The sequence below is a fragment of the Enterobacter cloacae complex sp. I3 genome (assembly GCF_014896175.1).
GTDB classification, from domain to species: Bacteria; Pseudomonadota; Gammaproteobacteria; order Enterobacterales; family Enterobacteriaceae; genus Enterobacter; species Enterobacter bugandensis.
Genome location: NZ_JADBQZ010000004.1, coordinates 1 through 230,686 on the forward strand (window position 1 = coordinate 1; position 230,686 = coordinate 230,686).

At 56.5% G+C, this 230,686-nt stretch carries 205 protein-coding genes, 1 tRNA gene, 4 pseudogenes and 1 riboswitch (1 of these 211 cut by a window edge); of the genes and pseudogenes, 67 read left to right on the forward strand and 143 right to left on the reverse strand.

The window, feature by feature from the left end; genetic code table 11:
- Positions 1-133: 133 nt before the first annotated feature.
- The gene (locus tag IM271_RS03670) at positions 134-781 is read right to left on the reverse strand and encodes a YchE family NAAT transporter (protein ID WP_047368710.1); all 648 of its coding nucleotides are present in this window, start codon (positions 779-781) and stop codon (positions 134-136) included.
- A 478-nt stretch (positions 782-1,259) separates the two neighbouring features.
- Here IM271_RS03670 and adhE point away from each other — a divergent pair, with 478 nt between their 5' ends.
- Entirely contained in the window at positions 1,260-3,938 is a 2,679-nt protein-coding gene (adhE, locus tag IM271_RS03675) for a bifunctional acetaldehyde-CoA/alcohol dehydrogenase (protein WP_028013432.1), read from the forward strand.
- A gap of 66 nt (positions 3,939-4,004) precedes the next feature.
- On the opposite strand, the gene tdk is transcribed toward adhE, so the two are convergent.
- Positions 4,005-4,619: a thymidine kinase gene (gene tdk, locus IM271_RS03680; protein WP_028013433.1), complete on the reverse strand. Its 615-nt coding sequence runs from the start codon at positions 4,617-4,619 to the stop codon at positions 4,005-4,007.
- A gap of 548 nt (positions 4,620-5,167) precedes the next feature.
- Between tdk and hns the strand changes: the two genes are divergently transcribed.
- A complete protein-coding gene (gene hns, locus IM271_RS03685; RefSeq protein ID WP_028013434.1) occupies positions 5,168-5,581 on the forward strand; it encodes a histone-like nucleoid-structuring protein H-NS in 414 nt (137 codons plus the stop codon).
- 198 nt (positions 5,582-5,779) lie between these two features.
- Here hns and galU read toward each other — a convergent pair whose 3' ends face one another.
- The 3 genes from galU to rssA all read right to left on the reverse strand — a co-directional run bounded on the left by galU (position 5,780) and on the right by rssA (position 8,896).
- Positions 5,780-6,688: a UTP--glucose-1-phosphate uridylyltransferase GalU gene (galU, locus tag IM271_RS03690; RefSeq protein WP_028013435.1), complete on the reverse strand. Its 909-nt coding sequence runs from the start codon at positions 6,686-6,688 to the stop codon at positions 5,780-5,782.
- A 200-nt stretch (positions 6,689-6,888) separates the two neighbouring features.
- Positions 6,889-7,902, reverse strand: coding sequence for a two-component system response regulator RssB (gene rssB / locus IM271_RS03695; protein ID WP_028013436.1), 1,014 nt, complete (start codon positions 7,900-7,902; stop codon positions 6,889-6,891).
- A 91-nt stretch (positions 7,903-7,993) separates the two neighbouring features.
- Complete coding sequence (rssA, locus tag IM271_RS03700) at positions 7,994-8,896, reverse strand: patatin-like phospholipase RssA (protein WP_136485582.1); 903 nt, start codon at positions 8,894-8,896, stop codon at positions 7,994-7,996.
- Between the two features lie 114 nt (positions 8,897-9,010).
- Here rssA and IM271_RS03705 point away from each other — a divergent pair, with 114 nt between their 5' ends.
- From IM271_RS03705 to IM271_RS03715, 3 genes are all read left to right on the forward strand, one after another.
- A complete protein-coding gene (locus tag IM271_RS03705; protein ID WP_041909602.1) occupies positions 9,011-9,469 on the forward strand; it encodes a YchJ family protein in 459 nt (152 codons plus the stop codon).
- 46 nt (positions 9,470-9,515) lie between these two features.
- Positions 9,516-10,358 carry a formyltetrahydrofolate deformylase gene (purU, locus tag IM271_RS03710; protein ID WP_028013439.1) on the forward strand — a complete coding sequence of 281 codons (843 nt, stop codon included), beginning with the start codon at positions 9,516-9,518 and terminating at the stop codon, positions 10,356-10,358.
- A gap of 158 nt (positions 10,359-10,516) precedes the next feature.
- A tRNA-Tyr gene (locus IM271_RS03715) sits at positions 10,517-10,601 on the forward strand.
- Between the two features lie 84 nt (positions 10,602-10,685).
- Here the strand turns inward: IM271_RS03715 and IM271_RS03720 are convergent.
- On the reverse strand, positions 10,686-11,129 hold the full coding sequence (locus tag IM271_RS03720; RefSeq protein WP_041909598.1) for an Lrp/AsnC family transcriptional regulator: 444 nt from the start codon (positions 11,127-11,129) through the stop codon (positions 10,686-10,688).
- A 107-nt stretch (positions 11,130-11,236) separates the two neighbouring features.
- Between IM271_RS03720 and IM271_RS03725 the strand changes: the two genes are divergently transcribed.
- Entirely contained in the window at positions 11,237-12,133 is an 897-nt protein-coding gene (locus tag IM271_RS03725) for a DMT family transporter (RefSeq protein WP_193052233.1), read from the forward strand.
- Here the strand turns inward: IM271_RS03725 and narI are convergent.
- The 5 genes from narI to IM271_RS03750 all read right to left on the reverse strand — a co-directional run bounded on the left by narI (position 12,130) and on the right by IM271_RS03750 (position 20,569).
- Entirely contained in the window at positions 12,130-12,807 is a 678-nt protein-coding gene (gene narI / locus IM271_RS03730; RefSeq protein ID WP_021240339.1) for a respiratory nitrate reductase subunit gamma, read from the reverse strand. The genes IM271_RS03725 and narI overlap by 4 nt on opposite strands.
- Positions 12,807-13,517: a nitrate reductase molybdenum cofactor assembly chaperone gene (gene narJ, locus IM271_RS03735; protein WP_193052189.1), complete on the reverse strand. Its 711-nt coding sequence runs from the start codon at positions 13,515-13,517 to the stop codon at positions 12,807-12,809. The genes narI and narJ overlap by 1 nt, the downstream gene beginning before the upstream one ends.
- Complete coding sequence (narH, locus tag IM271_RS03740) at positions 13,514-15,049, reverse strand: nitrate reductase subunit beta (protein WP_028013444.1); 1,536 nt, start codon at positions 15,047-15,049, stop codon at positions 13,514-13,516. The genes narJ and narH overlap by 4 nt, the downstream gene beginning before the upstream one ends.
- Positions 15,046-18,789, reverse strand: a complete 3,744-nt coding sequence (locus IM271_RS03745) for a nitrate reductase subunit alpha (RefSeq protein ID WP_193051683.1) — start codon at positions 18,787-18,789, stop codon at positions 15,046-15,048. The genes narH and IM271_RS03745 overlap by 4 nt, the downstream gene beginning before the upstream one ends.
- A gap of 382 nt (positions 18,790-19,171) precedes the next feature.
- Complete coding sequence (locus IM271_RS03750) at positions 19,172-20,569, reverse strand: NarK family nitrate/nitrite MFS transporter (protein ID WP_049138187.1); 1,398 nt, start codon at positions 20,567-20,569, stop codon at positions 19,172-19,174.
- 309 nt (positions 20,570-20,878) lie between these two features.
- On the opposite strand from IM271_RS03750, the gene narX reads away from it, so the two are divergent.
- Positions 20,879-22,675 (forward strand): nitrate/nitrite two-component system sensor histidine kinase NarX, encoded by a 1,797-nt coding sequence (gene narX, locus IM271_RS03755; protein ID WP_032644884.1) that lies wholly within the window; start codon positions 20,879-20,881, stop codon positions 22,673-22,675.
- The gene (gene narL, locus IM271_RS03760) at positions 22,668-23,318 is read left to right on the forward strand and encodes a two-component system response regulator NarL (protein ID WP_003856701.1); all 651 of its coding nucleotides are present in this window, start codon (positions 22,668-22,670) and stop codon (positions 23,316-23,318) included. The genes narX and narL overlap by 8 nt, the downstream gene beginning before the upstream one ends.
- Positions 23,319-23,321: 3 nt before the next feature.
- On the opposite strand, the gene IM271_RS03765 is transcribed toward narL, so the two are convergent.
- From IM271_RS03765 to nasR, 7 genes are all read right to left on the reverse strand, one after another.
- Complete coding sequence (locus tag IM271_RS03765; protein ID WP_193052190.1) at positions 23,322-24,728, reverse strand: YchO/YchP family invasin; 1,407 nt, start codon at positions 24,726-24,728, stop codon at positions 23,322-23,324.
- 75 nt (positions 24,729-24,803) lie between these two features.
- Positions 24,804-27,302, reverse strand: a complete 2,499-nt coding sequence (locus IM271_RS03770) for a nitrate reductase (RefSeq protein WP_193052191.1) — start codon at positions 27,300-27,302, stop codon at positions 24,804-24,806.
- On the reverse strand, positions 27,299-31,285 hold the full coding sequence (gene nirB, locus IM271_RS03775) for a nitrite reductase large subunit NirB (RefSeq protein WP_193052192.1): 3,987 nt from the start codon (positions 31,283-31,285) through the stop codon (positions 27,299-27,301). Before nirB ends, IM271_RS03770 begins: the two co-directional genes overlap by 4 nt.
- A gap of 13 nt (positions 31,286-31,298) precedes the next feature.
- Positions 31,299-32,087 carry an ABC transporter ATP-binding protein gene (locus IM271_RS03780; RefSeq protein ID WP_045630583.1) on the reverse strand — a complete coding sequence of 263 codons (789 nt, stop codon included), beginning with the start codon at positions 32,085-32,087 and terminating at the stop codon, positions 31,299-31,301.
- A 9-nt stretch (positions 32,088-32,096) separates the two neighbouring features.
- Positions 32,097-32,975, reverse strand: coding sequence for a nitrate ABC transporter permease (gene ntrB / locus IM271_RS03785; RefSeq protein WP_028013452.1), 879 nt, complete (start codon positions 32,973-32,975; stop codon positions 32,097-32,099).
- A 2-nt stretch (positions 32,976-32,977) separates the two neighbouring features.
- Positions 32,978-34,225: a CmpA/NrtA family ABC transporter substrate-binding protein gene (locus IM271_RS03790; RefSeq protein ID WP_193052193.1), complete on the reverse strand. Its 1,248-nt coding sequence runs from the start codon at positions 34,223-34,225 to the stop codon at positions 32,978-32,980.
- 227 nt (positions 34,226-34,452) lie between these two features.
- The gene (nasR, locus tag IM271_RS03795) at positions 34,453-35,637 is read right to left on the reverse strand and encodes a nitrate regulatory protein NasR (protein WP_193052194.1); all 1,185 of its coding nucleotides are present in this window, start codon (positions 35,635-35,637) and stop codon (positions 34,453-34,455) included.
- A gap of 73 nt (positions 35,638-35,710) precedes the next feature.
- Here nasR and IM271_RS03800 point away from each other — a divergent pair, with 73 nt between their 5' ends.
- The 3 genes from IM271_RS03800 (at position 35,711) to IM271_RS03810 (ending at position 38,389) form a co-directional block, all read left to right on the forward strand.
- On the forward strand, positions 35,711-36,064 hold the full coding sequence (locus IM271_RS03800) for a DsrE/DsrF/TusD sulfur relay family protein (RefSeq protein WP_193052195.1): 354 nt from the start codon (positions 35,711-35,713) through the stop codon (positions 36,062-36,064).
- A gap of 106 nt (positions 36,065-36,170) precedes the next feature.
- The gene (locus IM271_RS03805; protein WP_193052196.1) at positions 36,171-37,955 is read left to right on the forward strand and encodes a methyl-accepting chemotaxis protein; all 1,785 of its coding nucleotides are present in this window, start codon (positions 36,171-36,173) and stop codon (positions 37,953-37,955) included.
- A gap of 194 nt (positions 37,956-38,149) precedes the next feature.
- Positions 38,150-38,389, forward strand: a complete 240-nt coding sequence (locus tag IM271_RS03810) for a DUF1883 domain-containing protein (protein ID WP_013096243.1) — start codon at positions 38,150-38,152, stop codon at positions 38,387-38,389.
- A gap of 29 nt (positions 38,390-38,418) precedes the next feature.
- On the opposite strand, the gene IM271_RS03815 is transcribed toward IM271_RS03810, so the two are convergent.
- Positions 38,419-39,114: a gamma-glutamylcyclotransferase gene (locus IM271_RS03815; RefSeq protein ID WP_193052197.1), complete on the reverse strand. Its 696-nt coding sequence runs from the start codon at positions 39,112-39,114 to the stop codon at positions 38,419-38,421.
- A 177-nt stretch (positions 39,115-39,291) separates the two neighbouring features.
- Positions 39,292-39,522 (reverse strand): putative cation transport regulator ChaB, encoded by a 231-nt coding sequence (chaB, locus tag IM271_RS03820; RefSeq protein WP_014884191.1) that lies wholly within the window; start codon positions 39,520-39,522, stop codon positions 39,292-39,294.
- A 269-nt stretch (positions 39,523-39,791) separates the two neighbouring features.
- Here chaB and chaA point away from each other — a divergent pair, with 269 nt between their 5' ends.
- Positions 39,792-40,892, forward strand: a complete 1,101-nt coding sequence (gene chaA, locus IM271_RS03825) for a sodium-potassium/proton antiporter ChaA (protein ID WP_193052198.1) — start codon at positions 39,792-39,794, stop codon at positions 40,890-40,892.
- Between the two features lie 74 nt (positions 40,893-40,966).
- Here the strand turns inward: chaA and kdsA are convergent, their stop codons facing one another.
- The 6 genes and pseudogenes from kdsA to hemA all read right to left on the reverse strand — a co-directional run bounded on the left by kdsA (position 40,967) and on the right by hemA (position 46,011).
- Positions 40,967-41,821 carry a 3-deoxy-8-phosphooctulonate synthase gene (kdsA, locus tag IM271_RS03830; RefSeq protein WP_028013459.1) on the reverse strand — a complete coding sequence of 285 codons (855 nt, stop codon included), beginning with the start codon at positions 41,819-41,821 and terminating at the stop codon, positions 40,967-40,969.
- Positions 41,822-41,857: 36 nt separating this feature from the next.
- Positions 41,858-42,667: an invasion regulator SirB1 gene (gene sirB1, locus IM271_RS03835; RefSeq protein WP_028013460.1), complete on the reverse strand. Its 810-nt coding sequence runs from the start codon at positions 42,665-42,667 to the stop codon at positions 41,858-41,860.
- A 41-nt stretch (positions 42,668-42,708) separates the two neighbouring features.
- A pseudogene (locus tag IM271_RS20165) lies at positions 42,709-42,792 on the reverse strand (siroheme synthase); the annotation flags it as partial.
- A gap of 8 nt (positions 42,793-42,800) precedes the next feature.
- Positions 42,801-43,631 (reverse strand): peptide chain release factor N(5)-glutamine methyltransferase, encoded by an 831-nt coding sequence (gene prmC / locus IM271_RS03840; protein WP_193052199.1) that lies wholly within the window; start codon positions 43,629-43,631, stop codon positions 42,801-42,803.
- Positions 43,631-44,713, reverse strand: a complete 1,083-nt coding sequence (prfA, locus tag IM271_RS03845) for a peptide chain release factor 1 (protein ID WP_021240360.1) — start codon at positions 44,711-44,713, stop codon at positions 43,631-43,633. The genes prmC and prfA overlap by 1 nt, the downstream gene beginning before the upstream one ends.
- A 41-nt stretch (positions 44,714-44,754) precedes the next feature.
- On the reverse strand, positions 44,755-46,011 hold the full coding sequence (gene hemA, locus IM271_RS03850) for a glutamyl-tRNA reductase (protein WP_021240361.1): 1,257 nt from the start codon (positions 46,009-46,011) through the stop codon (positions 44,755-44,757).
- Positions 46,012-46,212: 201 nt separating this feature from the next.
- On the opposite strand from hemA, the gene lolB reads away from it, so the two are divergent.
- From lolB to dauA, 4 genes are all read left to right on the forward strand, one after another.
- Positions 46,213-46,824 carry a lipoprotein insertase outer membrane protein LolB gene (lolB, locus tag IM271_RS03855; protein WP_028013462.1) on the forward strand — a complete coding sequence of 204 codons (612 nt, stop codon included), beginning with the start codon at positions 46,213-46,215 and terminating at the stop codon, positions 46,822-46,824.
- Positions 46,821-47,690, forward strand: coding sequence for a 4-(cytidine 5'-diphospho)-2-C-methyl-D-erythritol kinase (ispE, locus tag IM271_RS03860; RefSeq protein ID WP_028013463.1), 870 nt, complete (start codon positions 46,821-46,823; stop codon positions 47,688-47,690). Before lolB ends, ispE begins: the two co-directional genes overlap by 4 nt.
- Before the next feature lie 125 nt (positions 47,691-47,815).
- Positions 47,816-48,763, forward strand: a complete 948-nt coding sequence (gene prs / locus IM271_RS03865) for a ribose-phosphate diphosphokinase (protein WP_003856663.1) — start codon at positions 47,816-47,818, stop codon at positions 48,761-48,763.
- A 124-nt stretch (positions 48,764-48,887) separates the two neighbouring features.
- Complete coding sequence (gene dauA / locus IM271_RS03870) at positions 48,888-50,567, forward strand: C4-dicarboxylic acid transporter DauA (protein ID WP_193052200.1); 1,680 nt, start codon at positions 48,888-48,890, stop codon at positions 50,565-50,567.
- Here dauA and IM271_RS03875 read toward each other — a convergent pair.
- Both IM271_RS03875 and ychH read right to left on the reverse strand, forming a co-directional pair.
- On the reverse strand, positions 50,553-51,611 hold the full coding sequence (locus IM271_RS03875) for a MerR family transcriptional regulator (RefSeq protein ID WP_193052201.1): 1,059 nt from the start codon (positions 51,609-51,611) through the stop codon (positions 50,553-50,555). The two genes, dauA and IM271_RS03875, sit on opposite strands and share 15 nt — an antisense overlap.
- A 121-nt stretch (positions 51,612-51,732) precedes the next feature.
- Positions 51,733-52,008 (reverse strand): stress-induced protein YchH, encoded by a 276-nt coding sequence (gene ychH, locus IM271_RS03880; protein WP_028013466.1) that lies wholly within the window; start codon positions 52,006-52,008, stop codon positions 51,733-51,735.
- Between the two features lie 274 nt (positions 52,009-52,282).
- On the opposite strand from ychH, the gene pth reads away from it, so the two are divergent.
- Together pth and ychF are read left to right on the forward strand one after the other, a co-directional pair.
- Entirely contained in the window at positions 52,283-52,867 is a 585-nt protein-coding gene (gene pth, locus IM271_RS03885; protein ID WP_008499504.1) for an aminoacyl-tRNA hydrolase, read from the forward strand.
- Between the two features lie 126 nt (positions 52,868-52,993).
- Entirely contained in the window at positions 52,994-54,088 is a 1,095-nt protein-coding gene (gene ychF, locus IM271_RS03890) for a redox-regulated ATPase YchF (protein ID WP_003856650.1), read from the forward strand.
- Positions 54,089-54,147: 59 nt separating this feature from the next.
- Here ychF and IM271_RS03895 read toward each other — a convergent pair whose 3' ends face one another.
- Complete coding sequence (locus IM271_RS03895) at positions 54,148-54,573, reverse strand: hypothetical protein (RefSeq protein WP_063437393.1); 426 nt, start codon at positions 54,571-54,573, stop codon at positions 54,148-54,150.
- Positions 54,560-54,802 carry a hypothetical protein gene (locus IM271_RS03900; RefSeq protein WP_226858932.1) on the reverse strand — a complete coding sequence of 81 codons (243 nt, stop codon included), beginning with the start codon at positions 54,800-54,802 and terminating at the stop codon, positions 54,560-54,562. Before IM271_RS03900 ends, IM271_RS03895 begins: the two co-directional genes overlap by 14 nt.
- Positions 54,803-55,083: 281 nt before the next feature.
- On the opposite strand from IM271_RS03900, the pseudogene IM271_RS20300 reads away from it, so the two are divergent.
- Positions 55,084-55,170, forward strand: a pseudogene (locus tag IM271_RS20300) (hypothetical protein); the annotation flags it as partial.
- Positions 55,171-55,235: 65 nt separating this feature from the next.
- On the opposite strand, the gene IM271_RS03905 reads toward IM271_RS20300, so the two are convergent.
- From IM271_RS03905 to IM271_RS04075, 35 genes are all read right to left on the reverse strand, one after another.
- Positions 55,236-55,679, reverse strand: coding sequence for a DUF6386 family protein (locus IM271_RS03905; RefSeq protein ID WP_193052202.1), 444 nt, complete (start codon positions 55,677-55,679; stop codon positions 55,236-55,238).
- A gap of 8 nt (positions 55,680-55,687) precedes the next feature.
- On the reverse strand, positions 55,688-60,103 hold the full coding sequence (locus IM271_RS03910) for an RHS repeat-associated core domain-containing protein (protein ID WP_226858933.1): 4,416 nt from the start codon (positions 60,101-60,103) through the stop codon (positions 55,688-55,690).
- 3 nt (positions 60,104-60,106) lie between these two features.
- The gene (locus IM271_RS03915) at positions 60,107-60,547 is read right to left on the reverse strand and encodes a DcrB-related protein (RefSeq protein ID WP_028013471.1); all 441 of its coding nucleotides are present in this window, start codon (positions 60,545-60,547) and stop codon (positions 60,107-60,109) included.
- Between the two features lie 73 nt (positions 60,548-60,620).
- Positions 60,621-61,697 carry a hypothetical protein gene (locus IM271_RS03920; RefSeq protein WP_028013472.1) on the reverse strand — a complete coding sequence of 359 codons (1,077 nt, stop codon included), beginning with the start codon at positions 61,695-61,697 and terminating at the stop codon, positions 60,621-60,623.
- A 3-nt stretch (positions 61,698-61,700) separates the two neighbouring features.
- Positions 61,701-62,141, reverse strand: a complete 441-nt coding sequence (locus IM271_RS03925) for a hypothetical protein (protein WP_226858934.1) — start codon at positions 62,139-62,141, stop codon at positions 61,701-61,703.
- 208 nt (positions 62,142-62,349) lie between these two features.
- Positions 62,350-62,856, reverse strand: a complete 507-nt coding sequence (locus tag IM271_RS03930; RefSeq protein ID WP_223825968.1) for a hypothetical protein — start codon at positions 62,854-62,856, stop codon at positions 62,350-62,352.
- A 1-nt stretch (position 62,857) separates the two neighbouring features.
- A complete protein-coding gene (locus IM271_RS03935) occupies positions 62,858-65,443 on the reverse strand; it encodes a type VI secretion system Vgr family protein (RefSeq protein WP_101865802.1) in 2,586 nt (861 codons plus the stop codon).
- 158 nt (positions 65,444-65,601) lie between these two features.
- Positions 65,602-66,669 carry an ADP-ribosylarginine hydrolase Tri1 gene (gene tri1 / locus IM271_RS03940; RefSeq protein WP_028013475.1) on the reverse strand — a complete coding sequence of 356 codons (1,068 nt, stop codon included), beginning with the start codon at positions 66,667-66,669 and terminating at the stop codon, positions 65,602-65,604.
- 24 nt (positions 66,670-66,693) lie between these two features.
- The gene (locus IM271_RS03945; RefSeq protein ID WP_193052203.1) at positions 66,694-67,044 is read right to left on the reverse strand and encodes an immunity protein Tsi6 family protein; all 351 of its coding nucleotides are present in this window, start codon (positions 67,042-67,044) and stop codon (positions 66,694-66,696) included.
- A 348-nt stretch (positions 67,045-67,392) separates the two neighbouring features.
- The gene (locus IM271_RS03950) at positions 67,393-68,466 is read right to left on the reverse strand and encodes a hypothetical protein (protein ID WP_047366826.1); all 1,074 of its coding nucleotides are present in this window, start codon (positions 68,464-68,466) and stop codon (positions 67,393-67,395) included.
- A gap of 22 nt (positions 68,467-68,488) precedes the next feature.
- Positions 68,489-68,923, reverse strand: coding sequence for a hypothetical protein (locus IM271_RS03955; protein ID WP_028013479.1), 435 nt, complete (start codon positions 68,921-68,923; stop codon positions 68,489-68,491).
- Positions 68,924-68,947: 24 nt separating this feature from the next.
- Complete coding sequence (locus tag IM271_RS03960; protein WP_193052204.1) at positions 68,948-70,003, reverse strand: PAAR domain-containing protein; 1,056 nt, start codon at positions 70,001-70,003, stop codon at positions 68,948-68,950.
- A gap of 22 nt (positions 70,004-70,025) precedes the next feature.
- Positions 70,026-71,984 carry a type VI secretion system Vgr family protein gene (locus IM271_RS03965; protein WP_192971785.1) on the reverse strand — a complete coding sequence of 653 codons (1,959 nt, stop codon included), beginning with the start codon at positions 71,982-71,984 and terminating at the stop codon, positions 70,026-70,028.
- 64 nt (positions 71,985-72,048) lie between these two features.
- Positions 72,049-72,459 (reverse strand): hypothetical protein, encoded by a 411-nt coding sequence (locus IM271_RS03970; protein ID WP_226840400.1) that lies wholly within the window; start codon positions 72,457-72,459, stop codon positions 72,049-72,051.
- A 279-nt stretch (positions 72,460-72,738) separates the two neighbouring features.
- On the reverse strand, positions 72,739-74,160 hold the full coding sequence (locus IM271_RS03975; RefSeq protein ID WP_047367778.1) for a serine/threonine-protein kinase: 1,422 nt from the start codon (positions 74,158-74,160) through the stop codon (positions 72,739-72,741).
- 24 nt (positions 74,161-74,184) lie between these two features.
- A complete protein-coding gene (gene tssH, locus IM271_RS03980; RefSeq protein WP_193052206.1) occupies positions 74,185-76,800 on the reverse strand; it encodes a type VI secretion system ATPase TssH in 2,616 nt (871 codons plus the stop codon).
- A gap of 35 nt (positions 76,801-76,835) precedes the next feature.
- Entirely contained in the window at positions 76,836-77,879 is a 1,044-nt protein-coding gene (gene tssG / locus IM271_RS03985) for a type VI secretion system baseplate subunit TssG (RefSeq protein ID WP_193052207.1), read from the reverse strand.
- Positions 77,876-79,747 (reverse strand): type VI secretion system baseplate subunit TssF, encoded by a 1,872-nt coding sequence (gene tssF, locus IM271_RS03990; protein WP_045260272.1) that lies wholly within the window; start codon positions 79,745-79,747, stop codon positions 77,876-77,878. Before tssF ends, tssG begins: the two co-directional genes overlap by 4 nt.
- Before the next feature lie 2 nt (positions 79,748-79,749).
- Positions 79,750-80,313, reverse strand: coding sequence for a type VI secretion system baseplate subunit TssE (tssE, locus tag IM271_RS03995; RefSeq protein ID WP_028013485.1), 564 nt, complete (start codon positions 80,311-80,313; stop codon positions 79,750-79,752).
- Positions 80,306-81,118 (reverse strand): type VI secretion system accessory protein TagJ, encoded by an 813-nt coding sequence (locus IM271_RS04000; protein WP_047367782.1) that lies wholly within the window; start codon positions 81,116-81,118, stop codon positions 80,306-80,308. Before IM271_RS04000 ends, tssE begins: the two co-directional genes overlap by 8 nt.
- A gap of 9 nt (positions 81,119-81,127) precedes the next feature.
- Positions 81,128-82,120, reverse strand: a complete 993-nt coding sequence (locus IM271_RS04005) for a hypothetical protein (RefSeq protein WP_193052208.1) — start codon at positions 82,118-82,120, stop codon at positions 81,128-81,130.
- A gap of 16 nt (positions 82,121-82,136) precedes the next feature.
- Positions 82,137-82,934 carry a PP2C family serine/threonine-protein phosphatase gene (locus IM271_RS04010; RefSeq protein ID WP_023336024.1) on the reverse strand — a complete coding sequence of 266 codons (798 nt, stop codon included), beginning with the start codon at positions 82,932-82,934 and terminating at the stop codon, positions 82,137-82,139.
- The gene (gene tagH / locus IM271_RS04015; protein WP_059358138.1) at positions 82,931-84,691 is read right to left on the reverse strand and encodes a type VI secretion system-associated FHA domain protein TagH; all 1,761 of its coding nucleotides are present in this window, start codon (positions 84,689-84,691) and stop codon (positions 82,931-82,933) included. Before tagH ends, IM271_RS04010 begins: the two co-directional genes overlap by 4 nt.
- Before the next feature lie 86 nt (positions 84,692-84,777).
- On the reverse strand, positions 84,778-85,131 hold the full coding sequence (locus tag IM271_RS04020; RefSeq protein WP_047364888.1) for a T6SS amidase immunity protein Tai4 family protein: 354 nt from the start codon (positions 85,129-85,131) through the stop codon (positions 84,778-84,780).
- The gene (locus tag IM271_RS04025) at positions 85,128-85,619 is read right to left on the reverse strand and encodes a type VI secretion system amidase effector protein Tae4 (protein WP_193052209.1); all 492 of its coding nucleotides are present in this window, start codon (positions 85,617-85,619) and stop codon (positions 85,128-85,130) included. Before IM271_RS04025 ends, IM271_RS04020 begins: the two co-directional genes overlap by 4 nt.
- Before the next feature lie 58 nt (positions 85,620-85,677).
- The gene (locus IM271_RS04030; RefSeq protein WP_008502640.1) at positions 85,678-86,160 is read right to left on the reverse strand and encodes a type VI secretion system tube protein Hcp; all 483 of its coding nucleotides are present in this window, start codon (positions 86,158-86,160) and stop codon (positions 85,678-85,680) included.
- A gap of 224 nt (positions 86,161-86,384) precedes the next feature.
- Complete coding sequence (tssC, locus tag IM271_RS04035) at positions 86,385-87,884, reverse strand: type VI secretion system contractile sheath large subunit (protein ID WP_006810956.1); 1,500 nt, start codon at positions 87,882-87,884, stop codon at positions 86,385-86,387.
- A 3-nt stretch (positions 87,885-87,887) separates the two neighbouring features.
- Complete coding sequence (tssB, locus tag IM271_RS04040) at positions 87,888-88,412, reverse strand: type VI secretion system contractile sheath small subunit (protein WP_022648413.1); 525 nt, start codon at positions 88,410-88,412, stop codon at positions 87,888-87,890.
- Positions 88,413-88,487: 75 nt separating this feature from the next.
- Positions 88,488-89,504 (reverse strand): type VI secretion system protein TssA, encoded by a 1,017-nt coding sequence (gene tssA / locus IM271_RS04045; protein ID WP_059358143.1) that lies wholly within the window; start codon positions 89,502-89,504, stop codon positions 88,488-88,490.
- An 11-nt stretch (positions 89,505-89,515) separates the two neighbouring features.
- Positions 89,516-90,232 carry a type VI secretion system-associated protein TagF gene (tagF, locus tag IM271_RS04050; RefSeq protein ID WP_028013492.1) on the reverse strand — a complete coding sequence of 239 codons (717 nt, stop codon included), beginning with the start codon at positions 90,230-90,232 and terminating at the stop codon, positions 89,516-89,518.
- Positions 90,233-90,248: 16 nt separating this feature from the next.
- Entirely contained in the window at positions 90,249-93,869 is a 3,621-nt protein-coding gene (tssM, locus tag IM271_RS04055; RefSeq protein ID WP_193052210.1) for a type VI secretion system membrane subunit TssM, read from the reverse strand.
- Positions 93,870-93,871: 2 nt separating this feature from the next.
- On the reverse strand, positions 93,872-95,110 hold the full coding sequence (locus IM271_RS04060; RefSeq protein WP_028013493.1) for a DotU family type VI secretion system protein: 1,239 nt from the start codon (positions 95,108-95,110) through the stop codon (positions 93,872-93,874).
- 17 nt (positions 95,111-95,127) lie between these two features.
- Positions 95,128-96,471 carry a type VI secretion system baseplate subunit TssK gene (gene tssK, locus IM271_RS04065; RefSeq protein WP_041909533.1) on the reverse strand — a complete coding sequence of 448 codons (1,344 nt, stop codon included), beginning with the start codon at positions 96,469-96,471 and terminating at the stop codon, positions 95,128-95,130.
- A gap of 28 nt (positions 96,472-96,499) precedes the next feature.
- Positions 96,500-97,003 carry a type VI secretion system lipoprotein TssJ gene (gene tssJ, locus IM271_RS04070; protein ID WP_028013495.1) on the reverse strand — a complete coding sequence of 168 codons (504 nt, stop codon included), beginning with the start codon at positions 97,001-97,003 and terminating at the stop codon, positions 96,500-96,502.
- 23 nt (positions 97,004-97,026) lie between these two features.
- Positions 97,027-97,521, reverse strand: coding sequence for a hypothetical protein (locus tag IM271_RS04075; RefSeq protein WP_048960692.1), 495 nt, complete (start codon positions 97,519-97,521; stop codon positions 97,027-97,029).
- Positions 97,522-98,498: 977 nt separating this feature from the next.
- Here IM271_RS04075 and IM271_RS04080 point away from each other — a divergent pair.
- Both IM271_RS04080 and IM271_RS04085 read left to right on the forward strand, forming a co-directional pair.
- Positions 98,499-100,787 carry an FdhF/YdeP family oxidoreductase gene (locus IM271_RS04080; RefSeq protein ID WP_193052211.1) on the forward strand — a complete coding sequence of 763 codons (2,289 nt, stop codon included), beginning with the start codon at positions 98,499-98,501 and terminating at the stop codon, positions 100,785-100,787.
- A gap of 23 nt (positions 100,788-100,810) precedes the next feature.
- The gene (locus IM271_RS04085) at positions 100,811-101,707 is read left to right on the forward strand and encodes a LysR family transcriptional regulator (RefSeq protein ID WP_193052212.1); all 897 of its coding nucleotides are present in this window, start codon (positions 100,811-100,813) and stop codon (positions 101,705-101,707) included.
- Here the strand turns inward: IM271_RS04085 and IM271_RS04090 are convergent.
- Together IM271_RS04090 and IM271_RS04095 are read right to left on the reverse strand one after the other, a co-directional pair.
- Positions 101,686-102,444, reverse strand: coding sequence for a phosphate/phosphite/phosphonate ABC transporter substrate-binding protein (locus tag IM271_RS04090; RefSeq protein WP_193052213.1), 759 nt, complete (start codon positions 102,442-102,444; stop codon positions 101,686-101,688). The two genes, IM271_RS04085 and IM271_RS04090, sit on opposite strands and share 22 nt — an antisense overlap.
- Positions 102,437-103,408, reverse strand: a complete 972-nt coding sequence (locus tag IM271_RS04095) for a fatty acid desaturase (protein ID WP_192971774.1) — start codon at positions 103,406-103,408, stop codon at positions 102,437-102,439. The genes IM271_RS04090 and IM271_RS04095 overlap by 8 nt, the downstream gene beginning before the upstream one ends.
- A gap of 148 nt (positions 103,409-103,556) precedes the next feature.
- Between IM271_RS04095 and IM271_RS04100 the strand changes: the two genes are divergently transcribed.
- Both IM271_RS04100 and gap read left to right on the forward strand, forming a co-directional pair.
- The gene (locus IM271_RS04100; protein WP_192971773.1) at positions 103,557-104,537 is read left to right on the forward strand and encodes a GlxA family transcriptional regulator; all 981 of its coding nucleotides are present in this window, start codon (positions 103,557-103,559) and stop codon (positions 104,535-104,537) included.
- A 78-nt stretch (positions 104,538-104,615) separates the two neighbouring features.
- Positions 104,616-105,626, forward strand: coding sequence for a type I glyceraldehyde-3-phosphate dehydrogenase (gene gap / locus IM271_RS04105; RefSeq protein WP_048998685.1), 1,011 nt, complete (start codon positions 104,616-104,618; stop codon positions 105,624-105,626).
- Between the two features lie 40 nt (positions 105,627-105,666).
- On the opposite strand, the gene IM271_RS04110 is transcribed toward gap, so the two are convergent.
- A complete protein-coding gene (locus tag IM271_RS04110) occupies positions 105,667-106,854 on the reverse strand; it encodes an MFS transporter (RefSeq protein WP_045260284.1) in 1,188 nt (395 codons plus the stop codon).
- Positions 106,855-106,969: 115 nt separating this feature from the next.
- Between IM271_RS04110 and IM271_RS04115 the strand changes: the two genes are divergently transcribed.
- On the forward strand, positions 106,970-107,926 hold the full coding sequence (locus tag IM271_RS04115) for an AraC family transcriptional regulator (protein ID WP_028013503.1): 957 nt from the start codon (positions 106,970-106,972) through the stop codon (positions 107,924-107,926).
- A gap of 26 nt (positions 107,927-107,952) precedes the next feature.
- Here IM271_RS04115 and IM271_RS04120 read toward each other — a convergent pair.
- Positions 107,953-108,637: pseudogene (locus tag IM271_RS04120) on the reverse strand (carbohydrate porin).
- Between the two features lie 281 nt (positions 108,638-108,918).
- Here IM271_RS04120 and IM271_RS04125 point away from each other — a divergent pair.
- The gene (locus IM271_RS04125; RefSeq protein WP_193052214.1) at positions 108,919-110,604 is read left to right on the forward strand and encodes an alpha,alpha-trehalase; all 1,686 of its coding nucleotides are present in this window, start codon (positions 108,919-108,921) and stop codon (positions 110,602-110,604) included.
- A 60-nt stretch (positions 110,605-110,664) separates the two neighbouring features.
- Here the strand turns inward: IM271_RS04125 and IM271_RS04130 are convergent, their stop codons facing one another.
- Both IM271_RS04130 and IM271_RS04135 read right to left on the reverse strand, forming a co-directional pair.
- A complete protein-coding gene (locus IM271_RS04130; protein ID WP_193052215.1) occupies positions 110,665-112,767 on the reverse strand; it encodes a TonB-dependent siderophore receptor in 2,103 nt (700 codons plus the stop codon).
- A 112-nt stretch (positions 112,768-112,879) separates the two neighbouring features.
- Positions 112,880-113,134, reverse strand: coding sequence for a GlsB/YeaQ/YmgE family stress response membrane protein (locus tag IM271_RS04135; protein WP_028013508.1), 255 nt, complete (start codon positions 113,132-113,134; stop codon positions 112,880-112,882).
- A 207-nt stretch (positions 113,135-113,341) separates the two neighbouring features.
- Between IM271_RS04135 and IM271_RS04140 the strand changes: the two genes are divergently transcribed.
- On the forward strand, positions 113,342-114,073 hold the full coding sequence (locus IM271_RS04140) for a flagellar brake protein (protein WP_193052216.1): 732 nt from the start codon (positions 113,342-113,344) through the stop codon (positions 114,071-114,073).
- A 36-nt stretch (positions 114,074-114,109) separates the two neighbouring features.
- On the opposite strand, the gene emtA is transcribed toward IM271_RS04140, so the two are convergent.
- Positions 114,110-114,721, reverse strand: a complete 612-nt coding sequence (emtA, locus tag IM271_RS04145) for a membrane-bound lytic murein transglycosylase EmtA (RefSeq protein ID WP_028013510.1) — start codon at positions 114,719-114,721, stop codon at positions 114,110-114,112.
- Between the two features lie 106 nt (positions 114,722-114,827).
- Here emtA and ldcA point away from each other — a divergent pair, with 106 nt between their 5' ends.
- Both ldcA and IM271_RS04155 read left to right on the forward strand, forming a co-directional pair.
- Complete coding sequence (gene ldcA, locus IM271_RS04150) at positions 114,828-115,742, forward strand: muramoyltetrapeptide carboxypeptidase (RefSeq protein WP_028013511.1); 915 nt, start codon at positions 114,828-114,830, stop codon at positions 115,740-115,742.
- An 88-nt stretch (positions 115,743-115,830) separates the two neighbouring features.
- Positions 115,831-117,564, forward strand: coding sequence for a potassium/proton antiporter (locus IM271_RS04155; RefSeq protein WP_048998678.1), 1,734 nt, complete (start codon positions 115,831-115,833; stop codon positions 117,562-117,564).
- A gap of 46 nt (positions 117,565-117,610) precedes the next feature.
- Here IM271_RS04155 and dadX read toward each other — a convergent pair whose 3' ends face one another.
- The gene (gene dadX, locus IM271_RS04160; RefSeq protein ID WP_028013513.1) at positions 117,611-118,681 is read right to left on the reverse strand and encodes a catabolic alanine racemase DadX; all 1,071 of its coding nucleotides are present in this window, start codon (positions 118,679-118,681) and stop codon (positions 117,611-117,613) included.
- 9 nt (positions 118,682-118,690) lie between these two features.
- The gene (locus tag IM271_RS04165) at positions 118,691-119,989 is read right to left on the reverse strand and encodes a D-amino acid dehydrogenase (protein WP_049138818.1); all 1,299 of its coding nucleotides are present in this window, start codon (positions 119,987-119,989) and stop codon (positions 118,691-118,693) included.
- Positions 119,990-120,310: 321 nt separating this feature from the next.
- Here IM271_RS04165 and IM271_RS04170 point away from each other — a divergent pair, with 321 nt between their 5' ends.
- Entirely contained in the window at positions 120,311-121,843 is a 1,533-nt protein-coding gene (locus IM271_RS04170; protein WP_023293929.1) for a SpoVR family protein, read from the forward strand.
- Positions 121,844-121,888: 45 nt separating this feature from the next.
- On the opposite strand, the gene fadR is transcribed toward IM271_RS04170, so the two are convergent.
- Positions 121,889-122,608, reverse strand: coding sequence for a fatty acid metabolism transcriptional regulator FadR (gene fadR, locus IM271_RS04175; RefSeq protein ID WP_028013515.1), 720 nt, complete (start codon positions 122,606-122,608; stop codon positions 121,889-121,891).
- Between the two features lie 201 nt (positions 122,609-122,809).
- Here fadR and nhaB point away from each other — a divergent pair, with 201 nt between their 5' ends.
- Positions 122,810-124,348: a sodium/proton antiporter NhaB gene (gene nhaB / locus IM271_RS04180; protein ID WP_048998676.1), complete on the forward strand. Its 1,539-nt coding sequence runs from the start codon at positions 122,810-122,812 to the stop codon at positions 124,346-124,348.
- Positions 124,349-124,394: 46 nt separating this feature from the next.
- Entirely contained in the window at positions 124,395-124,925 is a 531-nt protein-coding gene (dsbB, locus tag IM271_RS04185; protein WP_028013517.1) for a disulfide bond formation protein DsbB, read from the forward strand.
- A gap of 33 nt (positions 124,926-124,958) precedes the next feature.
- On the opposite strand, the gene IM271_RS04190 is transcribed toward dsbB, so the two are convergent.
- From IM271_RS04190 to IM271_RS04200, 3 genes are all read right to left on the reverse strand, one after another.
- Positions 124,959-125,399, reverse strand: a complete 441-nt coding sequence (locus IM271_RS04190; RefSeq protein WP_041909501.1) for a YcgN family cysteine cluster protein — start codon at positions 125,397-125,399, stop codon at positions 124,959-124,961.
- A gap of 93 nt (positions 125,400-125,492) precedes the next feature.
- A complete protein-coding gene (locus tag IM271_RS04195; RefSeq protein ID WP_028013519.1) occupies positions 125,493-126,152 on the reverse strand; it encodes a fumarylacetoacetate hydrolase family protein in 660 nt (219 codons plus the stop codon).
- Between the two features lie 47 nt (positions 126,153-126,199).
- Positions 126,200-126,475: a YcgL domain-containing protein gene (locus IM271_RS04200; RefSeq protein ID WP_041909499.1), complete on the reverse strand. Its 276-nt coding sequence runs from the start codon at positions 126,473-126,475 to the stop codon at positions 126,200-126,202.
- Positions 126,476-126,598: 123 nt separating this feature from the next.
- Between IM271_RS04200 and minC the strand changes: the two genes are divergently transcribed.
- The 3 genes from minC to minE are packed head-to-tail and all read left to right on the forward strand — an operon-like array spanning position 126,599 to position 128,415.
- Positions 126,599-127,306: a septum site-determining protein MinC gene (gene minC / locus IM271_RS04205; RefSeq protein WP_028013521.1), complete on the forward strand. Its 708-nt coding sequence runs from the start codon at positions 126,599-126,601 to the stop codon at positions 127,304-127,306.
- A 23-nt stretch (positions 127,307-127,329) separates the two neighbouring features.
- The gene (minD, locus tag IM271_RS04210) at positions 127,330-128,142 is read left to right on the forward strand and encodes a septum site-determining protein MinD (protein WP_028013522.1); all 813 of its coding nucleotides are present in this window, start codon (positions 127,330-127,332) and stop codon (positions 128,140-128,142) included.
- A gap of 3 nt (positions 128,143-128,145) precedes the next feature.
- Positions 128,146-128,415 carry a cell division topological specificity factor MinE gene (gene minE / locus IM271_RS04215; protein WP_010432714.1) on the forward strand — a complete coding sequence of 90 codons (270 nt, stop codon included), beginning with the start codon at positions 128,146-128,148 and terminating at the stop codon, positions 128,413-128,415.
- Between the two features lie 74 nt (positions 128,416-128,489).
- Here minE and rnd read toward each other — a convergent pair whose 3' ends face one another.
- The 5 genes from rnd to IM271_RS04240 all read right to left on the reverse strand — a co-directional run bounded on the left by rnd (position 128,490) and on the right by IM271_RS04240 (position 134,869).
- The gene (rnd, locus tag IM271_RS04220; protein ID WP_028013523.1) at positions 128,490-129,617 is read right to left on the reverse strand and encodes a ribonuclease D; all 1,128 of its coding nucleotides are present in this window, start codon (positions 129,615-129,617) and stop codon (positions 128,490-128,492) included.
- Between the two features lie 71 nt (positions 129,618-129,688).
- Complete coding sequence (gene fadD, locus IM271_RS04225; protein WP_072252102.1) at positions 129,689-131,374, reverse strand: long-chain-fatty-acid--CoA ligase FadD; 1,686 nt, start codon at positions 131,372-131,374, stop codon at positions 129,689-129,691.
- A gap of 203 nt (positions 131,375-131,577) precedes the next feature.
- On the reverse strand, positions 131,578-132,159 hold the full coding sequence (locus IM271_RS04230; RefSeq protein WP_041909497.1) for a Slp family lipoprotein: 582 nt from the start codon (positions 132,157-132,159) through the stop codon (positions 131,578-131,580).
- Between the two features lie 37 nt (positions 132,160-132,196).
- Positions 132,197-132,892 (reverse strand): tRNA (adenosine(37)-N6)-threonylcarbamoyltransferase complex dimerization subunit type 1 TsaB, encoded by a 696-nt coding sequence (gene tsaB, locus IM271_RS04235; RefSeq protein ID WP_047367799.1) that lies wholly within the window; start codon positions 132,890-132,892, stop codon positions 132,197-132,199.
- 66 nt (positions 132,893-132,958) lie between these two features.
- Complete coding sequence (locus tag IM271_RS04240; RefSeq protein ID WP_193052217.1) at positions 132,959-134,869, reverse strand: ATP-dependent DNA helicase; 1,911 nt, start codon at positions 134,867-134,869, stop codon at positions 132,959-132,961.
- Positions 134,870-135,002: 133 nt separating this feature from the next.
- On the opposite strand from IM271_RS04240, the gene IM271_RS04245 reads away from it, so the two are divergent.
- A complete protein-coding gene (locus IM271_RS04245) occupies positions 135,003-135,347 on the forward strand; it encodes a RidA family protein (protein ID WP_028013528.1) in 345 nt (114 codons plus the stop codon).
- A 6-nt stretch (positions 135,348-135,353) separates the two neighbouring features.
- Here the strand turns inward: IM271_RS04245 and IM271_RS04250 are convergent, their stop codons facing one another.
- Complete coding sequence (locus IM271_RS04250) at positions 135,354-135,536, reverse strand: YoaH family protein (protein WP_008500497.1); 183 nt, start codon at positions 135,534-135,536, stop codon at positions 135,354-135,356.
- A 61-nt stretch (positions 135,537-135,597) separates the two neighbouring features.
- Here IM271_RS04250 and pabB point away from each other — a divergent pair, with 61 nt between their 5' ends.
- From pabB to sdaA, 3 genes are all read left to right on the forward strand, one after another.
- Positions 135,598-136,926 (forward strand): aminodeoxychorismate synthase component 1, encoded by a 1,329-nt coding sequence (pabB, locus tag IM271_RS04255; RefSeq protein ID WP_193052234.1) that lies wholly within the window; start codon positions 135,598-135,600, stop codon positions 136,924-136,926.
- Positions 136,927-136,928: 2 nt separating this feature from the next.
- A complete protein-coding gene (locus IM271_RS04260; protein WP_100170097.1) occupies positions 136,929-137,507 on the forward strand; it encodes a CoA pyrophosphatase in 579 nt (192 codons plus the stop codon).
- 184 nt (positions 137,508-137,691) lie between these two features.
- A complete protein-coding gene (gene sdaA / locus IM271_RS04265) occupies positions 137,692-139,056 on the forward strand; it encodes an L-serine ammonia-lyase (protein ID WP_028013531.1) in 1,365 nt (454 codons plus the stop codon).
- Positions 139,057-139,296: 240 nt separating this feature from the next.
- Here the strand turns inward: sdaA and yoaE are convergent, their stop codons facing one another.
- Positions 139,297-140,856, reverse strand: a complete 1,560-nt coding sequence (gene yoaE, locus IM271_RS04270) for a CNNM family cation transport protein YoaE (RefSeq protein ID WP_028013532.1) — start codon at positions 140,854-140,856, stop codon at positions 139,297-139,299.
- Between the two features lie 462 nt (positions 140,857-141,318).
- Here yoaE and manX point away from each other — a divergent pair, with 462 nt between their 5' ends.
- The 5 genes from manX to mntP all read left to right on the forward strand — a co-directional run bounded on the left by manX (position 141,319) and on the right by mntP (position 145,478).
- A complete protein-coding gene (manX, locus tag IM271_RS04275) occupies positions 141,319-142,287 on the forward strand; it encodes a PTS mannose transporter subunit IIAB (protein ID WP_028013533.1) in 969 nt (322 codons plus the stop codon).
- 47 nt (positions 142,288-142,334) lie between these two features.
- Positions 142,335-143,135 carry a PTS mannose transporter subunit IIC gene (gene manY, locus IM271_RS04280; RefSeq protein ID WP_003859914.1) on the forward strand — a complete coding sequence of 267 codons (801 nt, stop codon included), beginning with the start codon at positions 142,335-142,337 and terminating at the stop codon, positions 143,133-143,135.
- A gap of 12 nt (positions 143,136-143,147) precedes the next feature.
- Positions 143,148-143,999, forward strand: a complete 852-nt coding sequence (locus IM271_RS04285) for a PTS mannose transporter subunit IID (RefSeq protein WP_006810994.1) — start codon at positions 143,148-143,150, stop codon at positions 143,997-143,999.
- 54 nt (positions 144,000-144,053) lie between these two features.
- Positions 144,054-144,512 (forward strand): DUF986 family protein, encoded by a 459-nt coding sequence (locus tag IM271_RS04290; protein ID WP_047367801.1) that lies wholly within the window; start codon positions 144,054-144,056, stop codon positions 144,510-144,512.
- A 198-nt stretch (positions 144,513-144,710) separates the two neighbouring features.
- Positions 144,711-144,901: riboswitch (yybP-ykoY riboswitch) on the forward strand.
- Positions 144,902-144,911: 10 nt separating this feature from the next.
- Positions 144,912-145,478 carry a manganese efflux pump MntP gene (gene mntP / locus IM271_RS04295; protein ID WP_041911997.1) on the forward strand — a complete coding sequence of 189 codons (567 nt, stop codon included), beginning with the start codon at positions 144,912-144,914 and terminating at the stop codon, positions 145,476-145,478.
- Here mntP and rlmA read toward each other — a convergent pair.
- From rlmA to mgrB, 7 genes and pseudogenes are all read right to left on the reverse strand, one after another.
- Complete coding sequence (gene rlmA / locus IM271_RS04300) at positions 145,475-146,290, reverse strand: 23S rRNA (guanine(745)-N(1))-methyltransferase (RefSeq protein WP_048998663.1); 816 nt, start codon at positions 146,288-146,290, stop codon at positions 145,475-145,477. The genes mntP and rlmA overlap by 4 nt on opposite strands.
- Positions 146,291-146,357: 67 nt before the next feature.
- Positions 146,358-148,076, reverse strand: coding sequence for a peptidoglycan glycosyltransferase FtsI (gene ftsI / locus IM271_RS04305; protein ID WP_028013537.1), 1,719 nt, complete (start codon positions 148,074-148,076; stop codon positions 146,358-146,360).
- Positions 148,077-148,294: 218 nt separating this feature from the next.
- Positions 148,295-148,504: a transcription antiterminator/RNA stability regulator CspE gene (cspE, locus tag IM271_RS04310; protein ID WP_001062678.1), complete on the reverse strand. Its 210-nt coding sequence runs from the start codon at positions 148,502-148,504 to the stop codon at positions 148,295-148,297.
- Between the two features lie 13 nt (positions 148,505-148,517).
- Positions 148,518-148,662 (reverse strand): annotated as a pseudogene (locus IM271_RS04315) (DUF2627 domain-containing protein).
- A gap of 524 nt (positions 148,663-149,186) precedes the next feature.
- Positions 149,187-150,176, reverse strand: coding sequence for an MBL fold metallo-hydrolase (locus IM271_RS04320; protein WP_193052218.1), 990 nt, complete (start codon positions 150,174-150,176; stop codon positions 149,187-149,189).
- Between the two features lie 23 nt (positions 150,177-150,199).
- Entirely contained in the window at positions 150,200-150,490 is a 291-nt protein-coding gene (locus IM271_RS04325) for a YebO family protein (RefSeq protein ID WP_193052219.1), read from the reverse strand.
- Positions 150,491-150,564: 74 nt separating this feature from the next.
- Positions 150,565-150,708, reverse strand: coding sequence for a PhoP/PhoQ regulator MgrB (gene mgrB, locus IM271_RS04330; RefSeq protein ID WP_006175995.1), 144 nt, complete (start codon positions 150,706-150,708; stop codon positions 150,565-150,567).
- Between the two features lie 159 nt (positions 150,709-150,867).
- On the opposite strand from mgrB, the gene IM271_RS04335 reads away from it, so the two are divergent.
- On the forward strand, positions 150,868-151,107 hold the full coding sequence (locus IM271_RS04335) for a YobH family protein (RefSeq protein WP_041909477.1): 240 nt from the start codon (positions 150,868-150,870) through the stop codon (positions 151,105-151,107).
- Positions 151,108-151,173: 66 nt separating this feature from the next.
- Here the strand turns inward: IM271_RS04335 and kdgR are convergent, their stop codons facing one another.
- Positions 151,174-151,965, reverse strand: a complete 792-nt coding sequence (gene kdgR / locus IM271_RS04340; RefSeq protein ID WP_014884288.1) for a DNA-binding transcriptional regulator KdgR — start codon at positions 151,963-151,965, stop codon at positions 151,174-151,176.
- Positions 151,966-152,143: 178 nt separating this feature from the next.
- Between kdgR and IM271_RS04345 the strand changes: the two genes are divergently transcribed.
- Entirely contained in the window at positions 152,144-153,517 is a 1,374-nt protein-coding gene (locus IM271_RS04345) for an MFS transporter (RefSeq protein WP_193052220.1), read from the forward strand.
- A gap of 50 nt (positions 153,518-153,567) precedes the next feature.
- On the opposite strand, the gene htpX is transcribed toward IM271_RS04345, so the two are convergent.
- The 4 genes from htpX to IM271_RS04365 form a co-directional block, all read right to left on the reverse strand.
- Positions 153,568-154,449, reverse strand: coding sequence for a protease HtpX (htpX, locus tag IM271_RS04350; RefSeq protein WP_010432647.1), 882 nt, complete (start codon positions 154,447-154,449; stop codon positions 153,568-153,570).
- A 193-nt stretch (positions 154,450-154,642) separates the two neighbouring features.
- Positions 154,643-156,691, reverse strand: a complete 2,049-nt coding sequence (gene prc / locus IM271_RS04355; protein ID WP_028013542.1) for a carboxy terminal-processing peptidase — start codon at positions 156,689-156,691, stop codon at positions 154,643-154,645.
- A 19-nt stretch (positions 156,692-156,710) separates the two neighbouring features.
- Entirely contained in the window at positions 156,711-157,397 is a 687-nt protein-coding gene (proQ, locus tag IM271_RS04360) for an RNA chaperone ProQ (protein WP_028013543.1), read from the reverse strand.
- A gap of 96 nt (positions 157,398-157,493) precedes the next feature.
- Positions 157,494-157,991 carry a GAF domain-containing protein gene (locus IM271_RS04365; protein WP_008500476.1) on the reverse strand — a complete coding sequence of 166 codons (498 nt, stop codon included), beginning with the start codon at positions 157,989-157,991 and terminating at the stop codon, positions 157,494-157,496.
- A gap of 132 nt (positions 157,992-158,123) precedes the next feature.
- On the opposite strand from IM271_RS04365, the gene yebS reads away from it, so the two are divergent.
- From yebS to IM271_RS04385, 4 genes are all read left to right on the forward strand, one after another.
- Positions 158,124-159,407, forward strand: coding sequence for a membrane integrity lipid transport subunit YebS (gene yebS, locus IM271_RS04370; protein ID WP_041909475.1), 1,284 nt, complete (start codon positions 158,124-158,126; stop codon positions 159,405-159,407).
- Positions 159,376-162,009: a PqiB family protein gene (locus IM271_RS04375; protein ID WP_045260305.1), complete on the forward strand. Its 2,634-nt coding sequence runs from the start codon at positions 159,376-159,378 to the stop codon at positions 162,007-162,009. The genes yebS and IM271_RS04375 overlap by 32 nt, the downstream gene beginning before the upstream one ends.
- Before the next feature lie 71 nt (positions 162,010-162,080).
- A complete protein-coding gene (gene rsmF / locus IM271_RS04380; protein ID WP_248236790.1) occupies positions 162,081-163,529 on the forward strand; it encodes a 16S rRNA (cytosine(1407)-C(5))-methyltransferase RsmF in 1,449 nt (482 codons plus the stop codon).
- Positions 163,530-163,634: 105 nt separating this feature from the next.
- A complete protein-coding gene (locus IM271_RS04385) occupies positions 163,635-163,874 on the forward strand; it encodes a YebV family protein (protein WP_008500472.1) in 240 nt (79 codons plus the stop codon).
- Between the two features lie 34 nt (positions 163,875-163,908).
- Here IM271_RS04385 and pphA read toward each other — a convergent pair whose 3' ends face one another.
- Positions 163,909-164,553 carry a protein-serine/threonine phosphatase gene (gene pphA, locus IM271_RS04390; protein WP_048998654.1) on the reverse strand — a complete coding sequence of 215 codons (645 nt, stop codon included), beginning with the start codon at positions 164,551-164,553 and terminating at the stop codon, positions 163,909-163,911.
- Between the two features lie 168 nt (positions 164,554-164,721).
- Between pphA and IM271_RS04395 the strand changes: the two genes are divergently transcribed.
- Positions 164,722-165,663, forward strand: coding sequence for a VirK/YbjX family protein (locus IM271_RS04395; protein ID WP_192987279.1), 942 nt, complete (start codon positions 164,722-164,724; stop codon positions 165,661-165,663).
- Positions 165,664-165,835: 172 nt separating this feature from the next.
- Positions 165,836-166,711, forward strand: a complete 876-nt coding sequence (locus tag IM271_RS04400; RefSeq protein ID WP_059358253.1) for a benzoate transporter — start codon at positions 165,836-165,838, stop codon at positions 166,709-166,711.
- A gap of 440 nt (positions 166,712-167,151) precedes the next feature.
- Here the strand turns inward: IM271_RS04400 and IM271_RS04405 are convergent, their stop codons facing one another.
- From IM271_RS04405 to yobA, 3 genes are read right to left on the reverse strand one after another with little or no spacing between them, the layout of a single operon-like run.
- Positions 167,152-167,490, reverse strand: coding sequence for a YebY family protein (locus IM271_RS04405; RefSeq protein WP_028013604.1), 339 nt, complete (start codon positions 167,488-167,490; stop codon positions 167,152-167,154).
- Between the two features lie 16 nt (positions 167,491-167,506).
- A complete protein-coding gene (copD, locus tag IM271_RS04410; protein WP_041909468.1) occupies positions 167,507-168,376 on the reverse strand; it encodes a copper homeostasis membrane protein CopD in 870 nt (289 codons plus the stop codon).
- Between the two features lies 1 nt (position 168,377).
- The gene (gene yobA / locus IM271_RS04415; protein ID WP_192987334.1) at positions 168,378-168,749 is read right to left on the reverse strand and encodes a CopC domain-containing protein YobA; all 372 of its coding nucleotides are present in this window, start codon (positions 168,747-168,749) and stop codon (positions 168,378-168,380) included.
- Between the two features lie 136 nt (positions 168,750-168,885).
- Between yobA and IM271_RS04420 the strand changes: the two genes are divergently transcribed.
- From IM271_RS04420 to exoX, 3 genes are all read left to right on the forward strand, one after another.
- On the forward strand, positions 168,886-169,116 hold the full coding sequence (locus IM271_RS04420) for a DNA polymerase III subunit theta (RefSeq protein ID WP_008500465.1): 231 nt from the start codon (positions 168,886-168,888) through the stop codon (positions 169,114-169,116).
- Positions 169,117-169,226: 110 nt separating this feature from the next.
- Positions 169,227-169,877, forward strand: coding sequence for a nitrilase-related carbon-nitrogen hydrolase (locus tag IM271_RS04425; protein ID WP_049138839.1), 651 nt, complete (start codon positions 169,227-169,229; stop codon positions 169,875-169,877).
- A gap of 24 nt (positions 169,878-169,901) precedes the next feature.
- Entirely contained in the window at positions 169,902-170,564 is a 663-nt protein-coding gene (gene exoX / locus IM271_RS04430; RefSeq protein WP_192987280.1) for an exodeoxyribonuclease X, read from the forward strand.
- Here the strand turns inward: exoX and ptrB are convergent.
- Both ptrB and IM271_RS04440 read right to left on the reverse strand, forming a co-directional pair.
- The gene (ptrB, locus tag IM271_RS04435; RefSeq protein ID WP_041909462.1) at positions 170,561-172,621 is read right to left on the reverse strand and encodes an oligopeptidase B; all 2,061 of its coding nucleotides are present in this window, start codon (positions 172,619-172,621) and stop codon (positions 170,561-170,563) included. The two genes, exoX and ptrB, sit on opposite strands and share 4 nt — an antisense overlap.
- Positions 172,622-172,706: 85 nt before the next feature.
- Positions 172,707-173,357 (reverse strand): tellurite resistance TerB family protein, encoded by a 651-nt coding sequence (locus IM271_RS04440; RefSeq protein WP_045260314.1) that lies wholly within the window; start codon positions 173,355-173,357, stop codon positions 172,707-172,709.
- A gap of 170 nt (positions 173,358-173,527) precedes the next feature.
- Between IM271_RS04440 and purT the strand changes: the two genes are divergently transcribed.
- A complete protein-coding gene (purT, locus tag IM271_RS04445) occupies positions 173,528-174,706 on the forward strand; it encodes a formate-dependent phosphoribosylglycinamide formyltransferase (protein WP_193052222.1) in 1,179 nt (392 codons plus the stop codon).
- 42 nt (positions 174,707-174,748) lie between these two features.
- Here the strand turns inward: purT and kdgA are convergent, their stop codons facing one another.
- The 3 genes from kdgA to zwf form a co-directional block, all read right to left on the reverse strand.
- Positions 174,749-175,390, reverse strand: a complete 642-nt coding sequence (gene kdgA / locus IM271_RS04450; protein WP_014884307.1) for a bifunctional 4-hydroxy-2-oxoglutarate aldolase/2-dehydro-3-deoxy-phosphogluconate aldolase — start codon at positions 175,388-175,390, stop codon at positions 174,749-174,751.
- 39 nt (positions 175,391-175,429) lie between these two features.
- On the reverse strand, positions 175,430-177,241 hold the full coding sequence (gene edd, locus IM271_RS04455; protein WP_193052223.1) for a phosphogluconate dehydratase: 1,812 nt from the start codon (positions 177,239-177,241) through the stop codon (positions 175,430-175,432).
- A 234-nt stretch (positions 177,242-177,475) separates the two neighbouring features.
- A complete protein-coding gene (zwf, locus tag IM271_RS04460; RefSeq protein WP_028013613.1) occupies positions 177,476-178,951 on the reverse strand; it encodes a glucose-6-phosphate dehydrogenase in 1,476 nt (491 codons plus the stop codon).
- Positions 178,952-179,309: 358 nt separating this feature from the next.
- Here zwf and IM271_RS04465 point away from each other — a divergent pair, with 358 nt between their 5' ends.
- Together IM271_RS04465 and pyk are read left to right on the forward strand one after the other, a co-directional pair.
- Entirely contained in the window at positions 179,310-180,179 is an 870-nt protein-coding gene (locus tag IM271_RS04465) for a MurR/RpiR family transcriptional regulator (protein ID WP_028013615.1), read from the forward strand.
- A 139-nt stretch (positions 180,180-180,318) separates the two neighbouring features.
- Complete coding sequence (pyk, locus tag IM271_RS04470) at positions 180,319-181,761, forward strand: pyruvate kinase (protein ID WP_028013616.1); 1,443 nt, start codon at positions 180,319-180,321, stop codon at positions 181,759-181,761.
- 48 nt (positions 181,762-181,809) lie between these two features.
- On the opposite strand, the gene lpxM is transcribed toward pyk, so the two are convergent.
- The 3 genes from lpxM to znuA all read right to left on the reverse strand — a co-directional run bounded on the left by lpxM (position 181,810) and on the right by znuA (position 185,181).
- A complete protein-coding gene (gene lpxM, locus IM271_RS04475; RefSeq protein WP_028013618.1) occupies positions 181,810-182,781 on the reverse strand; it encodes a lauroyl-Kdo(2)-lipid IV(A) myristoyltransferase in 972 nt (323 codons plus the stop codon).
- 120 nt (positions 182,782-182,901) lie between these two features.
- A complete protein-coding gene (gene mepM, locus IM271_RS04480; protein WP_028013619.1) occupies positions 182,902-184,221 on the reverse strand; it encodes a murein DD-endopeptidase MepM in 1,320 nt (439 codons plus the stop codon).
- A 15-nt stretch (positions 184,222-184,236) separates the two neighbouring features.
- Positions 184,237-185,181: a zinc ABC transporter substrate-binding protein ZnuA gene (znuA, locus tag IM271_RS04485; protein ID WP_193052224.1), complete on the reverse strand. Its 945-nt coding sequence runs from the start codon at positions 185,179-185,181 to the stop codon at positions 184,237-184,239.
- Between the two features lie 77 nt (positions 185,182-185,258).
- Here znuA and znuC point away from each other — a divergent pair, with 77 nt between their 5' ends.
- Both znuC and znuB read left to right on the forward strand, forming a co-directional pair.
- Entirely contained in the window at positions 185,259-186,014 is a 756-nt protein-coding gene (gene znuC / locus IM271_RS04490; protein WP_028013621.1) for a zinc ABC transporter ATP-binding protein ZnuC, read from the forward strand.
- Positions 186,011-186,796 (forward strand): zinc ABC transporter permease subunit ZnuB, encoded by a 786-nt coding sequence (znuB, locus tag IM271_RS04495; protein ID WP_028013622.1) that lies wholly within the window; start codon positions 186,011-186,013, stop codon positions 186,794-186,796. The genes znuC and znuB overlap by 4 nt, the downstream gene beginning before the upstream one ends.
- A 52-nt stretch (positions 186,797-186,848) precedes the next feature.
- Here znuB and ruvB read toward each other — a convergent pair whose 3' ends face one another.
- The 6 genes from ruvB to aspS all read right to left on the reverse strand — a co-directional run bounded on the left by ruvB (position 186,849) and on the right by aspS (position 192,104).
- The gene (ruvB, locus tag IM271_RS04500) at positions 186,849-187,859 is read right to left on the reverse strand and encodes a Holliday junction branch migration DNA helicase RuvB (protein ID WP_028013623.1); all 1,011 of its coding nucleotides are present in this window, start codon (positions 187,857-187,859) and stop codon (positions 186,849-186,851) included.
- A gap of 8 nt (positions 187,860-187,867) precedes the next feature.
- On the reverse strand, positions 187,868-188,482 hold the full coding sequence (ruvA, locus tag IM271_RS04505; RefSeq protein ID WP_047367815.1) for a Holliday junction branch migration protein RuvA: 615 nt from the start codon (positions 188,480-188,482) through the stop codon (positions 187,868-187,870).
- Positions 188,483-188,562: 80 nt separating this feature from the next.
- Positions 188,563-189,084, reverse strand: a complete 522-nt coding sequence (gene ruvC / locus IM271_RS04510; protein WP_003859749.1) for a crossover junction endodeoxyribonuclease RuvC — start codon at positions 189,082-189,084, stop codon at positions 188,563-188,565.
- Between the two features lie 34 nt (positions 189,085-189,118).
- Complete coding sequence (locus IM271_RS04515) at positions 189,119-189,859, reverse strand: YebC/PmpR family DNA-binding transcriptional regulator (protein ID WP_003859747.1); 741 nt, start codon at positions 189,857-189,859, stop codon at positions 189,119-189,121.
- A 27-nt stretch (positions 189,860-189,886) separates the two neighbouring features.
- Positions 189,887-190,330: a dihydroneopterin triphosphate diphosphatase gene (gene nudB, locus IM271_RS04520; protein ID WP_028013626.1), complete on the reverse strand. Its 444-nt coding sequence runs from the start codon at positions 190,328-190,330 to the stop codon at positions 189,887-189,889.
- Position 190,331: 1 nt separating this feature from the next.
- Entirely contained in the window at positions 190,332-192,104 is a 1,773-nt protein-coding gene (aspS, locus tag IM271_RS04525) for an aspartate--tRNA ligase (RefSeq protein ID WP_028013627.1), read from the reverse strand.
- 264 nt (positions 192,105-192,368) lie between these two features.
- Here aspS and IM271_RS04530 point away from each other — a divergent pair, with 264 nt between their 5' ends.
- From IM271_RS04530 to cmoB, 5 genes are read left to right on the forward strand one after another with little or no spacing between them, the layout of a single operon-like run.
- Entirely contained in the window at positions 192,369-192,935 is a 567-nt protein-coding gene (locus IM271_RS04530; RefSeq protein ID WP_028013628.1) for a hydrolase, read from the forward strand.
- Entirely contained in the window at positions 192,932-193,750 is an 819-nt protein-coding gene (locus tag IM271_RS04535; protein ID WP_193052225.1) for a DUF72 domain-containing protein, read from the forward strand. Before IM271_RS04530 ends, IM271_RS04535 begins: the two co-directional genes overlap by 4 nt.
- Before the next feature lie 52 nt (positions 193,751-193,802).
- The gene (locus IM271_RS04540) at positions 193,803-194,198 is read left to right on the forward strand and encodes an MAPEG family protein (protein ID WP_028013630.1); all 396 of its coding nucleotides are present in this window, start codon (positions 193,803-193,805) and stop codon (positions 194,196-194,198) included.
- Positions 194,199-194,238: 40 nt separating this feature from the next.
- A complete protein-coding gene (cmoA, locus tag IM271_RS04545) occupies positions 194,239-194,982 on the forward strand; it encodes a carboxy-S-adenosyl-L-methionine synthase CmoA (protein ID WP_045260318.1) in 744 nt (247 codons plus the stop codon).
- Positions 194,979-195,950, forward strand: coding sequence for a tRNA 5-methoxyuridine(34)/uridine 5-oxyacetic acid(34) synthase CmoB (gene cmoB, locus IM271_RS04550; protein WP_028013632.1), 972 nt, complete (start codon positions 194,979-194,981; stop codon positions 195,948-195,950). The genes cmoA and cmoB overlap by 4 nt, the downstream gene beginning before the upstream one ends.
- Positions 195,951-196,070: 120 nt before the next feature.
- On the opposite strand, the gene cutC is transcribed toward cmoB, so the two are convergent.
- Together cutC and IM271_RS04560 are read right to left on the reverse strand one after the other, a co-directional pair.
- On the reverse strand, positions 196,071-196,814 hold the full coding sequence (cutC, locus tag IM271_RS04555) for a copper homeostasis protein CutC (protein WP_193052226.1): 744 nt from the start codon (positions 196,812-196,814) through the stop codon (positions 196,071-196,073).
- A gap of 78 nt (positions 196,815-196,892) precedes the next feature.
- On the reverse strand, positions 196,893-197,453 hold the full coding sequence (locus IM271_RS04560) for a VOC family protein (protein WP_045260319.1): 561 nt from the start codon (positions 197,451-197,453) through the stop codon (positions 196,893-196,895).
- Between the two features lie 239 nt (positions 197,454-197,692).
- On the opposite strand from IM271_RS04560, the gene argS reads away from it, so the two are divergent.
- Positions 197,693-199,426: an arginine--tRNA ligase gene (gene argS / locus IM271_RS04565; protein ID WP_028013635.1), complete on the forward strand. Its 1,734-nt coding sequence runs from the start codon at positions 197,693-197,695 to the stop codon at positions 199,424-199,426.
- A gap of 34 nt (positions 199,427-199,460) precedes the next feature.
- On the opposite strand, the gene IM271_RS04570 is transcribed toward argS, so the two are convergent.
- The 16 genes from IM271_RS04570 to IM271_RS04645 form a co-directional block, all read right to left on the reverse strand.
- Positions 199,461-200,600 (reverse strand): glycoside hydrolase family 105 protein, encoded by a 1,140-nt coding sequence (locus IM271_RS04570; RefSeq protein WP_193052235.1) that lies wholly within the window; start codon positions 200,598-200,600, stop codon positions 199,461-199,463.
- A gap of 4 nt (positions 200,601-200,604) precedes the next feature.
- Positions 200,605-202,188 carry an MFS transporter gene (locus tag IM271_RS04575; RefSeq protein WP_063942291.1) on the reverse strand — a complete coding sequence of 528 codons (1,584 nt, stop codon included), beginning with the start codon at positions 202,186-202,188 and terminating at the stop codon, positions 200,605-200,607.
- A gap of 263 nt (positions 202,189-202,451) precedes the next feature.
- Positions 202,452-202,844: a flagellar protein FlhE gene (locus IM271_RS04580; protein ID WP_193052236.1), complete on the reverse strand. Its 393-nt coding sequence runs from the start codon at positions 202,842-202,844 to the stop codon at positions 202,452-202,454.
- Complete coding sequence (gene flhA / locus IM271_RS04585) at positions 202,841-204,919, reverse strand: flagellar biosynthesis protein FlhA (RefSeq protein WP_045631222.1); 2,079 nt, start codon at positions 204,917-204,919, stop codon at positions 202,841-202,843. Before flhA ends, IM271_RS04580 begins: the two co-directional genes overlap by 4 nt.
- Positions 204,912-206,060 carry a flagellar biosynthesis protein FlhB gene (gene flhB / locus IM271_RS04590; RefSeq protein ID WP_041909432.1) on the reverse strand — a complete coding sequence of 383 codons (1,149 nt, stop codon included), beginning with the start codon at positions 206,058-206,060 and terminating at the stop codon, positions 204,912-204,914. The genes flhA and flhB overlap by 8 nt, the downstream gene beginning before the upstream one ends.
- 147 nt (positions 206,061-206,207) lie before the next feature.
- Positions 206,208-206,852 (reverse strand): protein phosphatase CheZ, encoded by a 645-nt coding sequence (gene cheZ, locus IM271_RS04595; protein WP_028013643.1) that lies wholly within the window; start codon positions 206,850-206,852, stop codon positions 206,208-206,210.
- A 10-nt stretch (positions 206,853-206,862) separates the two neighbouring features.
- Positions 206,863-207,252 carry a chemotaxis response regulator CheY gene (gene cheY / locus IM271_RS04600; RefSeq protein WP_008500431.1) on the reverse strand — a complete coding sequence of 130 codons (390 nt, stop codon included), beginning with the start codon at positions 207,250-207,252 and terminating at the stop codon, positions 206,863-206,865.
- 17 nt (positions 207,253-207,269) lie between these two features.
- Entirely contained in the window at positions 207,270-208,319 is a 1,050-nt protein-coding gene (locus IM271_RS04605) for a chemotaxis response regulator protein-glutamate methylesterase (protein WP_014884341.1), read from the reverse strand.
- Positions 208,316-209,182: a protein-glutamate O-methyltransferase CheR gene (gene cheR, locus IM271_RS04610; protein ID WP_014884342.1), complete on the reverse strand. Its 867-nt coding sequence runs from the start codon at positions 209,180-209,182 to the stop codon at positions 208,316-208,318. The genes IM271_RS04605 and cheR overlap by 4 nt, the downstream gene beginning before the upstream one ends.
- Before the next feature lie 19 nt (positions 209,183-209,201).
- Positions 209,202-210,803: a methyl-accepting chemotaxis protein IV gene (gene tap, locus IM271_RS04615; protein WP_126818465.1), complete on the reverse strand. Its 1,602-nt coding sequence runs from the start codon at positions 210,801-210,803 to the stop codon at positions 209,202-209,204.
- 44 nt (positions 210,804-210,847) lie between these two features.
- Entirely contained in the window at positions 210,848-212,515 is a 1,668-nt protein-coding gene (gene tar / locus IM271_RS04620; protein WP_193052227.1) for a methyl-accepting chemotaxis protein II, read from the reverse strand.
- 84 nt (positions 212,516-212,599) lie between these two features.
- Entirely contained in the window at positions 212,600-213,562 is a 963-nt protein-coding gene (locus tag IM271_RS04625) for a spore coat U domain-containing protein (RefSeq protein ID WP_193052228.1), read from the reverse strand.
- The gene (locus IM271_RS04630; RefSeq protein WP_193052229.1) at positions 213,559-215,943 is read right to left on the reverse strand and encodes a fimbria/pilus outer membrane usher protein; all 2,385 of its coding nucleotides are present in this window, start codon (positions 215,941-215,943) and stop codon (positions 213,559-213,561) included. Before IM271_RS04630 ends, IM271_RS04625 begins: the two co-directional genes overlap by 4 nt.
- Entirely contained in the window at positions 215,919-216,680 is a 762-nt protein-coding gene (locus tag IM271_RS04635) for a molecular chaperone (protein ID WP_045260435.1), read from the reverse strand. Before IM271_RS04635 ends, IM271_RS04630 begins: the two co-directional genes overlap by 25 nt.
- A gap of 17 nt (positions 216,681-216,697) precedes the next feature.
- Complete coding sequence (locus IM271_RS04640) at positions 216,698-217,246, reverse strand: spore coat U domain-containing protein (protein WP_028013649.1); 549 nt, start codon at positions 217,244-217,246, stop codon at positions 216,698-216,700.
- Between the two features lie 8 nt (positions 217,247-217,254).
- A complete protein-coding gene (locus IM271_RS04645) occupies positions 217,255-217,827 on the reverse strand; it encodes a spore coat protein U domain-containing protein (RefSeq protein WP_028013650.1) in 573 nt (190 codons plus the stop codon).
- Between the two features lie 431 nt (positions 217,828-218,258).
- On the opposite strand from IM271_RS04645, the gene IM271_RS04650 reads away from it, so the two are divergent.
- Positions 218,259-219,518 carry a dicarboxylate/amino acid:cation symporter gene (locus IM271_RS04650; RefSeq protein WP_028013651.1) on the forward strand — a complete coding sequence of 420 codons (1,260 nt, stop codon included), beginning with the start codon at positions 218,259-218,261 and terminating at the stop codon, positions 219,516-219,518.
- A 105-nt stretch (positions 219,519-219,623) separates the two neighbouring features.
- On the opposite strand, the gene cheW is transcribed toward IM271_RS04650, so the two are convergent.
- The 6 genes from cheW to flhD form a co-directional block, all read right to left on the reverse strand.
- On the reverse strand, positions 219,624-220,127 hold the full coding sequence (gene cheW / locus IM271_RS04655) for a chemotaxis protein CheW (RefSeq protein ID WP_014884351.1): 504 nt from the start codon (positions 220,125-220,127) through the stop codon (positions 219,624-219,626).
- Positions 220,128-220,146: 19 nt separating this feature from the next.
- Entirely contained in the window at positions 220,147-222,183 is a 2,037-nt protein-coding gene (cheA, locus tag IM271_RS04660; RefSeq protein ID WP_193052230.1) for a chemotaxis protein CheA, read from the reverse strand.
- A 4-nt stretch (positions 222,184-222,187) separates the two neighbouring features.
- Positions 222,188-223,117, reverse strand: coding sequence for a flagellar motor protein MotB (motB, locus tag IM271_RS04665; RefSeq protein ID WP_028013653.1), 930 nt, complete (start codon positions 223,115-223,117; stop codon positions 222,188-222,190).
- On the reverse strand, positions 223,114-224,001 hold the full coding sequence (gene motA, locus IM271_RS04670) for a flagellar motor stator protein MotA (RefSeq protein WP_008500417.1): 888 nt from the start codon (positions 223,999-224,001) through the stop codon (positions 223,114-223,116). Before motA ends, motB begins: the two co-directional genes overlap by 4 nt.
- 123 nt (positions 224,002-224,124) lie before the next feature.
- Entirely contained in the window at positions 224,125-224,703 is a 579-nt protein-coding gene (flhC, locus tag IM271_RS04675; protein ID WP_013096051.1) for a flagellar transcriptional regulator FlhC, read from the reverse strand.
- A gap of 2 nt (positions 224,704-224,705) precedes the next feature.
- On the reverse strand, positions 224,706-225,056 hold the full coding sequence (gene flhD, locus IM271_RS04680; protein WP_028013654.1) for a flagellar transcriptional regulator FlhD: 351 nt from the start codon (positions 225,054-225,056) through the stop codon (positions 224,706-224,708).
- Positions 225,057-225,851: 795 nt separating this feature from the next.
- Between flhD and uspC the strand changes: the two genes are divergently transcribed.
- Complete coding sequence (gene uspC / locus IM271_RS04685) at positions 225,852-226,280, forward strand: universal stress protein UspC (RefSeq protein WP_047362802.1); 429 nt, start codon at positions 225,852-225,854, stop codon at positions 226,278-226,280.
- A 16-nt stretch (positions 226,281-226,296) separates the two neighbouring features.
- On the opposite strand, the gene otsA is transcribed toward uspC, so the two are convergent.
- The 4 genes from otsA to araG all read right to left on the reverse strand — a co-directional run.
- Entirely contained in the window at positions 226,297-227,721 is a 1,425-nt protein-coding gene (gene otsA, locus IM271_RS04690) for an alpha,alpha-trehalose-phosphate synthase (RefSeq protein ID WP_193052231.1), read from the reverse strand.
- The gene (otsB, locus tag IM271_RS04695) at positions 227,696-228,499 is read right to left on the reverse strand and encodes a trehalose-phosphatase (RefSeq protein WP_028013657.1); all 804 of its coding nucleotides are present in this window, start codon (positions 228,497-228,499) and stop codon (positions 227,696-227,698) included. Before otsB ends, otsA begins: the two co-directional genes overlap by 26 nt.
- A 176-nt stretch (positions 228,500-228,675) precedes the next feature.
- Entirely contained in the window at positions 228,676-229,656 is a 981-nt protein-coding gene (araH, locus tag IM271_RS04700; RefSeq protein WP_193052237.1) for an arabinose ABC transporter permease AraH, read from the reverse strand.
- A gap of 14 nt (positions 229,657-229,670) precedes the next feature.
- Positions 229,671-230,686, reverse strand: partial view of an L-arabinose ABC transporter ATP-binding protein AraG gene (gene araG / locus IM271_RS04705; protein ID WP_193052232.1) — the 3' portion only. It continues 499 nt past the right edge of the window; only the last 1,016 of its 1,515 coding nucleotides appear in the window; the start codon falls outside the window, past its right edge; its stop codon occupies positions 229,671-229,673.

The window sequence follows — 230,686 nt, forward strand, 5'->3', positions numbered from 1 at the left end:
CTATGAAATATATGAGATGAACATTATTAGTAGAATTTATTATGACAGGTAAGCTTTTCAACTTTATTTATATGATTTGCTGATATTGATACAAAAAAAACGGCGCCGAAGCGCCGTTCTTTCGTTTGAAATATCAATGTAACAAGCCGGGGAAAATGCTTTTAATACCCGTGACAATGAATTCGATCCCGAGTGCCATTAACAGCAGCCCCATGATACGCGTAATAACGTTGATGCCGGTCTGCCCCAGCAGGCGCACCAGCCACGGCGCCATGCGGAATACGCCCCAGCAACAGAGTGCGAAAACGGCAATCGCGACAGAAAAACCAATCAAATGCATGAGGCTATGGTAACGCGTGCCCCAGACAATGGTTGAACTGATGGCACCCGGCCCGGCCATGAGGGGCAATGCCAACGGAACCACGCCGATACTTTCGCGGATGGCGGTTTCTGACTTTTCCTGCTTGTTCTGCTTATCCTCACCCAGCTTACCGCTGATCATGGACATGGCAATGGTCACCACCAGGATCCCGCCCGCAATGCGGAAGGAGTCAATCGAGATGCCAAAGAGCTGGAGAATGGCATCACCCAGGAAAAGCGAGGTGAGCAAAATGATTGCCACAGACAGGTTAGCGGTAAGATTGGTTTTGTTCCGGGCCGCCGCCGTCTGGTAACTGGTCATACTAATGAAGACAGGAATGATCCCCACCGGGTTGACCAGGGCAAACAGACCAATAAAAAATTTGAAATACGTTGGAAAATCAAAGAGCGTTTGGATCACGTTTTGCTCCGCTTTTGCGCATGCCCGGGACAGTTACATTGTTAGGAAAAATCGCGCTGAAGATACGCTTTTTATTAGCATACTTCACCAGAAATCTGTGCCAAAACGTTAGCATTTCAGAATGTTAAACATATGTTGAGACAATGATAGCGTCACTTCCAATAGTTACTTAATTAATTAACAGTGGAAATATATCCATTAAATAACCCTGCTGAAAGGTATCAGCTTGGTGGAAAATTGACGCAGATCATGATTTCCGTACTCAGAAGTGAGTAATCTTGATTACGCCCCCAGGGAGGTCACCTGACAAAAAGGGATGATGCTAAGGTAAGGCTCTTTTAGTAAATTAGTGTACTGGAGCATAAAGTAACCCTTTGTTTTACTTTATGTAACGCAAGTCGTATTGGCACTGTCTATACTGTCTGACGTATCGAGCGCTGGTTTACTAAAAGAGTTTAAACATTATCAGGAGAGCATTATGGCTGTTACTAATATCGCTGAACTGAACGCCCTCGTCGAGCGCGTTAAAAAAGCCCAGCGTGAATATGCCAATTTCACCCAAGAACAGGTTGATAAAATCTTCCGCGCGGCCGCTCTGGCTGCTGCAGATGCTCGAATCCCTCTCGCTAAAATGGCCGTTGCCGAATCTGGCATGGGTATTGTTGAAGATAAAGTGATCAAAAACCACTTTGCTTCTGAGTATATCTACAACGCCTATAAAGATGAGAAAACCTGTGGCGTTCTGTCTGAAGACGACACCTTCGGGACGATCACCATCGCCGAACCTATCGGCATCATTTGCGGTATTGTTCCAACGACTAACCCTACTTCAACGGCTATCTTCAAATCGCTGATCAGCCTGAAGACCCGTAACGCAATCATCTTCTCTCCACATCCACGTGCTAAAGACGCGACAAATAAAGCAGCAGACATCGTTCTGCAGGCAGCAATTGCTGCGGGCGCACCAAAAGATCTGATTGGCTGGATCGACCAACCTTCTGTTGAACTGTCTAACGCGCTGATGCATCACCCGGACATTAACCTGATTCTGGCGACCGGTGGTCCTGGTATGGTTAAAGCAGCATACAGCTCCGGTAAACCAGCAATCGGTGTAGGCGCAGGTAACACCCCCGTTGTTATCGATGAAACCGCTGACATCAAACGTGCTGTTGCGTCTGTGCTGATGTCTAAAACCTTCGATAACGGCGTTATCTGTGCATCAGAACAGTCTGTAGTTGTTGTTGATTCCGTGTACGACGCAGTACGCGAGCGTTTCGCCAGCCACGGCGGCTACCTGCTGCAGGGCAAAGAGCTGAAAGCGGTTCAGGACATCATCCTCAAAAATGGCGCGCTGAACGCTGCCATCGTAGGTCAGCCAGCCTATAAAATCGCTGAACTCGCGGGCTTTACCGTTCCGGCGACCACCAAGATCCTGATCGGTGAAGTTAAAGTTGTCGACGAAAGCGAGCCGTTTGCTCACGAAAAACTGTCTCCTACGCTTGCTATGTACCGTGCGAAAGATTTCGAAGACGCGGTAGAAAAAGCCGAGAAGCTGGTTGCCATGGGCGGTATCGGTCATACCTCATGTCTGTACACCGACCAGGATAACCAGCCAGAGCGTGTCGCCCACTTCGGTCAGATGATGAAAACTGCCCGTATCCTGATTAACACCCCTGCTTCTCAGGGTGGTATCGGTGACCTGTATAACTTCAAACTCGCACCTTCCCTGACTCTGGGTTGTGGTTCCTGGGGTGGTAACTCCATCTCTGAAAACGTTGGTCCAAAACACCTGATCAACAAGAAAACCGTTGCTAAGCGAGCTGAAAACATGTTGTGGCACAAACTTCCGAAATCTATCTACTTCCGCCGTGGCTCTCTGCCAATCGCGCTGGATGAAGTGATTACTGATGGCCACAAACGTGCGCTCATCGTGACTGACCGTTTCCTGTTCAACAACGGCTACGCTGACCAGATCACCTCTGTGCTGAAAGCGGCTGGCGTCGAAACTGAAGTGTTCTTCGAAGTTGAAGCTGACCCAACCCTGAGCGTTGTACGCAAAGGTGCTGAACTGGCGAACTCCTTCAAACCAGATGTGATTATCGCACTGGGTGGTGGTTCCCCAATGGACGCCGCGAAAATCATGTGGGTTATGTACGAACATCCGGAGACCCACTTCGAAGAGCTGGCGCTGCGCTTTATGGACATCCGTAAACGTATCTACAAGTTCCCGAAAATGGGCGTGAAAGCGAAAATGATCGCCGTCACCACCACTTCCGGTACCGGCTCAGAAGTGACGCCATTCGCTGTAGTAACAGATGACGCAACAGGTCAGAAATATCCGCTGGCTGACTACGCGCTGACGCCAGATATGGCTATCGTTGATGCCAACCTGGTAATGGAAATGCCGAAGTCTCTGTGTGCGTTCGGTGGTCTGGATGCCGTGACTCACGCGCTGGAAGCCTACGTTTCTGTACTGGCGTCTGAGTTCTCTGACGGTCAGGCTCTGCAGGCTCTGAAACTGCTGAAAGAAAACCTGCCAGCGTCCTACAACGAAGGTTCTAAAAACCCTGTAGCACGTGAACGTGTCCACAGTGCAGCAACCATCGCCGGTATCGCGTTTGCGAACGCCTTCCTGGGTGTTTGCCACTCTATGGCGCACAAACTGGGTTCACAGTTCCACATTCCTCACGGTCTGGCGAACGCCCTGTTGATCAGCAACGTTATCCGCTATAACGCCAACGACAACCCAACCAAGCAGACTGCGTTCAGCCAGTATGACCGTCCGCAAGCGCGCCGTCGTTATGCTGAAATCGCTGACCACCTTGGTCTGAGCGCACCGGGCGACCGTACTGCTGCGAAGATTGAGAAACTGCTGGCATGGCTGGAAAGCCTGAAAGCTGAACTGGGTATTCCTAAATCTATCCGTGAAGCAGGCGTTCAGGAAGCTGACTTCCTCGCTCACGTAGACAAGCTGTCTGAAGATGCCTTCGATGACCAGTGTACTGGTGCTAACCCGCGCTACCCACTGATCTCCGAGCTGAAACAGATTCTGCTGGATACCTACTACGGTCGTGAGTTCAAAGAAGGTGACGTTGCTGCTGTGAAAACAGAAGCTCCGGTTATTAAAGCTGACAAGAAAGCGAAGAAAAGCGCTTAACTGACAGTCTGATGAAAAAAACCCGCCTGTATGGCGGGTTTTTTTATGTCTGAATAACGGCGGATATTATTTTCTGTTGTCGTGCTGGATCGCCGTCAGCGAGCCTACGGACAACGCTTCCTTATAATGCTTACGACAGACCGACACATAGCGTTCATTGCCACCAATCACCACCTGCTCACCGTCCGCATAAGGTTTTCCAGCCTGGTCGAGACGAAGCACCATGCTGGCCTTGCGTCCGCAGAAACAGATAGTTTTCAGTTCAACCAGCTTATCTGACCAGGCAAGCAAATACTGGCTTCCGGCAAACAACTCCCCGCGGAAATCCGTACGCAGCCCGTAGCACAGAACGGGGATATCGAGCTCATCAACCACTTCAGAGAGCGCGTGCACCTGTTCACGTGTCAGGAACTGGCTCTCATCAACCAGCACGCAGTGAATGGGCTCTGACGCATGCGCAGCGCGGATATCCTCCAGCAGGTCAGTTTGCGGGTTAAACAGCCTGGCTGGCGAAGAGAGGCCTATTCTGGAACTCACCTTACCTGCACCGAAGCGATCGTCGATTTCAGCGGTATAAACAACGGTACGCATTCCTCGTTCCTGGTAATTGTATGAGGATTGCAGCAGTGCGGTGGATTTCCCGGCATTCATTGCCGAATAGTAGAAATAAAGTTGTGCCATTGGCCGTAAAACCCTAATCAATGTGTAATATTCCCGATGATTCATTGTACCATATTTTGTCTGGTCATCAGCGACACGCCGCACAAACGATGCCGTGCTGAAAGGTGTAAAACGCCCTCTTTTCGCAAAAATAATCCGCTAAAACAGAGAGTAATGACGGTCATGCTGGTGAACAGGTTATATGATTAGCCAAACATAACACTTCTTTTTATTGTGGAATCTACGTTCATTAAAATTCACTATTTATTAACTATTCCTGCCTTAACACCGTCGCCTGGAACTAATACAAAAGGCTGATATTTATCCGCCGAAACTATAATTCCTGCGGCAAATGTCACAAAAAAAAGATGCAAGCGGCGGGGTTAAGCAGGTTATCGTGATAACAAGCGAGACTGCCAAAGAGGAAATTTAAGTTAGCGTAATTAATAATAGCGGCTTTATTTAGTATTTTTTGAATTCCTTACATTCCTGGCTATTGCACATCTGAATTTATGGCTCTATTATTAGGTCAACAAACCACCCCCCATTATAAGTTTGAGATTACTACAATGAGCGAAGCACTTAAAATTCTGAACAACATCCGTACTCTTCGTGCGCAGGCAAGAGAATGTACCCTTGAAACGCTCGAAGAAATGCTGGAAAAATTAGAAGTTGTAGTTAATGAACGTCGCGAAGAAGAAAGCGCTGCTGCAGCTGAAATCGAAGAGCGTACGCGTAAACTGCAGCAATATCGTGAAATGCTGATTGCTGATGGTATCGATCCAAATGAATTGCTGAACAGCATTGCTGCTGCAAAAACCGGTACCAAAGCAAAACGCGCTGCCCGTCCTGCTAAATATAGCTATGTTGATGAGAACGGCGAAACTAAAACCTGGACCGGCCAAGGCCGTACTCCTGCTGTAATCAAGAAAGCTATGGATGAGCAAGGTAAACAGCTGGATGACTTCCTGATCAAGGATTAATCAAGCCGAATTCAGAAAAATCCCGCCTCTGGTGGGATTTTTTTTGCCCGCAATTTATCACTAACATCCTCTTACACTCCGTCATAAAGCGTTATTTGGCTATTTAGTTTCGCTTACAAACAGGCTGGTCATGGCGTTTTATGGGCATAAAAAAACCGGTGGGCGGCGCCACACCGGTTTCATAGATTTACGCCTGTATTATTTCTTAATACCCATACTCTCTTTGAGCCAGCCTTTAAATTCTTCACCCAGCGTATTATGGCGAATGCCGTATTCAACGAACGCCTGCATATAACCGAGCTTATTACCGCAGTCATGGCTCTTACCTTTCATGTGGTAAGCCTCAACGGTCTCTTTCTCGATCAGCATATCAATGGCATCCGTCAGCTGGATTTCATCCCCTGCTCCTGGAGGCGTTTTCGCCAGCAGTGGCCAGATTTCAGCACTCAGGACATAGCGACCCACCACTGCCAGATTAGACGGCGCTACGTCGGCTTTAGGCTTCTCTACGACACCAACCATTGGCACGCTTTCGCCTGGCTCAAGGTTCACGCCCTTGCAGTCAACCACACCGTAAGCGGTCACGTCTTCAACTGGCTCAACCATGATCTGGCTGCAGCCCGTTTCGTCGAAGCGGTGGATCATCTCAGCCAGGTTGTCCTGGGAAAGATCGGATTCGTATTCATCCAGAATCACGTCAGGCAGAATAACCGCGACGGGCTCATCACCCACAACCGGGTGTGCACACATAACCGCGTGGCCCAGACCTTTAGCCAGCCCCTGACGAACCTGCATAATGGTGACGTGCGGAGGGCAAATAGACTGAACTTCTTCTAACAGCTGACGCTTAACGCGTTTTTCCAGCATGGCTTCGAGTTCAAAACTTGTATCGAAGTGGTTTTCGATAGAGTTTTTAGATGAATGCGTAACCAGCACAATTTCAGTAATGCCGGCCGCGATACACTCATTAACGACATACTGGATTAATGGCTTATCAACCAGAGGCAGCATCTCTTTAGGAATCGCCTTAGTTGCTGGTAACATCCTGGTCCCCAATCCCGCTACCGGGATGACGGCCTTTCTGACTTTCGAATTTAGGGCAGCCATTCAAATTCTCCTGAGCTGTTCAAGTTTTGAACTTTTATGCAATAAATAACGCGTTGAGTATATCAGCCTCGCCCCGCAGTCCGGGTCTGAAAAGAACGCGTTGCCGATGAATTAGGACAAATACGCATGAATCTGGGCAGCGATAGTAGCACTCCCGAGAAAACACAGGTAAAGCAATCTTAAAATTAAGATCCAATTGCTTATTCCGTGGACAACATTAAGCGAAGCCTTCCCCCGGCACCCCAAATTTGGCACTGCCAGGAAGAACAGCGATGGCTAATTTGATTTAGATACGCCGTTCCCAGTGTTCCAAGCGGCACCCCGTTACTCACCTGAATATGGTGTTCCCCGGTATTCAGTGACGCGTTGAGACCTGCAGAAACGAGGATAAGATTCTTTAAACCGCTATGGTAATAACCAACCAGCAGCGGGAACTGTCCGGGTAAATTGGCCTGACGAAAAAGCTGGTTTACCTGTTTGAGTAAACTGCCTAACTCAGGGAGCCGTTGTCCCTGATGTGATAACTGTTCCTGCAATAATCCATTAAAGAGCGCGCGAAGTAACAATGCAGCTAATACGCCATTATCCCCTGCACGGGTTACGTCCAGAGAATAAAATGCGAGGTCGGAATCAGACAGAGGTGCAATATCCAGCACCAGCCCAGGCTGATCGGCCGCCACCAGCTGGCGATAGTTTACGCGGCAGTGGGAAATAGTTTGCTGAACGGGAGGCTGAAGTTCTTGCAACAATTTCGCCGCCGCTGGCGGATTACTCACCAGCGCGTCCCAGTCCTGAAAAAGGCGTTCCTCTTCCTCTACGCGTGAATTAAACATATTTGGATAAAGGCACGCTAATACCGTCTCACGTAACCGGTTCAGATCTTTGACGGGTTTCAGCAGAATATCCTGAACGCCAAGACGTAATGCTTTGGCAATATCCGCCATATTTTCTGTCGCGGAGATCACCAGAATGGGCATCTGGTCCCCCTCGTTGCGCAGATGTTCAACCAGTTTAAGCCCATTCATTCGCGGCATCGCGATGTCGCAAATCATCAGATCGGGCGTAATACCGGTCATTTTTTCCAGCGCGTCGACACCATCTTCAGCCAGTAAAGTGTTTGCTCCCAGCGAGGATAACCACGAATCCAGTAGCGATCGGAAAACGGGCTCGTCTTCAACAATCAAAATGTGTTTTCCGGCCAATGGCTGCGTCATGGTTCCTCCCCTGGCTGACAGTTACTAAATAGTGGCATGCTATCGGCACTATCGCCTGTCAGATTTTGCTGAAGTAGTCAAAAAAAGGTGCTTAACGTGCTGTTCGCACAAACGGCAGCAACTCGTCTATTTTCTTTTCGACGGCTAGCGAGCCCGCTGCGATGGCGGCCTCAGCCCGATGGAAATCAAGGGTAGAGATTTGCGGACAGTAAGGCTGAATAAGAATATCCGGAGGATCGCCAGCCATACGGTTACGTTTAAGGCGATTCTCAAGAACCTGAATTGAGGTGGTCATGATCTCCATGGCCGTCGGTGCGGCAACCGAGCGTCGTGCGGCCAGGCGACCAATTCTTCCGCGCAGGCGTTCATGCCAGGCAAGCTTTTCGACGTCGACATCTTCGCTCTGCAGATTGACCGGCATAAGGTCTTGCTGCATCAGATGAGCGTCGTGCTGCAAATCAACGGCGATGACGATGTCCGCCCCCATGGCGCGCGTCAGAGAGATGGGAACCGGGTTCACGACGCCACCATCGACAAGCCAGTAACCGTTATGGGGCACGGGCGCCATAAGCCCAGGAATACTGCATGAAGCACGCACCGCAAGGTGAATATCCCCTTCGGTCAGCCAGAGTTCACGGCCTGTGCTGAGATTAGTTGCGACGGCGCCGAAAGGCATCCGGCAGTCAGTAAAGTCTTCTAGAGGCATCACCCGGCGGAACTGGTTAAAGACGCGTTCACCGCGCAACAGCCCACCGCGCTGCCAGGAGAGATCCATCAGACGCAGCACGTCCCAATAGCTGAAGGAGCGCACCCAGGTTTCGAGATCCGGGAGCTTGCCGCACGCGTAGGCAGAGCCGACAAGCGATCCGATTGAACATCCTGCTACGATATCAACGTCAACGCCCATCTTGTTTAAGGCATTAATCACGCCGATATGAGACCATCCCCGGGCTGCACCTGATCCCAGCGCCAGTCCAATTTTAACCTTTCTCATTAGCCCTGTTTTACTTCCCCTGGATTCCTGACATAGCGTCAACGCAACTGCTCAGTTAACATAGTGCTACCCGAGGCGTTTTACGCCCTTATTTTTTGTTCCAGGAAGAGAATCGTGTCTCAACTCTGCCCCTGTGGTAGCGCTCTGGAGTATAGCCTATGTTGCCAGCGATATCTTTCTGGCAATCAGGTTGCACCGGATCCGTCACACCTCATGCGTTCACGGTATACTGCTTTTGTGATCAAAGACGCAGACTACCTGATAAAAACCTGGCACCCGTCCTGCCACGCCGCCGATTTCCGACAGGAGATCGAAGCCGGGTTCGCCAACACCCACTGGCTTGGGCTTACCGTGTTTGAATCGTCACCCGGTAGCCACCACGACGAAGGGTTTGTCAGCTTTGTTGCCCGTTTTACCGAGAACGCCAGGCCTGGCGCCATTATCGAGCGTTCCCGGTTCTTAAAGGAAAGCGGGCAGTGGTATTATATTGACGGTACGCGTCCACAGTTTGGTCGTAACGATACCTGCCCTTGTGGTTCAGGAAAAAAATTCAAAAAGTGTTGCGGGCAGTAACGCCTGACAACCCAGACTTCGCAAATACAAACAGGATTTCCCGGCGATGCAATCATTACAACGTAAAGTTCTGCGCACTATCTGTCCCGATCAAAAAGGGCTGATCGCACGAATCACCAATATTTGCTACAAGCATGAACTGAATATCGTGCAGAACAACGAGTTCGTTGACCACCGTACCGGTCGCTTCTTCATGCGTACCGAACTGGAAGGCATTTTCAACGACACCACCCTGCTGGCCGATCTGGACAGCGCGCTGCCGGACGGTTCCGTGCGTGAGCTGAATCCTGCGGGCCGTCGTCGCATTGTGATTCTGGTGACGAAAGAAGCTCACTGCCTGGGCGATCTGTTGATGAAGGCCAATTACGGCGGCCTGGACGTAGAAATTGCCGCTGTTATTGGCAACCACGAAACCCTGCGCACGCTGGTTGAGCGTTTTGATATTCCGTTTGAGCTGGTGAGCCATGAAGGCCATACCCGTGAAGAGCACGACAACCTGATGGCTGCTGCCATTGAAGCGCATAACCCGGACTACGTGGTGCTGGCGAAATATATGCGCGTGCTGACGCCTTCCTTCGTCGCCCGCTTCCCGAACAAGATTATCAACATTCACCACTCGTTCCTGCCGGCCTTTATTGGCGCGCGGCCTTATCACCAGGCGTACGAGCGCGGCGTGAAGATCATCGGCGCAACCGCGCACTACGTGAATGACAATCTGGACGAAGGTCCCATCATCATGCAGGACGTGATTCACGTGGATCACACCTACACCGCAGAAGATATGATGCGCGCCGGACGTGACGTTGAGAAGAACGTGTTGAGTCGTGCCCTGTATCAGGTGCTGGCGCAGCGTGTCTTTGTCTACGGTAACAGAACCATCATTCTTTAATCTTTCGGAAAATGAATTGATTAGCTTTGCGCCTTTACGGATAAAAAGCAGGCAAACAGCTTCTTTTCCCTAAAGGAAAGCTTTACAGGGGCGTCTCATTTGATATGATGCGCCCCGCTTCCAGCAGGAAGCAGGCCAGTAAAAAAGCATTACCCCGTGGTGGGGTTCCCGAGCGGCCAAAGGGAGCAGACTGTAAATCTGCCGTCATCGACTTCGAAGGTTCGAATCCTTCCCCCACCACCATCACTTCAAAAAACCCGAACAAAATCGAACCGAGTCCGCCTTCGTAGGCCTGGTAAGGCGCAGCCGCCACCCTGCGACAGACGACTACATTGGCGGCAAACGACGCTTCACCGGGGAACTTTTCACAATCGACGTATTACATTGGGCATGCTCCGCCAGCCCGTCCAGCAGCGCATCCAGTTGTTCTATCGATCGCACCACCAGCCTAATCACAAAGCAGTCTTCCCCGGTCACCTTGTCGCTCTCAATACACTCCGGCATCGCCTGTATGTATTTATCCACCTTATGCAACAGCCCCGGCAAAGGCCGCACCCGTACCAGCGCCTGCAGCGTATACCCCAGCGCCGCGAGATTCACCCGTGCGCCATACCCCTGAATCACACCGCGCTCTTCCAGCCTCTTCAGACGCTCCGCCGTGCTGGGTGAGGTCAGGCCAATGCGGCCGCTGAGCACCTTCAACGACATGCGCGCATCCTCAACCAGGCAGGCTAAAATTTGCCGATCGATATCATCAATAAGGTATTCCACTCGTTTCACCTAATTTAAAAAAGCAGTTAATACCTTCAACCTTATCTCACCCCTGTAAAACCCAACAGCGATTTTCGACAATAGCGTTATTAATCAGGAGGTGAATGATGCGTGATTTACATAAAGGCGTCTGGCAGATGAGTCTGGCGATGTTAATTTCCGGCTCTATCGGCGCGTTTGTTTTGCTCAGCGGTCTGCCAGTGACGGAAGTGGTTTTCTGGCGCTGCCTTATTGGGGCAATAGCACTTTTCATTTTTATCCGGGTAAGTCAAAAGCCCTTTAGCCCCCTCACCCGCACCACGCTGCTGCTGGTGATTCTCGGCGGTGTGGCATTAGTGGTGAACTGGCTGCTGCTCTTCGCAGCCTATGAGCGGATCTCTATTGGTCTTTCGACCGTGGTCTATAACACTCAGCCGTTTATGCTGGTCCTGATGGGGATGTTTTTAGGCGAGCGCGTCAGCGTGGTGAAATGGGGCTGGCTGTTCCTCGCCTTCGGCGGCGTGGTGATACTGCTCTCCAGCGAGCTGACCGGCACCCACGACACTGAATGGCTGGCGGGTATCGGTCTGGCAATGGCCGCGGCTTTCTTCTACGCGCTGACGGCAATCATTGCGCGCAAACTGAAAACAATCGCACCGCAGCATATTGCCTTTATTCAGGTGCTGACGGGCGTCGTGATGCTTATTCCGTTTGCCAGCCGGCCGTCATTTTCCGGTGATTTTCCCTGGCCGATCCTGCTGACGCTCGGCATCGTCCATACCGGCATTATGTATCAGCTGCTCTACAGCGCGATTCAGAAGCTACCTACCCCCATTACCGGCTCCCTGTCGTTTATCTATCCGGTGGTGGCGATCGTTGTCGATAACCTGGTGTTCGGACACTCGCTGAACCTGACGCAGCTGGCGGGCGGCGCGTTGATCCTGTTTGCTGCAGCGGGCAACAACCTGGGCTGGGGCGAAAAAAAACCCCGCGATTGCGGGGTTGGTATCAAGACGCTGAATTAGCGACGGGCACGCACAATCTGGTATTTGCGCGTCAGGTACTCCACCGGCGCGCTCCAGATATGCACCAGTCGGGAGAACGGGAACAGCACAAACAGCGTCATCCCCAGCACAAGGTGAACACGGAAGATAAACGCCACGCCGTCCAGGTGCTCAGACGCTCCGCCGTGGAAGGTCACGACGGACTGCGCCCACCCCACCAGCTTCATCATTTCACTGCCGTCCATATGCTGCGCAGAGAATGGAATAGTCAGCAGACCCAGCGCGCACTGCACCATCAGCAGGGAGAGGATCAGGATGTCCGCTGCAGTGGTGGTTGCACGCACGCGCGGGCTGAACAGACGACGTTTCAGCAGCAGCAGGCCACCCACCAGGGTCATCACACCGCAGGCACCACCGGCGATCATCGCCATCTTCTGCTTCACTTCAATCGGCAGCCACGCTTCGTACATCCAGTGCGGCGTCAGCATCCCAAGGAAGTGACCGGCGAAAATCCCCAAAATACCGATGTGGAACAGGTTAGACGCGACGTGCATCCCTTTGCGGTCCAGCATCTGGCTGGAGGCAGCACGCCAGGTGTACTGACCATAGTCATAGCGTAGCCAGCTTCCCACCAGGAACACGGTGCCCGCGATATACGGGTAAATGTCAAAGAAGAACATATTCAGGAAGTGCATTAGTGCCGTCCTCCGTTAGAGATATTCAAATATTGCGGGGCAACCGCGCCGGCAAAACGACGCTGGTGAGCGGAGATTTCAGACTCGCCGCAGTTCTGGTCAGCAAAGAATTTCACCTGCTCTTCTTCCCAGACCGCATCCAGCGCTTGCGGGGTATCGTCCCGGGCTTCATCCGCGATTTTCTCCGCCACTTTTTCACTGTCTACAGAGGCGTTCGCCAGCTTCACCAGCAGATCGAACAGCACCGCATAGCGGCTCTCGCGCTGCTGTAGACGCGCGCCGAGCAGCGCCAGAATCGGGGCGATATCCTGCAGACCGCCCAGCGCATCTTCTTTCGGCAACTGCGCCAGATACTCCAGGTACAGCGGCAGATGATCCGGCAACTCGCGGCTGTCGAGCTGCAGGCCGTGCTGCTCGTACTGGGCCATCAGGTCCACCATCGCCTGACCGCGGTCGCGGGATTCCCCGTGAACGTGTTCAAACAGCAGCAGAGACGTCGCGCGCCCGCGGTCAAACAGCTGGCTGTAGTCCGCCTGCGCGTCGAGCAGATCGCGTGCCAGCAGATCGCGGAGGAAAACGCCCAGCTTCTGGGCATCCTCTTTATCCAGGTTTTCAGATGACGCGAGTGCATCAAAGAGTTCCTGTTGATGCTGCGCAAGCGCAGCATCAGGGTACTCGAGCAGACGCGAAACAATGACGAGTTCAATCATTGGTGCGGCTCCGTTTTGCTGGTCACATCCATCGCGTCGATGCGGCGGCTGTTGAACAGGTTGAATTTACTGTCTGACCCGTGGCAACCGTCGCCAAAGGTAAAGCCACACCCGCTTTTCTCCGGGAAGGCCTCGCGCGCCAGCTCGCGGTGGCTGCTTGGCACCACGAAACGATCTTCGTAGTTAGCGATTGCCAGATAGCGGTACATCTCCTGCGCCTGCGCTTCGGTCAGGCCGACCTCTTCCAGCGCGCGGGTATCGTTAACACCGTCAACGGTTTCCGCACGTTTGAAGTGACGCATTGCCAGCATACGTTTCAGCGCCAGCAGCACCGGCTGGGTATCACCGGCGGTCAGCAGGTTGGCCAGGTACTGAACCGGGATACGCAGGCTTTCCACGTCAGGCAGAATACCGTTGCTGCCCAGCTCGCCCGCGTCCGCCGCAGACTGAATCGGAGACAGAGGCGGCACGTACCAGACCATCGGCAGGGTGCGGTATTCCGGGTGCAGCGGCAGAGCCAGCTTCCAGTCCATCGCCATTTTGTACACCGGCGACTGCTGTGCGGCGTCAATCACGCTCTGCGGAATGCCGTCTTTCAGGGCCTGCTCAATCACCTTCGGATCGTTCGGATCGAGGAAGACGTCCAGTTGACGCTGATAGAGATCTTTCTCATTCTCGGTGCTTGCGGCATTCTCAATCGCGTCCGCGTCGTACAACAGCACGCCGAGGTAACGAATACGACCTACGCAGCTCTCGGAGCAGACGGTCGGCATACCGGCTTCGATACGCGGATAGCAGAAGATGCACTTCTCAGACTTACCGCTCTTCCAGTTGAAGTAGATTTTTTTGTACGGGCAGCCGGTGATGCACATGCGCCAGCCGCGGCACTTGTCCTGGTCGATCAGTACGATGCCGTCTTCTTCACGCTTGTAGATGGCACCGCTCGGGCAGGTCGCGACGCACGCCGGGTTCAGGCAATGTTCGCACAGGCGCGGCAGATACATCATAAAGGTGTTTTCGAACTGGCCGTACATCGCCTTCTGCATGTTCTCGAAGTTCTGGTCTTTGGCGCGCTTTTCGAACTCGCCGCCCAGAATTTCTTCCCAGTTTGGACCGCTGGTAATTTTGTCCATGCGCTGACCAGTGATCAGCGAGCGAGGACGGGCGATCGGCTGGTGTTTGCTTTCCGGCGCGTTGTGCAGGTTCTGGTAGTCGTAATCAAACGGCTCGTAATAGTCCTCAATGCCCGGCAGGTGCGGGTTAGCGAAGATTTTACCCAGCAGCATTGCGCGGTTACCCATGCGCGGCTGCAGCTTGCCGTTGATTTTGCGGATCCAGCCGCCCTTCCACTTCTCCTGGTTTTCCCAGTCGGTCGGGAAGCCGGTGCCCGGCTTGCTTTCCACGTTGTTGAACCAGGCGTACTCCATACCTTCGCGGCTGGTCCAGACGTTTTTACAGGTCACTGAACAGGTGTGGCAGCCGATGCACTTATCCAGATTCAGCACCATGCCGACTTGTGAACGAATTTTCATTTTACGCTCTCCTGTACCTGGTCATTACCTTCGCCGTCTAACCAGTTAATATTCTTCATCTTACGTACCACCACGAACTCATCGCGGTTCGATCCTACGGTGCCGTAGTAGTTAAAGCCGTAGGCCAGCTGCGCATAGCCACCGATCATGTGGGTCGGCTTCGGCGTAATACGGGTCACGGAGTTGTGAATACCGCCGCGCTGCTCGGTGATCTCTGAACCCGGCAGGTTCACGATACGTTCCTGCGCGTGGTACATCATGGTCATCCCGGCCGGCACGCGCTGGCTCACCACCGCACGCGCCGTCAGGGCGCCGTTGCTGTTGAACACTTCAATCCAGTCGTTATCTTCGATACCCAGATCTTTGGCATCCGCTTCGCTCATCCAGACAATCGGACCACCGCGCGACAGGGTCAGCATCAGCAGGTTGTCGCTGTAGGTGGAGTGGATACCCCACTTCTGGTGCGGCGTCAGGAAGTTCAGCGCCTTCTCAGGGTTACCGTTCGATTTCGCGCCCATCACCGCTTTCACGGAGCGGGTGTCGATTGGCGGACGGTACACCAGCAGGCTTTCACCGAAGTCGCGCATCCACTGGTGGTCCTGATACAGTGACTGACGACCAGAAAGCGTGCGCCATGGGATCAGCTCGTGAACGTTGGTATAACCAGCGTTATAGGACACATGCTCATCTTCCAGACCAGACCAGGTCGGGCTGGAGATAATTTTTCGCGGCTGGGCCTGAATATCGCGGAAGCGGATTTTCTCTTCCTCTTTATTCTTCGCCAGATGCGTGTGGTCGCGACCGGTAAATTCACTCAGGGCCGCCCACGCTTTCACCGCCACGTGGCCGTTGGTTTCCGGTGCCAGGGTCAAGATCATCTCCGCAGCATCAATCGCCGTGTTCAGCATTGGCTGGCCTTTGGCCGGGCCGTCTGCTTTGGTGTAATTGAGCTTGCGCAGCAGGTCCATTTCGCTCTGGGTATTCCAGGCGATGCCTTTGCCGCCGTTACCGATTTTCTCCATCAGCGGGCCGATGGAGGTAAAGCGCTCGTAGGTTGCCGGGTAATCACGTTCAACCGGAATGATGTGCGGCGCGGTCACGCCCGGGATCAGGTCGCATTCGCCTTTTTTCCAGTCCTTCACGTCAAGCGGCTGCGCCAGTTCGGCAGCGGAGTCGTGCTGAATTGGTAGCGTCACCACGTCGGTCTCTTTGCCCAGGTGACCTACGCAGACTTCGGAGAATTTCTTCGCGATGTCTTTGTAAATATCCCAGTCGCTTTTCGATTCCCACGCTGGGTCAACGGCGGCAGACAGCGGATGAATAAACGGATGCATGTCCGAGGTATTCATGTCGTCTTTTTCGTACCAGGTGGCGGTTGGCAGCACGATATCGGAGTACAGGCAGGTGCTGGACAGACGGAAGTCCAGTGTCACCACCAGATCCAGCTTGCCGTCCAGACCGTTGTCTTTCCACTCCACTTCTTCTGGCTTCACGCCGCCCTGCTTGCCGAGGTCTTTACCCTGAATACCGTTCTCGGTGCCCAGCAGGTATTTCAGCATGTACTCGTGGCCTTTACCGGACGAGCCCAGCAGGTTGGAGCGCCAGATGAACAGGTTGCGCGGATGGTTTTTGCCGTTCTCAGGCTGTTCTGCCGCGAAGCGGATGGAGCCTTCCTTGAGCGATTTCACGGTGTAATCCACCGGCGACATGCCCGCTTGCTTCGCCTCTTGTGCAATGCGCAGCGGGTTAGTGCCCAGCTGCGGCGCAGACGGCAGCCAGCCCATGCGTTCAGCGCGCACGTTGAAATCAATCAGGTGGCCGCTGTAGCGGGATTTATCCGCCATCGGCGACAGCAGTTCCTGCGCAGTAACCGTCTCGTAGCGCCACTGGCTGGAGTGATTATAGAAGTAGGAGGTGCTGTTCATGTGACGTGCCGGACGCTGCCAGTCAAGGGCAAACGCCAGCGGCTGCCAGCCGGTCTGCGGACGCAGTTTTTCCTGGCCCACGTAGTGCGCCCAGCCGCCGCCGCTCTGACCGACGCAGCCGCAGAAGATCAGCATGTTGATCAGACCGCGATAGTTCATATCGAGGTGATACCAGTGGTTCAGACCGGCACCCACGATGATCATCGAGCGACCGTGGGTCTTGTCGGCGTTTTCCGCAAACTCGCGGGCGATACGAACGATCTGCGCGCGCGGTACGCCGGTGATCTGCTCCGCCCAGGCCGGGGTGTAGGCCTTCACGTCGTCATAGCTGGTTGCGCAGTTTTCGTCGTTCAGACCGCGCTCCAGGCCGTAGTTCGCCATGGTCAGGTCATAGACGGTGGTGACCAGCGCGGTAGAACCGTCGGCCAGCTGCAGGCGTTTAACCGGCAGCTTGTGCATCAGCACGTTTTTCAGTTCAACCTTGTTGAAGTGCTCGGAACCTTCACCGCCAAAGTACGGGAAGCCAACCTCGGCGATCTCGTCCTGGCTGCCCAGCATGCTGAGGCGCAGCTCCGTCTCTTCACCGGTGGTGCCGTTGCGCTGCTCAAGGTTCCACTTGCCCTTCTCGCCCCAGCGGAAGCCGATAGAGCCGTTTGGTGCCACCAGCTCGCCGTTGCTGTTATAGGCAACGGTTTTCCACTCAGGGTTGTTTTCCTGGCCCAGCGCGTCCACCAGATCGGCGGCGCGCAGCGTGCGGCCCGCGGCATAGTAGCCCTCACGCTCTTCCAGCATCACCAGCATCGGCATGTCGGTGTAGCGACGCACGTAGTCGGTGAAGTACTGGCTCGGTTTGTCGAGGTGGAATTCGCGCAGCATGACGTGGCCCATCGCCATCGCCATCGCGGCATCGGTACCCTGTTTCGGTGCCAGCCACAGGTCGCACAGCTTGGCGATTTCCGCGTAGTCCGGGGTGACCGCAACGGTTTTGGTCCCTTTGTAGCGGACTTCGGTAAAGAAGTGCGCGTCCGGGGTACGGGTCTGCGGCACGTTAGAGCCCCAGGCGATAATGTAGCTGGAGTTGTACCAGTCGGCGGATTCCGGCACGTCGGTCTGCTCACCCCAGGTCTGCGGTGACGCTGGCGGCAGGTCACAGTACCAGTCGTAGAAGCTCAGGCAGGTCCCGCCGATAAGCGACAGGTAGCGCGCGCCGGAAGCGTAAGAGACCATCGACATCGCCGGGATTGGCGAGAAGCCCGCCACGCGGTCAGGACCGTAGGTTTTTACGGTATAGACGTTAGAGGCGGCAATCAGCTCGTTCACCTCTTTCCAGGAAGAACGAACGAAACCACCGCGACCGCGCGCCTGCTTGAAGCTTTTCGCTTTGTCGGCATCTTCAATGATAGAGGCCCACGCATCAACCGGGTCGCTGTGCTGCACTTTCGCTTCACGCCACATTTTCATCAGGCGTTTGCGCATCAGCGGGTATTTCAGACGGTTGGCGCTGTAGAGATACCAGGAGTAGCTGGCCCCGCGCGGGCAGCCGCGCGGTTCATGGTTCGGCATATCCGGACGGGTGCGCGGATAGTCGGTCTGCTGCATTTCCCAGGTCACCAGACCGTTTTTAACGAAAATCTTCCAGCTACATGAGCCAGTGCAGTTTACGCCGTGGGTAGAACGGACGACTTTGTCATGCTGCCAGCGCTGGCGGTAACCGTCTTCCCAGTCCCGGTTGGTATCCAGAACCTGGCCGTGCCCATCGGCAAAAGTTTCACCCTTCTGTTTGAAGTAGCGAAACCGGTCCAAAAATTTGCTCATCGGGTATCTCCTGTATGGAGCCTGTGGCTCTCTAAATCGACATTGCTGATTTGCAGCGAAGGTAACGCCCTGAAAGAGGGGGAGAATTGATAACGATCAAGACGAAGAGGGACTGTAAAAGGAGGGGTTAGACCAAATACCACCAAAGCGGTATATTTTTAAAGCGAATAAATAAATGATTTATAAAGATATTTATTATTCATCGTACAATAACCCCGGCAAAATTTAACATCTCAGGTATTAAGGGGTAGACATCCCTGCAAAGCGATGGCGATCACGGTGTTACCCGCAGATGATTGCTGTAAAAGCTTTCAGTATGTTGTAACTATTATTCAGTCGAAAAAAAACGCGGCCCGAAGGCCGCGTTAACGGATAATCACACTTACTTGTTTTTCTTGGTATTACGGCCATATACCAGCCACGTAATCACGACGCAGGCGATATAGAAGACGAGGAAGACTTTCATGGCACCAGCCGGAGAGCCGGTCAGGTCAAGCGAGATGCCGAACGCTTTCGGAATAAAGAAGCCGCCAATTGCGCCAATAGCCGAGATAAAGCCCAGGGCCGCAGCCGTATCCGTCGCCGCTTCACGCATGGCCTGCTCTTCGCTTCCGCCCTGCGCTTTCACGCGATCCATCGTCAGCTTGCGGAAGATCACGGAGATCATCTGGAAGGTGGAAGCACTCCCCAACCCGGCCGTCAAGAACAGCACCATAAACACGCCGAAGAAGGCAAAGAAGTTACCGCCCTGCCCGTCAGAAGGCAGCGTCAGGAACAGCAGCGCGCAGAAGACTGCCATCACAATAAAGTTCACCAGCGTAACGCGAGTCCCGCCCAGACGGTCGGAGATCATGCCGCCCAGCGAACGCGCCAGTGCGCCAATGAACGGACCGAAGAAGGCGAATTGCAGGATCTGCACGTCCGGGAACTGGGTTTTCGACAGCATGGCAAAGCCCGCTGAGAAGCCGATAAACGAACCGAAGGTAGCCAGATACAGCAGCGCCATCACCCACAGGTGTCCACGTTTCAGCACCGGAAGCTGCTCGCTCAGGGATGCTTTCGACGCGCTCAGATCGTTCATAAAGAACCACGCAGCGAGGGTGAACACCACCAGGAACGGAACCCAAATCCAGGCCGCGTTCTGCAGGTAGAGGGAAGAACCATCCGCCTGCTCAACGCCGCCGCCACCGAAGGCGGCAAAAATAGAAACAGAGATCGCCAGCGGCGCAATCAACTGCATCACGCTTACGCCCATGTTGCCCAGACCGCCGTTAATACCCAGCGCGCCGCCCTGCTTCGCTTTCGGGAAGAAGAAGCTGATGTTCGCCATGCTGGAGGCGAAGTTAGCGCCGGCGAAACCGCACAGCAGGGAGATAATCACGAACACGCTGAACGGTGTGGAGGTATCCTGCACCGCGAAGCCTAGCCACACGCAAGGGACGATCATGATGCCCGTACTGAACGCCGTCCAGCGACGTCCACCGAATACCGGGACCATAAACGCGTAAGGGACACGCAGCAGCGCGCCAGACAGCGACGGCAATGCGGTAAGCATAAACAGCTGATCGGTCGTGAACGTAAACCCTACTTTCGGCAGGTTTACCGCGACCGCGCTAAACAACATCCATACGCAAAACGCTAAAAGCAGACACGGAACGGAAATCCACAGATTCCGGCTTGCTATACGATGGCCGCGCTGTTGCCAGAACGCCGGATCCTCTGGACGCCAGTCTGTAATAACGGCACCATTTTCCCTTTCGGGAGCGGATGAGTGACTCATAGACACCTCTGATTCTCGAATGATGCTGCAAACATTAGGGTTTTAGGGCGGCGGTAAGTTGATATAAATCAAAGGAAAAGTGCGGGGATTTGCGGCGCAAAAAAAGGGGTTATCCTTAGTGAGTAGGATAATTCGGTAAAAAAGACGTGGTTTTTCACTGCACTGAAGGTTCCTTGCTACCACCACTTCTTCACCTATACTCCGTTGGCAATTTAGGGGTAATCCTTTATTGGTATGGGTATACTCCAGGGTATGCACCAGAATAGCGCCATTCCTGCAAGCAGGCCACGTCAGAAGCCCGGCAACTCTATGTTAAAAAGATGTTTATCACCGCTGACTCTCGTCAATCAGCTAGCCCTGATTGTTTTGCTGTCTACCGCCCTTGGCGTGGCCGGCATGGCGATTTCCGGCTGGCTGGTACAAGGGGTACAGGGTAATGCGCATGCCATCAACGAGGCAGGTTCTCTACGCATGCAGAGTTATCGTCTGCTGGCGTCGGTCCCCCTGACGCAGGACGATCGGCCCTTAATTGATGAAATGGAGCGCACGGCCTTCAGCCCCGAACTGGAAAACGCCGCCATCCGCGCCGGCCAGCAGTCCCAGCTTAAAGCCCTGCAGGGCTACTGGCACACCCAGCTGGAACCCGGTCTCAAACAGGCGCGCAGCACCGAAACCGTTGCGCAGGACGTAGCGGGTTTCGTCTCCCGCATTGACGCGCTGGTCTCCTCTTTCGACCAAACCACCGAATTACGCATCGACCGGGTGGTAATGGTACACCGTGCCATGGCGCTGTTTATGGGCCTGCTGCTGATCTTCACCATTATCTGGCTCCGGGCGCGGCTGCTGAATCCCTGGAAACAGCTGCTGGCGATGGCGCGCGCCGTAACGAACAGAGATTTTACCCAGCGCACGCACATCAGCGGCCGCAACGAGATGGCCATGCTCGGCCAGGCGCTGAACACCATGTCGGCGGAGCTCTCCGAAAGCTACGCGGTGCTGGAACAACGCGTGCAGGAAAAAACCGCCGGGCTGGAGCAGAAAAATGAGATCCTCTCCTTCCTGTGGCAAGCCAACCGTCGGCTGCACATGCAGGTGCCGCTATGTGAACGCCTTTCGCCGGTGCTGAACGGCCTGCAAAATCTGACCCTGCTGCATGACCTGGAGCTGCGGGTTTACGATGTGGAAGATGAAGATAACCATCAGGAGTTTACCTGTCAGTCCGACATGTCCTGCGATGATAAAGGCTGTCACCTGTGCCCGCGCGGCCTGCCGCTGCAGGCTTCTGGCGGCACTACCCTGAAGTGGCGGCTGACGGACAGCCACACCCAGTACGGTATTCTGCTGGCCACCCTGCCAGCCGGACGTCATCTGAGCCACGACCAGCAGCAGCTGGTGGACACTCTGGTTGAACAGCTAACGGCCACGCTGGCGCTCGACAGGCACCAGGAAAAACAGCAGCAGCTGATCGTCATGGAAGAGCGCGCGACCATCGCCCGCGAGCTCCACGACTCTATCGCCCAGTCGCTCTCCTGTATGAAAATGCAGGTGAGCTGCCTGCAGATGCAGGACGCGGAAATGCCGGAAAGCAACAAACAGCTGCTGAGCCAGATCCGCAACGAGCTGAACACCTCCTGGGTACAGCTGCGCGAGCTGCTGACCACCTTCCGCCTGCAGCTGACCGAGCCGGGGCTGCGCCCGGCGCTGGAATCCAGCTGCCAGGAATTTAGCGCCCGGCTTGGCTTCCCGGTGAAGCTGGATTACCAGCTGCCGCCGCGGTTTGTCCCTTCCCATCAGGCGATTCATCTGCTGCAGATCGCCCGCGAAGCGCTGAGCAACGTGCTCAAACACGCTGAAGCAACGGCGGTTACGGTTACCGTCAGCCAGCACGCTAATCAGGTCAGGCTGACGGTTCACGACAACGGTCGCGGCGTGCCGGAAAATGCCGAACGCACTAACCACTATGGTTTAATCATTATGCGAGACCGCGCCCAAAGCCTGCGCGGTGATTGCCAGGTTCGACGGAGAGAGACGGGTGGCACGGAAGTTGTGGTCACCTTTATTCCCGAAAAACCGCTTACAACTGCTCAAGGAGAAACCCATGACTAATCAGGAACCGGCATCCATCCTGTTGATCGACGACCATCCGATGCTGCGTACTGGCGTAAAACAGCTGGTCAGCATGGCACCCGACATTACCGTGGTGGGCGAAGCCAGCAACGGTGAACAGGGTATTGAGCTGGCCGAATCCCTCGATCCGGATCTGATCCTGCTCGATCTCAACATGCCCGGCATGAACGGTCTGGAAACCCTCGACAAGTTGCGCGAGAAATCCCTTTCCGGTCGCGTGGTAGTCTTTAGCGTCTCCAACCACGAAGAGGATGTGGTCACGGCGCTGAAGCGCGGCGCGGATGGCTATCTGCTGAAGGATATGGAGCCGGAAGACCTGCTCAAGGCGCTGCAGCAGGCCGCCGCAGGCGAGATGGTGCTGAGCGAGGCCCTGACGCCGGTGCTGGCCGCCAGTCTGCGGGCGAACCGCGCCACCTCTGACCGCGACGTCAGCCAGTTAACGCCGCGCGAACGCGATATTCTGAAGCTGATTGCCCAGGGCCTGCCGAACAAAATGATCGCCCGCCGCCTGGATATCACCGAAAGCACGGTTAAAGTGCACGTGAAGCATATGCTTAAGAAAATGAAGCTAAAATCCCGCGTTGAAGCCGCGGTGTGGGTCCATCAGGAACGTATTTTTTAAGCATTACTCATCCGGCAGCAGCTTCCAGCGCGGGTCGTCGTCAGGTAATGCGACCAGCGGCTGCACCACAGCGAGCGTGATCTCATTGGATGAGACGCGCTGGCCCTTCGCATCTTCCACCACCGCCGAGAGATGCCAGCGGTTTGTCGCCCCTTCAGCGTCATTCCAGGCAGGCATGATCACGCTCCAGCCGTCGGTGCTGTCACTTTTCCCCGGGGACGTCAGGCTCAATGCCTGGGTATCACCCTGCCAGTGGATCTGACGAATACCGTGAGTGCTGCGAACCTGCAGCTTCAGCATGACGGTTTCGCCCCCTTTGAGATCCCACGGCGGGGTTGCCAGCCAGACGGAGAGCGTTTTTCGCTGGCGGAACTCCATCACCGGCAGGCTGTTACGCTCCGGCGAGTCATAGCGGCTTCCGCGCAGGGATCGCGTGGCCGCGACCTCTCCGGCGGAGAGCTGCTTAACCAGCGGCACGCCGAAGCGATAGTTGAGCTTCAGCCCGAGGTTATTCTGGCTCTCTCCGCTTTCGCCCTGCTTATGCCCGGCGGTCAGCGTCACCAGCGGCACGGGGGTATAGTTAAGCCCGAGATTGACCGCCACCGGGTTGTGATACCCGGTTCCGCTGTTGAAGAGGTCAACGTTGTCGCCAAAATATTGCTCAAAGCTGACGCTGGTGTTCAGGTGATGAAACCACGGCAGCCAGGCTTTGGCGGTCACGTCATATCCCCGCGCCATGCGCTGCTCCAGGACGTCAGAGCTGTCGCGCCAGCCGGCAAAAGGCTGATAATAGTTAGCCGACAGGTGCAGATTTTCTCCCCACACCTCCGCACCCAGCCCGGCACGCTGCAGGTTCTCATCCAGCAGGTTGTCGTAAAAGGTGTTGTAGCCCAGCAGCCATTTTCCGGCCACCCAGCGCTGGCCGATTCCGGCGTTACTGACCAGGCCATCCGTCTGCTGCGTCAGGCCGAGCTGGCTCCAGCTCAGGTAACGGTTGTTATCGTTCCAGGGAATAAACCAGCTCCCGCTGCTGCCGTTGAATTTCCCGTCGTTATCCACCAGCAAATTGACGCTGGCATTCCCCCAGGGCGACAGCAAGGATTCAATCTGCTGGTTCACCTCGCCGCTCACCGCGTCGCGTACCTGACCAAAGGCAAACTGCCGCGCCTGCTCGCCCGTAGTCAGGCCGTTGTCGGTCATACTGGCTTCACCAAAGGCTTTCGCCATTTCGGCGAGATGCTTTTCCCCCTCCCCGGTGGGGGCTGCCATACCGAGATCGGGGAGATTATCCCCGTTATTATCAAAGGGATTTTGTGCCTGCTGGATAAAGGAATTCGGCGCACCGTGAACGGCTCCGGCAGTAACAAGGGAGAGTAAAACCAGCGTTCGGAAAGGGGGAGAAACAGTCATCAATGTCGTAAGAATTACCCGGTGCTTACGTAAGAACACCAGGTACCTTAACGTGATTTCTCCCTCTTTGCAGCTTTACGGGGAATTTTCCGGAATTTCCTGAAACATTGTTTTGAGCTCAGGCACGCACGAACCGCAGTTCGTGCCGCACCGTAGCGTCGCCCCCAGCGCGGTAACGGAACCGCAGCCTCCGGCAATCGCCTCCCGTATCGCGTTTTCTCCAACGCTGAAACAGCTGCAGATGATGCGCCCCGGATCTGTAACCTTCCCCACGCCCTGCCCGTTCAGCAGCGCATGGCGCTCAGCGGGTGTCGAGGGTGGTGACTGAAAAGCGGCTTCTATCACCGGGTGCGCCAGATCGGGCAAGGCGGTGCCTTCCCAAAAACCCAGCATCAGATGGCCGTTATGCCAGGCCAGTACGCTGCTGCGTTCCCCGGTTTGCGCAACCTGCAGCTGCCAGCCCCGGCCGCTGGCATAGTCCATGACCCACGACAGCAGCGGCTTTTCACCCGCTATCGTCATTCGCGGGGCTTTACGCCACCAGTGAACCGAAGAGGGGATTTCCGGCCATTCCCGGGCATAGAGCTCCCCCTGCCAGGCGGGCTGCCAGGGCATGATTCTGACGGCGGTTTGCTTACTCTCCGGCTGCCCGGAAGCCGAATCGACGCGCCCTTCCACCAGCGCGTTAACCTTTCCCTGGCGGGCAAACTCAGCGTTCCAGTGCATCGGGGCAAACGCTTCGCCTTCCCGTATTCCGTCGTTGATTCGTACTCTGGCCACCATCACGCCGCGCGGCGAGCCGATCCGCGCCAGCTGGCCGTCGCACAGTGAAAACCGAATGGCGTCTGCGGCGCAGACCTCAACAAACGGCTCCGCGATATGCTGCATCAGCCGGGGCACGTATCCCGTACGGGTCATGGTGTGCCACTGGTCGCGGATACGGCCAGTGTTGAGGATCGCCGGGTATAGCGCGGTAGCCGTCGCGCCATGCGGCAGCGGATCGACAGGCACTACGTTTCGGCGCGGTAAATTCCCCGTCGGCCACTGGTACGGTTCAAGCGTCTCCCACGCTTCACGGGTTAACCCCGCCAGTTCCTGAAGGTTCAACGCCCGCGCGCCGTCATTTTCAAACGCCGTCAGCGCCGCATGTTCGCAAAAAATCTCCTGCGGATGTTGCCAGGCAAAGGCCTCGCCGTAGCCCAGCCGTTTTGCAATCTGAGCCACGATCCACCAGTCCGGCTTCGCCTCACCCGGCGCGGGCAGAAACGCGCGCTGGCGCGAAATGCGCCGCTCGGAATTGGTCACCGTGCCGTCCTTCTCCCCCCAACCCAGCGCCGGAAAACGGATATGGGCGAACCGGCTGGTGTCGGTATCTTTCATCACCTCAGAGACAATCACCAGCGGACAGGCCGCCAGCGCCTGACACACCGCGTGGCTGTCCGGCAGCGACACGGCAGGATTGGTGCCCATGATCCACACCGCCTTCACCTCGCCGCGGGCGATGGCGTCAAACAGTTCCACCGCCATCAGCCCCGGCGTCTGCGCCAGCCGTTCCGTTCCCCAGAAACGCGCCACCCGCGAAAGATCGTCCGGCTCGAAACTCATATGCGCCGCCAGCTGGTTCGCCAGCCCGCCTACTTCGCGGCCGCCCATGGCGTTTGGCTGTCCGGTCAGCGAAAATGGGCCGCAGCCCGGACGGTTGAACTTCCCGCTGGCAAGATGCACGTTAATGATGGCGCTGCACTTGTCGCTGCCGCTGGAGGACTGGTTGATCCCCATGGTGTAGAGCGTAATGGCGCGAGGCACGGTAACAAACCAGTCGTAAAAGGTACCAATATCCTCTGCCGGAAGGTCGCAAAACGCCGCCACGCGGGCAATCGGCCACTCATCGGTGCCCTGGATCAGATTGAGCAATCCCACAAACAGCCCGGCGTCGCTGCCGGGTTTAAGCGCCAGATGCAGGTCGGCAATATCGCAGGTAGCGGTTTTACGCGGGTCAATCACCACCACCTTCATCTGCGGGTTGTTGTGCTTTGCCTGCACCAGACGCTGATAGAGCACCGGATGCGTCCAGGCCGCGTTCGAGCCGGCCAGCACCACCAGATCGCTGTTTTCCACATCCTCGTAGCTGCACGGCACCACGTCTTCGCCAAAGGCGCGCCTGTAGCCCACCACCGCCGAGGACATGCAGAGCCGGGAGTTGGTATCGATATTCGCCGCGCCGATAAACCCTTTCATCAGCTTGTTGGCGGCATAGTAGTCCTCGGTTAACAGCTGGCCGGAGGCGTAAAACGCCACCGCCCGTGGCCCCCATGTGTCGATGATCTCCCGCAGTCGCTCGCCCGCCGCGTTCAGCGCCTGGGACCAGTCCATCTCAAGTCCATCGACAACGGGGTACAGCAATCGCCCCTGCAAGCCCGTCGTCTCCCCCAGGGCCGATCCTTTCACGCACAGGCGGCCAAAGTTTGCAGGGTGGGTGTCGTCCCCCCGAACGCTGACCGCTCCATCCTCCACGCTGGCGATCACGCCGCAGCCGACACCGCAGTAGGGGCACGTTGTCCTGGTTTCCGTCATGAGGCCTCCGCGCGCATCACCAGCTCTTCGTTGCCGACCCACACCTTGCCATTTTCAATTTTGACCGGCCAGGCGCGCACAGCGGGTTCGCCACTCTCCACCTGACAGCCGTCGCGCAGGCGAATGCGCTGCTTGTAGAGCGGAGAAATAACCACCGGTTCGCCCGCCGCATCGCCGAGGATGCCGCGTGACAGCACGTTCGCGCGGCTGCCCGGCTCCAGGTCGTCCAGGGCATAAACGGACGTGCCAAAGCGGAACAGCGCGATCGGTTTACGGCCAAGACGCGCGCCAATGCCCGCCTGCTCCGGGATATCGTCAATGCCGCAGATTTCCTGCCAGCGCTTGCTTTCGTCCGACGGCGCGACGTTCACCGCGGTGCGGAACAGCGCCAGACGGTCAGGATCGTTGAGCGTGGTTTGCCATTCGCACTGGTACGTCTCTACTACCCGGACCATCTCCTGCTCCAGCTCGTGGGCGATGCCGAGACTGTCGTTGAGGATCACCTCACGCAGATAGTCGAGGCCGCCCTCCAGGTTGTCCATCCAGGTGCTGGTGCGCTGCAGGCGATCCGCCGTGCGGATGTAGAACATCAGGAAACGGTCGACGGTGCGGATCAGCGTTTCGTCATCCAGATCGCTGGCGAAGAGATCCGCATGGCGAGGCTTCATCCCGCCGTTGCCGCACAGATAGAGGTTCCAGCCTTTGTCCGTGGCAATTACCCCCACGTCCTTGCTCTGCGCCTCCGCGCACTCGCGGGTGCAGCCGGAAACGGCCATTTTGATTTTGTGCGGGGCGCGCAGGCCCTTGTAGCGGTGCTCCAGCCTGACCGCGAGACCAGTGGAATCCTGCACGCCGTAGCGGCACCAGGTCGACCCGACGCAGGATTTCACCGTGCGCAGGGATTTCCCGTAAGCGTGCCCGGTTTCAAACCCGGCCTCCACCAGCGCCTGCCAGATCTCCGGCAGCTGTTCCAGGGTGGCGCCAAACAGGTCGATACGCTGCCCGCCGGTGATTTTGCTGTACAGGCCGTAGCGTTTCGCAATCTGGCCGATGGCGATCAGCCCGTCGGCGGTCACTTCTCCTGCGGGCATGCGCGGCACGATGGAATACGTCCCGTCCTTCTGGATATTGGCGAAGTAGCGGTCGTTGGTATCCTGCAATGGCAGATGCGCCGGCTTCAGCAGGTATTCGTTCCAGCAGGAGGCCAGCACTGACCCCACCAGCGGCTTACATATTTCGCACCCGTGCCCCTGACCGTAGCGGCTGATGAGCTGCTCAAAGGTGCGGATATGGTTGACTCGCACCAGGTGATAAATTTCCTGGCGCGAGTACGGGAAGTGTTCGCAGATGTCCTTTTTCACCTCCACGCCCTGCTCGGCAAGCTGGAACTCCATCACCTGCTTCACCAGCGCGCTGCAGCCCCCGCAGCCGGTCGCCGCTTTGGTGCACTGCTTAACGGCGCCGATATCCGCTGCGCCCGCGCTCACCGCCCGGCAGATATCGCCTTTGCTGACGTTATGACACGAACAGATCTGCGCGCTTTCCGGCAGCGCCGCCACGCCCAGCGCTTTTGGCGCGCTGCCTGACAACGTGGGTAGTATCAGCGTTTCCGGCTCTTTCGGCAGGCTGATGCCGTTAAGCATCATCTGCACCAGCGTGGCGTATTCGCTGGCATCGCCCACCAGCACGCCGCCGAGCAGCGTTTTTCCGTCGTGGCTGACCACGATTTTCTTGTAGATTTGCTGCGGGCCGTGCGTCCACTGGTAGCTTAGCGCCCCCGGCGTGCGCCCGTGAGCATCGCCAAACGACGCCACGTCCACGCCGAGCAGCTTGAGCTTAGTGCTCATATCTGCCCCGGTGAAGGTTTTATCTTCGCCCGCGAGCGCGGCGGCGGCGACGCGCGCCATCTGGTAGCCCGGCGCCACAAGGCCAAAGATTTTCCCCTCCCACAGGGCGCATTCACCGATGGCAAGCACGTTCGAATCGGAGGTCCGGCAGGCGTCATCAATGCAGATCCCGCCGCGCTCGCCGACAGCCAGCCCGCTGCTGCGCGCCAGCGCGTCCTGAGGACGAATACCGGCAGAGAAGACCACCATGTCCGTTTCCAGCTGTTCACCGTCGGCGAAGCGCAGCACCAGCCCGTCGTCCGTCGCAGCAATTTCCGTGGTGGCTTTACTGGTGTGAACGCCAACGCCCAGCGCCTCGATTTTCCTGCGCAGCATCGCCGCACCGTCATTATCAAGCTGCACCGCCATCAGATTGGGCGCAAACTCCACCACGTGCGTTTCCAGCCCGAGTTGCTTGAGGGCATTCGCCGCCTCCAGCCCGAGCAGGCCGCCGCCAATCACCACGCCACGACGCGAGCCCGCCGCGTGGGCCGCTATGTTGTCCAGGTCGTCAAGGGTGCGGTAGACAAAGCAGCCCGGCAGATCGTTGCCCGGTACCGGCGGTACGAACGGGTATGAGCCGGTCGCCAGCACCAGCTTGTCCCAGTGGGTCTCATGCCCGCTGGCGGTACGCACCACGCGCGCGTCGCGATCGATAGCGACGATCTGCTGCGAGAGGCGCAGCTCAATGCCGTTATCGGCAAAGAATTCCCCCTCCACCAGCGAGAGCGACGCCGCGCTTCGGCCGCCAAAGTATTCCGACAGATGCACGCGGTCATAGGCGGCATAGCACTCCTCACCAAAGACAACGATCTGATACTGCTGATGCAGATTGCGGTTAACGCAGTCTTCGAGAAAATGATGGCCGACCATACCGTGCCCAACCACCACCAGAGTAGGTTTTGTCATAGCATTCTGTCCTGCAACCTGCGGTTGCGTAGTGAAACGATCGAACAGCCAGTCCGCGCGTGCGGGCGCAGCCGTTGCCAGTAAATCGGTAAATGTTGCCGCGCTGCGGCAGTCGCCCATCAGCAGCACGCCAGCCAGCGCACCCTGATGGATCAGTAACCGACGATAGTGAAGGGTTAGCGGATCCCAGGAACTCCAGACCACATCATCCTCCTGCACCGCCGTGCGCCCGAGGCTGAACAGCTCCACGCCGGTCACCTTGAGGCGCACGCCGTTGTCGGTGAGTGCAAACGGCGCGGCTGTGTCACCCGCCAGCCGCGCGGCGAGAATATCCGCCTGCGTCATACAGGGGGCGACCAGGCCAAAGGTCTGGCCGTCAATTTCGCAGCACTCGCCAATGGCGTAGACGTCCGGTGCGGAGGTCCGCATCTGGCTATCCACCACGATGCCGCGCGCGCAGCGAACACCGCTGGCCTGCGCCAGTGCGACGTTGGGCTGCACGCCTGTCGCCAGCACCACGCGCGCGGCGGCGACGCGGCGTCCGTTGAGCAGCGTCACGCTATTCCCGTTAATCGCCGCGATGCCGGAGGCGAGTTCAGAGCGCACGCCCCGCGCCGCCAGCGCCTCTTCAAGCAGTACGCCCGCCTGCTGGTCCAGCTGCTGCTCCATCAGCCACGGGCCGCGATGAACGAGCGTGACGTTGTCACCTGAACGAGCCAGCGCTGCCGCCGTCTCTACGCCGAGCACGCCGCCCCCCAGCACCACCGCCGGACCGGCTATCGCCTGAATGGCGCGGATATCCTCCAGGGTACGGAACGTGAAGACGTGCGGCGCATCGCCCCCAGGAATCGGCGGCACAAACGGCGTTGACCCGGTGGCAAATACCAGCGCATCCCAGCCCAGCGTGCGGGCGGTGGTTTGCACTTCCCCCGCGTCCACGTTCACGGCGAGTGCCTTTTCGCCCCGCAGCACCGTCACGCCGCGCTCCCGGTACCATTGGTCATCCTGAAGGCAGATGCCCGCAGCCGTTTTTTCACCCCCCAGCACCGGCGAAAGCTGGATGCGGTTATAGGCATGCTCCGGCTCGTCACCGATGACGGTGATAGCGAACCGACCGGAAGCTCGCCCGGTGAGCGAAGCAATCAGCCGGGTTGCCGCCATGCCATTCCCGATAATGACCAGTCGCATCAACGCCCCCTCGTTACGCCGCTTTCGGCTGTTTTTCGTAGAGGAAATGGAGGATCTGCTGGCGCATGTGGTGATAGCGGCTGTCGTCCGCCAGCTGCACCCGGTTGCGCGGGCGCGGCAGGTCAACGCGCAGGATCTCCCCGACGGTGGCCGCCGGGCCGTTGGTCATCATCAGCACGCGATCGGAGAGCAGCACCGCCTCGTCCACGTCGTGGGTAATGAGCACGATGGTGGTGTTCAGCGCCTGCTGGATCTGCATCACCGAGTCCTGCAGATGGGCGCGCGTCAGCGCATCCAGCGCGCCGAACGGCTCATCCATCAGCAATACTTTCGGCTTCATCGCCAGCGCGCGGGCAATCCCGACGCGCTGCTTCATGCCGCCGGAGATCTCCCCCGGACGCTTGTGCAGCGCGTGTCCCATCTGCACGCGGTCGAGGTTGTGCTCGATCCACTCTTTGCGCTCGGCCTTGCTCATGGTGTGACGGAACACCTGATCCACCGCCAGCGCCACGTTGTCGAAGCAGGTCAGCCACGGCAGCAGCGAATGGTTCTGGAACACCACCGCGCGCTCGGGCCCCGGCCCGGCGATTTCGCGGTTGTCGCAAATCAGCCCGCCTTCCGTCGGCAGCGCGATCCCGGCGATAAGGTTAAGCAGCGTCGACTTGCCGCAGCCGGAGTGGCCGATAAGACTCACGGTTTCGCCCTCGTGGATATCAAAAGAGACGTTCTGCAGCGCCAGAAACTCGCCGCTGGCGGTGGAAAAACGCTGGCTCACGGCCTGGACCTGAATTAATGGTTTCATGTTCGCTCCTTATTTTTCCTGCCAGCTAAAGCGACGGGCGATCAGCATCAGCCCCTGCTCCAGCAGCAACCCGACCACGCCGATGATGACGATGGCGATCAGAATGTTTTCGACGTTGAGGTTGTTCCACTCGTTCCAGATCCAGAAGCCGATACCCAGCCCCCCGGTCAGCATCTCGGCGGCGACAATCACCAGCCAGGCGATGCCGATGGAGAGGCGCACCCCGGTCAGCACGGCGGGTAGCACAGCCGGGAAGAGTATGCGGCGCATGATCGTCCACTCGGAAAGCTGCAATACGCGGGCGACGTTGAGGTAGTCCTGCGGAATGCGGCGCACTCCTTCGGCGGTGTTGATCACCATCGGCCAGATAGAGCAGATGAAAATGGTCCAGCTCGACGCGGGCTCCGCTTTCTGGAACAGCAGCAGGCCGATGGGCAGCCAGGCGAGCGGGCTGACCGGGCGCAGAAGCGCAATCAGCGGGTTGAACATGCGCGAGAAAAAGGTGAAGCGGCCAATCAAAAAGCCCAGCGGAATACCCGCCAGCGCTGCCAGGCCAAAGCCGATGGCGACGCGCTGCAGTGAAGCAAGCACGTTCCAGCCAATTCCCATATCGTTAGGCCCGTCGCGATAAAACGGGTCGGCAAACAGGGTAATGGCAGAATCAAGCGTGCTGAGCGGCGTCGGGAAGCCTTTGCTGTTTATCGCCGCCAGTTGCCAGAGCACCACCAGCAGCCCGAGGCCGAGCAGCGCCGGAATAACGCGTTGGAAAAAGTCGTTCATCCGGCGCGCTAACGCGGGCGGACGGCGGCGAACCTGTACCGGAGGCAGGACAATCACTTCCCCGCTCTCTGGCGTCTCTTGTGGTTTCGTGTTTTGCAGATGCGGCATAATCAGGCCCCTTTACGGTGAATGGCGAAACGGCTGGCGTACCCTTCCGGATCGGTGCCGTTCCAGACGGTGCCGTCCATCAGCGTGCTGCTGCGGAACGGTGATGACGGCGTGGACATGCCGCCGACGGCGGTGGCGGCATCCTGCCAGACCGAGGTCTGGTTGATGCGCTGCGCGATGCCCGCATAGTCCGGCGCGGCTTTGAGCAAGCCCCAGCGGCGGAACTGGGTTAAGAACCACATGCCGTCGGAGAGATACGGGTAGCTCACAGCCCCCTCGTTGAAGAAGCGGATCGGGTGCGCGTCCTGCCAGCGCTGGCCCAGACCGTTGTCGTACTCGCCGAGCATGCGCCCGGTGAGATACTGTTCTTTGCAGTTGAGCCACGCCCGGCGGGAGAGGATCTGCGCGGTTTCGCGTTTGTTTTCCGGGGACGCCTCGATCCAGCGCGCGGCCTCCAGCACCGCGCTCACCAGCGCCCGGGCGGTGTGCGGGTTTTTCTCCACCCAGTCGCGACGCGTGCCGAGGATCTTTTCCGGATGATCGGCCCAGATGGACTGCGACGTGGCGGCGGTAAAGCCGATACGGTCGTTAATCGCCCGCGCGTTCCACGGCTCGCCGACGCAGAAGCCCACCATGTTGCCGATGCGCATGTTCATCACCATCTGCGGGGGCGGCACCACCACCGTGCGCACGTCGTCAAAAGGGTTAATGCCCGCGCTGGCCAGCCAGTAGTAAAGCCACATGGCATGCGTCCCGGTCGGGAAGGTGTGCGCGAAGGTGTAGGTTCCCGGCGCCTGCTGCCCGATCAGCGTTTTCAGCCCGTCGAGATCGCGAACGCCCTTCTCCGCCAGATCGCTTGAAAGCGTGATGGCCTGGCCGTTCTGATTGAGCGTCATCAGGTTCGCCATCTGCTGCGGCTTGCCGGCGATGCCCAGCTCCAGCCCGTACAGCAGACCGTAAAGAATGTGTGCGGCGTCCAGTTCTCCCGCCACCAGCTTGTCGCGCACCGCCGCCCAGCTCGCCTCTTTGGTGGGAACGATGGTGATACCGTATTTTTTATCAAAGCCTTTTAACGCTGCGATAACCACCGGCGCGCAGTCGGTCAGCGGGATAAACCCGACTCGCACCGTCTCCTGTTCCGGTTTATCTGAGCCAGCCGCCCAGGCAGCCTGCATAACACCCGGTAACAGCACTGCACCACTCGCCAGCATGCTGGCCTGCAAAAATCGCCGTCTCGACAAATCCGCCATAACCGCTCCCGAAAAAAAGCCAAAAAAAAGCGCCCGCCGTGCCGAAGCACCGCTGGACGCCTTTATCCCGAAGACAAATGCACCGCCGTTGGCGCACCGTCAAAAATGGTTAATTAAATAATGCAAAGCCAGTGCCAGGTTTAAAGACCCTCTTTCAGGGCCGAAAACCGGGTTTTGCCCGCGTTCGCGCACCTCAATCAGGCATAAAATGCCCGCTGATTGTGCAGCTACTCCTTTGGTGTTACCTGCCAGACGCTCTTCACCGTAAGCAGCGCGCGGGCGATATCGACCATGCGCTGGTTCTTGTCCATCGCCATTTTGCGCAGCGTTGTCCAGGCCTGTTCTTCACTCATGTTCTGGTGGGTCATCAGCACGCTTTTGGCTTTATCAATGGTTTTGCGCTCCTCAAGCGTATCGCGCAGCGACGCGAGCTGGCGGGAAAGCTGCTCTATCTCTCGTGCCTGCTGGCGAACCAGGGTCAGCAGCGGTTTATCCGGGTAGTGCGCCAGCGGATCATCCTGTTCATCCCCGGGAAGCGGGTATGCCTCGTCGCGCTGAATACGCTCATCCACCGCGACCATCAGATCGGCGATGATCGTCTCCTCCAGCGCGCGCAAATGCTCCAGCCGCGCCGTTTGCAGCGCAAACCAGACGAGTGCGGTATGGCCATTGTCTGCAGCAGGCTGGCGGGTACAGGCCACGCGCCGGAGCTGCTCCGTCTCACGATCGGGCTGACAATTAAGGGAGAACGAAGTCTGCACGTCGGCCTGGCTGTGGGAGAGAAAGATCTCAAAACAGGCCTGCTGCCCGTCAATGCGGTCAACCAGCCGCTGGCGGGTCACATCATCGAAAAAGCCCTGCGTGAAGCCAATTGCCCCCAGGGCCCGCTCTTGTCCCGCCAGCTCTTTCCCCTGCATCAGGCTATATAGCGCGACGAAACGGCCCGCGATTTGCGGGTCGTCAATGCTGTCATTAAGCTGCGGTACGATACTGAGCAGGTGGCGCAGCATGCGGGAGTAGTGCTCCATTGCCTGCGGAGCCGTCAGCGTTTGCCGATTTACACCGTCGCGCAGCGCGGGAAGCGTCTCCAGCGTGAGCAGCGCATTGCCGATACGTTCGCAAACGGCGCTTCCCGGAAAGGCGGACTGTTTTCCAAGAATGGCGTTCAGTGCAGCAAGGTTTTCGTCCACCAGCGCCCGGCTGGCTTTGCATTCAGGCGCATAGAGCTTACCCTGTGAGCAGAGCCAGACGTTAGATGCGCCGCGCTCGCACTGGAGCATATGCACCAGTTGGCTAATGCCGCGCACCAGCACGTTCAGCTGCGCCAGCCTGCTGAGCTGCTCCCGGCGCATCCGCCTTGCGCGCTGGAGCCATTCGGTTGCACCTGGCGAAATGCCGGCCATTAATGTCATGCTTACTCTCCCGGACAGCGAAACTCCGGGGAAATTAAGCAATATTCGTGCCTTTATAAGAACAGGAGTCAACATGCAGAAGATTGTGATCGTCGCCAACGGTGCGGCCTACGGCAGCGAATCCCTTTTCAACAGCCTGCGCCTGGCGATCGCGCTACGCGAAAAAGAGAGCGACCTGGTACTGCGGATATTTTTAATGTCCGACGCCGTCACCGCCGGGCTGAAGGGTCAAAAACCGGCGGAAGGCTACAACATTCAGCAGATGCTGGAGATCCTGACCGCGCAGGACGTGCCGGTAAAACTCTGTAAGACCTGCACCGACGGGCGGGGCGTTACCGGGCTGCCGCTGATCGAGGGCGTAGAAATCGGTACGCTGGTTGAACTGGCCGGATGGACGCTGACCGCGGATAAAGTATTAACTTTTTAATAATAAACTCGTAAAAATATTATTTTCTTATGGACGCGGTTTCAGCATCAAGTTTACCTGCGGGGTTGCCGATAGGCATGGAAACAACACAGCAGGTATTTCACTTATGTTCAGATCCATTCGCGCACGCATTATCGCCGCGACGACAGGCTGCCTCGTCGTCGCCCTTCTTCTCAATACCGTAATTAACTTCCAGGTCACGCGCCAGGATAACCAGCACTCCCAGCGCGATATTCTGACCAGCACCCGCGCCAGCCACAACATGGCGATTGCCGACTGGGTCAAAAGCAAAATGACGGTGATTTCCTCCGCGCAGAGCATCGCGCTGGCTGACGATCCGGTTCCGGTGTTTAAGCAGCTTGCCCAGGCGGGCGGTTTCACCAACGTTTACGTGGGCTACGCCAGCAAGACGGCGAAATTCTCCGACCCGACAGGCGTCCCGGCGGATTATGACCCCACCGTTCGTCCCTGGTATCAACAGGTGGTGAGCACGGACGGCCCGGTGGTAACGGCACCCTACGTTGATGCCGGGACCGGGAAGCTGGTGGTCACGTTTGCCCTGCCGGTCAAGGAGAATGGCGCTCTGAAAGCGGTGGTGGCGGGCGATGTCGCCATGGATAGCGTGGTGGCGAACGTGCGCGGGATCCACCCCACGCCGGCCAGCAGCGGGTTGCTTCTGAACAGCGACGGGACGGTGATTGCCGCCAACGAGCCGGCCCTGACGCTGAAGCCGTTTGCCGAGACGATCAAAGGCATCGACCTTGCGGCGCTGAAGAGCGGTAACCCGGTCGACGGAACGCTGAATGACGAGGAAAAAACCTTTATCGCCTCAGCCGTGCCGGGCACGAACTGGCTCCTGGTCGTCGCCCTCGACAGCAGCGATGCCACCTCCGGCATGCGTTCCCTGCTGAAAGCGTCGGCGATTTCGCTGGTGATCCTCGCACTCCTGAGCGGCGCCATTGTTCACGTCCTGATTGCCCGCCTGCTGAAGCGCCTGTCCGACATTCGCGACGCGATGCACAACATTGCCAACGGCACTAACGATCTGTCCCAGCGCCTGCCGGACAGCGGCGATGACGAAGTGGCGCAAATTGCGCAGGCGTTTAACGCCTTCAGCGATAAGCTCTCGGTGGTAATGGTTCAGCTCCGCGACGCCAGCGCCTCGGTGAAAAACGCCGCGCAGGAGATTGCGGCAGGTAACCAGGATCTTTCAGGCCGTACCGAGCAGGCGGCGTCCAGCCTTCGCGAAACCGCCAGCGCCGTGGAAGAGATCACCGCCTCTGTCACCCAGTCGAATGAATCGGCAGCAGAAGCCAACGACCAGGCCAGCAAGGCCTCTGCGGCCGCAGCGCGCGGCGGTGAAGTGGTTTCGCAGGCCATCAGCACCATGCAGTCTATCGAAGTGGCGTCCGCTAAGATTGGCGATATCACCAGCGTGATCGACGGCATCGCCTTCCAGACCAACATTCTGGCGCTGAACGCCTCCGTCGAGGCGGCGCGTGCCGGTGAGCAGGGCCGCGGGTTCGCCGTGGTTGCCGGTGAAGTGCGGAACCTCGCCAGCCGCAGCGCCCAGGCGGCGAAAGAGATCAAATCGCTTATCGACTCCACCACCGACAGCGTGGCCACCGGCTCGCGCTACGTGCATCTGGCCGGGGAAAGCATGGATGAGATCCGCTCCAGCATCGGCAGCGTCTCCGGCATCATGCGCGAGATCTCGATTGCCACCAGCGAGCAGATGAAAGGCATTCACGAGATCAACCACGCGGTGACCCATCTCGACAGAATGGTGCAGCAGAATGCCGAGCTGGTGGTGCAGTCCGCCGCGGCCGCCAGCGCATTGCAAAGCCAGGCGGGCGACCTTGCTGAAACCGCCGGCCATTTCCGCATTTAATTTTCTTCAGGCGCGCGTTAAACAGGGTAAACGCGCGTCAGCTGAAAGGTTTCAGGAATTTTGTCATTTTTGTTTAATCGTTATGCCATTTTTTGATCAAAATCAGCATCCCTCGCTCCCCGCTTTGGTGTTATGCAATGAGTATTTTGTGAACAACATCACGCTCGGGATGGGCAAAATCGACGGGGTAGAAAATGGCACTGGTGAAAACAAGTTTGAAACTGTTTGGCGGGGATACGGTGGTGGTGCGTTGCTCAGAGCGCTGTCGTATTCATCTGATGAGTGCGAAAGCACAGAAGCAATCCCAGGCGGATATTCTGACCGTGCAGGATGACAAGGCCTGGCTTACCGTGCCGTATACCGGCACGTGGGATGTGCTGATCGACAGCCACAGCCAGTCGCTGGAGCATTCGGTCAGCTACGTGGCAGCGTAATTTAAACGCCCGGCTCGCCGGGCGTATTCTCAGGCAAAACCCGGTCGCAGCGTGCTGTTGAGCGGGTTCCCTTCCAGCAGCGCCTTCACTTTCACCACCAGCTCATTCAGACAATCGTCCTGCATGCCGAGGCGGGTCAGCTCCTGATCGAGGGAGAAGAGATATTGCGCGTTGGTGCCCAGCGGCCCGCTGGCGGCGGCAATTAACGGGGCAATCACCTGCGTGCGGGTGTCCGCTTCATACAGCGGGTGGCGCGGATCCATAATAAATACCAGCGCGTTAACGGTGCGCCCGTCGTCGAGCTCCAGCTTGCACCAGCTCGGCATATAGCAGCCGGTGATCATCTCGCGCTTCCAGAGCAGCGTCAGCTCCTCTTCGAGCGTGGCATCCGGAAGGCGATACGCGACGCCCGTAGTGCGTCCGCCCTTTTTTAGTGCAAGCATGCGCCCTGGCTGACAGGCGCTGCCGCGTCCGGCCGTCAGGCGCAGGCAAAATGCGCGATGCCAGCCGGGCAGCGTGCCGGTTGCCGATTCAACAAATTCGAGAGCCGGGTTCCACATCAGTGAACCGTAGCCAAAAATCCATACCGGGCCATCATCCGGGCGGCAGGCAAGCGTGGCAGCGAGCGACGCCGCACGTTGTTCAGCTGACCAGAGAAGCGATTCCTCAATAGCACCAAATGCCGTCTTACAATCTGCCTTCATTAAGAAATCACGCGTTAACACTTTCTACCTCCGCCACTGCATGCTTCCTTGCGACATCTGTAATTCGCCTTCCCGGCATTCTGTGCTGGTCATTTTGCCAGCAGTCAAATTACGATAAGCAATTAGCGGACCAGTTGCAATACAACGGCAGTTCAACCGCCTGAAAAGTCAAAATGAAGGCAGCGAATAATTTCACGGCTATTTCTTCTTATGCCATTTATCATCGTCTCCTTTCTCATAGTCATGTTTTACTGCGGCCCAGGCGACCTTGTGCGCCGTCTCTTCCCGGCTGGCATCATCCCGCCGATCGTCTTTATCTTTGTACTGATCCCAGGCGCTGTTAAACGCTTCTTTGTAGATATCCTGCGCGTGTTCGGGCAGGACGTTTTTCACGTTATCGGGTAATTCGCGTTTCGTTTTATATGGCATCACTAACCTCTCTTTTGCCTAAAGAGTTAAGTGTGGACGACGATACGCCGGTGTGCCAGCCGGTCATAAACAATGAACGGATGAATTTCATAATTCATTGTTATTAAATATATATTTAAAAGAAATATCTTATTATAGGCATTAAACATGAAAACCATAACAAAGGGTAAAATTAAGTAAAAAATAAAGGTTATTTAACAGATTTCTGTTAATTTAATGCCCTTAAAATCTATCTATAATTACAAGCACCTGCATTGATGGAGAAGCACATGACAGCAACACACGAGGCGGTAAAGACCCGCCACAAGGAGACGTCTCTCATTTTCCCGGTTCTGGCACTGGCTGTGCTGCTCTTCTGGGGAAGCAGCCAGTCACTGCCAGTGGTGGTTGGTATCAATATTCTTGCCCTGGTCGGTATCTTAACCAGCGCGTTTAGCGTCGTTCGCCATGCGGACGTATTAGCCCACCGCCTGGGCGAGCCTTACGGCTCTTTAATTCTCAGCCTTTCCGTCGTTATTCTCGAAGTCAGCCTGATTTCCGCGTTGATGGCAACCGGCGATGCCGCCCCGACCCTGATGCGCGATACGCTTTACTCCATCATTATGATTGTGACGGGCGGCCTGGTAGGCTTCTCTCTGTTACTGGGCGGACGCAAATTTGCGACCCAGTACATGAATCTTTTCGGCATTAAACAGTATCTGATCGCCCTCTTCCCGCTGGTAATTATCGTGCTGGTCTTCCCGATGGCGCTGCCGGGCGCAAACTTCTCCACCGGCCAGTCGCTGCTGGTCGCGCTGATTTCCGCCGCCATGTACGGCGTGTTCCTGCTCATTCAGACCAAAACGCACCAGAGCCTGTTTGTGTATGAGCATGAAGACGACAGCGACGACGATGACCCGCACCACGGTAAACCGTCGGCCCACAGCAGCGCGTGGCACACGGTTTGGCTGATCGTGCATCTGATTGCGGTGATTGCCGTCACCAAGATGAACGCCAACCCGCTGGAGACGCTGTTAACCGAGCTGAACGCGCCGGTGGCCTTTACCGGTTTCCTGGTGGCGCTGCTGATCCTCTCCCCTGAGGGTTTAGGTGCGCTGAAGGCGGTGCTGAACAATCAGGTGCAGCGTGCGATGAATCTGTTCTTCGGCTCCGTGCTGGCGACCATTTCACTCACCGTACCGGTGGTGACGCTGATCGCCTTTATGACCGGTAACGAGCTGCAGTTTGCGCTGGGCGCACCGGAGATGATTGTGATGGTGGCCTCGCTGCTGCTGTGCCAGATTTCATTCTCCACTGGCCGCACCAATGTACTGAACGGCGCGGCGCATATGGCGCTGTTTGCAGCGTATTTGATGACGATCTTTGCATAGTCTTTTTGCCCAGCGGCGCTGCGCTTACCCGGCAATATGTCCCATAAAAAAACCCGCCGAAGCGGGTTTTTTTATTAGTTGCTGGTATCCAGCTCGTCGAAGCTTTTCACCAGATCGTCAATCGCTTTGATCTGCTTCAGGAACGGCTCCAGCTTATCCAGAGGCAGCGCGGATGGGCCATCGCATTTCGCGTTAGCCGGATCCGGGTGCGCTTCAATGAACAGACCTGCCAGGCCGGTCGCCATACCGGCGCGCGCCAGCTCGGTCACCTGAGCACGACGGCCGCCAGAGGCTGCACCAAACGGGTCGCGGCACTGCAGCGCGTGGGTCACGTCAAAGATCACCGGCGACTGGTTAGAGACGTTCTTCATCACGCTGAAGCCCAGCATGTCCACAACCAGGTTGTCGTAACCAAAGTTAGCGCCACGGTCGCACAGAATAATCTTGTCGTTACCGCCTTCGATAAACTTATCAACGATGTTACCCATCTGGCCAGGGCTCACGAACTGCGGTTTTTTCACGTTGATCACGGCACCGGTTTTCGCCATCGCGGCAACCAGGTCGGTCTGACGCGCCAGGAACGCCGGAAGCTGGATTACGTCTACCACGTCTGCCACAGGCTGCGCCTGCCAGGACTCATGCACGTCGGTGATCACTTTCACGCCAAACGTCTGCTTCAGCTCCTGGAAAATTTTCATCCCCTCTTCCAGGCCAGGGCCACGGTAAGAGTTGATGGAGGAGCGGTTGGCTTTGTCAAAAGAGGCTTTAAACACGTACGGAATGCCCAGCTTCTGGGTCACGGTCACGTAGTGCTCGCAGATACGCATGGCGAGATCGCGGGACTCCAGCACGTTCATACCGCCAAACAGCACGAACGGCAGGTCGTTTGCTACCTTGATATCACCAATGCTAACCACTTTTTGTTTCATAGGATCGCCTTATTCAGGTGTGAATCGGAATTAAGATTAATGCAGTGTAATTTGTTTGTGCGAAATCGCGTTGATCTGCGCGCGAATCATTTCGCTAATCGGATCTTCCGGGCACTGCTCGACGAAATAGCTCAGATCGTTCAGCGCCACGTGCTCGCAGTCGAGCTGGGCATAGATAAGCCCGCGGTCGCGAATTTCGTACGGATCTTCCGGATTAAACTGCAGCAGTACTTCACTGGCACGCAAGGCCAGCTCCATCTGACGCTCTTCCATCAGTGCTGACTTCAGCGTATCCAGCAGCTTGCGAATGACTTCGGCGTTGTCGGCTTCGTCGAGATCTTCGTTAAAGAGCTCGGCCACCGGGCTGATGTTGCCCTTCAGCCAGACGTCCAGCGTATGCTCATCCAGCGTATCGCCGTTAAACGGATTAATGAGCCACATCTCACCGTCCAGCCACTCCGCACGCAGGATCATCTGCGTCGGGAAAATAACCGGCACCAGCGGAATATCCAGGCGGTGCGCAACCCACAGCAAAATAGAGCCCAGCGCAACGGCGCTGCCCTGACGATTTTTTAAGACCTGGTCCAGCCATAATGCGTCAGACAGGCGATACACGCCACGCGTGTCGCAGAAACCCCATTCGCCGTAGAAAAGCTCCAGAAGCTTCTCTAATTGCCAGTCCTGCGGGCGCGCCTGATTGATCTCTTCACGCGCCAGGCTGACCAGATTCTCCAGCTCATCGTAGACGTACTGCGACGTAAAATCGTCGCGTATCATCTCAGAAATCAGGATCATGCCATCGCAAAGCGGCACTTTATTAAATTCGAAATCGGCTAAGGACCTCATGACTTACCCCAGTAACGACTGAGCGAACAATGACGCTCAGGCGCGATAAAACTCAAAACGATGTAGATGATAACGCCAAACTGCCTTTCAGTCAGCCTTACGCCTTTATCAGTAAATGGCAGATACCCGGATCTCAAGACCACTGCCCCAGCGTCAGGCGTTCGTTGCCGCCGTAGTCGCGGCAGGTTTCGACAGCGGCGTAGCCTGCCTGGGTAAACAGTGCCCGCACGGATTCTCCCTGCGTCCAGCCATGCTCCACGAGCAGCCAGCCGCCGGGAAGCAAATGCTCCCGTGACGTTGTCACAATGTGATCAAGATCGGCTAATCCCGCGTTGGCGGCCACAAGCGCCGTCAGCGGTTCGAAGCGAACATCTCCCTGCGCAAGATGCGGATCATGTTCGTCAATGTAAGGAGGATTGCTGACAATCATCGCAAATGAGCGGTTCTCCAGCGCGGCAAACCAGCTGCTTTGCAGCACCGTTACGTTGCTGAGCCCGAGACGTTCCACATTACGCAGCGCCAGCGCCACCGCGTCGGGCATCACATCCACTGCCGTCACATCGCAGTCAGGCCGCTCGCTGGCCAGCGCCAGCGCGATAGCACCGGTGCCAGTACCGAGATCGAGAATGCGGCAGGCCGCTGCGGGTAAACGTGCCAGCGCCTGCTCCACCAGACACTCGGTATCCGGACGCGGAATCAGCGTTGCCGACGAGACGTAAAGCGGTAGCGACCAGAACTCGCGCTCACCGACAAGGTGCGCCACCGGCTCGCCGTTTTTACGGCGGGCAAGCAGCGCGGCGAGCCGTGCTTCCTGCTCTGCAGTTAGCTCAGTTTCGCCGAATGCCAGCAGGTACGTGCGGGCTTTACCCGTCACATGCTCAAGCAAAATTTCGGCGTCGCGCTTCGGGCTTTCGCTTTTGCAAAGCTCACCGGCCGCCTCGCGTAACCAGCGCTGAAAATCCATTATTCCTGCTCGGACAGCGCCGCCAGCTGGTCGGCCTGGTATTCCTGCACGATAGGCTCAATCAGCATATCCAGCTTCCCTTCCATCACCTCGTCCAGACGGTACAGGGTCAGGTTGATGCGGTGGTCGGTCACGCGCCCCTGAGGGAAGTTGTAGGTGCGGTTACGGTCGCTGCGATCGCCGCTGCCCAGCAGGTTACGACGCGTAGAGGCTTCCGCCTGCTGACGTTTCGCCATTTCCGCCGCGTGGATGCGCGCGCCCAGCACGGACAACGCTTTGGCTTTGTTTTTGTGCTGCGAACGTTCGTCCTGACACTCCACCACGATGCCGGTCGGCAGGTGGGTAATACGGATGGCGGAGTCGGTGGTGTTAACGTGCTGACCGCCCGCCCCGGAGGAGCGGAAGGTATCAATACGCAGGTCCGCCGGGTTGATGTCCGGCAGTTCCGCTTCCGGCAGCTCCGGCATCACCGCCACCGTACAGGCGGAGGTATGAATACGGCCCTGAGATTCGGTGGCCGGAACGCGCTGCACGCGGTGACCGCCGGATTCAAACTTGAGACGACCGTATACGCCGTCGCCGCTGATCTTGGCGATAACCTCTTTGTAGCCGCCATGTTCGCCTTCGTTGGCGCTCATGATCTCCACGCGCCAGCGGCGCGATTCGGCGTAGCGGCTGTACATGCGGAACAGATCCCCGGCAAAGAGCGCCGCTTCGTCACCGCCGGTACCGGCGCGCACTTCGACAAACGCGTTACGTTCATCGTCCGGATCTTTCGGCAGGAGCAGCACCTGAAGCTGCTGCTCCATCTCTTCGGAACGCGCTTTTGCATCCTGCAGCTCTTCCTGCGCCATCTCGCGCATCTCAGGATCGTCGAGCATCATCTGCGCGGTTTCAATATCTTCCTGAACCTGTCGCCAGTCGGTAAAGCATTTTGATACATCACTCAACTGCGCATATTCACGCGAAAGCGCGCGAAAACGTTCCTGGTCTGCGATAGTCCCGGCATCGCCGAGCAGCGCCTGTACTTCTTCATGGCGCTCGTGCAGAGCTTCCAGTTTAGCGACGATAGAAGGCTTCATAGGCGTAAGTGCACCTTGTCTTAGAAAATGGGTATAGGGCGCTATTCCAGCCCGAGGCTGTTGCGCAGAATAGTCAGGCGTTCATCATCCCCGTCACGGGCAGCCTGTTGAAGAGATTTGGTTGGCGCATGGATCAGGCGGTTGGTCAGCTTCCACGCCAGATCCTGCATAATCGCCTGCGCGTCGCCGCCCTGTTCCAGGGCCGCTAACGCTTTGGCAGTCAGGTCATCACGCACCTGCTCCGCCTGTCCGCGATACTCGCGGATGGTCTCGCTGACGCTTTGCGCGCGCAGCCAGGCCATAAATTCGCTGGTTTCCTGCTCAACAATGGTTTCCGCCTGCACCGCCGCCGCTTTACGCTGGGCGAGGTTGTGCGAAATGATGCTTTGCAGGTCATCCACGCTGTAAAGATAGGCGTTAGCCAGCTTGCCAACCTCTGGCTCAACATCGCGCGGGACGGCGATATCCACCAGCAGCATCGGCTGATTACGGCGGGACTTCAGCGCACGCTCCACCATCCCTTTGCCGATAATCGGCAGCGGGCTGGCGGTAGAGCTGATAATAATGTCCGCCTCTTTCAGACGTTCATCAATATCGCTCAGCGCAACCACCTCGGCACCCACTTCGTCCGCCAGCACCTGCGCGCGTTCGCGGGTGCGGTTCGCGATAATCATCTTTTTCACTTTATGCTCGCGCAGATGGCGCGCCACAAGCTCGATGGTTTCGCCCGCGCCTACCAGCATCACGGTGACGGTCGACAGGGATTCAAAGATTTGCCGTGCAAGGGTACATGCCGCGAAAGCAACAGAAACCGCACTGGCACCAATGTCGGTTTCGGTTCGCACACGCTTCGCCACGGAGAAGGACTTCTGGAACATACGCTCCAGCTCGCTGGCCTTGAGATGCCCTTTCTGGGAATCTGCGAAGGCTTTTTTTACCTGGCCGAGGATCTGCGGTTCGCCCAGCACCAGCGAATCCAGACCGCTGGCGACGCGCATCAGATGGCTGACCGCATCGTTATCCTGATGCCAGTACAGGCTGTTGCGCAGCTCGTCTTCGTTGAGATTGTGGTAGTCACATAGCCAGCGGATCAGCGCGTCGTGCAGGTTATCCTGCTCTTCCACGCTCAAATACAGCTCGGTACGGTTGCACGTCGAAAGCACCACGCCACCCTGCACCATCGGCTGTGCAAGCAGGCTGTCCAGCGCCAGGTCAAGCGTATCCGGCGAAAACGTAACGCGTTCTCGCAGCGAAACCGGGGCCGTTTTGTGGTTGATGCCGAGTGCTAATAGGGTCATGTTGAGCGGGAGTAGTACCAGCGTTAATAAGGTTAGCAGGACGCATCATACAGGATGCGCGAGATCAATAAAAGAGACCGCCTCCTTTCGGAGTAATAGGTTACTCAACGCTTTGAGATAATTTGAACGTAGACGGTAGCACTGCGGGGCGCTAGCATTAACAGTTATAACTGCAACGTATCTCAAGGATTTGTCCTCATTATGACCCGACTGATTCGCCTGCTGCCGCTGGCAGCACTGGTTCTGACCGCCTGTACTGTCACCCAACCAAAAGGCCCGGGCAAAAGCCCTGATTCACCGCAGTGGCGTCAGCACCAGCAGGACGTCCTTAATTTGAAGCAGTACCAGACGCGCGGCGCCTTCGCGTATCTCTCTGACGAACAAAAGGTTTATGCCCGCTTCTTCTGGCAGCAAACGGGGCAGGACAACTATCGCCTGCTGCTGCTGAACCCGCTTGGCAGCACCGAGCTGGAGCTTATCGCCAAACCGGGCGAAGCGCAGATCACCGATAACAAAGGCCAGCACTATACGGCGACCGATGCTGAAGAGATGATTGGCAAGCTGACCGGGATGCCAATTCCGCTGAACAGCCTGCGCCAGTGGATCCTCGGCCTGCCGGGCGAAGCGACCGACTATACGCTTGACGATCAATACCGTCTGAGCCAGGTCAACTACACCCAGAACGGCAAAACCTGGAAAGTGGTGTACAGCGCCTATGACAGCAAAAGTAAACCGTCGCTGCCATCAAACATGGAGCTGACCCAGGGCAGCCAGCGCATCAAGCTGAAAATGGACAACTGGATCGTTAAATGATGACCCACTGGCCTTCTCCGGCAAAACTGAACCTGTTTTTATACATCACCGGCCAGCGTGCTGACGGCTATCACACTCTGCAGACGCTGTTTCAGTTTATTGACTATGGCGACACGATTGCCATCGAGCCGCGTCAGGATGGGCAGATTTGCCTGCTGACGCCGGTCGACGGCGTGGCGCATGAGGACAACCTGATCGTCCGCGCCGCGCGCCTGCTGATGAAAGCCGCCGCAGAATCGGGCCGTCTGCCGGCGGGAAGCGGTGCGGATATCCGCATTGAGAAGCGTCTGCCGATGGGTGGCGGTCTCGGCGGGGGCTCATCCAACGCCGCCACCGTGCTGGTTGCGCTGAACCACCTCTGGGGCTGCGGGCTGTCGACGGATGAACTGGCTGGTTTGGGCTTAACGCTGGGCGCAGATGTCCCTGTGTTTGTTCGCGGCCACGCGGCCTTTGCTGAGGGCGTGGGCGAGATCCTTTCCCCGGTCAACCCGCCGGAAAAATGGTATCTGGTTGCCCACCCCGGCGTGAGCATTCCGACCCCGGTCATCTTTAAAGATCCTGACCTGAAAAGAAATACCCCGGTACGGTCAATAGAAACGTTATTAAATTGTGAATTCAGCAACGATTGCGAGGATATCGCAAGAAAACGTTTTCGCGAGGTTGATGCGGTGCTTTCCTGGCTGTTAGAATACGCGCCGTCGCGCCTGACCGGTACAGGGGCCTGTGTCTTTGCTGAATTTGACACCGAATCCGCCGCCCGTCAGGTGCTTGAGCAAGCGCCGGATTGGCTGCATGGTTTTGTAGCGCGCGGGATGAACACCTCCCCCCTACAGCAGGCCATTCTGGCGCAGACTGAGTTTCGGTGACAACGTCACCCTGTTCCAGACGTTGCATCGCGCTCTTTAATACACCGCCTGGATAGCCTTCGCTTAGGCCCCGCAGTTTGCGGCGAACGCTATCCACCACTGGACGCATGCCTGAGGTTCTTCTCGTGCCTGATATGAAGCTTTTTGCTGGTAACGCCACCCCGGAACTAGCACAACGTATTGCCAACCGCCTGTACACTTCCCTCGGCGACGCCGCCGTAGGTCGCTTTAGCGACGGCGAAGTCAGCGTACAAATCAACGAAAATGTACGCGGTGGTGATATTTTCATCATCCAGTCCACCTGTGCTCCAACAAACGACAACCTGATGGAACTGGTTGTTATGGTCGACGCTCTGCGTCGCGCTTCCGCAGGCCGTATCACTGCTGTTATCCCTTACTTTGGTTATGCCCGCCAGGACCGTCGCGTCCGTTCCGCGCGTGTGCCAATCACCGCAAAAGTTGTCGCTGACTTCCTGTCCAGCGTCGGCGTTGACCGCGTACTGACCGTTGACCTGCACGCAGAGCAGATCCAGGGCTTCTTCGACGTCCCGGTTGATAACGTATTCGGCAGCCCAATCCTGCTGGAAGACATGCTGCAGCTGAACCTGGACAACCCAATCGTGGTTTCTCCGGACATCGGCGGCGTGGTCCGTGCCCGTGCTATTGCCAAGCTGCTGAACGATACCGACATGGCGATCATCGACAAGCGTCGTCCGCGCGCTAACGTTTCTCAGGTGATGCACATCATCGGTGACGTGGCTGGCCGCGACTGCGTGCTGGTTGACGACATGATCGATACCGGCGGTACGCTGTGTAAAGCCGCTGAAGCGCTGAAAGAGCGCGGTGCCAAGCGCGTGTTCGCTTACGCGACCCATCCGATTTTCTCCGGTAATGCCGTGAACAACCTGCGCAATTCCGTCATTGACGAAGTTGTGGTATGCGATACCATCCCACTGAGCGACGAGATCAAGGCACTGCCAAACGTGCGTACCCTGACCCTGTCCGGGATGCTGGCCGAAGCGATTCGTCGTATCAGCAACGAAGAATCCATCTCTGCAATGTTCGAACACTAATCGAACACGGCCAAAAAACCCGCTGCGGCGGGTTTTTTTGTCTCTGGGTTTTATTTGTATGATTAATGCCTCCTTCACCTGCCATTCATATGACAGATGATGCGCACACGGATGATAGATAATTGTGAAAAACGTAGCCTCCTCACATGTTCTGCCCTTTCGCGCCCTCATCGACGCCTGCTGGAAAGAGAAGTACACCTCGTCACGCTTTATCCGTGACCTGATTGCCGGGATCACCGTCGGAATTATTGCCATCCCGCTGGCGATGGCGCTGGCGATTGGCAGCGGCGTTGCGCCACAGTACGGTCTGTATACCTCGGCCGTTGCCGGGATTGTTATTGCCCTGACGGGCGGCTCGCGCTTCAGCGTCTCCGGCCCGACCGCCGCCTTTGTGGTGATCCTCTACCCGGTTTCACAACAGTTTGGTCTGGCAGGCCTGCTGGTTGCCACCCTGATGTCCGGCGTCTTTTTGATTCTGTTCGGTCTGGCCCGTTTTGGTCGCCTGATTGAATATATTCCCCTTTCCGTGACGCTGGGGTTCACCTCGGGGATTGGGATCACCATCGGAACCATGCAGATCAAAGATTTTCTCGGTCTGCAGATGCCCCACGTCCCGGAGCACTATTTACAAAAAGTGGGGGCGCTGTTTATGGCGCTGCCAACGGCCAACCTGGGCGACGCCGCCATCGGAATAGTCACCCTGGGGACGCTGATCGTCTGGCCTCGTCTCGGTATTCGCCTGCCGGGCCATCTGCCCGCCCTGCTGCTGGGCTGCGCGGTGATGGCTATCGTTAATATGTTCGGCGGTCATGTCGCGACTATCGGCTCGCAGTTCCACTATGTTCTGGCGGACGGTTCGCAGGGTAACGGCATTCCACAGCTGCTGCCGCAGCTGGTGCTGCCGTGGGACATGCCTGGTTCGAGCTTCACCCTGAGCTGGGATTCCCTTCGCGCCCTGCTGCCCGCCGCGTTCTCTATGGCGATGCTGGGAGCGATTGAATCCCTGCTTTGCGCCGTGGTGCTCGACGGCATGACCGGCACCAAGCACAAAGCCAACAGCGAACTGGTCGGTCAGGGCTTAGGCAACCTCATCGCACCGTTCTTTGGCGGGATTACCGCCACGGCAGCCATCGCCCGTTCTGCGGCAAACGTGCGCGCGGGGGCAACGTCACCCGTTTCGGCGGTTATCCACTCCGTGCTGGTGATTCTGGCGCTGCTGATCCTTGCCCCACTGCTCTCCTGGCTGCCGCTTTCCGGCATGGCCGCCCTGCTGCTGATGGTGGCCTGGAACATGAGCGAGGCGCACAAGGTGGTGAACCTGCTGCGTCGCGCGCCGAAAGACGACATCATCGTGATGCTAATCTGCATGTCTCTGACCGTGCTGTTCGATATGGTTATCGCCATCAGCGTCGGGATCGTGCTCGCGTCCCTGCTATTTATGCGCCGCATCGCGCAGATGACGCGCCTCTCGTCGGTAAACGTGGAGGTGCCTGAGGATGTGCTGGTGCTGCGCGTAATTGGCCCGCTATTCTTTGCCGCGGCGGAAGGGTTGTTCAGCGATCTGGAGTCCCGCATCGCGGGGAAACGGGTTGTGGTGCTGAAGTGGGATGCCGTCCCGGTGCTGGATGCCGGCGGTCTGGATGCCTTCCAGCGCTTTGTGAAACGTCTGCCGGAAGGCTGCGAGCTGCGGGTCAGCAACCTGGAATTCCAGCCCCTGCGCACCATGGCGCGTGCGGGCGTGCAGCCGATCCCTGGCCGCCTTGCCTTTTATCCTAACCGTGAAGCCGCGTTAGCGGATCTGTGAGTTACCTGATGCAGAGAAACGTCTCTGCATCATCACCCCGATCGCCTGCTGGAGCCATGCAAGCACGGCAGGCGTCATCCAGGTTCCTTTCATCAGATGCGGCTCCTGCTGCATAGCCGTACGAAACTTTTGCTGGGTCTCCGGGTTGGTGCCTGCGTAGGACTGGAACAATGCCAGCCAGTTTTCAGCCAGCTTTTGCGCCTCCTTCGAGTCAGGAGCGATATTGTCCCGCTGCGCCTGATGCAGTTTCGCCACCAGCGGCGGCCACTCCATCATGCGGTCAAAATAATGTGCCCGGGTAAAGGCCATCTCTTCGGCAGTGAGATACTTCTCCCATATGCTGAGCTTAGATTCCGCAAACGCCCGCGTGATGTAATCTGTCATCTCCGGGGTGATGCCGGTCTGCGCCTGCATCTGTGGCTCTACGCTGTGCATCTCGTTCAGCCGGGTGAGAAACTCCGGCTTGCCCGCCGTGTCCTGTTCAAGACGTTCCATCCAGCGGGTCGCCAGATCCATCGCCCGCGTGTCAGTAACGGGTATATCCTGTTCCAGCAGCGCGTTAGCCTCTGCCACCAGCCCTGACCAGATAGCCGCCAGCGCATCCTTCTGTACCGCAAACGGCAACTGCTGTAACTCTTCTTTGCTAAACCAGCGATCGTACATATTCATTAACTCCAGAGTCTGTAGCCAGGACTCCAGATCCGGCGTCGCATCGTCGGTAAGCCCGGTACGCAGCTCCACCAGCCGGTCGCGCAGCGTGTGTATGCTGCGCAGCTGTTTATCCAGCAGCGTGATTTGCGCATTGAGTAGCTCGGTCAACGACAGCGACTCCTTTTCCAGAAAATCCCTGATTTCGGCAAGTTCCAGCCCCGCTTTTGCCAGCGCCTGGATCATGTGCAGACGCTGGATATCCGCCAGGTTGTAAAGCCGGTAACCTGCCGCGCTTCTGGCAGAAGGCAGCAACAGCCCTGTTTGCTCGTAGTGATGCAATGTCCGCACGGTGATACCGGCTCGTTTCGCCAGCTCACCCACCTGAATCAACATAACTGCTCCTTTTTACTTTGCCAGTGCCACCACTCTGGAGCCTTACGTTACGTGAGGGTCAATATGCTATGCAAAAAAAAACGACTCCGGATGGAGTCGTTTCGATGTTCTTAATCAGGCACTAGCTGTGCTTATGCTGGTCGCGACGACAGCGTTTGTCGTAGTGGCGCACCCACCAGTATTTATCGCAGACTTCCTCATGTCCGCTTACGCGCGCCCCGGCGAGCCACAATACTGCACCGAGGAAGATGCTCAATACCGCGCCATGCGCGAAGTATTGTGGGAGATCAAGCTGCGGCAGTTGGTTTAAAATGGAATAACCTACGCCGACTACCATCACGAACAGTCCCAACCCCATTAGCACGTTACCGAGCATCGAAGCGTTTTTGCGTTTCATATGTCACCTCCGGAACTTTGGGTTGTCAGAGGAAAAGCCCCTAATCCTTGTGTGTAAAGTATAGACAACGCCCCTTTTATGAGTTGCGTGAATGATCACAATTACGGATAACGCACAAACAAAAGTTTACAAATAAGGTGTTGAACAACTTGAAATTCTAATTGTTCAGATGAGTAATTATTCGAATTTCGTCGGGATAACCGCAGAATTTTGTCAAGCGGCGCGCCAGACAGTAAACTACGCGCCAGATCTGGAACCCATTAGGAATTGAATCGTGACGATTAAACTGATTGTCGGCCTCGCCAACCCGGGCGCGGAGTATGCGGCCACCCGCCACAACGCCGGAGCCTGGTACGTCGATCTGCTGGCCGAACGGTTACGTGCTCCCCTGCGTGAAGAACCTAAATTCTTCGGCTACACCTCACGTATCAACCTTGCTGGCGCGGATGTTCGCCTGCTGGTGCCGACCACCTTTATGAACCTGAGTGGTAAAGCGGTGGCGGCGATGGCAACGTTTTATCGCATCAACCCGGATGAAATTCTGGTCGCCCACGATGAGCTGGATCTCCCGCCTGGCGTAGCAAAATTCAAGCTGGGCGGCGGACACGGCGGTCACAACGGTCTTAAAGACATCATCAGCAAGCTGGGCAATAACCCGAATTTCCACCGTTTGCGCGTGGGAATCGGCCATCCGGGCGATAAAAACAAAGTTGTCGGTTTCGTGCTCGGTAAACCCCCGGTTTCCGAACAAAAACTGATTGACGAGGCGGTAGACGAAGCGGCGCGCTGCACTGAAATCTGGCTGCAAGACGGCTTAACTAAAGCGACAAATCGCTTACACGCTTTCAAAGCGCAATAATCCGCCCGATACGGCTTTTTTACCGCGCGTCATGCGGGTTACGTGTATAATAGGCGTAGTTATTTACTTTTCATCAATCGGTTATCGTTAACGGATTGATTATCAAGATATTAAGGTGATTTAGAAATGGGATTCAAATGCGGTATCGTCGGTCTGCCAAACGTGGGCAAATCCACCCTGTTTAACGCGCTTACCAAAGCGGGTATCGAAGCGGCGAACTTCCCGTTCTGTACCATCGAACCGAACACCGGCGTGGTGCCTATGCCGGACCCGCGTCTGGACCAGCTCGCGGAAATCGTGAAGCCGCAGCGCATTCTGCCCACCACCATGGAGTTCGTGGACATCGCGGGCCTGGTGAAGGGTGCCTCCAAAGGCGAAGGTCTGGGTAACCAGTTCCTGACCAACATCCGTGAAACCGAAGCGATCGGCCACGTTGTGCGCTGCTTCGAGAACGACAACATCATCCACGTTAATAACAAAGTGGATCCGGCTGACGATATCGACGTCATCAACACCGAGCTGGCGCTCTCTGACCTCGACACCTGCGAACGTGCAATTCACCGCGTGCAGAAGAAAGCCAAAGGCGGCGACAAGGACGCGAAAGCGGAACTGGCTGCGCTGGAAAAATGCCTGCCACAGCTGGAAAACGCGGGCATGCTGCGCGCGCTGAAAAACCTGACTGACGAAGACAAAGCGGCGATCAAATACCTGAGCTTCCTGACCCTGAAGCCAACCATGTACATCGCCAACGTTAACGAAGACGGTTTTGAGAACAACCCGTACCTGGACAAAGTCCGTGAAATCGCCGCGGCGGAAGGTTCTGTGGTTGTGGCGGTTTGCGCAGCCGTTGAGTCCGATATCGCCGAGCTGGACGACGCCGACCGTGAAGAGTTCATGGCCGAACTGGGTCTGGAAGAGCCAGGCCTGAACCGCGTGATCCGCGCGGGCTATGAGCTGCTGAACCTGCAAACCTACTTTACCGCAGGCGTGAAAGAAGTGCGTGCGTGGACGATTCCTGTGGGTGCGACTGCGCCTCAGGCGGCCGGTAAGATCCACACCGACTTCGAGAAGGGCTTTATTCGTGCGCAGACTATCGCGTTTGAAGACTTCATTACCTACAAGGGTGAGCAAGGCGCGAAAGAAGCAGGCAAGATGCGTGCGGAAGGAAAAGATTACATCGTTAAAGATGGCGACGTGATGAACTTCCTGTTTAACGTTTGATTTGTTTTGAATGAAAAAAATCCACGCTTTGGCGTGGATTTTTTTATAGAGTAACGAACTTATCCCCTTTTGCGCAGGTAGAACTCTAGATATTTTTTAGGTCTATCCTGAAACGCACGCTCTTTGCCGTAGTTATAAGCATCGTTAAAATATTTGTACGCTTCATCGAATTGATTCAACTCGTAACAGACCATACCCAAGTCGATTAACGGTGCAGTGTCTATATCCGATCCACGTGTCCGTAAAGTCGTCTCTCCCCATTTCTTTGCCTCAACGTAATCCGCAAGATCAAAATATGCGCTGTACATGCACGCAGAGATCCAGTTGGCGAGTTCCCATTCAAGCTTTGGTTCAGGGAGAGCTTGCCATGCTTTTTGGTATTGCTCTAAAGCCTCGGCGTATTTTTTGTCATCGTGAAACTCGTTTCCTTTTTCAACAAAGGAGTTAATTTTGGATTCAATTTTTGGGTCTTCAAGATCTTTCATGGAACAATGCTCCTTCATTGGAAATATTGGGACTTTTCCTTTGGGCCAATAAAATCAAGGGAATCTTTATATCTATCCGGTAGCACTGCTCCCTGAGACCGATTGTGCCATAATATTCAAGCTCATACTTCCTGGAATCTCTCATAAAGGCTCTGACCTCACGAGATTTAGGACCATAGTAGCCACCCTTCTGATTCCAGTATTTAACTGCATCTGTTAAATGAGCCATGTCCGCATCCTGAATACGGTACCATTTACCATCAGTTGAGCTTTTAAATTGCATCCTATCGCCCGTACCATGAATACGTCTTTCTCCTCGCATTCGTGCAATTACTTCACGTCAAGTTTTACTGTTTTTTCCCGGGGGTCTTCCCATAAATTTCTGACATTGCAGGTAAAGACGTCCCGGCGATGCCATCGCCCAAGGCGGTCTTACTCGCTACGGGGATCAGCCGCCACTGGGGGCTTTACTCAGGGTAGAGTTGTTCGTCGCGAGTATACTGACAGCTTATTACCTACAAGGGTGAGCAAGGCGCGAAAGAAGCAGGCAAGATGCGTGCGGAAGGAAAAAAAATAGTGTTAAAAATGGCCACGTAGTGAACTAATTAATTATTTAACATTTTTTTGGATGAAAAAATCCACGCCAGGGCGTGGATTTTCATTCAGAGGTAAACACCCTCTTCTAATGAGTTTTCAGTAAACGTTGCTTTTGTAAAGGAAATTAGCACATCTGAACCATGCTTTTTATATTTAACCTCGTAACTACCTGGTTCTAAAGTAATAAACTCGCCTGAAATAGCATCTGAATCATCTGGCTCCAGATCTCCTCCAGTGACATCCTCTCCCGCCCCTATGAAAACCTTTCCAGTAGGTACGTTTAAAAATAACGATCCGGTATATTCACCAATGTCACTTTTAATATCAACTTTATAGTTACCATCATCTCCAAGATTGAGAAATAATACATTCCCTTTATTTATTTCTTCAACTTCATCTTCTGGAGGACTCCACCAATCTGCATCATCATTAATCCTATGCTTTAATGACATCAAATCATAAATCACTAATGTGGCAGTATCAGTCTGTATATTAATAGATTTATTCATTTTACACCCTATTGAAATATTATTTCACTGATGGCATCTCCGGGCTGAAGCCCCGCCTTTCTGCCTGCATTTTTCAAAGAACTACCTACACTTTTATTAATAGTTTCATTCAGCATTTGTAATCTTTGTGTAGGCGAACCTCCAACAATTAAATCAACAGGATGATCAGCGTTTAACTTACTTAGATCAGGTGCTGAACCAAACATTTTTTCAAAACGTGCAGAAACAGCCTGCCTGTAAGAACTTTGCAAAGATGAAATCCTAACCTCATGGGTGCTAGGAGACCAAACTAGCTCTCCTCTTTGAGCCGCTCGGTTTAAAGCATTCATTTTTTTCATAAACTGTCTTTCGAGGAATTTTCTCTCAGTTGATGACAGCTTTGTGCTGCTTAAAATCTTCGGTTTATTGACAGTTAAGCGGGTACCTCCAGAACACCTACTCAACCCCCACGGATCCACCCACCCCAGCGCATTCGGCGCATACTGGTAAAGGTTTATCCCCCCCGCCAGCCCTATCGGGTCCTGCTGCGTAAACCGTCCGCAGTCCGGGTCATAATACCGGAACAGATTGTAGTGCAGCCCTGTCTCACGGTCCAGGTATTGCCCCTGCATCCGCAGGTTCTGAGAATATCCTGATACCTGCGTCTCGCTTTCCCGCAGCAGCTTGCCCCAGGCGCTGTTCACACCTTCCCAGCGCACCTGCCCTTCGCTATCCGTCATCCGTTCCGGCGTGCCGTTGGGCTGGCAGTGGAACCAGAAGATCTCCGGGGCATCAACCCCGTCGATACGCGCCAGCGGATCGTAGCTGTCCTGATCGCTGTAGACGTAGGTCAGTGGCACTTCCCCGTGCACTTCCTGCAACAGGCGGAACCCTTCCCAGACAAACCGCGTGGTGACCGGCTTACCGGTTGGCTGGCCGCCCAGCATCTGGCGGCGCGTTTTGCTGATGCGTCGCCCGAGCGGATCGTAGCGGAAGCTGACCTGCGTCTGCGGCCTGTTGCGGTCCCGCGGCTGGCTGATCACCTCCGTCAGACGGTGCTCGCCGTCGTAGCGATAGTGCCAGCGGGTCTGGCCGTTATCCTTCTCAACGGTGCGGCCGTGGATGTCATAGCGCCAGCGAATGCCATTCAGCTGCGTCAGGCGGTTGTGCGTGACCTTCTCAGCAGATCCTTCGAGCGGGTTACCGGCAGCATCCCAGCGCCACTGCTCCTGACCGGGCAGCGTGCCGTCCTGAACCAGCAGCCGGCCTGCGCTGTCGTACTGCCAGCGGTACCAGCTGAACGGGTTATCGTCCCGCTCTTCGCGAACCAGGTTATTACGGTAATCGTAATCCCAGCGGCGGGACCAGCGGCGCGGCGACGGGCGCTGGGCATTGCCGGTAAAGACGTCCCGGCGATGCAGTCGGCCAAGACGATCGTATTCGCTGCGGGTGGTCAGCAGCCCCTGCGTGCGGCTGGTTTCACGGTGGAGTTCGTCGCGGGTAAAGTCGGATACCGACAGCTTATCGAGAGCAATGCTGAGCAGATGCCCGCTGCCGTAGTAAAACTGCTTTAGCTCGCGGCCATCGGGCAGCGTGACGGAAGTGCGGTTGCCCAGCGCATCATATCCCCACGCCAGCTCACCATGCTCGCCCGCTTCGCGCGTAACGCGACCAAGCGCGTCATACTCAAAGGCAAGCTCCTGCTCTGCCTCTGTGGTCCACGCGTCGGCTGAAAGCGCCGGATGCAGCCCAATGCGGCTTAATAGCCCGGACGGCGTGTAGTGGTAGCGGGTCTGCCCTTCTGGCGTGGTGCGGGCGACCAGCTGGCCGCTCGCGCTCCAGGCGAAGGCGTGGGTGATGGCCTCCGGATGGCCGGCGGCATACGTGCGCGCTATCGTGCGTCCGCAGGCATCATAGCGATACTGCGAGGCCACGCCATCAAGCCCTACCTCTTCCAGCAGCAGCGAGTCAGCGCCCCAGCGGAACTGGTACGCTTCGCCGTTTTCGTTTTCCAGGGCAATCAGACGCCCGCGGCTGTCCCAGCGGCGACGGACCTCTTCGCCCTGCGTATTACGGGTGGCGGTTAAGCGCCCCGCCTCATCGTATCTGAACTCACTTTCTTTCCCGTCGGCGCCCGCGTGCCTCACCGGCAGGCCACGTTCGTTCCATTTAAGCGACTCAGTCCAGCCTTCCGGGCGATCGAGCTGCACCGGGCGCCCTGCGGCGTCGTAGCGGTAGCGCGTCTCTTCACCGTCGGCGCTAATCTCTGCCACCAGCCAGCCCAGCGGGTGATAGCGATAGCGGGTAATACGCCCGGAACAGTCCGTCGAACGGACAATCTGCCCGGCCTCGTTGTACTCCTGATAGCGGCTGTTGCCGGCGGCATCGATCTCTTCCACAACCTGGCCAAACTCGTCCCGGCGCAGCTGCGTCGTCTGCCCCAGCGGATCCACCATGCGCTTCAGCCCGTGGTGTTCGTCGTACCAGAACCGGGTCGCGCTGCCGTCTGCTTCAATGATTGACGAGGGGAGCGCGCGGTGCTCAAGCCAGGTGGTGGTGCGGGTATTGCCGTCGGCATCGATTTCCTGCACCCGGTTGCCCATCTCGTCGTAGACGAAGGTGACGGCGTTGCCGAGCGGATCGATACGGCGCGTCAAAAGCTCGTTATCGTCCCACTCGTAGCGCCAGTTTTCACCGCGCTCGTCGACGTAGCGCACAATCAGATTCTGCGCGTTCCAGTAGTGGCGTCGCGTCTGGCCGTCGTAGTGCTCGACGGTCGTCAGCCCGGCGGCTAAATCGTAGCTAAAGCGGCAGCCGTCGCCGGTGCTGGTGCGGTTTTCCACCACGCGCCAGTGATCGAATTGTTTCCAGCGGTATTCGCTCTCCAGCCCCCCCGGCAAGCGGTGCCAGACCATCAGGCCGTGGTCGTTGTAACGGTATTCACGCGTCACCACGCCGGAGGCATCCGTCGCGCTCGCCAGCTGGCCGCGCGCATCGTAGCCCCACTGCATCAGCGGCCAGGTTTGGTTGCCGTCGAAATGGCTGGCTGCGGTAACCCGCTGCGGGAAACGTTCATCCTCATAGCGCAGGGTGACGTCTATCGCCCGCGGCTCGTCGTGAAGACCAACCAGCCTGCCGTGCTCGTCCCACGCCGTCAGCAGCGCATTGCCGTACTCGTCGCTGAGGGATGCCAGACGCAGGATGGAGGGGTTCGCCCGGGTCGGTTTGTACAGACGCCACACCGCGCCGTCATCGTCGGCAATCGCCACGTCGCCGTTCTCATTGCGGCGGATAATGATGCCTTCGCTGATGCTGTAAAACGCGCGGTCGACCGGCGGCAGCTCGAAGCTCAGCTCGCGCCCGGTTTCATCGAACCAGGTCGCATTGCTATCTTCCAACGTCAGATAGCTGTCAAAAGTTGTAGCCCAGCCCAGACCGAACAGCCCTTCGCGGGTGGTCAGGCTGTTATAGCTGCGCTGCCAGCGCAGCAGGAAGCGCCCCGGCAGCGAGAAATCAAGCTCGTCGTCGTCATTCAGGACCTTCACGCCGGTGGCGGCGTGAACCGGGTGCGAGGAGCCAAACACGGCGTTGACCGCCATATCCGCCAGCATCCCGCCGCCAGCCGCCGCCAGCGCGCAGGGCATGTTTTTCAGGATCTTGCCCGGACGCCCGCGCAGCAGGGAGAGCGCAATCATCCCCAGCGCCAGACCCGGCGTTTTACCGCTTTTGATATCGCGGACCGTGAGCGTGTCCCCGCCGATGATCACGTTAGGAGAGACATCGTCGGAAACGGTGCCTTCGCAGGTGGTGCGATCTTTCGCGCGTACCGCAGGCTGGCCGTTGATGAAGACGCTTTTGGAGCCTTCCGCCAGATACTGCGGCCCGGAGTGTTTTTCACACGCCACCTTGTCTTCTTCCAGCGGCGAGGTTCCCGCAGCGGCAGAGGCCACGCTCGGCTGCCACATTTCGCTGCCAAACTGTCCGGCGGCGGAAAGCAGCATGCCCGCGTAATCGGCAAAGCTGCCCGGCGACTGTGGCTCAGGGGGCGGGGTATCGGCGGGCGTGAGCGTGCCTGCCGCGCGCGCGGCAGGGATTGCGTTGGTCAGAACGTTATTCGAACCGGTGGTGATTTTGCCCGCAGGCGACGGCGGGAAAAGCGCATTGCCTAACCCTTCCGCGGCGTTACTGATATCGTCTGTGATACCCGCCACGTTCGCCAGCACGCCGCCAATGATGCCGCTTAACAGACAACTGGATCCAATTGCTGCCACGCCTGCAGCTGCTGCCCCCGCACCCAGCAATGGCGCCGCTACGGTTGCTGCTGCGCCTACCGCCGCACCGATCACCGCATAGGCGGCACCTTCCGCCACAATGCTGGTGATGTCAGCAAAAATGCTGGAGTGAATAATCTCGTCGCCCTTACGGGCCGCGTTGTTATCGCTCATGCCTTACACATTCCGGTTGTCGTTTAGCGTCAGACTCTGCTTAAGCGCGCTCCAGCGCACCTCGTCCTCTTCAGTGAATGCTCTGAGCGCTGAGAGGGTAAAAATCATCAATACCGGTTTGCCCGGCGTCTGCACAGCCAGCTGTTTTTGCCACAGGCGCTGCCCGTTACGGTCAAAGGTGGTCTCGACTTCCAGCCCGTTAATTTTTCCATCAGGCCCGGCTTTTACGCTCCGGAATTCGCTCTGGGCGATCTCACCCATCTGAGGACGCAGCACATCCCACTGGCGGTGAAACTCTTGTTCGTAGTCGCTGCCATCGGGAATCACGCCGCGGCTGACCACCACGGACAGCCCGCTTTCGTCATCGCGAATGATGTTCATGCTGTTATCCTGCCAGGCAGCAGGAAAAAGGGAAAATGAACCTTCCTGGAGGGTGTATTTCATAAGTGAACTCGGGATGATTAATATTGAGAGAAACAAAAGAGGCCAATCCATGCTGACCTTTTGGCTGGCTGTTTTATTTAAGCCACTGACCTGACTGTTCGACTAAAACATGACTGCCTTTGCTGACAACCAATTTCACAGGTGCATACGTCACGGTATAAGCGATCTCGCCATTCTTGTACGTTGAGCCGATTATTTTACCTGCGGAGTCGTGTAACGTTTTACCCCTTAAGGAGATCGTACTGTTATCGCTTTTGCGCACGCCGAGATAAACCATCTCGTCACATTTGCTCTCAAAATGGCCGCATTTGTTTATCAGCGAAATAGCGAATTTATCGGTGTCCAGTTTTCTGGTTTCCGCGTTTTGAACCGAAGCGGCTTTACGTAACGTATATCGCAGCGGAGCATAGTAATTTCCTTTTTGAGGAGGAGTAACTAAACGCCATTCCATTTCACGCCCCTTTATTTCCAGAACAGCCCGTCCACCTACGCCGCCAAACGATGAGTTGAACTCAACGTTGGCACGATTGCCAGCGATCGTACCGCTAAGATTTTGCTCATCATCTTCCGGGCAATCTATGCGGTTTCCTCTCTGGGAGATATAGCAATAAGAGCCGATGATCCGGTTGTCTGATTCAGCTAATCGCAGGGTTAACGTCGAGTCGTTCTTGAATTCGCCAGCCCACTCCCCGTCAAATACGAGTTTTGATTGGCCGAACGTTGCAAAATGCATCGCATTAAATCTGGCGGCCCACTGCTGAATATCGGCATGAATAACTGGGCTATTGTCAGATGACTGGTAATGAATAACGTCCGACGTCGGAACCACCCAGGCTGCAAAGATTTTGCCGTCAGGATTGATGACCAGCGCGGATGCATTCTCCTGATAGAGATCTTTTAACCAGCCTTCAACAAACAATCCGCCACCTGTGGTGGTATGCGGTTCACCGAAGACATCAAAGTTATCAATAAAGGTCTGGTAATGATTTCCCAGCGTTTTCCTGAGATTGTCAGTCACTTCGCTGTCGTTAACGATGTGACTGACCGTATCGAGCTTGTTGTATTGGGATAATTCAAGCGCCGTTGACGTTTCAACGAGACCTGTCAATAAAGCGGTGAACAATATGGCTGCCAAATGTTTTTTGGTCATAAATTACTCTGAAGAGCCATTGTTGTAATTCATGGTTATTTTCAAAACGTCGCCGTCTTTCATCTCAAACGAGAGCGCTTTTTTACCCAACTCGTAGGTAATCCACTGTTCCCCCGAATCATTGTCGACCTGACCGGTACCGTATGCGCTGTTCAATTCCTCTCTCGTTGAACCCACATGGATACCACGCGGCGTTGCGAAGCCTTCGGCAGTCACCGTAATTTGAGACACGATATAATCATCAACGCTTCTTTCCGCTTTATCCCACCAGAGATTGGAACTGAATATTTCTAACCCAGCCCTTTGATGCTGGAAGAATTTATAATTAGTTCCGTCAAAAGGAACCTCACCGGTAAAACTGCCTTCCACCGGCACGTCAATTTTAAGCGCGATATTAGGAGCCCATCTGTCGCCCAGGGCGATGGACTGGTCTTTGACCTTCACGGAAAAATCCTGTTTTGTCAGAACGGGCGGCATAGTCTCTGCCAAAACCACATTGCTACTCAGACAACTAAACATCAGGGAAAAACAAAGAAATATAGGCGTGTGTTTTTTCACGTTTATCGTCACTAACTTGATGTAAATTACGCTTTTCACGAATACTGCAAACCGGCAGCGAAATATCCGTGCCGGCATGAAAACACAACACTTATTAACGATCGTAACGCGACATAACGACTCTATTTAGGCATTCCTGGTTCATTACCGGAAAACTAAATGCCCATGCAAGTCCTCTCTCATCAGCAACGGTTCGGTATCCAACTGATTGTCCTGCGGTATTCCCACGAGGAATGTTAGAAATTTTAACATCAGGGAAATGAGTTTTGACTTGTTCGAGCGTAATGCAAGGCTGTTCGATTACAAACGAGACAAGTGAAACACTATTATCTCCGTTTCCCCATAAACGAACATCTAAATCGCTGATACGTGTTCCATCAGATAATGTGAATGGAACTGACGTATAACGGTCTTTCACTTCTGGATTTTTTTGGACCAGTGGTTGATGGAAAAGTTTACTGACATCCTCGGTCTGTTTTCCCCAGACTGTTTTGAGTTCTTTAACAATATGCCATAACGAATCTTGATTCATGTTTGTTTGTCCTGCGTAAGAAAAAGATGAAAATAGTGGGAGCAAAAAGAGGATGGTATTTTTTGTCATTCTACTTACCATAGAACCCCCCGTAATAATCGCTGTAATTGAGATCGGTACCCGAAGCTATTTCGCCTTTACCGTAGACTTTACCTATAGCTTTTGCAGCGTCAACCCGCGACAGCTCTCCACTTACCATTTTATCATAGGCTGCATTGTAAGCTTTGAGATTTTCCGGGCTTCCTGCTATATCAATATCAATACCGCCATTTCCCAGAATTTCACGCTGTATTTTGATATTATTCAAGGTTGCACCACCTTCATCCATAAGCTGGCTGTTAACGAAATTTTCTTTACTAGAATAGTCCGCTGCAACAGGATATGTTGCATGCCCTGCTTCATGAGCCAGTGTTTGTACTGTATTGGCCGTGTCTTCCATGTGTTCGGGATCCATCACGATCAGTTTATTATCCGAATCAGTATAACTTCCCCCTCCAGTCGCACCTGGTTGAATCGCCCATCCCTTGTCTTTCAAATCTTTTAGCTGAGTTTGAAGGGTCGGTGACTTGTTGATTTGTTTAACAACATCATCATTGAAAGGCATAACGTCTGAGCTATTCGGATTATTTTTATAAACATAATTCCCTTTCAAAGGCGGGGCTGTTGTTGACGCCGAAGATGGAGCAGGTTTCGATTGGCCTGCTGCAGGAGCCGCAGCGGGGGCAGGACGACTAGCGCTCTCTTGCGGTGAAAACTTCGCCTGCACCGCCGCATCAATATCCCCTTTATGCCCAGAACCCGGCGCCGTTGTGCCCGGCTTGGTTCCCGAGGTATTGAGGTGCAGCTTACCGCCCGTGGTGATATAACCATCCCCTTCCACGAAGAAGTTAAACTCTTTGCCGATCAGGTTAATCTTGCCGTTAGCGTTAAGCTCTATGGCGCTTTCACCTGAGACCAGCCGCAGCTTCGTCCCGGATGCAATAACATACTGCTCGACCGCCGCATCCAGCTTGCCTTTCCCCGTCAGGATCTCGGTGCCACCTTTCACGGCCTGCGTCTGGTTCGCTTCTACGCGATGCAACTCATTTTTCTTCACGTAATGGCTGCGCGCCCCGCCGACGCTGTGCGTTTCATCATTTTTAACGCTGGTGTCCATGTTGCGCTCGGCCTGGATCCACACCTGCTCTGCACCCGCTTTATCCTCAAAGCGCAGGGCGTTGGCGTTGTCCACAGAGCCCCCTTTCGTGCGGCTCATAAAGCCCATCTGCGTCGCCGCAGCCGGCAGCGCCCACGGTGGCATGCTCGCGTCGTTATACACGCGGCCGGTAATAATCGGACGGTCCGGGTCGCCGTTGATAAAGTCCACCACCACCTCGTCGCCGACGCGCGGGATCTGCACCCCGCCGTAGCCCTGGCCTGCCCACGCGCTCGACACGCGAACCCAGCAGGAGCTGGTGTCATCGCCCTTCGCCAGCCGGTCCCAGTGGAACTTCACCTTCACCCGGCCATATTTGTCCGTCCAGATACTCTCCCCCTTCGGCCCCACCACCTTCGCCGTCTGCGGGCCGTAGGTGCGCGGCCACGCCGTGGACTGCGCCGGGCGGTAAACCACCGCCGACGGAATGACCGTGAAATCGGTACGGTGTATGGTCTCCCCCTCGCCGCTGGCGTAGCGGTTCTCCTCGAAGTGGTAGCCCGCCGCCGTCACCAGATACTCGCCGTTGTCGCTGAAGAACGGCGCGTTGGTTAACGTGAAGGTGTGCCCTGGCGCAATCCCCGCCGCCGTGGCGGTGGCCTGAATCTGCTGGTGCTCAACCTGCCAGCGCTCCTGACGGATACGGGCATAGAACTCCCCGTGACCTTTGTCCACAAAGCGACCCGGCCAGTCGTACACGTCGATGCTGCCCGGCTTCGGCGACGCCGGGTTCTGCTGGGCCTGGAAAAGCCACGCGTTCGGCTTGCGGAAGTCATAGTCGTCGAGGCTGTAAATCCCCGGCGTCACGCTGTCCTCCAGCGCCCACTGGCTGATGCCCTCTTCATCCGTACTGCCGCCGGACGGCGTCTGGTGGTACGGGATGACCTCGTAGCCGCTGAACGGCTGGTACTGCGTGGCGGCGTCAGTCAGCACCAGGGTGTGCTTGTCTGCCTCATGGCGGAAGTGATACGCAATTCCCTCCAGCTCCATCAGGCGGCTGATGAAGTCCAGGCTCGACTCCTGATACTGCACGCAGTAGTCCCAGACCCGGTAGCTGCCGGTGAGCTTATCCTCAACGTTGACCTGATGCTCGCCCAGAAGGGTTTTCACAATCTGCGGCACCGTCTGGCCCTGGAAGATACGCAGGTTACGGTCGCGCTTCATCGGCCACAGGTCCGGCTCCACCATCAGCTGGTACACCGCATAGCGGGTGCCCGTCAGCTCAACGGCGCTGACCGCCACGCGGGTAATCTTGCCGTTAATATAGCGGGAGGTCAGCAGGCTCTGCGTCGGGATGGTCACCGTGACCGGCTGGCCCAGTAGCTTACTGCGGTCAATGCGCGCGTCCGTGCCGAGTACGGTCAGCGTCAGCGCGAACGACTCGGACATCGCCTCGCGGCCTGAGAGTTTCCAGAAAAGCAGCCCCTCCACCGGGAGCTGAACGGTAATTCGGTTGAGCATAATCATTATTCCACTATGGACTAATCTCAGTGCCAGAAGTTAACTCATTTCAATACGCAAAGCGTAAACGCTGCTGGTTTGATAATGAGTAGCTGTAAGATTGACTTCTCATGCCACAAAAAAAACCACTTTTCCTGAATTTTCATGGAGATAAACAGTTACAAGAAAGGGTCTTCAGGGGCTCTATCGAACAATTCACCAGCCATTTTGGCGATACGTTCATGTTGTACGAGTTTATTTTTCCACTCCTGCGGAATAGCGGAATAACCATATAATGCTCCCGCTATTTGTCCCGCCGTTGCCGCAACGCTGTCAGCGTCATCGGCAAGATTGGCAGCCAGCAGAATCGCATCCCGGAAATTATCAGTATTCCATACGGACCACATCGCGGCCTCAAGCGTATCGATTACATAACCACTTGAACGAATCTGATCGCGAGTTTTTTGCTTATACTCACCCGCATTTATGATCATTACGCGCGCGCACAGTGGGAAAACATGAGGGGAAAAAGCTTCTTCTTTTTGATAACCGTTAATTAAATAGTGCAATACCAATCCCAGAAATTGGCATGCGTTAATTGACTCTACCGCGCCATGCGTTGCTCGACTCTGAGCCTGGGATTCGAAGTAAATCGCACGCAGCGATTTTCGACGAAAGATAGACACCGGTGCTTGACGAATAACCCCAGCATTACCAGCAGTGTGTTTCTCTGTATTACCATACCAGGAAGGTCCGACACGCATATACTGTTCAAGTGCGAATCGCGTCGTATTCCCGATATCGAAGCACCGACCATTACTACTATTCTCTCCATCAAGATACCATTTCAGGAGATATTTTCTAAGCACATCAGTATGCATTCTGTTTTCTGAAAGATAAGTCTCTGCCAGACATAATGCCATGGACGTATCATCTGTCCATTCACCAGGTTTTAATTGAAAAGGTCCCCCACCAATCATATCCGCTACATGTTCACTGTCTCTGCGTTTAAATTCAAGAGTAGTGCCAACTGCATCTCCAACAGCCAAACCCACTAACGCCCCAAGTGCTTTATCGCGTGAAACATCTTCATTTGTGATTAAAGGTAATGTTTCATCCCATACATGAGAGGAATTTGAATCATCAATGCTGCTTCTTATTACCTTACGAACATTAACTGGCATGTAGTTACGATAACGATCGGCATAATGATTAATTACTGAGTCTTCGCTGTAAAGATCTATCATCCGCACCCTTTAATCAAACGTTGTTTACCACTTGCGATATCGTTTTTGCCTTTTCAAATACTCAACGTCTTGCTCATGAGGGAGAATAAACTTCAATCCTTTTCCCATTTGCGAAGCCATATAATTAACATTGGACAAATGCTGAGCAAGTTCTGCATCGGTTGTATCAAACTCTTTTGACGCAAGCACTCCAAGATTTAATTTGTGCAATTTACTTTTATCTTTCTCAGACCCCGTTAGAATAGACTTAATATAGTCCAACTGATTCTTCGCCATAACATATAAAGAAAATGTAGGATTTTCATCTAATCGATGATTAATTGCGTCAATAGCATAATTGATATAATCCAGCGCGGTGTAATTTTCTTTACTCATGAGTCACCTCAAATACTGCCCTGGCGGTGGTCTGAACCTGCGGATGATCCACTTCTACCTGTTACACAGCATAGTGCGTGCCCGTTCTCTCAACGGCACCGTTCGCCACGTGGATAATCTTGCAGTTAACATAGCGGGATGTCAGTTTTCAGAACAGAATATCCACTCCCGCGAGCTGAACGATAGTTCAGCTGAGCATGTTTTTTTATTCCACGATGATCTGATCTCAGTGCCTGAAGTTAACTAATCCTCAGAACGAGGGCGGTTATGATATTATTTCTGTGAAACAAAAAATAAAACCACATTTCTATGGTTTTATTTAGATGGCCATGAATTAACTTTGTCAGCTCATCGTTTTTCTATGCGAAACGTAGAAAGAATGATTTCCATGCATCGTTTATTGGCTTCGTAATAATAATCCTGATGATTACGATGAGGCCCAACCACCTCAACGTAACACCACAAATCATTCATTTTAAAGATACGCATATCGTAATAAGCCCTGATATTCTCAGCAGCACTGACTACCTCTCCCGTACAGCTATAAAGATCGCCTGTAAACGAGGGATTGATATCATTTGGGATGCTGGCAATGTCCGATGTCGTAAGAGAGACCGCACTATCGTGGCGGTTAAAGCGCGCAGTTGCTTCATCGAAAATAGCCTGCGCAGCGGGATAATCAGCCTGACGGAAAAGACAGAAATTAATCACTCCATGGTTAACGTTACCTATTGTGTGTTCAATTACCAAACGATTATCATCCAGCGTATTCACCAGCCATGAATCCGGAATTTTAAATCCACTGTCATTTTTGTTGCTAAGGCTGACTGTTTTCAACAGTTCTGAAAGCATCAAATTGCTGCGATGCAGTAAATCCCAGTTGATAGCAATCAGGAAAATAGTATCGGCAATAGTGTTGTAATCTTTCGACGCACAAGCCGTTTTCAAAAGGAAGTAATTTCCCCCACCATTTACAGGATTATAATCCTTCTGCACCGTATACCGTGAAACGACCTCATCACCCGATGGCATCGTTTTAATGGACAGGATATCCGCAAACTTCCCGCTTCCTGAAGGATGCGTAATTATTCTTTGGCTCAGTACTTTCTCACCCATTAAATCGAGCTTATTTATAAGCCAGTCTGACGCATTCATCTCCCACTGACAGTGTTCATATGCAGCCCAGACTTCAATATAGGGGCCGGTGTCATCGGCGATGTATCGTCCGATATTCGTCAGCCCAACCTCCTGAAATGTGATCGGCTTTAACTCTGCTGGCTTAACATTCTGGGGTAACAATAGCCAGTAATGAAGCATCTCTTTTTCTGCAGAGGTATAGAGACATTTCCAGAAATTTTCCCGAATCTCTTTTTCCTGATCCTTCATCTCAAGAGGAAAAAAATATTGTTTTTCAGCAACCATAATGCAACCTCACTCGTCGCGCTTACTTAAGCCATAAACCCGAAAACATAAGGAAGCTTCCGAGGGTAATTAAGCTTTTAGCAAAGATAAGTAAGCCAGGCGCCACGGCACGTGTCATAGACGATAATTTTTCATAATTTTCCGCGTTGTATCTTTTGTGCCCCCCCATAATCCCGGAAAATAACGTGCAGAGCAGCACTACTGTGATCTTTAATCCCCAAACACACAAGAAAGACATGGATAAGATGATCGAATAATGCTTGGCCGTTGCGACGGAAAATAATGACATTGACTGAGCAAGCCATTTCAACGTAAAGCCAATGACGACCGTAGCCACTAACACTAGAACGAACATTAACCCCGCAAGGAGCCACTGCTTTTTGTTAAATAAATCTTTTCCATTCCAGATAAGCGCTAGCGTCCAAATCATAAAGACTATAAAGAAAAACCAATGCATCACAACGTTCCCCATTTACACATTTTAATCTCCTATCAGGACTGTAACACAGCCAGTCTTAATCACACCATCGCCACTGCCCGCCACTGGGGACGGCTTACTTTCATCATCGTCATAAATCCAGTCAAGGATCGGTTTGAGAGCAAATTTGATACTGGCATCCCCTCCCAGACCGAGCGCCGCTGCAAGCTCACCGGACACCTTAAGGTTAAATGAATAATCAGTGCTATCAATCCAGGTTCCAACGCCTGCAGAAGCGCCAGCACTCCCTGCACTCCCTGAAAGTTTGCCATCGGCAACGACTACGCCATAAAAATCGGCTTTAGCCGTCGCCTCTCCTTTGACCGCCGCGGCTTCTGCGCCAAGTTCAACATTAAAACCATAACGCCCTTTATTTCCGTCATATAGTTCACTGACGGCCTTCGCTTCAGCGGTTGCCAGGTATACATCCCCACCGACGCCGCCGTATTGTTGCCCTTCTTTTCCAATGCTTCCCGAGGCGCCATATTGTATTGCGGTGGCGTTTGCATTGAGATTAATCGCCCCGTAATCAGCTCGATCGGTCACTAACGTGCCGCTGGCAGTCGCCACCCCTACTTTAGTACGTACCTCGCCTTTATATTTATCCTGACTTTTTGTATTCCCGACCGTGATATCGGCAAGTGCGAATCCGGCTGAAGCCGTATCGGGTTTTCCAAAGCCGGATTTATCTTCAAGGCTTGCATAGGCGCCAAGCACACGGGCGTCGTAAACATCACCATGTATAGCACCATCTTTACCCGCATCCTTCGCCGCCGTTCCGCCCCAGTATTGCGGAGGTGCGGGTTGAGTGGATGCGACCGCAGGGGTCGCTGAGGTATTGCAACCCGTCTTGTCACCTTCCCTGGCGAGAGGCAAACCATTCACAAATACCGTTGTTGAACCACTGAGAATACTTCCCTGACCATGTTGGGAGCATGAAAGCGGGTCGCCTTTTCGTGCTGCCGGAAATCCGCCAATAATTACGTTGGGACTTCCGCTTTGAATTGGGCCAGTATGTGCGCTGGAATCAATGCGCGCTCTGGCGGCTGGTTTTCCCATAATAGCGTTCTCTGTACGCAGATTAACTGTTAACTTTTACAATCGCGCCCTTAATATCGGTAAGGTTAGTTCCCGTTATACTCACCGTATCATTTGCTTTGAGCTCGGTATTGATCCCATCACCTAGTCTTGTAAGCTCATCACCTTTGAAGATGGCTTGTTCCACAGCCTCTGCTTTGAGGTTGCCTTGGCCTACGTGAATCTCAATGGTATCCGGGGCGATCAGAATATAGTTGTCTTTAACTTTGAGTTTAATCGTGGTCACAGATTCCAGCAGCGCGTTACCTTCTTTATCCATGGTCAAGACGGTTTGATCTTTCCCAACGTTTATAACGTGCTTGTTACCAATATTATGCGTTTCATTATTACCTACATCTGATTTCAGGTTCCGCTTAATCGTAATATTCTCATCCTGTCCGATGGTTTTTCTACGATCGACACCGACATCATGAGTTTCAGAATTTTCAATATCCGTATCCATATTTTTTTCTGCATGGATCCAGATCTGCTCGTGCCCGGCTTTATCTTCAAAACGGAGAATATTGGCATTGTCTTTATGGCCATCTTTGCTGCGGCTATAAAAGCCCATCTGCGTCGCCGCAGCCGGAAGCGCCCACGGCGGCATGCTTGCGTCGTTATACACGCGGCCGGTAATAATCGGACGGTCCGGGTCGCCGTTGATAAAGTCCACCACCACCTCGTCGCCGACGCGCGGGATTTGCACCCCGCCGTAGCCCTGGCCTGCCCACGCGCTCGACACGCGAACCCAGCAGGAGCTGGTGTCATCGCCCTTCGCCAGCCGGTCCCAGTGGAACTTCACCTTCACCCGGCCATATTTATCCGTCCAGATACTCTCCCCCTTCGGCCCCACCACCTTCGCCGTCTGCGGGCCGTAGGTGCGCGGCCAAGCCGTGCTCTGCGCCGGGCGGTAAACAACCGCCGACGGAATGACCGTGAAATCGGTACGGTGTATGGTCTCCCCCTCGCCGCTCGCGTAGCGGTTCTCCTCGAAGTGGTAGCCCGCCGCCGTCACCAGATACTCCCCGTTGTCGCTGAAGAACGGCGCGTTGGTTAACGTGAAGGTGTGCCCTGGCGCTATCCCCGCCGCCGTGGCGGTGGCCTGAATCTGCTGGTGCTCAACCTGCCAGCGCTCCTGACGGATACGGGCATAGAACTCCCCGTGACCTTTGTCCACAAAGCGACCCGGCCAGTCGTACACGTCGATGCTGCCCGGCTTCGGCGACGCCGGGTTCTGCTGGGCCTGGAAAAGCCACGCGTTCGGCTTGCGGAAGTCATAGTCGTCGAGGCTGTAAATCCCCGGCGTCACGCTGTCCTCCAGCGCCCACTGGCTGATACCCTCTTCATCCGTACTGCCGCCGGACGGCGTCTGGTGGTAAGGAATGACCTCATAGCCACTGAACGGCTGATGCTGCGTGGCGGCGTCAGTCAGCACCAGGGTGTGCTTGTCAGCCTCGTGGCTGAAGTGATAGGCGATCCCCTCCAGCTCCATCAGGCGGCTGATGAAGTCCAGGCTCGACTCCTGATACTGCACGCAGTAGTCCCAGACCCGGTAGCTGCCGGTGAGCTTATCCTCAACGTTGACCTGATGCTCGCCCAGAAGGGTTTTCACAATCTGCGGCACCGTCTGGCCCTGGAAGATACGCAGGTTACGGTCGCGCTTCATCGGCCACAGGTCCGGCTCCACCGTCAGCTGGTACACCGCATAGCGGGTGCCCGTCAGCTCAACGGCGCTGACCGCCACGCGGGTAATCTTGCCGTTAATATAGCGGGACGTCAGCAGTCTCTGCGTCGGGATGGTCACCGTGACCGGCTGGCCCAGCAGCTTACTGCGGTCAATGCGCGCGTCCGTGCCGAGCACGGTCAGCGTCAGCGCAAACGACTCGGACATCGCCTCGCGGCCCGTCAGTTTCCAGAACAGAAGCCCCTCCACCGGGAGCTGAACGGTAATTCGGTTGAGCATAATCTTTATTCCATTTAGCTTATGCGATGCAAAAAAGCGGGTCGCATCTCTGATAAAGCATCATTCAAGAAAGGGGCTTTTCCCGCTCGTTCATCCAAAAAACAAGAGAGTAGATTTTCAGTGACTCTGATGTGACAAATAACCCTACATTCAACCAGACGTTTGAAATTCCAAACACGCTTACTAAAAGAGGGAAAAATGAGACTGAACATCTGAATGAAATCAAACGAAATAATTCCTGAGCAAGAGCAAATTTGACTGCACCGTTCTTTCGTTTGAAGAATAACCAGGCCGAAGCAAACAAAGAGAGTAGTAAAAGTAAGTCAAGCACAAAAAAAAGCATGACCAAAATGCTGAAACCATCACCTGCAAAATAATCCAACGAAGCACTAAATGCTTTTGCGTCAGAAAGAAATGGGATTCTGTTGTGGCGTACTGAATTCGCGCAATAAATTAAAATTGCGAGAAGATCCATACTTCCCCAGAAATACCCTGATTTACTCTTTAAATGAGCGACATTTTGTTTATACACGTAATTAACACTGACAAAAATGGAATTCCGCATCTTCGCTTCAGCTAACTCTCCGGGGTCGGAGACAAAAGGGCCTGTCGTTTTTCACTGACGGTGGTCAATTAAGACCACCGCTACTAAGCCAACTGAGCTTTCAATCCTAAAGCGATTTTGTACATAAAGAGAAGAGACGATCTTCGAACACCTTTGGAATAAGTCTCTGGCCTTGAAGATCGTGCATTACTAAGGATTCACCAGCCAGGTGCCCGGCTTGCTGATATCCAGCGTCTGGCTGCGCGTTCTCCCGTTGCCCTGCAGTTCAATCTTCGTCTCACCGGCTGGCAGCTTGAGCGAGGCATAGCCGTTGGTCGCCGGACGCAGCGCTTTTGGTTCGCCGTTCACTTTCAGCGTTTCACCGTCCTGGATACGGATATAAACCAGCGCGACCGGGCTGGCGTCGGCAGGTGGTGGCGTCTGTTGCGCCGTCGCTGGCTCGCTCACCGTCGCCGTTTCTGGCTTCACCTCTGGCGCGTTCGCGGCAGTTTCTGTCGGACGCGTCTCTGACGGAGCCTGGGCAGCCTGCTCAGGCGCATCATTCCCACCGCTGAACAGCATCGCCCCGGCGACAACGCCCACCAGCACGCCCGCGGCAACCATGCCCGGGATCTTATAGCGACGCCAGTCGAGCACCGAAGCTGGCTTCTCTTCCTCAACCGGAACCAGCATGGTGCCGGTCTTTTTGGCGGTGAGCACGTCGTTGATCCCGGCGACCGGCATCTCAATCAGCGCCGCGAATTCGTCGATAGACTGCGGACGGTCCTCCATGTGCAGCGCCAGCGCGCGGTCGATGGCCTGCAGCAGCGGAATGGAGTAGCCCTGCGGCATGATTTCCACCAGCGGCTTACAGGTATCCTGGATGGAGCGCACCACGCTGACCGGCGGCGGAGAACCCACAATCAGGGTACGCAGCACCGCGCCGAGGGCGTAAATATCCGTCCACGGCCCCTGCTCGCTCTCGTTGTCGTCGGTGTACTGCTCAATCGGCGCAAAGCCGGGGCGCAGCATGGTTTCCGTTTCGTCGGAAAGGTTACCGATGGTGCGGCGCGCGGAGCCGAAATCAAGCAGCACCGGCAGGCCGTTATCCTGGATCTGAATATTATCCAGAGAGATATCACGGTGCAGATAGCCTTCGTCGTGGATGGTCTTGATCGCGCCGAACAGCATCGGCAGCGTGCGGCGGATCCAGGCCTCGTTGATCAGCTCCGGCTTTTCTTCGCGCAGGCGTGAAAGCGTGGTGCCGCTATAAAACAGCGTCCCCATGTAAGCCGTGTCGTTTTGCACCCAGAAACGCAGGACGTGCAGCAGGTTCGGGTGGTTAAAACGCGCCAGCAGACGCGCTTCCTGAATAAAGCTGTTCAGGCCCGCGGAAAATGCTTTGCCAAAGCGCTCGCTGCGCAGCACCAGGGTCATGTCGTCGCCGCGCACGGCGAGCGAGGAAGGCATAAATTCTTTGATAGCGATAGTGCGTTCGAGCTGGTGATCCCACGCGCGATAGACAATGCCAAAACCGCCGCCGCCGATCACCTCTTTGATTTCAAACTCGTTGAAGCGGTACCCGACCGGGAGCGCGTTTGGGACAGTCCGATTGTTATCATTATCCGTCATCTTTTACAGTTCTCTTGATGATTATTACGCGGCAAACTGACAGTGAAACTCGCCCTGCTCGCAGGTGACATGCAGGCGTCGGTACTGCTCGTCGCTGCGGCTGGCGGTAAGTAAGATCTGGCTCATCTGAGGCAGCAGGGTGTTAGTCAGGATAGCATCCACCATGCGGCCACCGGACTCCACCTCGGTGCAGCGCTGAACAATCTGTTCCACCACGCTGTCGTCAAACTCAGAAATAATGCTGTGATTCTCTTCCAGACGACGCTGAATGCGCTTGAGCTGCAGGCGCACAATCTGCCCGAGCATCTCGTCGCTGAGCGGGTAGTACGGCACCACCAGCAGGCGGCCCAGCAGCGCCGGCGGGAATACTTCCAGCAGCGGCTGGCGCAGCGCGCCGCTTAATGCGTCAGGCTCCGGCATCAGCTCCGGATCGGCGCACATGGCGCTTATCAGCTCGGTGCCCACGTTGGACGTCAGAATGATAATGGTGTTACGGAAATCAATGTGGCGCCCCTCGCCGTCCTCCATCCAGCCTTTATCGAATACCTGGAAGAAGATCTCATGGACGTCCGGGTGCGCTTTTTCAATTTCGTCCAGCAGCACCACGCTGTAAGGGCGACGGCGCACGGCCTCGGTTAACACGCCGCCTTCACCATACCCTACGTATCCCGGAGGCGCACCTTTTAAGGTGGAAACGGTGTGCGCTTCCTGGAACTCGCTCATGTTGATGGTGATGACGTTCTGCTCGCCGCCGTACAGGGATTCCGCCAGCGCCAGCGCGGTTTCAGTTTTCCCGACGCCGGACGGGCCGCACAGCATAAAGACGCCCACCGGTTTGTTCGGATCGTCGAGCTTCGCCCGCGAGGTTTTCACGCGGCGGGCAATGAGATCCAGCCCGTGACGCTGGCCGATAACGCGCTGGTTCAGCGTATCGGCAAGGTTCAGCACCGCGTCAATCTCGTTTTTCACCATCCGGCCCAGCGGGATCCCGGTCCAGTCAGAGACGACTGCGGCGACCACGTTTTCATCTACCGCCGCAAAAAGCAGCGGCTCGTCACCCTGTAAGGCGTTCAGCGCCTGCTGCTGCTCCGCCAGCTGGCTGCGCAGCTCGGCGGTCTCTTCCTCGCCCGCCGCAAACAGCGCGGCGCGCAGGCGGATGATCTCCTGCACCAGACCGCGCTCGTCTTCCCAGCGCCGGGCCAGAGCTTCGCGTTTTGTTTTATACGCGTCGCGCTCTGTGATTAACGACGCTACGCGGTCGGCCTCACCGGCGCCGACGCGCGCTTCGCGTTCAGCAATTTCAATTTCCACGTCCAGCGCGGCAAGATGGCGCAGGCAGTCTTCCAGCTGCGCCGGCGGCGCGCTCTGGCTGACGGCCACGCGGGCGCAGGCGGTGTCGAGCAGCGCAACGGCTTTGTCCGGCAGCTGACGCGCCGGGATATAGCGATGGGACAGCTTCACCGCCGCGCTGACCGCTTCGTCGAGCAGCAGGACCTGGTGGTGCGTCTCCAGCGGCGACACGGTGCTGCGCAGCATCAGAATGGCTTTCGCTTCGTCCGGCTCGTGAACCTGTACGGTCTGGAAACGACGGGTCAGCGCCGGGTCTTTCTCAATGTACTTTTTGTATTCCGCCCAGGTTGTGGCACCGATGGTGCGTAGCTGACCGCGCGCCAGGGCCGGCTTCAGCAGGTTCGCCGCATCGCCGGTTCCCTGCTGGCCGCCTGCACCAATCAGAGTGTGGATCTCATCGATAAACAGAATAATCGGCGTGGCGCTGGACTGGACTTCGTTAATGAGCGCCTGCAGACGGGCTTCAAACTCGCCTTTCATGCCCGCGCCTGCCTGCAGCATGCCGATATCCAGCAGCCACAGCTGAATGTTCTGCAGCGGCTCCGGCACGTCGCCGTCGGCGATACGCAGCGCCAGCCCTTCAACGACTGCGGTTTTGCCGACCCCGGCCTCCCCGGTCAGCAGCGGGTTGTTCTGGCGGCGGCGCATCAGGATATCCACCATCTGGCGGATCTCCTCGTCGCGCCCGACAACCGGGTCAATCTTCCCGTCGCGGGCACGAGCGGTCAGGTCCTGGCCATACTGGGCCAGCGTCCCCTGCGCAGCCGGTACCATACCCGCCGGTGCATCAACGGCGGCAGCGGCCTGCTGCGTCTCTTTGCTGTTGGCGCAAATAGCGTCGAACTGCTCGATCAGCACTTCGACGTTAAGACGGGTGAACTGCGACGAGATGCTCTTCAGCACGTTGGCCAGATTCCAGGTCTTGAGGATACCAATCAGCAAATGGCCGCCGCGAATGCGGCTGACGCCAAACTTCAGCGAGCCGAAGACCCAGGCGCGCTCCACGGCGCTGTCGATATGTTCGGAGAGATCGGAAACGGAACTTGCGCCGCGCGGCAGAGCGTCCAGCGCCGCCACGATATCGCGCGTTAGCTGCTGTTCGTCGAGGGCAAAGTGGCGGATGACCTGCTGCAGATCGCCATCCTGCTGCTGCATCAGCTGATGCAGCCAGTGCACCAGCTCAACGTAGGGGTTGCCGCGCAGCTTGCAGAAGGCAGTCGCGCTTTCCAGAGAGGTAAATAACAGCGTATCCAGTTTGCCGAAAAGCACGGCACGGCTAATTTCTGACATGTTCGGTTCCGTTGATAACAATGCGTTAGAAAAATTTATCGCTCTGCGCGATACACCAGATCGCCACGCGGGACAGGCTGCGGCTGATGCCCCAGCCAGGTGTTAAAGCCTAATCGCCCATCGCTGCCGAGCGTGGTGCCCTGCACCGCGTCTTCACGCAGGATCACCCGTGTTTCCCATTCAAACTCAATTCCCGCGTACTGGCGCACCCAGTCGCGCAGCTCGGTGACCCACGCTTCGCCCGGCAGAAAGCGGTTGTACTCCTCCGCGCTCAGCGGGCCAATCTCGATACGAAACTTATGCTGCACGTCGCGGACGGCGACGCCGAGAAAAGCGGATTCCCCCATGCGCGGCATGCGGCGTCCTGCTCCCAGCTGCGCCTGCTCGCGGGTGGAGAGCGGCATCCACTGCGGCACGTTGCTCACCAGCTTAACCGGCGCTTTAAAATAGCTGCGCAGGATCTTCTCCAGCCCTTCTGGATCCCGCCCGTGGCGGGTCAGGTGCCCGGCGTGGGCAAAGCGGGCATGGGCGCTCAGGCTGCCCTTGTTCATCTGACCCGGCTGTCCCATGCCGATCAGCGACGCCAGGTAGCCCTCAAAGCGCTTATTGTCGGCGCGATCGAGGGAAACGGCAGGCTGCGCATCCGCCCAGGCGCGGTAAAACAGCAGCGCCAGACGATGATGGAACAGATCGGCAAACGCGCTGAGGCTGGTGTCCTGGTGATGATGAATCCGTTCGCGGGCGTACTCGGTCATATGCACCGGCAGCGGGCCGTTCGGGCCAAACAGGCCAAAGCTGAGGATCGACACCTCATGCGGCCCGCTTTCTTCACGCTGTCGTACCTGGGCCAGCGTCGACGGCGCAAAGCTCATTGACGGCTGCTGGCCAATGCGCAGCGGCTCAAATTTCGGCAGCGGCGCGCGTCCCAGCGGGTAGCGCTCGCCGCCCTGGGCATCAATGCGCCTTAACAGCTGAAACAGATCGTAGCGCCAGGGCGTCTCGCGGACCCCGTGCCAGAACGTATCCGGCAGCTTCGTCAGGCGATGCACGCGCAGCGGTGCGGTGGCAGCGTCACTCATACCAGCGCCCTTTTACCCATGCGCGGTGCCCAGTAGCCTATCTCGCCGCGCTGCTGACTCTTCAGGGTGAACTCGGTGAAGCTGTTGATGGAGACCAGACGGGCAAAAAGGCGCTCCATCACGCTGCCGAAAAGCCACGGGCTGGCGCCGGAAAACGCCCGCTCGTCCACCGTCAGGGTGATGCCAATTCCGCGGGCGAAAACGACCGGGCCGGGTTCAGGCACGCGGCGGTGTACCGGCTCCAGCACGCAGTGGCGAACCCCCTCCACCTGACGCGCAACCGGCGTTTCGGCCAGGTTGGCGTACAGACCTAACAGCTGGCGCAGCGCCGCTGCCCCCTCTTCATTTTCGCTGTCCATCAGGCTGAGGTAGTTCATCTGCAGCTGGCTGATGAGCCGCCAGGTGCTGAACCCTTCCGCCAGCGCCGGACGCGGCGGCGTCGGGCCTTTGCGCAGGGTTAACCCCTTCACCGGCATGGAGTCGGCCATAATGAACTGCCCGAGCTCCTGCTGGAGCATCAGCGGCAGGTCGCGGCTGGTACAGAGCACCTCGGCAGAGATGTAGCGCAGGTTTTCCTGCCACGGGGCATGCTGTTCATCCACCAGCGAGACAAAGACCTCCGAGCCGATATAGCCGGTACGGGTGCCGTAACGCAGGGCGTGTTCGGACAGCACGCGCTGTTCCCGACGCAGGGAAAAATAGGCCCCGTAGTTGCCCGCGTCGCCGCTCCAGGTACTCCAGAATGGACGAAACGTCTGGTCGTCGCGCTGGCCGTCGGCGCTGCCAAAAATTTTATTTACCGCATAAATTTCGTAGTCCAGCGGACGGATGTTATCGACCACCAGATGGTATTCATGCTGGCCTTCATTCAGCTTCTGCCGGGCCGCCACTTTCGGGAACAGGTTGATGACCGGCGTGCAGTGCAGCGCCAGATGGCTGGCGTCGACCACGCGCTCCAGCTGTTCATCCGACTTATCCAGCAGAATGAAGATATCGAAGGCTTTTTCGTTTTCGCAGCGCTGGATAAGCGTGCTCAGACCGCTCAGGCTGATAAAGCGGAAGCGGGCCGGAAACGCAAAATACTCCTGCAGCAGACGGTAGCCGTCAAAGTTGCGCAGATCGTCCGGGAGGAGCGCCTGGTCCGGCGCAAAGCCCTCCTGACGCAGCGCATCCGTTGCCAGCAGCTGTCGCTGCGGCTGCGGGCTGACCGTCTGGCAGACGATCCCGGCGTGGTGCTCCATCACCAGCTCCAGCAGCTTCAGCGCCTCAATGTCCGGGCCGCTGAGGAAAAACTCCAGCCGATCAAAATTCAGGTGCCCAAGGTTTTGCGGGCCGTCGCAGGCAATGCGGATCCGCAAGGCGCTGTTGATCCCCCGCTGGCTTAAGCCGAGCTGGGCCAGCGGCAGGTCAGCGGGCACGCCGCCGAGCTCCACTTTGTCGATTTTCAGCGGCAGCAGATTAACCTCGTGCGCGGTGGTATAGCTGCAGGTTACGCCGGTTTTTTTCAGCGCCAGGCTGTCCATCATGGTGCCGCGCGGCACAATAAAGCCGTTGCTCAGATCGCCGCGGCTGCTGTCGGGCTCAATTTCCGCAATCGCCATGGAAGGGGTGGGCGCGAGGTAGTTCGGCGCGATCATCTCCAGCAGACGCTGGGAGAAACGCGGAAACTCCGCGTCCATTTTCATCTGCACGCGGGAGGTCAGAAACGCGAAACCTTCCATCAGGCGTTCGGTGTACGGGTCCGCCACTTCGATGCCGCGCATGCCCAACCGCCCGGCGACCTTCGGATAGCGTTCGGCAAACTCGGCCCCCATTTCGCGCAGGTAGGCCAGCTCACGGTTGTAATATTCGAGCAGTTTACTTTCCATGATTACCCCGCATCTTTCAGTTCAAAATGGCCGTTTTCCAGATCGACATCGGTGCGAAACAGAAACTCCAGCGGGTACGGCACACACCATAAGCGCCCTTTAATCTCGATGGAGAGCACGTTGTGCAGATCCAGCGAGGAGGTATCCGACACGCAGCGGACCTGCAGCCCCTGCGGCAAAATGCGCGGTTCAAAATTGATGATGGCCTCGGTGAGCTTGCGCTGAATATCGTGCCATTCGATATCCGACATTCTCTTCCCGGCCAGCGGCGCGACGCCGAAGTTAACCACCGAGCGGCTCACGTGCGGTAGCGCGCTTAAATCGCCGGAGGCATCGTGGTTGATGGTGTTAAACAGCCACTGCAAATCCCGCAGCACGTTACGACGCAGCGCGGCGTGGGTGATCAGGTTGCTGTTGGCCGGCTCGCGTTTTTTTTCCGGATCGTTATCGGTGAGGCGATCGAGCAGCGAAGGCTGCATTTTGTCGCGCGCCCCCACCTTCTCCTGCCTGCTGCGGGCTTGCCAGCCGCTGCGCAGCAGATCGCCTTCGCCAGCGGGATTACTCATCGGCTCCATCCGTCGCAAACGACACGAGGCTTAACGACAGCAACGGGCTTTCGCTTTGCTCGCTGAGCCAGGCTTTCTGGCCCATCCCTTCGTACAGGGTGCCGTCCTCGTCGAGCGGCTGCCACTCGGTAGTGCGGCCCAGTTTGATCGCATCCGACGCATCGGCAGCAAACGGGTAACGCGCCGGGATCTGACATACCTGCTCCGTACCGTCAGTCAGGCGCACCAGCGCGTGACGCCAGACCAGATCGGTCACGCTGGCAGGCGCCTGGAAACGGATCTCGGCGATAGCGTTAAACGGCAGCCAGAAATAGCGGCCGTTCACGATGGTTTCGCACACCGGGCCGAGACGGGCATCGCCGTCCATCAGCCAGTCAAACGGCTGAGCCTCATCGTTTTCGAGGGTGATATGACCGGGAGTGGCCTGCGCCTGGTCAAGCGCTTCAAGGCGCAGCGACCGGGCACGCTCACCCTCCTCGCGGAGCGCCGCGGCCAGGGTGGTCAGCCACGGCCACTGAGTTTCAGGCATGGCCGGACGCGCCTGCCCCGCCATCACCTGCGCGCGCTGCAGCTCACCCTGAATGGACTGCTCCAGCAGCGTGACGGTGGGTTTCGCCTGCGGCTTCAGCGCCAGCCAGCTTTTCAGCTGGGTCAGCGCGCGCGTCCCGTTGCCGCTGAGGATTAAAAACTGCACGAACGCGGCGCGGAGGTCTGCATCTGCCGGACGGGCTTTGATCTCTGCTTCAAGACGCGCCAGCGCGTCGTTGAGCGTTTCACCCGCCAGGTGTTGATAGAGCGTATTCATAGCCATTCCTTAATTCGCCGCGCGCCAGGCGCCCACTGCCGGATCGCGCAGCTGAGGACGCAGGGTATCAATCAGAACGATATTCAGCGGGGTGCCTGGGGCAACCCAGGCGCTCCAGGTTTTCTTCACCGCCGCAATACGCGCCTGCAGTTTTGCATCGTCGCTGGCGGTCTCGCGGGAAATTTCTACCGCTACCGTGCCGTTGCTTTTCCAGCTGTTCAGGGTGCTGTCGTAAGGCAGGATCATCCAGCTCTGATCGCTGTCTGGCGTGCTGAATACCATGCGCTCTTTATTGACGGAGGTGATCAGCGCATTTTCCGGATCGGCGCTCTGATTCAGCCCCATCACCGGGAAGCCGTGAATGTACGTCACCGCCATCTCTTTCTGCCCGCCGTTGCGGGACTGCGACACGACGGTGTGACCGCTCAGCCAGCTGCCGTTACCGCAGCGGGTGGTGTCAGAATCCGGAATAAAGAGCGCCGGAGCGGACGCGCCGCCCTCCCAGAAGGTGCGCAGGTGGCAGCCGTCCTGCAGGGTAAACTCCTGCCACGGCGTGCGGTCGGCGGCAACGGTGCGGGAAGCCACGTTCTGATCGGGTGGCAGTAACGCGCCGCTGGCTGGGGTTGCGGTGACGGCAGGCGCAGCCTGCTGCTGTTTCACCACCAGCGCCCACTCCTGCGCTTTAGCTGCCGTGCCCTGCGCCAGCGTCGTCCCCTCGGGATCGTTGAGCGTCCAGCTGAGTTTATTCACTTTGCTGCACTGGTGTTCCAGCAGCGAGCCAAGACGCGGCACAAAGTTTTCCAGCACGGAGACATCTTTCTTGCCGTTCGCCACAATGCGCAGCGCCACTTCTGGCTTACACCAGCTCTGCGGGGTGTTGTCTTTGATGTTGTCGATCCAGATATCCAGCTTCTGCGCAGGAGACTGCACGATGCGGAAATTTTCAGCCTGCACGGTGGAGGTCGCCGCCAGAAGTGCCAAACCCGATAGCCAAAGTTTCATATCGTTCCTTGTGTGTCTAATCAGTTCCGCAGGGAAGAAATTGTGCTGCATCAGAGAGGGTGTGCAGCAAAGTGGTGTCCTGAGGGTTGCCCATCCATACCGCCAGGGCGGTATAGTTATCCTGCGCATTCCCCTCCTGCTCGCCATTCTTTTGAATGATTTGGTTCATTAAGGTCAGCCACTCCTGCGGCGTATTGACCATGTGCAGCGACTGCTTCATTTGCTCTTCGCTGACGCCGTGCCAGAACCCGTCGGTGCAGAGTAAAAAGGCATCGCCGTCTTCTACCTGCACCACGTCGCTGTAGCTCGCTTCCGGTCCGCCGTTTTCAATTCCCAGCGCCAGATAAAGCAGGTTGCTGTTGAGATCGTCCGTCTGATGCCCGGCATCCTTCATCTGCTGCACCAGACTGTGGTCCGTGGTGACGTGCCACAGCCACCCCCGGCGAAACAGGTACAGGCGGCTGTCGCCGGCATGCGCCCAGTACGCCAGCCCGTAATCCCGGTCAATGAAAAGGCTGACCAGCGTCGTGCCCATCCGGCGATAGTCCTGAACGGCCTGCTGTTCGCTCAGAATGGTGCGATTCGCCGTCTGCACGTAGTCACGGATATGCTGCGCGTTGAGGTGCTTGTCGCCATCGAAGCGGGAGATAATGCTGTTACGGGCCAGTTCCGCGGCGACTTCACCACCGGGCAGACCCGCGATGCCGTCGCAGACGACAAAGCAGGCCGAGCGTTCCCCTATGGTTTCTCCCGTCTGATCCTGGTTGCTGGCGCGCGTCCCCTGGCGGGAGAGAGAAGCGGTTGCGATATTCATTTGTCTTCCGATCCGCTCTGTGAGTCTTTGTACTGATTCACCTCCATGTCATACGCATGAAGGAAGGCTTCGCCGAACAGGGTGTGGAAGTCATCCTCAATCTCGCCCGCCGTCTCGCCATAGCTGCGAACAAAATAGTCCCACAGGGCGGCTTTGCGGCTGCCCGGCAGCGCCAGACGCGAGGTCATGCCGTTCTGCTTCGCCTGCTCCTCCAGCTGTTCCGGGTTAAAGGACTGCAGCATCGCGGCGATGATGGCGCGGATACCGGAGATCATCCCCAGCTGGTGCGCCTGCAGGTCGATCAGCGCGTCGCGCACCGATTTGGTCGGCGGCATAAAGCCCGGCATCGGGGTGCCGAACATCTGAATTAAGACGGTTTTCCCGGTCGGCAACAGCTTGAACGGGTTGTTGGCATCATCCAGCACCATGGTCATATCGGCTTTTACGCCGCGTTTCAGGATGGAGCGCGACGAGAGCAGCGCCACGGTGCCCTGCGAGAACATGCCGAGAATCTGCCCCAACTGACGCATATTTTCCCGGTCAAACTGCGGAACAGGCTGCATTTCGCTCAGGCCCATACCTTCAAGCAGCGCCTGCAGCAGCTCGCCCTGCAGCACTTCACCCTTCTCGCCATTATTCGGGCTGGCGGTTGGGGATGCCGCGTTATTGACCGGGTCGATGCGCAGGCGCCCCTTCGGTGCCTGAGCGCTGCTGCGCGCAACGGCCTGCGGCGTAGGCATGGTGAAGCCTGCGTAATCCGGCCGCGCCGGCTCTTCTTCACGCGGCGTTTCCTGCGGCTCTGGGGCGAACAGCGGAGAATCGGCAAGCACGTCCTCTTCCTGCTCCGGTTCAGGCGTTGATGCTGGCTTTTCGTCTGCAATATCATCCGGGTGGGTTAACGGTGCTCCGCCCATCAGCCCGAGCGGGTCATCATTGCGCGCGGCTGGCGCGCTGGCCTTTCCACCGAACAGCGCCAGCGGGTCAAGCTCGTCCGCCGCGTCTTCTTTAGGGGCGGGTTGCCCCTCAACCGGCGGCACCAGCGTAGAAGGCGTCACGTCGTCAAAAATGCTCTCTTTTTTGAACAGCGCTTCGTCGCTGAACAGCGTGTCCGGGTCGACGTTCTTGCGCTCAAGCGTTGGATCGCTGTCGTTGAACATCGCCAACGGATCTTCGGCATTACGCTCCGGCGCGGCGGGCTGGGAGAAGGGATCCTGTGAGGCCGCAGGCTGCGGTTTTGCTCGGTTGCTGGAGATGCTGTCGGAGATGGAGAACTCCTGCATCAGGCTGTCCCAGATTTCGGAAGGCACGGCGGTCGGTTCCGCCTTCCCGCGTGGCGCGGGGTTAGCAGGCTTCGCTTGCGCTGCGGGCGCAGCGGGTGCGGCTGTCGGACGCGCCTGCTGCTGCATGCTGGCCGCCATGCGGCTCACCGGCTGTGTGTCGTGGATCAGTTCGGTCACTTCGATACGGTAGTCATCAATACCGAGAATGTCGCCATCCTGCAGTTCAACCTGACGTCCGCGCTCCAGCGGAATATCGTTTAATACCACGCGGGTGACGCTGCCACGGTTGGTGACACGGCATTCGCCCTGAGCGTCAACGTGGACAATGGCCTGCAGACGCGAGATGGTGCGGTCATTGTCCGGCAATACCAGATTGTTATCCGTACCGCGCCCAATGGTGCCGCCCGGGGCGTAAAAATCACAGCTGCTTTGCGGCGGCTGATGACCGGGTTTCGTAGAAATAATCGTGAATCGCATGGCGTATTCCTGCTGGTATGATTAGCGCTCAAACGCTGCCGCTCTCGGGACGAGAACGGCGGCGTTTGGGGCCGCTTCCATTGCTTCTATTTTGCGGTTTTAAGCGGACGAATCGCGTCGCTGTTGGCGATTAAGCTGCACTTTAAAACCTGATATTGACCCGGTTCAGTACCGCCTATCTTCTCTTTCAGAGAAGAAACAATGATCTGGTCAGCTTTTTCAAAATTTTCAGCAGGGAGATTGCTTGCTTCCAGCCAGGCGGCCGCGCTGGCCTCTGCATCATCTTTCAGACTTTTACTGTCCGCGATCTTACTGATGCAACGGTTTTGCACCCAATTTTCAAAGATTTGTTGCTGAGTAAAAGCGCTGACGGCAGGCAGATTTTGGGCATAAACAGCAGAGGCATTGATAGCCAATACCAGCAGTAATAAACGTTTCATTTCAGGCTCCAGAAGGTGGCGTTGGTCGGAATAAACGAACCATTACCCGGTGAGCCGAGGAAATGGCAATCATCAGAGCAAATATTTCCATTCCAGAGTGTTACATGACCGGTTGCGTCGCTCCAGCCATGCCCGGTAAAGATGATAATGCCTTGCTTGCTTGCAAATTGCGCAGGCGTTGGGGAAGAGACCGACATATCTGCATTGCCCAGTACCGTGGGTAGAAATGCAATCATATCTTTAACGCGGAACATATAGCGCTTTTTGTCGTTCCCGGTCACTGTCGCATATTTACTGTTAGAAGGAATCGGAATGCCACAGTAATTTAAAACGTAACTCATACGAATTGGGCAGGCATTTTTAAAAATACCGGCGTCGATATTATGCTGAACTTTTCCACCCAATAATTTGCCAACCTGTTCTACGTTTACGTTCACTTCTCTGAATCTGTTCCAGGCGGCACCAAAAGCAGGACGCATATGAGACATCTCGTTTCTCCTTGATAAGAAGCTCAGGGTAAAGTGAGCCCTTTCGGGCCCACTATTATTATGCTTCTTTGTTTTCTTTGATATTCCAGCCAGCGCTGCTTTCAGCACCTTTACCACCCGACGTGGTCTGCTCCCAGTACTGCTGTTTCACTTTCGCAGCCTGGAATGCATAGGTCACACCCACGGTGTCGCCGTTGTCTGCACCGGTGTACTGAACGGAAGTCACCAGCACATCTTCCAGCGTAATGCGGGAGTATTCCACCTGCTGACCGCCCGCTTTACAGACGGACAGCTCAACCTTAGTCAGGTGTTTACCGCTGGCGCAGTGTTTCAGGATAGCGGTGGTGGATTTGTCGATCAGCGCGTTAACGTGCAGGTCGTTAAAGTTAACTTTACCGGCACCGCCGCCACCGCCAACGCTCATATTACCTGGCTGGGAAGCGCCCCAGGAGAAGGAGGTAATATCAGTCCAGCCGGTGTGGTTAGAATCTTTAGATTCGCCCGTAACACCCTCGACCTTCAGAAACATATCAATAGCCATAATATCTACTCTTCGTGGATGAACAATATTGCTTTCGAAAAAGCACTTATATGGCAAACAGGAAAGCATGGGGCTGAATAAAACCGTCCATATTTTACCTCTGCCTCATATCAAATGACCCGTGTCATTTGACAGTCTTACATTCCTCCGAAATAACGGAATGAATGTGAAGTCATTATTACCGTTCCAGCCGTCTTTCTTGCCGGCCCGTGCAGATGTTGCTCTTACGCGTCTTTCGTCTTCAGCGACGGCAGTTTAGAAACCAGACGCAGAGAAACGGTCAGACCTTCCAGCTGGTAGTGTGGACGCAGGAAGAACTTCGCGGCGTAGTAGCCCGGGTTGTCTTCAATCTCCTGCACCTGCACTTCCGCAGCCGCCAGCGGTTTGCGGGACTTGGTCTCCTGGGAGGAGTTAGCCGGGTCACCGTCGACGTAGTTCATCACCCAGTCGTTCAGCCAGCGCTCCATCTCTTCGCGCTCGCGGAAGGAGCCAATTTTGTCGCGCACGATGCACTTCAGGTAGTGGGCAAAGCGGCAGCAGGCGAACAGGTACGGCAGACGAGACGCCAGGCGCGCGTTAGCGGTGGCATCCGGATCGTGATACTCGGCCGGTTTTTGCAGAGACTGCGCGCCGATGAAGGCGGCAAAGTCGGAGTTTTTACGGTGAACCAGCGGCATAAACCCGTTTTTCGCCAGCTCGGCTTCGCGACGATCGCTGATGGCGATCTCTGTTGGGCACTTCATGTCCACGCCGCCGTCATCGCTCGGGAAGGTGTGGCACGGCAGGTTTTCCACCGCCCCGCCGGACTCCACGCCGCGAATCGAGGTGCACCAGCCGTACTCTTTGAAGGAACGGTTGATGTTGGCGGCCATCGCATAGGCCGCGTTCGCCCACGAGTAGCTGTTGTGGTTTGCGCCGTCGGTCTGCTCTTCAAAGTCAAAGCTGTCCACCGGGTTAGTGCGAATGCCGTACGGCAGGCGCGACAGGAAGCGCGGCATCACCAGGCCCAGATAGCGGGCGTCTTCGGATTCACGCAGGGAACGCCAGGCGGCGTATTCGGTGTTCTGGAAGATCTTGGTCAGATCGCGCGGGTTGGCCAGCTCCTGCCAGGACTCCATCTGCATCACGCCCGGCGCGGTACCGGTAATGAACGGACAGTGCGCCGCAGAGCCGATGCGCGCCATTTCCCCCAGCAGCTCAACGTCCTGCGGGCTGTGGTCGAAGTAGTAGTCGCCGACGATGCAGCCAAACGGCTCGCCGCCGAACTGACCGTACTCCTGCTCATAGATTTTCTTGAAGATCGGGCTCTGGTCCCAGCCCACGCCCTTGTAGCGCTTCAGGGTGCGGCCCAGCTCCTGCTTGGAGATGCTCATAAAGCGGATCTTCAGCATCTCGTCAGTTTCGGTATTGTTGACCAGGTAGCTCAGACCGCGCCAGGCGCTCTCCAGCTTCTGAAACTCTTCGTGGTGAATGATCTGGTTCACCTGCTGCGAGAGCTGCTCGTCGATACCGGCAATCAGGTTCTGAATGGTGCGGTAGGTGTCGTTCGAGAAGGTAACGGTATTTTCCAGCGCCTGCTGCGCCAGGGTCTTGACCGCACTCTCCACGGCGGAACGCGCCTGATCGGTTTTCGGGCGGAACTCTTTGTTCAGCAGCGCGCTGAACTCATCCTGGCTGAACGCCTGACCCGCCTGCTGATCGTGTTGTTGAGTCTGGTTGCTCATCGATTATTCCTCGCTACCTTTCGCACTTTCGTCATTTTTTGGCATCTGGCTCAGGGATTTGAGCAGCGTCGGATCCTGAAGGATTTTTGCGATCAGCTCTTCCGCGCCGTTTTTGCCGTCCATGTAGGTCAGCAGGTTAGAGAGCTGCGTGCGCGCCTCCAGCAGCTTGTTCAGCGGCTCGACTTTGCGGGCCACCGCGTCCGGCAGGAAGTCGTCCATACTGTCGAAGGTCAGATCGACGTTGAGCTTACCTTCGCCGGTCAGGGTGTTATCTACCTGGAACGCCACGCGCGGCTTCAGCGCCTTCATGCGTTCATCGAAGTTATCGATGTCGATTTCCAGGAATTTACGCTCGTCGACGGCTGGCAGGTTTTCCACCGGCTTGCCAACCAGATCGGCCATAACGCCCATCACAAACGGCAGCTGAATTTTGCGTTCTGCACCGTAGATCTCTACGTCGTATTCGATCTGCACGCGGGGAGCACGGTTGCGTGCGATGAATTTCTGTCCACTGTTACTCATTGCCATGATGTTCTCCATCAAAGATGCGCGGTGAAGGTGAAACGGCAGACTCCATGCCTGTCGTCATAATGCCAGGACGCGTCATTCGCGGCGTCCAAAGATGTTTTCCAGTTGGTTAACGCCGTCTGGCGCCAGGTCGCGAATAATGTCCATAAAGTTAAGTTCTGACAGCCGCTGCACCCGTTCAATCATCAGCGGCGCGGGGTGGCTCGGTTCGTACTGCGCGAAATACTGCTTCGCTTTTTCCAGCATTAGCTGCGCGTCGGCGCGGCTGGTAACCTGCACGCTGCGCCAGTCGGTGACCGGCTGAACGGGCTGCGCTGCCGCAGGCTGCGGCTCAGCATGCTGTTCAGCCTGCGCTTCACGGTTCGGCAGCAGCTTACTGATGTCGGTCACCTGACACGCGCTGGCGACCAGCCCCACGGTTTTCAGCAGCTGTTCCATTTCCGGTACGCCGCTTTCGCCGAGATGCCCGGTAAGCAGCTCGCGGATGGCCAGCAGCCGTTCGTTAATCACAATGACCGCTGCGGTCCCCGGCTGGTCGCCGCGCGCCAGTTCGTCAATCAGCCTCGGGCGACCGCCGGGATAGTCCGGACACTCGGTTTTACTGCCGTCCAGCAGCGCCTGGGCGTCACGCAGCGAAATTTCATCGCCGTTTGAACGCAGCAGCGAGGCGTTACGTACCGCGACGGTGAGCTCGGATTTATCGCTCAGCCCTGCCAGAGCGTTAATGCGATAGAACGGGTCGGTTTCGCCATACTCTTCCAGCAGCGGATAGAGCGGCTCCCAGTAGCGCGCGATAGCCTCCTGCACCAGCAACAGCCCGTCCGCGTAGCCCACAAGACCGCGACGGCGGGTCCAGGCGTGGGTTAACGCCAGCATCACGCGAAGATCTTTGGTGCGGCTCAGCAGGCTGGTAGCGAATTTTTCTACCGTGTTCCAGTCCGCAGGCTCTGCCGGGATGATGGTATCGCCAAACTGCTGTTCCGCTTTGCCCTGACTGGCCTGGTTCATCGCCTGGAAGTCAGCGTCATATTCCAGATTGTCGCCACAGGGCTTGTCGGGACTTATTGGCGCGAGAAATTCTTCGATATTCATGAGATCCCTGCTTATTCAAACATAGGCGGATAGAGACCGTGACGCCCCGGGCGGGCGCCCCCTGCCGGGTCGAACAGCAGGGTAAAAAGCTGCCCGGTGAAGTTGCCGCTGTGAACGTGGGTGTACAGCGGGTAACCGTCGCAGCGGTTGGTCCACCAGTAGCTGGTCTGACGCAGCGGGTCAAAGCACTCTGCCGCCTGCGGCCAGCCCAGCGTGCTTTGGCCGTCCTCGTCGTAGCCAATGACGTCGAGGATGTCAGAGCGCTTCTGCGGCTCGACGGGCTGCGGCGCCGGAATGGACATCAGCATCTCATCCAGCTGCGAGGCGGAAAAGCTGTTACGCACCGCGTGCAGCCCCAGACGACCAATTTGCTGATACCAGCTCTCCGCCTGGCTGAGCAGGCTGGTCGACCACTCTGACGGGGCGAAGCTCAGCTGAATGCAGACCGGGTACTGTCGGCCAACGCTGTCGCGGCCGGGCAGCAGGCAGCCCATCTGGATCATCTGGCTGCCCAGCATCGGCGGGACGACGAAATTCCAGACCGGAGCTTTGGTGAACTGGCGCTCGCCGCTGCGCTGCTCTTCCTGCTGCCAGGCCAGCAGGCCAACCTGAAACCAGTGCGACCACTGGCGCTGTAAGGTGTCAGGAAAGCGACGCTGCAGGAAATCTCCGGCGCTGGGTAATTTGCCATACCAGCTGTAGCGGTTCATCGCAGGGGTATTCGTCATACGGCTGTCCTTGCGGTTATGGGCATGAAAAACGGGGAAGCTGGAACGGGTTGCGGATGCTGTTCGGCGCAAACTCCAGCGTGACCTGATGTCCGTCGACGTTGAAGGTGGCCTGACGGCTCAGGCTACCCGCGCCCGGACTGGTGCTCGCTTTGTCAAAAAAGCGGTTGAGCGCCCAGGAGCCGTTGGTCACAAGCGTCGCGGTGCTGCCGTTAGCCAGACCCAGCTGCATACGGACCTGGTTGGTGCCGCCCGGCCCCGGCCAGTTCATGATCTGCACCGCCTGCGGACCGTGGCTGTAACGCAGCAGCTGACCGTCGACATCCAGCGTCAGGTTCAGAATGGTGTTATCCATTCGCACGGTGCGAACCGTCACCTTGAAAGACGGCGTGGTTGCGCCGTTAGCAAAGAAGGCGTCGCGAATCGACTGGGCCTGCTGGAACGGCCTCAGCAGCCCTTCGCTGCCCGGCAGGGTTTTACCGTCGATACCCGGCATAAAGCGCCAGTTTGCCTGCGTCGTATCCACTTTGCTGGTCAGGTTGTCGCGAAAGAATGTATCCATTAGCCCGGTGCCCGGCGCGAACATGCGGGCGAGATCGTCCGGGGTGACCTCAGTGCTGGCGCTGCGCACCAGCGGGTAGCGACCGGCGATCGCCTGACGGCAGAAACCGCCGACTTCAACGTTGATCCGCTTACGCACGTTTTCCAGATCGCGGCGCTGGGTATCGCTGCTGGCCCCCACCGCCATGTTGCTGAACATGGTTTGCAATCCGCCCGGCAGTCGACCGGCGCTGGCCTGCAGGCGGCTGATCGCCTCGCCGCCCGGTGCCGGCATACCGCTGTTGGCGGCGTCCTGCACGGCGGTCAGGTAACGATAAAGCTCGTCCACCTGCTTAAGAAAATCATCAAAGACGATGGTCTTGCCACCCTTCTCCAGCGGCTGGGCCAGCTCAATCATCGGCGCGTAGTGGTCCGTCACCAGCTGCTCCGGCGCCTGAGTAATCGTGGCGGCCTGCGTCGGGGCATTGTCATTATTGCTGAACAGCGCTTCCAGCGTGCGGGTGGCGCGGTTGCTCTGCGCCTGCGCTTTATCGGCATCTTCCGGTGCCGGGGTATCCCGGGAGAGCGTCAGCACCTGGCTCAGGTTCTGCACCAGACGGCGCAGGGGAGAGTTTGCGCCAGAGAGCAGGCGCGCAGTGTTGATGCGCTGGGAGAGATCGGCGCTGTTGTTAAGCTGGATGTCGGCGAGAAAGCGATCCCAGTTCGCGATAAAGTCGCGCATGTAGAGCTGGCGTACGGCGTTATCGATCTGCTGTTTATCTTCCTGCGCGGTCGCGGCGCCCAGCACCCAGGCGTCGTCTTCATGCAGAGCGGTCGTTACGCTGTCAATCTGGCTGTTAAAGCTTTTCCAGTAACCGTCCGGCGTATAAAGACCCGGCACCCCTTCGCTCACCGGCTTACCGCTTTTGCGGGAAAACACCAGCTCGCTCTGTGGCCCGCCCAGGTCGGAAAGGGAGACCGGTTTGAGGTTGTCGTCATGTTCCAGCAGGCGCTTCAGGCGACCGTAGACGCGGGTTGAAAGCGGCTGCTGGTTGATCAGCGCTCTTTCACGCGCCACCAGGGATTCGTCCTGCGCGTACGGCGAGGCCTGAATTTTCGGCTCCAGCAGCTGGATGAGATGCCATTCGAGCTGCTGCAGCTGCGCCTTCGTGACGTTTTGCGGCAGGTTGCGCTGCAGGTTGAGCATCACCCAGGAGTGCAGGAATTTGCCGTCGTAGTGCTTCGGCTGATAGAGCATCTGATAGGCTTTCAGCGCCTCGTAGCTGTACTCCACGTCGCTGCCGTTATCGTTGCGCAGCCAGGTGGTGATGTGCATAGCAACGGCGGGCAACAGCAGCTGATCCAGCGCCTTCTGGTACAGGGACTGCGAAGCATCGCTGACGTCATCCCCACGGTAAAGCCCCATGCGGCGGGAAACTGGCGGATCGTTGACATCAAACGCGTCGCTTTTCGGCAGGTCCACCAGGCCATTCAGCAATGGCAGCAGATCGAACAGGTCACGCTGCGGCTGGTTCTGCAACGCTTTGCTCTGCTGGTCCAGCAGCGGCACCTTCGCATCCACCTCTTCCAGATAGGCCTTGTTTTTAGCATAGCTGGTCAGCCACAGCCCGCCGAGGATCGCCAGCAGGGCCAGCAGCGCCACGTAGCCGGACCAGATCACCGCCCGGTTGCGCAGTTCCCACCAGCGGTTTTCCCCGGCGATCCCGGCTTCCTGGAAAATAACGTTTTGCAACAGGTTCTTGATGAAGAAACTCTGGCCCTTCGCGCCCGGGATTGGGGCTTCTTTACTGACCGAATCCCAGTTATCGCGCTCTGCCCCTTCCGGCAGGGAGAGCGCGCGGTTCAGTTCGCCCATTACGCGGTCAAACGGCATGCCTTCCTGCGTCCCGCTGGCGAAGTAGATCCCGCGCGGTGAGAACTCAGTTTCGAAGTTGGAGCGCGCAAAGACCGTGCTCAGGTAGTCCGCCAGCAGCGGACGCAGCGCGGCGAACTCCTGCGGGAAGAGATACGCTTCGGCGCGGGTTTTCGCGTCATGCTCTTTGAGCATGGTTTCCGGCAGCCCGGCATCAAGACGCTGCTGTAACAGAGAAAATTCCTGCTGGAAGTTGCCCATCAGGTCGTAATCGGCGTGTTTGGTCTGCTCCCACGGCAGCGTGAAGCCCCAGATCTGGTCGCGCTGCGCTTTATCGTAGTCGGCAAACCAGGCGCGGAAGCCTTTGAGAAGGTCGGCCTTGGTCACCATCACGTACACCGGGAAGCGGATACCCAGCTGTTCATGCAGCTCAGACAGGCGCTGGCGCAGGTTCACCGCCTGCTGGCGGGACGCCTCGGCAGACTGGGTCAGCAGGTCCGAAATGCTGATCGTGACGATGACGCCGTTGATCGGCTGGCGGCGACGGTACTTGCGCAGTAACCCCATGAACTGCAGCCACTCACCGGCATCCTGCGCCTGCTCGCTCTCCTGGGTGGTATAGCGACCCGCGGTGTCCAGCAGCACGGCCTCGTTGGTGAACCACCAGTCGCAGTTGCGCGTGCCGCCAATACCGCGCAGCGCGGTCTTACCAAAACGGTCGGCCAGCGGGAACTGCAGCCCGGAGTTCACCAGCGCCGTGGTTTTACCGGAGCCCGGCGCGCCGATAATGACGTACCACGGCAGTTGATAGAGATATTGCGTGCTGAAGCGCTGGGTCCACTGGGCGCCCTGGCCCGCTTTGCTGAAGTGCGCTTTTTTAAGCATCTGCGCGGCTTCATCAAAACGGCTGGCGAGGATCTGCTCCTCACTGTTCAGGCGCTGCTGCGGATCCGCCGCCTCCGGGCTGGTGGTGTTCTCGTTGAGCTTGTCCATCAGCTTGCGGTTCAACCAGGCGTTATAAAGGCGCGGCAGAATATGGCCCTGCGCCCACAGCAGGTAGACCACGGCGATACTGATGATGCGGTTCTGTTCGGATTCGAGCGGTCGGGTGTCCACGATGGACAGCAGAGGGCCAATCATCCAGATCACCGCCGCCAGCGCCGTTACGCCGAGGAAGCTCCACAGAATGCGGTTGGTCAGAATGGAAAGAAGTGTAGTCAGCATCCTTAGTTTCCTTGCGGCAATCCGTTCAGCTCGGCCTGGGTGTTTTCAGGCGACACCAGCAGAGTAATTTCCACACGGCGGTTACGGGCGCGGTTTTCCGGCGTCGTGTTCGGCGCCACCGGGTTAATCTCGCCCCGCCCTTCCGCCTTCACGCGGCCAGGCTGAGAGAGGCTTCCCTGCAGCATTTTCTGTACGGAGCGCGCGCGTTCCAGTGAGAGCTCGTAGTTAGAGGCAAAGCGCGCGCTGCGGATCGGCACGTTATCGCTGTAGCCCACCACCAGAATTTTGCCGCTGACGTTGTTCATCGCCTGCGCAATGCGGTTGATGACCGGTTCATAGCGGTCGCGCACGACGGTCGAGGCGGAGGCAAACAGCCCGTCGCCCTTCAGGATCACGACGCTGCGATCTGCCTGGTCTTTTACCGCCACCAGGCCCGCCTCAATTTCAGGCTTCAGGAAGCCGCGCAGGTTAAGCACCGCGGGCAGCTGACGCGCCGGCTGCTGGATGGTGGTTTCCGGCAGCTGGGACTGATAAATCTTCGCCAGCACCGGGTTGGTGTTGTCGCCAAGGCGCCAGTTAAGCACGATATAAAACAGGCAGGCGATAAACCCGGCCAGCGCCACGCAGGCCCACAGGGGAACCATCGGCCGCCAGAGCTTGCGCAGCACCGGACGATCTTCCGGATGGGGAGAAAGCGGCGGCGGATAGCTGCCGCGCACGCCGCGGATCATCTGCCACAGCCGCTGCTTGATGGTTTCAAGCTGGGTGCGGCCATTGTCCAGCACCCGATAGCGCCCCTCGAAGCCGAGCAGCAGGCAGTAGTTGATCATCTCCAGCAGCAGGATATGCTCGCGCGGGTTCTGCGACAGGCGCGCCAGCAGCTGGAAGAACTTTTCGCCGCCCCAGGTTTCGTTATGGAACGTCACCAGCAGGCCATTGCTGGACCAGACGCCGCTGCTGCCCCAGGGAGTCAGCGCGGCGGCCTCGTCCAGCGCCGTGCACAGGCAGTAGCGCGCCCCGACGATCACTTCGTAGGGCAGCCCCGCCTGCTGACAGCGGACTTCAAAACGGCGAATCTCATCGATCAGGCGCTGGCGTAACGCCACCTGATCGTCATGTGATACCGAATGACGGATCTGCGGAATCGCGTTGAGCAGCGGATTGGCGGCCGCCACCAGCTGATTGTTGCTACTGGCTCCGGTAAACGCGGCATCACTGCCGCTATCCTGTCGTTCCTGCATATTAAGCGCTCGCTTTATTATTCTGTCGGGCTACGGATGGCCCAAAACTCCATATCCAGCCCCGGGAACTCCCCTGCAAGGTGCAGGGCGAATGCGCCGGACTTATCCATCTCGTGCCACAGCTCGCTGCCCTTCTCCAGCTCGAAGTAGCTGTAGCCGGCATGCCACGGGATCTGCGGCGGCGCGACCGGCATGGCGCGCAGCATAATGCCCGGCAGCTGCAGCTGAACCAGATCGCGAATTTTCGAGACCGGGGCAATTTTCATCTGCGCCGGGAAATGGGTTTGCAGGTGTTCGCCCGGCACGTTTGCTTTCACCGCCAGCACGAAGCCAAATTCGCGCACCATGCTGGTTTCAGGAACAGTGGCGATGTTCAGGCCATGCGAGCGCTCGTTAAGCGGCAGCTGAATGGCGTGGTCTTCCATCACCAGCGACAGCCCCTGGCGCAGCATCAGCATCAGCTTGCTGAAGCAGTTCGCCAGATCGTCGTGATCGTAGATCGGCAGCACGCTCTCGGTGGTGCGCTGCGACGTCCAGGTCGTGAGCTCGGTGGCAAACGGCAGCCAGCTGCGCCAGAGCGTTTCCGGGTGCAGCAGCGGCAGCGTTTTTAAATGTGAAACCTCACCCAGATGACGGTTCACGAGCGAAAGCAGCGTAAATTCAATCAGTTCAGAGGTGTTAAAGCGGCCAGGCTGACGCAGGCGGCCGCCAATCTGCTGGCTGCGCTGCACCAGCAAACCGTGCAGATCGTTGATCATGCTGTAGATCTGCGGGCTGTTATTGGCGTTCAGCATCGGCGGGATGTAGCTGTTATCCAGCCGCACGTGGTTGTCGTTGCGTTTTTCAGTCACAAACGCCACGCCGATGGATGTCCATTCTGCCGTGAGGTCTTTTTCCAGCATCAGCGTCAGGCGCAGGCGGCCAAACTGGACGGTGGCATCACCCACCGACATGGCGTTATCGTCCTCCACCTCCTGCTCAAACGCGACGAAGCGGGCCAGTGAGGCAGGCTCTTCGCTGAAAATCACCTCTTCCCGCTCGCCACGACGAACCGGCAGCGCGAGCACCACCTTTTCGTTGGTGAGATTGTCAGGAATTTTTAGCGGCGCGGGACCATTGCGTCCGTTGCGGACCTGGAAAAAGGTGCCGTCCGGCAGTAACCCGCTGCAGTAGCTCAGGGCAATGCAGCCCTGGCGAAGCATCGCTTCGTCCAGTTCTACGTCGAGAAAGCCCCAGAGATAGGAACGCTGCAGCGCACCCCACTCACGAACATGGTTGAGCAGATAACTTTCAGTCCGCTGAAAATGGTGTGGACGCAGGAACATGCCTTCGGTCCAGACGACCTTTTCTGCTTTGGTCATGATGATGTGTTTCCTGTTGTGAAGCGCGTTACTGGCTGATGACCCGAATGCCGTTTACGTCGAGAAAAACGTTGGCCTGGAGTTCATCCGCGGACCATTTCCAGAACTGGTAGATATGATTTTCGCCTGGCACAGGCAGCGGGAGTGAAACGCGCCATTTTTTACCGTCCAGCTTCTGATATTCCGCCATCACGCCGATATAACGCGCCTCAGGATCGCTCTGACCGCTGAGGGTTTTGGACAGCTGTCCCGGCATCAGGAAGAAAACGTCGCTGTTCAGCAGATTCGCGCCAAGCGTTGCTGACGCGTTGTTCTGCAGGGAATAGAAGTCGCTGGACATAAAATCCGCATCGGATTTCAACAACAGCACCCGGACTTTAAGTGGCGCAGAATCATTGATTTGTGGATGAGCCTGAAACTGCAGATTGTAGCGGGAAGGGTCGCTGTGTGAAGACGACGTACAACCACTGACAAGGGCGAAAATCGCCGCGTAAAAGACTAACCACAGCCTATGAAACTTTTTATTATTCATAAAAATACGCCCACGAAAGCCGTTTAGTTCAGGATCCAGGTACCGTTAGCGCTGTCTTTGCAGGCTTTGCTGTTGCCATCCACATCGACGCAGGTCGCTTTTTTACGCACCTTAGGACGAATGGCCTGTTTGCGGACGGTGGCTTCGTACTGGTCGGCTTTGATAACGGCACGCATCGGGACGTAGCCAATCAGCTGGTCGTTCCCCTCATCGGCGAGCGCCATCCAATAGTGTTCAACCTGCCCCAGCACTACATAGGTTTTTCCGGTTTCCAGCGTACGGATAACCTTTCCGCCAAAATCAGGACGGCTCATCAGGGAGGCCGGGTACATGGCACGATAAGGCTCGTTGAGCTGGGCGAATTCCGTTGGCGGCACCACGGCGTGACGGTGGGTCAGGGTGACACCGTTGACCTGGCTGGTCACGATCGTGTCGTCGGTGATTGCCGGTTTCTGTGGCGCTTTACAGCCCGCCACCGCCATTACAAACAGAAGTGAAAACAGTACGCGCATTTTCATATGCTTTTCCGTAGCGATATTTTGATGATGGAGATAAGGGGATGAAATTTGACTTAGGTGCTATTGTTAAAATAGTCAGGATAATTTCGGGGTGTTACTAATTTAAAGGCATAGCTACCGCACGAGCCCTTCAGAATAAGGCCCAGCGTCTTCCTGACATATTTTGACAAACGGTAAACAAGTTTACATGAGCTTTGCTTCAATTCAATATTTACCGCAGCGTAAGTGGTGGTAATTGAAGCAGCCAAAACATTATAGGATTAATCTGATAAAAAACCCCGACATGGCCTGGATCTACTTATTTCAACACCTTCTAATGATATAACACACTGTTATTAAAGCATAAAATTCAAAAGAGAACGGATTTCATTAACGCAATAATGCTATTATCGCCACTACCATAATTAGTAGAAATGTCGTTTTGGTGATATCAGAAGAAGATATCGACGATGAATTATTTGTTGCACTAACAGGGTATGTTTAATATTGCCGCATCACCTGACGACACCATCACTATTTAACTTATTGACTGCGCCTTTAATTTCACGACTCAAAATAACTTATATTTCATGTTGTGATAATAACCCTCTAAGTGATTATATATTTCTATTAATCATTAAGCCTGAGTAAACCTTCTCGTCACTATTTCGAATACCGACGTAGCTACAGCGCCTGTCAGCCGCCATGTTTCCACTTTTGAGCGGCCGTCTCTTTCATTCGAAATTTTACCTGCGCTACATGCTTTCCCTCTCGACGCTATCTATCCTGCCTACCGGATGATAGATACAATTTATTATTAAAATGATAAAATTTCGTTATAATTTCTTTAAATAGTTGCATGCCAACATTTTTAACTCATTGTTATAAAGATAATTACAGGCAAGAGCCGTAACTCGACCGCGTGGATTTCCATCTCCGCCAGTCATTGCTTTTGCTTATTACCCAGCCGTTGCGCGACCAAACACGTAGGAGTCAGTATGAACACGAAAAGACGCTCAGTTCCCGGTATCAGACACTACGATGGTCCTGCCGGCGGCTGGGGCGCGTTGAAGGCGACGGCCATTGCAGTACGTACCCAAATGGATACCCTGGACGCTCCCGCGACGCTGCTGCGTACCAACCAGCCGGACGGTTTTGACTGCCCCGGCTGCGCGTGGCCCGATAAAGAGCACAAGTCGACATTCCAGTTCTGCGAGAACGGCGCGAAAGCGGTAACCTGGGAAGCGACCAGTAAGCGCGTGACGCCCGATTTTCTGGCGGAAAACAGCGTCTCCTCGCTACTGGCTAAATCAGACTTTGAGCTGGAAGGTTATGGTCGTCTGACGCATCCCCTGCGCTATGATCGGGCCAGCGATACCTTCCGGCCCGTCGACTGGGACGAGGCGTTTCAACGCATCGGGGAAATATTGCGCGGGCTCGAACCGGACCAGGTCGAGTTCTATACTTCCGGGCGCGCCTCTAACGAAGCGGCGTATCTGTTCCAGCTGTTCGCCCGCGAGTACGGCACCAATAATTTCCCGGACTGCTCGAATATGTGTCACGAGGCCACCAGCGTCGGCTTGCCGCGCTCCATCGGAATTGGGAAAGGCACCGTCTCGCTGGACGATTTCGACAAGACTGAGCTGGTGATCTCCATCGGTCACAACCCCGGCACCAACCATCCGCGAATGATGGGTACCCTGCACGAGCTGGCGCGTCGCAATGTGCCGATTATCGTTTTCAACCCGCTGCGCGAGCGCGCCCTCGAACGTTTTGCCGACCCGCAAAGCGTGATTGAAATGGCAACCTATAGCTCTACGGACATCGCCTCGACCTACTTCCAGGTGAAGGCCGGGGGCGATGCCGCCGCGCTGAAAGGGATTGCTAAACACCTTCTGGAGATGGAGGCCGGACGCGGTGACGTGCTTGACCGCGCGTTTATTGCAGAACACACCCGGGGTATTGACGATTTTGCCGCCGATATCGCGCAGACCCGCTGGGACGACATTGAGCGCGAGTCGGGGCTCAGCCAGGCGGCGCTCAAAAAGGTGGCCGAGGCCTATGCCAAATCAAACGCCACCATCATTACTTACGGAATGGGGATTACCCAGCACAATAAAGGCACGGCGAACGTCCGCCTGATTGCTGACCTGCTGCTTCTGCGCGGGAATATCGGCAAGCCCGGCGCGGGGATCTGCCCCCTGCGCGGCCACTCTAACGTTCAGGGGAACCGGACCGTCGGGATTAGCGAGAAGCCTGCCCCGGCCTTCCTGAACCGCCTGAAAGAGGTGTTTGGCTTTGAGCCCCCTTCCCGTCACGGACACGATGCGGTGCAGGCGACGCGGGCCATGATCGACGGTCGCGCAAAAGCGCTCATTTGCCTCGGCGGTAACTTTGCCGTCGCGATGCCCGACCACGAGAACGGTTTCCCGGCGATGGGTAAACTGGATCTGAGCGTGCACGTCGGGACCAAGCTGAACCGTACCCATCTGCTGGTGGGCAAAGAGACCTTTATTTTCCCGTGCCTCGGCCGCACGGAGCTGGATATGCAGGCCACCGGCCGCCAGTCCATCACCGTCGAAGACTCCATGTCGATGGTGCATGCTTCCTCCGGCAAGCTGAAACCCGCCTCGCCGTTGCTCCGTTCGGAGCCTGCCATCGTCGCAGGCCTCGCAAAGGCTACCCTGCCGGAAACACGCGTGGACTGGCTGACGCTGGTCGAGGATTACGACCGCATCCGCGATTTGATCGAGCAGACCATTCCGGGCTTTGAGAACTACAATGCGCGGATCCGTGTTCCCGGCGGCTTCCGCATGCCGCTGCCTCCGACACAGCGTATCTGGCCGACCGCAACGGGCAAAGCGATGTTCTCGGTTTTCGACGGCGTACAGGAAAACGCCAGCGGTGAAGGCGAGCATGTGCTGCGCCTGATCACGCTGCGCAGCCACGATCAGTACAACACCACCATTTACGCCCTGGACGATCGCTACCGTGGCGTATTTGGCCGCCGCGACGTGCTGTTTATGAACGAAGAAGATATGGCGCAGTCAGGGCTGGAACACGGCGATCGCGTGGATATCGAAACCGCCCTCCCAGGCAGCGTGCAGCGTCTGGAAGATATTACGGTGGTGGCGTACAACATCGCCCCGGGCTCCGTCGGCGCGTATTACCCGGAGGCCAACGTGCTGGTGCCGCTCGATTATCTCGATAAGGACAGCGGTACGCCGTCGTATAAATCGGTTCCGGTTCGCATTACCCTGCGCTCGAAAGAGATCCGCATGCTGTAAGGCTTTACGCGCAGAGAAGAGTGATGGACATAAAACAGTTAAAATATTTACTCGCGCTCGACGAGACCCGCCACTTTGGTAAAGCGGCATTGCGGTGCAACATCACCCAGCCGACCCTCTCCATGCGCATCCGCAGCCTGGAAGAGGAGCTGGGGCTGGTGCTGATCGTGCGCGGGCAGCGTTTTGAAGGGTTTACGCCGGAGGGAGAGCGCATTCTCGCATGGGCGCGCGCGCTTCTTGCCGCGCACGACGGATTGCAGGCGGAAGCCGCGCTGTGCAAAGGCCAGGTGGTGGGTGAATTACGTCTGGGGATGGTACCGCTGGCGAGCGTGGATCCGATGATCTTTATCCGCCTGCTTACGCAAAAGTACCCGGAGCTGACCTACAGCCTCTATTCTATGTCTTCGGCGCAGATTGCCGACGGCGTCAGCCGCAATCAGCTTGAGCTGGGGATTTGCTACCTGAACAGCATCGACACCAGCCTGTTTGACATTATTCAGCTTCCCAAAACGAAGATGGGGCTGCTCCACGACACCCGTCATTTCCAGCTTACCCCGGAGACGCTGACCTGGCACGACCTGACGGATTTTCCGCTGGGGTTCCTGACCAAAGGGATGCACTACCGGGCGCATATGGAGGCCAGCTTTAAAGCTGCTGGCATCGAACCGACGGCCGTTTTTGAGAGCGACTCCACGTTCCAGATCATTCAGGCGGTTCAGAGCGGCGTATGCTGCGCCGTGATGCCGCTGAATAACGGGCTGGAAGCCCTGAACAGCACTTTCAGGATTGTCCCCATCGTCGACGCGAACATTGAGGCTCCCATCGGCCTGATTATGCGCAGGCAGAAACCCGTCTCTTCGCTGGCGCTGCGCTGCTTTACCGACGCGCAGGCGATTTATCACGCGGACAAGGAGGCGTAAGCCTGCCGCGACACCACGCTAAAACCGCCGATCAGCACTGCGGCGCAGACCTCCCGGTAATCCGGCGCACTCACCAGCTCGCGCAGCGCATCGCGAATGGCGCTGAGCGTTTCGGGGGACGTGCGTCGCGACGTGATTAATGGCAGCCCTGGCGTCAGCGGCGTTCGATCGAACGCCGCCAGCCCCGCAAGCCGTTCCGGCTCATGACGCTCCAGCAGCGCCCAGGTCACGCAGTCGATGGCGGCGATATCGCTCTTCCCGCGCTGCACGTCAATCAGCGACTGACGGTGGCTGCCGCTGAAGGACGTTTGTGAGAAAAATGGCCCGTCAACAATCAGGGGAGCCACCTTTTTTCGCAGCGCGTTATAGCCGGACTGCGAGTCTTCCGAATTACAAACCGCCCGACGTCCGCGGAAATCCGCCAGCGTGAGATGCCTTTCCTCCGCGCGCGCTACCAGAAAACTGCGGTACTGGAATCCTTCGCAGCACGAAGCCGCGTAGTGAAAACAGCCCACCACCTGTACCTCCGGGAGCTGCGTCACCAGCGGGTAGCCGCATGTCTGGCTGAGGATAAGCTCAGGCTGCTGCCAGTGGGCCAGCAGGTCAGACTCTGGCCAGCCGGGAGTACGATCGACGGGCACGCCACGCGCGGCCAGCAGATGCTGCACCGCCAGCCAGAGCGCGCGGGTATCGCCGCGATCCACGGCGTACATGGGAAACGCCAGCAGGTTACTCATACCTCTCCTCCTGTTGTTTTCCGGGATGGACGGTGACCTCCACTGGCCGGGTCCAGAACTGGCGTAGCCATTCACCGTAGCCCCGGACCACAAAGCCGTGGTTACGCAGCCGGTACGCCTCCCGGTTTTGCCGGTAGATCGTCGGCAACCCGTACCAGGGAACGCCCGGTAAATCGTGGTGAATAGAATGGTAGTTGAGATTCAAAAACAGCACCCGCCAGACTAGCCCGGCCTCGTTAATGACCGAGCGCGCGAGCGGATCGTCCGCCGCCCGATGTTCGTAGAACGAGCGGACTTTGGTCAGCGCCAGCGCCGGATAGCTTACCGCCAGCACAAACCAGACGGGTGAAAAGTCGTGATGCACCATCCACGCGAAAAGTGCCGCCAGCAGCAGAGCGTGAACCAGCCACATCGCCATCGCCCGCAGGTGAAAATGACGAAACGCCGCCCCGGCGCTGCCCAGCGTCTGAAGGATATCCAGCAGCGGCGCCAGCAGAAGCCGCCCGGCAAAGGTATTCCGGGCCCGGATCAGGCGCTTCTGCCACGGGGAAAAGCGCGCCCAGCTCGCCTCGGTGAAATAATACGACTCCGGGTCATCCGCCGGAAAGGTCAGGCTATCGTGACGGTGATGGGCCAGATGGGAATCCCGGTACAGGCCGTACGGATACCAGACCGCCAGCGGGAGCGTGCCGAACAGCTGGTTAAGCCAGGCAAAACGGGTGGGATGCCCGTGGATCAGCTCGTGCTGCAGGGACATGTACCAGGCGGTAAACCAGATAAGCAGCAGCGTGGCGGGAAGCAGGCCGAGCGTTTGCCAGAATGTTAGGGTGGAAAACCAGCCGGTATAGATAATGACGATCAGCAGCCACGTAGGGAGTTCACTTCGCCACAGAACCCCAGATGCAAGTCGGTGGATGTGATTGCGCTGCTGCGGATGTAAATAGAGGGAGCTTCGTTTACTCATTCCTTCAGACGCCGTTTCGCCAGAGACAATGCTCTGACGATCGGGGATAACGCCTGAAATGACAAAGAACTTAAATCGCTTTGCTTTGCCGGAAACGCAGGGTCACGCCCGGCTTGACTTATTCTGTGGTAAATGTACTTTTCAGGACATGAAGAAAATATTAATTATCGTACCTGACGGCGGCATGCTGTTTGAGGCCGCCGGTATCGCCGACATTCTGATGCAGGCCAACCGGCTGCATCCGGAAGGGCTTACCCAGCCCCGCTACCGTATCATCATTGCCACCACGCAGCCCCACCAGGTGATCCACGGCCAGTCTGGCCTGAACCTGCTGGCGGACTATCGCCTGCCGGAGCTGGATCCGCGCGAACCGCTGGACACCATTATCATCACCGGACGCGGGATCAACGAGCAGGAGAGCACGGCGGTGGTGGACTGGCTGCACCTCGCTGCCCCGCACGCCCGGCGAGTCGCCTCCATTTGCGGGGGCGCGATGCTGCTTGCCCAGACCGGCTTGCTGGACGGCCGCCGCGCAACCACCCACTGGCGGCTGCTGGAGACGATGCAAGCCCAGTACCCGGCTATCCACGTCGAAGGCGGCCCGCTGTATATTCAGGATGGCCCCATCTGGACCTCCGGCGGCGTGAGTTCCGGGTTCGATCTGACCCTGGCGCTGGTGGAAGACGACTACGGATTTACCCTCGCCCGCGACGTGGCGCAGGATATGGTGATGTATCTGCGTCGCCCCGGCGGACAGCTGCAGTTCAGCCGCTATAGCCTGCAGCAGTCTGGCGCATCGGGGCCTATCAGCGAACTGCAAACCTGGATCCTGCAGAACCTCACCGCCGACCTGTGCGTGGAAAATTTGGCCGAAAAGGTGGCGATGAGCCCGCGCAATTTCACCCGGGTTTTTACCCGCGACGCGGGCGTCTCGCCTGCCCGTTACGTGACGGAAGCGCGCCTGGCCGCCGCCCGACAGCTGCTTGAGCAGACCCATGATCCCCTTGAGCGGGTTGCCGAGCAAAGCGGGTTTGGCACCAGCATTAACCTGCGCCGCGTGTTTGAGAAACAGCTCCACCTCACGCCAGGCGAGTACCGCCAGCGCTTCCACTGCCGCAAGATGGCGTAATCTGATCCTTTTTTGTCGTTTACGCCAACCGGCCCCGCGCCTACAGTGACTCCAGACAACAGAGATAAGGAGTGCACCATGGTTAAGGTCGGTATTAACGGTTTCGGCCGTATCGGACGTAATTTCCTACGCGCGGCGCTGGGTAACCCGGATCTTCAGATTGTGGCCATTAACGATCTGACGGACAGTAAAACCCTCGCCCACCTGCTGAAACATGATTCCCTTCTGGGCAAACTGCCCGCGCCCGTTGAAGCGGCTGACGGCGCGCTGCAGGTGGACGGTCAGCGGATTGTGGTGTTTAGCGAACGCGATCCGGCAAATATTCCGTGGCGCGATGCTGGTGTTGACGTGGTAATTGAGGCCACCGGCTTCTTTACCGATCGGGAAAAAGCGGCGGTGCACGTCACGCAGGGTGGCGCAAAGCGCGTCATCATCTCCGCGCCCGGCAAAAATGACGATCTGACGGTTGTGATGGGAGTGAACCACGATCGCTACGACCCGGCTCAGCACGTGGTCGTCAGTAACGGGAGCTGTACCACTAACGGTCTGGCGCCGGCGGCTCAGGTGCTGCATCAGCAGTTCGGGATCGAGCATGGTCTGATGAACACGACGCACGCCTACACCAACAGCCAGGCGCTGCACGACCAGCCGGAAAAAGATCTGCGCGGCGCGCGCGCGGCGGCGCTGTCGATTGTGCCTTACTCCAGCGGCGCGGCGAAAGCGCTGGGCAAAGTGATCCCCTCCCTGGACGGCAAGCTGACCGGGTACTCCCTGCGCGTGCCGGTGCCGGTGGTGTCGATTGTGGATTTAACGGTAACGCTCAGCCGTAGCGTAACCGCCGAAGAGGTGAATGAGGCGTTCCGCAACGCGGCCGCCAGCGGGCCTCTGAAAGGGATCCTGGGCTATAGCGATGAACCGCTGGTCTCCAGCGACTACCAGGGCGACCCGCGCTCCTCCATTATCGACGGGCTTTCCACGCTGGTGATTGGCGGGAACATGGTGAAGATCCTGGCGTGGTATGACAACGAGTGGGGCTTCTCTAACCGCCTGGTGGATCTGGCGGTGCTAATGGATAAGAAAGGGCTGTAAGCCTGGAGCCGGGTGGCGCGAACGCTCACCCGGCAAAAAATCATTCCGCTTTCACTTTCACGCCCATCAACACAATCACCATCGCCGTCACCAGCAGGAACCCGCTTCCGGCGAATACGCCGCTGGCACCGTTAAGGTCAAATACCGCCCCGCCCCCGGCCGCACCGGCGCTTATCGCCAGCTGGATTGAGGCCACCAGCAGCCCCCCTGCACTTTCGGCTTCATCCGGAACGGTGGTGGCAAGCCAGGTTGACCAGCCCACCGGAACCAGACCAAACGCAAAGCCCCACAGCGCCACCAGGAAACCGTCCAGCATTGCCAGATGGCCAAACGCCACCATCGTCAGCGCCAGTATGCCCATGGCGAACGGCACCAGCGCCAGCGTCAGGCGCAGATTACGTGCCAGCAGATGTCCGGCAACGGAAGTACCGACAAAGTTCGCCAGCCCAAAGCCCAGCAGGATCAGTGAAATGGTCTCAACGTTCGCCTGCCCCACCGTTTCCAGGAACGGGCGCAGGTAGGTAAAGAAGGCGAAATGGCCGCTGAAGATCAGAATAGTGGCCAGCATGCCGCCGATCATGCCCGGTCGACGCAGCACGCGGAACAGCGTGCTGAGGCTACCGCTGCTCTCGGGCTTCATGGACGGCAGCACCCAGATCTGCCACAGCAGCGCCAGTACGCTCGGCAGTATGCAGAGCACAAAGACGTTGCGCCAGCCGATCAGGCTACCCAGATAACTCCCTAGCGGGGCAGCAACCACGGTGGCAATCGACACGCTGGAGAAAATCACCGCCAGCGCCTTCGGTACTTTATCCGTCGGAACCAGGCGCATCGTGGTGGCCGTCGACATCGCCCAGAAGCCACCGATGGCGACCCCTAACAGCAGGCGCCCCATCAGCAGGACGTGCAGCGTGGGCGCAAAGGCTACCAGCAGGCTGGAGATGATTTGCAGCACGGAGAAAAACATCAGTACCCAGCGACGGTCGATACTTTTGGTCGCCGGCGTAATCAGAAGCCCGGTGACCAGTGCCACCAGCGCGGTGGCGGTGACGGCCTGCCCGGCCATGCCCTCGCTGACGCCCAGACTCGCGGCCATCGGCGTCAGCAAACTGGCTGGCAGGAACTCAGCCGTTATCAACCCAAACACGCCCAGCCCCAGTGAATAGACGGCCCGCCAGGCGGGTCTGGCTGGCGCCACGGCCTCTCTCGCCACGACACATGAATTCATCTGTTGTTCTCCCGTTATAAAAATGTGACAACTGTCGCAAAAGCATAGAGGGTTCACCGTGGACGATCTATGACATATAATCTCCACTTATTGATTATTCGTCCGGAGTTGCGCCATGACCGTTCAGTCCCCCGATTTGATCAGCGAACTCTTACGCGGCATGCGCCTGTCGGGTGTGAAATACCGACGGATTGAAGCCAGCGCGCCGTTTGGCGTGGCGTTCCACCAGGCGCCCGGTAAGGCGCAGTTCCATTTTGTGAGCCACGGTAGCGCCCTGCTGCGTATGGAGAGCGGTGCGACCTTCGAACTGAGCGGCGGCGACGCGCTGTTTATTCCTGGCGGGAATGCCCACGCCCTGCTCTCTGACGCGCAGGCAGCCATTACCCCGGTGAACGCTTTTCCGAGCGAACCTATCTGCGGCTCGGTGTGCGCCATTACCTGCGAGCCTTGTCCGGAGAGCGAGAACACCATCATCTTTAGCGGGTGTATGGATTTTGAGCTCGGCGGGATGCAGCCGCTGATCAAAGCAATGCCGGAAGTGATGATGGTCAGCCGGCTGATGTCCACCTGGCCGGAAATTCATCCGCTACTGGCGGCGATGGAGCGAGAATCCATGACCCGTCAGGCCGGGTTCGCCGGGATCCTTGCCCGGCTGGCTGATGTGGTGGCGGCGTTAATTGTGCGCGGCTGGGTTGAGGGCGGCTGCGGTAAAGCCACCGGCTGGGTGCAGGTTTTACGCGATCCGCGCCTGAGCCGGGCCATTTACGCCATGCACCAGCAGCCTGGCCTGAACTGGAGCGTGGCGGATCTGGCGAAAGAAGCGGGCACCTCACGCTCCGTGTTTGCCGAACGGTTTCTGGCCGCGACGGGGACGACCCCGGCAAAGTATCTCAGCGAACTGAGAATGCGGCTGGCGATTCAGTACATTCGTCACGAAAATCAGCCGATTGAAACGGTCGCCCTGCGGCTGGGTTACGGATCGCTGGCGGCGTTTAGCCGGGCCTTTAAGCGCATCATTGGCCATGCGCCGGGCACGCTGCGGGAAGCCGGCCAGGCCCCGGAAGAGGTCTGACCGGCAGGCTGGCATCAGAAAGAGTATTAAAAGCGCACGCGGCCACCGTAGCGATCGTCGTTTTTCTTATCGCCCGCTTTCGGGGAAGCGTTGACCCAGAACGCATACGCGCCCAGATAGATGTTGAAGTTTTTCATCTTCATGACGTTCGGGATCAGGTACGACGTATGGATGGTATGAATATTGTACTCGCCCTTCGCGTCCAGGTAAGCGGTGTTGAGGTTGATGACCACGCCGTTCTCCGGATCGGTTTTAAGCCCGTCCCAGGTCATAGTAAACCCGTAGCCGTCGCTGTAGAGATCGTCCGACTTTAATTTCCCAGTCGTTCACAGAACCGAAGAAGAATACCGCATCATCGAGATACATTTTCCCGCCGAGAGGCTGAACGGAAAATCCGGCAAAATTGCCGTTATCTATTTTTCTATAACCATCAAAACCTCATAAATTACGCCCGTTAATATCCCGGCGTTATTTATATCCCGGTGCCCGGTCGCTATTAGCGCTTTGCTTAATGGAGGTCAGACTGCCTGTTTTACTGGCGGCATCCATATTAAACTCCACGTCACCATAAAATTTAATATCACCAAACCCTGAAAGCGTCAGCTTTGGCGGTTCGGCTTTGCTCACCGGCTCTTCGGACTGCACAAGAACGGCGGGTGCTGCCTGCGCGGCGGCCGCCTGCTGCTGTCTAAGCGCCGGAATAAAATGCACTTATCAGTATTACCGTTTTTTTTAATTTCATAAAATCCATCCTGATTATAAAAGTGAATACGCAAATAGAGAGCATCGCCATTTCGACTACATAGCCTTTTGGGTTCTATTATTTTTTTTGTTGCACAACAAATCCTTCCGGACAGGGCGTGCGAAGCGGTAAATTGTCTGGTTCTGCGCAAAATGGGATATTCAACACGCGAAGCGGGCAATATTCGTCTAAGGTTTTCAGGTGATTGATAACAGCGGTCACGCTGCTCAGGAATACAGGAGACGAACCGATGATAAGACCTCGTACTTTACGCCCTGCTCTTTTGCACCTCGCGCTGGGAGGCGCGCTGCTCGGTGTGGCAACGATGAGTTATGCTGAAGAACAACCAGCCTACCAGAAAAATTCACCCGATATTTTGCTTGGCCCTCTGTTTAACGACGTGCAGAGTGCCAAACTGTTTCCCGATCAGAAAACCTTTGCCGATGCCGTTCCCAAAAGCGACCCGCTGATGATTCTGGCGGATTACCGGATGCAGCACACCCAGACAAGCTTTGACCTGCGCCACTTTGTGGAGATGAACTTCACGCTGCCTGCGGAAGGTGAAAAATATGTGCCGCCTGCGGGACAAAGCTTACGTGAGCACATTGACGACCTCTGGCCTGTGCTGACGCGCACCACGGATAAAGCCAGTAACAAATGGGATTCCCTGCTGCCGTTACCGAAACCTTACGTTGTGCCCGGCGGGCGCTTCCGCGAGGTCTACTACTGGGATAGCTATTTCACCATGCTGGGCCTGGCGGAGAGCGGCCACTGGGACAAAATCAGCGATATGGTGGATAACTTTGCGTATGAGATTGATACCTTCGGCCATATCCCCAACGGCAACCGCAGCTACTACCTGAGCCGCTCCCAGCCGCCGTTCTTCTCACTGATGGTTGAGTTGCTGGCGACGCATGACAAAGACGCGCTGAAAAAATACCGTCCACAAATGGAAAAAGAGTACACCTACTGGATGGAGGGTGTAGAAAGCCTTCAGCCAGGGCAGGCTAACCAGCGCGTGGTGAAGCTCGATGACGGTTCCGTACTCAACCGCTACTGGGACGATCGCGATACCCCGCGCCCGGAGTCCTGGCTTGACGATATCACCACGGCGAAGAGCAACCCTAACCGGCCTGCGACGGAAATCTACCGCGATTTGCGCTCCGCAGCGGCCTCGGGGTGGGACTTTAGCTCCCGCTGGATGGACGACCCGCAAAAGCTCGGCACCATCCGCACCACCAGCATTGTGCCCGTCGATCTGAACGCCCTGATGTTTAAAATGGAAAAACTGCTCGCGCGAGCAGGCCAGGAGGCGGGCGACAGCGCGGCGGCGAGTAAATACGAGGCATTAGCCACCGCGCGTCAAAAAGCCATTGAGCGCCACCTGTGGAACGATAAAGAGGGCTGGTACGCCGATTACGATCTCAAGAGTAAGAAGGTGCGCAACCAGCTCACGGCGGCGGCCCTCTTCCCGCTCTACGTGAAGGCGGCGGCACAGGATCGCGCCGATAAAGTGGCCGCGGCCACCTCCGCGCGCCTGTTGAAGCCGGGGGGTATTACCACCACCACCATCAACAGCGGCCAGCAGTGGGATGCGCCAAACGGCTGGGCGCCGCTGCAGTGGGTGGCAACGGAAGGGTTGCAGAACTATGGGCAGGATAAGGTTGCAATGGACGTGACCTGGCGCTTCCTGAAGAACGTTCAGCATACTTACGACCGCGAGAAGAAGCTGGTGGAGAAATATGATGTCTCTTCTACCGGTACCGGCGGTGGCGGCGGTGAATATCCGCTCCAGGATGGGTTCGGCTGGAGTAACGGCGTGACGCTGAAAATGCTGGATCTGGTTTGTCCGAAAGAGAAACCGTGCGACAGCGTGCCGGAAAATCAGCCTGCGGCGAACGATGAGGCTGCGCCGGTGAAAGCTGCGGCGCAGTAAGGGAGTATTGCCGGGTGATGGCTACGCCTTACCCGGCCTTCATTTTGAACTCACAGGGATTTAGAAGCTGTAACTCGCCCCTAGCTGATACGTCCTGTCACGCCCAATCCAGCAGTTGGTCGCATCGTAGCAGGTCAGCGTCTCTTTATTGGTGATGTTCTGCATACTCGCCTTAAGCGTCAGCCCCGCCAGCGAAGGCAGAATTTCGCCCATCCGGTACGACGCCGCCAGATCGTACTGCGTAGTGCCCCCCAGCTTACCCGCATCGTTAGACGGTGAAATCTCCATCGGCCCGGTATAGCGCGCCCCGGCGCCCAGCATCAGCCCCTTCAGCGGCGTGCTCTCGAAGGTGTAGTCCCCCCACAGGTTGAACGCATTTTCCGGCACCTGAGTAGGACGCTTGCCCTGGTATTTATCATCTTCGGTATTAATTACGTGGGTGTAGGCATAGTTGGCAATCAGCGTCAGGTTGTCAGTCGGGCGGCTGATGGCGGAGAGCTCCGCGCCTTTGGATTCCACTTCACCAGTCTGACGGTAGTTCAGGAAGCCCGGGTCGGAGGTGACGACGTTTTTCTGCCGGATGTTAAACACCGAGGCGGTAAACGTCGTGGCGTACTCTGCCAGCAGATATTTTACCCCGCCTTCCACCTGCTTGCTGGTGGTTGGCTTGACGTCTTTCGCCGTGAGCGTCCCCTGCGGCGAGACCGGTGCAAAACCTTCTGAATAGCTGATAAACGGCGAAATACCGTTATCGAAGGCGTAAAGCGCCCCCAGGCGTTTGGTAACGCGATCCTGCGATACCCAGGCCTTATCGCCGTTTTGCAGGTAATCGGTGGTGACGGAGCGGTAATCGTCGTAGCGCAGGCTGCCTAACAGATTTAAGCCACCAAATTCCACCTGATCCTGCAGGTAGTACCCGTTCTGCTGGTAGCTGAGACGGTTTTTCTGGGCGGTGTAGAGCCCCAGCGCGCTTTCGTGGATTTGCGAATAGTCCGGATTACGCATATCCATGCCCGGCGTAGTCGACGCGTAGCGGTAGTGGAAATGGGAGTTCAGCCTCTGATAGTCAAACCCGGCCAGCAGATGGTGTTTCCATTCGCCCAGCGCAACGGTTTTAGTCACCTGGTTGTCGATGTTGAAGCTCTTAAGATCTTCATCGGTGGTATAGGCAAAGCGGTTAAGCTGATAGACCTCACTTCCCGTTCCCGTCGCGTAGACGCTGTTCTGGTGGGTATCGACGTCGAAATAGCGCGCTTTCTGATTAAAGCCCCAGCCGCTGTCGAACTCATGCTCGAAGCTGTAGCCCAGCATCCACTGCCGCTGCTTAAACCCGCTCCACTCATCTCCAGCGTAATCCCGGCGATCGGCATATTTGGACCGCAGATAAGCGAGCGGCAGCGGGTTAGACGGCGTCAGGCTCGGGGAGTTTTGCGCCAGCGCATCCAGGGTGAGGCGGGTTTTACCGTCGGGTTGCCATGTAACGGACGGGGCGACCAGATAATTTTCATAGCGGCTGGTGTGCGGCTGATCGTCATTCTCCGTCGCCTTACCCAGCAGGCGGTAATTCCAGTCGCTGTCGGCAATTTGTCCGGTCGAATCGAGGTAACCTTCTTTCAGATTACGGTTCCCGGTGTTAAAACCGACCTCGGTTCGGGCTTCCCGCTGCGGCTTTTTGCTTTGAATATTTACCAGCCCGCCCGGCGAACCGCCGCCGTAAAGCACCGATGAAGGCCCTTTCAGTATATCGACGCTCTCTATTAACAGCGGATCGATGCGCGCCTTGGTGTTACCGGTGACGTTATAGGGTAGCTGCAGCCCGTTGTAAAACGCCTGATCGACGGTAAAGCCACGAATTTTGTATTCGCTCATATAGGAGGTATTCCCCCGCACCTCGGTTGAGACGCCTGGGGCATAGCGCAGGATTTCATTCACGGAGTTCGCGTGACGCTTTTCGATCTCCGGCGCAGAGAGCGTGTTGATAACCTGCGGCGTTTTACTTTCGGCAACGGCCGATTTGGTGGCGCTGTTGGTCCAGGCCGGCAGCGCGCTGCCCTGCTCTGAGCCCGTGACGACAATGGTTGATTCTTTGGCGAAAGCCTGGACCTGCAATGCCAGCGTGACGGCACCCGCCAGGGTGCATAACGTAAAACGTGAGGAGTTCATAATGTCGTCTTGTTATTACATGCAATACGGAACGACAATTATTATCATTTAGATTAGCAAATCAATATAGCGGCAAAAAAAACGGCCCTCCGCAGAGAGCCGTTCTGTCATTTTATGCTCGTCGCAGTAATCTGAATATGCCCAGCACGACAATGGCTCCCACGACAGCGACCAGGAAACTGTGCATGTCGAAACCACTGATGTCACCACCAAAACCAAACATCGTCGCCAGCCAGCCGCCTACAACCGCACCAACGACCCCGAGTACGCAGGTCAAAATAAAGCCGCCGCCATCGTTTCCCGGCATGATCAGTTTTGCGATAGCGCCGGCAATAAGGCCAAAGATAATCCAGGCGATAATACCCATAGCAATGCCCTCTTGCAGATTAAACGCATGTGCAGAAAACCTTCTGCACAGCTAACTTAAGTATAGGTCATCACCGGAAAACCAGTTTCGTCTCACCGACTTATCCTGCGGACAACGGTAAAAAAATCTCACCGGTTTGTATTAAGTTTGAGGGTGGATTGCCGATAACACTAAGACAGTCTGTCATCAATCAAGGAGCCATCCGGCGTGAGTCATTACAGTGAGCAGTTCCTCAAGCAAAATCCGCTGGCTGTATTAGGGGTATTACGCGACCTGCAAAAAGGCGAAGTGCCGCTGCGCATCAGCTGGTCGAATAATCAGTTTATCAGCAAGATCCTTGACGTCTCGCAGGAGAGGCTGGTTATTGACCTGGGCAGCCTGGAGTATGAAAACCGCGCGGCGCTGAAAGCAGAGAATATCGTGGTCATGGCCGAAACCCATGGGGCCAAAGTGGAATTTGTCCTGCCGCGACTGGAACTGAGCGAATACCAGGGACTTCCGGCTTTTGTTACCCTCCTTCCTGGCAATCTCTGGTTTGTCCAGCGCCGTGAATATTTCCGCATCAGCGCCCCCCTTCATCCTGCCTATTTTTGTAAGGCCAAAATGCCGGACAAAAAAGAGATCCGCTTCCGTCTCTTTGACCTGTCGCTGGGCGGAATGGGCGCGCTGATGGATACCCCGAAGCCGGAGGGTCTGGTAGAAGGCATGCGGTTTACGCAAATAGAACTGGATATGGCGGGCTGGGGCCGTTTTTATTTCGATGCACAGCTGATTGCCATCAGCGAGCGCACGGTGGTGGACAGCAAAAATGAAACGATTACCACGCCGCGTCTGAGCTTCCGTTTTATGAACGTCGGGCCCGGCGCGGAGCGCGAGCTGCAGCGCATTATCTATTCGCTGGAACGGGAAGCACGGGAACGTGCGAATAAGGTTCTGTAAGAAAAGTCGGGCAGCGAGCGCCGCCCGTTTGCGGCATTACATGGCATCCATCGCTTTCTGTACTTTCCAGATATAGCGAGGCGCCTGCGGTGCCGGATGATTTTTCGCCACATGCTCGACGAACTCATCTTTGTCCATGTCGTTGATCTCCTCAATCGCCTCTTTGCGGTCAGAGGAGAAAGTTCTGAGCAGCGCCCCGGCGCCGTTCACGTACGAGACCACCAGCGCGTATTGCATCACTTCCGGATCCTCAATGCCCTTCAGCACGCCGTGTTCCAGAATGCTCAGGTAAGCGGTCCCCATAGAAATATTGCGTTCCGGGTTCTTCAGCTCGCTGGTCGACGGCTGGCCGCTCCAGCCCATATAGCGGTAGACCTCTCTCCCCGCCGTAGAGGCTTTCAGCTGCATCAGCCCCACCGCGTTGGATTTGCTGACAAGCGTAGGATTGCCGCCGGACTCCACCGCAATAATGGCGGTGATCAGCCGCGGGCTGACGCCCCATGCCTTCCCGGCTTTTTCACTGATCGGCATCCACTGCATGGCCCGTTTCACCGGTACTTCCGGATTCCAGGGCGGGTTTTGATAATCATGTTTTGAACTACAGCCAGCCAGCAAAACAATCAAAAAAGCAAACCATCTCAATTTCACGTCATCTATCCTTATAGCCGGTCATCGCGGTGCGCCGCCCTTGAAGCAGGCGACGTATACGCGGCATGATATAGACAATTAGTTTCTCATTCAGCAAGGAATTGCCATGTCTCAGTTTCATCTCATCGCGCCATCGGGCTACTGTATTAACCAGGACGCGGCGCAGCGGGGCGTTCAGCGCTTACTGGAATCCGGCCATCAGGTAGAAAATCAGACAATTATCCCCCGCCGCCAGCAGCGTTTTGCCGGAACAGAAGCGCAGAGGCTAAATGATATCAATAGCCTGGTGAACCTGAAGGGCGAAAACCGAATAGTCCTTGCGGTGCGCGGCGGCTATGGTGCGAGCAGGCTGCTTGAGAGCATTGACTGGCAGGGCCTGGCTCAGCGCCAGCAGCAGGATCCGCTGCTGATATGCGGCCACAGCGATTTCACCGCCATCCAGCTTGGTCTTCTGGCGCTGCATAACGTCATCACGTTTAGCGGCCCGATGCTGGCCGGTAACTTCGGCGCGCCGGAACTGGACGCGTTCACCGTGGAGCATTTCTGGCGCGCGCTGCGCAATCCCACCTACAGCGTGGAATGGCAAGGCAATGGACCGCACTGGGAATGTGAGGGCCAGCTCTGGGGCGGTAACCTGGCGATGCTGGTCTCGCTCATCGGCACGCCGTGGATGCCGCAAATCAAGGACGGCATTCTGGTGCTGGAGGATATTAACGAACATCCGTTCCGCGTCGAGCGCATGTTATTGCAGCTTTATCATGCCGGTATTCTCGATCGCCAGTCCGCGATCGTGCTGGGCAGCTTCAGCGGCTCTGCCCCGAATGACTATGATGCGGGCTACTCCCTGGAAACGATGGTCGATTTCATCCGCTCGCGGCTGGATATTCCGGTTATCACCGGTCTGGATTTCGGCCATGAACAGCAGACCGTTACCCTTGCGCTGGGCGCGCAGGCGACGCTTACACATGATGTTTCGGGCAGTCGGTTAACGATCGGTGGTCATCCGGTCATAAAAGCATAAAAAACCCCCTTAATAAAACGCTGTTGCCGTTGTTAATATGTTAGGGTTTTAGTAACAGCGTTAACATTGAGGTGGGAGAAAGAGAACATTGGATGCCGCAGCGATAATCAGCCTTTTCATTCTGGGTTCTGTACTTGTAACCAGCAGTATTTTATTAAGTTCATTTTCATCGCGTCTTGGCATACCCATTCTTGTTATTTTCCTGGCCATCGGCATGCTGGCCGGCGTTGACGGCATCGGCGGTATCCCCTTCGATAACTATCCCTTCGCCTACATGGTGAGTAACCTCGCGCTGGCGGTGATCCTGCTCGACGGCGGGATGCGAACTCAGGCGAGCTCCTTCCGCGTGGCCTTAGGGCCTGCGCTGTCGCTGGCGACCGTCGGCGTGTTGATCACCTCCGGCCTCACCGGGATGATGGCCGCATGGCTTTTCAATCTCAATCTCATGGAAGGCCTGCTGATTGGCGCAATCGTTGGCTCTACCGATGCGGCGGCGGTCTTTTCCCTGCTTGGGGGTAAAGGGCTTAACGAACGCGTTGGCTCAACGCTTGAGATTGAATCCGGCAGTAACGATCCGATGGCGGTGTTCCTGACCATCACACTGATAGAGATGATCCAGCAGCACGAGACGGGCCTGAGCTGGATGTTTGCCCTGCATATTCTGCAGCAGTTCGGGCTGGGGATTGTCATCGGCCTGGCGGGGGGATACCTGTTACAGCAGACGATCAACCGCATTTCTCTGCCCTCGGGACTTTACCCTCTGCTGGCGCTGAGCGGCGGCATTCTCATTTTTGCCGTCACCACCGCGCTGGACGGCAGCGGTATTCTCGCCGTCTACCTCTGCGGGTTCCTGATGGGCAACCGCCCTATTCGCAACCGTCATGCTATTTTGCAGAACTTTGACGGCCTGGCGTGGCTGGCGCAAATCGGCATGTTCCTGGTGCTGGGCCTGCTGGTGACCCCGTCGGACCTGCTGCCGATCGCCGTTCCGGCGCTGCTGCTGTCGGCGTGGATGATCTTTTTCGCCCGTCCGCTTTCCGTATTTGCAGGCCTGCTGCCGTTTCGCGGTTTTAACCTGCGCGAGCGCGTCTTTATCAGCTGGGTCGGCCTGCGCGGCGCGGTGCCGATTATCCTTGCGGTGTTCCCGATGATGGCCGGTCTCGACAACGCGCGGCTGTTCTTCAACGTGGCGTTCTTCGTGGTGCTGATTTCCCTGCTGTTCCAGGGCACGTCGCTCGGGTGGGCGGCGAAAAAGGCCAAAGTGGTGGTGCCGCCCGTAGGCTGGCCGGTCTCCCGCGTGGGGCTGGACATTCACCCGGAAAACCCGTGGGAGCAGTTCGTCTACCAGCTGAGCGCCGACAAATGGTGCGTGGGGGCCTCGCTGCGCGATTTGCACATGCCGACTGAAACGCGCATTGCCGCCCTGTTCCGCGATAATGTCCTGCTGCACCCGACCGGCAGCACCCGCCTGCGCGAAGGGGATATTCTGTGCGTCATTGGCCGCGAGCGCGACCTGCCCGCGCTGGGCAAGCTGTTCAGCCAGTCGCCTCCCGTGTCGCTGGACCAGCGTTTCTTCGGCGATTTTATTTTGGAAGCCAGCGCCAAATTTGCGGATGTGGCGCTGATTTATGGCCTGGATGAAGGTGCAGAAGACGGTGACAACCCGCAAACGCTGGGAGAAATCATTCAGCAGCGGCTTGGCGCTGCGCCGGTTGTGGGTGACCAGGTGGAGTTTGCCGGGATGATCTGGACGGTGGCAGAAAAAGAAGATAACGCGGTGCGGAAGGTCGGTTTGAGGCCGATGGAAGAGGACGCGGAGTAGTTTTTTTGCCGGGTGGCGGCTTCGCGTCACCCGGCAAAGATACAAGTTACACCGTCACAACCGGCACTCTTGGTGCCAGGGCACACATCAGTTCATACCCTACCGTTCCCGCCGCGGCCGCCACGTCATCAATTTTGATTTCGTTGCCCCACAGCTCGACCGGTGAACCGATGCCCGCCTGCGGGCATGGCGTCAGGTCAACGGCCAGCATATCCATTGAGACGGTCCCCACCGTGCCCGTGCGCACCCCATCCACCCAGACCGGCGTGCCGGTCGGCGCGATACGCGGATAGCCGTCGGCATAACCGCCCGCGACGATGCCAATCCGCTGCTCGCCCTTCGCCCGGAAGCGGCTGCCGTAGCCTACCGTGTCGCCCGCCTTCAGCGTCTGCACGCCGATGATCTCGCTGCGCAGGGTCATGACCGGCCTCAGGCCGCTGTTGGCAATATCCTGCCACTGGCCTGAGGGTGATGCACCGTACAGAACGATCCCCGGACGCACCCAGTTATAGTGGGCTTCAGGATGCCACAGCGTCGCCGCCGAGTTCGACAGGGAGCGCGGACAATCGAGCCCTTCAGCCGCCTGCTCAATGCGGACCATAGCATCAGCAATGCCGTCCGGTTTTTCCGCATCGGCAAAGTGCGCCATCAGCGTCATTTCGCCGACGTTTTTCAGGCCACGCAGCTGCTGCCAGACCGTATGCACCCGCTCAGGCTGGAAGCCCAGGCGGTTCATGCCGCTGTTCACCTTGAGATAAATATCCAGCGGAGCGTGGAGCTTCGCATCCTGAATGGCTTTAATCTGCCAGTTGCTGTGAACGCTGGTGGTCAGGCGATACTTATCCAGCAGCGGCAGATCGTCCGCGTGGAAGAACCCCTCCAGCAGAAGAATAGGCCCTTTCCAGCCGCGCTCGCGCAGCAGGATGGCCTCTTCGAGATTCAGTAACGCAAAACCGTCTGTCGCGCCGAGCGCGCTCCATATACGGTCAATACCGTGGCCGTAGGCGTTTGCCTTGACGACTGACCAGACGCGCGAACCAGGTGCTGCCCGGCGAACAATTTGCAGGTTTTCCTTCAGGGCCTGCAGATCCAGCTGAGCCAGAACAGGACGGGACATGACAACTCCTTAATTATGCGCGCCGTGCAGGTGCTGAGGACGCGATGGCGTAAATCCTGATTGATAGCGCGCAGCACTTAAATCGTCAAACGGAATTGCCGGCGTGCGCCCGGAAATCAGGTCGCTCAGCAGCTGGCCCGAGCCGCAGGCCATCGTCCAGCCGAGCGTGCCGTGTCCGGTATTGGTCCACAGATTTTTGTATGGCGTGCGGCCCACAATCGGCGTGCCGTCCGGGGTCATCGGACGCAGGCCGGTCCAGAACGTCGCCTGTTCCACAAACCCGCCGCGCGGGAAGAGATCGCCCACCACCATCTCCAGCGTTTCACGACGCGGCTGCAGCAGCTCGGTGTTGAAGCCGACAATCTCCGCCATGCCGCCGACGCGAATACGGTTATCAAAGCGGGTAATGGCGATTTTGTAGGTTTCATCCAGGATGGTTGAGACGGGCGCCCCGCTCTCCTCTTTCACCGGGATAGTCAATGAGTAGCCCTTGAGCGGGTAGACCGGAATATCGAGGATGCCTTTCAGCATGGCGGTGGAGTAGGAACCAAACGCCATCACGTAGGCATCCGCCTTTATCACCTCGTCGCCGCACTTCACGCCGTAAATTTTTTCGCCTTCCGACAGCAGCTTGTCGACGGAGGTATTAAAGCGGAATTTTACCCCTGCCTGCTCGCACATGTGCGCCAGCCGCTGGGTAAAGAGCTGACAGTCGCCGGTTTCGTCATTCGGCAGACGCAGACCGCCGGTCAGCTTGTGGGCCACTTCGGCCAGCGCGGGTTCCACCTGCCCCAGCTGGCTGGCTTCCAGCAGCTGATACGGTACACCGGCATCTTCCAGCACGGCGATATCGCGGGTGGCGTTTTCATACTGTTGCTCGGTGCGGAACAGCTGCAGCGTGCCGCCCTGACGGCCTTCGTACTCAATCCCCGTCGACGCGCGCAGGGCTTTGAGGCAGTCACGGCTGTATTCCGCCAGACGCACCATGCGGCCTTTGTTTTCCATATAGTGCCGGGTGTCGCAGTTGCGCAGCATCTGCCACATCCACTTCAGCTGGAACTGCGTGCCGTCAAGGCTGATGGCCAGCGGCGCGTGGCGCTGGAACATCCATTTGATCGCCTTCAGCGGCACGCCGGGCGCCGCCCACGGGGCCGCATAGCCAGGAGAGATTTGACCGGCATTTGCCGCACTGGTTTCAAGCGCCGGGCCGGATTCACGATCGATAACGGTAACCTCATGTCCCGCCTGACTTAAATACCAGGCGCTGGTTACGCCAACGACACCACTTCCCAGTATGACAACACGCATAGCCACTCCATTATGAGCAAAAGAACAATCATCTAATTACAGATTGATAACCTAGTTGAAAATATTATTCAACATACGACTTTTTTATGGTGACTTACCTCACACATCCCCCAGCATCAGGGGACAGGGATAATTTGGGATCTCCTGCTGAGCTTTATTTTTAACCAGCATAAAATTCTGATGCGTGCGCTTTTTTTGCCGTATCAAAAACGGGAAATCGCAAAGAAAAAATTTCTGCGCCAGCACGCTTTTTAACACGTTGATCTATGCTTGAAAGGAGGCTCTCCAGACAGAGAGAGCACCCACAACGAGGGCGCGCTAATGGCTACTATTGATTCCCTGAACAAGGACAACACACGTCTGAGCGATGGACCCGACTGGACCTTCGAGCTGCTGGATGTCTACCTCGCCGAAATCGACCGGGTGGCAAAACTGTATCGCCTGGATACCTATCCCCATCAGATTGAGGTGATTACCTCCGAGCAGATGATGGACGCTTACTCCAGCGTCGGGATGCCGATCAACTATCCGCACTGGTCGTTTGGTAAAAAATTCATTGAAACGGAGCGGCTGTACAAGCACGGCCAGCAGGGGCTGGCGTATGAGATCGTCATTAACTCCAACCCGTGTATCGCCTATCTGATGGAAGAGAACACCATTACCATGCAGGCGCTGGTGATGGCGCACGCCTGCTACGGCCATAACTCCTTCTTTAAAAATAACTATCTGTTCCGCAGCTGGACGGACGCCAGCTCCATCGTCGATTACCTGATCTTCGCGCGTAAATACATTACCGACTGTGAAGAGCGCTACGGCGTGGACGAGGTAGAGAAGCTGCTCGACTCCTGCCACGCACTGATGAACTACGGCGTGGACCGCTATAAACGCCCGCAGAAAATCTCTCTGCAGGAGGAGAAAGCCCGGCAGAAAAGCCGCGAGGAGTATCTGCAGAGCCAGGTGAACATGCTGTGGCGCACCCTGCCGAAGCGTGAGGAGGAAAAAACGATTGCCGAAGCGCGTCGTTACCCGTCCGAGCCGCAGGAAAACCTGCTCTATTTTATGGAGAAGAACGCCCCGCTGCTGGAGCCGTGGCAGCGCGAGATTTTGCGTATCGTGCGTAAGGTGAGCCAGTATTTCTATCCGCAGAAACAGACCCAGGTGATGAACGAAGGCTGGGCAACATTCTGGCACTACACCATTCTCAACCATCTGTATGACGAGGGGAAAGTCACCGAGCGGTTCATGATGGAATTCCTCCACAGCCATACTAACGTGGTGTTCCAGCCGCCCTACAACAGCCCGTGGTACAGCGGGATTAACCCGTATGCGCTGGGCTTTGCGATGTTCCAGGATATTAAGCGCATCTGCCAGTCGCCAACGGAAGAGGACAAGTACTGGTTCCCGGATATCGCCGGTTCTGACTGGCTGGAAACGCTGCATTTTGCGATGCGCGACTTTAAGGATGAGAGCTTTATCAGCCAGTTCATGTCGCCGAAGATCATGCGCGATTTCCGCTTCTTCACCGTGCTGGACGATGACCGCAACAACTATCTGGAGATCTCCGCGATCCACAACGAGGAAGGATACCGGGAGATCCGCTCCCGCCTCTCCTCCCAGTACAACCTGAGCAACCTTGAACCCAATATTCAGGTGTGGAACGTGGACCTGCGCGGCGACCGCTCCCTGACGCTGCGCTATATCCCGCACAACCGCGCACCGCTGGATAAAGGACGTAAAGAGGTGCTGAAGCACGTGCACCGCCTGTGGGGCTTTGACGTGCAGCTGGAGCAGCAGAATGAGGACGGCAGCGTGGAGCTGCTGGAACGCTGCCCGGCGCGGTTGAATACGCTGTAGCGCCACCGGGCGAAAAAAAACCTCTCGATTGAGAGGTTTTTTATTTTAGCGACTCTGAATCGCCAAATCGCCCGGCAGCGTTTTCTGCATACGGTGCCAGATTTCACCGGAGTCGTGGCCGTAGCGGCGTACGGTTTCATATACCTGATCGTGCAGGCCTTCGGTGCAGAGCTTGCTCAGCTTATGGTAGAAGCCCAGCGCCAGGCTGCGGGCTTCAGGGTTAGCGAAGTAGTGACGACCAATGCGGGTATAGAGCCCTTTCATACCGTTGAGGATCAGGCCGTAAACCGGGTTGCCGGAGGCAAACGCCAGGCCGCGAAACACGTTGTAATCGAGGGTGGCAAAGGCGTCGGCGTGATCTTCAACTTCATTCGCGCTGGCCAGCACCGCAAGCGCATCTTCAGGATGCTGACGGAAAGCGGTACGAATAAAAATAGTCGCGATGTTGGTGCGCACGGAGAGCAGATTATCAATCAGCTGCGGCACGCTTTCGTGGTCGAGGCGCGCCAGCGTTTCAAGAATGTTCAGCCCCGAGGTTTCCCAGAAGTTGTTTACCTTTGTTGGCTTGCCGTGCTGGATCGTCAACCATCCATCACGCGCCAGTCGCTGAAGCACTTCACGCAGCGTGGTGCGAGTGACGCCAATCAGTTCAGAGAGTTCGCGTTCAGCCGGAAGAATGGACCCCGCAGGGAAACGATTATTCCAGATGCTTTCAATGATGTACTCTTCCGCGAAACCCGCCGGGCTCTGCGCCTTAATGACCATAGTGAGATTTCCATTACACAGCTTTTTGCAAATTGGACTCATCATACCAGAGGCGTGCAACGGCAGGTAGCGCGGCAAAGTGAGAAAAGAGGGATCGCCGTTTCATTTTTGTGAAATTTACAATGCGGTCTTATCCGCCTCCGGGCCGCGATTTTTGCGTATACTGATGTTTTGTATTACTTAACGGGAAGGACGTCTGTTGTGGAAATTTCTTTTGGGCGCGCGCTGTGGCGCAATTTTTTAGGTCATTCTCCTGACTGGTACAAACTGATACTGCTGGTTTTCCTGGTCGTTAATCCCATCATTTTTAGCGTGGATCCGTTTATCGCCGGGTGGCTGCTGGTGGCAGAATTTATCTTCACCCTGGCCATGGCGCTGAAGTGTTATCCCCTGCTGCCCGGCGGTTTGCTGGCATTTGAAGCCGTTGTCATCGGCATGACGTCCGCAGAGCATGTAAAAGCAGAGCTGGCCTCCAATCTGGAAGTGCTCCTGCTGCTCATTTTTATGGTGGCCGGTATCTACTTTATGAAACAGCTGCTGCTGTTTATCTTTACCCGCCTGCTGCTGAGCATTACGTCAAAAACGATCCTCTCGCTGGCGTTTTGCCTTGCCGCCGCCTTTCTGTCGGCCTTCCTGGATGCGCTCACCGTTGTCGCGGTGGTGATCAGCGTCGCCGTCGGATTTTACGGCATTTATCACCGCGTGGCCTCCTCTCGCCCAAGTGAGGATTTACAGGACGATAGCCACGTCGAGGCGCATAACCGCGACGTGCTGGAACAGTTCCGCGCGTTTCTGCGCAGCCTGATGATGCACGCAGGGGTCGGTACGGCGCTGGGCGGCGTGATGACCATGGTGGGCGAGCCGCAAAACCTGATCATCGCGAAAGCGGCTGAATGGCATTTTGGCGAGTTTTTCCTGCGCATGGCCCCCGTCAGCGTGCCTGTGCTGGTCTGCGGGTTAGCGACCTGCATTCTGGTCGAAAAATTCAGGCTGTTCGGCTACGGCGCACAGCTGCCTGAACCGGTCCGCAATGAACTGCATAAATTTGACGAGCAGAGCCGCAAACAGCGTACGCGCCAGGAGACGCTGCGTCTGATTGCGCAGGGGATCATCGGCATCTGGCTTATCGCCGCGCTGGCGTTGCATCTTGCCGAAGTCGGGTTGATTGGCCTCTCCGTCATTATTCTTGCCACCACCTTTAGCGGGGTAACGGACGAACATGCTATTGGTAAAGCCTTTACCGAAGCTCTGCCGTTTACCGCGCTGCTGGCGGTCTTTTTTGCGGTCGTGGCGGTGATTATTGACCAACACCTTTTCGCACCGATTATCGCGTTTGTGCTTCAGGCCTCGCCGGACTCGCAGCTTACGCTGTTCTATCTATTTAACGGTCTGTTGTCCTCTATTTCCGATAACGTCTTTGTCGGGACGGTATATATCAATGAGGCCAAAGCGGCGATGGAGCAAGGGATCGTCAGTACCGGGCAGTTCGACCTGCTGGCGGTAGCCATCAACACCGGAACAAACCTGCCCTCCGTTGCAACACCTAACGGCCAGGCGGCATTTCTCTTCCTGCTGACCTCGGCGCTGGCGCCACTCATACGGCTTTCTTATGGAAGAATGGTCTGGATGGCGCTGCCGTACACGCTGGTGCTCACCGTTGTTGGTTTGCTGTGCATCAAAATTACTCTCGTTCCCTGTACGCAATGGCTGCTACAAGCGGGTATACTTGCGGCGCATTAAAATTCGTTTACACTGCGCTTTCTAAGCATGTTCCAGGGAAATGATTATGTTGAGATTTTTAAACCAGTGCTCCCGCGGTCGCGGAGCGTGGTTGTTGATGGCCCTGACCGCCTTTGCGCTGGAAATGGTTGCGCTGTGGTTCCAGCACGTGATGGGACTCAAGCCCTGCGTGCTGTGCATCTACGAGCGCTGCGCGCTGTTCGGCATTATGGGTGCAGGCCTGGTGGGCGCAATTGCCCCAAAAACGCCGTTGCGCTATGTGGGTATTGCCATCTGGCTGTACAGCGCCTGGAAAGGGATTGAGCTTTCCTGGCAGCACACCATGATGCAGCTGCATCCGTCACCGTTTATGACCTGTGATTTCGCCGCCCGCTTCCCGAGCTGGCTGCCGCTGGATAAGTGGCTTCCGCAGGTGTTTGTCGCATCCGGTGACTGCTCCGTACGTCAGTGGGAATTCCTGACGCTGGAGATGCCGCAGTGGCTGGTGGGCATTTTTGTGGCCTACTTCGTTGTGGCGCTGCTGGTGCTGATCGCTCAGCCGTTCAAACCGAAGAAACGCGATTTGTTTGGAAGGTAAAAGCAAAAACCCGCCACGGCGGGTTTTTTATTATCACCGATTAGGGTGATTCATGATGTGATCTTCCCAGTCCCGTACCTCGGACTCCTTCACCGCAATATGGCGCACCGAAATCCGCTCGCCGTGCATCGCCGCCTTTGAGCCCGTCAGCAGCGGATGCCAGTTCGGCAGTTCTTTCCCTTCCGCCAGCAGGCGATACGCGCAGGTGTGCGGCAGCCACTCAAAGGTCGGCAGATTTTCACGGGTGAGCTTGATGCAGTCCGGCTCGAACTCGAAGCGGCGTTCGTAGTTGCGGCACTGGCAGGTTTTAATGTTCAGCTGCCTGCAGGCGACGTTGGTGAAATAGATCTCATCGGAGTCTTCATCCATCAGCTTGTGCAGGCAGCACTGCCCGCAGCCGTCGCACAACGATTCCCACTCCGCGTCGGTCATTTGGTCAAGAGTTTTGCTTTGCCAGAAAGGAATGTCGTTCATCAGGATGTCCACACGTCAAAAGAAAGCGCACCTTATAACGAGTCTGGCACGTGGTTGCAAGTTTTGCCGCCCTTTGCAGGCGGCAAGATGCGGTTACAGCACGCGGGTTTTTAGCGACAGGCCGTTAAAACCGACCTCAAGCTCATCGCCGCTGGCGAGCGGGCCCACGCCTTCCGGCGTGCCGGTGAGGATCACATCGCCCGGCTTCAGGGTGAAGAAACGGCTCATGTAGGCGATCAGCGGCACAATCTTGTGGATCATATCTGCCGTGGTGCCCTGCTGGCGGATCTCGCCGTTAACCTTCAGGCTGAGCGGAGTGTCCTGCGGATCGTTGGTAAATTCATTCACCGGAACAAACCCTGAAATCGGACATGCGTTATCAAAGCCTTTGGCTTTTTCCCACGGCTGCCCTGCCTTCTTCATTTTGCCCTGCACGTCGCGCAGGGTCAGATCCAGCGCCACGCCGTAGCCGGCAATCGCTTTCTCGACATGCTCTTCGGAAGCCTGGCGCAGCGTGGCGCCGATCAGCACGGCAAGCTCTACTTCGTGATGTACCGACCCCAGCCCCTGCGGCAGCGCCAGCGGCTGGCGGATGTCGCATAGCGCCGTCTCGGGCTTAATAAACAGGACCGGCTCTTCTGGGGTTGCGCTGCCCATCTCCTGAATATGCTTCGCATAGTTGCTGCCCACGCAGACCACTTTGCTGACGGGATAATCCAGTAATGCACCTTGCCAGTTATGATGTTGATACATGCTCGACCCCTAATCGGTTGATGTGTTATGCCCGAAAACAGCTGAGGCTATTTTTTCCCGGACGCCTCGAGGTGCTGTTTTAATAAATTCTCAGGCGGCGGTGGAAGCTGTAAATAATAGCCCTGCTCGGCTAATGCCGTTTTCACTTTTTCCAGATCGGCATTCACCAGTTTCTTACGGCCGTCCAGCGGCAGCAGCATCGCCAGCTGTGGTCGGCCAAAGTTCTTCATTAATTCTTCCGGCACGCGTGAAAAATCGTCTTTCTTTTCGACATAAAGATAGGTCTGGTCACGGCTTGTACTTCTGTAGATCACACAAAACATGTTTTTACTCTGAATTAATGGGTGGTTGCTTGCCTCAATATACTCCTGACTATAACATGCCTGATACTCTTCGGAATATCGCAGCGAATGGTTGCGGTTAATAGCAAATTGAGTAAGGCCAGGATGTCAAACACGCCCATCGAGCTTAAAGGCAGTAGCTTCACCTTATCAGTGGTTCATTTGCATGATGCAAAACCCGAGGTTATTCGTCAGGCGTTAGAAGACAAAATCGCCCAGGCTCCCGCCTTTCTGAAGCACGCCCCCGTCGTCATCAACGTCAGCGGTCTTGAGGCGCCGGTTAACTGGACACGTCTCCAGCAGGCGGTCTCCTCTACCGGGCTGCGTATTGTCGGCATCAGCGGCTGCAAAGATCCCGAGTTGAAAGCTGAAATCGACCGTGCGGGGCTGCCTCTTCTTAATGAAGGCAAAGAAAAAACCCCACGTGCAGCACCCGCTGCCGTACAAACGCCCCCTCCTGCGGCGCAAAACGTTACCGCTCTCACAAAAACGCGAATGATTGATGTGCCGGTTCGTTCCGGTCAACGCATTTATGCGCCAAACTGTGATCTAATTGTTACAAGCCACGTCAGCGCTGGCGCAGAGCTTATTGCAGATGGCAATATTCACGTTTACGGTATGATGCGTGGACGTGCGCTCGCGGGCGCAAGTGGCGATCGGGACGCGCAAATATTTTGTACTCACCTGACGGCGGAACTGGTGTCCATCGCAGGTGAATATTGGCTGAGCGACAAGATCCCAGCCGAATTTTATGGCAAAGCGGCTCGCCTGCTTCTGGCAGACGACGCGTTGACCGTTCAACCGTTGAATTAATCCCTTTTTAACAAGGAATTTCTATGGCACGCATTATTGTTGTTACTTCGGGTAAAGGAGGCGTTGGCAAGACCACCTCCAGCGCGGCCATCGCTACTGGTTTGGCCCAGAAGGGAAAGAAAACCGTCGTTATCGACTTCGATATCGGTCTGCGTAACCTCGACCTCATCATGGGATGTGAGCGTCGCGTCGTATATGACTTCGTGAACGTCATTCAGGGCGATGCCACGCTGAACCAGGCGCTGATTAAAGACAAGCGCACCGAGAACCTCTTCATTCTTCCGGCTTCTCAGACGCGTGATAAAGATGCCCTGACCCGTGAAGGCGTGGAAAAGGTACTCGACGAGCTGAAAAAAATGGAGTTCGACTTCATCGTCTGTGACTCCCCTGCCGGCATTGAAACCGGTGCCCTGATGGCGCTCTACTTTGCTGATGAAGCGATCATCACCACCAACCCGGAAGTCTCCTCCGTGCGTGACTCCGACCGTATTCTCGGTATTCTGGCTTCCAAATCCCGCCGTGCGGAAAATGGCCAGGATCCGATCAAAGAGCACCTGCTGCTGACCCGCTATAACCCGGGTCGCGTAAACAAAGGTGACATGCTGAGCATGGAAGACGTGCTGGAGATCCTGCGCATTAAACTGGTTGGCGTTATCCCGGAAGACCAGTCCGTATTACGCGCCTCTAACCAGGGCGAGCCCGTGATCCTTGATACAACGGCAGATGCAGGTAAAGCTTACGCCGATACCGTTGACCGTCTGCTGGGAGAAGAACGTCCTTTCCGCTTCATTGAAGAAGAGAAGAAAGGTTTCCTCAAACGCCTGTTCGGAGGATAAGTTATGGCATTACTGGACTTTTTTCTCTCGCGGAAAAAAAGCACCGCCAACATCGCAAAAGAACGCCTGCAAATTATCGTTGCGGAGCGTCGTCGTAGCGACGCCGAGCCTCACTACCTGCCGCAGCTGCGCAAGGACATCCTGGAAGTGATCTGTAAGTATGTGCAGATTGACCCGGAGATGGTCACCGTACAGCTGGAGCAAAAAGACGGGGATATTTCGATTCTGGAGCTGAACGTAACGCTTCCGGAAGCGGAAGAGTCGCGTCCGTAGGTTCCTGGTGTCGTAGCCCCGGTAAGCGCAGTGCCACCGGGGAAAATATGCCGGGTATATCGCCCGGCATATTTTTATCGCGGATAACCTTCCAGCAAGGTATTCAGGCGATCGGCCATCAATACCCCGCGCCAGCCAGCCATCAGTTCCGGCACGCCATTCTGCGGTTTCAGCTTCCAGTGCCAGTTCAGCAGCTGGTTAATCTGTCTGCGTGACGCCAGCAGTTCAGCGCTCAGCTTGCTTTCCGTTGCGACATCCTGCACCAGCGCTTTGATATCCTTAAATGCTTTACGATAGCCCGGCATATCCATGAGATTCAGCAGCGTTTCAGGCAGTGCGTCCTCCGGCAGCGCCTGCGCTTTGGCGACCAGCGCCAGCAGGGTTTTACCATGGAAACGGATCTCGCTGCCGGAAAGGCCAATGCTGTCCAGTTCGCCCAGGCTGCCCGGCATATAGCGCGCGACCGCCCAGAGATGCTCTTCACGCACCACAAAATTCACGGCCAGATCGCGCTCGCGCGCTTTACGCAAACGCCAGTCCGCTAACAGCTGCAGGCAGGCCAGCTGACGCGTGCGAAGCTGCCAGGCGTTGGTGATATCACGCCAGGCCTCTTTCGGGTCGACCACTTCCTGGCGACGCTGCTGCGTCATACGGCACTCGTCCAGCGCGGCAGAGAGCCAGCCGGAGGCTTCCGCCTCTTTCATCAGCTGTCCGGCAATCGGCAACAGGTAAAACACGTCTGCCGCCGCATATTCCAGCTGACGCTCGGTAAGCGGACGCGCCAGCCAGTCGGTACGGGATTCACTTTTATCCAGCGTCAGGCCCGTGTACTCCTCCACCATGGCGGCAAAGCCCCACGACAGCGGACGACCGCTGAACGCCGCGAGGATCTGCGTATCAATCAGCGGCTGAGGCATGATGCCAAAGGTGTTAAGAAAGACTTCCAGATCTTCACTGCCCGCGTGCAGATATTTCGTTACCGCAGTATCCAGCAGCAGGTCACGCATCGGCGCCCAGTCGGTAATGCCGAGCGGGTCGATCAGCGAGACGTGCTTACCGTCGTACATCTGTATCAAACCCAGCTGTGGATAATAGGTGCGAGTACGGACAAACTCGGTATCCAGAGCGATGGCAGGAAAGTCGCGCGTCACTTCGCACAGCGAAGCCAGCTCGTCGTTGGTCGTGATCATCTGGTAATTCAAATCGGATTCTCTTTTGTTTGCGCCCATAAAAAACGCCGGCTTAACCGGCGTCTGGGCGATTAACGTGAAGCTCAGGCCTTATTGTCTACTTTGGCACGGGCTTCGTCACGTAATTCTCGTCGTAATATCTTCCCGACGTTGGATTTCGGCAGCTCATCGCGGAATTCCACCAGCTTCGGCACCTTATAGCCCGTCAGCTGACGGCGACAAAACGTTATCAGCGCTTCCTCGGTAAGAGAAGGATCTTTCTTGACCACAAATATCTTCACCGCTTCACCGCTGCTGCCGGAAGGAACGCCCACCGCCGCCACTTCCAGCACGCCGCTGTGCTGCATCACCACGTCTTCGATTTCGTTCGGATAGACGTTGAAGCCGGAGACCAGGATCATATCTTTTTTGCGATCGACGATGCGCAGGAAGCCTTCGTCATCCATCACCGCAATATCGCCGGTGTGAAGCCAGCCGTCTTTAATGATTTCGTCGGTCGCATCAGGGCGCTGCCAGTAACCCAGCATTACCTGCGGCCCTCTGACGCACAGTTCGCCCGGCTCGCCGTGAGGCACTTCGTTATCCTCATCATCCACCAGCTTTGCTTCCGTCGACGGGACCGGCAGGCCGATGCTGCCGCTGTGGTAGTCGATATCGTGCGGGTTGACGCTCACCAGCGGGGCACACTCCGTCAGGCCATAGCCTTCCAGCAGATATTGCCCGGTTAGCTTCACCCAGCGCTCGGCCACCGCCTGCTGAACCGGCATGCCGCCGCCCGCGGAGAGATGCAGCGTGGAGAAATCAAGCTGCTGGAACTCTTTGTTGTTGAGCAGGGCGTTAAACAGGGTGTTCACCCCGGTCATGGCGGTAAACGGGTATTTTGCCAGCTCTTTCACCAGACCCGGGATATCGCGCGGGTTGGTGATCAATACGTTTTGCCCGCCCAGCTCGATAAACAGCAGGCAGTTCATGGTCAGCGCAAAGATGTGATACAGCGGCAGCGCGGTGATTACCAGCTCTTTACCCGGATGCAGCAGCGGCCCGTAGGTGGCATTAACCTGCTCAAGGTTCGCCAGCATGTTGCGGTGGGTCAGCATCGCCCCTTTGGCCACGCCGGTGGTGCCGCCCGTGTATTGCAGGAAGGCCAGGTCTTCGGAGACGACTTCAGGCTTGACGTACTGCATGCGATAGCCCGCATGCAGCGCGCGGCGGAAAGAGATAGCATCCGGCAGATGGTATTTTGGTACCAGACGTTTGACGTATTTAACGACAAAGTTAACCAGCGTCCCTTTGGCGGTGGAAAGCTGATCGCCCATGCGCGTCAGGATGACGTGCTTCACCTGGGTTTTGTCGACCACTTTTTCCAGGGTATGGGCAAAGTTAGAAACAATGACAATCGCCACCGCCCCGCTGTCGTTCAGCTGATGTTCCAGCTCGCGCGGCGTGTAAAGCGGGTTAACGTTGACCACAATCATCCCGGCACGCAGGATGCCAAACAGCGCCACCGGGTATTGCAGCAGGTTCGGCATCATCAGCGCGACGCGATCCCCTTTTTGCAGCCCAAGTCCTTCCTGCAGATAAGCCGCAAACGCCCGGCTACGCTCCTCAAGCTTACGGAACGTCATCACCTCGCCCATATTCACAAACGCGGGCTGGTCTGCGTAACGTCTTACCGAGTGCTCAAATAATTCCACCAGGGATTGATAACGGTCAGGATTGATCTCCGCAGGCACATCTGCGGGATAACGGTTAAGCCAAACCTTTTGCAATGCATCACCTCTGAAATGAGTGTTCGTCGTCATCACAGCCCCGATAATAAACAGTTTGTTAACATTATATTAACTCAGCGTACCAGTTTATTAATTGTTCAGATTGCAGGTTGCGAAGCGCGTCACTCTTTTTTTTCGTTTTATCCGTAAAAAAACAGAGACAGCGGCTGAGCCGCTGTCTCTTTCTTAACAATAACAGTAAGTTACTCAGTTACGATCGTTTGCACCTGTGCAGGGCCCGGGTTATACCAGCCCCATCCCGGATAACCGTAACGATAAGGATGTGGGCCCCACATCCACGGGTCGATTGGCTGAGGCGGCATCACCACCTGCTGGGCGATACGCCAGCGCTTATAGCCATTCACCTGCATGGTCATAAATTTGTACGGCGTGTTGCCGATTTTGCCCTGCACCGAACCGGTAATCGGCCCGACAACGGTTACCAGCTGTCCGCGAAAATCGACCGGGTCGAGGAAACCACTAACGTCGGCATAGATACGCCCGCGAGAGGCTTCACCGAGTACGGGACGCGCGCCGCTGTCGAGCGGTACCGTGGCAATTTCCAGACGGGTTTTCCCCTGCTGGTTCTGCACGTCGATCACTTTCCCACCGAAGCGGGCTTCCTGGCCGACGTAAAGCTCGGGCGCATTCATTACCCGAACCAGATCCTGCTGTGGCGTCGGGCTGCTGCCCTTGATCGCATCAGGTACGGTTACGCAACCGCTCAGTGCTATGGCAACCGCGCCTGCCATAAAAAGGCGTACTACTTTAGTCTGAACCGCCATGATGCGACTCCTTTTTCTCAGTTCCTGTTACTGAGATTCATTCGCGGCCCGGAAGTTTCTTCCACGCGACGGTGTTTCGCAAATAAACCGGCTCCGCATGCTCAACGGCAACGGTTTTTCCTGCTGCAAGCAGTTGACGGGCAATCGGGAGCATATCTTCTGCCGCAGGCAGGAGCATGTTGCCGTCCACCAGCGTCACGCCGGTGCCGCTCGCCATCTCTGGCCACGCCGGCCAGCCCGTGCCGACCGTCGCCCACTCGCCGGACAGCTGCTTCAGGCGCTCAGTAACGGCTTCAGGCTTAAGCACTGCTTCCGTCTCTTCGCCGTGCCAGACGCCGTTTTCATCGCGGGTATATTCCGCCCAGTAAACTTCACCCATGCGAGCGTCAATAGCGGCGAGCACGCGGGTCGCGCCCGTCATGCGCCAGGCACCCTCCGCCATCGTCGCAAGCGTAGAGACGCCGATCATCGGCAGGTCAGCGCCCAGCGCCAGCCCCTGCGCGATGCCAATCCCAATGCGCACGCCCGTAAAGCTGCCGGGGCCGCGGCCAAAGGCCAGCGCGTCGAGGTCGGTTAAGGTGGTGTTGCCCTGGGTTAAAATGGCTTTTACCAGGGGCAGAATACGCTGGGTGTGTTCCCGTGGGCACTCTTCGAAATGAGCAGAAACAGCACCGTCGTTTAACAGAGCAACAGAGCAAGCCTCTGTCGCGGTATCAATAGCCAGAATTCGCATCAGTCGTCGCGCTCTCGCAAGGGTCAGTCACAAAATGGCGCGCATCTTAGCACACTCCGGAGCGAATTACTCCGCCGTTGGGTTTGCCAGAAAACGCACCGCGCGTTTAATGTCCCGCGTACGCGGGGCGGGCGGCAGGCTGGCGAGGAAGGTTGCGCCGTAAGGACGCATCACCAGGCGGTTATCACAGATCACCAGCACGCCGCGGTCGGTGACGTCACGGATCAGTCGCCCTACCCCCTGCTTAAGCGTGATGACCGCGTCCGGTAGTTGGACGTCGTCGAACGGATCGCCCCCGCGCAGGCGGCAGTCTTCCATCCGCGCCTTTAGCAGCGGATCGTCCGGCGACGTGAACGGCAGCTTATCGATGATCACCAGCGAGAGCGTGTCGCCGCGCACGTCCACCCCTTCCCAGAAGCTGCTGGTTGCCACCAGCAGGGCGTTACCGGCGCTGACAAACTGCTGGAGCAGCTGGCCTTTACTGGTTTCCCCCTGCAGCAGCACCGGGAGGGTCATGGTGGCGCGAAACTGCTCGGCGAGATCGCGCATCATGGCGTGTGAGGTGCAGAGCATAAAGCAGCGCCCGTTGTTGGCCTCAATCATCGGCTTGAGCATCGCCGCGAGATGCCGCGCCGCCCCCGGCTGGTTCGGCAGCGGGAGATTGCGTGGCACGCAGAGCAGCGCCTGCTTTTCGTAATCAAACGGGCTGGGCAGCAGCAGTGATTCCGCCTGCTCAATGCCGAGGCGCTCGGTGAAGTGGTGCAGATCGTCATTTACAGACAGGGTTGCGGAAGTGAAGATCCAGCTTCCCGGCTTCTGCGCCATCACCTCTTTGAATTTATCGGCCACCGTCAGCGGCGTGAGCGCGAGGGTAAAGTGGCGCGAGGTGCATTCATACCAGTAGCTGTACCCCGGCTGGTTGATCTCTTTTAGCCGTTTGAGCCGCCCGCGATAGAGCGTGGCGCGCTCGAAGGCGGCGTCAAGCAGCGCGGAGCGTCCGAGGGACAGCTTCGCCACGTCGTAGCAGAGCTCAAGTGCATCATCGAGCAGCAGCAGCGCGCGCTGGATATTTATGTCCGCCAGCAGTTCGCGCAGGTTGCCGCGATAGCCCGGCTCGCCAAGCTGTAAGCGGAAATCCTGCGCGCTTTGCGCCAGACGGTCGGCGCACTTCTGCAACTGCTGGGTATCTTTAAGTTCGGTCCGGTAGGCAATGGTAAAATCTTTCGCCAGATCCTGTAGCTGGCGGCTGGAGAGCGACTGGCCGAAATACTGGCTGGCGATATCCGGCAACTGATGGGCTTCATCGAAGATCATTACGTCCGCCTCCGGGATCAGCTCGCCGAAACCGCTGTCCTTAACCACCATATCCGCGAGGAACAGGTGGTGGTTCACCACCACCACGTCTGCGTCCATCGCTGTTTTGCGCGCTTTCACCACAAAACAGTCTTTATACAGCGGGCAGTCGCTGCCGAGGCAGTTGTCGTTGGTGCTGGTCACCAGCGGCCAGGCCGGGGAGTCTTCCGGCACGCTCGCGCAGGTGCTGATATCGCCCTCTTCAGTCTGGTTCGCCCAGGCGCGCAGGATAATGACGTCGCTCAGGGTTTGTACCGGCAGATCGCCGCCGGCCAGCGCCTGCTGTTCGAGTCGCTCCAGGCACAGGTAGTTCGATCGCCCTTTCAGCAGGGCCAGACGCCCTTTGTATTTCAGCGCTTTTGCTACGGTAGGCAAATCGCGGCTGTAGAGCTGATCTTGCAGCGCTTTCGATCCGGTGGAAATTATCACCTTCTTTTTCGCCCGCAGCGCCGGCGCAAGGTAAGCATAGGTCTTACCCGTGCCGGTTCCGGCTTCAACCACCAGCGGCTGGGCCTTATCAATGGCGCGGGCAACGGCGTGCGCCATCTGTCGCTGAGGCTCACGGGGCTTGAAGCCGGGGATCGCCTGCGCTAATTGACCTTCAGGGGAAAAATCGTCTGCCACGTTGCTCTCTCACTGTATTTTTGCACAGGGATTATGTCAGCCCATCTTCTCCTGTGCCACCCCAAATAGTGACGACGGCAGAACAATATGGCAGTCTTGCCGCCTGACGACGAAAAATAACGAGGAAACGTTTATGACAATTGTGCGCATTGATGCCGAAGCCCGCTGGTCTGATGTGGTGATCCATAACCAGACGCTGTATTACACCGGTGTACCGTCAAATCTGGACGCGGATGCGTTCGAACAGACGGCGAATACCCTGGCGCAGATTGATGCCGTGCTGGAAAAACAGGGCAGCGATAAATCCCGCATTCTGGATGCGACCATTTTCCTGGCAAATAAAGACGATTTCGCGGCGATGAACAAAGCCTGGGATGCGTGGGTGGTAGCGGGTCACGCGCCTGTACGCTGCACCGTACAGGCCACGCTGATGAAACCGGAATACAAGGTTGAGATCAAGATTATCGCGGCGGTTTAAGCCCGATTACTCTTCATCTTCATCCTCAAAACGCGCCACGATCCGCTCGCCGGTATGGGTGGCGCGCAGCTCCTCCGCCACCTGGGAAATCGCCTGTCCGCTGCTCATCCCCTGGGACATCAGTTCCTGAATTCGCTCAACCGCTTTCTGCTGCTGTTCATGGCTCAGAGAAGGTAAACCTGCAAACATCGTCAACTCCTGCTAAATTATTCGCGCTAATTATTTCACGCTGCCCGGTAGTATGCCATACATGAACATGCGCTTCCCCACTGTTGTTACCTTACCCTGGCGCGCTGACGCCGCTGAGTTCTGGTTTGCCCGTCTGAGCCATCTTCCTTTTGCCATGCTGCTGCACTCCGGCCATGCGGATCACCCGTACAGCCGCTTCGATATTCTGGTGGCCGATCCCCTGAAAACGCTGACGACCGACGATCTGTCGACGACGGACGATCCGCTGATGCAGCTTCAGCAGGAAATCAACGCGCTGGGCTTATCCGCTACCCCTAACCTGGACCTGCCCTTCCAGGGCGGCGCGCTGGGCCTGTTTGGCTACGATTTGGGTCGCCGCTTCGAGATGCTGCCCGAGCATGCGCAGGCGGATATTGCCCTGCCGGACATGGCCGTGGGGCTGTATGACTGGGCGTTGATTGTGGACCACCAGAAAAAAAGGGTCTCCCTGCTGAGCCATGATGACGTGCAGGCGCGTCTGGCCTGGCTTGAGGCACAACAGCCTGCTCCAGCTGAAGCGTTCACCCTGACCTCCGGCTGGCGCTCGAACATGACCGCGCTGGAATACGCGGAAAAATTCTCCCGCGTGCAGGCCTATCTGCAAAGCGGCGACTGCTATCAGGTTAACCTTGCCCAGCGTTTCCAGGCAGCATACCAGGGGGACGAGTGGCAGGCGTTTACCCGTCTCAATGCCAGCAACAGGGCTCCGTTCAGCGCGTTTGTCCGTCTGGAACAGGGGGCCATCCTCAGCCTGTCGCCGGAGCGTTTTATCCATCTGGCGGAAGGGACGATTCAGACCCGCCCGATTAAAGGCACGCTGCCGCGCCTTGCCGATCCGGACGCCGATCGCCAGCAGGCGGAGAAACTCGCCGGGTCACCGAAGGATCGCGCCGAAAACCTGATGATTGTCGACCTGATGCGTAACGATATTGGCCGGGTCGCCGAACCAGGCAGCGTGCGCGTGCCGGAGCTGTTCGTCGTCGAGCCTTTCCCGGCAGTGCATCATCTGGTCAGTACCATCACCGCGCGTCTGCCCGCCTCCCGCACCGCCTGCGATCTGCTCCGGGCCGCGTTCCCGGGCGGCTCCATCACCGGTGCGCCAAAAATTCGCGCCATGGAAATCATCGACGAACTGGAACCGCACCGCCGCAACGCCTGGTGCGGCAGCATCGGCTATATCAGCCTGTGCGGCACCATGGATACCAGCATTACCATTCGCACGCTGACGGCCTGCGACGGCAATCTGTACTGTTCTGCGGGCGGCGGCATTGTGGCGGACAGCCAGGTCGAGGCGGAATATCAGGAAACCTTTGATAAGGTGAACCGCATCCTGAAGCAACTGGAGAACTAACGGTGGAGAAAGAGAACCTGACGCTGGATGATTTTCTGTCGCGCTTTCAGCTGCTACGGCCGCAGGTCAACCGCGCCACGCTGAATCAGCGTAAGGCGGCGGTGCTGATCCCGGTGGTGCGCCGGGAACAGCCGGGCCTGCTGCTTACGCAGCGTTCGCCGCATATGCGCAAACACGCCGGTCAGGTGGCCTTCCCGGGAGGCGCGGTGGACAGCACCGATGCGTCGCTGATTGCCGCCGCGCTGCGGGAAGCGCAGGAGGAGGTGGCGATCCCGCCTGACGCGGTGGAAGTCATCGGCGTGCTGCCGCCCGTCGACAGCGTGACCGGCTTTCAGGTCACGCCGGTCGTCGGCATTATCCCCCCCAATCTTCAGTATCACGCCAGCGTCGACGAAGTCTCTGCGGTGTTTGAGATGCCGCTTGAAGAGGCGCTCCGGCTAAGCCGCTATCATCCGCTGGATATCCATCGCCGGGGGCATGACCATCGGGTCTGGTTGTCCTGGTATCAGCATTATTTTGTCTGGGGCATGACGGCGGGCATCATTCGTGAACTGGCGCTACAAATCGGCCTGAAGCCTTGACTATACTTTACATTCCAGCCTTTTTTGCAGGTTTGCGATCCGCGTCGCGCTATTAGCAAAACCCATCGTTAACCATTAGTTTAATTCATGTGAATAGTTAAGCCGAGGTTGGTGTTCCCTCTTACACTATGCGCAGTTATAACATCGTTACTGGAACCCCGGTAACCCTGTCAGGAGTGTGAAAGTGATTAGTATATTCGACATGTTCAAAGTGGGGATTGGTCCTTCTTCTTCCCACACTGTAGGGCCGATGAAGGCCGGTAAACAGTTCGTCGATGATCTGGTCGAAAAAGGATTACTGGAAAGCGTTACCCGTGTCGCCGTAGACGTTTACGGTTCACTGTCATTAACGGGTAAAGGCCACCACACCGATATCGCCATTATTATGGGTCTGGCGGGCAATATGCCGGACACTGTTGATATTGATGCCATCCCGGCATTCATCCGCGACGTGGAAGCGCGCGGTCGCCTGCTGCTGGCTAACGGTCAGCACGAAGTGGATTTCCCGCAGGATGACGGCATGCGTTTTCGCAGCGACAACCTGCCGCTGCATGAAAACGGCATGACTATCCACGCCTGGAGCGGCGAAAAAGAGATCTACAGCAAAACCTACTACTCCATCGGCGGTGGCTTCATCGTTGACGAAGAGCATTTCGGTAAAGAGAGCGCGGGCGACGTGAATGTGCCCTATCCGTTCAAATCGGCCACCGAGATGCTGGGCTACTGCAAAGAGACCGGTTTGTCGCTGTCCGGCATGGTGATGCAGAACGAGCTGGCGCTGCACAGCAAAAAAGAGATCGAAGACTATTTTGCCAACGTGTGGCAAACCATGCGCGCCTGTATCGATCGCGGGATGAACACCGAAGGCGTACTGCCAGGGCCACTGCGCGTGCCGCGTCGTGCCTCTGCCCTGCGCCGTATGCTGGTGACCACGGACAAATTCTCTAACGACCCGATGAACGTAGTTGACTGGGTGAACATGTTTGCTCTGGCGGTGAACGAAGAGAACGCCGCGGGGGGGCGCGTCGTGACTGCGCCAACCAACGGCGCGTGCGGGATCGTTCCGGCGGTGCTGGCCTACTACGATCACTTTATCGAGCCTGTGACGCCGGATATTTATATCCGTTATTTCCTCGCGGCAGGCGCTATCGGCGCGCTGTACAAGATGAACGCGTCCATTTCAGGCGCTGAAGTGGGCTGTCAGGGTGAAGTAGGCGTGGCCTGCTCCATGGCGGCGGCCGGTCTGGCCGAGCTGCTGGGCGCAAGCCCTGAACAGGTTTGCGTGGCGGCGGAAATTGGCATGGAGCATAACCTCGGTCTGACCTGTGATCCGGTCGCAGGCCAGGTGCAGGTGCCGTGCATTGAGCGTAACGCGATTGCCTCCGTCAAAGCGATTAACGCCTCGCGCATGGCGATGCGCCGTACCAGCGAACCACGCGTGTCGCTGGATAAGGTTATCGAAACCATGTACGAAACCGGCAAAGACATGAACGCGAAGTACCGTGAAACGTCGCGCGGCGGTCTGGCCATTAAGGTGCAGTGCGACTAATCCTTTCTTTCGCCCATCCGCAACGGATGGGCGAATTTCTCCCTTCATTCTCGTCTCCTTCTTCTTTCCCCACTACACTTTTACGGTCGCGGCTGCTCGCGCTCGGCCTGACATCAGGCAGCGGCTAAATAGCGAACGGGTTGAGAGAGAAGCAGGCGCGGTAGTAACGCCACAATGGCTGGCGGGAAAATCTTCCCCGCCAGAAGATCGTAACGGGCACATCGTACCCGTTAAGCAGACTTATTCGTCTTCGTCGTGTGCAGACTGTTCTTTAACAATGCGGACCAGATCGACGCGGTAGTCGTTAGCTTCAACGATAGTGATGTGCAATGGAGGAAGCTCGATCACATCCCCGACGCGCGGGATCTGACCGTTTACGGCGATAACCAGCCCCGCCACGGTTGCGATGTCTTCTTCATCGTTAACCACGTTTTCCAGCCCCAGCGTATGCGAAAGCGCGTGCAGGTCGGTCGCACCTTTGACCAGCCAGCCTTCGCCGTCGGCCACAATTTCAGGCGTTTCGTCTTCATCCGGGAATTCACCGGCAATCGCTTCAAGCACGTCCAGCGGCGTCACCAGCCCCTGTACCACACCAAACTCGTTGGTGACGATAACAAAGCTACCGCGCGCGCGACGCAATACGCCCAGCAGATTGATCGGATCCAGCGTTTCCGGTACGACAATCGCTGGCGACGAAGCTGCAATGGCCTCCACGTTGACGCCCTCTTCCAGCGCCACCAGCATCTCTTTCGCCCGAACCACGCCGATGATTTCATCCAGTTCACCGCGGCATACCGGGAACAGGCTGTGCGGAGATGAGAGCAATTGCTGACGAATTTCATCAACGCTCAGGTTCGCATCGACCCAGCTAATTTCCCCGCGCGGCGTCATGATGCCGCGCAACGAGCGGGAGGCCAGGGAGAGCACGCCGTTAATCATGTAGCGTTCTTCTTCCACAAACGCCCCTTCTGGAACCGGCACCGGGTTACGGTTTTCAGGGTCAGACTGGACGTTCACCTGACGGCGTCCGCCCATCAGGCGCAGAATGGCGTCCGCCGTACGGGCGCGCAGCGGCTGATTTGACTGCTGCTTAATAAAGTTACGGCGCGCAATCTGGTTGAACAGTTCGATCAGGATCGAGAAGCCAATCGCGGCGTACAGGTAGCCTTTCGGAATATGGAAGCCGAAACCTTCCGCCACCAGGCTCAAACCAATCATCAGCAGGAAGCTCAGACAGAGCACGACCACCGTCGGATGCTGGTTGACGAAGCGCGTCAGCGGTTTCGAGGCCAGCAGCATCACCGCCATCGCAATCACGACGGCCGCCATCATCACCGGCAGGTGGTTCACCATACCGACCGCGGTAATCACCGCATCCAGCGAGAAGACTGCATCCAGCACCACAATTTGCAGCACCACGACCCAGAAGCTGGCGTAGCCCTTACCGTGACCATCATCATGCTGCCGGTTCTCCAGCCGTTCATGCAGCTCTGTTGTCGCTTTGAACAGCAGGAATATCCCCCCGATTAACATGATCAAATCACGGCCGGAGAAGGTGTAATCCATGACGGAGAACAGCGGTTTGGTCAGCGTGACCATCCACGAGATCACGGAGAGCAGCCCCAGTCGCATGACCAGCGCCAGCGAGAGTCCAATCAGACGCGCTTTATCACGCTGTTTTGGCGGTAGCTTATCCGCAAGGATGGCGATAAACACCAGGTTATCGATGCCGAGAACGATCTCCAGCACCACCAGCGTGAGCAGTCCCACCCAGATTGACGGGTCCATTAAGAATTCCATGACAAGCTCCTGCTAAAGGAATGACAAAACGGTGCCCCACTCAACGTGGGCAAATAAGAGGCAGACAGAGTTGATACGTGGCGTGGTTCGCCGGTGAAAAAGGCGCGGAATGGCCTGGTAGATGACTGACGTCGGTGACGGTCCATATAGTGGGCTGTAGCCCTATACTCCTGAACAAGTAAACGGAGGCTAAACATATCAGAGAGACTGTGTTTTTAGCAAAGATTTACGTTCCTTTGCAAAGTTCTGTAACACAGCGGCTATACGCTACAGATAATTCTGTAACGCGTGGCTAAATTACGGATCTTCATCACATAAATTATTTTTTCACTATCTAAAATAATTCGCGGAAGTCTTAGTTTTTTGAACTCTAACCCTTATCTGAATCGATTCGGTTCGCCAATACGATTCTCAGTACGTCTGCCCGGCAGGCGTATTAATGATAATAAAAGGAGGTAGCAAGTGACCATTGCTATTGTCATAGGCACACATGGTTGGGCTGCTGAGCAGCTACTCAAAACGGCAGAGATGCTGTTGGGCGAGCAGGAAAACGTCGGCTGGATCGATTTCGTTCCCGGTGAAAATGCCGAGACGCTGATTGAGAAGTACAACGCTCAACTCGCGAAGCTGGATACCAGCAAAGGCGTGCTGTTTCTCGTCGATACATGGGGCGGCAGTCCGTTTAATGCTGCCAGCCGCATTGTCGTCGATAAAGAGCATTATGAAGTCGTCGCCGGGGTAAACATTCCCATGCTGGTGGAAACCTTTATGGCGCGCGACGACAACCCAGGCTTCGATGAGCTGGTCGCGCTGGCCGTTGAAACCGGCCGCGAAGGGGTGAAAGCCCTGAAGGCTCAGCCGGTTGAAAAACCCGCCCCTGCCCCGGCTGCGGCGGCACCGAAAGCAGCGGCACCGGCAAAACCGATGGGACCGAACGATTACATGGTTATCGGCCTGGCGCGTATTGATGACCGTCTGATTCACGGACAGGTTGCGACTCGCTGGACCAAAGAGACCAACGTACAGCGTATCATCGTGGTCAGTGACGAAGTGGCCGCCGACACTGTCCGTAAAACCCTTCTGACTCAGGTTGCACCACCGGGCGTTACCGCGCACGTGGTGGATGTCGCCAAGATGATCCGCGTTTACAACAACCCGAAATATGCGGGTGAACGCGTGATGCTCCTGTTTACTAACCCGACAGACGTCGAGCGCATTGTTGAAGGCGGCGTGAAAATCACCTCCGTGAACATCGGCGGTATGGCTTTCCGTCAGGGCAAAACGCAGGTCAACAACGCGATTTCAGTTGATGCGAAAGATATCGAGGCGTTCAACAAGCTGAATGCCCGCGGTATTGAGCTGGAAGCCCGTAAGGTTTCCACTGACCAGAAACTGAAAATGATGGATTTGATCGGTAAAGTTGGGAAATAAGCCCGCGCCGGTTTTTCACATAAAGCTTATGTTATAGGAGAAGTACAATGGAGATTACCACTCTTCAGATTGTGCTGGTGTTCATCGTCGCGTGTATTGCGGGTATGGAATCCGTACTTGATGAATTTCAGTTCCACCGCCCTCTGGTGGCCTGTACGTTGATCGGTGCCGTTCTGGGTGATATGAAAACCGGTATCATCATCGGTGGTACGCTGGAAATGATCGCCCTGGGCTGGATGAACATCGGTGCCGCCGTTGCGCCTGATGCCGCACTGGCCTCTATCATCTCAACCGTTCTGGTTATTGCCGGTCATCAGAGTATTGGTGCAGGTATTGCCCTTGCCATTCCTCTGGCCGCAGCAGGCCAGGTGCTGACCATCATCGTTCGTACCATCACCGTGGCCTTCCAGCACGCGGCGGATAAGGCGGCCGAGAACGGCAACCTCACGGCACTCTCCTGGATCCACGTGTCGTCCCTGTTCCTGCAGGCGATGCGTATCGCAATCCCGGCGGTTATCGTTGCGATCTCTGTCGGCACCAGTGAAGTTCAGGGCATGCTGAACGCGATTCCTGAAGTGGTCACCAGCGGTCTGAACATCGCGGGCGGTATGATCGTCGTGGTAGGTTACGCGATGGTCATCAACATGATGCGCGCGGGCTACCTGATGCCGTTCTTCTACCTCGGCTTCGTCACCGCAGCATTCACCAACTTCAACCTGGTTGCGCTGGGCGTGATTGGTGCCGTGATGGCGATTCTCTACATCCAGCTCAGCCCGAAATACAACCGTGTTGCGGGTGCCCCAGCGCAGGCTGCTGGTAACAACGATCTCGATAACGAACTGGACTAACAGGTGAGCGAAATGGTTGATATGACAAAAACTACCACCGAGAAAAAACTCACTCCGGGTGATATTCGTGGCGTGTTCATCCGTTCTAACCTGTTTCAGGGTTCATGGAACTTCGAACGTATGCAGGCGCTGGGCTTCTGCTTCTCAATGGTGCCGGCGATAAAACGCCTCTACCCTGAGAACAACGAAGCACGCCGTCAGGCGATTAAGCGTCACCTGGAATTCTTCAACACCCATCCTTACGTCGCGGCTCCGGTTCTGGGCGTGACGCTGGCGATGGAAGAGCAGCGTGCGAACGGCGCGGAGATTGACGATGGTGCCATCAACGGTATCAAAGTCGGTCTGATGGGTCCGCTGGCCGGCGTGGGCGACCCTATCTTCTGGGGTACTGTTCGTCCGGTCTTCGCGGCGCTGGGTGCCGGGATCGCGATGAGCGGCAGCCTGCTCGGTCCTCTGTTGTTCTTTATCCTGTTCAACGCGGTACGTCTTCTGACCCGTTACTACGGCGTGGCCTATGGCTACCGTAAGGGCGTGGACATCGTTAAGGATATGGGCGGCGGCTTCCTGCAGAAACTGACCGAGGGGGCCTCTATTCTCGGCCTGTTTGTCATGGGGGCGCTGGTTAACAAGTGGACGCACGTGAACATCCCGCTGGTGGTTTCGACCATCACCGGTCAGGATGGTCAAACCCGCGTCACCACCGTGCAGACGATTCTGGACCAGCTGATGCCTGGCCTGGTGCCGCTGCTGTTGACCTTCGCCTGTATGTGGCTGCTGCGTAAGAAAGTGAACCCGCTGTGGATCATCGTTGGCTTCTTCGTCATCGGTATCGCGGGCTACGCTGTCGGCCTGCTGGGCCTGTAAAACATTGCGTTTTCGACCGGGGGCTTGCCCCCGGTCTTTTTATCTGGAGGATGAATGACTGTTACGGACATCGTGCTGGTGTTGTTTATTGTTGCCCTTCTGGCTTACGCGATCTATGACGAATTCATTATGCCTCGCCGTAACGGCGAGACGCTGCTGACCCTTCCCCTCTTACGCCGTGGACGCATTGATGCATTTATCTTCGCCGGCCTGGTGGTCATTCTGATTTACAATAACGTGACCAGCCACGGTGCAATATTAACCACATGGTTATTATGTGCGCTGGCATTAATGGCGATTTACCTGTTCTGGATCCGCTCACCAAAACTCATTTTTAAAAAACAGGGATTCTTCTTCGCCAACGTATGGATAGAATATAACCGCATTAAAGAGATGAATTTATCCGAGGACGGCGTGTTAGTGATGCAATTAGAACAGCGCCGCCTGCTCATTCGGGTCAAAAATATTGATGACCTTGAGAAAATCTACACATTACTCGTTAAAACTCAATAAGTTAACATTATAACCTCGGCTATATATTGTGATATTCTTTCGCAAAGAATATAGCCGTTGCTATATCTTCTCGCCTCTTTGACTTATATTTATTAACGATATTTTCACGCATAAATCTAAATGAAAATCGTTATCAAAGACGCAGATAAATTAAGCCTTGCTCGTTGTTGTTTTATATTCTCAAAATATGTTAAGGTTGCGCCCGTCGTTGGGGAGTAGCCGATTTCCTGCATGCAGGAAATGTACGCGTCAACATACTCGTTGAAAAACGTGGCGCGTACGGATCGCTTTCAGCACGCTTACCGTGCAAAAGAGATCAGGCGAGACCATAGATACATCAACTGCTGTTTACTGGGGGCAGTGATGTGTCATATGGATATCCCCGGTCTGGACGCTCTTATGAACATCTCCGCTACGATCCTTCTCGCTTTTGGCATGTCCATGGATGCATTTGCCGCCTCCATCGGCAAAGGCGCCACGCTCCACAAACCTAAATTCACAGAAGCTCTGCGCACCGGTCTGATCTTTGGTGCCATCGAAACGCTGACGCCGCTCATCGGCTGGGGTTTGGGCATGCTCGCCAGCCAGTTCGTGCTGGAGTGGAACCACTGGATTGCGTTCGTCCTGCTGGTGTTTCTCGGAGGCCGAATGATGATTGAAGGTTTTCGCGGGAATGATGATGAAGATGAAGCACCGCTGCACCGCCACGGTTTCTGGCTTCTGGTCACCACGGCAATTGCCACCAGCCTGGACGCCATGGCCGTCGGGGTGGGTCTGGCATTCCTGCAGGTCAATATTATCGCCACCGCGCTGGCCATTGGCTGTGCAACGCTGATTATGTCCACGCTGGGCATGATGGTCGGGCGGTTTATCGGCCCGCTGCTGGGTAAACGCGCCGAGATCTTAGGCGGTATCGTGCTGATCGGCATTGGTGCCCAGATCCTCTGGGCACACTTCGCGCCTTAAGCGTCGCGCTGCCAGACGTGGATACTGAAATCCGTCTGGCAGACAAACGTCGTCCGAGCCGCTAACGCATCCCATACTTCCGGCTTTGCCCGCCACGCGAACGGGGTCATCTGCAGCAGGGCTACCGCTTCTTCCCCGTTCAAATTCATTTCATACGCCACTGAATGCTCCTGCTTCAGCGTAAAGCCTGTCAGCTGTTCAGAGTGGGGGGCATGCAGACGCACCTCATCGTAAATGAGTCCCTTCAGCTCCATCAGGTGACGCGGGCCCGGCGTGACGGTTATCACCCAGCCTCCGGGCTTCACCACGCGCGCCAGCTCGTCTGCTTTACACGGCGCGTAGATGCGGATAATGGCATCCATACTGGCATTATCAAACGGCAGCCGGTGGCTGGATGCCACGCAAAACGTCACGCCAGCGTAACGTTTAGCCGCCGCGCGGATCGCCACTTTCGACACGTCGAGACCGAATGTCACGGCCCCCTTCTCCCGCACCACATCCGCAAACCGTGCGGTGTAGTACCCTTCCCCGCAGCCGATATCAAGCATGGCGGACGCCGAATCAGGCAGTAAGTCACCCAGCATCTGCGCCACCGTCTCCCGCAGCGGCAGATAGTGCCCGGCATCGAGAAACGCCCTGCGCGCCTGCATCATCTCTGCGCTATCGCCCGGATCGCGGGAGCGCTTGTGCTGCACCGGAAGAAGATTCACATACCCTTCTTTCGCCATATCAAACTGATGTCCCTGCGGACAGGCATAACTTTTATCTGAGCGCGTCAGTGACGCGTGGCAAAGGGGACAGCTGAAGGACATGGAAACTCCGGGAGATAAACTAAAGGGCGAAGTGTACCGCTATTCGCCCTGCTATAAAACGGCTGGATTACCGCATGACGATAAGGTGGTCTGAACCGGCCGGCAGGCCATCGGGTTTGATATTCTCCAGGCGCAGCACGTTGCCCATGATTTCGCTGAAGACCGGCGCGGAAACCGCCCCGCCATAGTAGGCCCCGTTTTGTGGATCGTTAATCACCACCACCAGGGCGAAACGCGGGTCGCTGGCAGGCGCAACGCCTGCGGTATAGGCGACGTATTTATCGACATATTTGCCACTATCATCAATTTTCTTCGCCGTCCCGGTCTTAACCGCCACGCGATAATCGCGAACGGCGGCCTTAACGCCCCCGCCGCCGGGCAGCGCGACGCTTTCCATCATGTGCTCCACTTCATGCGCGATCTCCTCCGGCATGACGCGGTGGCCGATAACCGGGGGATCGATGCGGGTGATGGAGAGTGGACGCTCAAGCCCGAAGCCGCCAATCGTCGCGTAGACGTGGGCCAGCTGGAGCGGTGTGACCATCAGGCCGTAGCCAAAGGCAAAAGTCGCGCGGTCTAGCTGACTCCAGTATTTACGCTGTGGCAACAGCCCGGCGCTTTCGCCCGTTAAGCCCAGCCCCGTGTTGGTGCCAAACCCAAAGTTTCGATAGGTATCAATAAGATGCTGGACAGGCATCGCCAGCGAGAGCCGGGATACGCCGGTGTCGCTCGATTTTTGCAGGATCCCGGTCATGGTCAGCTCAGGATAATAACCCACATCGCGGATACGATGCCCGTCAAGGGTATACGGGTGGGTATCAATGACGCTGTCCGGCTGGACCAGCCCCTGCTGCAGAGCCGTCATCAACACCAGCGGCTTGACGGTCGAACCGGGCTCGAACGTATCGCTGATTGCCCGGTTGCGAAAATCGTTTATCGTCGCGCCTTCCCGGTTATTGGGATTGAAATCCGGATAGCTCGCCATGGCGAGTATTTCCCCGGTGGGGATATTAATGAGCACCGATGCCCCTGACTCGGCCTTATTCCAGGCGACGGCATTGTCCAGCGCGTCTTCGGTAATGGTTTGCAGCCGCTCGTCAATACTCAACTGGATGTTATGTGCCGGCGTGGGCGCCACTTCCGTCAGGTTTTCAACCACGCGCCCGTAGCGATCCTCCCGGACCTGTCGGACACCCGCTTTACCGGTCAGCTGAGTATTGAAGCTTTTCTCCACCCCTTCAATGCCCTGCCCGTCAATATTGGTGAAGCCAATCAGGTTCGCCGCCACGTGGCCTGCCGGGTAAAAGCGGCGGGATTCATCGCGCAAATTAATGCCGGGTAAATTGAGCTTATCAATCCACTTCGCCTGAGCAGGATCGACCTGACGCGCCAGGTAGATGAAGCGTCCCTGGGGGTTGGCGTTAATCCGTGATGAAAGGGTGCTCAACGAGAGGTGCAGCGCGCTCGCCAGCGCCTGCCAGCGTTCATCAAACCCAACGCCCCCTTTTGCCAGCACCGTTTTTGGATCGGCCCATACGGCCCGGACGGGCACGCTGACCGCCAGCGGTCGGCCTTCACGATCCATAATCATCCCACGCGGCGCATCAATCGCCAGCTGACGGAGGGATCGCATATCTTCCTGCTTCACCAGATTGTCAGGTTTGATGATTTGTAGCCATGCAACGCGGCCAAGTAAAAAGGCCAGACTGCAGAAAATAGCGAAACAGAGCAGCGCGAAACGCGCCGGCGTGAAATTGCCAGCGGTTAATATCAATTTTTTCTTCACCTGAACCCCAGGGCTGTTAAACAACGCTCTGATTTAACGAGAAAAGATGCGCTTAGGGAGGCGAAACTGTGATACTAACCTCGCAGCTTTGCAACAAGTTGCTAACAAGACCGTAGATAGTAATATTTTGAAAGATAGGGAATAAAAAAGCCCCGCATGATGCGAGGCTTTATGTCTGAGAGTGAAGCGCTATGCGCCCCCAGTCAGCAGCGGTTCGATCAGATAGCAGTTACGTTAACTGCAGCTGGGCCTTTCTGGCCGTCCTGAATTTCGAACTCAACGTTCTGGCCTTCGGCCAGAGTTTTGAAGCCGTTACCCTGGATTGCAGAGAAGTGTACGAACACGTCTTTGCTGCCATCAGCAGGAGTAATGAAACCAAAACCTTTAGACTCGTTGAACCACTTAACTTGACCTTTAATCTTTGCCATTTTGCAAAATTCCTTAGAGTGTTTTCTTAGCCCGCAGGCATTAACTGAGATAAAACTGAGACATTACTGCATGAGGCACTAATATAAGGTTCGGCAGAGAAGCGGTATTCAACGACAACGTGTTTACTCAGGACTTCTTTACTGAAAATGCCACACATAAACAGAACTGTACCTCGTTTGACCCAAAACGTGTTATCACACACTATGTTTAATATGGCAAGCCATTTTTAAACATGTCTCGATCCGCCGCACAAATTCGAACACTGTCTGTAAGGAATTGCACAATTATGCGCTTCTCAAACAGACGGCTATACTCCCTTACACAGACTCAACGCTGCTTGCACAACCGCTGTAATCTAAGACTTTTTTAACATAGCTCAATCATTACAATGCGTCCAGCAGTCGGGAAAAGAAATCTTTGGCGTTGATTGAGTTAGAACAAATTGTGAAAACTTATGCTTAAATCATTGTAACGTGACCGTATTGTTTCAGCCAAAAACGATGTTAATAATCCGCACCCTTTTGTATTAAAATCCATCAGGTAATTAGCAGTGTTATGCACCAAAATAATGAAATTTTTATGACTCTGCATCAAAACAAGGCAAGCAAAACGTTTCGATAAAATTAAAATTTTCCTGACGACGAATACATACACAATATACGCAACAATTTATCGCTTCGTTTATAAGGGTAAATACTCGCCAACTTTCAGTATCCTGAAAGTATTATTAACTGGTGCTACATTATCCAGCGCATCAGTTAATTCTTTTATGGGGTCATCCAGCGCTTCATCCGCCAGCTCAAACACGCCCCAGTGAACAGGGAACGCCAGCGGGCAACCTAACTGTTGCCACAGCGCAACGGCAGACTGGGGATCCATATGGTGTACGGCCATAAACCATCGCGGAGCATAGGCGCCAACGGGCAATGCTGCAGCATCAATTTTCCCCAAACGTTCCGGTATCATCAGCAGCTCAGGCGAATAGCCGGTATCGCCACTAAACCAGAACCGGTGATGCTGCCCTTCAAAGACCCAGCCGCACCACAATGAGCGATTGCGGTTCCAGAGCGTGCGCATACTCCAGTGCTGCGCCGGTACGGCGGATAATGTTATCCCCTGCCAGGTAAAACTCTGCCACCAGTCGAGCTCAACCACCTGTTTTGCGCCCCGGCGGCGAAACCAGCCGCCCAGGCCTAAAGGAACAAACACACTAACGTCCGGAAAGCGTTTGAGAATGTGGCGAACAGTGAGTTCATCAAGATGATCGTAATGGTTATGCGAGATAACGACCGCGTCAAGCTGGTGCAGTTGATCGACAGAGAGTGCCGGAGGCGTTCTACGCTGCGGCCCTAAGAACGGAAGTGGAGAAGCGCGCCTTGAAAAAACGGGATCGGTAAGAAGGAAATTGCCGTCCAGCTGCAGCAGTATGCTCGCATGTCCGAGCCACCACGCCCCATCCTGCTGCGGCTGCTGAAGATCGGCCGGTTGCCACCACCGCCGGATAAAGTCATCGTAGCCGAGCGCGGGCGGCTTCGGTAAACCAGCTGCTTTGCGTTCTTTGCGCCAGCGGTCAAGGTCGCCAGGCTGGTGTCCTGCAGAAGTGGTATTACGAAAACCGTTTGGGGTGTGATGTTTCAGGGAGGGGTCATACCAGGGATTTTTCCAGACCACTGCCACCTCCCGGAATAATACGATTAACGCTCAGCCACCAGGCGGATAAAATCGTCTTGATCGTTGTTCTCGTCAGCGACCGCTTCTTTTTGTGCTTCTTTCTCTTCCGGCTCGTTAGCCTCGCACAGACGACGCAACAGTGCATTCTGCCGTTTTTGCTGCTCAAGCAGCGCTTCCAGCAGTTCGATCTGCTCATTGGTACGTGAACTGGCACGGTTTACGAAAAACCAAATGACCAGCCCCAACAGCAGAACAACCAAAGAGATCGTCAGGGATGCCATATTTAGCAGCCCTGAATTCAGTAACTCACCCATTTCACCACCTCAATAAAAACGTCTATTTTACCACTGGCGCGAAGGAAGGAAATCACCTGAAGAAAAAATGCGTGCTACCACGGAATAAACTTATTGATTGCGCAAACGCCGCTAAAAAACTGTACATCCTGATCGCACATCACGTTGATAGTCTGCGTCCACAATACCACGCACGCTATCAGCACGATAATCAGAATCACCCAGCGTATTTTTTTCACTCCACACTCCGTTTACAGACCTGATATGACCAGGTTATCACGGTTATCTTAAACAAGGACTAACTGTAGCGCCATCAGGCTCTTTTCAGAATCCTGCACTTGTTTCATTACGTAAACCGGTTAGGCTAGCATCATGATAACAATGATAAAGAGGTAATAATGCGCTTAATTATTCGTACAATTGTTGCACTGGCGATACTCTGGATTGGCCTTCTTTTAACGGGTTATGGCGTGCTGGTGGGAAGCACCGAAAACGCCGCAGGGTTAGGCATTCAATGTAAGTATTTAACAGCACAGGGAGTCAGCACGGCGCAGTATCTCCATTCTGATAGCGGGATCATTGGGTTAACCAACTGCCCGGTACTGCGTAAGACCTCCGTCGTGATTGATAATGGCTGAGCCACAGCGTTAACGACGAATAAAAAACGCCGCAAAGATGCGGCGTTTTTTTTATGCTAACCGGGGTTAGAACGGATAGTCGTGGTAACCCATCTGTTCAGAAATCTTACGCGCGGCGGTATGCAGAATAGCCACGTACTCGTGCAGGCGCTCTTCCGAGAAGCGAAGCGTTGGGAAAGAGATGCTCAACCCTGCGATCACGACGCCAAAACGGTCAAACACCGGAACGCCAATACAGCGCAGCCCTTCTTCCTGCTCTTCGTTATCTTCGCCGTACCCTTGCTCACGCACCTTGTCGAGCACCGTTAATAACTCATCGGTGTTAGTGATGGTGCGTTCAGTGCTGCGTTTGTACTCCACGCCATCGAGGATCTGTTTAACTTCTTCACGATCGCGCCACGCCAGCAGAACCTTACCGATTGCCGTGCTGTAAAGCGGGTTGCGACGACCAATGCGCGAATACATACGCAGGTTATACATGGAGTCAATTTTATGGATGTAAACAATACTGTCTTCATCCAGCGCGCCCAGGTGGATAGTCTCTTTGGTCAGGCGAGAGATCTCGCGCATCTGGATATCCGCGCTACGGATCAGATCCACGTTTTGCAAGGCACGGGCACCCAGTTCAAAGAGTTTCAGCGTCAGAGAATATTTTTCAGATTCGCCTTCCTGTGCAACGTAACCCAGTGATTTCATGGTTTGCAAAAAGCGGTAAACGGTGCTTTTCGACATCATCACGCGCTGTGACAACTCTGTGATACCAATTTCACGCTCTTCCCCGAGCGCCTGTAAGATGCCAAACACCTTCAGCACGGAAGAAACTGAATCTGGCTGTTTATCCAAATCCGCAATTGCCATTTACCACCTCATAGAGAGTGTTTTATAAAAATCAGAACCGGTTTTTATTATAAATTCCCGTCATGTTACCTGCAATCAATCCGCGTTTACTTCGTTACAAATCTGCGACATAAAACGGTGTTAACGATGCTAAAATAGTTACCCTGAGAATAATTTCACTCTGAGCAATTTATCCCCGATGGAAAAAAACCTTTCCGATGGCCTGCCTTTGCCCCAGCGGTATGGCGCTATCGCTACGATTATTATTGGTATCTCAATGGCCGTTCTTGACGGCGCGATTGCGAACGTTGCCCTTCCCACCATTGCCACCGATCTGCATGCTTCCCCGGCCAGTTCGATATGGATTGTTAACGCCTATCAGATTGCGATTGTGGTTTCCCTGCTCTCCTTTTCTTTTCTGGGCGATATGTTCGGCTACCGTCGGGTATATCAGTGCGGGCTGGTGGTATTTACCTTTACATCACTGCTGTGCGCCCTTTCGGACTCTCTGCATACTCTGACGCTGGCGCGCATCGCGCAAGGTTTTGGCTGCGCGGCGCTGATGAGCGTCAATACGGCGCTAATCCGCCTAATCTATCCGTACCGCCATCTGGGCCGCGGCATGGGGATAAATTCGTTTATTGTCGCGGTCTCTTCTGCCGCCGGGCCAACGATTGCAGCGGCCATTCTTTCTGTCGCCTCGTGGCAGTGGCTGTTCGCCATAAACGTGCCGCTGGGTATCGTGGCCATCTTCTTTGCCCTGCGATTTCTCCCCGCTAACGGCCCGAAAAGCACCATGCCGCGCTTTGACGTAGCAAGCGCGGTGATGAATGCGCTCACCTTTGGTCTGCTGATTACCGCCCTGAGCGGTTTTGCGCAGGGTCAATCCCTGATGCTAACCGCCGTGGAGCTTGTTGCCCTGCTGGTGACGGGCTTCTTCTTTGTTCGCCGCCAGCTTTCCCTGCCGGTGCCCTTACTGCCGGTCGATCTGCTGCGTATTCCCCTCTTTTCGCTTTCCATCTGCACCTCCGTCTGCTCATTCTGCGCCCAGATGCTGGCTCTGGTTTCTCTGCCATTCTTCCTGCAAAGCGTGATAGGACGTTCCGAAGTGGAGACCGGGCTGCTGTTAACCCCCTGGCCGCTGGCGACGATGGTGATGGCACCCCTGGCAGGTTACTTAATAGAACGTGTACATGCCGGTTTGTTGGGCGCGGTGGGGCTGGCCGTGATGGCAACAGGTCTTTTCGCGCTGGCGCTGCTGCCATCATCGCCAGGGGATCTGGACATCATCTGGCGCATGATCCTGTGCGGAGCCGGGTTTGGCCTGTTTCAGTCCCCCAACAACCACACCATTATTACCTCTGCGCCGCGCCACCGCAGCGGAGGTGCCAGCGGCATGCTGGGGACCGCGCGTCTGCTGGGGCAAAGCACCGGTGCGGCGCTGGTTGCCCTGATGTTTAACCTTGCCGGGCAAAACGGCAACCACGTTGCGCTTCTCACCGCAGGTGCGCTTGCCACCCTTGCAGCCATCGTCAGCGGGTTGCGCGTGACCCAACCCGGCGTTCAGGCATAAAAAAAGCCGGGCGGAGTCTTCTCCTGCCCGGCTTATTTAAGCACTTAGCGTTACTTCAGGTATTCCCCACTGCGCAGCGCTTCAATACGTTTATCCAGTGGCGGGTGAGACATAAACAGCTCGCTCAGCGACTTTGATTTGCCGTTGATGCAGAAGGCCATCATGCTGTTCGCTTCCTGCGGCTCATAGCTGGTTTTCAGACGCTGCAGGGCGGCAATCATCTTCTCACGCCCTACCAGCTTCGCTGAACCGGCATCCGCATGGAACTCACGGTGACGGGAGAACCACATGGTGATAATGCTCGCCAGAATACCGAACACCAGTTCCAGCACCATCGATACGGCGAAGTAGATCAGCGGATTACCGTTGCTCTCTTCACCTTCATCACGGTTGCCGCCCATGAAGCCAGCCGCAATCTGCGCCAGGATACGGGAGATGAAGATAACGAAGGTGTTCACCACGCCCTGAATCAGGGTCATGGTCACCATGTCACCGTTGGCGATATGGCTGATTTCGTGCGCGATAACCGCTTCGGCTTCGTCACGGCTCATGTTCTGCAACAACCCGGTGCTCACGGCAACCAGCGACGCATCACGACGGGCACCCGTAGCAAACGCGTTAATATCCGGGGCATGGTAAATAGCAACCTGCGGCATCGCAATGCCTGCCTGCTTAGACTGCTGTGCCACCGTATTCATCAGCCACTGTTCCATGTCGTTACGCGGCTGTTCAATCACCTCACCGCCGACGGATTTCAGCGCCATCCACTTTGACATCAGCAGGGAAATGAAAGAGCCACCAAAACCAAACAGCAGCGCCATAATCAACAGACCCTGAACGCTGCTCGACTGAATTCCCGTCAGGCTTAGCACGAGCCCGAAAACCACCATCACCGCGAGGTTGGTGAGCAGGAAGAGCGCGATTCGCATCATAATTTTCTTTTTACCTCAGTTTAACAAAACGCACTATGCGATTACCCACATCGTATGGGTATTGCGGCTATTTTCAAGCATCCGGTGGGCGTAAGTCACCAGAAAGACACAACTTTACACAATTGGAAATCAGCCTGACGGAAGGATGCAGAACAAAAAGAAACAGGCACAATTTCTTGTGCCTGTTGGGAGATTATTTTGCCGGAGCGGGCTGTACGGCAGGCTTCTCTTTTTCCAGATTCGCCAGGTCGAGCGCGATATGCACCGTCTCGTCCAGGTACGGATCCGGCTCCTGGTAATCTTTTGGCAGATCGTCCAGTTTCTTGAGCAGAGGCTTACCTTCTCGCTTGAAGCGATCGTTGATACGCGCCAGACGCGTTGCGTCGTCCTCATTGTTCTCTTTTTCACGCTGAGCGTAGTTCAGAGAAACAATATTCCGCTTATCTTTCAGGGCATTGAAACGCGCAATGTCCTTCATGATGTACTGGAATTCCGGGTCTTTCGCGATGCGTTCATTATGCGCTTTCAGCAGCTCAGGGCCAAACTGCGTCATATCACCTGCCTTCACGAATGTCGCAGCATTGATGCTGTCCCACGGCAACGCGTTATCTTCAAACTTCTCGCCGGTTTCGGTCTCTTCCGTGCCGGTCGGCATCATGATATCCGGCGTTACGCCTTTACGCTGCGTACTGCCGCCGTTAACGCGGTAGAACTTCTGAATGGTGTACTGAACGGAGCCCAGCGCAGGCCATTCCGGACGCAGCATCTGATCGTAAATACGGTTCAGCGAGCGATACTGCTGAACAGTACCTTTGCCGAAGGTGGGCTCACCCACGATTAGCGCGCGGCCATAGTCCTGCATTGCAGCGGCAAAGATTTCAGATGCGGATGCGCTGAAGCGGTCAACCAGGACCACCAGCGGGCCTTTGTAATAGACCACACCGTCGTTATCAGCATCTTCACGAACTTTACCGTTGTTATCACGCACCTGTACAACCGGGCCAGACGGGATAAACAGGCCTGAGAGCGACACCGCTTCGGTCAGCGCACCGCCACCGTTCGTGCGCAGGTCGATGATGACGCTGCTCACGTTCTGCTTCTCAAGTTTCTGCAGCTGAACTTTTACATCGTCTGTCAGCCCCACGTAGAAGCCAGGGATATCCAGGACACCCACCTTCTCTTTACCCACGGTTTTCACCGACATTTTCACCGCGCGGTCTTCCAGACGGATACGCTCGCGGGTCAGGGTCACGATACGGGTTTTGGTGCCTTTACCGGCAGGCAGAATTTCCAGACGAACTTTGCTGCCTTTCGGACCTTTGATCAGCGCAACCACATCGTCCAGACGCCAGCCAATGACATCAACCATGCTCTGACCGGTTTGTCCTACCCCCACAATGCGATCGCCTACGCTTATCGCTTTGCTTTTGGATGCCGGGCCGCCCGCGACCATGGAGTTGATCACCGTGTAGTCATCATCCATTTGCAGTACCGCGCCAATACCTTCCAGAGACAGGCTCATCTCAGTATTGAACTGTTCGGTATTACGTGGAGAGAGATAGTTGGTGTGCGGATCGATTTCGTGCGCAAAGGCGGTCATCGCCAGCGAGAAAACATCTTCACTGTTGGTCTGCGCCAGACGGCGAATGGCAAATTTGTAACGACGCGTCAGCGTGTCGCGGATCTCTTTTTCATCTTTGCCGGTCAGCTTGAGACTTAGCTCGTCGTATTTGACCTTTCCATCCCACAGCGCGTTCAGCTCGGCTTCGTCTTTCGGCCAGGGCGCTTTGCTGCGATCGAGATTAAAGGTGTCGTTGCCAGTGAAGTCCATTGGACGTTCCAGCACTTTCAGCGCGTACTGATAGCGTTCAAAGCGGCGCTTTTGCGACAGGTTGTAGAGATCGTAGAACAGATCCAGCTTGCCTGACCGCAGCTCATCACCCACCTCGGATTTGCGCTTAGCGAACTGCTCGACATCGCTGGCGAGCAAAACGTTATGGCTGTAATCCAGCAAGTTCAGATAGCGGTCAAAGATTTTGGCCGAGAAGGCCTGATCGAGATCGAACTGACGATAGTGCGAGCGGGTAAAGCGAGAGGTTACACGCTCGCTTACCGTCGCGTGCTGCGTCTCTTCCTTGAGTACCGGAATTTGATCAACACGCGTGATATCGTCCACTGCGAAAGCGTGACCTGTTATGGCAAACAGGCCCGCCAGCGCGGTGAGCTTAAAAAAAGTGTTCATGCCAGGCTTGGCCTCCGTTTCAGAACAACAAGTGTTCTGCGCGTACAATCATTGACATACCAGAAGTCAGCTGTACACGAACGCCATCTTTGGTGATTTCCAGTACGGTGGCGTCCATTGCGTTGTTGCCCGCTTTTACCTTCAGAGCCTGACCCACGCTCAGGGCGTTAATGTCAGAAACCGGAGTATGGCGCTGCTCTTCACGAGGCGCACGAGGGGCTTTCGCTGCTGGTTTGTCTGCACGCGGTTTGCGATCGTTATTGTCGTGACGACGCGGCGCAGGACGTGGTTTACGCTCACGACGAGGCGCTTCTTCCTGGCCGTTTGCCGCTGCGGCTTCGCGTTTTTTCGCCTGCTGTTCTGCACGTTGTGCCTGAACGCGTGCTTTGGCTTCTTCCAGCTGCTTGCGCGCGTGTTCTACGTGCTGCTCGTCCAGCTCGCCGCAAGGGTTGCCGTCGAGATCCACGCGGGTCGCGCCCGGTTTGATACCGTACAGGTAACGCCAGCTCGAAGTATAAAGACGTAAGGCAGAACGCAGCTGAGTTTTGCTGAGGTTCATTTCCCCTTCAACACGCGCTACCAGATCCTGAAAAATACCGACTTTCAGGGGACGTGCTTCACCTTCCGCGCTGAAGCACTGCGGGAAACGCTCGGCCAGAAATGCGATAACTTCTTTACTGCTATTCAACTTAGGTTGATTTTCCATGAAATTTCCTGATTACAACGGACGTTGCCAACAAGCGCAGGCATGAACAGGCGTCATTATAATGACGCTATCAGTAAATGCTACGTTATCCGTTGATTATCCTGCGACGCTCGCAAAGAATTTTTGATAATCGGTTGCAGCGAGGACGTTTTCCAGATTCGCCACCAGCTCGCGCAGCCCCTGTTCGTCCTCGGTTGTAAAGCGACTGAAGACCGTACTGTCGATATCCAGAACGCCAATAATCTGATTTTTTACCACCAGCGGCAGAACGATCTCTGAATTGCTGGCAGCATCACAGGCGATATGCCCGTCAAACGCATGAACATCTTCCACGCGCTGAACCTGATTCTCGGCCACCGCGGTACCGCATACGCCGCGCCCTACCGGAATACGCACGCAGGCCAGTTTGCCCTGAAACGGACCCAGCACCAGCGTTTCACCTTCCAGAAGATAAAAGCCAGCCCAGTTCACATCGGATAGCCGTTCGAACAGCAATGCGCTAGTATTTGCCAGAGTGGCTAAGAAGCTGGTTTCACCTGCCATCAATGCCTTAAAATCGCGGTTCAGATCCGCGTAGAATTCTGTTTTGTTCATTATTCAATCACTTAGTTGTCTTACAAAATTACCGCATAGCCTATTAAAATAAGCAATAAATGCGCTCATGCTCAAGATGAATCCGTTCATGAGTTAATATAACGTTCAACAATACTTATTTGCGCGCAGCTGATGGCCCTAAAAACAACCAAAATTACGCCGACAAAAAAGATAACTGTCCATACGGTAAGCGACGCTTTGCCTCGTGCACATTATCAGCGTTGCCCCCAGTGCGATACGCTTTTTATGTTGCCGAAGATGAAATCGCACCAAAGCGCCTTTTGTCCCCGCTGCGACGCTAAAATTCGTGACGGCCGCGACTGGTCGTTAACCCGCCTTGCCGCTATGGCCGTTACCATGCTGCTGCTGATGCCTTTCGCCTGGACCGAACCGCTTCTGAAGCTTTACCTGCTTGGTGTGCGCATTGACGCTAACGTGCTGCAGGGTATCTGGCAGATGACGAGCCAGGGCGATCCTCTCACCGCCGCCATGGTACTGTTCTGCGTTGTCGGCGCGCCGCTGGTGCTGGTTGCAGCCATTGCCTACCTGTGGTTTGGTAACATCCTGGGGATGAACCTGCGTCCGGTATTGCTGATGCTGGAAAAGCTTAAAGAGTGGGTCATGCTGGATATCTATCTGGTGGGCGTGGGCGTGGCATCAATCAAGGTGCAGGACTATGCCTTTCTGCAGCCGGGCGTCGGGCTTTTTGCCTTTATCTGCCTGGTATTGCTCAGCATCCTGACACTGATCCACCTGAACGTTGAGCAGCTTTGGGAGCGTTTTTACCCGCAGCGCCCTGCCACCCGCCCGGATGAAAACCTCCGCGTCTGTCTGGGATGCCATTACACCGGGTTGCCCGACAAGCGTGGACGCTGCCCGCGCTGCCACATACCGTTGAGGTTACGACGCAACAACAGCCTGCAAAAATGCTGGGCGGCGCTGATTGCCTCCCTGGTGTTTCTGTTCCCGGCCAATATGCTGCCGATATCCATTATTTACGTGAACGGTGGCCGTCAGGAAGATACTATCCTCTCCGGTATTATCTCTCTTGCACACAGTAACGTTGGGGTGGCGGCCATCGTCTTTATTGCCAGTATCCTGGTTCCCTTTACCAAAGTGGTGGTGATGTTTACCCTGCTCGTCAGCATTCACTTTAAGTGTGAACAAGGTTTACGTACCCGTATTCTGCTTCTGCGATTCGTCACCTGGATTGGCCGCTGGTCAATGCTGGATCTGTTTGTGATTTCGCTGATGATGTCGCTGATCAATCGCGACCAGCTTCTTGCTTTTACTATGGGACCCGCGGCTTTTTATTTCGGCTCTGCGGTGATATTGACTATTCTTGCTGTGGAATGGCTGGATAGCCGCTTACTTTGGGATGCACATGAGTCAGGAAACCCCCGCTTCGCCGACTGAAGCGAGAATTAAAACTAAACGCCGCATTTCGCCATTCTGGTTGCTGCCCGTCATCGCCCTGATGATTGCAGGCTGGCTTATCTGGACGAGCTATGAAGATCGCGGCAGTACCGTCACCATTGATTTTCAGACCGCCGACGGCATCGTCGCCGGACGAACCCCCGTTCGTTTTCAGGGGGTCGAAGTCGGTACGGTTCAGGACATCTCCCTTGGAAAAGGGCTTAACAAGATTCAGGTGCGGGTCAGTATTAAATCTGACATGCAGGATGCTCTTCGCAGCGAAACGCAGTTCTGGCTGGTGACGCCGAAAGCCTCCCTGGCCGGCGTGTCCGGGCTGGATGCGCTGGTTGGCGGCAACTACATCGGCATGATGCCGGGCAAAGGTGAACCGCAGGATCACTTTGTCGCGCTGGATACGCAGCCGAAATACCGCCTCAATAACGGCGATCTGATGATCCATCTTCAGGCACCGGATTTGGGCTCGCTGAACAGCGGCTCGCTGGTCTACTTCCGAAAGATTCCGGTTGGCCGCGTGTATGATTACAGCATCAACCCGAATAAACAGGGCGTCACCATTGATGTGCTGATCGAGCGTCGTTTCACCAATCTGGTGAAAAAAGGCAGCCGCTTCTGGAACGTTTCCGGCGTCGATGCCGACCTCAGCCTGAGCGGTGCAAAAGTAAAGCTTGAGAGTCTGGCCGCCCTGGTTAACGGTGCCATTGCCTTTGACTCCCCGGAAAACTCAAGCCCTGCCACGGCCGATGACACGTTCGGTTTATATCCGGATCTGGCGCACAGCCAGCGTGGCGTGATCGTTAAGCTCGTTCTGCCTGATGCCAAAGGGCTGAAAGCGGGGTCAACGCCGCTGATGTACCAGGGACTGCAGGTCGGCCAGCTCACCAAAATGACGCTCAACCCTGGCGGTTCGGTCACGGGCGAAATGACGGTCGATCCGAGCGTGGTCGATCTCCTGCGCGAGAAAACGCGCATCGAGATGCGCAGCCCTAAACTCTCTCTGAACGATGCCAGCCTCAGCACGCTGCTGACCGGAAATACCTTTGAACTGATCCCCGGTGAAGGTCAGCCCAGCAATAGCTTCGTCATTGCCCCGGCGGATAAAGCGCTGCTGCAAAAACCGGGCGTCGTGACGGTTACGCTCAATGCGCCTGAAAGTTACGGTATTGAGGCCGGTCAGCCGCTGATTCTGCACGGCGTACAGGTGGGTCAGGTGCTGGAGCGAACGCTCTCCGAAAATGGCGTGAGCTTCTCGGTAGCTATCGATCCGCAATACAGCAACCTCGTCCATGGCGACAGTAAGTTCGTGGTGAACAGCCGCGTCGACGTGAAGGTGGGTCTGGACGGCGTGGAGTTCCTCGGCGCCAGCGCCAGCGAATGGGTTAACGGCGGTATTCGCATTTTGCCGGGCAATAAAGGCGCCGTTCGAGACAGCTACCCGCTGTACGCCAACCTGGACAAAGCGATTGAAAACAGCCTGAGCGATATGCCAACCACGACCCTGACCTTAAGCGCCGAGACGCTGCCTGACGTTCAGGCGGGCTCCGTGGTGCTCTACCGCAAATTTGAGGTTGGGGAGGTGATTGCCGTTCGCCCGCGTGCGGACGCGTTTGATATCGAACTGCATATCAAGCCCGAGTACCGCAAGCTGCTGACCCCAAACAGCGTCTTCTGGGCCGAGGGCGGCGCGAAGGTGCAGCTTAACGGCAACGGCCTGACCGTGCAGGCCTCCCCGCTCTCGCGCGCGCTGCGCGGGGCGATCAGCTTTGATAACCTCAGCGGCGCGGGCGCGAACCTGCGTAAAGGCGATAAGCGAATTCTCTTCCCATCCGAAACCGCCGCGCGTGCCGTGGGTGGGCAGATTACCCTGCATGCGTTCGATGCCGGCAAGCTGGCGGAAGGCATGCCAATTCGCTACCTGGGCATTGATATCGGGCAGATCCAGAAGCTGACGCTCATCACCTCGCGCAACGAAGTGCAGGCCACCGCCGTGCTTTATCCGGAATATGTGCAGACCTTCGCCCGCTCGGGTTCCCGCTTCTCGGTGGTAACCCCGCAGATTTCGGCCGCGGGCGTTGAGCATCTCGACACCATTCTGCAGCCTTACATCAACGTCGAACCCGGTCAGGGCAAAGCCCGTCGTGATTTCGAGCTGCAGGAAGCTACCATTACCGACTCGCGCTACCTTGGCGGCCTGAGCATTGTGGTGGAAGTGCCGGAAGCGGGCTCGCTTGGCATCGGTACGCCGGTGCTGTTCCGCGGCATTGAAGTGGGTACGGTAACGGGCCTCACGCTCGGCACGCTCTCCGACCGCGTGATGGTGGCGCTACGCATCAGCGAGCGTTACCAGCATCTGGTGCGTAATAACTCGGTGTTCTGGCTGGCATCCGGCTATTCGCTGGACTTCGGCCTGACGGGTGGCGTGGTGAAAACCGGTACCTTCAACCAGTTCATCCGCGGCGGTATTGCGTTTGCCACCCCGCCGGGAACGCCGCTGGCGCCGAAAGCGCAGCCGGGTAAACACTTCCTGCTGCTGGAAAGCGAACCGAAAGAGTGGCGCGAATGGGGAACGGCCCTGCCGCGTTAATCTGACAGGCTCCGGTGTCAACGCACCGGAGCCTTTATGTTACACTGCGCACCTGAACTTTTCCCTGTGGTGTGCTCGTGGCTCAAAACTCCGTATTTCTTCCCGATCAATTCCTGGCGCAGATGCGCGAGGCGCTTCCCTCTCATCTGTCGCTGGACGATTTTATCGCCGCCTGTCAGCGTCCGTTACGCCGCAGCATTCGCGTCAACACCCTGAAAATCAGCGTCGAGGATTTTCTGGCCCTGGTTTCTCCGTACGGCTGGCAGCTTACGCCGGTTCCGTGGTGTGAAGAGGGATTCTGGATCGACCGCGATGACGAAGACGCGGTGCCGCTGGGAAGTACCGCAGAACATCTGAGCGGTCTGTTTTATATTCAGGAAGCGAGCTCGATGCTACCGGTTGCCGCCCTGTTCGCCGACGGCAACGCGCCTGAACGCGTGATGGATGTCGCCGCCGCGCCCGGTTCGAAAACCACGCAGATTGCCGCGCGCATGGGCAACCGCGGAGCAATCCTCGCCAACGAATTTTCCGCCAGCCGCGTGAAGGTGTTGCATGCCAATATCAGCCGCTGCGGTATTCATAATGTCGCTCTTACGCACTTCGACGGTCGCGTCTTTGGTGCCGCCCTGCCGGAAATGTTTGATGCCATCCTGCTGGACGCCCCCTGCTCCGGTGAAGGGGTAGTGCGTAAAGATCCCGATGCGTTAAAGAACTGGTCCGTGGAGAGCAATCTTGAGATCGCCGCCACGCAGCGGGAGCTGATCGACAGCGCGTTCCACGCCCTGCGCCCCGGCGGCACGCTGGTCTATTCAACGTGCACCTTGAACCGGGATGAAAACGAAGACGTCTGCCTGTGGCTGAAAGCGCAATACCCGGATGCGGTCGAGTTCCTGCCGCTCAACGATCTGTTTTCCTCGGCACAGGAGGCGGTCACGCCGGAAGGTTTCCTCCATGTGTTCCCGCAGATTTACGACTGCGAAGGGTTCTTTGTGGCGCGCCTGCGTAAAACGCAGGCGATTACTCCCCTGCCCGCCCCCAAATTCAAGGTCGGCAATTTCCCGTTTGCCCCCCTCAAAGGGCGCGATGCAGCACAGCTTGTCGCCGCCGCCGAAAAGGTTGGCCTGGTCTTGGATCAGAGCCTGCAACTCTGGGTGCGTGATAAAGAGGTATGGTTGTTCCCGGCAGAGATCGCACCGCTCATCGGAAAGGTCCGTTTTTCCCGAATGGGGATCCGCCTTGCGGAGGTGCATAATAAGGGCTATCGCTGGCAGCACGAGGCGGTCATCGCGCTTGCCGGACACGAGAATACGTTCGCCCTGACGCACCAGGAAGCTGAAGAGTGGTACCGTGGCCGCGATGTTTATCCTGACAGCTCGCCTTCCGCAGATGAAGTGGTAGTGACCTATCAGGGATTCCCGCTGGGGCTGGCCAAAAAGGTCGGTTCAAGGCTTAAAAACAGCTATCCACGCGAACTGGTCCGGGATGGCCGACTGTTTACCGGTAACGATCGCACCGCCTGAAAAAAGCGCATTTTTTTACTGGCGATTTTGCTCTCCTTGTCTACGATCAAAAATGGATGCCCATACTGGTCATACCAGATTTTGACAACCGACCCGGAGAGCACTATGACGAAAACCAGCGTGCGTATTGGCGCTTTTGAGATCGACGACGCAGAACTGCGCGGCGAAGCACAAGGCGATCGAACGTTAAGTATTCCCTGCAAATCCGACCCGGATTTGTGCATGCAGCTCGATGCATGGGATGCAGACACCAGCGTCCCGGCAATACTTGATGGCGAACACTCTGTCCTTTACCGTGAGCATTACGATAGTAAAACCGATGCCTGGGTCATGCGTCTTGCCTGACCTAAAGAGAACCCGCCCGAAGGCGGGTTATTTATTACTGCAGCTGCGCCAGCGTAAAGTAACCGTCAAAAACGGCCCCCGTATCAATGTAGTGCAGATTGTCAAAATCATACCTTCTGTCGACGGGCGTATGTCCGAACCAGAAGTGATCCGCCCCGCTAATTCCCTGCCCTTTGCCCACCATAAACCCCATCAGGCGGTCGCGATCCCATAACACGCGCTGGGCGCTTACCGGTTTTTCCCAGCGGTATTCCTCCGCCGGGTAATCAGCATGAGCAATAACGTTCACCCCGTTCGCGCAGGTAATTTCGATAATATGCGGTAACGCACGGCATGCGTTAAGTAACGAGCGCGCCCGCTGCTGCTCTTCATGCTCAAGCCGCGAAAACCACATTCCGCCATTCATTGTCCAGAGCGCAAAATCATTATTATCCAGGCTATCTATTGCCATTTGCTCATGATTGCCCCGCACTGCTCGAAACCATTTCTCATTGATGAGCTGCAATGATTTCACGCTGTCCGGACCACGATCGATCAGATCGCCAACGGAAATAAGTAAATCCTCATAAGGATTGAAATGACGGCGTTTCAGTTCCTCCATGAGCCTCTGGTAACAGCCGTGTATGTCGCTGACAACCCATACGTGACGCCACTCTCCACCTTCTATTCGCTGATACATAAGGCCTCCCTTTAACAGTATAGCCGCCGTCAAAAGCGCAAGAAGATCAGCGCAGCCCTTACAAAGTAAAACAAACGGTAAACCAAAGAGAAATAAAGATCCGCGCGCTCTTAATCCCTTTTTACTGGCTCCTTAGAATAAGGGGAGATAAAAACGAGAGGTCTTCACGTGTCTAATACACAGCTACATAACGATGTTTTCTATCCGCATCGCACGAATATTATTTCCGAGCTGGTGAACGGCAAACGCGTCCCGGGGCCAATCTGGCGGAAACGCGACTACCGACTGAAGTTCCTTTTACGTTCCCTGCTCTTTTGGTCTTCCACCCACCGTATGCTGGAAGCCCTCTCTGGCCGTGACGATTTCGACAAACTGCTGACATCGCAAATTACGTTGCCCAGCAAGACCCATCGGCAGTACCTGATGCGCGGTCTGACGGCAAACGATCGCGCCGACGCTATCGTTAACCATTACTACTGGATCGATCACCTGAAGGAGAGCCGTCTTGCCCAGGCTATGACCGGCGCGCAGGAACAACCTATCGCGCAGTTCCATGTCAAAGACGGCGTGACCTACACGGTTAATGCGTCCTCAGCTGGCAAAGCCGAGCGTGAAGGTGAGAGTACGCTCTGGCTGCGCGACAACGAGGATACGCTTCTTGCCAGCCTGACCTTTAGCGTCGCCCGCAGCAATGGCCAGCCCGTTGTGGTCATTGGCGGACTTCAGGGCCCCCGTCGCTGCGTGTCACGAGATGCCATTAAACTGGCAACTCGCGCCTGCCATGGCCTGTTTCCCAAGCGCGTGCTGATGGAGGTACTTTTCCAGCTGGCAGCGCAGTCATCTGTTCGGGCCATTTTTGCCGTCAGCGATGAGGGACACGTTTTCCGCGCGCTGCGCTATCGCCTCAGCAAAGGCCGTCATTTCCACGCCAGCTATGACGAATTCTGGGATTCTTTGGGTGGAAAAAAACTTTCCGCATTCTGCTGGCAGCTGCCGCTGCAGATGGAGCGCAAATCCCTCGACGAGATAGCCAGTAAAAAACGCGCTGAATACCGTCGTCGCTTTGAACTGCTTGATGAAATTGAGGCGTCCGTTAAGTCCCATTTCTAATCGCGACAAGCGTTTTCGCTCTCAGCACAGAGAATGCACTCGGTTTGAGAAAGGAATGATAAAGCAGAGCACTCTTGCATATGCCAGGGGTGCTCAGTTAGCATTGCGCGAAATGAAAATAGCGAATGCGTTGGAAAAGCGCAGTGTAGACGCAAATTTAAGGACTTTAATGATGATTTACGACTGCTTCTTGTATTACGATGAAGATATGCTTCTTGATATCAGGCTGAATACGCTAGCAGGCGTTGTTGATCGCTTCGTTATTGTTGAGTCAACGCATACCTTTACCGGCAAAAAGCGGCAGCTTCACTTTGACATAAATAAATACGGTCCTTTTAAAGATAAAATTATTTATGTTGTGCATGATGAAACACCTCTCATGAAAGCCTCTGACGGCGGCGATCGGCATCAGGACGGTCTGGTGGTGGATGCATGGGCGAATGAAGCCGCGCAGAGAAATGCCATCATGCAGGGCCTCAAAAGTGCTAAAGATGATGATTTGATTTTAATTTCCGATGTGGACGAGATTTTTTCACCACAGGTTATCGGCTCTATCAACGCGAATAAACTCTGCACAACGCTTTATCAGAACTTTTATAATTATCAGTTTAATCTGCAGGTTTTTAATACAGATAACACCCCAAGAAAATGTAAACTGCCGAGAGCCACAAAATATAAAAACCTCGTTCATTTTTTTGGCGGCGAGCCTGAGTCGTTCAGAAATCTTAAACGCACCAGAAGCGTCAAAAACTGGTCCTGGCTTAAATGGAACTGGTTCAAACTTAACAATCGCATCATTGAAAATAGTGGCTGGCATTTCTCATGGGTTATGACCCCTGAACGCATATCAGAAAAAATGTCCACCATATCCCACACGGAATACGATCTGCCTGAGTTCAACAACCCGGAACATATCATGAAGGTGATAAAAAACGCCGAAGATATCTGGGGACGAGACAGGAAGTTAATCAGGCAAGAGCTGTCGGCAGACAATTTCCCCGAGTATATCGTTAACAACAAAGATAAATTCAGGGAATTCATTATTTAACTATCAGACCGGGCCTTTACTTCACCGACGAAGATTCCACAGCGATCGCCCGGCCACAATTTTTTAACAAAGATGCCAAAAAACCCTGGACGTACGCGGTCCTGAGTATGTTATGGTTTAGTCAGGATAGGGAACTGTCCAGCCATTCTCGGGGTTTTCGGTCCATAACCAAAAAACCTTTTGAGAAACATAGAGATAAAAAGAGACCGAATACGATTCCTGTATTCGGTCCAGGGAAATGGCTCTTGGGAGAGAGCCGTGCGCTAAAAGTTGGCATTAATGCAGGCTAAGTCGCCTTGCCTTTTAAGAATAGATGACGACGCCAGGTTTTCCAGTCCACAGCAAAAGTGGCCTGAAAAAAAGCGTCAGAGCATCATTAAAAGTGAAAAACCGCAGTGCTCTGGCGAGCATCTGCGGTTTTTTTATTGGAAACCTGAACGTCAGCAGAGCTTGTCAGCGCGCTCGATAAACGGTGCCAGGCTCATCTTCTGCCCCGGGTTGGCCGGGTCATCAATCTGAATCACGCTGACTGGCTGACCGCTGCTCTTGCCACTAGCGACCTGCTGCTCAGCAGTATCGTTGAGCGGGTACTGGACCAGCGTGCTCGGGTTGATCGCATACAGCGCATGGCCCGGACGGCAGGTCAGCATCACCTCTTCGCGATTAAAGGCCCATTTGTCTTTGCCCACTTCAAAGCGGCTTACGGTGATTACCTGCGGTGCCGCCAGAGCGCTTCCCGCGCAGGCCAGCAATAAGAGAGAAAGTACTGTCTTTTTCATTTAATAGTTAACCTTGTCAGAAGGGTTCCCAGGTAGCAAACAGACTGACCGTTGCCAGAACCAGCGCGCCCAGCACCACCTCTGCCTGTGTCATCCTGATAAACATCTGTTGTGCGCGCCCGGAATCCGGACGGAACCGTGGCACCAGAAAATACCGATTTGCCAGCGCAATTGCCACCATCAACGCCACGAGAGCACATTTGAACAACAAAAACTGCACGTAGCCAGCCTGCCAGGGAATATGGATGCCCAGAATCAACAGCGCATTCACTACGCCGGTAAGCAGCACGCCTGCGACGGCATAATGCCCCACGCGCGAGAAACGCATCATGGTATAGATGGCCGCGTTCTGCCAGCGTCCTTTCGCCAGACGCATGCAAAACAGCAGCGGCAGCAATCCACCCACCCAGGTTGCGGCACACAGCAGGTGAACAGCATGATTGATTCGCTGTATCGCCCCCATCGGGCCGTCGCTCATCGCCGCGTGCCCTACACCTGCCAGCAGGATAAGCTGGCCCATGGCGAGCAGCAGCAGGCGCGAGCCTTTCAGCGGCGCGAGCCACGCGACGACAACGGTGATGGCAGCGAGGATAATTTGCCACAACCAGACGCCACCAAACCGCGTTCCCAGCACGCTGTTCCAGATTTGCGGGTTAAACACATCGCCCCAGCCGTTGCCCATTAAGCCGCCCTGAAGCATAAACATCAGGATCGCAGCGGTCAGGCTGACGATGGACGCCACTCTCTGCTGGAGCTGGAAACGCCGGGCCATCAGGCGGTGCAGCCCGGAAGGCGCAAACCAGACGCTGTAAAGCGCGTTGCCAAAAACGAGCATTAACGCCGCAAAATGGATAAAGCGCAATCCTACGTATAACAGTCCCAGCATGCTATTTCACGCTGAAGCGATAGCTGCCTTTGGTTTTATGGCCGTCGACGGAAACCACGTGCCAGTCCACCCGGTAAGCCCCCGGCGCCAGCGTCTGTTCCAGCGGAACGGTCAGCTGTGCTTTGTTCTTTTCGTCTCGCGTGGCGGTACCGGTTTTGATCACCTGCTTTTGCGCATCCGTCACCACGACGCCGCTAAATCCGGGCTCGATACCTTCGGAGAAACTCAGCGTCAGCACCTGCGGTGACGCCACCTGGCTGTCCGCTGCCGGGCTCTGCTGCTCAAGATGCGCATGCGCCAGCACGGAGGGTGAGATTACCGTTGAGGCCAAAAAAACCAGTGCGCATACCGCGCGGGAAGCGGATAAACCCATCACAATCATTCCTTTTTGTTATGTCTGTATGCTAAAGAATAACGCTGTATAATAAACGAGTCGAGGATCATCCCGCTCTGCTTGTCATCGTCGCGCAATCGCGGTAACGTTGCCGCCGCAAAATAAGGAGAAGGTAATGAAGATCAATCTGGCCGCCCTTCCTCAGGACGAGATGGATAAAGTGAATGTCGATCTCGCTGCCGCTGGCGTCGCCTTTAAAGAGCGTTACAACATGCCCGTCGTGGCTGAAGTGGTGGAGCGAGAACAGCCTGCCCATCTGCGTGACTGGTTTCGCGAAAGGTTAATTGCCCACCGTCTCGCCTCGGTCAACCTCTCCCGCTTGCCGTACGAGCCGAAAGTTAAATAAGCTTAACGACTCGTTACACTTCCTTACGCGGAATCTGGCAGGATAAGAAAACCCTGATTAAATTAGGTGTACTCTTTAATCCCTGCGACTCTGTGTATAAGGAAGTCACGATGTCACATTGGAATATTGCGGCAGCCCAGTATGGCGGGCAGCATCACAGCGTAGATGACCATATTGCGCACCATCTCCACTTTATTGCCGAAGCAGCACATCATCAGTGCGATTTGCTGGTTTTCCCGGAACTCTCATTAACCGGCCCGGGCGCGACGGCATTACCGCTTCCGCCCGAAGACGATCGACTACAGCCATTGCTTGATGCCGCGCATTTTTACCGCATTACCCTCATTGCAGGGCTTCCCGTTGAACGAAACGGTCAGCGCCAGAAAGGCCTTGCGCTGTTTATCCCCTCCCGCGATCGTATTCTGCGTTACCCTCAGGGGAGCGGCGCCAGCCTTGTGCCGGGTGATAAACAACTCACGATTATAGATGGGCAAAGCGATTCACCGAATCTTGATCCGCAGGCAACACTCTTCACCAGTTGCCAGTCGGTGAGGGATTACCGCTGGCGACAGTCCATCAATACCCTGCAGCGCTTTGCGCACAGGTATGCCATCGCGGTGTTAATGGCAAATGCCGGCGCGGGCAGCGCGTTATGGGATGAAAAAGGCCAGCTGATTGTTCGGGCAGATAAGGGTGAGCTCCTGTTGACCGGCACGCGCAACGGACAGGGTTGGCAAGGCGATATCATTCCTTTAGGCTAAGCGTTTTTAGCTCAGGAGATTTTCATGCTGCGCGTCATTGATACCGAAACTTGCGATCTTCAGGGCGGAATTGTGGAAGTGGCCTCGGTCGACGTGGTTGATGGAAAAATCGTCAACCCGATGAGCCATCTGGTGCGCCCCGATCGTCCTATTAGCCCACAGGCCATGGCTATCCATCGCATTACAGAATCAATGGTGGCGGATAAACCCTGGATAGAAGACGTTATCCCGCACTACTACGGCAGCCCATGGTACGTTGCCCACAACGCCAGCTTTGACCGTAGGGTACTCCCCGAAATGCCCGGGGAGTGGATTTGTACCATGAAGCTGGCGCGTCGCCTCTGGCCAGGGATCAAATACAGCAATATGGCGCTGTATAAATCCCGCAAGCTCAGCGTCAGAACCCCTGAAGGGCTGCACCATCACCGCGCCCTGTATGACTGCTATATCACCGCTGCGCTACTCATAGATATTATGAACACATCGGGCTGGACGCCGGATGATATGGCAACGATCACCGGACGCCCTGCGCTGCTGACGACGTTCACCTTCGGCAAATACCGCGGGAGAGCGGTATCGGATATTGCAGATAAAGATCCGGGCTATCTACGCTGGCTGTATAACAACCTCGAAAAAATGAGCCCGGAGCTGCGCTTAACCCTGAAACACTATCTGGGCGAAGCTTAACGCTGCACACGGCCTGGCAACGTATCCTGCGCCAGGCCTATCAAAAAGGCATACTCCAGGGCCACCCCTTCGTAGGATTTGAATCGACCCGATTTCCCCCCGTGCCCGGAGTCCATATCGGTGCAGAGCAGCAGCAGGTTGTCATCGGTTTTCAGCTCCCGCAGCTTTGCTACCCATTTTGCCGGTTCCCAGTATTGCACCTGTGAATCGTGCAAACCGGTCGTCACCAGCATGTGCGGGTACGCTTTCGCTTCTACGTTGTCATACGGGCTGTACTCTTTCATATAGCGATAATAGGTTTCATCCTGCGGGTTGCCCCACTCCTCAAACTCCCCGGTCGTCAAAGGGATGGACTCATCGAGCATGGTGGTAACCACATCGACAAACGGGACCTGCGCAACAATGCCCTTAAAGCGTTCGGGCCGCTGATTGATGACCGCCCCCATCAGCATCCCCCCCGCGCTGCCGCCCATGCCGAAGCAAAGCTGAGGATCGCCATAGCCTTGCTCAATCAGCGCATCGCAGACGTCGAGATAGTCGTTGAAGGTGTTTTTCTTTTTCAGGAATTTCCCGTCTTCATACCAGTGCTGCCCCAGCTCGCCGCCGCCGCGAATATGGGCAATGGCGAAAACAAAGCCGCGGTCGAGCAGGCTTAATCTGCTGCTGCTGAAGTCGGCATCCATGCTGGAGCCATAAGAGCCGTAGCCGTAGACCAGGATCGGATTTTTACCCTTCTGGAAATGCGCCTTATGATAAACGAGCGAAACAGGCACTTCCACGCCATCGCGCGCGGTGACCCACAGGTGTTCGCTGCGGTAATTGTCGGAATCAAAGCCCTTCACTTCGGTTTGCTTAAGCACCTGGCGCTGTCCGGTATCCATATCCAGCTCGAAGAGCGTATCCGGCGTGGTCATGGACGAGTAGCCGTAGCGCAGCCGGGACGATTCAGGTTCCGGGTTAAAGCCGATCCACGTGACGTAGGCCGGATCGTCGAACGCAATCCCTATCACCTCACGCGTTTTACGGTTGATCTGCCGGATACTGGTCAGCCCACGCTGGCGCTCCTCCACCACCAGCCAGTCGGTAAACAGCGTGAACCCTTCCAGCATCACCTGATCCCGCGCGGGAATGAGCACCTCCCACTTGCGCTCGTCGCGCACCTTGGTTTTGTACAGACCAAAGTTCTTGCCTTCACGATTCGAACGCAGATAAAAGCTGTGCTGGAAGTGATCCAGGCTGTACTCGTGGTCCTTGCGGCGCGGCAGGAAACAGAGCGGCTGGGCGTCAGGCAGTTCGGCATCCAGGAGCAGCACTTCCGAGGTGGTGGCGCTGGCGAGGAAGATAATCACATAGTGGCGCGAGGAGGTTTTATGCAGGCTGACATAAAACGTTTCGTCTTTCTCTTCATAGACCAGCTCGTCATCGGCTGAGTCCGTGCCTACGGTATGGCGCCACACCTGATAAGGCAGCAGCGTGGAGGCGTGCTTTTTAACGTAGTAGACCGTCTCGGAATCGTTCGCCCAGACAAAATCCGGGGAGACGTTTTCCAGCATTTCCGGATACCAGTTGCCGGTTTCCAGATTGCGAAAACGCAGGCCGTACTGGCGCCGGGAGAGATAATCCTCCGCAAGCGCCATGATGGTGTTGTCCGGGGAGATGGACATACCACCCAGGGTATAAAACTCGCTGTGGGCGGCACGCTGGTTCGCATCCAGCAAAATGTCCCATTCATCCCACTCGGCGCTTAATACCGACTGTCGTTGATAGATGGGATACTCGTTGCCCGGCTCATAGATATGGCGATAGCGATAGCCGTTTTTGGTCCAGGGCGCGGAGATGTCGCGCTGGGGAATACGCTGCACCATTTCATTCAGCAGCTGGTCCTGAAGCGCCTGCTGGCTGGCCATGACCCTGCGGCCATAGTCGTTTTCCTCGTGCAGGTAGTCGAGCACCTCTGGCCGGGAACGCGAATCGTCCCGCAGCCAGTAATAGTTGTCTATGCGCGTATCGCCATGCGTGACGATCGCATAAGGAGTACGTCGGGCTTTCGGTGGCATGTCATCATTCTTTTAAGTTTTACACCCTATAAGGTTGGCAAAACCCGCGCATGATGCAAGCGAAACATGACCCCGGGGACGCGAGTTAGCCCTGTAGCGCCTGTTTTTGTTCCCCGATATCTTTTTCTATCCCCTCGCGCACGTCCTGAGGGATCTTCAGCGCGTCGCCGAGGGCGTTAAGGTAGCTACGCTCCATAAAGTGATCGATATCTATGGCGGCACAGCTGAGAAAATAGAGTTCCAGCGCCTCTTCCTCATTTTTCACGCTCAGTGCCAGACGCTGCGGATCGAGCGGCTGTTCAATGGCCTGCGCCACCAGCGTTCTGCCCTGTTCTTCAACACCCGCCTCGCGCAGCTGCTGTTCGATAGCCGCTCTTTCATTATCATCAATATGCCCGTCGCTTTTGGCGGCGAAAACCAGCGCCAGGATGAGCCGCTCCGTGCGCAGATCCAGCGGAGAAGTATGCTCCCCATAGTGAGGTTCATCGCGGTGCGCCGCTCGCACCCTGTCCTTATATTTGTTCCACAGCACGGTGCCGGCGATAGCGCCGCCCCCGGCCAGCAGCGCGCCGGTACCGTACTTCGCCAGCAGCTTGCGTGAGGATTTATTGGCAACCAGCAGCCCTGCCAGCCCACCGAGCGCCCCCGGTACCAGCAGTTTGCTCAGCCCCTGCTCGCCGGAACCAGACGTTTTCTGCCCTAACATGGATTGCAGTTGATTTAACCAGCCTGACATGGTTTCCCTCGCTTAACGGTTAACATGTTCTCCAGCGTAAGCGAGCAGGCGTCAGGAAATGTCCATCAAGCCTAAAGAAGCGCAAATTTCTGGTCTGCCCTTTTGCCGTGCGCAAGACAGACGCAAACGTTTTCGTTTATACTGCGCGCATCTTTTTCAGGGGGAATGTTATGACTCGTTTAGGAACCGCGCTGCGACCTGCGGCGACGCGCGTAATGCTGTTGGGATCGGGCGAACTGGGTAAAGAAGTCGCCATTGAGTGTCAGCGTTTAGGGGTGGAGGTGATTGCCGTAGACCGCTACGCCGACGCGCCCGCCATGCACGTCGCCCATCGTTCTTATGTGATTAACATGCTGGACGGTGATGCCCTGCGCACGCTCATTGCACGGGAGAAACCGGATTTTGTCGTGCCGGAAATTGAAGCTATCGCAACCGATACGCTGATCGCCCTTGAGCAGGAAGGCCAGCGCGTGGTGCCCTGCGCGAAAGCCGCAAAGCTGACCATGAACCGTGAAGGCATTCGCCGCCTGGCGGCGGAGGAGCTGGGGCTGCCTACTTCAAGCTACCGTTTTGCGGGTGACAAAGCCGCATTCCTGCAGGCCGTTGAAGAGATTGGCTACCCGTGCATCATTAAGCCGGTGATGAGCTCTTCCGGAAAAGGTCAGAGCTTTATTCGCGACAGCAGCGCGCTGGACAGCGCGTGGGATTATGCGCAACAGGGTGGCCGTGCCGGTGCCGGTCGCGTGATCGTCGAAGGCGTGGTGAAGTTTGATTTCGAAATCACTCTGCTCACCGTCAGTGCCGTGGACGGCGTCCATTTCTGCGACCCGATTGGCCACCGCCAGGAAGATGGCGATTATCGTGAATCCTGGCAGCCGCAGCAGATGAGCGACCTGGCGCTGGAGCGTACCCGGGAGATTGCCCGTAAGACCGTTCTGGCCCTGGGCGGTTATGGCCTGTTCGGCGTGGAGCTGTTCGTCTGCGGAGACGAAGTGATCTTCAGCGAAGCCTCCCCTCGCCCGCACGACACCGGTATGGTCACGCTCATTTCGCAGGATCTCTCGGAGTTCGCCCTGCACGTGCGCGCCTTCCTCGGCCTGCCGGTTGGCGGCATCCGCCAGTACGGCCCGGCGGCGTCGGCGGTGATCCTTCCGCAGTTGACCAGCCAGAATGTGACGTTTGATAACGTCGAAGGCGCGGTGGGCGCAGGCCTGCAGGTCCGTCTGTTCGGCAAGCCGGAGATCGACGGTACGCGTCGTCTGGGCGTGGCGTTAGCCACCGGAGATAACGTTGACGAGGCCGTAGCAAGAGCAAAAGCGGCGGCTGCGAACGTTCAGGTAGCAGGATAAAAAAAACGGGCCGAAAGGCCCGTTTTTCATGCTGCATATGGCTTACTGCTTCGCGCCTTCAACCGCTTCACGAGCCAGTTTCGTGATGCGATCCCAGTCGCCCGCTTCCAGCGCATCCGCCGGAACCAGCCATGAGCCGCCGATGCACAGCACGCTTTTCAGCGCCAGGTAGTCGCGGTAGTTAGCCGGGGAGATACCGCCCGTCGGGCAGAAGCGTACCTGAGAGAAAGGACCGGCAATCGCCTGCAGCGCTTTGGTGCCGCCGTTCGCTTCCGCCGGGAAGAATTTGAACTCTTTCAGACCGTAGTCCATGCCCAGCATCAGTTCAGAAACGGTGCTGATGCCCGGGATCAAGGGAATGGTGCCTTCGGTCGCGGCCTTCAGCAGCGGCTCGGTCAGGCCCGGGCTGATGGCAAACTGTGCGCCGGCTTCGGTCACTTCCGCCAGCTGCTGCGCGTTGAGAACGGTACCCGCACCGATGATGGCGTCCGGCACTTCTTTAGCGATGGCGCGGATGGCATCCATCGCGCAGGCGGTACGCAGGGTCACTTCCAGAACGCGAACGCCGCCCGCAACCAGCGCTTTCGCCATTGGCACAGCGTGCTCCAGCTTGTTTACCACGATAACCGGCACGACAGGGCCAGTGGTCAGGATTGCTTCTGCACTTGTTTTCCAGTTTTTCATCAGAGTTCTCTCTCGCCAGATCGTTAAAATCAAGTCGTCTTAAAACGTAATACAGGTTGCGCCCTGCTCCGCACCGGAGAGCTTCTCACGCAGCGCGCTGAACATTTCGCGTCCGGTCCCCACGCGCGATGCGCTCAGGTCAGGAATATGAGGCTGACGTGCCGCCAGCTCCGCGTCATCCACCAGCAGGGTCAACTCGCCAGTCTGGCCGTTCACGCGGATCATGTCGCCGTCGCGCACTTTCGCCAGCAAGCCGCCGTCGTAGGCTTCAGGCGTGACGTGGATGGCGGAAGGCACTTTGCCGGATGCGCCTGACAGGCGGCCATCGGTCACTAACGCAATTTTGAAACGGCGGTCCAATAATACACCAAGTGGTGGCATAAGTTTATGTAATTCTGGCATGCCGTTCGCTTTTGGCCCCTGATGACGCACGACCACCACGCAGTCTTTATCAAGCAGACCGGCGTCGAAGGCAGGCAACACGTCGTGCTGGCTTTCAAACACTACCGCCGGGGCCTCGATAACCTGGTTCTCTTCCGGCACGGCAGAGGTTTTCATCACCGCGCGGCCAAGGTTGCCGCTCAGCACTTTGGTACCGCCGTGGTGGGAGAACGGTTTGTCGATAGTGGCAATCACCTGCGGATCAAGAGACGCGGTTGCCCCGTCGCGCCAGTCCAGCTCGCCGTTGTTCAGCCACGGCTCCTGGGTGTAGCGCTGCAGACCAAATCCGGCTACGGTGTTCACGTCTTCATTCAGCAGACCGCCTTTCAGCAGCTCGCGCATCAGCAACGGCACGCCGCCCGCGGCCTGGAAGTGGTTGATGTCCGCCGGACCGTTCGGGTACAGACGCGCCATCAGCGGTACCACGGAGGAGATGTCGGAGAAGTCATCCCAGTTAATCAGGATACCCGCCGCGCGCGCCATGGCCACCAGGTGCATGGTGTGGTTAGTTGAACCGCCGGTCGCCAGCAGGGCGACGATACCGTTGACGATCACTTTTTCGTCGACCATTTTGCCCATCGGCATCCATTCATTGCCGTTTCCTGTCAGGCGCGTCACCTGACGGGCCGCGGCCTCGGTCAGCGCCTGGCGCAGCGGCGCGTCCGGCTGGATGAAGGACGAGCCCGGAAGCTGCATCCCCATAAACTCCACCACCATCTGGTTGGTGTTGGCCGTGCCGTAGAACGTACAGGTGCCCGGCGCATGGTAGGACGCGGCTTCGGCTTCCAGCAGCGCCTGACGATCGGCTTTGCCTTCCGCATACAGCTGGCGGATACGCACTTTTTCTTTATTCGGCAGACCGCTGGCCATCGGGCCGGACGGCACGAAAATCGCAGGCAGATGACCAAACGACAGCGCTGCCATCACCAGTCCCGGGACGATTTTGTCGCACACGCCGAGATACAGCGCACCATCAAACATGTTGTGTGACAGGCCCACCGCGGCAGACATTGCAATCACTTCGCGGCTCAGCAGCGACAGCTCCATACCATCCTGCCCCTGCGTCACGCCGTCGCACATGGCCGGGACGCCCCCTGCCACCTGCCCGACCGCGTTCACGCTGTGCAGCGCTTTACGAATGATGTTGGGATAGACCTCATACGGCTGATGCGCGGAGAGCATATCGTTATAGGACGTGATAATAGCGATATTGTTACGCAACATGCTTTTCAGGGAGGCTTTGTCATCAGGCTGGCAGGCGGCGAAGCCGTGGGCCAGGTTACCGCAGGCCAGCTGGGAGCGGTGAACGGTGTTGCTTTTCGCCTGTTCAATGCGGGCGAGGTAGGCCGAACGGGTCTCTTTCGAGCGCTCGATAATGCGTTGTGTTACGCGTAACAATACAGGATTCATAAAAGCTCCTTTAATTTATCTGTCCGGGCTCGGGAGTTTACAAAGTCGCTGGCGGTTGTTAACAACGCTGAAACGCTTGCTGTCCGGAGCTCAGGGGCAAAATCACTTCCGGCAGTGTAATAAAAAAAGCCCCGCGGGTGAATCCACGCGGAGCTTAAAAGTATAAAAATTGTGCCACTAGCTGTGTTAGATCATGTTACCGGTAAAATAACACTTTCGGGCTAGTGGATTATCCTACTCAAACTCATTCCAGGAGCGGCCATCGCGGGTGATCATCGCCACCGACGCCACAGGCCCCCATGTACCCGCCTGATACGGTTTTGGCGCATCCTGATCGGCAGCCCAGGCTTCGGTGATGGAATCGACCCATTTCCACGCCTCTTCCACTTCGTCGCGACGCACAAACAGCGCCTGGATACCGCGCATGGTTTCCAGCAGCAGACGCTCGTAAGCATCCGCAAGGTGCGTCTGGTTGAAGGTTTCGGAGTAGCTCAGATCCAGCTTGGTGGTCTGCAGGTTGTGCTTATGATCCAGGCCCGGCACTTTGTTGAGGATCTGGATATCCACCCCTTCGTCCGGCTGCAGACGGATGGTCAGCTTGTTCTGCGGCAGTTCCTGCCAGGACTCTTTGAACAGGTTCAGTTCCGGGTTCTTAAAGTAGACTACCACTTCGGAACACTTCGTCGGCAGACGCTTACCGGTACGCAGGTAGAACGGCACGCCCGCCCAGCGCCAGTCGTCGATATCCACGCGGATGGCCACAAACGTCTCGGTATTGCTGGACTTGTTCGCGCCCTCTTCTTCCAGGTAGCCTGGCACTTTTTTACCTTGCGCAAACCCGGCGGTGTACTGGCCGCGAACGGTTTTCTCGCGCACGTTGGAGCGGTCGATGCGGCGCAGCGACTTCAGCACTTTCACTTTGGCATCGCGGATGCTGTCAGCCGTCAGGTCAGACGGTGGAGACATGGCAATCATGCACAGAATTTGCAGCAGGTGGTTCTGGATCATGTCGCGCATCTGGCCGGCCTGGTCAAAGTAACCCCAGCGACCTTCAATCCCCACCTCTTCCGCCACGGTAATTTCCACGTGGTCAATGGTACGGTTGTCCCAGTTATTCACAAACAGGGAGTTAGCGAAACGCAGCGCCAGCAGGTTCAGTACCGTCTCTTTACCGAGATAGTGGTCGATACGGTAGACCTGGCACTCTTCAAAGAACTCGCCCACCTGGTCGTTAATTTCACGGGAGGTAGCCAGCGACGTCCCCAGCGGTTTTTCCATCACCACGCGCGCCGGCTTGGCGTTCAGTTTGGCTTCGCCCAGGCCTTTGCAGATGGCGCCAAAGGTGCTTGGCGGCATGGCGAAATAGTTAATGGTGACACGGTTTTTCTGATCCAGCATGGCACCCAGACGGGAAAACGCGCTGACGTCATTAACGTCCAGGTTGCAGAAATCGAGACGACCGCTGAGGGTATCCCACAAACTTTCATCAATTTTTTCCTTCATGAAAGTTTCGAGCGCCTCGCGGACAACTTTGGTATAAGCGTCCTTGTCCCAGTCGGCGCGCCCAACCCCCAGGATACGCGTATCCGGATGAATTTGGCCCGCTTTCTCCAGTTGATACAGGGAAGGCAGCAATTTCCGGCGTGCAAGATCGCCTTTCGCGCCGAAAATGACCAGGTCACATGCCTGGGCTGTTTGCGTTACCGCCATGTCATTCTCCTCAGTTGGATCACCTGGTGCTTCTGCCAGGTATCGTTGTAATTTTATTACAATGCACTGTACTGCTTTTACGTCATTCCCGAAACCATTAGCGCTTATCGTCTCGTGCGATACGGCGATTTTTCGCCATTCAGCCGATTATGGCGACGTAATGACGCAACAGCCGTCGATAATTTGCGCAACAGGGTCATAGCAAAACCCGACATCGATCAAGTAATGAAAAAAAACAACAACATTATCTCGTCGACTGTTACCCTTTAGGGAAGCCACAGGGGTAATATCGGCTAATCGAATCAAGATTTCATCAATGAGTGAAATCGTTTCCACCCCCATGAGCGCCTTGTTAACAATGAACATGCTTGAAAAAATCCAGTATCAACTGGAACACCTTAGCAAATCCGAGCGAAAAGTGGCTGAAGTCATTCTGGCCGCGCCCGCTCAGGCGATTCATTCAAGCATCGCCGCTCTGGCTCAGGAAGCGGGCGTCAGTGAACCGACGGTCAACCGCTTCTGCCGCAGCCTGGAAACGCGCGGCTTTCCTGATTTTAAACTGCATCTGGCACAAAGTCTGGCAAACGGCACCCCCTATGTTAATCGTAATGTGGATGAAGACGACAGCGTAGATGCCTATACGGCAAAAATATTTGAGTCGGCCATGGCCACGCTCGATCACGTTCGTCAAAGTCTGGATATGAGTTCAGTAAACCGCGCGGTGGATTTACTCACCCAGGCCAAACGCATTGCGTTCTTCGGTCTTGGCTCGTCAGCCGCCGTGGCGCACGACGCCATGAATAAATTCTTCCGCTTTAACGTGCCGGTTATTTATTCCGATGACATTGTGCTGCAACGCATGAGCTGTATGAATTGCAGTGAGGATGACGTCGTGGTACTGATTTCGCACACTGGCCGCACCAAAAGCCAAGTTGAGCTGGCGCAGCTGGCCCGTGAAAACGATGCCATGGTAATCGCCCTCACCACCGCCGGCACGCCGCTGGCGCGGGAGGCGACTCTCGCCATTACCCTGGACGTGCCTGAGGATACCGACATGTATATGCCAATGGTGTCCCGTCTGGCGCAACTCACGGTAATCGACGTGCTGGCGACCGGATTTACCTTACGCCGGGGCGCAAAATTCCGAGATAACTTGAAGCGAGTCAAGGAAGCGCTGAAGGAATCGCGTTTTGATAAAGAATTGCTTATAAAGAGCGATGTTCCCTGAAATTAGATAACGAAGACGTAACCCATAATTAGATGTAACGATTTTCGGCATTCGGCCCCCTCTTTGCTGCCTTGCGGTAGATGAAGGCCGATTCAATGTTCACGCAACACCAAAGTTGTTTCAGTCAACGGAGTATTACATGTCCAGAAGGCTTCGCAGAACCAAGATCGTCACCACCTTAGGCCCGGCCACCGATCGCGATAATAACCTCGAAAAGATTATCGCCGCTGGCGCCAACGTGGTGCGTATGAACTTCTCTCACGGTACGCCAGAAGACCATAAATTGCGTGCCGATAAAGTGCGTGAGATCGCCGCTAAGCTGGGCCGCCACGTCGCTATCCTCGGCGACCTGCAGGGTCCAAAAATTCGTGTATCAACCTTTAAAGAAGGTAAAGTTTTCCTCAATATCGGCGACAAATTCCTGCTGGATGCCAACCTCGGCAAAGGCGAAGGCGATAAAGAGAAAGTCGGGATCGACTATAAAGGCCTGCCGGCTGATGTGGTACCTGGCGATATCCTGCTGCTCGACGACGGTCGCGTCCAGCTGAAGGTGCTGGAAGTTCAGGGGATGAAAGTGTTCACTGAAGTCACCGTCGGCGGCCCGCTCTCCAACAATAAAGGCATCAACAAACTGGGCGGCGGCCTCTCTGCGGAAGCCCTGACCGACAAAGACAAAGCGGATATCGTAACGGCGGCCCAGATCGGCGTTGATTACCTGGCGGTCTCCTTCCCACGCTGTGGCGAAGATCTGAACTATGCGCGCCGCCTGGCCCGTGACGCAGGCTGTGATGCCAAAATCGTCGCTAAGGTTGAACGCGCGGAAGCCGTGTGCGATCAGGATGCGATGGACGATGTGATCCTCGCCTCTGACGTGGTGATGGTTGCCCGTGGCGATCTGGGCGTGGAAATCGGCGACCCTGAACTGGTCGGTATCCAGAAAGCGCTGATTCGTCGCGCACGTCAGCTGAACCGCGCGGTGATCACCGCCACCCAGATGATGGAATCCATGATCACTAACCCAATGCCAACCCGTGCGGAAGTCATGGACGTCGCTAACGCCGTGCTGGACGGTACCGATGCGGTGATGCTGTCAGCGGAAACCGCGGCAGGCCAGTATCCGGCAGAAACCGTGGCCGCAATGGCGCGCGTCTGCCTGGGCGCGGAGAAGATCCCAAGCATTAACGTCTCCAAGCACCGCCTGGATATCCAGTTCGACAATGTGGAAGAAGCGATTGCGATGTCCGCCATGTATGCGGCCAACCATCTGAAAGGCGTTACGGCGATCATCACCATGACCGAATCTGGCCGCACCGCGCTGATGACCTCTCGCATCAGTTCCGGCCTGCCGATTTTCGCTATGTCACGCCACGAGCGTACGCTGAACCTGACGGCGCTGTACCGCGGTGTTACCCCGGTACACTTCGACAGCACCAATGACGGCGTAGCCGCGGCGCACGATGCCGTAAACCTGCTGCGCGATAAAGGTTACCTGGTGTCTGGTGATATCGTCATCGTGACGCAGGGTGACGTGATGAGCACCATCGGCTCAACCAATACCACGCGCGTACTGACCGTAGAGTAAGATCCGATCCCCTCTCCCCTAAGGGGAGAGGGGCAAGGTGAAGGTTTTCTATTTCCTCGGGTAAAGCTCTTTACGCTTATAGGGCTCCGTCTCTCCCGGCTTCCGCGTTTTCAGCAGCTTCAGTATCCACGTGTACTGTTCGGTATGCGGCCCCACCAGCAGCTCCACCTCTTCGTTCATGCGGCGCGCGATGGTGCGATCGTCCGCGGTCAGCAGGTCATCCATCGGCGGACGGACTTCAATGCTCAGACGATGCGTTTTACCGTCGTAAACCGGAAAGAGCGGGATCACGCGGGCGCGACAGACCTTCATCAGGCGGCCAATCGCGGGGAGCGTGGCTTTGTAGGTCGCAAAGAAGTCGACAAACTCGCTGTGCTCAGGTCCGTGGTCCTGGTCCGGCAGATAGTAGCCCCAGTACCCCTGACGTACCGACTGAATAAACGGCTTGATGCCGTCGTTACGCGCATGCAAACGTCCGCCAAAACGACGACGTACCGTATTCCAGACAAAATCGTAGATTTTATTGCCCTGGTTATGGAACATCGCCGCCATTTTCTGCCCCTGGGAAGCCATCAGCATTGCCGGGATATCCACGCCCCAGCCGTGCGGCACGAGAAAAATGACCTTCTCATCATTGCGACGCATTTCGTCGATGATTTCCAGCCCTTTCCAGTCAACGCGGTCGATGATTTTTTCCGGTCCTTTCAGCGCCAGCTCCGCCATCATCGCCATGGCCTGCGGTGCGGTGGTATACATCGCGTCGATGATGGCCTCGCGCTCGGCATCGCTTTTTTCAGGAAAACAGTAATAGAGGTTGATCTGCGCACGACGACGCGCGCTTTTACCTAAGCGCCCGGCCAGACGGCCAATTTTTCCCAGTACGGGATCGCGCAGCGCGGCAGGCAGCATAGCGATGCCCGCAAAGGTGTAAACCCCCAGCCAGGCGCCCCAGTTGCGCGGGTGTCGAAAGGATTTTTCAAACTCAGGAATGTATTCAATATTATTTTTTTTTGTTTCCATGCTGGTTCCAGGGTCTGGTGACGCAAAAAATTATTCAGATAGTGTAGCGAGGCAGTCGCCCACGCACAAAAGAAAAAGCCGGCGCATGCTGACACCGGCTTTTTTCATAAAACAGTGAGCTTAGTTTAAGCTCAGCTGCGGTATCACCTCTCTCGCCTGCGCCAGGTAATCGGAACGATCTTTACCTGTCAGGCCTTCGGTGCGCGGCAGTTTGGCCGTCAGCGGGTTCACGGCCTGCTGGTTGATCCACACTTCATAGTGCAGATGCGGGCCAGTAGAGCGTCCGGTGTTGCCGGAGAGCGCGATACGGTCGCCGCGTTTCACTTTCTGCCCCGGTTTGACCAGCAGCTTACGCAGGTGCATATAGCGGGTGGTATAGGTACGACCATGACGGATAGCCACGTAATAGCCCGCTGCACCGCTGCGTTTTGCCATCACCACTTCGCCATCGCCAACGGACAGCACCGGCGTGCCCTGCGGCATCGCGAAGTCTACCCCGCGGTGAGGCGCAACGCGCCCGGTAACCGGGTTCAGACGACGCGGGTTAAAGTTAGAGGAGACGCGGAACTGTTTCGCCGTCGGGAAACGCAGGAAGCCTTTCGCAAGGCCCGTACCGCTGCGGTCATAGAACTTGCCATCTTCAGCGCGAATGGCGTAGTAATCTTTTCCCTCGGAGCGCAGACGCACCCCCAGCAGCTGGCTCTGCTCGCGCTTGCCGTCCAGCATTTCGCGGGACATCAGGACGGAAAACTCATCGCCTTTCTTCAGCTTACGGAAATCCATCTGCCACTGCATGGCTTTGATCACCGCGCTGATTTCACCGCTGGTCAGGCCCGCATCACGGGCGCTGGAAACAAAGCTTCCGCCCACGGTACCTTTCATCACGCTGTTAACCCAGTCGCCTTTCTGCATTTCACTGGTCATTTTGAAACCGTTTGCAGTGCGGTCATAGGTGCGGGTTTCGCGGCGGGACATTTCCCAGGTCAAACGCTGAAGATCGCCATCCGCCGTTAATGTCCAGGAGAGCTGTTGCCCGATTTTCAGGTTACGCAGGTCTTTATCCGCAGCGGCCAGCTGGCTGATATTGCCCATGTCGATACCGTACTGGTTGAGCACGCTGCTCAGCGTGTCACCGGTAGAGACAACGTATTCGTGGATCCCCGCTTCGTTCTCGGTTTTATCGTCCAGTTCATCCTGAGGGATAGCTTCATCTTCCTGAGCAGCCTGGTCGATAGGCTCGCTGGCTTCAGGCAGCAAAGAGCGGATCTCGCTCTTTTCAAGCTCGATGGTTTTAATGATAGGGGCAGAACTCGGGTGGTAAACATAGGGCCGCCAGACGGCGACCGCTAAGGTGAGAACTGTAAGCGACCCCAGCATAACGCGGTGGGGTCGAGGCAGATTGTTAAATGCCAGGGCGACAGAGCGGGCTATCTGTTGCACGTATTCACTTCCTCGTTAATCTCCTTTCAGGCAGCTCGCATACTGGTTCGCCAGTTGGCTGAGGAACTGCGAATAGCTCGCTTTGCTCAACTGGATATTCGTACCTAGCGGGTCAAGGGTTCCCATGCGCACGGATGTTCCCCTGGCCACGGCTTCTACGACCGCTGGCCTGAACTGTGGCTCAGCAAAAACGCATGTCGCTTTCTGCTCAACCAACTGTGTTCTGATTTCATGTAAACGCTGCGCACCAGGTTGAATTTCAGGGTTGACGGTAAAGTGCCCAAGCGGGGTCAGGCCGTAGTGTTTTTCGTAGTAGCCGTAGGCGTCATGAAAAACGAAATACCCTTTTCCTTTCAACGGTGCGAGCTCATTACCTACCTGCTTATCGGTTGCGGCTAATTGTGCCTCAAAATCCTTCAGGTTGGCGTCTAGTTTGGCTCGACTTTGCGGCATAAGTTCCACTAATTTGTCATGGATTGCAACCGCTGAAAGCCGCGCTATCTCTGGGGATAGCCAGAGATGCATGTTGTACTCGCCGTGATGGTGATCTCCATCACCTTTTTCACCCTCTGCAGCGTGATGGTCATGTTCGTCACCGTCCTCATCCGCCCCTTTCATGAGCAACGGTTTCACGCCGGAAAGCCCGGCAATCGCGACCTGTTTTTCATCAGCAATCTGTTTGGCGGATTTCTGCATGAATGCTTCCATCTCCGGACCAATCCAGACAACTAAGTCTGCGTTTTGTAAGCGTTTTACATCAGACGGACGCAGAGAATAGTCATGCTCTGAAGCCCCGTCAGGGAGGAGAACCTGGGTTTCCGTTACCCCATCGGCAATGGCCGACGCGATGAATCCAAGCGGTTTAAGCGAAGCAACAACGGCAGCGTTAACATCTTGTGCGGTTGTTCCCCAAAGGGCAGCGGATAATGCTGCGAAAAGAAGCGTATTTTTATGTAACATAATGCGACTAATCATCGTAGTGAATGCGTGGAATGTGATATTATAACATTCGTTGACTTCTTCAAGCTTAAATTGACATGACGACTCTGGTTTCTCTCGACAATATTTCGGTCTCCTTTGGCCAGCGCCGCGTCCTCTCTGACGTATCGCTGGATCTCAAGCCCGGAAAAATTCTGACGCTGCTCGGCCCCAATGGCGCAGGTAAATCCACTCTGGTGCGCGTGGTGCTGGGTCTGGTTACACCGGATGAAGGTGTAATCACGCGCGAGGAAAAATTGCGGATCGGCTATGTGCCGCAAAAATTACATCTGGACGCCACCCTGCCGCTGACGGTAAATCGTTTTCTGCGTCTGCGTCCGGGCACGCGAAAAGCCGATATTCTCCCGGCGCTGAAGCGCGTGCAGGCGGGCCACCTTATCGATGCGCCGTTGCAGAAGCTGTCCGGCGGTGAGACGCAGCGCGTTTTGCTGGCCCGTGCGCTGCTGAGCAGCCCGCAGCTGCTGGTGCTGGATGAGCCAACCCAGGGCGTGGACGTCAATGGTCAGGTCGCGCTTTATGATTTGATCGACCAGCTGCGCCGCGAACTGAACTGCGCCGTGCTGATGGTCTCCCATGACCTGCATCTGGTGATGGCGAAAACCGACGAAGTGCTGTGTCTCAACCATCACATTTGCTGTTCCGGCACGCCTGAAGTGGTCTCAATGCATCCGGAATTTATCTCCATGTTCGGCCCTCGCGGCGCTGAACAGCTTGGCATTTATCGCCATCATCATAATCACCGCCATGATTTGCAGGGACGAATCGTTCTGCGTCGGGGAAATGGACACTCATGATTGAACTGTTACTGCCCGGCTGGCTGGCCGGGGTTATGCTTGCCTGCGCCGCAGGCCCACTCGGCTCGTTTGTGGTGTGGCGCAGAATGTCTTACTTCGGTGATACCCTGGCGCATGCGTCACTGCTGGGCGTTGCCTTTGGTTTGCTGCTGGATGTGAATCCCTTTTACGCGGTAATTGTGGTCACGTTGCTGCTGGCAGCCGGTTTGGTCTGGCTGGAGAAGCGCCCTCACCTCGCGATTGATACGCTGCTTGGCATCATGGCGCACAGCGCGCTGTCGCTGGGTCTGGTCGTTGTTAGCCTGATGTCAAATATCCGCGTTGACCTGATGGCCTACCTGTTTGGCGATCTGCTGGCCGTAACGCCCGAAGATCTCATTGCTATCGCGATCGGCGTGGTCGTGGTGCTGGGCATTCTGCTGTGGCAGTGGCGGAATTTACTGGCAATGACCGTCAGCCCGGATCTGGCGTTTGTCGACGGCGTGAAGCTGCAGCGAGTGAAGCTGCTGCTGATGCTGGTGACGGCGTTAACGATTGGCGTGGCAATGAAGTTTGTCGGGGCACTAATCATCACGTCGCTGCTGATTATCCCTGCCGCCACGGCGCGCCGTTTTGCACGTACGCCAGAGCAAATGGCCGGTATCGCGGTGGTTATCGGGATGATCGCCGTCACGGGCGGGTTAACCTTTTCGGCGTTTTATGACACGCCGGCCGGACCGTCTGTGGTCTTGAGCGCGGCGGTGTTGTTTGTTTTCAGTATGATGAAAAAGACCGCGCAGTAGTGAGCATTTCCCCGGTGGCGCTTCGCTTACCGGGGCTACAATTTATCGCTACTTACGGCATCGCGGGCGGCGTAATACCGAAATGATTCCACGCCCGCACCGTCGCCATACGACCACGTGGGGTACGCTGTAAGAAGCCCTGCTGGATCAGATACGGCTCCAGCACATCTTCGATAGTCTCACGCTCTTCGCCAATTGCCGCCGCCAGGTTATCCAGCCCGACCGGGCCACCGAAGAACTTGTCCAGCACCGCCAGCAGCAGTTTACGGTCCATATAGTCAAAGCCTTCAGCATCGACGTTCAGCATATCCAGCGCCTGAGCGGCGATCTCGGCGGAAATCGAACCATCGTGCTTCACTTCAGCAAAGTCACGCACGCGGCGCAGCAGGCGGTTGGCAATACGCGGCGTACCGCGGGAACGCTTCGCCACTTCATATGCCCCCTCTTCGCTCATATCCAGCCCCATGTAGCGCGCGCTGCGCCCCACAATGTGCTGAAGATCGGGCACCTGATAAAATTCCAGACGCTGAACGATGCCAAAGCGGTCGCGCAGCGGAGAGGTCAACGACCCGGCGCGCGTCGTGGCGCCAATCAGGGTAAACGGCGGCAGATCGATTTTGATGGAGCGCGCGGCCGGGCCTTCGCCGATCATGATATCCAGCTGGTAATCTTCCATCGCCGGATAGAGCACTTCCTCCACCACCGGTGACAGGCGGTGGATCTCATCGATAAACAGCACGTCATGCGGTTCAAGGTTGGTCAGCATCGCCGCCAGATCGCCCGCTTTCTCCAGCACCGGGCCGGAGGTGGTACGCAGGTTGACGCCCATTTCATTGGCGACGATATTCGCCAGGGTAGTTTTACCTAACCCCGGCGGGCCAAAAATCAGCAGGTGATCGAGCGCATCGCCGCGCAGCTTTGCCGCCTGGATGAAAATCTCCATCTGGGAACGAACCTGCGGCTGGCCGATGTACTCATCAAGCAGCTTCGGGCGGATCGCACGATCCACCACGTCTTCTGCCTGAAGGGTGCCTGCCGATACCAGGCGGTCTGCTTCAATCATCCTTTACCTCACAATGCAGCGCGCAGCGCTTCACGAATCAGAGTTTCACTGCTGGCGTCCGGTTTGGCAATTTTGCTCACCATCCGGCTGGCCTCCTGAGGTTTATAGCCCAGCGCCACCAGCGCGGCAACCGCTTCCTGCTCGGCGTCATCATCAGAGGCAGGCGTACCCGGAGCAGTCAGAACCAAATCGGCAGCCGGAGTGAACAGATCGCCGTGCAGACCTTTAAAGCGGTCTTTCATCTCAACTATCAGACGCTCTGCGGTTTTCTTACCAATGCCCGGAAGCTTAACCAGCGCCGCGGGATCTTCACGCTCAACGGCATTCACAAACTGCGGAGCGGACATGCCGGACAAAATCGCCAGCGCCAGCTTAGGCCCCACACCGTTGGTTTTAATCAGCTCGCGAAACAGGGTGCGTTCCTGCTTGTTGTTAAAGCCGTACAGCAGCTGGGCGTCTTCACGCACCACAAACTGGGTAAAGACAATCGCCTCTTTGCCCGCGTCCGGCAGCTCGTAGAAACAGGTCATCGGCATATGGACTTCATAGCCCACGCCACCCACTTCCAGCAGCACTAACGGGGGTTGTTTTTCAATGATGATGCCTCTGAGTCTGCCTATCACGTGACGCTCCTGCGTTCTGGGAGAAATTAACTGCCGACATAATAAAAAAAGGCTGGATGTTTATCCAGCCTGATTTCTGATTATCGTAACCTGCCTCGCGCCAGATTGAGCCGCGACTCGCTCATTTGCATCGCGTTCTGGCTGACGTGGCAGTGGGTAATTGCAATCGCCAGCGCATCGGCGGCGTCGGCCTGCGGGTTCGCGGGAAGCTTCAGCAGGGTGCGCACCATGTGCTGCACCTGGCTCTTCTCCGCGCTACCGATGCCCACCACCGTCTGCTTGACCTGCCTTGCCGCGTATTCGAATACCGGCAAATCCTGGTTCACCGCAGCCACGATGGCCACCCCACGCGCCTGACCGAGCTTCAGCGCCGAATCCGCGTTCTTCGCCATAAAGACCTGCTCAATGGCGAAATAGTCTGGCTGAAACTGGGTGATGATCTCCGATACGCCCGCATAAATAAGCTTGAGGCGCGACGGCAGATCGTCCACTTTGGTGCGAATGCATCCACTGCCGAGGTAGGTTAGCTGGCGTCCCACCTGACGGATAACGCCATACCCGGTGACGCGTGAGCCGGGGTCAATCCCGAGGATAATCGACATCACGCGTCTCCCGTAAACGGTTTACAGGCTCTCATCAGAGAGTCGCTGCAACCTCATCAGAGATTTCACCGTTGTGGTACACTTCCTGCACGTCGTCGCAGTCTTCGAGCATGTCGATCAGACGCAGCAGTTTCGGTGCGGTTTCTGCATCCATATCCGCTTTGGTGGACGGGATCATGGAGACTTCAGCGTTGTCCGCTTTCAGGCCCGCCGCTTCCAGCGCATCGCGCACGGCACCCATCTCTTCCCACGCGGTGTAGACGTCAATGGCACCATCATCGTAGGTCACCACGTCTTCCGCACCCGCTTCTAACGCCGCTTCCATGATCGCATCTTCGTCGCCTTTCTCGAAAGAGATGACGCCTTTTTTGCTGAACAGGTAAGCTACGGAGCCGTCAGTGCCCAGGTTGCCACCGGTTTTGGTGAACGCGTGGCGCACTTCCGCAACGGTACGGTTACGGTTGTCGGACAGGCATTCAACCATCACCGCAGTACCGCCAGGGCCGTAACCTTCATAAATGATGGTTTCCATGTTCGCGTCTTCATCACCGCCCACGCCGCGTGCGATAGCACGGTTCAGGGTGTCACGCGTCATGTTGTTAGACAGCGCTTTATCTACCGCCGCGCGCAGGCGTGGGTTAGAAGCCGGGTCGCCGCCGCCCAGACGCGCTGCTGTCACCAGCTCGCGAATGATTTTGGTAAAGATCTTACCGCGCTTGGCATCCTGTGCCGCTTTACGGTGTTTGGTGTTGGCCCACTTACTATGACCTGCCATAAAAAGTTCTCCAAAAATCGCGCCTTCTCAGGCCGCGTTAATTACAAATTCTTCAATCGCCTGCCGGTTGCTCCACGACTTGGTCAGTGCGGCGGCATCCGCCGCGTTCACCCAGCGGTAGTTCAAGTGTTCGGTAAACACGATCTCCCGCTCATGGGGGAGCGCGAGACAGAACCACGACTCCGTGTTGCGCTCAATGCCCGGCGCATAGCGATGACGTAAATGGCTAAAAATTTCAAACTCCACCGTGCGCTGACAGTCCTTCAGGGTCAGTTGCTCATGAGCAACGTCAATGGCGACCTCTTCCTTTACTTCACGCGCGGCGGCCTGCGGCGCGGTCTCCCCCTCTTCCAGGCTGCCGGTAACCGACTGCCAGAAATCAGGATCGTCGCGCCGCTGCAACATCAGCACCCGCTTCGTGTCTTCTGCATAAATGACCACCAGGACAGAAACGGGAAGCTTATATGCCATATCAGTTTTTCTCTTCCTTCTTCACCACTTCAATGCCCAGCTCGGCCAGCGCTGCCGGGTTGGCAAAGCTTGGCGCTTCGGTCATCAGACACGCTGCGGCAGTGGTTTTCGGGAAGGCGATAACGTCACGAATGTTATCGGTGCCGGTCAGCAGCATGGTCAGACGGTCGAGACCGAAGGCCAGACCCGCGTGCGGCGGTGTGCCGTACTTCAGGGCGTCCAGCAAGAAGCCAAACTTCTCGCGCTGTTCCTGCTCGTTAATACCCAGAATGCCGAACACGGTCTGCTGCATTTCACCGCTGTGAATACGCACGGAGCCGCCGCCCACTTCATAGCCGTTGATAACCATGTCATAAGCGTTTGCCACTGCCTCTTCCGGCGCCGCTTTCAGCTCTGCCGCCGTCATCTCTTTTGGCGAGGTGAACGGGTGGTGCATCGCGGTCAGGCCGCCTTCACCGTCGTCTTCAAACATCGGGAAGTCGATAACCCACAGTGGCGCCCATTTGCTTTCGTCGGTCAGGTTCAGGTCTTTGCCGAGCTTCAGACGCAGCGCGCCCATCGCATCCGCAACGACTTTCTTGTTGTCTGCGCCGAAGAAGATCATGTCGCCGTCCTGCGCACCGGTGCGCTCAAGGATCGCTTCCACGATGTCCGCGTTCAGGAATTTCGCCACCGGGCTGGTGATCCCTTCCAGACCTTTCGCACGCTCGGTCACTTTAATATAGGCCAGACCTTTCGCGCCGTAGATCTTAATAAAGTTGCCGTAGTCATCAATCTGCTTACGGCTCAGCGCCGCGCCGCCCGGTACGCGCAGGGCAGCCACGCGGCCTTTCGGATCGTTAGCCGGTCCCGCGAATACCGCGAACTCAACGGATTTCACCAGGTCTGCTACGTCCACCAGCTCCATCGGGTTACGCAGGTCTGGTTTGTCGGAGCCGTAGCGACGTTCCGCTTCGGCGAAGGTCATGATCGGGAAATCGCCCAGCTCAACGCCCTTCACGTCGTTCCACAGGCTACGCACCAGCGCTTCCATCACTTCACGCACCTGTTCGGCGGTCATGAAGGAAGTCTCAACATCGATCTGGGTAAATTCTGGCTGACGGTCAGCGCGCAGGTCTTCGTCGCGGAAGCACTTAACGATTTGATAATAGCGGTCGAAGCCGGACATCATCAGCAGCTGTTTGAACAGCTGCGGTGACTGCGGCAGCGCGTAGAATTTGCCTTTATGAACGCGGGATGGCACCAGGTAATCGCGCGCGCCTTCCGGCGTCGCTTTGGTCAGCATCGGGGTTTCAATATCGAGGAAACCGTGATCGTCCATAAAGCGACGCACCAGGCTGGTGATTTTCGCACGGGTTTTCAGGCGCTGAGCCATTTCCGGACGACGCAGATCCAGGTAGCGGTATTTCAGACGCGCTTCTTCAGTGTTGACGTGGTTGGAGTCCAGCGGCAGCGCTTCGGCACGGTTGATGATAACCAGATCGGACGCCAGCACTTCGATAGCGCCCGTCGCCATGTCTGCGTTAACGTTTTTCTCGTCACGCGCACGCACGGTGCCGGTGACCTGAATGCAGAACTCATTACGCAGCTCAGAGGCCAGCTTCAGCGCATCTGCGCGATCCGGGTCGAAGAACACCTGAACGATACCTTCACGGTCGCGCATATCGATGAAGATAAGGCTACCAAGATCACGACGACGGTTGACCCAACCACACAGGGTGACCTGCTGTCCGACGTGGGACTGACGCAGCTGCCCGCAATATTCTGTACGCATGAGATATCCCTTAATTAGCCGCAGGCTAAATGTCGCCTGGTATGCAGGCTACTATGTCGCAGCTTTCTGTATGTCACAACTGGATGAAAAAAGGCGGCTATTATACTGGAAATTCCGCCGGACGATAAGAGCGAACCACCGCCAGACGGTCGTTTGCTGCACTCTTATTGCGCATTCTCACAAAAATTAACAAAATTATCCGACCGATAACAGGTCATCACGTCGTAAGGTGTTACGGAAGTGATTAATTTACCTGGAGTGACGATGTTAACACTTGATGCCCGCAAAACCGCGCTTGTTGTGATTGATTTACAGGAAGGGATCCTGCCCTTCGCCGGTGGCCCACACGCAGCGGATGAAGTCGTCAGTCGCGCCGCTCGCCTGGCCGAGAAGTGCCGCGCCATCGGTGCCCCTGTGGTCATGGTGCGCGTAGGCTGGTCCGCTGATTTCGCCGAGGCGTTAAAACAGCCCGTTGATGCCCAGGCGCCCGCGCATACCCTGCCGGAAAACTGGTGGACGTACCCGGTGTCGCTGGGCAAACGCGACAGCGATATCGAAGTGACTAAACGCCAGTGGGGCGCGTTCTACGGGACCGACCTTGAGCTGCAGCTTCGCCGCCGCGGTATCGACACCATTATTCTGTGCGGCATATCCACCAACATCGGCGTGGAATCGACAGCCCGTAACGCCTGGGAGCTGGGCTTTAATCTGGTGATTGCTGAAGATGCCTGCAGCGCGGCTTCCGCCGAACAGCATCAGGGCAGCATGACCCATATCTTCCCGCGCATCGGACGCGTGCGCAGCACGGATGAGATTTTAAGCGCGCTATGATGTACGTGGGCCTGCCCCAGTGGTCGCACCCGAAATGGGTGCGCCTGGGCATTACCAGCCTTGAAGAGTATGCCCGACACTTTAACTGCGTCGAGGGTAACACCACGCTGTATGCGCTGCCCAAAGCCGAGATAGTCGAACGCTGGCGGGAGCAAACAACGGACGATTTCCGTTTCTGCTTTAAGTTTCCGGCGACCATTTCCCACCAGGCCGCGCTGCGCAACTGCGGGGACTTAACGGAAGAATTTTTCACGCGCATGTCGCCGCTGGCGAACCGAATTGGACAATACTGGCTCCAGCTTCCCGCCACGTTTGGCCCGCGCGATCTGCCCGCCCTGTGGCAGTTCCTGGATGCCCTGCCCCGCGAATTCACCTACGGCGTGGAAATCCGACATCAGGACTTCTTTGCGAAAGGCGAAGCCGAAAAAGCGCTCAACCGGGGCCTGCTGGATCGTTCCGTTAACCGGGTGATACTCGACAGTCGCCCGGTGCACAGCGCGGTACCGCATAACGAGGCCATCGTTGATGCTCAGCGTAAAAAACCGAAAGTGCCGGTCCACGCCATCGTGACCGCACAGAACCCGATGGTCAGGTTCATCGGCAGCGACAATATGCAGCAAAATCAGGCGATGTTCGCCGTCTGGCTGCAAAAACTCGCGAGCTGGGAGCACACCACCACGCCGTACCTCTTTTTGCACACGCCGGATATTGCTCAGGCGCCCGAACTGGTCGATGCTCTGTGGCAGGCCTTGCAGGCAGCGGTGCCGTCCGTGGGCAGCGTCCCTTCCATCCCACAACAATCTTCTCTTTTCTGATATCACCCCCTATCATAGTGAAGTGCCATCTGCCAAAAAACAGGGAGTTAGTATGGTCAGCGCGCTGTATGCGGTGTTAGGTGCATTACTGCTGATTAAATTTTCATTTGATGTTGTGCGCCTCAGGATGCAGTACCGCGTCTCTTACGGCGACGGCGGTTTCTCCGAACTGCAAAGCGCTATTCGCATTCACGGTAATGCGGTGGAATACATTCCCGTTGCTCTCATCCTGCTGCTGTTTATGGAGATGAATGGCGCGGAAACCTGGATGGTGCATATTTGTGGTCTGATGCTTATTGCTGGCCGGTTAATGCATTATTACGGCTTTCACCACCGTTTATTCCGCTGGCGTCGTTCCGGCATGAGCGCGACCTGGTGTTCGCTTTTGCTGATGGTGCTGGCTAACCTGTGGTATATGCCGTGGGAGTTGGTTTTCTCCCTCCATTAGCGCACAATACGCCACTTTATTTTTCCCGGATTTTTACGTTATGTCAGATCGCGACACGCTTTTTTCCGCGCCTATCGCCAGCCTGGGCGACTGGACCTTCGATGAACGGGTAGCCGAAGTCTTCCCGGATATGATCCAGCGCTCTGTTCCCGGTTATTCCAATATTATCTCTATGATCGGTATGCTGGCTGAGCGCTTCGTTCAACCCGGTACGCAGGTCTATGACCTGGGCTGCTCGCTCGGCGCGGCAACGCTGTCGGTACGTCGTAACATTCATCACGATGGCTGCCGAATCATTGCCGTCGATAATTCCCCGGCCATGGTGGAACGCTGCCGTCGCCATATTGACGCGTACAAAGCCCCCGTTCCGGTGGACGTGGTGGAAGGCGATATCCGCGAGATCGAGATTAATAACGCCTCGATGGTAGTGCTGAATTTTACCCTGCAGTTCCTGGTGCCTGAAGACCGCCAGCTGCTGCTGGACAAAATTTACCAGGGGCTGAATCCCGGCGGCGCGCTGGTGCTTTCTGAAAAATTCAGCTTTGAGGATGCCAAAGTAGGCGAGCTGCTGTTCAACATGCACCACGATTTCAAACGGGCGAACGGCTACAGCGAGCTGGAGATCAGCCAGAAGCGCAGCATGCTGGAAAACGTGATGCTGACGGACTCCGTGGAAACCCATAAAGCGCGCCTGCACAAAGCCGGTTTTGAGCACAGCGAACTGTGGTTCCAGTGCTTTAACTTTGGCTCTCTGGTGGCGCTAAAAGCCGGGGATGCCGCATGATTGAATTCAGCAACTTTTATCAGCTGATTGCTAAAAATCACCTTTCCCACTGGCTGGAGACCCTGCCGGCGCAGATTGCCGCCTGGCAGCGCGATCAGCAGCACGGCCTGTTAAAGCAGTGGTCAAATGCCGTGGAGTATCTGCCGGAGCTGACGCCGCATCGTCTGGATTTACTGCACAGCGTGACGGCGGAAAGCGCAGAACCGCTCCCTGCCGGACAGATCAACCGCATCGAAACGCTGATGCGTAATTTAATGCCGTGGCGCAAAGGGCCGTTCTCGCTGTACGGCGTGAACATCAATACCGAGTGGCGCTCAGACTGGAAGTGGGATCGCGTACTGCCGCACCTTTCCGACCTGACCGGGCGCACCATTCTGGACGTAGGCTGCGGCAGCGGTTACCACATGTGGCGCATGATTGGCGCGGGAGCCCATCTGGCGGTCGGCATCGACCCGATGCAGCTCTTCCTGTGCCAGTTTGAGGCAGTGCGAAAACTGCTCGGCAACGACCAGCGCGCGCACCTGCTGCCGCTGGGCATAGAGCAGCTCCCTGCCCTGAAAGCGTTCGATACCGTCTTCTCAATGGGTGTGCTGTATCATCGTCGTTCCCCGCTTGAACACCTGTGGCAGCTCAAAGATCAGCTGGTCAGCGGCGGTGAGCTGGTGCTGGAAACGCTGGTGATTGAAGGCGATGAGCATGCGGTTCTGGTGCCGGGCGATCGCTACGCACAGATGCGCAACGTTTACTTCATCCCGTCCGCGCTGGCGCTGAAAAACTGGCTGGAGAAATGCGGATTTGTGGATGTTCGCATTGCCGATGTTTGCGTAACGTCTATCGAAGAGCAGCGCCGCACCGACTGGATGATCACCGAATCGCTGGAGCAGTTCCTCGACCCGGCCGACCACAGCAAAACCGTTGAAGGCTATCCTGCACCGATGCGTGCGGTGTTGATTGCGACCAAGCCGTAGTTTTCCCCTCTCCCCCGTGGGGTGAGGGGATAAAAAAAGGCCCCTGTTGAAATTGCAGGGGCCTGGTACAAGCAAGCATCATATTGGGCGACATGATGCGCGGTAAAAATCGGTACGTTGCTACACGTGATGACGCTCAATCAGCGACTTCATTTCCGCAACCGACTCTCCCTCTACGCCGTAGCGAGAATATTCATCCGCTTCAGCATCCGTCGACATTGACAGCCCTGTATTGCGATAACGCATGGGTGAAGGTATCCATTTCCCCGCAGAGCTGTGAAGCTCTTCCACCCCGGCGTTTAAAAACCGTTCCAGATTGCTGGCACGGACTCCCGCACCCGCCATTATTATTGGAACACCGGAATGTGCTTTTAGTTCCGTAATTAATTGCAGACCTTTTTCCGCAGAAGACTGCTGTCCCGATGTCAGGACGCGCGCCACGCCAAGTTCGGCAAGCGTATCAAATGCTTGCAGGGGATTTTTGCACATATCAAACGCACGATGAAACGTGACGGCCATTCCTTTCGCGGCGTCCATCACCTTACGCATCCGCGGCAGATCGACGTGACCATCCTCATCAAGCAGGCCGGTCACCAGCCCCGGGAAGCCCAGGTCACGAACCAGCGCGATATCTTCAAGCATGGCACTGAACTCACCCGCCGTGTAACAAAAATCGCCGCCGCGAGGCCGAATAATCGGGTGGACCGGGATGGTGACGGCCTGGCGGGCAGACTTCAACACGCCGTATGAAGGCGTTAACCCCCCTTCTTTCGGGGCGGCGCATAGCTCAATACGGTCAGCTCCCATCTGTTGCGCCGTTACGGCACACGCCACGCTGTAACAACAAATCTCCAGCAGCGCCATCTGCTTCTCCTTAAAATCAGCTTAACGCGCCATCATGACACGCCTCTCGTTTCGTGTCTCAGCGACGAATCACAACTCTCAGGCTTCGCTGGCAACGATCTGCTCAATGGTCCAGGGATGAAATTTCACGGTCACCTGCCCGTCCGTCACGGCCAGCGTCGGGTTAGGCAGACGCTCGCGCTCGCCTTTGGGTGAACTCGTCTTCACAAAAATCCCCGGCTTGCTTAACCCGTCGTCTGACAGCAGGGCCAGGGCGCGCGCGTTCAACGTTTCCGGCTCACCCGGCAGGACGATTTCGATATGCTCCCAGCCTTCGTGCGGATAGCGTTTCTCGCCCGGCCACGGCAGTTCAACCACGGTGAACTGCCAGTGCGCCACGTTCACCGGCTCATGCAGTTTGAACAGACAAATGGGGCGTCCATTGATGATGTTCTCAGAGAGCAACTCGCCGCACTGTTCAAACCCGCGACGCCAGCGCTCGGCGGTGGCATTCTGGTGGCAGCGCAAGGAAATGTGATCCGCCTCAAGCGGCACGATATCCAGACCAAGACGGGTGGCAAGTTCTGTGAACGCCTTTGTGAAGCGCGGTAAATCTGCGGAAATATCATGCAGTTCGTCAATGGATTGCCAGTTCGCCATAAGTCAGTCTCTTATCGTGTCGCAAAGCCGCTAATTTACTCCGTTGCCCCGTTTTGACCAACCGCAGAATCCGGCTTTTTATGACTGCATGGTTATGCACGCTTTCTTAGCCTGGATTCTGAGCAATCTTCGGGCCCCGCAATGCTGACGCCAGAAGGCATTTGCAGTATACTCCCGCCCTAAATTCTTTAACTGGCGCGGGCGGTTGTAAGCCCGCATCAAAAACGTAAGGTATCCAGGTGAATATTCAGGCTCTTCTCTCCGAAAAAGTCAGTCAGGCACTGATTGCCGCAGGCGCACCTGCGGATTGCGAACCGCAGGTTCGTCAGTCAGCAAAAGTACAGTTTGGCGACTATCAGGCTAATGGCGTGATGGCAGTGGCTAAAAAACTGGGCATGCCGCCGCGACAGCTCGCTGAGCAGGTACTGACGCATCTGGATCTCTCCGGCATTGCCAGCAAAACCGAAATTGCTGGTCCGGGCTTTATCAATATTTTCCTTGAGCCTGCGTTCCTGGCGAGCCACGTTGACGCGGCGCTGAAGTCTGACCGTCTGGGCGTTTCCCAGCCGGAAGCGCAGACCGTGGTGGTCGACTACTCTGCCCCGAACGTGGCGAAGGAGATGCACGTAGGCCACCTGCGCTCCACCATCATCGGTGACGCCGCGGTACGCACCCTTGAATTCCTCGGTCACAAGGTGATCCGCGCGAACCACGTGGGCGACTGGGGCACCCAGTTCGGCATGCTGATTGCTTACCTGGAAAAACAGCAGCAGGAAAACGCGGGTGAAATGGCGCTGGCGGACCTGGAAGGGTTCTACCGCGAAGCCAAAAAGCACTATGACGAAGACGAAGCCTTTGCCGAGCGCGCACGCAGCTACGTGGTGAAGCTGCAGGGCGGGGATCAATACTTCCTCGAGATGTGGCGCAAGCTGGTTGACATCACCATGTCCCAGAACCAGCTTACCTATAACCGTCTGAACGTGACCCTGACTCGCGACGACGTGATGGGTGAAAGCCTGTACAACCCGATGCTGCCAGGCATTGTGGCGGACCTGAAGGCCAAAAACCTGGCGGTGGAGAGCGAAGGCGCAACGGTAGTGTTCCTTGATGAGTACAAAAACAAGGAAGGCGAACCGATGGGCGTGATTATCCAGAAAAAGGATGGCGGCTACCTCTACACCACCACGGACATCGCGTGTGCGAAATACCGTTACGAAACCCTGCACGCCGACCGCGTGCTGTACTACATCGACTCCCGTCAGCACCAGCACCTGATGCAGGCGTGGACTATCGTGCGTAAAGCCGGTTACGTGCCGGACTGCGTGCCGCTGGAACACCACATGTTCGGCATGATGCTGGGTAAAGACGGCAAGCCGTTCAAAACCCGCGCGGGCGGTACCGTGAAGCTTTCCGATCTGCTGGACGAAGCGCTGGAGCGCGCCCGTCGCCTGGTGGCAGAGAAGAACCCGGACATGCCTGCTGACGAACTGGAAAAACTGGCCAACGCCGTCGGTATCGGTGCGGTGAAATACGCGGATCTTTCCAAGAACCGCACCACCGACTACATCTTCGACTGGGATAACATGCTGGCGTTTGAAGGCAACACGGCGCCGTACATGCAGTACGCCTATACCCGCGTGCTCTCCGTGTTCCGCAAGGCGAACATTGATGAAAGCGTGCTGGCGAATGCGACAGTGACCATCACGGAAGATCGTGAAGCACAGCTGGCGGCGCGTCTGCTGCAGTTCGAAGAGACGCTGACGGTTGTCGCGCGTGACGGCACGCCGCACGTGATGTGTGCTTACCTGTACGATCTGGCGGGTCTGTTCTCCGGCTTCTACGAGCACTGCCCTATTCTGTCTGCAGAAAATGAATCGGTGCGTAACAGCCGCCTGAAGCTGGCTCAGCTGACGGCGAAGACCCTGAAGCTGGGTCTGGATACCCTGGGTATCGAAACCGTAGAACGTATGTAAAAAAGAAACCCGGCAAACGCCGGGTTTTTTATTATCAGAAGTATTTCCGCAAATACTCTGTCAGACAGAGAATCGCCATCGCCTGGCCATACGGCATCGACGTCAGCGGGATCTGGCGATAAAACTCAAGATCGCTGCCCATGCCCGTCCCGAACGACGTTTGCAGCAACTCCCCTTCCGGCGAGATATTTTTCACGATACCGCGAATCGCTTTTTCAGCAACGTCAGCATATTCAGGCTCAACATAGCGCTTCCGCACCGCTTTCAGGATCCCGTAGGCAAACCCTGCCGTGGCGGATGCCTCCAGGTACGAGTTCGGATCGTCCAGCAGCGTATGCCACAACCCGCTTTCGTCCTGACATTTTGCCAGCGCGGCAATCTGCGCCTTCAGCACCTGCACCAGATAACGGCGCACGGCGTTGTTTTCCGGCAGATCCACCAGCTCAAGGAAGTCGGGGATCACGATGGTGAGCCAGCTGTTGCCGCGCGCCCAGCGGGCACCGGCAAAGTTATGATTACCGTCGTAGCTCCAGCCGTGGAACCACAGCCCCGTCTCCCGGTCCATCAGGTTCTGCACGTGGAGCAGGAACTGATAGATCGCCTCCTCTACGTACTCCGGCTTATTCAGCAGCCTGCCGATTTTCGCCAGCGGCAGCACCGTCATCATCAGCGTGTCGTCCCACATCTGTTGATGATTCTCTTCCGCCAGCGTGATGTGCTGCATGCCCCCATGTTCGGTGCGTGGCATTTCAGTCATCGCCCACTCCGCCCAGCTTTCCAGCCACGGCAGCCAGGCCGGGTTTTTGCTCTCTTCGTAGCGATAGGCCAGCGTCAGGAACGGCGACATCGTATTGACGTTTTTGGTGGTGGCACCTTCCGCAAAGCGGTCGGCAAACCAGCTGTCGATAATGTTGCGCATCCCTTCGTCGCCTGTCTGGCAGTAGTACTGCCAGATGCCATACAGGCCGACGCCGTGCGTCCACTCCCATCCGGCCCAGCCTTTGGTGTCGATCACGCGCCCGTCGTCCAGCCGCAGCAAAAATTCACCCGTTTTGTCGTGGATATTGACCAGGTTGTGCGTCACTTTTTGAATCAGCGATTTCAGCTCGTCCCGGGCGATAAAGCGCTCTGGCTGACGCAATAGCGGGCTATGTTTGACAGGCCAAACTTTCATCATCTTAACCTCTGTTGTATGTCGAATTGAGTACCGCGCGATCCTTCAGCGAAGATGCCGCTGGCTTATTGCGATTCAGATAACCGATGTTGTTATTGCCCCACAGTGACTCATAAGGCATACCGGCCAGCATCTCGACGGTGGCGCGGGCGTGTGGCGTCGCTGACTCCGGCATCGCATGACCATACTCACGCATTTTCGCGGTCTCCTCACGCAGCGTGCTGTGGGTCTGCAAATTAAGCCTGAAGCGCAGGGAAACGAGGAAACCGCAGAACAGCACCAGGATGGTGCCCACGCTCAGGATCAGCAGAATGGTGTGGCTCACTTCCGCAGGCTGTACCTTCTGACCGCTGACAAAGCCGGACATTTGCATCACGATGCCTACCAGCATCACCGCACCGGCCTGTGACGCCTTACGGGTCAGGGTCATGATGCCGGCGAAAATCCCTTCCCGGCGCTGGCCGGTGATCGCTTCATCCACGTCAGCAATGTAGGTATAGGTATTCCATGGCACGTAGTTAATACCGCCGCGACCCAGCCCAGCCACCGCAGAGATCAGCAACAGCAGAGCGTAGACGTCGCTCAGACCGGCGTAATAGAGCATGGCGTAAGAGAGAGACGCCAGGCCAAACAGCACCACCACCATGCGGTAGGACGGCGCAGGTCCGAAGCGAATACACAGCGGGATCATCCCGATCACGGCGAGGAACTGGAAGATAGCCATCGTGCCCAGCAGGTTGGACGCCATTGACGCTTCCTGCATCAGCACAAACACCACGTAGTAGGTGAAGACTGCGTTAAATACGTCCTGTGCGATGTAGCCGCCGAGGTACATGCCAAGATGCTGGCGGAAAATCTTGATGCGCAGCGTAGAGCTTAATTCGACAAACAGACGATTGATGCTTTGCCCCAGCGTCAGTTTCTTCTTCTCTTCTTCGGCACGCAGCGCCGCTTCAGACCACTCCTCACGCGGGCGCTCCCAGGTAAAGAACCAGACAAAGGTCAGCATCAGGGCGCACAGCACGGAGAAAACCAGGCTTGCGTAAAAGAATGAGACGGCGTTGTCTTTACCGAAGTGGGTGAGCAGGATCCCCGGCAGGAAGGAGGCCAGAATCGCTGACATCTGCGCCATAGAAATACGCGCCCCGGAGAACTTGGTTTTCTGTTTGAAGTCGTCGGTCATTTCCGGCACCAGCGTCTCGTAAGGCACCAGAATCATGGTGTAGACAATATCAAACACCAGATAGGTCAGCAGGTAGTACCAGAAATTCATGTCCCCTACCCACATCAACGAGTAGCTGAACACGCACGGAATGCCTAGCAGGATAAAGAACTTACGCCGACCAAAGCGCTTTCCAGGCCAGGTCGTACCGAAGTTATCCGTCAAAAAGCCCATTAACGGGCTGACAACAGCATCCAGCACCCTCGCAGCGGCAAAGATGAAGGTTGCTTCAATCGGTGTGAGTCCACAGAAGGTGGTATAAAAATACAAAAGCCAGGCCGCCGTCAGGGCGGTCGTACCAGCCCCGAGAAAATCGCCTGCCCCGTAAGCAAGATAATTTGCGAGTCCAATTTTACGTGTTTTCATTGCCGTCAACCCTAAGCAAATTTGGGAGACTCCCTGCAAGTAAGGCTCATCGGGGAGTTTTTACACGGCTACAGTAAATGCAACGACGTCCTGATACCTTTCTGTTTCTGCCATCACGGGCAGGGTAAATGGCAAAAATGCAAAGAGTCGCGTCACGCGTGTCACTAATTTATAAAACAGCGTTTCTGTTGCATCAAAATGTGAGGTCAATTTTGCGAGACAGCCATCAGAATTGACTGATGGCTGGTGACAAAGGCAGGCAGCTAGCGGTAGTTGACGATGACAGAATTGCTCTGCACCTTCAGCGCCGGGATCAAACGTCCTCCGCCCGGCACTTCCCAGATAAAACGTAAAGGTTCAATGGCCGGCACGCCGTTGAACGCCTGCGTTGTGCCATTTTCGCCGTCGATTTCCGTGCAGCGGGTCTGTGAGCAGAGGCGCACCCGCAGTCCGGCTGGCGTTGGGCCAATCAGCCTGTAGTTCCACACCACCATCCCCATCTGACCAGAAACCGTTTCAGAGGGCGACAGCGAATTAGAAGACATGGCGACACCCCGGTTGCTGAGGGTCACGCCCATGCTACTTGCCTGCCAGGTCCCTTCCCCGGCAGCCTGAGCCGCCAGCGGGAAGAGCAAAATCCATAGCCATTTCATTATTTTCCTCCAATCGTTGCCGTCATGCGGATATGGCGGTTATCCGACAGCTCCAGATTCGACAGCACAACAAGCTGATTCAGGCTGCGGCGCAGGAAGCGCGACAGCAGCGGACGCAGCGCGTGGTTGACCAGCAGCACCGGCGGCGCGCCCAGCATCTCCTGACGCGCCAGCGCCTCCTGAGTTTGCTCCAGCAGGCGATCCGCCAGGCCAGGCTCGAGGCCGCCGCCGCCCTGCAGGGCCTGCAGCAGCAGGCGTTCAAGCGGTGTATCAAGGCCAATCACCTGGACTTCGCCGGTACCCGGGAACCACTGCTGGGTGATCGCACGCCCCAGCGCCACGCGCACCACCGCTGTCAGCTCGTGCGGATCGCTCTGCAGCGGCGCATGCTCGGCAAGGGTTTCCAGGATGGTACGCATATCGCGGATCGGCACTTTTTCCTCAAGCAGGTTTTGCAGCACCTTGTGCAGCGTAGTTAACGTCAGCACGCCCGGCACCAGGTCTTCCGTCAGCTTCGGCATCTCCTGCGTCACGCGATCGAGAAGCTGCTGCGCTTCCTGACGGCCAAACAGCTCTGCCGAGAATTGCCCAATCAGGTGATTAAGGTGGGTTGCCACCACGGTACTGGCTTCGACAACCGTATAACCCTGAATTTGCGCCTGCTCTTTCAGCGCGCTTTCAATCCAGATTGCCGCCAGGCCAAAGGCCGGATCGACGGTCTGCTCGCCCGGCAGCGTGCCAGCTGCAGTGCCAGGGTTAATCGCCAGCCAGCGTCCCGGGTAAGCATCGCCGCTGCCAATTTCAACACCCTTCATCAGAATACGATAGCGCGCAGGCGGCAGGTCCATATTGTCCTTGATATGCACCACCGGCGGCAGGAAGCCCATGTCCTGGGCGAATTTTTTACGGATGCTGCGGATGCGGCCGAGCAGCTCGCCATCCTGCTGGAAATCCACCATCGGGATCAGGCGATACCCCACTTCCATTCCCAGGGAATCTTCCAGCTGAACGTCGTTCCAGGTTGCTTCGACGGCCTGGGTGTTCTCCGGCATTTTCACCGGAACCGGTTCCGCAGCCGGCCTGGTCTCACGACCACGCATCCACCAGGCCAGCCCCAGCAGCCCCGCCGTAAACAGCAGGAACACGAGGTTTGGCATCCCCGGCACCAGCCCGAGCAGCCCGAGCACCGCAGCCGCCAGCAGCATCACGCGTGGGTTACTGAAGAGCTGGCCCACCATCTGCTCGCCAACGTCCTGATCGGTACTGACGCGGGTCACGATAACGCCCGCCGCAGTGGAGATAACCAGCGCCGGGATCTGTGCGACCAGACCGTCACCAATGGTCAGCAGCGTATAGCTTTCCGCCGCGTGGCCCATGTCCATCCCGTGCTGCAGTACCCCCACCAGCAGGCCGCCGACCACGTTAATCACCATGATCAGGATGCCCGCGATGGCATCACCGCGCACAAACTTACTTGCACCGTCCATGGAGCCGTAGAAGTCCGCTTCCTGGGTCACTTCCGCGCGGCGCTTTTTCGCTTCATCTTCGGCGATAAGCCCGGCGTTCAGATCGGCGTCGATCGCCATCTGCTTGCCCGGCATCCCGTCCAGCACAAAGCGCGCGCCCACTTCCGCAATACGCCCGGCACCCTTGGTGATAACCATAAAGTTGATGATCACGAGGATAACGAACACCACGATACCGATAGCGAAGTTCCCGCCCACCAGGAAGTGGCCGAAGGCCTCGACCACCTTACCCGCCGCTGCCGCGCCGGTGTGGCCCTCCATCAGGATGATACGCGTGGAGGCCACGTTCAGCGCCAGCCGCAGCAAGGTGGTAAACAGCAGAATGGTCGGGAACGCGGCGAACTCCAGCGTGCGCTGGGTGAACATCGCCACCAGCAGCACCATAATGGACAGCGCAATATTGAAGGTGAAAAGCAGATCGAGGATGAACGCCGGGAGCGGCAGTACCATCATCGACAGAATTAACAGGATGAGGATCGGCCCGGCAAGGATCTGCCATTGGGTCGATTTCAGGTTGCCGGGCAGGCGCAACATTGCCACCAGATTAGCCATCAGTGTCCTTCTCGTTCATAAAATCCAGCGCGGCAGGCACCGGAAGGTTCTCAGGTTTGACAGGCCGTTGACCGCCGGCCAGACGCCAGCGCTTCAACTGCCATACCCAGGCCAGCACTTCCGCCACCGCGGCGTAGAGCTGTCCAGGGATCTGTTGTCCGATATCCGCGTGGCGGTAGAGGGCTCGCGCCAGCGGAGGCGCTTCCAGGATCGGCACGCGATTTTCGGTACCAATTTCCCTGATGCGCAATGCAATCAGCCCCGCCCCTTTTGCCACCACTTTCGGCGCGCTCATTTTGTTTTCGTCATAGCGCAGCGCCACGGAATAGTGCGTCGGGTTGGTAACGATGACGTCCGCTTTCGGCACATCTTCCATCATGCGGCGACGGGCAGCGGCACGCTGCATCTGCCGGATGCGCCCCTTCACGTGCGGGTCACCTTCCATCTGCTTATATTCGTCGCGGATGTCCTGACGTGACATTCGCAGTTTCTTGAAGTGGGAATAGAGCTGGAAGATAACGTCAAAACCCACCATCGGAATAATGCTGAGCACAACCAGCAGCGCGCAAAGCCCGACCAGGTTCAGCGCATTGCTCATCGCGGTGAGGGGCGACTCGCTGATAAGGCGCATCATTTCGGGCCAGTGGTACCAGAGGAAAAACCCTGCAGAACTGCCCATCAGCACCGATTTGAGAATAGCCTTGAGCAGCTCGGCCCCGGTCTGCGCCGAGAACATTTTCGCAATGCCCGGCAGCGGGTTCAGTTTTGAAAATTTAGGTTGCAGCGATTTTCCGCTAAAGACCAGCCCGCCCAGCATCACCGGGGAGACCAGCGCCACCAGCACCACGCCGGTAATCAGGGGCAGTAGCGCAACCATGGCCCCTTTTATCAGCTGAATAATCTGGCTGAGGATCAGATTCGGGTCGTTGACCATGCTGTGGTCAAAACGTAAGCCGGTCGAGAGCATCCCCGCCAGCTTGCGGGCGAGCGACTCCCCGCCCCACCAGATAATGCACACGCCTACGATCAGGATCAGCAGGGAGGTCAATTCTCGGGATCGGGGGATCTGCCCTTCCTCACGCGCCTTTTCTAGTCGGTGGGGTGTGGGGGCTTCCGTTTTGTCGTCGTTCTCTTCTGCCACAGTGCATGCTCAGCCCATTACGTCACGGGTATCATGCCAGCGCAGCGGAAATCCAATGGCGGGAAAAGCCCGTTTATTCGGGCTCTTTTCGGTGATTTTGTCGTAAACCGCCTCAGGCGGCGTAACCCCCTGAGGCGGAATGGACAATCAGAAGCCGAGGCTGTCCAGCAGGTCGTCCACCTGATCCTGGCTTGCCACGACGCCCGCCTTGCTGGCGTCGAGCTGCGGACCATTGAGCAGGCTTTCGTTCTCGCGTTTTGGACGGGCAGCCGGTTCCGGAATGTTCTCCAGCAGAACCATCAGCAGCTGGCGCTCAATCTCCTGAATCACATCCATCATGCGCTTGATGACCTGACCGGTCAGATCCTGGAAATCCTGCGCCATCATGATGTCCAGCAGCTGGGCGTTGGTGAAGCTGGTGTGGCCCGGCACATCCCCCAGGAACTGACGGGTGTCGGTCACCAGCTCGCGGGCATCCGCCAGCTCGATGGGATTCTCAAACCACTCATCCCAGCGTTGGGTCAGGGCTTTCGCGCCCTTTTCCATCGCATCCTGATGCGGCTGTGAGGCTTCAACGCTGTTCAGCGCACGCTCAGCTGCCTGAGCGGTCATCTGCACAACGTAATCCAGACGGTCGCGGGCGTCCGGGATCGCTTCCGCCGCTTCGGCAATGGCCTGATCCAGCCCCAGTTCACGCAGGCTGTCACGCAGCATGCGCGTCAGGCTGCCGATGCGGACGATGATGTCGCTCGGCGAGTGTTCTTCAACGGGTTTCATTGCAGGTTGCATCATCACCAACACCTCACATGCCGAGTTTCTCGAAGATCTTACCGAGCTTCTCTTCCAGGGTCGCTGCGGTGAATGGCTTCACCACGTAGCCGCTTGCGCCCGCCTGTGCAGCGGCAATGATGTTCTCTTTTTTCGCTTCTGCAGTGACCATCAGCACCGGCATAGACGCCATGCCCGCGTCCGCACGAATGGTTTTCAGTAGCTCCAGACCGTCCATATTCGGCATGTTCCAGTCGGAGATGACAAAACCAAACCCGCCAGCCTGCAGTTTGTTCAGCGCATCCACGCCGTCTTCTGCTTCTTCAACGTTGTTGAAGCCCAGCTCTTTCAGCAGGTTGCGCACAATGCGACGCATGGTGGAAAAGTCATCCACAACCAAAAACTTAAGCTCTTTATCCGCCATAAAATAATACTCCTGAGTCAAATACGTATTGCCTGTCCGGCACTGATTTTCGCCAGCATCTGCTGGCTTACCTGGCTAAGATCGACCACTTCGCTCACGCCACCCATATTGATGGCCTCGCGCGGCATGCCGAACACCACACAACTTGCTTCATTCTGCGCAATCGTCCAGGCGCCAGCCTGGTGCATTGCAAGCATTCCGGCGGCACCGTCGTTGCCCATCCCCGTCAGGATCACCCCAACGGCGTTGCGCCCCGCATGTTTCGCCACCGAATGAAACAGCACATCCACCGACGGACGGTGCCGGTTAACCGGCGGTCCGTCATGAATTTTGATTTGATAGTTAGCGCCGCTGCGCGCCAGCTCCATATGCTTGTCCCCCGGCGCGATATACGCATGTCCCGGCAGCACGCGCTCGCCGTCTTCCGCCTCTTTCACGCTGATCTGGCACAGCTTGTTCAGACGTTCGGCGAAGGAGCGGGTAAAGCCAGGCGGCATATGCTGCGTGATCAGAATACCCGGACTTGAAAGCGGCAATGGCTGGAGTACATGGCGAATTGCCTCTGTTCCTCCGGTTGACGCCCCAATAACCAGCAGTTTTTCCGAGCTGAGTAACGGTCCGGCCTTCAGGGTTGCCGGCGCGGCCATCGGCTTGTGGGCCGCGAGCTTCGCGCGCGAGGCGGTGCGAATTTTCTCGGCGATCATCTCGCTGTACGCCAGCATCCCCTCGCGAATGCCGAGCTGCGGTTTGGTGACAAAATCCACCGCCCCCAGCTCCAGCGCGCGCAGAGTAATTTCCGATCCTTTCCCGGTCAGGGAGGAGACCATCACCACCGGCATGGGACGCAGGCGCATCAATTTCTCAAGGAAATCTATGCCATCCATGCGCGGCATCTCGACATCCAGCGTTAGCACGTCGGGGTTATATTTTTTAATTAAATCCCGCGCTACCAGCGGATCCGGCGCAGTGGCCACCATCTCCATGTCGCTGTGGCTATTGATGATTTCAGTCATGATCTGACGCATCAGCGCTGAATCATCGACAGACAATACCCTGATTTTACTCATGCTTTTTCCTTACTCAGCGCATATACCGTTTGCCCACGCAGGCTAAACTCACGCGCGAGGTTGCTGAAGTTTTCCGAATGCCCGGCAAACAGTAAACCGTCAGGCTTGAGCAACGGAACAAACCGACGCAGAATGTCCTGTTGCGTCGTTTTATCAAAATAGATCATGACGTTACGGCAAAAAATGGCGTCGAAAGGCCCCGGCACGTTGTACTGCTTATCGAGCAGGTTAACGGGCGCGAATTCGACGCAGTTCGCCAGCTCCTGGCGTACGCGAACCAGGCCTTCATGCGGCCCCGTACCGCGCATGAAGTAACGCTGCAGCTGCTGCGGCGACAGCGTTTTCAGCTCGTCCTGGCGATACACGCCGTTGCGCGCTTTCTCCAGCACTTCGGTATCGATATCGCTGGCGTAGACCTTCCAGCGTCCCGGCGCCATGCCCAGCGTATCGGCAAGGGTGATCGCCAGCGAGTACGGCTCTTCGCCCGTCGAGGCGGCCGCACTCCATACGCGATACTCCCCGGTGCGACGGCGCGCATGCTCGGCCAGAACCGGAAAGTGGTGGGCTTCACGGAAAAAGGCCGTCAGGTTGGTCGTGAGTGAGTTAATAAAAGCCTGCCACTCCGCGCTGTTCTGGTTCGCTTCGAGCATGCTCAGATAGCGGCCAAAATCATCCAGCCCCAGCGTACGCAAGCGCCGGACCAGTCGGTTGTAGACCATGTCCCGCTTATGATCCGCAAGCACGATCCCCGCACGCTGGTAGATTAACTGACATATCCGACGAAAATGCGCGTCGGACAGCGCGAGGCGCTGTGTCATCTGCAACAATAATGACGTTTGCCCAGGGGGCATTGGTGATGTCATAGCGCCTTCTTAATTACATTCAGGATACAACTGGCACGGCCTGCGACCGCCCGACTTCTGTTACTGCTTCAACGTGCTCTTTCACATTAAATACCGCGACCAGCCCGGTGAGACGATCCGCCTGGCTGGCCAGCTGATCGGTTGCCGCTGCCGCTTCCTCAACTAACGAGGCATTCTGTTGCGTCACCTGATCCATCTGGCTGACGGCCTGAGCCACCTGCTCTATCCCGCGACGCTGTTCGTCCGACGCCGAGGCAATTTCGCCCATGATGTCGTTAACCCGCGTCACGGAGGTGACGATCTCGTGCATGGTATGCGCCGCCGTATCCACCAGGGCAGACCCCTGCTGGACGCGAGAGACCGACTCTTCAATGAGGGACTTAATCTCTTTCGCCGCGTTAGCGCTGCGGCTCGCCAGGTTTCGCACTTCACCTGCCACCACCGCAAACCCACGTCCCTGCTCGCCGGCGCGCGCCGCTTCCACGGCGGCGTTCAGCGCCAGGATATTGGTCTGAAACGCAATACCGTCAATCACGCTGATGATGTCGCCGATCTTCTGCGAGCTGGCGGCAATCTCCTGCATGGTGCTGGCCACGTGAGAGGCCTGATCGCCCCCTCTCTTCGCCGTCAGCGCCGCCTGTTTTGACAGGTCAGACGCCTGGCGCGCGTTATCGGCGTTCTGGCTTACCGTCGCGGTCAGCTGTTCCATACTGGCCGCCGTCTGCGCCAGCGACGCCGCCTGCTGCTCGGTGCGGGACGAGAGATCGTTATTCCCCGCCGCAATCTCTGAGATCCCCGTATGCATGGCGTAACTGCCCTGACGCACGTCGGATACCGTTTCCCGCAGCGACCCCTGCATGGCCTTCAGGCTGGCAAAGATCGCCGAAATTTCGTTTTTGCCAAACACCGCCACCGGACGCGCCAGATCCCCCTTCGCAATACTGTCGAAGTGGCTGCTGATAATCGCCAGCGGCTGCACAATCATTCTGCGCGCCCAGAGCAGCGCCCCGCCGGTCAGCAGCCCCGCCAGAATCACAACGACGGCAAAGATAACGCCGGACATGTGATAGCTGGTGCGGCTTGCTTCACCGGCGCGCAGAACAGACCGATTGATATCCTGCTGCCATGCGTCAAAGCTGCCGTCAAACGCCGCCTGAGACGCCTGGACCGGAGCGGTCATGAAGTCCGAAAGCTGGTTGTTCTCAAGCCAGGTCGCCTGGTGATCCAGATCGCTGTACCACTGCTCAAAGTTCTTTTTCATGGCCGCCTTCAGCGCTTTCTCTTTCTCGCCGTCGGCCGCCTGCGCCGTGAAGGCCTTAAACTGTGCGTCTGCCTGCTTCAGGCTGTCGCGCGCCGTTGCCATCAGCGCCTTAATGTCATCCGGCGGATAGCTGAGCGCGGTTAAGGTTCCTGCCTTGTTCAGCGCAGTGCTTGCCTGCAACAGCACGGCACGCGTTTGTGCCAGTGCGGAGCGCTGCTGATTACTCGCCTCAACGTCCTGCAAATTCTGATAGCCATCGCGAAACGCCCAAAAAGACAACCCGTTACTGCCAACCTGCAACACACCGCAAAGGATCAGAATCAAAAACAGTGTGGTCGAGATACGAATACGATTTAACATCCACGCTCCCATCAAGCGGCAAGCAGCCGCGGTTTAATTGTCAGTCAAAATGTTTCCCAGTTTTCATCTTGTCCGGTCGTTGCAGCACGCGTGCGGGTGACCGCCGTGTCGGCGGCTGGCGCGCGGTACGTAGCTGGCGCAGTGACCGTATTTCCAGCGAGTGAAGCGAGACGAAACGCCGAGACGGCCATCTTCAGACGGCTCGCCTGGTCTTCCAGCGCAGCGGCCGCCGCAGCGGACTCCTGCACCAGCGCGGCGTTTTGCTGTGTCACGCGGTCCATTTCCGATACCGCCAGGGCAACCTGGTCGATACCACGACTCTGCTCATCGGACGCAGAGGCGATTTCACCCATGATGTCCGTCACGCGGGTAACGGCATTCACGATGTCATTCATGGTCTCCCCGGCACTTTCCACCAGCACGGAGCCGGTATCCACGCGGGAGACGGAGTCTTCAATCAGGGATTTAATCTCTTTTGCCGCGTTGGCGCTGCGGCTGGCAAGGTTGCGCACTTCCCCGGCCACCACCGCAAACCCGCGACCCTGTTCGCCCGCGCGCGCCGCTTCCACGGCGGCGTTGAGCGCGAGGATGTTGGTCTGGAAGGCAATGCCGTCGATGACGCTGATGATGTCGGCGATTTTCTTCGAGCTGTCGGCGATTTCGTGCATGGTTTTCACCACGCCATCCACCACGCGACCGCCGCGCTGCGCGGTTTCGGAGGCGCTTTCCGCCAGCTGAGACGCCTGGCGGGCGTTATCGGCGTTCTGCTTCACGGTTGCGGTGAGCTGCTCCATGCTGGCGGCCGTCTCTTCCAGCGCCGACGCCTGCTGCTCGGTACGAGATGAGAGATCGTTATTCCCCATCGCGATTTCGCTGGTGCCGGTATAGATCGCCTCGGATCCGTTACGCACGTTGGCGACGGTCTCGATCAATGAACGCTGCATGTGGTCGACGCTGTTGGCCAGCTCGGTGATCTCGTTACGTCCGGAAACGGTCAGCGTTTTGGTCAGATCGCCAGAGGCAATCTCGCGAATATGGGCAATCACGCGGCCGAGAGGGTTCAGCAGGATGTGGCGAATGCCGTACCACACAGCGAACAGCACAATGACCAGCGCCAGGGCCAATACCGCCATCTGCCATTTCGCAAAGCGGTAGTCATTCTGGCTTTCAGTAAAGGCCGAGTGATACAGATCGCCGCTGGCCTTGGCGTATTCCCCCAGCGCCGCGCCGAGTGCGTTTTGCATCCCCTGCGTCGGCTGTGCGAAGTAGGCATCCATGTTGCCGCTCTCGAGGAACTGGATCAGCTCCGTCAGCCCGGCATAGTAGGCGCTGTATTTTTCATCAATGTTCTGGCTCACCTGCGCCATAGCAGGCTGCGGTGCGATTTGCCTGAAGGCGGCGTAGTGTTTAGCCGCGTCGGCCAGCGTAGCCCGGGCATTTTTTAGCAGATCGGTTTTCGCGCTGCTCTGCTGATTGTTCGGATCCATCATCATGCGCGCGGACGAGCGGCTCAGGTTGATACGCGTTTGCAGCATCAGATCCCACGTTGAGGTGAGCTCACTCTGCTGCAGGCGGAGATCGTTTGAGGCGGCGAAACTGTCCTGGTTCTGTTTTAAAGACGAGAAAAAAAGCCCGCCGGAGATAAGCTGAAGTAGTGCGAAAATGACCAGCACCATCATTAGCATTGTGACAACGCGGATACGGTTCAACATACAACACCTTCTCATAGATTTATTAACGGTATTATCGGCACAGGCCACAGGAACTTTACATTTGCGAAAGGGAAAAGCGCGGGGTTAAAACGCGACGTCAACAATCAGCGTATCGGTGTAGGTGCCGGCGGGCGGCGTGGCCTGACTGGTCAGAACTTTGGCGGTGTAGTTATAGGTACGCAGCAGGCCGTCGGCGCTGACCAGCGAGGAGGTCGCGCTGGTCCAGCGTTCGCTGCCGCTGCTGCCCCAGCGGTTAGTCGTGGCTTCTTTATAGATGTCATAACTCAGGGTGTTACTGCCGCTTACCATCCGGCGGACATTATTGAGCGCATTGGCACCGTTATTAATGCCGATGGTATAGGTGCTGCCTTTGGTACAGGTGACGGCAATGGCCTGGGAAACGGTGGGAAAACTTTGCACCAGCGGCGCGCTGGTAAAGTTCACGTCCGGCGTGGTCATGGCGCTGCAGTCGTTGGTGACGGTCAGGTTAAGCAGAATACTGGTCGTCGCGGTTCCCGTTTGATTGATGGTGCAAATACCGAGCGCCCCCACGGAACAGACGCTGTAGTTAACGCTGAAGGTTAACTGCACCTGATACGGCCCGGCAGAGACGTTTTGTCCGGCGACGGTGCGGAAATAGAGCGGAATGTTGTACTGCTTTGATCCGAGCAATCCCAGCAAGGTATTTCCGCTCCAGGTATACGATTTACTTATCTGTACCTCACTGCTGCTCGCGCAACCTGAAAGTCCACACAGCCGGGTGGGGATCACGTCCGTGATGGCGGCATTATCGGTGCGTTTCAGGGTCGCACGACTGTTGGCCGATATCGTTGCTGCGGTGTAGTTCAGCGTCACCGAGTCGTTCGTCAGCAGGTTGAGTATCGCATCACACGCCACCACCAGCGTGCCGGTGGTCTCCACCTCCCCGGAGCCGCTCAGCGCAAACGACGTGACGCTGCCGAACGACGCATTGACCGTGCTGACGGTACAGGCCGCCCAGCTGCCGCCGGAGAGCAGCAGCAGGAGCAACATCACCCAGCGCTTCATGGCCCCTCCCGGCAGACCAGCGGGCCGTAGGTTTGCAGCCTGTGGTCCGGGTTCGCGCCGATGGTCAGCGTTGCCCTGCAGCGTTTGCCTGTCGGCGTCGTGACGTCGAGCAGATTGACGTCGCTGAGGTTTTCCAGCCAGGCAATCCCGTCATATCCCACCACCGCATTGCTGCGCGAGGCGCGTCGAACCTGGCTTCCCACCGGAATGGCCTCCCCCTGCGCGTCGTGCAGGATGACGCTCGCTACCCGCTCCTGTTCCATCGGGAAATCCACCAGATAACCGCTGTGGCGGCGGATCGCCACCCGCCGCTCGGTCTCTTTCAGCCGGGTGTCGGCAGGCAGGTTCAGGGTATTAATACTGTAGCTTGCCGGGTAATAGGCCGAGACGCCGCTCACCAGCAGATACCCGTTGCGGTTGGTTTTACCAACCGGCTGGTTTTCATAGCTGACGGGGACATCCGGCTGGCCATCGGTGCTGATGACCACAAACGCATCGTTGATTTTGTTTGCCGCAAACAGTTCGCCGTCCATCAGCACCAGGGAGCCCATCGCTTCGCTCCACCAGGTCATCATGCCCTTCTCGCCGTACCCGCCCCCCTGCAGCTCGATATTGTTATTGCGCCAGCCCACCGTTCCCTGCTGGTAGTTATTCGATCGCGACTGGTTCGCCCACGCCATATTCCAGCTGAACCCGCCGTCGGAGGGCATCGAGTGGTTGTAGTTGATGCGCTGCGTGCTGCCTGCATTCGGGGTATTTTCCACGGTGAGCGCCGCGCTGTCGCGTTCGCCCAGCGGCACCTGGAATGACATCGCGACCGTCCAGTCGCCCCGCTGCTGGTCCCGGCTGGCGGCGAGGTAAATGCTGCTGGAGCCCCACAGATTTCGGCTCCAGGAGAGGTTAAGCAGCTCGGTTTTCTGGCTGTCAAAGCTCTCCACGCCGATCCAGGCCGCCCCGATGTTGCCGTATTCCCCCAGGTTGAAGGTCAGGGAATATTGATCGGTATTGCGGCTAAAGCTGGCGATGGGGCGGTCATTTTCGTCGTACACCGTCGGCTGGTCATACAGGGCCAGGTTACCAAAGCCGCGATCGCGGCGGGTATGCTGGGTGGCGAGGCTGAACTCGCTGGTGCTGTACTGGTAGCCCCAGTTGATTTGCCCGCCGTCATCTCCGCGCATCCGGCTCTGGCTGTACGAGGTATTCACCACGCCAAAACGCCCCAGCTTGACCACCGTCCCCGCACCGGCGAGCGCCAGTTCCTCCGCGCCTTCGGCGTGCCCCTCCAGCGTCAGCCAGTCCGTCAGGCCGTAGCGATACGATCCGCTCCCCGCCGCCGGGCCGTAGTCAAAATTCTTAATGCCGTAGTTGCGCCGCAGGCTCCCCAGGGTAACGGCCCCATCGCTCAGCCCTTCTTTCAGCAGATCGCTGGTGACGTAAAACGGCAGCGTGGTACTCACCTGGCGCCCCAGCGCATCGGTGGTGACCAGCACCGCATCCCCGGCGCCGTTAATGTAGGGCAGGTTCGTCAGGGTGAACGGTCCGGGCTGCAGCTGCGTGGACCCGGAGCGGTAGCCGTTGATGAAGAGGTCGACCGAGGTCGGCACCGCCGCTTCACCTGAAAATTCCGGCAGCGGCCAGGTCACCAGGTCCGGACGCAGGGAGAAATCACGCCCATAGCTGATCCCGCCCATGCGGACGCTGCTGCTCCAGCTCAGGGCATCGCTGATGACATCCCCGGCGGTCCAGGTGGTGGCGTCCTCCTCGTTGGTCACCAGCAGGGTGGTGTCATAGCGGACATAGCCCTCCTGCTGACCGTCGTTGCCGGTGAAATTTTCGCGGGCGTAGCCGGTGGAGGAGAATGAACCGTTTTCATTGAAGTAGCGGAATTCATGCCAGAGCGAGGCCTGCCCGCCGACGTGCTCGGTATGGTTGGTATAAAAATCGTAATTGAGCAGCGCGCCTCTGCCATAGTGAGGCTTACTCTGCGTCGGCTGGCCGCCAAACGGGGTGACGCGGGAGGTTATCCACTCACGGGGCACGGTCAGCAGCAGACGCTGGGCGGGACTGTCGTACTCCACCCGCACCGCCGGAAGCGTGCTGAGATTGACGTCGCCGTTGGGCACATGTTCAGGCGGAAGCCCGGCGCGCAGCAAATCGGCGCTGGAGATATAGTAAGCGCCGTCGCGTTGCGTCACGGGAACCACCAGCCCGGTGTCGTAGTGGTTCAGTACCAGGGCGAGCTGGAAAACCGCCTCCCCGTTTATCGCCTGCGCTTGCGGCGGCGGCGGTAAGCTGTCATCACCCGGTTCGGCCCAGGTACTGGTACTCACGCAAAGCAGGATCATCATTGCGGGCTTCAGTTGACGGGCGTCGACTGCCATTGTGCATCCCTGGCATTAATCTGCGCGCTGATCTGGCTGGGCTGGCGGATCCCGGCCGGAATCGGCCAGCTGCGGGTGCTGCCCGGCAGCACATAGCCCAGCAGGCCATCCGCAATCATGCGCTTTTGTCCCCCCTGCTCCAGCGCCACCTGGCTGAGCCTGACGTGAACATCGCCCTGATTGCGCACTTCAATGGCAGGCTGGCCCGCCACCTGCGTGACGCGCCAGCTTAGGTTACGGGTATCCACGAGGGCATGATGCGCCCCCTCTTTTATTGTCGGGATCCCCTGTCCGTAAACGAACAGCGGTATGGAATAGCGCATCTGCAGTTTAAGGCCGATGGCGGGGTCGGCCTTCGCGTCCGGCTGGGGAATTTCATCCACGATAATGCGATAGGCTTGTTCAACGCCCATCGGAACGGTACCCTGTTTGATCAGGCGGATCAGCTGTTTACTGCCTTTGCCGATGGTGACGATGGGCGGGCTGGCGACCACGTCCTGCTGGGCGGTATAGCGCTCAAAGCCCCCCTCCTGCTTCCAGCGCACAATGCGCACCTGCATCGTTGTGGCACTGTTTCCCTGATTCTGGATCCACAATTCAGTCGCTTTGCTGTCGGCCGACAGCCACGGATCGATGGGCCATAACAGAATGGTCGCCGCCGCCTGCGCCTGTCCTGCCGCCATGGCGGTCACGCCCAACATACTCACCAGGTACCAATGCCTGAATAGTGGCTTCATCGAATGTTCTCCCTTTTTCACCATGACAAGGTCACGGTGAGCTGATCGGAATAGGTGCCTGCCGGGCTAAATCCCGTCAGCAGCGCTACGCCAAAAAGTGGTAGTGCAATATTGTTGCTGTTGGTGTAGGTCACCGGGATGGCCTGGTTGACCCCAATCTCACTGTTCGCCGCCAGTGAACTGCTGCTGTAAAGCCGGTAGCCCACCACGTCGGTGCCGCCTGAACGCGTCATGCGGCGCACCGAGGCGTAGTTTTGCCCGCCGTTGATGCTCATGCTCAGCGCCACGCCCGGCGTGCAGGCGATGGACAGCGCCCCGTTGGGCACAAAGCTGGTGCTGACCGGGGCACTCTCCACGCCGGTATGGGTCCCAAAATCCAGCGTCCCGAAGATCCCGCCGGTCCCCGTCGTGACAGAACATCCCGGCACGACGGTCGCGCTCACCTTAAACGACTGCGACGTCACCGCGCCGGCCCCGGAAACCAGGGTCAGCCCCAGCGCTAGCGCAAAAAAAGGCTGCACAATCCCCTCTGCGCAAGCGCGCAGACTTAAAAAGGAGGCCTTCATGGCTGGAGCTAGTAGGTGACGCTGACGTTGATCGTGTCGGTATAAGTGCCCGGCACCACCGTGACGCTGTTACCGCCGCCGGTGATGCGCCCGTAAAGGGTGTAGCTGTTGACCCCGCCCGCCGTCGACGCGACCGGCAGCGCCGCGTTGTTGGCGATGACGTTGTTAAATCCGCTGTCGCTGTACAGACTGTAAGCCACGCCCTGCGCCGCATTGGCGGTATTGATCAGATAGCGCGCAGGCGTGCCCGGCGTGCCGACCACGGTACCGGGTGCGGTGGAGTTAGTGTTGCCGGTGATCGCCACCGTATAGCTGGCGGTGGTGCACTGAATGGTGAACGTATTCCCGCCGCTGGCGCCGGTGAGCTGGGTGGTCAGCGTGGAAAACGTGGCGGGATGGGTACCAAAATCGAGTGTCCCGAAGTTAATACCGTTTTGCGTGGGCGATCCGTTAATCAGACACCCGTTTGTGAGGGTCAGCGTCGCACCGATGGTGCCGCTGCTGGTCACGGCCAGCGCAGGATGTACCGTTGTCGCCGCCAGTAACGCGCCAGCGCAGATTAAAAGGCGTTTTCTTTTCATTTTCCACCCTCCGGAAGTCAAACGCGTTCCCTTGCCACATTTTATTTATGCTGTTCAAGATGTTAGCCCCGCTTAAGGTTCCTCTGAGAGGGGTTAATGAGAATTTAGTTTACGGATATCGCTTCCACCACCCGCCCCAAAACGCATAATCCTTGTGTCCTATTGACTTAATATTCTTATAAATAACAATGAATTAAAATTATTTTGGCCGCATTTTTATTTTTTCAGAAGAGAATATATCCCTTATAGTGTGATCACCATCACAATATATCGTTATGCCACCAACAACAAAATCAATAAAACTTAAAAACTTGTTGTAACCCCCTACGCTTTGCGTCAATTTATGTGCCGAATATTTTCCCGCGCAGTAATAAAAAATTTATATGTATCGGCGCGGGCGACATCTGATAGCGCATAGAGGGTCTTTTTTCGTGGCAAGTGCAAACAAACTTACACTCTTCATCGTGATATTCATGCTGGCGGGTATTCTTTCAGGGGCGGCAATTCACGAGTACGCATCTGCGGATGCCATCAAAGCCTGGTCGGATAATATTACCCTTCTGACCGATATTTTCCTCCGTCTGATCAAAATGGTTATTGCGCCGCTGGTCTTCAGCACGCTGACCGTGGGCATTATGAAGCTGGGAGAAACCTCCACCATAGGCCGGGTGGGCGGCAAAGCGATGGTATGGTTCATCAGTTCATCCGTGCTTTCTATTCTGGTCGGACTGTTTATCGTCACGCTGGAGCGTCCGGGAAGCGGCCTGAACCTGACTATTCCAACCGAGGCGGTGGATACCGGTCTGGCCGTGGGCGGGATGACGCTGAAAGCGTTCCTGTCTCACACCATTCCCACCAGCATCGCGGGGGCGATGTCGAACAATGAGATCCTGCAGATAGTGGTGTTCTCGATGTTCTTCGGCATCGGCGGCGCGTCGCTGGGGCAGAAATTCAACGCGCCGCTGGTGGCCGCACTGGATGTGGTTTCCCATATCATGCTGAAGGTAACGGGTTACGTGATGTACGTTGCGCCACTGGCCATCTTCGCGGCGATCTCCTCCGTCATTGCCACGCAGGGTCTGGGCATCCTGTTGAACTACGCCTCCTTTATTGGCGGCTACTACGTTGCCATTCTTCTCACCTGCATGGTGCTGCTGGCCGTGGGTTACATGGTGCTGAAAAAAGAGGTGTTTCGCCTGGTCAGCATGCTGAAAGATCCGGTGCTGGTCGCATTCACCACCAGCAGTTCTGAAGCGGCCTACCCTAAAACGCTGGAGCAGCTGGAGCGCTTTGGCTGCTCGCGCAATATCGCCTCTTTCGTTCTGCCGATTGGCTACTCCTTCAACCTCGTGGGGTCAATGGTGTACTGCTCGTTTGCCTCGATGTTTATTGCGCAGGCGTACAACATTCACCTGAGCTTCTCTGAGGTGACGGTGCTGATGTTAACCCTGATGCTGGCGTCAAAAGGCATTGCGGGCGTGCCGCGTTCTTCGCTGGTGGTGCTGGCCGCAACGATCCCGAGCTTTAACATTCCGGTGGCGGGGATCCTGCTGCTGATGGGGATCGACCACTTCCTGGATATGGGGCGTTCCGCGATTAACGTGCTGGGGAACGGGATTGCGACGGCGATGCTCTCGCAGAATGAAGGTGCGCGGGAAGCTGAAGCTGAACTGGTAAAGCAGGAAGCGTAATGGCATGAAAAAGGGTGAGGCCTGATGCCCTCACCCCAGCCCTCTCCCTGTGGGAGAGGGAGCAAACACTAAAAACGGCAACCTGGGTTGCCGTTTTGCATTTACCTACGCTACATGATTCGCCGCGATATCCAGCAGCGCCATCTCTTCGCTGTTCAGCAGCTTCTCGATGTTCACCAGAATCAGCATACGCTCGCCGAGCGCCCCCAGGCCGGTCAGGTATTCGGTCGACAGCGTGACCGCAAACTCCGGCGCAGGACGAATCTGGTCAGAGGTCAGGGAAAGCACGTCAGATACGCCATCCACCACGATACCCACCACGCGCTGTCCCAGGTTCAGGACGATCACGACGGTATTGTCGTTGTAGTCAACGTCGCCCTGGCTGAACTTCACGCGCAGATCCACGATTGGCACAATCACGCCGCGCAGGTTGGTGACGCCTTTAATAAACGCTGGCGTGTTAGCGATGCGGGTAACCTGGTCGTAACCACGAATTTCCTGCACTTTCAGGATATCGATGCCGTACTCCTCATCGCCCAAAGTGAATACCAGGAACTCCTGCCCTGATGGCTCGCCCGCCAGTTTCGTTACATTACTCATACCGGTCATGTTATTACCTTCTACTTAATCAGGCGGCTGTGTACGCCACACGTTGTTCACGATTTAATCCCTGAAGCGCCGACACGTCGACGATCAGCGCTACGCTACCATCCCCCAGAATGGTGGCAGCAGAAATACCCGGCACCTTGCGGTAGTTGCTTTCGAGATTCTTCACCACCACCTGGTGCTGACCAATCAGCTGATCGACCAGCAGCGCGTAGCGACGGCCCGCGCTTTGCAGGATCACCACGATACCCTGCGTGGCCTCGGTCTTCGCCCCGTCCACTTCGAACACTTTCCACAGCTCGACCAGCGGCAGGTACTCACCGCGCACTTCGAGAACGCGCTCGCCGCCCGCCAGCGGATGCAGATCTTCTTCACGCGGCTGGAGGGATTCCATCACCGCGTTCAGCGGCAGAATGAAGACTTCGTCCGCGACTTTGACCGACATGCCGTCGAGGATCGCCAGCGTCAGCGGGAGCAGGATGCGGATGGTGGTGCCGGAGCCCTGTTTAGACTGGATCTCAACGTGGCCGCCCATCTCCTGAATGTTACGTTTCACCACGTCCATGCCGACGCCGCGTCCGGAAACGTCCGTCACCTGCTCGGCGGTCGAGAAGCCCGGCGCGAAGATCAGCATGCCCACTTCTTCGTCGGTCATGTTTTCATTCACCGCCATCCCCTGTGAAATGGCTTTCGCCAGGATGCGCTCGCGGTTAAGACCCGCGCCGTCGTCGGTCACTTCGATGCAGATGTTCCCGCCCTGATGTTCCGCAGAGAGGATCAGATTCCCGACCGGAGATTTCCCGGCGGCAATGCGGTTTTCCGGCAGTTCAATACCGTGGTCGAGGCTGTTACGCACCAGGTGCGTTAACGGGTCGATGATGCGCTCGATCAGGCTCTTATCCAGCTCCGTTGAGCTGCCCATCAGGGTCAGTTCAATCTGCTTATTCAGCTTGCTGGCAAGGTCGCGCACCAGGCGCGGGAAGCGGCTGAAGACATATTCCATCGGCATCATGCGGATGGACATCACCGATTCCTGCAGGTCGCGGGCGTTACGCTGCAGCTGGCCCATGCTGGTGATCAGATCGCCGTGCGTGACCGGGTCCAGTTCGTTAGAACGCTGCGCCAGCATGGACTGGGTGATCACCAGTTCGCCAACCAGGTTAATCAGCTGGTCAACCTTCTCAACGGCAACACGGATGCTGGTGGACTCACTGGAGCGCGCGGCCGGTTTTTCACCACGGCCAGGCGCCGCGGTCTCTTTTGGCACCGCCTTCAGCACCGGGGCCGCTGGGGCCACAGCCGGTGCGGCGGCCTGGGCAACGACAGCAACCTCTTCTTCTGCAGCCGGAGCTGCTACCGCGGCGGCTTCCGTTTCGAAGGCGATCTGGTCGGCTTCAATGACAAAGCACAGCACCGCCACGATATCGTCCTGACTGATACCGTCATCGAGGGTCGCTGCGAGGCTGTCTTTGCCTTTCACTACGTTACTTAATTTCGCCAGGTTACCCAGCTCTTCTTCCAGCAGGTTAACTTCGCTCTCTTTCAGGCGTGACAGCACAACGCGCAGCTTGCCCGCTTGCGCGGCGGCTGGCGCGGCCTCTTCAGCAGCAACCGCATCGACAACGCTCAGCTTTGCCGCAGGGACAACGGCTGCAGCGACCTCACCTTTTGCTTCCAGGGCGAGCTGGCGCAGCGCATTGCAGATGTATTCAAAGCTGGCGGCATCAGGCTCTGCCGAACTTTTATAGGCGTCGAGCTGTTCCTGCATAATATCTTTGGTTTCCAAAAACAGGTTGATAATGTCGGTATTGAGCTGCATCTCACCGCGTCGTGCTTCATCAAGCAGGTTTTCCATTAAATGGGTCGTTTCCTGCAGGATGGTAAATCCAAACGTTCCGGCTCCGCCTTTAATAGAATGCGCCGCGCGGAAGATGGCATTGAGCTGCTCGGAGTCCGGTGCTTCGGGCACCAGATCGAGCAAATGTTGCTCCATATCCGCCAACAGTTCGTCGGCTTCATCAAAGAATGTCTGGTAAAAATCGCTAATATCCATGCTCACGCTATCACCTCGGATTGGCTGGTGGCGATGTTGGAACGGCAGCCGCAGGGACGGCCCCAGGCTGTTTTAAATCGTCCAGTGACTCATTCTGACTTTCGGCGTTTTCGTGCAGGATGGCCTGCTCCGCCTGCTGGTTCAGCACTAAAAGACTGATACGACGGTTGATGGCGTCATCCGGCCCGCGGTCGGAGACCCGCATGGTTGCTGCCATGCCGACCACGCGCAGTACCTTGCCATCATCAAGCCCACCTGCCACCAGCTCGCGACGCGAGGCGTTGGCACGATCGGCAGAAAGCTCCCAGTTGCTGTATCCCTTTTCCCCACTGGCGTACGGGAAGTCATCCGTGTGGCCCGAAAGGCTGATTCGGTTAGGAATGCCGTTCAGCACCGGCGCAATGGCGCGTAAAATATCGCGCATGTACGGCTCAACTTCCGCACTCCCGGTTTTAAACATCGGGCGGTTCTGGCTGTCGATAATCTGAATACGCAGCCCTTCCTGGACCAGATCGATTTTCAGGTGCGGCCGCAGCGCGCGCAGTTTAGGATCCGCTTCAATCAGCTGGTCAAGATCGCCACGCAGTTTTTTCAGACGCGCCTGCTCCATCTTGCGTTTCAGCTCGTCGATGTTCGGCTCTTTTTTCACCTCACCCTTCTGCTGGGTGTAATCATCGCCACCGCCAGGGATCGGGCTTTCGCTGTTAGAGATACGCGGCCCACCGGTCACCGCCGTCGCCAGCGGGGTACGGAAATATTCGGCAATCTGGATAAGCTCCTTCGGGCTGGAGATGGAGATCAGCCACATCACCAGAAAGAACGCCATCATTGCGGTCATAAAGTCGGCGTACGCGATTTTCCAGGAGCCGTGGGAACCGTGCCCGCCGCCCTTGTGCTTGCGTTTTTTGACAATGACGATCGGATGGGACTGGTTTTTCATGCGTCCTCAGTTGTCGTCTGTTGGTTTGGGTTTTTCACCGCGCGCACGTGTTCTTCAAGCTCGATAAACGACGGACGCTCGCTGGAGTAAAGCGTTTTACGGCCAAATTCAACCGCGATCGGTGGCGCGTAACCGTTGAGGTTAGAGAGGAGCGTGATCTTCACGCACTGCATCATTTTGGTGGTTTCCGCGCTTTTCTGGCGCAGCACGCTTGCCAGCGGAGAGATAAAACCATAAGCCAGCAAAATACCGAGGAAGGTGCCCACCATCGCATGGGCAATCAGCGCGCCCAGTTCAGCCGCCGGACGGTCCGCCGAGGCCAGGGCGTGTACCACCCCCATGACCGCCGCCACGATACCAAACGCCGGAAGGGAGTCGCCCACCAGCGCCAGGCTGTTGGCCGGCACTTCAGATTCGCTTTCGTGGGTTTCGATCTCTTCGTCCATCAGCGCTTCGATTTCGAAGGTATTCATGTTGCCGCTGATGATGAGACGCAGGTAATCGACGATGAAATCCAGCATCATGGCGTCCGCCAGAATGCGCGGATAGCTGGCAAAAATTTCGCTCTCTTTCGGGTTTTCGATATCCCGTTCAAGCGAGAACATCCCCTGCTGACGCGACTTCGCCATCAGGCGATAGAGCAGCGCCAGCAGATCCATATACATGCTTTTGGTGTATTTCGAGCGACGGAACAGCAATGGAATTGCCTTCAACGTGCCCTTGATCGATTTACCGTTGTTGCCAACGATAAAAGCCCCTACCCCTGCGCCGCCGATGATAATAAGTTCAGCCGGTTGATAGAGTGCTCCAAGGTGCCCGCCGGTCATCATGTAACCGCCGAAAACTGTACCGAGAACTACCAGGTAACCTAATAAGATAAGCACGACATCATCCTTCCGCTAGTGACTATGGCAAGGACGTCCAGCTCGCAGCGTTTACCGTTTGCGGGGTAAAAAAAAGCAGCGGTAATGACTTACCGCTGCTGGAATCTTGCCCACACGTTCGGGTTAAACAGCTTGTTCGATCTGTTCATCCAGCAGTTGTGGAATAATATCGGCAGCATCCCGGGAAAGTTTACGTCTTTTTACTGCGCGGGACGGCGGCTGACATAAACTACAGGCGAAGCTGCCTGCAGGCTGATGAGCATGGGTAATAAAATTGCCGTCGCAGCAATTGCAGCGCGACAGTTCAAGCATTCCGCTCTCAACAAAACGCACCAGCGTCCATGCGCGGGTCAGCGCCAGCAGAGGGCCTTCTTCCTGCTGTGGGCATTGTTCAAGGTAAAGTTTGTACGCTTTGATCACGGCGTCTACGCCGCTACACAAACCGGTTTTGAGAAGATACTGCCAGGCATTACAGAACATGGAAGCGTGGATGTTCTGCTCCCAGGTCATAAACCAGTCCGTAGAAAACGGCAGCATGCCTTTCGGCGGGGGACTACCGCGTAACTCTTTATACAGTTTGATGAGGCGACCACGGCTCAACTGAGTCTCGCTTTCCAGCATTTGTAAACGAGCACCCAGCGTAATCAGCTCCATGGCCAGCTGTATGTCACGCGCTTCCTGAACAATGCTTTTTTCGCTCATTGCTAGGCCCTTTTCTTACGGGCTGCGTCATCAGGCTGACTGATGTCGCTAAGCAAGCGAGTGGAGAGCAGGATACCGGTATGGATCTGTTGCAGATCGTCCACGCGGGATTCCTGCGTCAGACGCGTTATCGTCTGCGGATTATCAAAACGGAACTGGCACACCAGTTGATTCGTTTCCGCCAGTTTTACCATCTGCGGGAGGGTTAATCCACCCAGCATGGTTGCCATTTCTTCGTTAATACCCAGACGAAACATCGCGGACGCTTTGTCCTGACTAATTAAACGCTGCGCGAGCAGTAAATATGACAAATTGATGTCATAGATATGTTTTAGCAACTCGGATGTATGCATTGTTCCCATCCCGAATAACCAACTATTATTTTTATGCGGAAAGACCGCACCCCGTGATGTCGCCGGGAAATCACCCGGTATAAAAAAGAAAAGGCTAAATGCATAGTTGAATCTAGGTTTGTATTCATCCAAACGCGCAAGGGATGCAACGCGGTTACATCTCTTACAGGTTTTATCATTTCTTACAAATAACTAAGATTTTTCCTAATTCGACGCAAACTCTACTCGCCAGATTTGACACATACAATGCAGCCACCCTCAAATTTAAAAAAAATGTGATCCACGTCACACAATTTAAGTGAATGTTACCCATAAATCCATCAATATGACTTCTAATTTGCTCATTTTTTAAGCAATCAGCACTGTTTTGTATTCTTAATCGACGAATACTCATGCATAAGCTTGAGAATAAGTGGCACGCAATGTGCTTTTACCCGTGCGTGCAGTATCAGCAATCGTTTACATCACGTATGCGTCAGGGACACATTTTGATTACTTCAATAAAACATACAGTTATGCATTTCTGGCAAAAAAATTGTTTCATTGCGTGATCATTCGAAATGCGTTTATAACTTGTTAGAACGATTTAATAGTGAAAGCGAGGATTTGTGTGACTTACGTTAAGTTGTTAATTTTTTTCATTTAGGCGCATTTATCAGTTATTCTTCTTATAAGAATAATTAATGAATAATTATGATAAGCTTCACACTAATGTCGTATTCAAGTCTTGCGAAACCAGGAAATTCGCGGTAATGGTGATGAAACGCTGTCTGTCAGACATCTAAGGAGTGCGCCATGAGTTACTCCCATCTTCTTGTTTCTGTTGCCGTTTCCCCCGAAAGCCACCAGCTTGTCGCCCGGGCCGTATCCATCGCCCGGCCGCATAATGCGCGCATCAGCCTCATTACCCTCGCGGCCGAGCCCGAGATGTACAATCAACTGGCGGCCCCGATGCTGGAAGATATTCGTGAGGTTTTGCAGGAGGAAACGCAGCAGTTTCTGCGAGAGCTTGTCGAAAAAGCAGAGTACCCCATTGATGAAACCGTTATTGCGACGGGGGAACTGAATGCCCATATTCTTGATATGTGCCGCAAGCAGAATATTGATTTAGTGATTTGCGGGAACCATAACCACAGCTTTATATCGAGGGCTACCTGCGCGGCAAAATCTATTATCGCCTCAAGCCAGGTTGACGTGCTGTTAGTGCCGCTTGGGGGGGCTTAACCCCCCCAGAGGAATATCAGGCGAGTTTAGGGAAGGTCGCGATCTTTTTTTGCAGATCGCCTTCGTGACTTTGCGGGGCTATTTCGCGCAGATCCTGAATAAAACGCGCCTGCCAGTGATTTATATCGTTATTCCGGATCGTCTCCATCATTTCGGCATGGCGGGAAATTCGCTCCGTCAGCGGCATGGTCAGCGCGCGGTTGAGGGCATTTGCCACATCATCCCGATCGTAAGGGTTAACGAGCAGCGCTGAGGTCAGTTCGTTCGCTGCCCCTGCAAACTGGGAAAGCACCAGCACGCCTGGATCCGCCGGGTCCTGAGCCGCCACGTACTCTTTTGCCACCAGGTTCATCCCGTCACGCAGCGGCGTAACCAGGCCAACGTCGGCGTAGCGGAAGACCTTCATCAGGATCTTACGGTCAAAATGCTGATTCAGATAAAAGAGCGGCGTCCAGCCCAGTTGGCCGTAGCGCCCGTTGATGCGCCCTGCTTCTGTCTCCAGCTGATGACGAATATCCTGATAGGCCTGCACTTCCCCGCGCGACGTTGGCGCGATCTGGGTATAGCGGATTTTACCGTGGTGCTGAGGGTATTTATCCAGCAGCGTTTCATACGCCAGGAAGCGTTCCGGCAACCCTTTGGAATAATCCAGACGCTCTACCGAGAAGATATTCTTCACGTGCTTGAGTTCATTCTTAAGCTGGGCCAGCTTCGGCGGCAGCGGGCCCGAGGCCTGTTCCGCAATTTCGTCGGGTTCAATACCAATCGGATAGACCTCGGTATGGAAGGTTTTGCCCCACGCCGTATGGGTTTTGCCGCCGTTGGTTACCAGGCGCGTTTTGCCTGACACGGAGTCCAGGAACGCGAGACGGTCATTTTCGGTCTGGAAGCCCAGCAGGTCATAATCACACAGCGCCTCCAGCAGTTCTTCATGCGGCGGCAGCGCGGTGAAAATTTCCGGCGTCGGGAACGGAATGTGCAGGAAGAAGCCAATCCGGTTATTGACTCCCCTTTTACGCAGCTCTCTGGCGAAGGGGAGCAGATGATAATCGTGGATCCATAAAATATCGTCTTCCTCAATTAAAGGCAGCAGTTTATCCGCCAGCAGCGCATTCACCCGCGAGTAGCCCTCGAAGGATTCACGCTGGAATTTCACCAGATCAAGACGATAGTGAAACGCAGGCCACAGGACCGCGTTGGAGAACTGCGAGTAATACTCGTCATAGTCTTTCTCTTTGAGCGCAAATGATGCCCACGTAATGTTCCCGCGCGTCACCTTTTTAAGCGGTTTCTCTTGTTCATTGATTTCACCGCTCCAGCCAAACCACAGCCCGCCAGCAGCTTTTAAGGCACCTAATACCCCTACCGCCAGGCCACCTGCACTGGCTTTTTTATCATCAGGCTGTGCAATTCGGTTAGAGACGACGACTAAGCGACCCATAATGGTTTCCCCCTTTGTTTTGCGCTATTTGTTGTTGTTGCTGGTTAGCGATATCAGAAATCCACTGCCAGACGGCCTCGACATTCGCCAGACGCCATTCAGCGACAGTGTCACCAGGCCCTACCTTGACGGCGATCCCTCCGGCCTGTTTCACCACGCGAAAACCGGCCTCATCGGTCAGGTCATCGCCAAAAAATACCGGTGTACGTCCCTTAAATGGCGGTTCCGCCATAAACGCCGCAATAGCGGCCCCCTTATTGATGCCCTCAGGTTTTATCTCAACGACGCACTTCCCCGGCTGCAGCGCGAGCTGCGGATGTGCATCGGCCACGCTGCGGGCAATCGCAAAGATCGCCGCTTCGTGATGCGGAGCCTGCCGATAGTGCAAGGCGAACGCCATGCCTTTCGCTTCCAGTTCCGTGCCCGGGAGCGACGCCAGCGCCGAGGAGAGTTCAGTATGTAACGCCTGAATTAAGGTATCGGGGAGTGATACAACATGCAGTTGATCATGGATATCGCGGCGCTCCGCTCCGTGTACACCGGCCAGCGGAAAGTGGTAAGGACTGGCGAGCACGTCCAGCTCGGCCATTGAGCGCCCTGAAATCAATGCCAATGCGCCCTCGTTCAGTCGAGAGAGCTGCTGCAAATTCTCTAGCACCGTATCCGGTACGACCACGTCGTCAGGATGCGGTTGGATCCCGGCGAGCGTCCCGTCGAGGTCAAAAAAGAAAGCATATTTTCCGGGCAGTACAGGCGGTGCGGTTAACAAGTCAGCCACCCTAATCCTCCTTACGGTTTACGAGAGGTAAACGCCTTTACCTCTTTCATAGCCATGTAAGTATAGACAGTGTGATGGGCCTCGCCATTTGACAACCGCCCCGCCAGCAAAACTGGCGAGGCGGTTCAGGGGTCAACTATGGTTATTAGTTGAGCAATAAAAAGTCAGCGCTGGGGTTACACGGTACGCTTCGCTTTTTGCTTGTAACGGTCGAAAATCACGGCTGCCAGCAGGATCAGGCCGCGCACGACGTACTGAGAGAACGGCGAAATATTCAACAGGTTCATGGCGTTTTCCACCGTGCCCAAAATCAGGATACCGGCCACCACATATGAGATTTTTCCGATGCCTCCCTTGAGGGAAACGCCCCCTAAAACGCACGCCGAGATGACGATCAGCTCATAACCGATAGACGTCATTGGCTGGCCGCTGGTCATACGCGACGCCAGAATAATCCCCGCCGCGGCGGAGACCAGCCCGGAGAGCACGAAGATAATAATCTTGGTGCGTACAACCGGCACCCCTGCCAGACGAGCCGCTTCTTCATTGCCGCCGATCGCCAGCGTGTTACGACCAAAGGTGGTGCGGTTCAGCAGGAAGCCGAACAGGATCAGGCAGGCCACGGTGAGCCAGATAGGCGCAGGCAGGCCCAGCCAGTTGGCGTAGCCCAGCGTAAAGAAGCGCTCGTCTTCAATCCCTACCGCTTTACCGTCGGAGATGATATACGCCAGACCGCGGACTATCTGCATCGTTGCAAGCGTGGTAATCAGGGCATTAATCTTCAGGCGTGCGATAACAAAACCGTTCACCAGACCGCTGATCACGCCGAGCAACAGACCGGCAAAAACGCCAATCCACAGGCTTTCCGTCATGTTGATCACCACCGCCGTGGTGACGCCCGCGCAGGCGATAACCGAGGCCACCGACAGGTCGAAATCACCGGAGGCCAGACATAAGAGCATGCCACAGGCCACCATGCCGGACATGGAAATCGCCAGTCCCAGCCCTTTCATATTAATGAAGGTGGCAAAATTAGGGACGAAGATTGCACAGGCGATGAAGAGTGCGGCAAAGACCACCAGCATGCCGTACTGATCCCAGATGCGTCCAAAACTAAAAGCCGACTTCGGCGCTCCGGATGTAGTAACAGAGGACATCATTAACTCCTTACTCAGGCGACAGCCTGGCTGACTTTAGGCATGGCGAGGTTCAACGCCTGTTGTTCATTCGCCTGTTCATGAAGTAATTCACCGGCGATTTCGCCTTCGCGCATCACTACTATGCGGTCAGCAACGCCAAGCACCTCAGGCAGATCGCTGGAGGCGAACAGCACCGCCACGCCACGTTTTGCCAGTTCATATATCACGTTGTAAATCTCGTGTTTTGCGCCCACATCGATACCGCGCGTCGGCTCGTCCAGCAGAATGACCTTCATATCCTCCGACAGCCAGCGGCCTAAAATGGCCTTCTGCTGGTTTCCTCCTGACAGATTCATAATCAGCTGTTCCGGTCCCGGCGTTTTGATATTCAGCGAGCGAATATGATGGTCGGCGTTGCTCGACTCCCAGCCGTCGTTAATCAGGCAACCCGCGCGGATAAATTTACGCCGGGCGGAAATGTTGATGTTGTCGCGCACCGAATGCACCGGAATGATCCCCTCCGCCTTGCGGTCTTCCGGGCAGAGCATCATCCCGGCCCTGATTGCGTGGGCGGGTTTCTGGATATCCACCTGCTCGCCGTCAATAGAGACCTGCCCTGCGGTAATGCGTGTACCGCCGAACAGCCCTTTCATCAGCTCGCTGCGTCCCGCCCCAACAAGGCCAAACAGACCGACGATCTCACCGCTGCGTACGGATAACGAAACCGGCGTTCGCACGCCCGGCGCTTTGACGTTGTCCATACGCAGACGCTCGGGGCCGTACTCGCGCGGTTTCCAGTGATAGATATCGCCCAGATCGCGCCCGACCATCGCCTGAACAAGCTGATCATGGTTAACCTGCTGCATATCGGTAAAGGTGCGCACATAGCGCCCATCCTTAAATACGGTGATGGCATCGCTCAGGGCAAATATCTCCTCCATGCGGTGCGACACGTACAAAATGGTGCGGCCTTCCTGCCGCAGCTCGCGGATCACGCGGAACAGGTTTTCGATTTCACGCGCGGAAAGCGAACTGGTAGGTTCATCAA

Bases quoted from the DNA above. Each gene is read 5' to 3' on its own strand.
- adhE (WP_028013432.1), top strand. From the start codon at position 1,260: ATGGCTGTTACTAATATCGCTGAACTGAACGCCCTCGTCGAGCGCGTT.
- tdk (WP_028013433.1), bottom strand. From the start codon at position 4,619: ATGGCACAACTTTATTTCTACTATTCGGCAATGAATGCCGGGAAATCC.
- hns (WP_028013434.1), top strand. From the start codon at position 5,168: ATGAGCGAAGCACTTAAAATTCTGAACAACATCCGTACTCTTCGTGCG.
- galU (WP_028013435.1), bottom strand. From the start codon at position 6,688: ATGGCTGCCCTAAATTCGAAAGTCAGAAAGGCCGTCATCCCGGTAGCG.
- rssB (WP_028013436.1), bottom strand. From the start codon at position 7,902: ATGACGCAGCCATTGGCCGGAAAACACATTTTGATTGTTGAAGACGAG.
- rssA (WP_136485582.1), bottom strand. From the start codon at position 8,896: ATGAGAAAGGTTAAAATTGGACTGGCGCTGGGATCAGGTGCAGCCCGG.
- purU (WP_028013439.1), top strand. From the start codon at position 9,516: ATGCAATCATTACAACGTAAAGTTCTGCGCACTATCTGTCCCGATCAA.
- IM271_RS03725 (WP_193052233.1), top strand. From the start codon at position 11,237: ATGCGTGATTTACATAAAGGCGTCTGGCAGATGAGTCTGGCGATGTTA.
- narI (WP_021240339.1), bottom strand. From the start codon at position 12,807: ATGCACTTCCTGAATATGTTCTTCTTTGACATTTACCCGTATATCGCG.
- narJ (WP_193052189.1), bottom strand. From the start codon at position 13,517: ATGATTGAACTCGTCATTGTTTCGCGTCTGCTCGAGTACCCTGATGCT.
- narH (WP_028013444.1), bottom strand. From the start codon at position 15,049: ATGAAAATTCGTTCACAAGTCGGCATGGTGCTGAATCTGGATAAGTGC.
- IM271_RS03745 (WP_193051683.1), bottom strand. From the start codon at position 18,789: ATGAGCAAATTTTTGGACCGGTTTCGCTACTTCAAACAGAAGGGTGAA.
- IM271_RS03750 (WP_049138187.1), bottom strand. From the start codon at position 20,569: ATGAGTCACTCATCCGCTCCCGAAAGGGAAAATGGTGCCGTTATTACA.
- narX (WP_032644884.1), top strand. From the start codon at position 20,879: ATGTTAAAAAGATGTTTATCACCGCTGACTCTCGTCAATCAGCTAGCC.
- narL (WP_003856701.1), top strand. From the start codon at position 22,668: ATGACTAATCAGGAACCGGCATCCATCCTGTTGATCGACGACCATCCG.
- IM271_RS03765 (WP_193052190.1), bottom strand. From the start codon at position 24,728: ATGACTGTTTCTCCCCCTTTCCGAACGCTGGTTTTACTCTCCCTTGTT.
- IM271_RS03770 (WP_193052191.1), bottom strand. From the start codon at position 27,302: ATGACGGAAACCAGGACAACGTGCCCCTACTGCGGTGTCGGCTGCGGC.
- nirB (WP_193052192.1), bottom strand. From the start codon at position 31,285: ATGCGACTGGTCATTATCGGGAATGGCATGGCGGCAACCCGGCTGATT.
- IM271_RS03780 (WP_045630583.1), bottom strand. From the start codon at position 32,087: ATGAAACCATTAATTCAGGTCCAGGCCGTGAGCCAGCGTTTTTCCACC.
- ntrB (WP_028013452.1), bottom strand. From the start codon at position 32,975: ATGCCGCATCTGCAAAACACGAAACCACAAGAGACGCCAGAGAGCGGG.
- IM271_RS03790 (WP_193052193.1), bottom strand. From the start codon at position 34,225: ATGGCGGATTTGTCGAGACGGCGATTTTTGCAGGCCAGCATGCTGGCG.
- nasR (WP_193052194.1), bottom strand. From the start codon at position 35,637: ATGACATTAATGGCCGGCATTTCGCCAGGTGCAACCGAATGGCTCCAG.
- IM271_RS03800 (WP_193052195.1), top strand. From the start codon at position 35,711: ATGCAGAAGATTGTGATCGTCGCCAACGGTGCGGCCTACGGCAGCGAA.
- IM271_RS03805 (WP_193052196.1), top strand. From the start codon at position 36,171: ATGTTCAGATCCATTCGCGCACGCATTATCGCCGCGACGACAGGCTGC.
- IM271_RS03810 (WP_013096243.1), top strand. From the start codon at position 38,150: ATGGCACTGGTGAAAACAAGTTTGAAACTGTTTGGCGGGGATACGGTG.
- chaB (WP_014884191.1), bottom strand. From the start codon at position 39,522: ATGCCATATAAAACGAAACGCGAATTACCCGATAACGTGAAAAACGTC.
- chaA (WP_193052198.1), top strand. From the start codon at position 39,792: ATGACAGCAACACACGAGGCGGTAAAGACCCGCCACAAGGAGACGTCT.
- kdsA (WP_028013459.1), bottom strand. From the start codon at position 41,821: ATGAAACAAAAAGTGGTTAGCATTGGTGATATCAAGGTAGCAAACGAC.
- sirB1 (WP_028013460.1), bottom strand. From the start codon at position 42,667: ATGAGGTCCTTAGCCGATTTCGAATTTAATAAAGTGCCGCTTTGCGAT.
- prmC (WP_193052199.1), bottom strand. From the start codon at position 43,631: ATGGATTTTCAGCGCTGGTTACGCGAGGCGGCCGGTGAGCTTTGCAAA.
- prfA (WP_021240360.1), bottom strand. From the start codon at position 44,713: ATGAAGCCTTCTATCGTCGCTAAACTGGAAGCTCTGCACGAGCGCCAT.
- hemA (WP_021240361.1), bottom strand. From the start codon at position 46,011: ATGACCCTATTAGCACTCGGCATCAACCACAAAACGGCCCCGGTTTCG.
- lolB (WP_028013462.1), top strand. From the start codon at position 46,213: ATGACCCGACTGATTCGCCTGCTGCCGCTGGCAGCACTGGTTCTGACC.
- ispE (WP_028013463.1), top strand. From the start codon at position 46,821: ATGATGACCCACTGGCCTTCTCCGGCAAAACTGAACCTGTTTTTATAC.
- IM271_RS03875 (WP_193052201.1), bottom strand. From the start codon at position 51,611: ATGTTGATTCAGGTGGGTGAGCTGGCGAAACGAGCCGGTATCACCGTG.
- ychH (WP_028013466.1), bottom strand. From the start codon at position 52,008: ATGAAACGCAAAAACGCTTCGATGCTCGGTAACGTGCTAATGGGGTTG.
- ychF (WP_003856650.1), top strand. From the start codon at position 52,994: ATGGGATTCAAATGCGGTATCGTCGGTCTGCCAAACGTGGGCAAATCC.
- IM271_RS03895 (WP_063437393.1), bottom strand. From the start codon at position 54,573: ATGAAAGATCTTGAAGACCCAAAAATTGAATCCAAAATTAACTCCTTT.
- IM271_RS03900 (WP_226858932.1), bottom strand. From the start codon at position 54,802: ATGGCTCATTTAACAGATGCAGTTAAATACTGGAATCAGAAGGGTGGC.
- IM271_RS03905 (WP_193052202.1), bottom strand. From the start codon at position 55,679: ATGAATAAATCTATTAATATACAGACTGATACTGCCACATTAGTGATT.
- IM271_RS03910 (WP_226858933.1), bottom strand. From the start codon at position 60,103: ATGAGCGATAACAACGCGGCCCGTAAGGGCGACGAGATTATTCACTCC.
- IM271_RS03915 (WP_028013471.1), bottom strand. From the start codon at position 60,547: ATGAAATACACCCTCCAGGAAGGTTCATTTTCCCTTTTTCCTGCTGCC.
- IM271_RS03920 (WP_028013472.1), bottom strand. From the start codon at position 61,697: ATGACCAAAAAACATTTGGCAGCCATATTGTTCACCGCTTTATTGACA.
- IM271_RS03930 (WP_223825968.1), bottom strand. From the start codon at position 62,856: ATGACAAAAAATACCATCCTCTTTTTGCTCCCACTATTTTCATCTTTT.
- IM271_RS03935 (WP_101865802.1), bottom strand. From the start codon at position 65,443: ATGCTCAACCGAATTACCGTTCAGCTCCCGGTGGAGGGGCTGCTTTTC.
- tri1 (WP_028013475.1), bottom strand. From the start codon at position 66,669: ATGATAGATCTTTACAGCGAAGACTCAGTAATTAATCATTATGCCGAT.
- IM271_RS03945 (WP_193052203.1), bottom strand. From the start codon at position 67,044: ATGAGTAAAGAAAATTACACCGCGCTGGATTATATCAATTATGCTATT.
- IM271_RS03950 (WP_047366826.1), bottom strand. From the start codon at position 68,466: ATGGTTGCTGAAAAACAATATTTTTTTCCTCTTGAGATGAAGGATCAG.
- IM271_RS03955 (WP_028013479.1), bottom strand. From the start codon at position 68,923: ATGCATTGGTTTTTCTTTATAGTCTTTATGATTTGGACGCTAGCGCTT.
- IM271_RS03960 (WP_193052204.1), bottom strand. From the start codon at position 70,003: ATGGGAAAACCAGCCGCCAGAGCGCGCATTGATTCCAGCGCACATACT.
- IM271_RS03965 (WP_192971785.1), bottom strand. From the start codon at position 71,984: ATGCTCAACCGAATTACCGTTCAGCTCCCGGTGGAGGGGCTTCTGTTC.
- IM271_RS03970 (WP_226840400.1), bottom strand. From the start codon at position 72,459: ATGGATCTTCTCGCAATTTTAATTTATTGCGCGAATTCAGTACGCCAC.
- IM271_RS03975 (WP_047367778.1), bottom strand. From the start codon at position 74,160: ATGACGGATAATGATAACAATCGGACTGTCCCAAACGCGCTCCCGGTC.
- tssH (WP_193052206.1), bottom strand. From the start codon at position 76,800: ATGTCAGAAATTAGCCGTGCCGTGCTTTTCGGCAAACTGGATACGCTG.
- tssG (WP_193052207.1), bottom strand. From the start codon at position 77,879: ATGAGTGACGCTGCCACCGCACCGCTGCGCGTGCATCGCCTGACGAAG.
- tssF (WP_045260272.1), bottom strand. From the start codon at position 79,747: ATGGAAAGTAAACTGCTCGAATATTACAACCGTGAGCTGGCCTACCTG.
- tssE (WP_028013485.1), bottom strand. From the start codon at position 80,313: ATGAGTAATCCCGCTGGCGAAGGCGATCTGCTGCGCAGCGGCTGGCAA.
- IM271_RS04000 (WP_047367782.1), bottom strand. From the start codon at position 81,118: ATGAATACGCTCTATCAACACCTGGCGGGTGAAACGCTCAACGACGCG.
- IM271_RS04005 (WP_193052208.1), bottom strand. From the start codon at position 82,120: ATGAAACTTTGGCTATCGGGTTTGGCACTTCTGGCGGCGACCTCCACC.
- IM271_RS04010 (WP_023336024.1), bottom strand. From the start codon at position 82,934: ATGAATATCGCAACCGCTTCTCTCTCCCGCCAGGGGACGCGCGCCAGC.
- tagH (WP_059358138.1), bottom strand. From the start codon at position 84,691: ATGCGATTCACGATTATTTCTACGAAACCCGGTCATCAGCCGCCGCAA.
- IM271_RS04020 (WP_047364888.1), bottom strand. From the start codon at position 85,131: ATGAAACGTTTATTACTGCTGGTATTGGCTATCAATGCCTCTGCTGTT.
- IM271_RS04025 (WP_193052209.1), bottom strand. From the start codon at position 85,619: ATGTCTCATATGCGTCCTGCTTTTGGTGCCGCCTGGAACAGATTCAGA.
- IM271_RS04030 (WP_008502640.1), bottom strand. From the start codon at position 86,160: ATGGCTATTGATATGTTTCTGAAGGTCGAGGGTGTTACGGGCGAATCT.
- tssC (WP_006810956.1), bottom strand. From the start codon at position 87,884: ATGAGCAACCAGACTCAACAACACGATCAGCAGGCGGGTCAGGCGTTC.
- tssB (WP_022648413.1), bottom strand. From the start codon at position 88,412: ATGGCAATGAGTAACAGTGGACAGAAATTCATCGCACGCAACCGTGCT.
- tssA (WP_059358143.1), bottom strand. From the start codon at position 89,504: ATGAATATCGAAGAATTTCTCGCGCCAATAAGTCCCGACAAGCCCTGT.
- tagF (WP_028013492.1), bottom strand. From the start codon at position 90,232: ATGACGAATACCCCTGCGATGAACCGCTACAGCTGGTATGGCAAATTA.
- tssM (WP_193052210.1), bottom strand. From the start codon at position 93,869: ATGCTGACTACACTTCTTTCCATTCTGACCAACCGCATTCTGTGGAGC.
- IM271_RS04060 (WP_028013493.1), bottom strand. From the start codon at position 95,110: ATGCAGGAACGACAGGATAGCGGCAGTGATGCCGCGTTTACCGGAGCC.
- tssK (WP_041909533.1), bottom strand. From the start codon at position 96,471: ATGACCAAAGCAGAAAAGGTCGTCTGGACCGAAGGCATGTTCCTGCGT.
- tssJ (WP_028013495.1), bottom strand. From the start codon at position 97,003: ATGAATAATAAAAAGTTTCATAGGCTGTGGTTAGTCTTTTACGCGGCG.
- IM271_RS04075 (WP_048960692.1), bottom strand. From the start codon at position 97,521: ATGAAAATGCGCGTACTGTTTTCACTTCTGTTTGTAATGGCGGTGGCG.
- IM271_RS04080 (WP_193052211.1), top strand. From the start codon at position 98,499: ATGAACACGAAAAGACGCTCAGTTCCCGGTATCAGACACTACGATGGT.
- IM271_RS04085 (WP_193052212.1), top strand. From the start codon at position 100,811: ATGGACATAAAACAGTTAAAATATTTACTCGCGCTCGACGAGACCCGC.
- IM271_RS04090 (WP_193052213.1), bottom strand. From the start codon at position 102,444: ATGAGTAACCTGCTGGCGTTTCCCATGTACGCCGTGGATCGCGGCGAT.
- IM271_RS04095 (WP_192971774.1), bottom strand. From the start codon at position 103,408: ATGAGTAAACGAAGCTCCCTCTATTTACATCCGCAGCAGCGCAATCAC.
- IM271_RS04100 (WP_192971773.1), top strand. From the start codon at position 103,557: ATGAAGAAAATATTAATTATCGTACCTGACGGCGGCATGCTGTTTGAG.
- gap (WP_048998685.1), top strand. From the start codon at position 104,616: ATGGTTAAGGTCGGTATTAACGGTTTCGGCCGTATCGGACGTAATTTC.
- IM271_RS04110 (WP_045260284.1), bottom strand. From the start codon at position 106,854: ATGAATTCATGTGTCGTGGCGAGAGAGGCCGTGGCGCCAGCCAGACCC.
- IM271_RS04115 (WP_028013503.1), top strand. From the start codon at position 106,970: ATGACCGTTCAGTCCCCCGATTTGATCAGCGAACTCTTACGCGGCATG.
- IM271_RS04125 (WP_193052214.1), top strand. From the start codon at position 108,919: ATGATAAGACCTCGTACTTTACGCCCTGCTCTTTTGCACCTCGCGCTG.
- IM271_RS04130 (WP_193052215.1), bottom strand. From the start codon at position 112,767: ATGAACTCCTCACGTTTTACGTTATGCACCCTGGCGGGTGCCGTCACG.
- IM271_RS04135 (WP_028013508.1), bottom strand. From the start codon at position 113,134: ATGGGTATTATCGCCTGGATTATCTTTGGCCTTATTGCCGGCGCTATC.
- ldcA (WP_028013511.1), top strand. From the start codon at position 114,828: ATGTCTCAGTTTCATCTCATCGCGCCATCGGGCTACTGTATTAACCAG.
- dadX (WP_028013513.1), bottom strand. From the start codon at position 118,681: ATGTCCCGTCCTGTTCTGGCTCAGCTGGATCTGCAGGCCCTGAAGGAA.
- IM271_RS04165 (WP_049138818.1), bottom strand. From the start codon at position 119,989: ATGCGTGTTGTCATACTGGGAAGTGGTGTCGTTGGCGTAACCAGCGCC.
- IM271_RS04170 (WP_023293929.1), top strand. From the start codon at position 120,311: ATGGCTACTATTGATTCCCTGAACAAGGACAACACACGTCTGAGCGAT.
- fadR (WP_028013515.1), bottom strand. From the start codon at position 122,608: ATGGTCATTAAGGCGCAGAGCCCGGCGGGTTTCGCGGAAGAGTACATC.
- dsbB (WP_028013517.1), top strand. From the start codon at position 124,395: ATGTTGAGATTTTTAAACCAGTGCTCCCGCGGTCGCGGAGCGTGGTTG.
- IM271_RS04190 (WP_041909501.1), bottom strand. From the start codon at position 125,399: ATGAACGACATTCCTTTCTGGCAAAGCAAAACTCTTGACCAAATGACC.
- IM271_RS04195 (WP_028013519.1), bottom strand. From the start codon at position 126,152: ATGTATCAACATCATAACTGGCAAGGTGCATTACTGGATTATCCCGTC.
- IM271_RS04200 (WP_041909499.1), bottom strand. From the start codon at position 126,475: ATGTTTTGTGTGATCTACAGAAGTACAAGCCGTGACCAGACCTATCTT.
- minC (WP_028013521.1), top strand. From the start codon at position 126,599: ATGTCAAACACGCCCATCGAGCTTAAAGGCAGTAGCTTCACCTTATCA.
- minD (WP_028013522.1), top strand. From the start codon at position 127,330: ATGGCACGCATTATTGTTGTTACTTCGGGTAAAGGAGGCGTTGGCAAG.
- minE (WP_010432714.1), top strand. From the start codon at position 128,146: ATGGCATTACTGGACTTTTTTCTCTCGCGGAAAAAAAGCACCGCCAAC.
- IM271_RS04230 (WP_041909497.1), bottom strand. From the start codon at position 132,159: ATGGCGGTTCAGACTAAAGTAGTACGCCTTTTTATGGCAGGCGCGGTT.
- tsaB (WP_047367799.1), bottom strand. From the start codon at position 132,892: ATGCGAATTCTGGCTATTGATACCGCGACAGAGGCTTGCTCTGTTGCT.
- IM271_RS04245 (WP_028013528.1), top strand. From the start codon at position 135,003: ATGACAATTGTGCGCATTGATGCCGAAGCCCGCTGGTCTGATGTGGTG.
- IM271_RS04250 (WP_008500497.1), bottom strand. From the start codon at position 135,536: ATGTTTGCAGGTTTACCTTCTCTGAGCCATGAACAGCAGCAGAAAGCG.
- pabB (WP_193052234.1), top strand. From the start codon at position 135,598: ATGAACATGCGCTTCCCCACTGTTGTTACCTTACCCTGGCGCGCTGAC.
- yoaE (WP_028013532.1), bottom strand. From the start codon at position 140,856: ATGGAATTCTTAATGGACCCGTCAATCTGGGTGGGACTGCTCACGCTG.
- manY (WP_003859914.1), top strand. From the start codon at position 142,335: ATGGAGATTACCACTCTTCAGATTGTGCTGGTGTTCATCGTCGCGTGT.
- IM271_RS04285 (WP_006810994.1), top strand. From the start codon at position 143,148: ATGGTTGATATGACAAAAACTACCACCGAGAAAAAACTCACTCCGGGT.
- IM271_RS04290 (WP_047367801.1), top strand. From the start codon at position 144,054: ATGACTGTTACGGACATCGTGCTGGTGTTGTTTATTGTTGCCCTTCTG.
- mntP (WP_041911997.1), top strand. From the start codon at position 144,912: ATGAACATCTCCGCTACGATCCTTCTCGCTTTTGGCATGTCCATGGAT.
- rlmA (WP_048998663.1), bottom strand. From the start codon at position 146,290: ATGTCCTTCAGCTGTCCCCTTTGCCACGCGTCACTGACGCGCTCAGAT.
- cspE (WP_001062678.1), bottom strand. From the start codon at position 148,504: ATGGCAAAGATTAAAGGTCAAGTTAAGTGGTTCAACGAGTCTAAAGGT.
- IM271_RS04325 (WP_193052219.1), bottom strand. From the start codon at position 150,490: ATGGGTGAGTTACTGAATTCAGGGCTGCTAAATATGGCATCCCTGACG.
- IM271_RS04335 (WP_041909477.1), top strand. From the start codon at position 150,868: ATGCGCTTAATTATTCGTACAATTGTTGCACTGGCGATACTCTGGATT.
- kdgR (WP_014884288.1), bottom strand. From the start codon at position 151,965: ATGGCAATTGCGGATTTGGATAAACAGCCAGATTCAGTTTCTTCCGTG.
- IM271_RS04345 (WP_193052220.1), top strand. From the start codon at position 152,144: ATGGAAAAAAACCTTTCCGATGGCCTGCCTTTGCCCCAGCGGTATGGC.
- htpX (WP_010432647.1), bottom strand. From the start codon at position 154,449: ATGATGCGAATCGCGCTCTTCCTGCTCACCAACCTCGCGGTGATGGTG.
- prc (WP_028013542.1), bottom strand. From the start codon at position 156,691: ATGAACACTTTTTTTAAGCTCACCGCGCTGGCGGGCCTGTTTGCCATA.
- proQ (WP_028013543.1), bottom strand. From the start codon at position 157,397: ATGGAAAATCAACCTAAGTTGAATAGCAGTAAAGAAGTTATCGCATTT.
- IM271_RS04365 (WP_008500476.1), bottom strand. From the start codon at position 157,991: ATGAACAAAACAGAATTCTACGCGGATCTGAACCGCGATTTTAAGGCA.
- yebS (WP_041909475.1), top strand. From the start codon at position 158,124: ATGGCCCTAAAAACAACCAAAATTACGCCGACAAAAAAGATAACTGTC.
- IM271_RS04375 (WP_045260305.1), top strand. From the start codon at position 159,376: ATGAGTCAGGAAACCCCCGCTTCGCCGACTGAAGCGAGAATTAAAACT.
- IM271_RS04385 (WP_008500472.1), top strand. From the start codon at position 163,635: ATGACGAAAACCAGCGTGCGTATTGGCGCTTTTGAGATCGACGACGCA.
- pphA (WP_048998654.1), bottom strand. From the start codon at position 164,553: ATGTATCAGCGAATAGAAGGTGGAGAGTGGCGTCACGTATGGGTTGTC.
- IM271_RS04400 (WP_059358253.1), top strand. From the start codon at position 165,836: ATGATTTACGACTGCTTCTTGTATTACGATGAAGATATGCTTCTTGAT.
- IM271_RS04405 (WP_028013604.1), bottom strand. From the start codon at position 167,490: ATGAAAAAGACAGTACTTTCTCTCTTATTGCTGGCCTGCGCGGGAAGC.
- copD (WP_041909468.1), bottom strand. From the start codon at position 168,376: ATGCTGGGACTGTTATACGTAGGATTGCGCTTTATCCATTTTGCGGCG.
- yobA (WP_192987334.1), bottom strand. From the start codon at position 168,749: ATGGGTTTATCCGCTTCCCGCGCGGTATGCGCACTGGTTTTTTTGGCC.
- IM271_RS04420 (WP_008500465.1), top strand. From the start codon at position 168,886: ATGAAGATCAATCTGGCCGCCCTTCCTCAGGACGAGATGGATAAAGTG.
- IM271_RS04425 (WP_049138839.1), top strand. From the start codon at position 169,227: ATGTCACATTGGAATATTGCGGCAGCCCAGTATGGCGGGCAGCATCAC.
- exoX (WP_192987280.1), top strand. From the start codon at position 169,902: ATGCTGCGCGTCATTGATACCGAAACTTGCGATCTTCAGGGCGGAATT.
- ptrB (WP_041909462.1), bottom strand. From the start codon at position 172,621: ATGCCACCGAAAGCCCGACGTACTCCTTATGCGATCGTCACGCATGGC.
- IM271_RS04440 (WP_045260314.1), bottom strand. From the start codon at position 173,357: ATGTCAGGCTGGTTAAATCAACTGCAATCCATGTTAGGGCAGAAAACG.
- purT (WP_193052222.1), top strand. From the start codon at position 173,528: ATGACTCGTTTAGGAACCGCGCTGCGACCTGCGGCGACGCGCGTAATG.
- kdgA (WP_014884307.1), bottom strand. From the start codon at position 175,390: ATGAAAAACTGGAAAACAAGTGCAGAAGCAATCCTGACCACTGGCCCT.
- edd (WP_193052223.1), bottom strand. From the start codon at position 177,241: ATGAATCCTGTATTGTTACGCGTAACACAACGCATTATCGAGCGCTCG.
- zwf (WP_028013613.1), bottom strand. From the start codon at position 178,951: ATGGCGGTAACGCAAACAGCCCAGGCATGTGACCTGGTCATTTTCGGC.
- IM271_RS04465 (WP_028013615.1), top strand. From the start codon at position 179,310: ATGAACATGCTTGAAAAAATCCAGTATCAACTGGAACACCTTAGCAAA.
- pyk (WP_028013616.1), top strand. From the start codon at position 180,319: ATGTCCAGAAGGCTTCGCAGAACCAAGATCGTCACCACCTTAGGCCCG.
- lpxM (WP_028013618.1), bottom strand. From the start codon at position 182,781: ATGGAAACAAAAAAAAATAATATTGAATACATTCCTGAGTTTGAAAAA.
- znuA (WP_193052224.1), bottom strand. From the start codon at position 185,181: ATGTTACATAAAAATACGCTTCTTTTCGCAGCATTATCCGCTGCCCTT.
- znuC (WP_028013621.1), top strand. From the start codon at position 185,259: ATGACGACTCTGGTTTCTCTCGACAATATTTCGGTCTCCTTTGGCCAG.
- znuB (WP_028013622.1), top strand. From the start codon at position 186,011: ATGATTGAACTGTTACTGCCCGGCTGGCTGGCCGGGGTTATGCTTGCC.
- ruvB (WP_028013623.1), bottom strand. From the start codon at position 187,859: ATGATTGAAGCAGACCGCCTGGTATCGGCAGGCACCCTTCAGGCAGAA.
- ruvC (WP_003859749.1), bottom strand. From the start codon at position 189,084: ATGTCGATTATCCTCGGGATTGACCCCGGCTCACGCGTCACCGGGTAT.
- IM271_RS04515 (WP_003859747.1), bottom strand. From the start codon at position 189,859: ATGGCAGGTCATAGTAAGTGGGCCAACACCAAACACCGTAAAGCGGCA.
- nudB (WP_028013626.1), bottom strand. From the start codon at position 190,330: ATGGCATATAAGCTTCCCGTTTCTGTCCTGGTGGTCATTTATGCAGAA.
- aspS (WP_028013627.1), bottom strand. From the start codon at position 192,104: ATGCGTACAGAATATTGCGGGCAGCTGCGTCAGTCCCACGTCGGACAG.
- IM271_RS04530 (WP_028013628.1), top strand. From the start codon at position 192,369: ATGTTAACACTTGATGCCCGCAAAACCGCGCTTGTTGTGATTGATTTA.
- IM271_RS04535 (WP_193052225.1), top strand. From the start codon at position 192,932: ATGATGTACGTGGGCCTGCCCCAGTGGTCGCACCCGAAATGGGTGCGC.
- IM271_RS04540 (WP_028013630.1), top strand. From the start codon at position 193,803: ATGGTCAGCGCGCTGTATGCGGTGTTAGGTGCATTACTGCTGATTAAA.
- cmoA (WP_045260318.1), top strand. From the start codon at position 194,239: ATGTCAGATCGCGACACGCTTTTTTCCGCGCCTATCGCCAGCCTGGGC.
- cmoB (WP_028013632.1), top strand. From the start codon at position 194,979: ATGATTGAATTCAGCAACTTTTATCAGCTGATTGCTAAAAATCACCTT.
- cutC (WP_193052226.1), bottom strand. From the start codon at position 196,814: ATGGCGCTGCTGGAGATTTGTTGTTACAGCGTGGCGTGTGCCGTAACG.
- IM271_RS04560 (WP_045260319.1), bottom strand. From the start codon at position 197,453: ATGGCGAACTGGCAATCCATTGACGAACTGCATGATATTTCCGCAGAT.
- IM271_RS04570 (WP_193052235.1), bottom strand. From the start codon at position 200,600: ATGAAAGTTTGGCCTGTCAAACATAGCCCGCTATTGCGTCAGCCAGAG.
- IM271_RS04575 (WP_063942291.1), bottom strand. From the start codon at position 202,188: ATGAAAACACGTAAAATTGGACTCGCAAATTATCTTGCTTACGGGGCA.
- flhA (WP_045631222.1), bottom strand. From the start codon at position 204,919: ATGGCTAATCTGGTGGCAATGTTGCGCCTGCCCGGCAACCTGAAATCG.
- cheZ (WP_028013643.1), bottom strand. From the start codon at position 206,852: ATGATGCAACCTGCAATGAAACCCGTTGAAGAACACTCGCCGAGCGAC.
- cheY (WP_008500431.1), bottom strand. From the start codon at position 207,252: ATGGCGGATAAAGAGCTTAAGTTTTTGGTTGTGGATGACTTTTCCACC.
- IM271_RS04605 (WP_014884341.1), bottom strand. From the start codon at position 208,319: ATGAGTAAAATCAGGGTATTGTCTGTCGATGATTCAGCGCTGATGCGT.
- cheR (WP_014884342.1), bottom strand. From the start codon at position 209,182: ATGACATCACCAATGCCCCCTGGGCAAACGTCATTATTGTTGCAGATG.
- tap (WP_126818465.1), bottom strand. From the start codon at position 210,803: ATGTTAAATCGTATTCGTATCTCGACCACACTGTTTTTGATTCTGATC.
- tar (WP_193052227.1), bottom strand. From the start codon at position 212,515: ATGTTGAACCGTATCCGCGTTGTCACAATGCTAATGATGGTGCTGGTC.
- IM271_RS04625 (WP_193052228.1), bottom strand. From the start codon at position 213,562: ATGAAGCGCTGGGTGATGTTGCTCCTGCTGCTGCTCTCCGGCGGCAGC.
- IM271_RS04630 (WP_193052229.1), bottom strand. From the start codon at position 215,943: ATGGCAGTCGACGCCCGTCAACTGAAGCCCGCAATGATGATCCTGCTT.
- IM271_RS04635 (WP_045260435.1), bottom strand. From the start codon at position 216,680: ATGAAGCCACTATTCAGGCATTGGTACCTGGTGAGTATGTTGGGCGTG.
- IM271_RS04640 (WP_028013649.1), bottom strand. From the start codon at position 217,246: ATGAAGGCCTCCTTTTTAAGTCTGCGCGCTTGCGCAGAGGGGATTGTG.
- IM271_RS04645 (WP_028013650.1), bottom strand. From the start codon at position 217,827: ATGAAAAGAAAACGCCTTTTAATCTGCGCTGGCGCGTTACTGGCGGCG.
- cheW (WP_014884351.1), bottom strand. From the start codon at position 220,127: ATGACCGGTATGAGTAATGTAACGAAACTGGCGGGCGAGCCATCAGGG.
- motB (WP_028013653.1), bottom strand. From the start codon at position 223,117: ATGAAAAACCAGTCCCATCCGATCGTCATTGTCAAAAAACGCAAGCAC.
- flhC (WP_013096051.1), bottom strand. From the start codon at position 224,703: ATGAGCGAAAAAAGCATTGTTCAGGAAGCGCGTGACATACAGCTGGCC.
- flhD (WP_028013654.1), bottom strand. From the start codon at position 225,056: ATGCATACATCCGAGTTGCTAAAACATATCTATGACATCAATTTGTCA.
- uspC (WP_047362802.1), top strand. From the start codon at position 225,852: ATGAGTTACTCCCATCTTCTTGTTTCTGTTGCCGTTTCCCCCGAAAGC.
- otsA (WP_193052231.1), bottom strand. From the start codon at position 227,721: ATGGGTCGCTTAGTCGTCGTCTCTAACCGAATTGCACAGCCTGATGAT.
- araH (WP_193052237.1), bottom strand. From the start codon at position 229,656: ATGTCCTCTGTTACTACATCCGGAGCGCCGAAGTCGGCTTTTAGTTTT.